The sequence below is a fragment of the Burkholderia sp. BCC0322 genome (genome assembly GCF_902833045.1).
Taxonomy (GTDB): domain Bacteria; phylum Pseudomonadota; class Gammaproteobacteria; order Burkholderiales; family Burkholderiaceae; genus Burkholderia.
In genome coordinates, this window is sequence record NZ_CADFDU010000005.1 from 583 (window position 1) to 231,268 (window position 230,686).

174 protein-coding genes, 1 tRNA gene, 1 rRNA gene and 10 pseudogenes (1 of these 186 cut by a window edge) are annotated in these 230,686 nt (G+C 67.1%); 97 read left to right on the forward strand and 89 right to left on the reverse strand.

Annotated features, from left to right (window positions below):
• Positions 1–10: 10 nt before the first annotated feature.
• Positions 11–87, reverse strand: a tRNA-Ile gene (locus HWX39_RS16030).
• 63 nt (positions 88–150) lie between these two features.
• Positions 151–1,683, reverse strand: a 16S ribosomal RNA gene (locus tag HWX39_RS16035).
• Positions 1,684–2,323: 640 nt separating this feature from the next.
• On the opposite strand from HWX39_RS16035, the gene HWX39_RS16040 reads away from it, so the two are divergent.
• Positions 2,324–2,761 carry an ATPase gene (locus tag HWX39_RS16040; RefSeq protein ID WP_244135019.1) on the forward strand — a complete coding sequence of 146 codons (438 nt, stop codon included), beginning with the start codon at positions 2,324–2,326 and terminating at the stop codon, positions 2,759–2,761.
• 153 nt (positions 2,762–2,914) lie between these two features.
• Here HWX39_RS16040 and HWX39_RS16045 read toward each other — a convergent pair whose 3' ends face one another.
• The 11 genes from HWX39_RS16045 to HWX39_RS16095 all read right to left on the reverse strand — a co-directional run bounded on the left by HWX39_RS16045 (position 2,915) and on the right by HWX39_RS16095 (position 15,757).
• Positions 2,915–3,601 carry a DUF429 domain-containing protein gene (locus tag HWX39_RS16045; RefSeq protein WP_175969000.1) on the reverse strand — a complete coding sequence of 229 codons (687 nt, stop codon included), beginning with the start codon at positions 3,599–3,601 and terminating at the stop codon, positions 2,915–2,917.
• A gap of 9 nt (positions 3,602–3,610) precedes the next feature.
• On the reverse strand, positions 3,611–4,135 hold the full coding sequence (locus HWX39_RS16050; protein ID WP_175969001.1) for an HD domain-containing protein: 525 nt from the start codon (positions 4,133–4,135) through the stop codon (positions 3,611–3,613).
• Between the two features lie 120 nt (positions 4,136–4,255).
• Entirely contained in the window at positions 4,256–7,726 is a 3,471-nt protein-coding gene (locus HWX39_RS16055; protein WP_175969002.1) for a YhaN family protein, read from the reverse strand.
• Positions 7,727–7,729: 3 nt separating this feature from the next.
• Positions 7,730–8,980 carry a DNA repair exonuclease gene (locus tag HWX39_RS16060; protein WP_175969003.1) on the reverse strand — a complete coding sequence of 417 codons (1,251 nt, stop codon included), beginning with the start codon at positions 8,978–8,980 and terminating at the stop codon, positions 7,730–7,732.
• A gap of 64 nt (positions 8,981–9,044) precedes the next feature.
• The gene (locus tag HWX39_RS16065) at positions 9,045–9,344 is read right to left on the reverse strand and encodes a CbrC family protein (protein WP_175969004.1); all 300 of its coding nucleotides are present in this window, start codon (positions 9,342–9,344) and stop codon (positions 9,045–9,047) included.
• 78 nt (positions 9,345–9,422) lie between these two features.
• Positions 9,423–10,031, reverse strand: a complete 609-nt coding sequence (locus tag HWX39_RS16070) for a hypothetical protein (protein WP_175969005.1) — start codon at positions 10,029–10,031, stop codon at positions 9,423–9,425.
• A gap of 123 nt (positions 10,032–10,154) precedes the next feature.
• Positions 10,155–10,925, reverse strand: coding sequence for a hypothetical protein (locus tag HWX39_RS16075; protein WP_175969006.1), 771 nt, complete (start codon positions 10,923–10,925; stop codon positions 10,155–10,157).
• Positions 10,926–11,300: 375 nt separating this feature from the next.
• Positions 11,301–11,843: a hypothetical protein gene (locus HWX39_RS16080; protein ID WP_175969007.1), complete on the reverse strand. Its 543-nt coding sequence runs from the start codon at positions 11,841–11,843 to the stop codon at positions 11,301–11,303.
• A gap of 292 nt (positions 11,844–12,135) precedes the next feature.
• Positions 12,136–12,504, reverse strand: a complete 369-nt coding sequence (locus HWX39_RS16085) for a hypothetical protein (protein WP_175969008.1) — start codon at positions 12,502–12,504, stop codon at positions 12,136–12,138.
• A 79-nt stretch (positions 12,505–12,583) separates the two neighbouring features.
• Positions 12,584–14,569 (reverse strand): gamma-glutamyltransferase family protein, encoded by a 1,986-nt coding sequence (locus HWX39_RS16090; RefSeq protein ID WP_175969009.1) that lies wholly within the window; start codon positions 14,567–14,569, stop codon positions 12,584–12,586.
• A 231-nt stretch (positions 14,570–14,800) separates the two neighbouring features.
• On the reverse strand, positions 14,801–15,757 hold the full coding sequence (locus HWX39_RS16095; RefSeq protein WP_175969010.1) for a LysR family transcriptional regulator: 957 nt from the start codon (positions 15,755–15,757) through the stop codon (positions 14,801–14,803).
• Between the two features lie 102 nt (positions 15,758–15,859).
• Between HWX39_RS16095 and HWX39_RS16100 the strand changes: the two genes are divergently transcribed.
• From HWX39_RS16100 to HWX39_RS16115, 4 genes are all read left to right on the forward strand, one after another.
• Positions 15,860–16,984 (forward strand): aryl-sulfate sulfotransferase, encoded by a 1,125-nt coding sequence (locus HWX39_RS16100; RefSeq protein ID WP_175969011.1) that lies wholly within the window; start codon positions 15,860–15,862, stop codon positions 16,982–16,984.
• A 58-nt stretch (positions 16,985–17,042) separates the two neighbouring features.
• Positions 17,043–18,398: a uracil-xanthine permease family protein gene (locus tag HWX39_RS16105; protein ID WP_175969012.1), complete on the forward strand. Its 1,356-nt coding sequence runs from the start codon at positions 17,043–17,045 to the stop codon at positions 18,396–18,398.
• A 285-nt stretch (positions 18,399–18,683) separates the two neighbouring features.
• Complete coding sequence (locus tag HWX39_RS16110; RefSeq protein ID WP_175969013.1) at positions 18,684–19,196, forward strand: DUF2165 domain-containing protein; 513 nt, start codon at positions 18,684–18,686, stop codon at positions 19,194–19,196.
• 81 nt (positions 19,197–19,277) lie between these two features.
• On the forward strand, positions 19,278–20,216 hold the full coding sequence (locus tag HWX39_RS16115; protein WP_175969014.1) for a site-specific integrase: 939 nt from the start codon (positions 19,278–19,280) through the stop codon (positions 20,214–20,216).
• Positions 20,217–20,250: 34 nt separating this feature from the next.
• Here HWX39_RS16115 and HWX39_RS16120 read toward each other — a convergent pair whose 3' ends face one another.
• From HWX39_RS16120 to HWX39_RS16130, 3 genes are all read right to left on the reverse strand, one after another.
• Positions 20,251–20,730 (reverse strand): RES family NAD+ phosphorylase, encoded by a 480-nt coding sequence (locus HWX39_RS16120; protein ID WP_175969015.1) that lies wholly within the window; start codon positions 20,728–20,730, stop codon positions 20,251–20,253.
• A complete protein-coding gene (locus HWX39_RS16125) occupies positions 20,727–21,182 on the reverse strand; it encodes an antitoxin Xre/MbcA/ParS toxin-binding domain-containing protein (RefSeq protein ID WP_041492387.1) in 456 nt (151 codons plus the stop codon). Before HWX39_RS16125 ends, HWX39_RS16120 begins: the two co-directional genes overlap by 4 nt.
• 971 nt (positions 21,183–22,153) lie before the next feature.
• Positions 22,154–22,795 carry an HD domain-containing protein gene (locus HWX39_RS16130; RefSeq protein ID WP_175969016.1) on the reverse strand — a complete coding sequence of 214 codons (642 nt, stop codon included), beginning with the start codon at positions 22,793–22,795 and terminating at the stop codon, positions 22,154–22,156.
• A gap of 214 nt (positions 22,796–23,009) precedes the next feature.
• Here HWX39_RS16130 and HWX39_RS16135 point away from each other — a divergent pair, with 214 nt between their 5' ends.
• Positions 23,010–23,975, forward strand: a complete 966-nt coding sequence (locus tag HWX39_RS16135; protein ID WP_175969017.1) for a GlxA family transcriptional regulator — start codon at positions 23,010–23,012, stop codon at positions 23,973–23,975.
• Positions 23,976–24,291: 316 nt separating this feature from the next.
• Entirely contained in the window at positions 24,292–24,603 is a 312-nt protein-coding gene (locus HWX39_RS16140) for a DUF4148 domain-containing protein (protein WP_244135020.1), read from the forward strand.
• Between the two features lie 60 nt (positions 24,604–24,663).
• On the opposite strand, the gene HWX39_RS16145 is transcribed toward HWX39_RS16140, so the two are convergent.
• On the reverse strand, positions 24,664–24,927 hold the full coding sequence (locus HWX39_RS16145) for a hypothetical protein (RefSeq protein WP_175969019.1): 264 nt from the start codon (positions 24,925–24,927) through the stop codon (positions 24,664–24,666).
• Here HWX39_RS16145 and HWX39_RS16150 point away from each other — a divergent pair.
• On the forward strand, positions 24,926–25,639 hold the full coding sequence (locus HWX39_RS16150) for a dienelactone hydrolase family protein (protein WP_175957333.1): 714 nt from the start codon (positions 24,926–24,928) through the stop codon (positions 25,637–25,639). The two genes, HWX39_RS16145 and HWX39_RS16150, sit on opposite strands and share 2 nt — an antisense overlap.
• A 389-nt stretch (positions 25,640–26,028) precedes the next feature.
• Here HWX39_RS16150 and HWX39_RS16155 read toward each other — a convergent pair whose 3' ends face one another.
• The 3 genes from HWX39_RS16155 to HWX39_RS16165 form a co-directional block, all read right to left on the reverse strand.
• Positions 26,029–26,940, reverse strand: coding sequence for an aliphatic sulfonate ABC transporter substrate-binding protein (locus HWX39_RS16155; RefSeq protein ID WP_175969020.1), 912 nt, complete (start codon positions 26,938–26,940; stop codon positions 26,029–26,031).
• Positions 26,941–27,205: 265 nt separating this feature from the next.
• Entirely contained in the window at positions 27,206–28,147 is a 942-nt protein-coding gene (locus HWX39_RS16160; protein ID WP_175969021.1) for a LysR family transcriptional regulator, read from the reverse strand.
• Between the two features lie 200 nt (positions 28,148–28,347).
• Positions 28,348–29,646 carry an adenylosuccinate synthase gene (locus tag HWX39_RS16165; protein ID WP_175969022.1) on the reverse strand — a complete coding sequence of 433 codons (1,299 nt, stop codon included), beginning with the start codon at positions 29,644–29,646 and terminating at the stop codon, positions 28,348–28,350.
• Positions 29,647–29,785: 139 nt separating this feature from the next.
• On the opposite strand from HWX39_RS16165, the gene gcvA reads away from it, so the two are divergent.
• The gene (gene gcvA, locus HWX39_RS16170; RefSeq protein WP_175969023.1) at positions 29,786–30,691 is read left to right on the forward strand and encodes a transcriptional regulator GcvA; all 906 of its coding nucleotides are present in this window, start codon (positions 29,786–29,788) and stop codon (positions 30,689–30,691) included.
• A 179-nt stretch (positions 30,692–30,870) separates the two neighbouring features.
• Here gcvA and HWX39_RS16175 read toward each other — a convergent pair whose 3' ends face one another.
• On the reverse strand, positions 30,871–31,179 hold the full coding sequence (locus HWX39_RS16175; protein WP_175969024.1) for a DUF4148 domain-containing protein: 309 nt from the start codon (positions 31,177–31,179) through the stop codon (positions 30,871–30,873).
• 909 nt (positions 31,180–32,088) lie between these two features.
• Positions 32,089–32,253 carry a hypothetical protein gene (locus HWX39_RS35930; protein ID WP_208458844.1) on the reverse strand — a complete coding sequence of 55 codons (165 nt, stop codon included), beginning with the start codon at positions 32,251–32,253 and terminating at the stop codon, positions 32,089–32,091.
• Positions 32,254–33,778: 1,525 nt separating this feature from the next.
• Between HWX39_RS35930 and HWX39_RS16180 the strand changes: the two genes are divergently transcribed.
• A complete protein-coding gene (locus HWX39_RS16180; RefSeq protein ID WP_175957347.1) occupies positions 33,779–35,095 on the forward strand; it encodes a replication initiation protein in 1,317 nt (438 codons plus the stop codon).
• Between the two features lie 94 nt (positions 35,096–35,189).
• Here HWX39_RS16180 and HWX39_RS16185 read toward each other — a convergent pair whose 3' ends face one another.
• Positions 35,190–36,221 carry a ParB/RepB/Spo0J family partition protein gene (locus HWX39_RS16185; RefSeq protein ID WP_175969025.1) on the reverse strand — a complete coding sequence of 344 codons (1,032 nt, stop codon included), beginning with the start codon at positions 36,219–36,221 and terminating at the stop codon, positions 35,190–35,192.
• Positions 36,214–36,909, reverse strand: coding sequence for a ParA family protein (locus tag HWX39_RS16190; protein ID WP_011350423.1), 696 nt, complete (start codon positions 36,907–36,909; stop codon positions 36,214–36,216). Before HWX39_RS16190 ends, HWX39_RS16185 begins: the two co-directional genes overlap by 8 nt.
• A 119-nt stretch (positions 36,910–37,028) precedes the next feature.
• Here HWX39_RS16190 and HWX39_RS16195 point away from each other — a divergent pair, with 119 nt between their 5' ends.
• Complete coding sequence (locus HWX39_RS16195) at positions 37,029–37,238, forward strand: hypothetical protein (protein WP_175969026.1); 210 nt, start codon at positions 37,029–37,031, stop codon at positions 37,236–37,238.
• A gap of 1,532 nt (positions 37,239–38,770) precedes the next feature.
• On the opposite strand, the gene HWX39_RS36270 is transcribed toward HWX39_RS16195, so the two are convergent.
• Entirely contained in the window at positions 38,771–38,995 is a 225-nt protein-coding gene (locus tag HWX39_RS36270; protein ID WP_244135021.1) for an AraC family transcriptional regulator, read from the reverse strand.
• Positions 38,996–39,007: 12 nt separating this feature from the next.
• Complete coding sequence (locus tag HWX39_RS16205; protein ID WP_175969027.1) at positions 39,008–40,132, reverse strand: MBL fold metallo-hydrolase; 1,125 nt, start codon at positions 40,130–40,132, stop codon at positions 39,008–39,010.
• An 83-nt stretch (positions 40,133–40,215) separates the two neighbouring features.
• Here HWX39_RS16205 and HWX39_RS16210 point away from each other — a divergent pair, with 83 nt between their 5' ends.
• Positions 40,216–40,869: a TetR/AcrR family transcriptional regulator gene (locus HWX39_RS16210; protein ID WP_175969028.1), complete on the forward strand. Its 654-nt coding sequence runs from the start codon at positions 40,216–40,218 to the stop codon at positions 40,867–40,869.
• A gap of 192 nt (positions 40,870–41,061) precedes the next feature.
• Complete coding sequence (locus HWX39_RS16215) at positions 41,062–41,553, forward strand: NAD(P)H-dependent oxidoreductase (RefSeq protein WP_175969029.1); 492 nt, start codon at positions 41,062–41,064, stop codon at positions 41,551–41,553.
• Between the two features lie 108 nt (positions 41,554–41,661).
• Here the strand turns inward: HWX39_RS16215 and HWX39_RS16220 are convergent, their stop codons facing one another.
• Complete coding sequence (locus tag HWX39_RS16220) at positions 41,662–42,246, reverse strand: DUF2889 domain-containing protein (protein WP_175969030.1); 585 nt, start codon at positions 42,244–42,246, stop codon at positions 41,662–41,664.
• Between the two features lie 730 nt (positions 42,247–42,976).
• Between HWX39_RS16220 and HWX39_RS16225 the strand changes: the two genes are divergently transcribed.
• Together HWX39_RS16225 and HWX39_RS16230 are read left to right on the forward strand one after the other, a co-directional pair.
• The gene (locus HWX39_RS16225) at positions 42,977–43,639 is read left to right on the forward strand and encodes a ProQ/FinO family protein (protein ID WP_175969031.1); all 663 of its coding nucleotides are present in this window, start codon (positions 42,977–42,979) and stop codon (positions 43,637–43,639) included.
• A 500-nt stretch (positions 43,640–44,139) separates the two neighbouring features.
• On the forward strand, positions 44,140–45,201 hold the full coding sequence (locus HWX39_RS16230) for a DMT family transporter (RefSeq protein ID WP_175969032.1): 1,062 nt from the start codon (positions 44,140–44,142) through the stop codon (positions 45,199–45,201).
• A 132-nt stretch (positions 45,202–45,333) separates the two neighbouring features.
• On the opposite strand, the pseudogene HWX39_RS16235 reads toward HWX39_RS16230, so the two are convergent.
• From HWX39_RS16235 to HWX39_RS16270, 8 genes and pseudogenes are all read right to left on the reverse strand, one after another.
• Positions 45,334–45,686, reverse strand: a pseudogene (locus HWX39_RS16235) (bleomycin resistance protein); the annotation flags it as partial.
• A gap of 61 nt (positions 45,687–45,747) precedes the next feature.
• Positions 45,748–46,338, reverse strand: a complete 591-nt coding sequence (locus tag HWX39_RS16240; RefSeq protein WP_175969033.1) for a nitrogen fixation protein NifQ — start codon at positions 46,336–46,338, stop codon at positions 45,748–45,750.
• An 84-nt stretch (positions 46,339–46,422) separates the two neighbouring features.
• A complete protein-coding gene (locus HWX39_RS16245; RefSeq protein ID WP_175969034.1) occupies positions 46,423–46,848 on the reverse strand; it encodes a TOBE domain-containing protein in 426 nt (141 codons plus the stop codon).
• Between the two features lie 189 nt (positions 46,849–47,037).
• Positions 47,038–48,537, reverse strand: a complete 1,500-nt coding sequence (locus tag HWX39_RS16250) for an efflux transporter outer membrane subunit (RefSeq protein WP_175969035.1) — start codon at positions 48,535–48,537, stop codon at positions 47,038–47,040.
• Positions 48,534–49,529 (reverse strand): HlyD family secretion protein, encoded by a 996-nt coding sequence (locus HWX39_RS16255; protein ID WP_175969036.1) that lies wholly within the window; start codon positions 49,527–49,529, stop codon positions 48,534–48,536. The genes HWX39_RS16250 and HWX39_RS16255 overlap by 4 nt, the downstream gene beginning before the upstream one ends.
• A gap of 1 nt (position 49,530) precedes the next feature.
• On the reverse strand, positions 49,531–49,743 hold the full coding sequence (locus HWX39_RS16260) for a DUF1656 domain-containing protein (protein ID WP_011350409.1): 213 nt from the start codon (positions 49,741–49,743) through the stop codon (positions 49,531–49,533).
• Between the two features lie 34 nt (positions 49,744–49,777).
• Positions 49,778–51,910: pseudogene (locus tag HWX39_RS16265) on the reverse strand (FUSC family protein).
• Positions 51,907–52,386, reverse strand: coding sequence for a MarR family transcriptional regulator (locus tag HWX39_RS16270; protein WP_175969037.1), 480 nt, complete (start codon positions 52,384–52,386; stop codon positions 51,907–51,909). The pseudogene HWX39_RS16265 and the gene HWX39_RS16270 overlap by 4 nt, the downstream one beginning before the upstream one ends.
• A 315-nt stretch (positions 52,387–52,701) precedes the next feature.
• Here HWX39_RS16270 and HWX39_RS16275 point away from each other — a divergent pair, with 315 nt between their 5' ends.
• Both HWX39_RS16275 and HWX39_RS16280 read left to right on the forward strand, forming a co-directional pair.
• Entirely contained in the window at positions 52,702–53,562 is an 861-nt protein-coding gene (locus HWX39_RS16275; protein ID WP_175969038.1) for a MaoC family dehydratase N-terminal domain-containing protein, read from the forward strand.
• Between the two features lie 213 nt (positions 53,563–53,775).
• A complete protein-coding gene (locus tag HWX39_RS16280; RefSeq protein WP_175969039.1) occupies positions 53,776–54,063 on the forward strand; it encodes a DUF1330 domain-containing protein in 288 nt (95 codons plus the stop codon).
• A gap of 223 nt (positions 54,064–54,286) precedes the next feature.
• Here the strand turns inward: HWX39_RS16280 and HWX39_RS16285 are convergent, their stop codons facing one another.
• The 3 genes from HWX39_RS16285 to HWX39_RS16295 form a co-directional block, all read right to left on the reverse strand.
• On the reverse strand, positions 54,287–55,987 hold the full coding sequence (locus tag HWX39_RS16285) for a dihydroxyacetone kinase family protein (protein ID WP_175969040.1): 1,701 nt from the start codon (positions 55,985–55,987) through the stop codon (positions 54,287–54,289).
• 247 nt (positions 55,988–56,234) lie between these two features.
• Positions 56,235–57,335 (reverse strand): sigma 54-interacting transcriptional regulator, encoded by a 1,101-nt coding sequence (locus tag HWX39_RS16290; RefSeq protein ID WP_175969041.1) that lies wholly within the window; start codon positions 57,333–57,335, stop codon positions 56,235–56,237.
• Positions 57,332–58,564, reverse strand: a complete 1,233-nt coding sequence (locus tag HWX39_RS16295; RefSeq protein ID WP_244135022.1) for an acyl-CoA dehydrogenase family protein — start codon at positions 58,562–58,564, stop codon at positions 57,332–57,334. The genes HWX39_RS16290 and HWX39_RS16295 overlap by 4 nt, the downstream gene beginning before the upstream one ends.
• Positions 58,565–59,126: 562 nt before the next feature.
• Here HWX39_RS16295 and msuE point away from each other — a divergent pair.
• The 4 genes from msuE (at position 59,127) to HWX39_RS16315 (ending at position 63,703) form a co-directional block, all read left to right on the forward strand.
• Positions 59,127–59,687: an FMN reductase gene (msuE, locus tag HWX39_RS16300; RefSeq protein ID WP_175969042.1), complete on the forward strand. Its 561-nt coding sequence runs from the start codon at positions 59,127–59,129 to the stop codon at positions 59,685–59,687.
• A gap of 36 nt (positions 59,688–59,723) precedes the next feature.
• Positions 59,724–60,827 carry a dimethylsulfone monooxygenase SfnG gene (sfnG, locus tag HWX39_RS16305; protein WP_175969043.1) on the forward strand — a complete coding sequence of 368 codons (1,104 nt, stop codon included), beginning with the start codon at positions 59,724–59,726 and terminating at the stop codon, positions 60,825–60,827.
• Positions 60,828–61,001: 174 nt separating this feature from the next.
• On the forward strand, positions 61,002–62,231 hold the full coding sequence (locus tag HWX39_RS16310; RefSeq protein ID WP_175969044.1) for an SfnB family sulfur acquisition oxidoreductase: 1,230 nt from the start codon (positions 61,002–61,004) through the stop codon (positions 62,229–62,231).
• A gap of 23 nt (positions 62,232–62,254) precedes the next feature.
• The gene (locus HWX39_RS16315) at positions 62,255–63,703 is read left to right on the forward strand and encodes an APC family permease (protein WP_175969045.1); all 1,449 of its coding nucleotides are present in this window, start codon (positions 62,255–62,257) and stop codon (positions 63,701–63,703) included.
• Positions 63,704–63,775: 72 nt separating this feature from the next.
• On the opposite strand, the gene HWX39_RS16320 is transcribed toward HWX39_RS16315, so the two are convergent.
• Positions 63,776–64,423 carry a LysE family translocator gene (locus HWX39_RS16320; protein ID WP_175969046.1) on the reverse strand — a complete coding sequence of 216 codons (648 nt, stop codon included), beginning with the start codon at positions 64,421–64,423 and terminating at the stop codon, positions 63,776–63,778.
• 110 nt (positions 64,424–64,533) lie between these two features.
• Here HWX39_RS16320 and HWX39_RS16325 point away from each other — a divergent pair, with 110 nt between their 5' ends.
• Positions 64,534–65,385, forward strand: coding sequence for a LysR substrate-binding domain-containing protein (locus tag HWX39_RS16325; RefSeq protein WP_175969047.1), 852 nt, complete (start codon positions 64,534–64,536; stop codon positions 65,383–65,385).
• A 22-nt stretch (positions 65,386–65,407) separates the two neighbouring features.
• Here HWX39_RS16325 and HWX39_RS16330 read toward each other — a convergent pair whose 3' ends face one another.
• A complete protein-coding gene (locus HWX39_RS16330; protein ID WP_175969048.1) occupies positions 65,408–66,304 on the reverse strand; it encodes a LysR substrate-binding domain-containing protein in 897 nt (298 codons plus the stop codon).
• Between the two features lie 153 nt (positions 66,305–66,457).
• Between HWX39_RS16330 and HWX39_RS16335 the strand changes: the two genes are divergently transcribed.
• Positions 66,458–69,517 (forward strand): FAD-binding and (Fe-S)-binding domain-containing protein, encoded by a 3,060-nt coding sequence (locus tag HWX39_RS16335; RefSeq protein WP_175969049.1) that lies wholly within the window; start codon positions 66,458–66,460, stop codon positions 69,515–69,517.
• Between the two features lie 93 nt (positions 69,518–69,610).
• On the opposite strand, the gene HWX39_RS16340 is transcribed toward HWX39_RS16335, so the two are convergent.
• The 3 genes from HWX39_RS16340 to HWX39_RS16350 form a co-directional block, all read right to left on the reverse strand.
• Positions 69,611–69,913 (reverse strand): XRE family transcriptional regulator, encoded by a 303-nt coding sequence (locus tag HWX39_RS16340; RefSeq protein WP_175969050.1) that lies wholly within the window; start codon positions 69,911–69,913, stop codon positions 69,611–69,613.
• A gap of 87 nt (positions 69,914–70,000) precedes the next feature.
• Positions 70,001–71,155 carry a branched-chain amino acid ABC transporter substrate-binding protein gene (locus HWX39_RS16345; protein ID WP_175969051.1) on the reverse strand — a complete coding sequence of 385 codons (1,155 nt, stop codon included), beginning with the start codon at positions 71,153–71,155 and terminating at the stop codon, positions 70,001–70,003.
• A 640-nt stretch (positions 71,156–71,795) separates the two neighbouring features.
• On the reverse strand, positions 71,796–72,695 hold the full coding sequence (locus tag HWX39_RS16350; protein WP_175969052.1) for an EamA family transporter: 900 nt from the start codon (positions 72,693–72,695) through the stop codon (positions 71,796–71,798).
• 57 nt (positions 72,696–72,752) lie between these two features.
• Here HWX39_RS16350 and HWX39_RS16355 point away from each other — a divergent pair, with 57 nt between their 5' ends.
• The 3 genes from HWX39_RS16355 to HWX39_RS16365 all read left to right on the forward strand — a co-directional run bounded on the left by HWX39_RS16355 (position 72,753) and on the right by HWX39_RS16365 (position 75,186).
• Complete coding sequence (locus tag HWX39_RS16355) at positions 72,753–73,739, forward strand: LysR substrate-binding domain-containing protein (RefSeq protein ID WP_175969053.1); 987 nt, start codon at positions 72,753–72,755, stop codon at positions 73,737–73,739.
• Positions 73,740–73,922: 183 nt separating this feature from the next.
• On the forward strand, positions 73,923–74,591 hold the full coding sequence (locus HWX39_RS16360) for a nitroreductase (RefSeq protein WP_175969054.1): 669 nt from the start codon (positions 73,923–73,925) through the stop codon (positions 74,589–74,591).
• A 112-nt stretch (positions 74,592–74,703) separates the two neighbouring features.
• On the forward strand, positions 74,704–75,186 hold the full coding sequence (locus HWX39_RS16365; RefSeq protein WP_175969055.1) for a sodium:proline symporter: 483 nt from the start codon (positions 74,704–74,706) through the stop codon (positions 75,184–75,186).
• A 247-nt stretch (positions 75,187–75,433) separates the two neighbouring features.
• On the opposite strand, the gene HWX39_RS16370 is transcribed toward HWX39_RS16365, so the two are convergent.
• From HWX39_RS16370 to HWX39_RS16380, 3 genes are all read right to left on the reverse strand, one after another.
• A complete protein-coding gene (locus tag HWX39_RS16370) occupies positions 75,434–76,078 on the reverse strand; it encodes a glutathione S-transferase (protein WP_175969056.1) in 645 nt (214 codons plus the stop codon).
• A 111-nt stretch (positions 76,079–76,189) separates the two neighbouring features.
• On the reverse strand, positions 76,190–77,362 hold the full coding sequence (locus HWX39_RS16375) for a porin (protein ID WP_175969057.1): 1,173 nt from the start codon (positions 77,360–77,362) through the stop codon (positions 76,190–76,192).
• 152 nt (positions 77,363–77,514) lie between these two features.
• Entirely contained in the window at positions 77,515–78,348 is an 834-nt protein-coding gene (locus HWX39_RS16380; protein ID WP_175969058.1) for a helix-turn-helix transcriptional regulator, read from the reverse strand.
• Between the two features lie 241 nt (positions 78,349–78,589).
• Between HWX39_RS16380 and HWX39_RS16385 the strand changes: the two genes are divergently transcribed.
• The 7 genes and pseudogenes from HWX39_RS16385 to HWX39_RS16415 all read left to right on the forward strand — a co-directional run bounded on the left by HWX39_RS16385 (position 78,590) and on the right by HWX39_RS16415 (position 86,866).
• Positions 78,590–79,711 carry a polyamine ABC transporter substrate-binding protein gene (locus HWX39_RS16385; protein ID WP_175969059.1) on the forward strand — a complete coding sequence of 374 codons (1,122 nt, stop codon included), beginning with the start codon at positions 78,590–78,592 and terminating at the stop codon, positions 79,709–79,711.
• A 60-nt stretch (positions 79,712–79,771) separates the two neighbouring features.
• Positions 79,772–80,533 (forward strand): annotated as a pseudogene (locus HWX39_RS16390) (ABC transporter permease subunit); the annotation flags it as partial.
• 21 nt (positions 80,534–80,554) lie between these two features.
• Complete coding sequence (locus HWX39_RS16395) at positions 80,555–82,117, forward strand: DUF3138 family protein (protein WP_175969060.1); 1,563 nt, start codon at positions 80,555–80,557, stop codon at positions 82,115–82,117.
• Between the two features lie 26 nt (positions 82,118–82,143).
• Positions 82,144–83,436 (forward strand): FAD-binding oxidoreductase, encoded by a 1,293-nt coding sequence (locus HWX39_RS16400; RefSeq protein WP_175969061.1) that lies wholly within the window; start codon positions 82,144–82,146, stop codon positions 83,434–83,436.
• A 70-nt stretch (positions 83,437–83,506) separates the two neighbouring features.
• Positions 83,507–83,887 (forward strand): cupin domain-containing protein, encoded by a 381-nt coding sequence (locus tag HWX39_RS16405; RefSeq protein ID WP_175969062.1) that lies wholly within the window; start codon positions 83,507–83,509, stop codon positions 83,885–83,887.
• A 47-nt stretch (positions 83,888–83,934) separates the two neighbouring features.
• Positions 83,935–85,350: an amidase family protein gene (locus tag HWX39_RS16410; RefSeq protein WP_175969063.1), complete on the forward strand. Its 1,416-nt coding sequence runs from the start codon at positions 83,935–83,937 to the stop codon at positions 85,348–85,350.
• Between the two features lie 25 nt (positions 85,351–85,375).
• Positions 85,376–86,866 carry an aldehyde dehydrogenase gene (locus tag HWX39_RS16415; protein WP_175969064.1) on the forward strand — a complete coding sequence of 497 codons (1,491 nt, stop codon included), beginning with the start codon at positions 85,376–85,378 and terminating at the stop codon, positions 86,864–86,866.
• 51 nt (positions 86,867–86,917) lie between these two features.
• Here the strand turns inward: HWX39_RS16415 and HWX39_RS16420 are convergent, their stop codons facing one another.
• Together HWX39_RS16420 and HWX39_RS16425 are read right to left on the reverse strand one after the other, a co-directional pair.
• Positions 86,918–87,430: a DUF4262 domain-containing protein gene (locus HWX39_RS16420; RefSeq protein ID WP_175969065.1), complete on the reverse strand. Its 513-nt coding sequence runs from the start codon at positions 87,428–87,430 to the stop codon at positions 86,918–86,920.
• A 128-nt stretch (positions 87,431–87,558) separates the two neighbouring features.
• The gene (locus HWX39_RS16425; protein WP_175969066.1) at positions 87,559–89,412 is read right to left on the reverse strand and encodes an ABC transporter ATP-binding protein; all 1,854 of its coding nucleotides are present in this window, start codon (positions 89,410–89,412) and stop codon (positions 87,559–87,561) included.
• 175 nt (positions 89,413–89,587) lie between these two features.
• On the opposite strand from HWX39_RS16425, the gene HWX39_RS36275 reads away from it, so the two are divergent.
• From HWX39_RS36275 to HWX39_RS16460, 7 genes are all read left to right on the forward strand, one after another.
• Complete coding sequence (locus HWX39_RS36275; RefSeq protein ID WP_244135023.1) at positions 89,588–89,974, forward strand: hypothetical protein; 387 nt, start codon at positions 89,588–89,590, stop codon at positions 89,972–89,974.
• 159 nt (positions 89,975–90,133) lie between these two features.
• Positions 90,134–90,700, forward strand: coding sequence for a TetR/AcrR family transcriptional regulator (locus tag HWX39_RS16435; protein WP_175969067.1), 567 nt, complete (start codon positions 90,134–90,136; stop codon positions 90,698–90,700).
• A 193-nt stretch (positions 90,701–90,893) separates the two neighbouring features.
• Entirely contained in the window at positions 90,894–91,319 is a 426-nt protein-coding gene (locus tag HWX39_RS16440) for an organic hydroperoxide resistance protein (protein WP_175969068.1), read from the forward strand.
• 65 nt (positions 91,320–91,384) lie between these two features.
• Entirely contained in the window at positions 91,385–92,425 is a 1,041-nt protein-coding gene (locus tag HWX39_RS16445) for an alpha/beta hydrolase (RefSeq protein ID WP_175969069.1), read from the forward strand.
• Between the two features lie 334 nt (positions 92,426–92,759).
• Positions 92,760–93,131, forward strand: coding sequence for a CidA/LrgA family protein (locus tag HWX39_RS16450; RefSeq protein ID WP_089429982.1), 372 nt, complete (start codon positions 92,760–92,762; stop codon positions 93,129–93,131).
• Positions 93,128–93,862 carry an LrgB family protein gene (locus HWX39_RS16455; protein ID WP_174939088.1) on the forward strand — a complete coding sequence of 245 codons (735 nt, stop codon included), beginning with the start codon at positions 93,128–93,130 and terminating at the stop codon, positions 93,860–93,862. The genes HWX39_RS16450 and HWX39_RS16455 overlap by 4 nt, the downstream gene beginning before the upstream one ends.
• Positions 93,863–94,099: 237 nt before the next feature.
• Positions 94,100–94,405 (forward strand): hypothetical protein, encoded by a 306-nt coding sequence (locus HWX39_RS16460; RefSeq protein WP_175969070.1) that lies wholly within the window; start codon positions 94,100–94,102, stop codon positions 94,403–94,405.
• Positions 94,406–94,487: 82 nt separating this feature from the next.
• Here the strand turns inward: HWX39_RS16460 and wrbA are convergent, their stop codons facing one another.
• On the reverse strand, positions 94,488–95,090 hold the full coding sequence (gene wrbA, locus HWX39_RS16465; protein ID WP_175969071.1) for an NAD(P)H:quinone oxidoreductase: 603 nt from the start codon (positions 95,088–95,090) through the stop codon (positions 94,488–94,490).
• Positions 95,091–95,151: 61 nt separating this feature from the next.
• Positions 95,152–95,877, reverse strand: a complete 726-nt coding sequence (locus tag HWX39_RS16470) for a pirin family protein (RefSeq protein ID WP_175969072.1) — start codon at positions 95,875–95,877, stop codon at positions 95,152–95,154.
• A gap of 128 nt (positions 95,878–96,005) precedes the next feature.
• Between HWX39_RS16470 and HWX39_RS16475 the strand changes: the two genes are divergently transcribed.
• The 4 genes and pseudogenes from HWX39_RS16475 to HWX39_RS16490 all read left to right on the forward strand — a co-directional run bounded on the left by HWX39_RS16475 (position 96,006) and on the right by HWX39_RS16490 (position 99,718).
• Positions 96,006–96,923, forward strand: a complete 918-nt coding sequence (locus tag HWX39_RS16475; protein ID WP_175969073.1) for a LysR family transcriptional regulator — start codon at positions 96,006–96,008, stop codon at positions 96,921–96,923.
• A 94-nt stretch (positions 96,924–97,017) separates the two neighbouring features.
• A complete protein-coding gene (locus tag HWX39_RS16480; RefSeq protein WP_208458846.1) occupies positions 97,018–98,139 on the forward strand; it encodes a Fic family protein in 1,122 nt (373 codons plus the stop codon).
• Positions 98,140–98,153: 14 nt separating this feature from the next.
• Positions 98,154–98,516 (forward strand): annotated as a pseudogene (locus HWX39_RS16485) (GTP-binding protein); the annotation flags it as partial.
• A gap of 197 nt (positions 98,517–98,713) precedes the next feature.
• On the forward strand, positions 98,714–99,718 hold the full coding sequence (locus HWX39_RS16490) for a lysozyme inhibitor LprI family protein (protein ID WP_244135024.1): 1,005 nt from the start codon (positions 98,714–98,716) through the stop codon (positions 99,716–99,718).
• Positions 99,719–99,755: 37 nt separating this feature from the next.
• On the opposite strand, the gene HWX39_RS16495 is transcribed toward HWX39_RS16490, so the two are convergent.
• Positions 99,756–100,841, reverse strand: a complete 1,086-nt coding sequence (locus HWX39_RS16495; protein ID WP_175969075.1) for a LacI family DNA-binding transcriptional regulator — start codon at positions 100,839–100,841, stop codon at positions 99,756–99,758.
• A gap of 241 nt (positions 100,842–101,082) precedes the next feature.
• Here HWX39_RS16495 and rbsK point away from each other — a divergent pair, with 241 nt between their 5' ends.
• The 5 genes from rbsK (at position 101,083) to HWX39_RS16520 (ending at position 106,599) form a co-directional block, all read left to right on the forward strand.
• A complete protein-coding gene (rbsK, locus tag HWX39_RS16500; protein WP_175969379.1) occupies positions 101,083–102,009 on the forward strand; it encodes a ribokinase in 927 nt (308 codons plus the stop codon).
• Between the two features lie 60 nt (positions 102,010–102,069).
• Complete coding sequence (locus HWX39_RS16505; RefSeq protein WP_175969076.1) at positions 102,070–103,389, forward strand: MFS transporter; 1,320 nt, start codon at positions 102,070–102,072, stop codon at positions 103,387–103,389.
• Positions 103,390–103,433: 44 nt separating this feature from the next.
• On the forward strand, positions 103,434–104,378 hold the full coding sequence (locus HWX39_RS16510) for a dihydrodipicolinate synthase family protein (RefSeq protein ID WP_175969077.1): 945 nt from the start codon (positions 103,434–103,436) through the stop codon (positions 104,376–104,378).
• Between the two features lie 539 nt (positions 104,379–104,917).
• Positions 104,918–105,331 carry a DoxX family protein gene (locus tag HWX39_RS16515; protein WP_011350305.1) on the forward strand — a complete coding sequence of 138 codons (414 nt, stop codon included), beginning with the start codon at positions 104,918–104,920 and terminating at the stop codon, positions 105,329–105,331.
• Between the two features lie 302 nt (positions 105,332–105,633).
• Positions 105,634–106,599: an SDR family oxidoreductase gene (locus HWX39_RS16520; RefSeq protein ID WP_175969078.1), complete on the forward strand. Its 966-nt coding sequence runs from the start codon at positions 105,634–105,636 to the stop codon at positions 106,597–106,599.
• On the opposite strand, the gene HWX39_RS16525 is transcribed toward HWX39_RS16520, so the two are convergent.
• Positions 106,536–106,721 (reverse strand): hypothetical protein, encoded by a 186-nt coding sequence (locus HWX39_RS16525; protein WP_175969079.1) that lies wholly within the window; start codon positions 106,719–106,721, stop codon positions 106,536–106,538. The two genes, HWX39_RS16520 and HWX39_RS16525, sit on opposite strands and share 64 nt — an antisense overlap.
• A 908-nt stretch (positions 106,722–107,629) precedes the next feature.
• On the opposite strand from HWX39_RS16525, the gene HWX39_RS16530 reads away from it, so the two are divergent.
• A complete protein-coding gene (locus HWX39_RS16530) occupies positions 107,630–107,785 on the forward strand; it encodes a hypothetical protein (RefSeq protein ID WP_175969080.1) in 156 nt (51 codons plus the stop codon).
• Between the two features lie 129 nt (positions 107,786–107,914).
• On the opposite strand, the gene HWX39_RS16535 is transcribed toward HWX39_RS16530, so the two are convergent.
• Positions 107,915–108,187 (reverse strand): hypothetical protein, encoded by a 273-nt coding sequence (locus HWX39_RS16535; protein ID WP_175957448.1) that lies wholly within the window; start codon positions 108,185–108,187, stop codon positions 107,915–107,917.
• A gap of 853 nt (positions 108,188–109,040) precedes the next feature.
• Here HWX39_RS16535 and HWX39_RS16540 point away from each other — a divergent pair.
• The 5 genes from HWX39_RS16540 to HWX39_RS16560 all read left to right on the forward strand — a co-directional run bounded on the left by HWX39_RS16540 (position 109,041) and on the right by HWX39_RS16560 (position 114,263).
• On the forward strand, positions 109,041–110,390 hold the full coding sequence (locus HWX39_RS16540) for a reverse transcriptase family protein (RefSeq protein WP_175969081.1): 1,350 nt from the start codon (positions 109,041–109,043) through the stop codon (positions 110,388–110,390).
• Positions 110,391–110,717: 327 nt separating this feature from the next.
• Complete coding sequence (locus HWX39_RS16545; RefSeq protein ID WP_059522924.1) at positions 110,718–111,047, forward strand: H-NS histone family protein; 330 nt, start codon at positions 110,718–110,720, stop codon at positions 111,045–111,047.
• A gap of 295 nt (positions 111,048–111,342) precedes the next feature.
• Entirely contained in the window at positions 111,343–112,590 is a 1,248-nt protein-coding gene (locus tag HWX39_RS16550; protein WP_175969082.1) for an MFS transporter, read from the forward strand.
• Between the two features lie 44 nt (positions 112,591–112,634).
• Positions 112,635–113,186, forward strand: coding sequence for a DNA-binding protein (locus HWX39_RS16555; RefSeq protein ID WP_175969083.1), 552 nt, complete (start codon positions 112,635–112,637; stop codon positions 113,184–113,186).
• Between the two features lie 351 nt (positions 113,187–113,537).
• Complete coding sequence (locus HWX39_RS16560; RefSeq protein WP_175969084.1) at positions 113,538–114,263, forward strand: glycosyltransferase family 25 protein; 726 nt, start codon at positions 113,538–113,540, stop codon at positions 114,261–114,263.
• Positions 114,264–114,694: 431 nt separating this feature from the next.
• Here HWX39_RS16560 and HWX39_RS16565 read toward each other — a convergent pair whose 3' ends face one another.
• Positions 114,695–115,015, reverse strand: coding sequence for an XRE family transcriptional regulator (locus tag HWX39_RS16565; RefSeq protein ID WP_175969085.1), 321 nt, complete (start codon positions 115,013–115,015; stop codon positions 114,695–114,697).
• Positions 115,012–115,362, reverse strand: coding sequence for a SymE family type I addiction module toxin (locus HWX39_RS16570; protein ID WP_175969086.1), 351 nt, complete (start codon positions 115,360–115,362; stop codon positions 115,012–115,014). Before HWX39_RS16570 ends, HWX39_RS16565 begins: the two co-directional genes overlap by 4 nt.
• Here HWX39_RS16570 and HWX39_RS16575 point away from each other — a divergent pair.
• Together HWX39_RS16575 and HWX39_RS16580 are read left to right on the forward strand one after the other, a co-directional pair.
• Positions 115,361–115,780 (forward strand): hypothetical protein, encoded by a 420-nt coding sequence (locus HWX39_RS16575; RefSeq protein WP_175969087.1) that lies wholly within the window; start codon positions 115,361–115,363, stop codon positions 115,778–115,780. The genes HWX39_RS16570 and HWX39_RS16575 overlap by 2 nt on opposite strands.
• A 114-nt stretch (positions 115,781–115,894) precedes the next feature.
• A complete protein-coding gene (locus HWX39_RS16580) occupies positions 115,895–116,485 on the forward strand; it encodes a hypothetical protein (protein ID WP_175969088.1) in 591 nt (196 codons plus the stop codon).
• 78 nt (positions 116,486–116,563) lie between these two features.
• On the opposite strand, the pseudogene HWX39_RS35935 reads toward HWX39_RS16580, so the two are convergent.
• A pseudogene (locus tag HWX39_RS35935) lies at positions 116,564–116,686 on the reverse strand (phosphate acetyltransferase); the annotation flags it as partial.
• A 261-nt stretch (positions 116,687–116,947) separates the two neighbouring features.
• Between HWX39_RS35935 and atpD the strand changes: the two are divergent.
• From atpD to HWX39_RS16635, 10 genes and pseudogenes are all read left to right on the forward strand, one after another.
• A complete protein-coding gene (gene atpD / locus HWX39_RS16590; RefSeq protein ID WP_244135051.1) occupies positions 116,948–118,414 on the forward strand; it encodes a F0F1 ATP synthase subunit beta in 1,467 nt (488 codons plus the stop codon).
• Positions 118,407–118,859 (forward strand): F0F1 ATP synthase subunit epsilon, encoded by a 453-nt coding sequence (locus HWX39_RS16595; protein ID WP_175969089.1) that lies wholly within the window; start codon positions 118,407–118,409, stop codon positions 118,857–118,859. The genes atpD and HWX39_RS16595 overlap by 8 nt, the downstream gene beginning before the upstream one ends.
• Before the next feature lie 35 nt (positions 118,860–118,894).
• A pseudogene (locus HWX39_RS16600) lies at positions 118,895–119,176 on the forward strand (AtpZ/AtpI family protein); the annotation flags it as partial.
• A complete protein-coding gene (locus HWX39_RS16605; RefSeq protein ID WP_175969091.1) occupies positions 119,166–119,483 on the forward strand; it encodes an ATP synthase subunit I in 318 nt (105 codons plus the stop codon). The pseudogene HWX39_RS16600 and the gene HWX39_RS16605, both read left to right, overlap by 11 nt.
• On the forward strand, positions 119,480–120,178 hold the full coding sequence (locus tag HWX39_RS16610; RefSeq protein ID WP_175969092.1) for a F0F1 ATP synthase subunit A: 699 nt from the start codon (positions 119,480–119,482) through the stop codon (positions 120,176–120,178). Before HWX39_RS16605 ends, HWX39_RS16610 begins: the two co-directional genes overlap by 4 nt.
• The gene (locus HWX39_RS16615) at positions 120,175–120,423 is read left to right on the forward strand and encodes a F0F1 ATP synthase subunit C (protein ID WP_105821004.1); all 249 of its coding nucleotides are present in this window, start codon (positions 120,175–120,177) and stop codon (positions 120,421–120,423) included. The genes HWX39_RS16610 and HWX39_RS16615 overlap by 4 nt, the downstream gene beginning before the upstream one ends.
• A gap of 12 nt (positions 120,424–120,435) precedes the next feature.
• Complete coding sequence (locus HWX39_RS16620; RefSeq protein WP_175969093.1) at positions 120,436–121,191, forward strand: F0F1 ATP synthase subunit delta; 756 nt, start codon at positions 120,436–120,438, stop codon at positions 121,189–121,191.
• Positions 121,163–122,578 (forward strand): annotated as a pseudogene (locus tag HWX39_RS16625) (F0F1 ATP synthase subunit alpha); the annotation flags it as partial. The gene HWX39_RS16620 and the pseudogene HWX39_RS16625, both read left to right, overlap by 29 nt.
• Before the next feature lie 128 nt (positions 122,579–122,706).
• A complete protein-coding gene (locus HWX39_RS16630; RefSeq protein WP_175969095.1) occupies positions 122,707–123,546 on the forward strand; it encodes a FoF1 ATP synthase subunit gamma in 840 nt (279 codons plus the stop codon).
• 291 nt (positions 123,547–123,837) lie between these two features.
• Positions 123,838–124,149 carry a hypothetical protein gene (locus tag HWX39_RS16635; RefSeq protein WP_175969382.1) on the forward strand — a complete coding sequence of 104 codons (312 nt, stop codon included), beginning with the start codon at positions 123,838–123,840 and terminating at the stop codon, positions 124,147–124,149.
• 128 nt (positions 124,150–124,277) lie between these two features.
• On the opposite strand, the gene HWX39_RS16640 is transcribed toward HWX39_RS16635, so the two are convergent.
• From HWX39_RS16640 to HWX39_RS16655, 4 genes and pseudogenes are all read right to left on the reverse strand, one after another.
• The gene (locus HWX39_RS16640) at positions 124,278–124,652 is read right to left on the reverse strand and encodes a DUF3564 family protein (protein ID WP_175969096.1); all 375 of its coding nucleotides are present in this window, start codon (positions 124,650–124,652) and stop codon (positions 124,278–124,280) included.
• A 304-nt stretch (positions 124,653–124,956) separates the two neighbouring features.
• Positions 124,957–125,109: pseudogene (locus tag HWX39_RS16645) on the reverse strand (cyclic nucleotide-binding domain-containing protein); the annotation flags it as partial.
• The gene (locus HWX39_RS16650) at positions 125,109–127,514 is read right to left on the reverse strand and encodes a phosphoketolase family protein (protein WP_175969097.1); all 2,406 of its coding nucleotides are present in this window, start codon (positions 127,512–127,514) and stop codon (positions 125,109–125,111) included. The gene HWX39_RS16650 and the pseudogene HWX39_RS16645, both read right to left, overlap by 1 nt.
• A gap of 352 nt (positions 127,515–127,866) precedes the next feature.
• On the reverse strand, positions 127,867–129,627 hold the full coding sequence (locus HWX39_RS16655) for an oleate hydratase (RefSeq protein ID WP_279613088.1): 1,761 nt from the start codon (positions 129,625–129,627) through the stop codon (positions 127,867–127,869).
• Here HWX39_RS16655 and HWX39_RS16660 point away from each other — a divergent pair.
• Together HWX39_RS16660 and HWX39_RS16665 are read left to right on the forward strand one after the other, a co-directional pair.
• Entirely contained in the window at positions 129,619–129,765 is a 147-nt protein-coding gene (locus HWX39_RS16660) for a hypothetical protein (RefSeq protein ID WP_175969098.1), read from the forward strand. The genes HWX39_RS16655 and HWX39_RS16660 overlap by 9 nt on opposite strands.
• Before the next feature lie 100 nt (positions 129,766–129,865).
• The gene (locus tag HWX39_RS16665) at positions 129,866–130,585 is read left to right on the forward strand and encodes a Bax inhibitor-1/YccA family protein (protein ID WP_175969099.1); all 720 of its coding nucleotides are present in this window, start codon (positions 129,866–129,868) and stop codon (positions 130,583–130,585) included.
• 191 nt (positions 130,586–130,776) lie between these two features.
• On the opposite strand, the gene HWX39_RS16670 is transcribed toward HWX39_RS16665, so the two are convergent.
• Positions 130,777–131,187, reverse strand: coding sequence for a VOC family protein (locus HWX39_RS16670; protein ID WP_175969100.1), 411 nt, complete (start codon positions 131,185–131,187; stop codon positions 130,777–130,779).
• Positions 131,188–131,339: 152 nt separating this feature from the next.
• On the reverse strand, positions 131,340–131,507 hold the full coding sequence (locus HWX39_RS16675; RefSeq protein ID WP_175969101.1) for a hypothetical protein: 168 nt from the start codon (positions 131,505–131,507) through the stop codon (positions 131,340–131,342).
• A 155-nt stretch (positions 131,508–131,662) separates the two neighbouring features.
• Between HWX39_RS16675 and HWX39_RS16680 the strand changes: the two genes are divergently transcribed.
• The gene (locus HWX39_RS16680; protein WP_244135025.1) at positions 131,663–132,592 is read left to right on the forward strand and encodes a LysR family transcriptional regulator; all 930 of its coding nucleotides are present in this window, start codon (positions 131,663–131,665) and stop codon (positions 132,590–132,592) included.
• A gap of 270 nt (positions 132,593–132,862) precedes the next feature.
• On the opposite strand, the gene HWX39_RS16685 is transcribed toward HWX39_RS16680, so the two are convergent.
• Positions 132,863–133,843 carry a helix-turn-helix domain-containing GNAT family N-acetyltransferase gene (locus HWX39_RS16685; protein WP_175969385.1) on the reverse strand — a complete coding sequence of 327 codons (981 nt, stop codon included), beginning with the start codon at positions 133,841–133,843 and terminating at the stop codon, positions 132,863–132,865.
• Between the two features lie 268 nt (positions 133,844–134,111).
• Here HWX39_RS16685 and HWX39_RS16690 point away from each other — a divergent pair, with 268 nt between their 5' ends.
• Positions 134,112–134,486 carry a sugar ABC transporter ATPase gene (locus HWX39_RS16690; protein ID WP_175969102.1) on the forward strand — a complete coding sequence of 125 codons (375 nt, stop codon included), beginning with the start codon at positions 134,112–134,114 and terminating at the stop codon, positions 134,484–134,486.
• A gap of 34 nt (positions 134,487–134,520) precedes the next feature.
• Here the strand turns inward: HWX39_RS16690 and HWX39_RS16695 are convergent, their stop codons facing one another.
• Entirely contained in the window at positions 134,521–136,956 is a 2,436-nt protein-coding gene (locus HWX39_RS16695; protein ID WP_175969103.1) for a PEP-utilizing enzyme, read from the reverse strand.
• Between the two features lie 357 nt (positions 136,957–137,313).
• On the opposite strand from HWX39_RS16695, the gene HWX39_RS16700 reads away from it, so the two are divergent.
• Positions 137,314–137,709, forward strand: coding sequence for a surface-adhesin E family protein (locus HWX39_RS16700; protein WP_175969104.1), 396 nt, complete (start codon positions 137,314–137,316; stop codon positions 137,707–137,709).
• A gap of 78 nt (positions 137,710–137,787) precedes the next feature.
• Here HWX39_RS16700 and HWX39_RS16705 read toward each other — a convergent pair whose 3' ends face one another.
• A complete protein-coding gene (locus tag HWX39_RS16705) occupies positions 137,788–138,882 on the reverse strand; it encodes an AraC family transcriptional regulator (RefSeq protein ID WP_175969105.1) in 1,095 nt (364 codons plus the stop codon).
• Positions 138,883–139,133: 251 nt separating this feature from the next.
• Here HWX39_RS16705 and HWX39_RS16710 point away from each other — a divergent pair, with 251 nt between their 5' ends.
• From HWX39_RS16710 to HWX39_RS16735, 6 genes are all read left to right on the forward strand, one after another.
• The gene (locus HWX39_RS16710) at positions 139,134–140,525 is read left to right on the forward strand and encodes an APC family permease (protein ID WP_175969106.1); all 1,392 of its coding nucleotides are present in this window, start codon (positions 139,134–139,136) and stop codon (positions 140,523–140,525) included.
• Between the two features lie 57 nt (positions 140,526–140,582).
• Positions 140,583–141,980, forward strand: a complete 1,398-nt coding sequence (locus HWX39_RS16715) for an aspartate aminotransferase family protein (RefSeq protein ID WP_175969107.1) — start codon at positions 140,583–140,585, stop codon at positions 141,978–141,980.
• A 30-nt stretch (positions 141,981–142,010) separates the two neighbouring features.
• Positions 142,011–143,435 carry an aldehyde dehydrogenase family protein gene (locus HWX39_RS16720; protein ID WP_175969108.1) on the forward strand — a complete coding sequence of 475 codons (1,425 nt, stop codon included), beginning with the start codon at positions 142,011–142,013 and terminating at the stop codon, positions 143,433–143,435.
• A gap of 168 nt (positions 143,436–143,603) precedes the next feature.
• Positions 143,604–145,118 carry a M81 family metallopeptidase gene (locus tag HWX39_RS16725; protein WP_175969109.1) on the forward strand — a complete coding sequence of 505 codons (1,515 nt, stop codon included), beginning with the start codon at positions 143,604–143,606 and terminating at the stop codon, positions 145,116–145,118.
• Between the two features lie 127 nt (positions 145,119–145,245).
• Positions 145,246–146,433 carry a beta-propeller fold lactonase family protein gene (locus tag HWX39_RS16730; RefSeq protein WP_175969110.1) on the forward strand — a complete coding sequence of 396 codons (1,188 nt, stop codon included), beginning with the start codon at positions 145,246–145,248 and terminating at the stop codon, positions 146,431–146,433.
• Positions 146,434–146,579: 146 nt separating this feature from the next.
• Positions 146,580–146,789, forward strand: coding sequence for a hypothetical protein (locus HWX39_RS16735; RefSeq protein ID WP_175969111.1), 210 nt, complete (start codon positions 146,580–146,582; stop codon positions 146,787–146,789).
• A gap of 108 nt (positions 146,790–146,897) precedes the next feature.
• Here the strand turns inward: HWX39_RS16735 and HWX39_RS16740 are convergent, their stop codons facing one another.
• Both HWX39_RS16740 and HWX39_RS36660 read right to left on the reverse strand, forming a co-directional pair.
• Positions 146,898–147,566: a class I SAM-dependent methyltransferase gene (locus tag HWX39_RS16740; protein WP_244135026.1), complete on the reverse strand. Its 669-nt coding sequence runs from the start codon at positions 147,564–147,566 to the stop codon at positions 146,898–146,900.
• A gap of 218 nt (positions 147,567–147,784) precedes the next feature.
• Complete coding sequence (locus HWX39_RS36660; protein ID WP_006767081.1) at positions 147,785–147,919, reverse strand: hypothetical protein; 135 nt, start codon at positions 147,917–147,919, stop codon at positions 147,785–147,787.
• A gap of 411 nt (positions 147,920–148,330) precedes the next feature.
• On the opposite strand from HWX39_RS36660, the gene HWX39_RS16745 reads away from it, so the two are divergent.
• Both HWX39_RS16745 and HWX39_RS36285 read left to right on the forward strand, forming a co-directional pair.
• On the forward strand, positions 148,331–148,813 hold the full coding sequence (locus HWX39_RS16745) for a hypothetical protein (RefSeq protein ID WP_175969386.1): 483 nt from the start codon (positions 148,331–148,333) through the stop codon (positions 148,811–148,813).
• Between the two features lie 28 nt (positions 148,814–148,841).
• Positions 148,842–149,104: pseudogene (locus HWX39_RS36285) on the forward strand (alpha/beta hydrolase); the annotation flags it as partial.
• On the opposite strand, the gene HWX39_RS16750 reads toward HWX39_RS36285, so the two are convergent.
• Positions 149,071–149,427, reverse strand: coding sequence for a hypothetical protein (locus HWX39_RS16750; RefSeq protein WP_244135027.1), 357 nt, complete (start codon positions 149,425–149,427; stop codon positions 149,071–149,073). The pseudogene HWX39_RS36285 and the gene HWX39_RS16750 sit on opposite strands and share 34 nt — an antisense overlap.
• 368 nt (positions 149,428–149,795) lie before the next feature.
• Here HWX39_RS16750 and ampC point away from each other — a divergent pair, with 368 nt between their 5' ends.
• The 5 genes from ampC to HWX39_RS16775 all read left to right on the forward strand — a co-directional run bounded on the left by ampC (position 149,796) and on the right by HWX39_RS16775 (position 156,526).
• Positions 149,796–150,965, forward strand: a complete 1,170-nt coding sequence (ampC, locus tag HWX39_RS16755) for a class C beta-lactamase (RefSeq protein ID WP_175969113.1) — start codon at positions 149,796–149,798, stop codon at positions 150,963–150,965.
• A 163-nt stretch (positions 150,966–151,128) separates the two neighbouring features.
• A complete protein-coding gene (locus HWX39_RS16760) occupies positions 151,129–153,246 on the forward strand; it encodes a hypothetical protein (protein ID WP_175969114.1) in 2,118 nt (705 codons plus the stop codon).
• 12 nt (positions 153,247–153,258) lie between these two features.
• Positions 153,259–153,519, forward strand: coding sequence for a hypothetical protein (locus HWX39_RS16765; RefSeq protein ID WP_175969115.1), 261 nt, complete (start codon positions 153,259–153,261; stop codon positions 153,517–153,519).
• Positions 153,520–153,556: 37 nt separating this feature from the next.
• A complete protein-coding gene (locus HWX39_RS16770) occupies positions 153,557–155,698 on the forward strand; it encodes a phospholipase C, phosphocholine-specific (RefSeq protein WP_175969116.1) in 2,142 nt (713 codons plus the stop codon).
• Between the two features lie 141 nt (positions 155,699–155,839).
• Positions 155,840–156,526 carry an HAD family hydrolase gene (locus tag HWX39_RS16775; protein ID WP_175969117.1) on the forward strand — a complete coding sequence of 229 codons (687 nt, stop codon included), beginning with the start codon at positions 155,840–155,842 and terminating at the stop codon, positions 156,524–156,526.
• Between the two features lie 12 nt (positions 156,527–156,538).
• Here HWX39_RS16775 and HWX39_RS16780 read toward each other — a convergent pair whose 3' ends face one another.
• The 3 genes from HWX39_RS16780 to HWX39_RS16790 all read right to left on the reverse strand — a co-directional run bounded on the left by HWX39_RS16780 (position 156,539) and on the right by HWX39_RS16790 (position 159,122).
• A complete protein-coding gene (locus HWX39_RS16780; protein ID WP_175969118.1) occupies positions 156,539–157,426 on the reverse strand; it encodes a LysR substrate-binding domain-containing protein in 888 nt (295 codons plus the stop codon).
• Between the two features lie 128 nt (positions 157,427–157,554).
• The gene (locus HWX39_RS16785) at positions 157,555–157,926 is read right to left on the reverse strand and encodes a cupin domain-containing protein (protein WP_175969119.1); all 372 of its coding nucleotides are present in this window, start codon (positions 157,924–157,926) and stop codon (positions 157,555–157,557) included.
• A gap of 77 nt (positions 157,927–158,003) precedes the next feature.
• Entirely contained in the window at positions 158,004–159,122 is a 1,119-nt protein-coding gene (locus HWX39_RS16790; RefSeq protein WP_175969120.1) for a polyamine ABC transporter substrate-binding protein, read from the reverse strand.
• 271 nt (positions 159,123–159,393) lie between these two features.
• On the opposite strand from HWX39_RS16790, the gene HWX39_RS16795 reads away from it, so the two are divergent.
• Positions 159,394–160,251 (forward strand): helix-turn-helix transcriptional regulator, encoded by an 858-nt coding sequence (locus tag HWX39_RS16795; protein WP_175969121.1) that lies wholly within the window; start codon positions 159,394–159,396, stop codon positions 160,249–160,251.
• A 42-nt stretch (positions 160,252–160,293) separates the two neighbouring features.
• Positions 160,294–160,956 carry an ankyrin repeat domain-containing protein gene (locus tag HWX39_RS16800; RefSeq protein WP_175969122.1) on the forward strand — a complete coding sequence of 221 codons (663 nt, stop codon included), beginning with the start codon at positions 160,294–160,296 and terminating at the stop codon, positions 160,954–160,956.
• A 25-nt stretch (positions 160,957–160,981) separates the two neighbouring features.
• Here the strand turns inward: HWX39_RS16800 and shc are convergent, their stop codons facing one another.
• Positions 160,982–163,036: a squalene--hopene cyclase gene (gene shc / locus HWX39_RS16805; RefSeq protein ID WP_175969123.1), complete on the reverse strand. Its 2,055-nt coding sequence runs from the start codon at positions 163,034–163,036 to the stop codon at positions 160,982–160,984.
• A 52-nt stretch (positions 163,037–163,088) separates the two neighbouring features.
• Here shc and HWX39_RS16810 point away from each other — a divergent pair, with 52 nt between their 5' ends.
• A complete protein-coding gene (locus HWX39_RS16810) occupies positions 163,089–163,790 on the forward strand; it encodes a TetR/AcrR family transcriptional regulator (RefSeq protein ID WP_175969124.1) in 702 nt (233 codons plus the stop codon).
• Between the two features lie 80 nt (positions 163,791–163,870).
• Here HWX39_RS16810 and HWX39_RS16815 read toward each other — a convergent pair whose 3' ends face one another.
• On the reverse strand, positions 163,871–165,619 hold the full coding sequence (locus HWX39_RS16815) for a cholesterol oxidase substrate-binding domain-containing protein (protein WP_175969125.1): 1,749 nt from the start codon (positions 165,617–165,619) through the stop codon (positions 163,871–163,873).
• Positions 165,620–165,622: 3 nt separating this feature from the next.
• Here HWX39_RS16815 and HWX39_RS16820 point away from each other — a divergent pair, with 3 nt between their 5' ends.
• The 3 genes from HWX39_RS16820 to HWX39_RS16830 all read left to right on the forward strand — a co-directional run bounded on the left by HWX39_RS16820 (position 165,623) and on the right by HWX39_RS16830 (position 168,049).
• Positions 165,623–165,928 (forward strand): hypothetical protein, encoded by a 306-nt coding sequence (locus HWX39_RS16820; protein ID WP_175969126.1) that lies wholly within the window; start codon positions 165,623–165,625, stop codon positions 165,926–165,928.
• Between the two features lie 611 nt (positions 165,929–166,539).
• Positions 166,540–167,043, forward strand: coding sequence for a hypothetical protein (locus tag HWX39_RS16825; RefSeq protein WP_175969127.1), 504 nt, complete (start codon positions 166,540–166,542; stop codon positions 167,041–167,043).
• Between the two features lie 184 nt (positions 167,044–167,227).
• Complete coding sequence (locus tag HWX39_RS16830) at positions 167,228–168,049, forward strand: helix-turn-helix transcriptional regulator (protein WP_175969128.1); 822 nt, start codon at positions 167,228–167,230, stop codon at positions 168,047–168,049.
• A 276-nt stretch (positions 168,050–168,325) separates the two neighbouring features.
• Here the strand turns inward: HWX39_RS16830 and HWX39_RS16835 are convergent, their stop codons facing one another.
• The 16 genes from HWX39_RS16835 to HWX39_RS16910 all read right to left on the reverse strand — a co-directional run bounded on the left by HWX39_RS16835 (position 168,326) and on the right by HWX39_RS16910 (position 224,240).
• Positions 168,326–169,225, reverse strand: a complete 900-nt coding sequence (locus HWX39_RS16835; RefSeq protein ID WP_175969129.1) for a LuxR C-terminal-related transcriptional regulator — start codon at positions 169,223–169,225, stop codon at positions 168,326–168,328.
• Positions 169,226–169,428: 203 nt separating this feature from the next.
• The gene (locus HWX39_RS16840; RefSeq protein WP_175969130.1) at positions 169,429–171,132 is read right to left on the reverse strand and encodes a cyclic peptide export ABC transporter; all 1,704 of its coding nucleotides are present in this window, start codon (positions 171,130–171,132) and stop codon (positions 169,429–169,431) included.
• Positions 171,133–171,148: 16 nt separating this feature from the next.
• A complete protein-coding gene (locus tag HWX39_RS16845) occupies positions 171,149–171,685 on the reverse strand; it encodes a hypothetical protein (protein ID WP_175969131.1) in 537 nt (178 codons plus the stop codon).
• Complete coding sequence (locus HWX39_RS16850; protein WP_175969132.1) at positions 171,685–172,341, reverse strand: glycosyltransferase family 25 protein; 657 nt, start codon at positions 172,339–172,341, stop codon at positions 171,685–171,687. Before HWX39_RS16850 ends, HWX39_RS16845 begins: the two co-directional genes overlap by 1 nt.
• On the reverse strand, positions 172,338–181,853 hold the full coding sequence (locus HWX39_RS16855; protein WP_175969133.1) for a non-ribosomal peptide synthetase: 9,516 nt from the start codon (positions 181,851–181,853) through the stop codon (positions 172,338–172,340). Before HWX39_RS16855 ends, HWX39_RS16850 begins: the two co-directional genes overlap by 4 nt.
• Positions 181,854–181,919: 66 nt before the next feature.
• Positions 181,920–191,015 (reverse strand): non-ribosomal peptide synthetase, encoded by a 9,096-nt coding sequence (locus tag HWX39_RS16860; RefSeq protein WP_175969134.1) that lies wholly within the window; start codon positions 191,013–191,015, stop codon positions 181,920–181,922.
• On the reverse strand, positions 191,012–194,950 hold the full coding sequence (locus tag HWX39_RS16865; protein ID WP_175969135.1) for a non-ribosomal peptide synthetase: 3,939 nt from the start codon (positions 194,948–194,950) through the stop codon (positions 191,012–191,014). Before HWX39_RS16865 ends, HWX39_RS16860 begins: the two co-directional genes overlap by 4 nt.
• Positions 194,938–196,554, reverse strand: coding sequence for an MBL fold metallo-hydrolase (locus HWX39_RS16870; protein WP_175969136.1), 1,617 nt, complete (start codon positions 196,552–196,554; stop codon positions 194,938–194,940). Before HWX39_RS16870 ends, HWX39_RS16865 begins: the two co-directional genes overlap by 13 nt.
• 10 nt (positions 196,555–196,564) lie before the next feature.
• Entirely contained in the window at positions 196,565–210,022 is a 13,458-nt protein-coding gene (locus tag HWX39_RS16875; protein WP_175969137.1) for a non-ribosomal peptide synthetase/type I polyketide synthase, read from the reverse strand.
• Positions 210,019–213,342, reverse strand: coding sequence for a bifunctional LLM class flavin-dependent oxidoreductase/SDR family oxidoreductase (locus tag HWX39_RS16880; protein WP_175969138.1), 3,324 nt, complete (start codon positions 213,340–213,342; stop codon positions 210,019–210,021). Before HWX39_RS16880 ends, HWX39_RS16875 begins: the two co-directional genes overlap by 4 nt.
• Positions 213,339–217,754: a beta-ketoacyl synthase N-terminal-like domain-containing protein gene (locus HWX39_RS16885; protein WP_175969387.1), complete on the reverse strand. Its 4,416-nt coding sequence runs from the start codon at positions 217,752–217,754 to the stop codon at positions 213,339–213,341. The genes HWX39_RS16880 and HWX39_RS16885 overlap by 4 nt, the downstream gene beginning before the upstream one ends.
• A 196-nt stretch (positions 217,755–217,950) precedes the next feature.
• Positions 217,951–218,928 carry a TauD/TfdA family dioxygenase gene (locus HWX39_RS16890; RefSeq protein WP_244135029.1) on the reverse strand — a complete coding sequence of 326 codons (978 nt, stop codon included), beginning with the start codon at positions 218,926–218,928 and terminating at the stop codon, positions 217,951–217,953.
• Between the two features lie 85 nt (positions 218,929–219,013).
• Positions 219,014–220,324, reverse strand: coding sequence for a diaminobutyrate--2-oxoglutarate transaminase family protein (locus HWX39_RS16895; RefSeq protein WP_175969140.1), 1,311 nt, complete (start codon positions 220,322–220,324; stop codon positions 219,014–219,016).
• A 206-nt stretch (positions 220,325–220,530) separates the two neighbouring features.
• A complete protein-coding gene (locus HWX39_RS16900; RefSeq protein ID WP_175969141.1) occupies positions 220,531–221,481 on the reverse strand; it encodes a UDP-glucuronic acid decarboxylase family protein in 951 nt (316 codons plus the stop codon).
• 153 nt (positions 221,482–221,634) lie between these two features.
• Entirely contained in the window at positions 221,635–222,354 is a 720-nt protein-coding gene (locus tag HWX39_RS16905) for an alpha/beta fold hydrolase (protein ID WP_175969142.1), read from the reverse strand.
• Positions 222,355–223,610: 1,256 nt separating this feature from the next.
• Positions 223,611–224,240, reverse strand: coding sequence for a TetR family transcriptional regulator (locus tag HWX39_RS16910; RefSeq protein WP_175969143.1), 630 nt, complete (start codon positions 224,238–224,240; stop codon positions 223,611–223,613).
• Positions 224,241–224,372: 132 nt separating this feature from the next.
• On the opposite strand from HWX39_RS16910, the gene HWX39_RS16915 reads away from it, so the two are divergent.
• The 6 genes and pseudogenes from HWX39_RS16915 to HWX39_RS16935 all read left to right on the forward strand — a co-directional run.
• Complete coding sequence (locus HWX39_RS16915; RefSeq protein ID WP_175969144.1) at positions 224,373–225,455, forward strand: alkene reductase; 1,083 nt, start codon at positions 224,373–224,375, stop codon at positions 225,453–225,455.
• A 56-nt stretch (positions 225,456–225,511) separates the two neighbouring features.
• On the forward strand, positions 225,512–226,300 hold the full coding sequence (locus tag HWX39_RS16920; protein WP_175969145.1) for an SDR family oxidoreductase: 789 nt from the start codon (positions 225,512–225,514) through the stop codon (positions 226,298–226,300).
• 457 nt (positions 226,301–226,757) lie between these two features.
• Positions 226,758–227,621, forward strand: coding sequence for an alpha/beta hydrolase (locus tag HWX39_RS16925; protein ID WP_175969146.1), 864 nt, complete (start codon positions 226,758–226,760; stop codon positions 227,619–227,621).
• Positions 227,622–227,687: 66 nt separating this feature from the next.
• The gene (locus HWX39_RS16930; protein ID WP_175969147.1) at positions 227,688–228,689 is read left to right on the forward strand and encodes an NADP-dependent oxidoreductase; all 1,002 of its coding nucleotides are present in this window, start codon (positions 227,688–227,690) and stop codon (positions 228,687–228,689) included.
• Between the two features lie 104 nt (positions 228,690–228,793).
• Positions 228,794–229,161: pseudogene (locus HWX39_RS36290) on the forward strand (transposase); the annotation flags it as partial.
• 183 nt (positions 229,162–229,344) lie between these two features.
• Positions 229,345–230,686 carry the 5' portion of a methyl-accepting chemotaxis protein gene (locus HWX39_RS16935; protein ID WP_175969148.1) on the forward strand. The gene runs 224 nt beyond the window's last position, so the window shows 1,342 of its 1,566 coding nt (coding positions 1–1,342); it begins with the start codon at positions 229,345–229,347; its stop codon lies off the right edge, out of view.

Here is a 230,686-nt window from a genome sequence, read left to right on the forward strand (position 1 = left end):
CGCCAGACAATGGTGGGTCTGGTTGGATTCGAACCAACGACCCCCGCCTTATCAAGACGGTGCTCTAACCGACTGAGCTACAGACCCCTGAGTCTGTCTTTAAATTTACAGCCGATAAGCGTGAGCGCTCAACTTTGCGAGAAGCTCTGGAAAGGAGGTGATCCAGCCGCACCTTCCGATACGGCTACCTTGTTACGACTTCACCCCAGTCATGAATCCTACCGTGGTGACCGTCCTCCTTGCGGTTAGACTAGCCACTTCTGGTAAAACCCACTCCCATGGTGTGACGGGCGGTGTGTACAAGACCCGGGAACGTATTCACCGCGGCATGCTGATCCGCGATTACTAGCGATTCCAGCTTCATGCACTCGAGTTGCAGAGTGCAATCCGGACTACGATCGGTTTTCTGGGATTAGCTCCCCCTCGCGGGTTGGCAACCCTCTGTTCCGACCATTGTATGACGTGTGAAGCCCTACCCATAAGGGCCATGAGGACTTGACGTCATCCCCACCTTCCTCCGGTTTGTCACCGGCAGTCTCCTTAGAGTGCTCTTGCGTAGCAACTAAGGACAAGGGTTGCGCTCGTTGCGGGACTTAACCCAACATCTCACGACACGAGCTGACGACAGCCATGCAGCACCTGTGCGCCGGTTCTCTTTCGAGCACTCCCGCCTCTCAGCAGGATTCCGACCATGTCAAGGGTAGGTAAGGTTTTTCGCGTTGCATCGAATTAATCCACATCATCCACCGCTTGTGCGGGTCCCCGTCAATTCCTTTGAGTTTTAATCTTGCGACCGTACTCCCCAGGCGGTCAACTTCACGCGTTAGCTACGTTACTAAGGAAATGAATCCCCAACAACTAGTTGACATCGTTTAGGGCGTGGACTACCAGGGTATCTAATCCTGTTTGCTCCCCACGCTTTCGTGCATGAGCGTCAGTATTGGCCCAGGGGGCTGCCTTCGCCATCGGTATTCCTCCACATCTCTACGCATTTCACTGCTACACGTGGAATTCTACCCCCCTCTGCCATACTCTAGCCTGCCAGTCACCAATGCAGTTCCCAGGTTGAGCCCGGGGATTTCACATCGGTCTTAGCAAACCGCCTGCGCACGCTTTACGCCCAGTAATTCCGATTAACGCTTGCACCCTACGTATTACCGCGGCTGCTGGCACGTAGTTAGCCGGTGCTTATTCTTCCGGTACCGTCATCCCCCGACTGTATTAGAGCCAAGGATTTCTTTCCGGACAAAAGTGCTTTACAACCCGAAGGCCTTCTTCACACACGCGGCATTGCTGGATCAGGCTTTCGCCCATTGTCCAAAATTCCCCACTGCTGCCTCCCGTAGGAGTCTGGGCCGTGTCTCAGTCCCAGTGTGGCTGGTCGTCCTCTCAGACCAGCTACTGATCGTCGCCTTGGTAGGCCTTTACCCCACCAACTAGCTAATCAGCCATCGGCCAACCCTATAGCGCGAGGCCCGAAGGTCCCCCGCTTTCATCCGTGGATCGTATGCGGTATTAATCCGGCTTTCGCCGGGCTATCCCCCACTACAGGACATGTTCCGATGTATTACTCACCCGTTCGCCACTCGCCACCAGGTGCAAGCACCCGTGCTGCCGTTCGACTTGCATGTGTAAGGCATGCCGCCAGCGTTCAATCTGAGCCAGGATCAAACTCTTCAGTTTAAACCTGTTACTGTTTTCGGTTCTTTCGAACCGGTCGCTCACTCAAAGCTGACAGGAATATGAATTGCTTCATAAACCTGACTTACTTTAGTGTGAGACTCTTGATACTTTTGCTATCTGATCCGAGGATCAGCTCGCTTCCATCAAGCGCCCACACTTATCGGCTGTTAATTTTTAAAGAGCATTCTGCGAGGAACTTCGTGTTTCCCGGCAGCGCTGCGTTTTCAGCAGCAGAGAAGCGAGATTATGAACCGTGTTTCGCAGCTCGTCAACAACTTTTTAACACCATCGTTGCGACTGCGGGGCTCAACTTCCAGGCCAGTTGCGCGCGCCAGACTGCCGCACACCACCAACCCTGCTTCCCTCTCCCGCGCCGCGTTTCCGTTAGCGCGAAAGAGGCGTGATTCTAAGCACCTGCCCCCAACCACACAAGCCCCTTTGTGAAAATATTTTGAAAAAGCCCCCGTGCGCTGTCGCGCACGGGGGCTGGGAGCTCGACGGGGCGCCCATCGCAACACGGCCCACCCTCGATTGATGTGAAGTATGTCTCTCGCCGCCTATATAGGAACTCGCGGAACGGGCAGGAAATCGGGTGCCGTCGAGTATCATGCCGCGACCGCACCACGCACTCCTATCCACGATGAACAGCACCACTCAGCCCGGCGACGCCGACCTTCGCGACGAATATGCAGCGCTGCGCGAGCGCGCCATCATCCTGGAAGAACAGGCTCCGCCGCTTCTGCAACGCATCTCGGATGTATTGCCGCGGATCAGCGGCGAATCCGAACTGGCGGACGAGCACCGCGAGCGACTCGTCGGCGCGCGCAACGCAGCGATGGTCTCGATCGAAAACTATCAGCAGGCGATTCCATTCCTGCAGACGGCCGACTCGATCATCGAGCAACTCGACAAGACGCCCGAGCGCGACGAAGACATAGAGTGGCGTGAATCGCTGCTGCAACGACTCGACGAGCTGATCGACGTCGCCGTCGTGATGATCGACGATGCTGAAGGCTACTTCGAACAGGCGCAAGCCTGCGACCTGTCCAGCGTGCCTAAAGCCATCCTCGAGGATTAAGGAGCGCCGCTCGGGATCGCGTCGCGCACCCGCGTCATGTCGTGTGCGCCAACCATCCCGATGCTTGCCACGCCCTGGTCGTCACACAGGCCACACCCCTCCCGCAAAAGCTCGCCCTTTCTCTGCGCCTCTCGCCCAGGACGCGCGACGCTGTTACGGTGCATCGAGAACGATCGTCTCGCTCACGGTCGGCACGCGGATATATCCGCCCGCCGTATCGCCATACGCGTGCGCATTCCCGTCGATGACGAATTGCGCCGTCACCGCGCAAAGGGTCGCGTCTCGCGCATCGACGGATTTCAGCGCCGACACGTCGATCCCCAGTCGCTCCAGCAATTGCCGGCGCTGGTTGCGTTTCTGCTTCGCCGACGCAACATGCTTGCCCAGCATCGCGCAGGTGATCGCATGAGGATAGGTTTCGAAGCTGGCGCGTCCGCCCGCATAGTGCGCGCCGGTCAGCAGCGGATAGGTATCCGCGAGCGCGCGGTAGACCCGCTCTCCCATGAACATCCAGTCGAAGAAGCCTGACGTGCTCGCGACCGCCTGCTGCCGCGACGGCGTCGGAAAGCACGAGATCCGTTCGCGTGCGAGCGCCTGTTCAGCCGCCCGGCGCCCGCTGCCCGTCCACCACAGGCTCGGTGCGTCGACACCGACGACCACGACATCATGGGCGAGACACAGCGCCGGCACCGCCTCGGGTGCGATCCGTTCCTCGCGGCAGACGACAGTGGGGCCGCGCAGGATCACGAGATCGCATTGCTTCTTTTCGCCGCCCACGTCGACACCCGCCACGGTCGGCGATCGACGCTCGGCGGATTCGATGGGTCGAGCCGATCGCATGCGGGCGCCTCAGTCCGCCGGCCGTGCGTCGTAGGCCGCGTCGAAGATCGCCTCGAGGCCGGGATGCACGCCGCGCATCGGGTCAACGACCGACTTCGCCCAGTCGAAGTACGCCTGCTTGCGCTCGAGCGGCCAGTCCGCGGGCGGATGCCGCGAGATGTCGCGCAGGTTGCAGATCTTGTCGGCCAGCTTCACGAGCTTCGCGCGCCGGCTGATGGTCGCCGCATGCTCGACCTGCAGGCGCTTGCGCTCCTCCTTCGGCAGCGACTTGTCGTCGGTGACTTCCATCACGATGTCCGCCACGTCCTTGCCGAACAGCCGCAGCAATTCCTGCTCGGTCGTCTCGGTATCCTCGACCGTGTCGTGCAGCACGGCCGCGACGATCACGCGCTCGTCCTCGACGCCGGCCTCGTTGGCCAGCACGTCGGCAAGCGCGATCGGATGATTGATGTACGGCGACGCTGCTTCGTCCTTGCGCCGCTGATTGCGATGCTTGTCCGCCGCGAACGCGATGGCGGCTACCAGCTTTTTCATATTCCCCCCCGTGTGGCCAGACCCGCGGCCGGCAGAACCGGCCGCGTGCATTTCGGAACCGCCCATACTACCTGTACGCGATGACCCTGCCCGTGCGCCGGCATCCCCGCACGCCCCGCATCACGCGCCCGCCGGCGTGCGCTGCAACTCGACCACGTTGACCCGTGCGCCGAATACGTCCCTCACGAGCGGCAGCAGGTGGTCGTGGTGCGTCAGGAACAGCACCTGGGTTCGCGTCGACAGATCGCGCAGCGCATCGAGGCCGGCCTTCGCGCGCGCATCGTCGAAGTTGATGAACAGGTCGTCGGCCACGAACGGCAGCGCGGTCCGGCTGCCGAGCTGCAGCTCCAGCGCCGCGATCCGCAGCGCGAGGAACAACTGGTCACGCGTTCCTTCGCTCAACCCGGCGACCTCGACCGATGCGCCCTTCGTCCGCCGTGCATACAGTGCAGGCGGCGTCCGTTCGGTATCGACGGTCAACCGCGCGAATTCGCCCAGCGTGAGCCCGGCGAAGATCTCGCCCGCGCGCCTGAGCATCGGCCCCTGCTTCTGGTCGCGATAGCGATCCGTCGCCCACTTCAGCAACCGGCTCGCCGTGGCCGCCTCCAGATACTGTTCGGCTGCATCGCCCATCGCCGCCAGCGCTTCCTGCCGTTTCGACTCGGCGACGGCCGCGTTCGCGTGGCCGTCGATCGCGCCGAACGCCTGGTCGGCCACGACCTGCTGCCGTGAAAGCTCGTTCAGCCGCTTGCCGATATCGCCGAGCGACTGCTTCACGGCTTCGAGCTGCGCCGGTACGTCGGCGATGTCCTGCTCCGCGACTTCCGCTTCGACGGCCGACCGGGACAGGCCGTCACCATCGCGCACCAGTGCCTCGTGCGCGGCATCGACCGCCTGCCGAAGCTGGCGCTGGCGATCCGAGCGTTCCGCCAGCGGCAATGCCGCGTCGATCGACGCTACGCCGGCCAGTTGCAGCAGCGGCTGGATGCGCGCATCGGCGCCAGCCACCGCGGCAGCCGCATCCGCGACCTTGCCGTCGGCCTGCCGCACGGCCTCGTCGGCACGACCGATCGCACGCGCGATTTCCCTGGCGGCGGCGAGGCGCATCGTCAGCCGGCGCGCGACATCCGGCCAGTCGCCGCTCGTCAGCCATTCCGGCGCAAGCGCTTCGGCAAGCCGCCTTGCGCCAGCCTCGAGCGCGGCCAGCTCCGCGCGGATCGCGGCAATCCGGTTGCGCGGCGCGTCGGCATCCGCCAGTTCGGCCATCACCGCGTTGGCGAGCCCGAGCGCGCCTTCCGCCGCAGCCAGCGTCGCCGCGCTCGCGGACAGCTTTGCGTCGGCCAGCGCGTCTTGCCATTGCGCATGCCACGCATCGTAGGCCGTCTGCGCGTGGCCGACGCGCGACTGCGCCGTCGCGCATCCGCGTTCGGCTTCCCGCGCGCGATCTTCAAGGCTGTCCCGTTGCGCGAGCGCTTTCTCGGCCGACTGTACGAAGGTCTCGGCAATCGCGACGAGCGCCGCCAGGCCGTCCGACTCGCCGCCTCGCGACACGGTGCGCAGCGCCGCGCGCAACGCGGTTTCGGCACCGGCCCGTGCGGCGCGAATCGTGTCGAATTCGCGGCGCTGACGGTCGAGGTCGGCCTGCGCGGCGAACACCATGTCGCGCTTTGCAAGCCAGTCGCCCATCGTCGCCAGCGGCATGCCGGGCACCGCGGCCGCCGTCGCGAGCGCGGCCCATGCGTCGCGATGCGCGGTGAGCTCACGCTCGCGCTCGTCCAATGCAGCCTGCCTGCGCGTCACGCCGGCGCGTGCGGATTCGACCTGCTGACGCAACGACTGCAACGTCGCCGCCGCCTGCGTCGTGCCGAGCTGTGCATCGACGAGTTCGTCAGCAAGGCGAATCGCGTCGTCGACCGCAGGTGCGCCCGATGCGAGATCGACCGCGCCGCTGCGGATATCGCCCCACGCGCCGTCGCGCCGCGCACGCGCCGCCAGCACGTCGGCGGTCGTGACGACCTTGTGGTTCTCCGCGAAGTGTTTCTCCTGCAGTTCGAGCCGCTCGAGCTCTTCGAGCGCGCCGTCCCGCCCGTCGCGTGCAGCAGCGACCGCGCTCGCACGTTCGCTGTCTTCCTTCAGCAGCGTGCCGAGCCGCGCCGCCGACGGCACGTCGAGCGCACGCAGCGCGTCGACCGGCATGCGCCACTGGCCGAGCGCATCGAGCGCGCCGGACAGTGTGCGGTCAGCAGCGGCGATTTCATGTTCGAGTGCCTGCTCGCGCTGGCCACTATTGCGAAAGCCTTGCGCATCGGCCAGCGCCGCACGCAGCGCCTCCGGCACATCGACGGTCGGCAGGCGCGCCTGTTGTTCCTTTACCTGGGCAAGCTCGCGCGTGCGTTCGTCGAGCGATTCGCGCGCGCCGGCAAGCGCCTGGTGCAGCGCACCGTGTTCGCGCAACAGGTTTGCAACGGTCTTCAGCGACAACGCGGTCGGCAGCGATGCACGCAGCGACGCTTCGTCGGTCGGCCAGCCGAGCTGGGCGGCCGCAGCGAACGCGGCGGACAGGTGCCGCTCGACATCCGCGCCGAGCAGCAGCAGATCCTGCGCGTGATTCATGCACGCACCGCGCAACCGATCGAGCGCTTCGATGTCGGTTTCGAGCGCCAGCGTGTCGGCGTCGGCGTCGATCGCATCGCGCGCCTGTCGTTTTGCGAGCAGATCGGCACGCCGTTCCTCGAGCACCTTCTGTTCGGCCGCGAGATCGCCCTGCGCCTTCAGCAGATCCGCATACGCGGTGGGTGGCAACTCGACGACCGCGCCCAGTTCCGCCAGCGCGGCGTCCTTGACCGTCAGTTCCTTCAGGTAGGGCGCGAGCCGTCGCACGCGTTCGAGCTTCGAACGCAGGGCTTCAAGCCGACGCTGTTCCGCGCGTGCCTGCTCGATCTGCTGTTCGACCGCTTCACGCGCGTCCTTGCGTTCGACCCAGTCGCGGGTGCGCACCTGAACCGTCTTCAGTTCGGTCACGGCTTCGTTGAACGACGCTTCCGCGAGTGCAAACGCGCTGCCGCTGCGGCGCGGCGCCCAGAGCTCGACCGCACGCGCATCGAGCTCCTCGCGCACCGGCCCGAGACTGCCGACACCGGCAGCCGATTCGAACAGCACCTGGCCGAGCTTGTCGGATGCGTCGAGAATGCTCCGGCCGCCGTCGACCAGACGTCCGTGATCGAGCCCGAACATCTGTTCGAAAAATTCGCGCGTGGCGCCGTCGAGCACGGCGGCCAGATAGTCGTCGGGCAACTTGTCGTCAGCGGGCGTGCGCAGCGGACTGCGCCCGCGCGCACGGTGGAACGCGAGTTCGCCCGTGCCGCTCTCCAGCACGCCGCCGATCCGCAGTTCGGGCGTACTGTGCAGGAAATCCAGCGGCGTCTGCAGCTTCATCCCGAACAGCAGCTCCGACACGGCCATGCGGATCGTCGACTTGCCGGCCTCGTTCGGCCCCACGATCACATGGAAATCCTCGCCGGCCGACGGGAAACGCAGCGTCTCGTCGGTGAACTTGCCGTACTTGATCAGATCGAGCTGATTGATCCGCATCGCTTACTCCCCCCTCGCCAGCCGCGCAAGCAGCGCAGGCCCGACCTGCTCGACGAGTGCGGTAAGCTCGCCCGCACGTGCCATCGTCAACAACGGCACCTCTTCCTTCACGTCGCTGCGCACCTTGCCGACGAACGGCTTCAGGTCGCGTTCAAGCAGTTCGAGGAAATCCGGATCGCGCGCGGCGTCGGCCAGGATCTGCTTCAGGTCCTCCAGCGCTTCAAGCTGCTCGCTTTCGCCCGGCTGGTGATCGGCCGCGGACGTCTCGAGACGGACCTTCTCGAGCCACAACCGCTCGTTGCCGATGATGCCGATCTGGTTCAGCACCTCCGCGCGCAACTGCGGCGCGCGGCCGAAAAAGAGGCCATGCGCGCGTGTGCGTCCCGTGACGGTCACGCGCACCGCGCGTGGCACATGGCCATCGACGGTCAGCAGCGCTTCCAGCGACTGGCCGATCTTTCTCGACAGGTCGGCAACGGTATCGCAATCGGACGCGTCGACCGACACGGCTTCCCAGCGCAGCACGTCGAGATACAGGCGCTCGACCTGCGTGCGGCCTTGCTCGACCGTCACGAGCACCGCACCGCGGCGGCCCGTCTCGCGAATATGACGCCCCTGCAGGTTGCCGGGAAACACCACCGTGGACGGCCCCGACCATTGCTGGAATTCGTGCACGTGGCCAAGCGCCCAGTAGTCGTAGCCTTTCGCGTGCAGTTCGGCCAGCGTGCACGGCGCATAGTTCGCGTGCGCCGCATAGCCTTCGAGCGCCGTGTGCAGCACGCCGATGTTGTAGTAGCCGGGCACCGGGTCCGGATAGCCGATCGCGAGATTGTCGACGACAGCCTTGTCCTTGAAGCTCTGCCCGTGCAGCGCAACGTCGAATTCCGGCAGCGTGTGGGTTTCCGCCTTGCGGTGGCTGAACACGGTGACGTTGTCGGGCAGCGTCAGCTTCTTCGTCATCTCGCTTTCGGCATCGTGGTTGCCGCCGAGGACGAACGCGCGGATACCGGCCTTGCGCAGGCGCCCCATCTGCTGGCCAAAGAAGATGCCCGTGTTGTGATCCTTCCAGTCGCCGTCGTAGAGGTCGCCCGCGATCACGAGGAACGCAACTTCCTCTTCGATCGCGCGATCCACGAGCTGGCGCAGCGCCTCGCGCGACGCGTTGCGCAACTGCGCGGCCGGCGCGTCGGGGTACGCGCTCAGGCCGTGCAACGGGCTGTCAAGGTGTATGTCTGCCGCGTGGATGAACTTCACGAAGATTCCTCTGTGTCATGACGATGGGGCCTGCGATCGCCGTGCGATGCCGCCAGCCGGGCCGTCAGTCGCAATCCTGGTAGCCGCCGAATTCGCCGCAATGGATACGGCGAAACATATACGTTGTCGGTGAGCCATCCTTGTCGAGTGCGGCGAACAAACGCGCCCACTCGGCGCCCTCGTCGAGTCCGGTCGATTCACGAATCGACGCAACCGCCTGCGGGCCGAGCGCGGTCAGTTCGCCTGCACCCGCACGACCGATGAACGTTGCACCGTCGCCGCAACACGCGCAGCGCGCGTCAGAGCAGATCACGCTGCCCGTTGCCAGCGGGTCGGGATGGTACCTGAAAGCGGGTAACGACATGAGGCGCTCCGTCGATCCGGATGGTGGGGACGCACGCGATGCGAATTCGAACGGCCATTGTGCCGCAACCCGGCCGCGTTACTGCGGAACCTCAGCCTCGACGAATGTGCCGTTCACGAAACGATAGACGCGATGCGTTGCACCGCCGCGCGCGAGATATTCCCACCGGATGTCGATGCCGACCGGGCCGTCGCGCCACGTGATCGCCAGGTAGGGCGATTGCGCTCCATCATCGGTTTCGAGCGAAACGGAGTCGACGCAGCTTTGCACCGGCAGCGAGAAACGCGGCACCGCACGGGCGCCGTGCAGTTCCAGCACGTACAGCGCCCCTTCTTCGCCCGCGCCGCAATATCCGGTCGGGCGGCTGTTCGACGAGCGATTGACGACGACCAGCAGATAGTCTTTACCGTCGATCCGCTTCGTATGGTCCGACGGGAACGCGACACTCGATGCATCGCGCAATGCGTGGCGGAGCGCGGCCGGCACGATGAGTGCCGATTTCTCGTGGCGGCCTGCATCGACCTCGACCAGCCGCGGGCGCACCCATTCGATTTCGTGACCGCTGGCGAGCCGCACCGATTCGGGTGCCGGCGTTTCGGCGATGGCGACGGTGGCATTCGAGACCAGCAACGCCAGTGCCGCGAGCTTCAACGCAATCGATTTCGTCGAGATGATCCGTGTCCACATGAATCGCGCAGGATAGTCGTGAAATTCACCGCATGCGCCGGCATGCCGTGCTAGCAGTTCCATTTCAGGGTCGCCCGGCGTACCTCGTTCGTCACGACACACGCGGGCGACCGCGACGTGCCGTCACTCTGCGCGCGGCACCGGCGGCGGTGCATAGCCGTTGTCATTGCCCGGGAACGGATTCGCGTTGCGGCGCAGTGCTTCCTCGTCGTTCTCCTTCTGCGCGAACACCGCGACGCCGATCACGCCGACGTTCGCCGCATCGCCATATTTCGAATTCGCGACATAGCTGTCAGGCACCGCCGCGAAGCGGAACGCGGCGACTTTGTCGCGGCTCTTGCGGAAGCCCTCGATCGTCAGCGTGCGCCCCGGATACAGCACGTACCCGCCGTTCGTATAGCTGCCCGGCCGCCCGGACAGCACGTCGAGCCCGTCGACGCTCGACACGACCTCGAACGTACGACGCCCCTGGTTATGCAGCATGATCATGTAGCGCGAGCCTTCGACGCCCGCCATGTGCCAGCGGCCGTCGCGGCGCGCCAGACGCAGCGGCGTACCCTTTTCGTCCGTGAACGACAGCGCGATGTCGCCGTTGGCAAGCGCGACGCGAGTCGGCAACCGGCGAACCTGGGACGCCGGCGGGTGTCCGGGCAACGCATCGTTGTAGTAGACCGACGCGAGGTCCGTCGGCTTCGCCGGATCCGCGCGTTCGAATTCGACCTGGCGCGTTTCGGACCGCACCGACTCGCCCCATGCGGTGCCCAGCCCGCGGCGTTCACTGGCATCCGGTGCGGCGGCGGACGCGCCGGAGCTCGCGGACGGCGGGGGCGGCGCCGCGCAGGCGGCCAGCCAAAGCGCGCAGGCGAGCGCGAGAAGACGGAACAGGACGGTCATGACGTGAGGCCTCGGAATGTTATCGGGCCGCGCCGGGCTGGCCGGAACGGCGTATTGGTGTCGTCTGTCGTCACGATATCGATCGGACATGCTGGCCCGTATCGGCCGGCGCCGCGATTGCGGCGGCCCGGCAACCGGGAGCCCCGCTATTTAAGCATGGCGGGCGGGCAATGGGCAGGGGGCGCGTACGCCGCCCGTTGCCGGTCCGTGCCGGCGGGCATCCGGCAAGGCGCCGATGCGTGTCGCGTCGCCGGACAGGTGGCGAACGCCGACGCATTCCCGTATCGAGGACGGGATGAACGGCGCGTCGCGCGCGCCAATAAAGAAGCCCGGCCCGCATCGAAGCGGGCCGGGCCGTGTCGGAAAGCGTGACGCTTACAGCGCGCCGCCTTGTGCCGATGCCGCTCCCTTCACGCCGACCGATGCGCCACCCTGCACCGAGTTCGTTGCGCCTTCGAGCGCCTCACCGGCCTTCGCCTTCGCGCCGCCTGCGACGTCGCCTGCCGTCGACACCGCGCCTTGCGCGTGGCTCTTTGCCGTGCCTGCGACGCGCTTCACGTGCGATTTCGTCGAGTGGGCGGCCGATGCGGCTGCATCCTTCGCGGTGCCCGCTGCCGAACCGACCGCATGCGTCGCGCCGCCAACCGCGTTGCCGGCTGCCGAGCCCACGCCGCCGACCGTCTTGCCGACGCCGCTCAGCGCGCCGCCAACGACGTTGCCCGCGCCCGAACCCGAGCCTGCCGCATTCGCGCCGGCGCCAGCCTGCACGCCCACGCCGCCACCGAGCAGCGGCGTCTGAACCTGTGCACCGACACCTGCGGAACCCTGGGCACCGGTCTGGGCCGTCTGTGCGAACGCAGCCGAAGTCGCCATCGCCGTCAGTGCAGCCCCCACCAGAATCGTACGAATCTTGTTCATGGTCATTCTCCCCAAAGACGTTGTTGCTGCGGGCCGCCTTCGTGCGGCCTGTCGCATGCCTTGCCGCGACGTGCGGCAGGTGGAGCTAATGTAGCGGTGCGGGCGAGCAAAGCGATTGAATTGCGGGGACTGTTACTTCCGTTGCAAATGCTGACGATTGACTCACACTGTTTGACAATCGACGGCTTGCGGCGGGATTGGACGGGGAACTCTTGAGGCGTGCCGCGCGGAGCATGCCGCGACGGCGACACGGCAGATCGCTGCGGATCGGGAAACCAGGCAGGCGAAACGGCTAGCAGGGAAACCGGCCGCTTCTATAAGCATTCCAAAGAACGTGTGTCGGCCAGCCGTCGGCGCGGCCCGACAACCGGCTCCGCGCGATCAGCTCGATATCGTCGGAGACGCATGCCGCCACACCGGCGTTCCCCGATGCGCCGAATGCGAGCTTGAACGCCTTTTCCCTCAGCGCGCTCACGGCGGGCCGGTCGATCGCTGCACCCGGATCACCGTCGATTTCGTCGAACGACGTCATCCACTGCGCATCGAACGGCCCGGCATCGCGACCGTCCAGCGCGCGGTCGCCATCCAGGTCGCCGAGGAAATCGAAAAAGCCCGGCGCCGACAGGATGGCGTCCATTTCAAGCAGATGCGCGTTCGTCATTGCGACTCCTTCACGATGCGCGGCCCCGGCCGCCCGTTGGTGACTATGGGCAGGTCGAGGCCGCGCGCGTACCGCCCGATTACGGCCGGAACGTATCGCCGAGCACGACACCTTCACGCCGCGGGTCGGTGCCGCCCTGCAACGCGGGCGATTGGCCGACCGTTACGCGCATCACCGTATTGACGCCGCTCGCCTGCGCGGACGTCGACACCTTGTGCCCGAGCGCGAGCAGCCCCGTGATCAGCGGATCGTTCGCCCCGTTGTTCGCCGTGTTGACGTTCGGGTGCTCGCCGCCAATCGTGGTCGTCGGGCTGTTGCTCGCGCCGAAATCGACGAGCCCCGCGGACTGCTGCGCATCGAGGCCCCAGTCGAGCGCGCCGACGAGCGTCTTGACCACATATTGCGGAATCGTGCCGCCTCCCGGCGAACCGGTCGCCATCACGAAATCGCCGCGCGATCCGTCCGCGGCCTGCCCGAACACAATCGTCGGCGCCATCGAGCTGCGCGGCCGCTTGCCCGGCTGCAGGCGGTTGGCCACCGGATTGCCCGCGCTATCCACCGGGTTCGCGGAAAAATCGGTCAACTGGTTGTTCAGCAGGAAGCCGTTGGTCATGTGGAACGAGCCCATGCTCGACTCGACCGTCGTCGTCGCGCTCAGCACGTTGCCGTCGCCATCGACGATCGTGAACTGGTTCGTGCCGTGCTCGATCAATGTCGTGTCGACACCAAGCGGCACCGCGCCGAGATTGCCGGGCTGTGCGGTGCCCATGCTCTTGGTCGGGTCGATCAGCGCGGCACGCGATTTCAGGTACGGTTTGTTCAGCAGCGTATTCCACGTACCGCCCGGCAGCGGCACGAAATCCGTATCGGCCACGTACTTGTCGCGATCGGCATATGCAAGCCGTTCAGCCTCGGTGACGAGATGCACGCCCGCGACGGTCGGCTTGCCGCCTTCGAGATCGATCGCCGTCGGCTTCAGCGACTTCAGGTCGTAATTCTCGAGAATGCCGAGCGCCGACGCGACCGCGATGCCGCCGGACGACGGCGGCGGCATCCCGCATACCCAATAGCTGCGATAGGTCGTGCACACCGGCTCGCGGCGCTTCGCCTGGTACGCGGCCAAGTCGGCTACGGTCGTCTTGCCCGGCGTGAGCGTCGAGCCGTCCGCGCCCTTCGTCGTGGCGATCTTCACAACGATGTCCTGCGCGATCTGCCCCGTGTACAGCGCGTTCGCACCCGACTGCGCCATCAGCGTCAGCGTGCGCGCATACGCCGGATTCTTCAACACGGTGCCGAGCGTCTTCGGCGAACCGTCGGCGTTCAGGAAATACGCGGCGGCCTCGGGGTCGCGCTTCAGGTTCGCGGCGTTCGCCACGATCGCGTCGGCGAGCCGGCCACCGATCGGGAAACCGTTGGTCGCGAGCGTGATCGCATCGCCGAACAGAGTCTGCCACGGCAGCCGGCCGTGATCCTGCTGCAGCGCCTCGATCAGCCTCGGCACGCCGATCGTGCCGATCGAGCGGCCGCTCGCCCGCGCGTTCGGCAGCGGCGCGGACTGGTCGGTTGCGTCGTCGACGTAGCGCAAGTAGTTCTCCGTCGCGGCCGCCGGCGCGGTTTCCCGGCCGTCGTACGCCTGCAGCGTCTTGCCGCGCGCATCGTAGTAGAGCAGCACGCCGCCAGAGCCGAGGCCCGTCGCTTCGGGCACGGTCAGGCCGAGCACGGCCTGCACCGCGACCGCCGCGTCGGCGGCCGTGCCGCCTTTTTTCAGCACCGCGCAACCGGCTGCGCTCGCGTACGCATTCGACGTGGCCACCAGATAGGTCTTCGCATAGACCGGCTTCATCCCGGTGCGATAGCCCGACGACGCTTCCGGCAGTGACGGGTCGCCCGGCTGGTTCGAGCCCACCACGACCGTCGCGCCGCTGTTGTCGACCGCGAGGCAGCTCGCATCGGTGGAAGGTGTCGGCGTGCGGCCTGCCTGGTTCTCGACGTCGCCGCCGCAAGCCGTCAACAGGCCGGCCGCGAGCAACGCGGACGCATACGGAAAAATCGTTGTTCTGTTCATTGTCTGCCGATGTTCTTTAAGGCCGTTGCGATAGACATCACGCTGCCTGCGACCCCCTCGGTGCGCCGACAACACGTTCGATAGTCCCATGAACAAAATTTTTTCCGCAACAAGGGAATGACGTCATTCGACCGGACGTTGCGTACGCAACGTCGCCGATCTCGCCGGCGGGTTCGCGTGTTGCACTGCATCGCAGTGCGATGCGCTTGCGCGGCCGATGTCGTCACGTCGTTACCTTACTGCCCGACGACGCTTGCCGGCTGCCCGGCCGTCGTGCGCAAAACCGCTCTCCATCGCTTCGATTGCCTCGGAGAAGAACTCGAGGAACATCGTCATCGCGACGGTCGCGCTCATGTCCGCCCGCTGGTAGATGCAGCTGAACGAGCGTGCCCCCGCATCGGCGAGCGGCGTCCACGCGAGCTGGCCGGCGGCCACGTCATCCGCGACGTTCTCGGCAATCAGGAAGCCGACGCCCGCGCCTTCGGCCGCGAGACGCCGCACCATCGGCACCGAACCCGTCTCGACCAGCGGCCGCACGTTGCGCGGCTGTCGCGCATCGATCTGGTCGAACATCGCGCGCAGTTCCGTGTCGGGTGTCATCAGGATCAGCGGATGCGCGAAGCAGTCCCGCATCCGCACCTTGCCGGCGGACGCCGCGAGCGGATGGCCCGGCGCCGTGACGACGCCCAGCGGCTGAGCGAACGCGCGCACCTCGACGACGCCCGCCGACGTGCGCCGGCGCAGCGCATAGCCGATGTCGGCCTCGCCCGTCTCGACCCAGCGCACGATGCTCTCGCCGTTTCCCGAGCGCACGCTGTACGTGACGCCCGGGTAGCGCTGCATCGCGGCGAGGATGGCGTCGGGCACGAGCTTTTCCGCGGTGGATGCGGGCACCGCCAGGTTCACATGCCCGCGTCGCAGCGCGCGCAAGTCCTCGACCTGCGTGAGCGCATTGTCGAAATCGCGCTGGCCGCGTCGCACGGCCGCGATCACGATCTCGCCGGCCAGCGTCAGCTGCATGCCGCGCGGCAGCCGGTCGAACAGCGGTACGCCGACCTGCTCCTCGAGATTGCGGATCTGCTGGTGCACCGCCGCCGCGGTCAGGTGCAGCGCGTCGGCCGCCTTGCGGATCGAGCCGCGTCTCGCGACTTCGTCGAAACAGCGGAATGTCTGCGATACCGAACGCATGGAAGATCCGTTAGATTTTTCCGAACAGGGTGTCAAGAATAATCCGATTTTACTGACCGTCCGGATCGTCTAGATTCCGCTGCATCCCCGCGCCCGATTCGAATGGAGACCGCAGTGACAACCGTCGACCAGATTACCCAGCGCCGCCGTGGCGTCGGCCTCATTGCCCACGATCCGGCCCTGTCGGCGGGCGGCTATACGCTCATCGCGCCACAGACGGCCGACGGCAACGTCTATCTCGTCGGCATCGACGGCGAAGTCGCCCATCAGTGGAAGATGCCCGTACGCCCCGGCCGCCATGCGGTCATCCTCGCGAACGGCAACCTCGGCTACAACGGCAACCATCCGCAATCCGAATCACGCTATGCGCCGTGGTCGATGTGGCACGGCGGCGACTTCTACGAAGTCACGCCGCAAGGCGAAACCGTGTGGCGCTACGAGGATCCCGCGCACCACCACGATGCACAGTGGCTGCCGAACGGCAACCTGCTCTACGCCGCGTGCGAGCCCGTCGACGCCGCGTTCGCGCGGCGCGTGCCGGGCGGCACGCCGCACGGCGACGACGAGGTGATGTATGCGGACGTGATCCGTGAAGTCAACCGCGCCGGGCAGATCGTCTGGGAATGGCATGCGCGCGAACATCTGCAGCCCGAGGATTTCCCGATCGCAGCCGGCTTCGGGCGCTATCACTGGCCGCTCGTCAACGGCCTTGCGGTCGATGCGAACGGCCGCGTGCTGATGAGCCTGCGCACGACGTCGGGCATCATCGGCGTGAATCGCGAAACCGGCCGTGTCGACCTGCGGATCGGGCCCGACGTCGTGTCGCATCAGCATGCGCCGGTACCGCTCGCGAACGGCAACATCCTCGCGTTCGACAACGGCAATTTCCGCCACGGCGCGCACGTCGTGTTCTCGCGCGTCGTCGAGATCGATCCCGCGACGCAGCGCGTCGTATGGTCATATGCGGACGACGTCGTGAACCTGTTCTACACGCCGTTCATGGGCAACGCGCAGCGCTTGCCGAACGGCAACACGCACGTCACCGAATCGTCGACGGGCCGGCTGTTCGAAGTGACGCCCGCCGGCGAGGTCGTCTGGGAATACGTGATTCCGTGGTTCGCCGAATACCCGGACGAAGCGGCGCGCAAGACCGGCCCCGGGCAGCTCAACAGCGTATTCCAGACGTTCCGCTACAGCGCCGCGCAACTTCCCTGGCTGCGGGGCTGACCTTCCGTTCACCGCCGGGTTCCGGCGCTCATCGCCGTTTGCCTCGAAGGGGCCTGCCGTGTCGCACGATCCGATCTCAACGCCCGTCGACCCGCGGCTGCCCCCATGGCAGCTCGTGCTGTTCGGGCTGCAGCACGTGTTGTCGATGGCCGCGTCCCCGATCACGGCCGTGTTCCTGATCGCAAAAGTGCTCGCGCTGCCGGCAGAGTTGACGGTCCAACTGATCGGCGCGACGTTCTTCGCGTGCGGGATCGGCACGCTGCTCCAGTCGCTCGGCGCCGGCCCGATCGGCGCACGCATGCCGTTCGTGATGGTGCCCGGCGGCGCACCGACGATGCTGTTCGCCGGCATCGCCGCGCAATCGGGCCTGCCGACGGCGGCCGGCGCGGCACTGCTCGCCAGCGCGTTCTACTGGGTGCTGCTGCCCGTCTTCACGCGCTGCCTGCGACTCTTTCCGCGCATCGTCGTCGGCGCGATGCTGCTGCTCGTGTCGGTCAACCTGATCCGGATCTACGCGACGATCGTCGTCGGCCAGCCGGGTTCGGCCGATTTCGCTCAGCCGCGCGCGCTCGGTCTCGCGCTGGCGACGATCGTCACCACCGTCGTCGTGGCCGGTGCGTTCCGCGGCACGCTCGGGCGGCTCGCGGTGCTGATCGGCCTGATCGCCGGTGCGACGCTCGGATGGGCGATCGATGCGATGCCGGCGCTCGCCGACGTATGGCACGGCCCGCTGTTCACCCATCCGGTATGGCTACCGTTCGGAATGCCGCGCTTCGACGTGCTGGCCGCGCTGCCGCTGCTGATCTTCACCGCGATCTCGATGGCCGAGGCCACCGCACAGACGGTCGCCGTCGGCGAAACGTGCGGCAAGACGATCTCGCTGTCGCGCGACGTGCCGAAGACGATACGCGGCGATGCGCTGGCGTCGCTGGCCGGCGCGCTGTTCGGCACGCCGCTGATCGTGACCAGCGCCGAGAATATCGGCGTCGTGCAGACGACCGGCGTACGCTCGCGCTACGTGACGGCTGCCGCCGGCGCGATCCTGATCGTCATCGCGCTGTTCGCGCCGCTCGCGCGGCTCGCGTATGCGATTCCGGCCGCCGTGGTCGGCGGCACCGCGCTGGTCGTGTTCGCGATGATCGGCGTCATGGGCATCCGGCTGCTCGCCGGCGTCGACCTGCACGCGCGCGCCAACCAGTACACGCTCGCAGCCGCGCTCGTCGTCGGCCTTGCACCGATCCTGGTGCCGAACCTGTATCGCCATTTCAGTGCGCCGGTGCAGATCGTGCTCGGCAACGGCATGGCTGCCGGCACGCTCGCGGCCATCGCGACGCAACTGGCATTCGCTGCATTTGCGCGGGTAAGCGGACCGGTGAGCACGGTAGCGGCACCTGCGCCTTCGCGCGACGCATAGCGGCGACGGTCGGCAGCGCGACACGTGCGCGGGCCCCGCTTGACGACGCCCGCGGTTCGACCGACAATCGCCGCTCCCTCCTGGCGCGGGCACTCGATCCAGCCGGCGCGTGCGTCTCCTCGACGCCGCCCCGGCTTCAGGTTTTCCAGTCCCGATCTCCGCGCCGCCGTGCCACGCACGCAAATTGCCGGCCCCGCCGGACACGCTCACGCAGGTATCACCCCGAACGCCGGCTGGCCGCCGTGCGGTCGCGCTTTCGCCTGCTCATTCATTTCGGAGTCCATTATGATGGTTCGTCTCTCTAAGGCAGCCATGGTGCTTGCCATGGCCTTTTTTGCATCGCTCGTCGCGTTCGGCAACATCACCGACTACGCGACGAATTTCGCGTTCGTGCATCACGTGTTCCTGATGGACACGACGTTCCCCGGCAACGGGATCATGTATCGCGCGATCGGCACGACGTGGGTTCATCACGCCGGCTATGTCGGCATCATTTCGATGGAAATGCTGACGGCCGTGCTGTGCTGGATCGGCGGAATCCGCCTGCTGCGCGCACGACGCACCGGCGATACCGCATTCCGCGCCGCCAAGGCGTATGCGATCGCCGGCCTGACGCTCGGCTTCCTCACGTGGCAGGTCGCCTTCATGTCGATAGGCGGCGAATGGTTCGGCATGTGGATGTCGAAACAATGGAACGGCGTGCCGGACGCGTTTCGCTTCTTCATCACGCTGCTGCTCGTGCTCGTCTACCTGACGATGAACAACGACGGCATCGACGACACGCGTACCGCGCACTGACGCGTCGCTTGCAGCGGGCCGGGCGGCCGGAAGACCATCGGGACGATTGCCGGCGTCACCGCGTCCGGCTATAAATCGAGCATGGACACGAATCGCTGGATTCACGACCCCGTTGGCGCCTTTCGCACGTGGCAGGAAACCGCCGCGACCGGCGCCGATCGCCGACCGTTCGCGCCGCGATCGGTCGTGCAGCACGTCGCAATGTTCGAACGGTTCCTGCGTTATCTGAACGCACGGCGCGTGTCGCTGGCCACGTTCGGGCCCGACCACGTCGCAGCCTTCCTGGCGGAACTCGAATGCACGTGCGCGCCCGGCACGTCGACCCGCGTGCGCTACGCGAAGCTGATCGACCGGCTGGGCCGGCATCTGGTCGAAGCCGGCTTGCGCACGATCCATCCGGCCGGCCGGACGACGCGCGATCTCGCATGGCCGGACGGCGAGCCCGAGCCGTGCTATCTGCCACCCGACGCCGACGCGGCGCTGCAACGCCATGTGCAGCCTCGAGCGGGCGACACGCCGGCAGACTGCAGGAATCACGCGATCGTCGCGCTGCTGCTTGCGAGCGGCATCACGTCGGCCGAGATCCGCGCGACGACCCATGACGCGCCCGATCTCGATGCACGGCCGCCCGCGCTATCCTTGCCGCGCGATCGGGCACGGCCGGCGCGCCGAATCACGCTCGCCGAATTTGCGCTGGCGCCGCTCGCCGCATGGCGCGTGCGCTCGGCAGACGCACCGGCGTCGGCGTTGCTGTTTCCCGCGCCGCGCAGCGGTGGCGCGATGAACGACATGTTCCTGCTGCTCGTGGTGCGCGACGCGTTGACCGCGATCGGCTTCCACGCGGCGGACATGAGCCCGCGCGTGCTGCGCAATACGTATGCGCGCCGCCAGTTGCTTGCAGGCCACGCGCATGCCGACGTCAGTGCGATGCTCGGTCTCGTCAGCACGCGAACGGTCACGCGCATCCGGCAGACGCTGCCGCCCGATGCGGCCGCGGACCGCGCCGCACGCGAGCGCTGATAGCGCTCGCGCTCGGCGCGTGCCGTCCGGCTCCCTATTCGCCCGGCGGCGGCTGGATCAGCCGCAGAATCCGGGTGTCGTACGGCGATTGCATGACTTCCGCGATACGGGCCTCGGAAGCGGCCGGATGCAGCGGATTCAGCAGGAAGTTGTGCGCGTGCGGCACGACGACGCTTGGCACGCGCAGCAGCGCACTCGGCTGCGTGTGCAGCCATTCGGTGCCGGCGCTGCGGGTCCAGTCGACGTTGGTTCGCCAGTCGTCCGGCGCATCGCCCTCCGCGATTTCGGCGATATCGACCGAATCGGCCACCTCGATGCGAAGCAACTGGTATCCGCTCGGCAATTGCGCGACCGTGGCGATTTCGAAATGAACGAGCGTCTCGAGCAGCGCGAGCGCCGGATGCTCGGCGAGATACACGACGGGCTGCCCGGCAAAATGCCAGCGCCCGCCGGCACGCAACCCGCCGATGCCTTTCAGGTCGGCGAAATTGCTGATCCGCCACAGCGTCGTCAAGCGAAGTACCCCTCGTCGATCTGCGTGAGGACTTCCTCGACGAGCCGCGCGCCATGCTCGGTGCTCGCCATGTCGAGCGACGTGCGGCCGCCGAAGCGCTGCAGCCCGTTGCGCAGCCACGCCATCGCCTTGTCCTGGTCGCCGAACGTGGCCGTCGCCTGCGCGACGATGCGCGCGAGACGGATCGCCTTGTCGGATTCCTCCTGCGACAGCCGTTCGTGAGCCTGGCGACGATGGCTCAGCGTGCGACGTGGAATGATGAAGGCCAGTTCGTCCGATTTCAGCCCGCGCTCGGACAGACGGTCGATCACCGAGACGTCGACGCGTGCGCTCGCCAGTTCGGCAAGATCGGCCCCCGATCGGACACGGATCGCCAGCAACTGTTCGAGAATCGTGAATTCGGCCTGACGCGGATGCGCGACGCCCGAAGGATGGAAAGCGATGGTGCTCATGACTCTCTCCCGGCAATTTGCCCAATCATTATAGGCGTTTTGCCAGAAACATGCGAAAGGCCGATGATGAGCGCACCTGTGGTGGTCGTCAGGGTGACGGAGAAGGCGCGAGCGACATGACTCATCTGCCTGGAGACTCGCTTCTGTGACTGCGAATCGAAGATTCGCCTGGGGGATGGGGTGCAATCGTTCAGTATATAAAGTCCCGACAAGCATCATCCGGTTGTCACGTAACAACTTTTTAACTGGCTTCATTTGCTCCCATTTCGCCGGTTCATCCTTCCGGACAAGGTGGAGCACACCCCGGCACGGGGAGTATCGGGTACGTCATGACGAGTGGAAGCCATTGAACTCTCGTATCGGTAGAAAATCCGGCAGGTAGGGAATCACGCTCCCATACGCGGGTACCTTTTTGCCTGCGACGCGGCGGGTGCCACAACACCAACCCAACCCGCCCCGCTCGCCTCGACGCCGCCGCCAGCCGCCCCCGTGTCGTCGCGTTGCCCGCGCCACACGTCGGCCCGGGCCTCGCGCAGTGGTCGACTTAACATGAAGGGTGTCGTTCGACACGCCGACGATCTGACGCGCGCTGTTGTCCAACGACGTCTATCGAGCCACATCCGTCGCTGACCGTCGGGAAGTGCGCAAACATCAGCGTCTGCTTGCCGATTTCCGAGATGGGTTCCGCCCTCGTGTATCGGCCGATCTCGTCCGCCACGGCAGGCAAACGTGCCGTACACGCCACCACCTTTCGCATGCATGCGCTGGTCCGGGATCACTGCGCGAGGTCACCCGGCCCGGCCGCCTGACTGTTGGCGTTGTCGCCCACAGTCGCGCCATTCGCGTGGGTAAGCGTTCGATTGTGCGATTTGCCATACATGATCGCACTCCTGACTATGCTATGAACCACGATTCACGCCACACGCACGATCTCCGCTCAGCACCCGGAATCGTGCACCGTCCCCGAGCAATCAGCCGGCCCACGCAGACGACCGGATCACGCTGCAGAAATTTCCCGGGTGGAAATGCGGATCCTTGTCTGCGAGCACATCGGCCTTCACGTTGCCGAACGTCGTGTCGGGCTTGTGCTTGATCCCGTCGTAGAACGCCTGAATGATGTCTTCCTTGAAGTGCGGCGTACGCGGATGCGCACGGACGACAGCCTCAAGTTCAACGTCGCTGTATTCCGGATACGTCAGGCCCAACACGTCCATCTCGACACCGGCGGTAACGAGCGCGATCACCGGATGCATGTGCTGCGGGATGCCCGGCGTGGTATGCAGCGCGATCGAGGTCCACACGACGTCGATATCCTGTTCCGAGATGCCCTTGCCCTTCAGGAAATCGCGGGCGGCGTTGGCGCCGTCCACCTCGAAACGCTCGCACGCGCTGCTGTGTTCGTGCGTAAGCCCCATGTCGTGGAACATGCAGCCGCAGTAGAGCAGCTCGGGGTCGTATTTCAGCCCGCGCCGCTGGCCCACGAGCGCCGCGAAATAGAACACTCGACTGGAATGATGGAACAGCAACGGAGACGCGGTATCGCGAACGAGTTCGGTGATCTCGCGCGTCAGTTGGCTATCGGGAATGGTGATGCCTGCAACGTTCTCGGTCATGATCAACCTCCAATGAAAACACCCTCGATTCTCCAGAGTCCGACAGTCGTCTCCAATAGACGTATTACGTCAAATCCTGCCATTTTGCGTGACTGACGGACACAGTACCCGCGCGGCAACAAGAACACCGTAAACGGACTCATCCGCCCGCGTCATGCGCCGCCGGCACCTCTATACTGCTACCCGTCACATTCGACACGACACGCGATCGATCATGCCGAAGGTCGTAGGAATTTTCGCCGTTCCGGGCGTTCAACTGCTCGATGTCTCCGCACCGCTCGACGTCTTCGCGCAAGCGAACGCCGAATGCGGGAAGCCGTTCTATACGTTGCGGATCATTGCAAGCGAGTCCGGCCCGATCCGCAGTTCGTCCGGCGCACAGTTGCTGCCTGACTGGATCGTTCCCGACATTCCGGAGCGCATCGACACACTGCTGGTCGCCGGCGCGCCGGGCGCCGGCCGAATCGCACTGCGCACCGACGTCCTCGCGTGGCTGCGAGCGGCGGCCGTGCGGAGCAAGCGCTACGGCTCGATCTGCACCGGCGCGTTCATCCTCGCGGCCACCGGTCTGCTGAAAGGACGTCACCTGACCACGCACTGGGCTGCCGCCAACGCGCTTGCCGAAGCCTATCCGTCGCTCGTCGTCGACGCGGACGCGCTGTACGTGCGCGACGGCAAGCTGCGCACCGGCGCCGGCGTCACGGCCGGGCTCGATCTCGCGCTCGCGCTGGTCGAGGAAGATCTCGGCCGCGAGATCGCGCGGCGTGTCGCGGCGCAACTGGTCATGTTCTTCAAGCGCCCGGGCGGACAACGCCAGTTCAGTCGCGAGGGCGAGGCGCGCCCCGCCGGGCGCTCGGTACTGCAGGAGGTCCAGCGCTGGATCGCAGCCAATCCGGAACTCGAGCATTCGGTGGCTGAAATGGCGAAGCATGCGGGCATGAGCCCACGCCACTTCGCACGGCTGTTCCACGCGGAAGTCGGCATGACGCCCGCCGCATGGGTCGAGGCGACCCGTATTTCGGCCGCCCGCCACTTGCTCGAGAACGGCCACGACACGCCGAAACAGGTCGCCGCGAAATGCGGCTTCGCGAATGTCGATACGCTCAGGCGGTCGTTCACCCGACACGTCGGAATCACACCTGCCGAATACCGGAAACGGCAGGCGGTCCTGGTCGAGTGACGCGGCTGCGTGCCTTCGATACGGCATGAACGATATCAACGGCCTCGCTCAAATACTTCGGAATGCGATTTAACTGATCGTTGTGTGGCCCCGGCCAATCGACGAAATCGCCCCACTCGCGTCCCTCCGCAGTCCTGTCAGGCGCCGGACAGCCTCGCAATCATCAGACAAAAATCCAGTCACCCCGGATCGTTTACCCAGTTGCAATAATGATTCGCTGGAACGCGTATTTCCGACCGGTAACCTGATCGCTACGATGCAATCAACCGCTGAACGCAACAAGCGAAGCGCGAAATCAATGAAACCGGAGGTCATCATGAAGTCGTTCATCTACGCTGTCGTCGCCGCAACGGCCCTGTCCGCCTCGTACGGCGCATTGGCACAATCGACCCCGTCGGGCCAGTTGACGCGTGCCCAGGTGCGTGCGGAACTCGTCCAGCTCGAACAGGCCGGCTACAAGCCGGAGGTCTCCGATCAGTATTACCCGCGCGCGCTGCAGACCGCACAGGCCCGTGTGACGAACGCCGACGAAACCGGCTACGGCGCACAAGCCTCCGCTGGCGTACGCGCCGGCCGCGCAATCGCAGTCAAGCAGGACGGCCGCGACTCCGTGTATTTCGGCCAGTAAGCCGGACACGCGCCCGCGTATTCCGATACGCGCGCAGCAAACGAAACACCCCGCTCCCGTTCATCGGGGCGGGGTGTTTGCTTTCCGGTCGTCCGCTTCCGGAACGGATTGCGCGCCCCGATCGATGCAATCTTGCGGATCGCGCGCGGCGCGGCCCCGGTCACGCCGGCAGCCGGTGTTTGCGCATAGAATGGCCGCGTGGTCGGTGCCGGCCGAAACGAACGCGAGCGGAACCACGACGCCCGGCCTGTCCGATCGTCGCCGCGCCCGCAGGCCGGCCCCGATGCCGCACTCATCGCATTTTTCGAAAAGGAGCGGTTTCATGTCTCAAACATCCGGTTCCATGATCACGTTTCGACGCCCGGACGGCCAGGAACTGCAGGGCTATCTCGCCACGCCGGCAAAGACCGAAGGCGCGCCCGCGGTCGTCGTCATCCAGGAATGGTGGGGGCTGAACGACCAGATTCGTGGCGTCGCGGATCGCCTTGCGCGCTGCGGCTACTTCGCGCTCGTGCCCGACCTGTATCGCGGCAAATCGACGGTCGAGGAAGAGGAAGCGCACCATCTGATGACCGGACTCGATTTCGGCGACGCGGCTTCGCAGGACATTCCGGGCGCCGTGACGCATCTGAAGACGCTTGCCTCGCGTGTCGCGGTGACGGGTTACTGCATGGGCGGCGCACTCACGCTGCTGTCGCTGCAATTCGCCGATGCGGACGCGGGCGTCACGTGGTACGGCTTCCCGCCGCTCGACTACCTCGATCCAGCGAAGCTCAAGGTGCCGCTGATGGGCCACTGGAGCACGCAGGACGCGTTCTTCGCGATCGACCAGGTCGACGCGCTCGAGAAGAAGCTGACCGATGCGAAGGTCAATATCGAATTCCATCGCTATCTCGCGCATCACGCGTTCGCGAATGAAACAGCCGTCGGCCCCGGCCGCATCGCCGGCACGCAGTTCGATCCGGTGTGGTCGCAAATGGCGTGGGATCGCACGCTGACGTTCTTCGGCCGCACGCTTTGGGAAAAGCAGGGGTAACGTAACGCCGCTTCCAACGCGAGCGGCTACGCAGGTTGCGTAAAAAGAAACGCCACGGATTTTCATCCGTGGCGTTTTCGTTTTCGCGTACGGCAGCCTCCGCGAACAGGGGTCGTGGCTTGCCCCTGCCCGTGCCCTCGGCCTTGCCTACCCGTCAGCCTTCGGGCGAGATCCCGAACGGCAATGGCCGCGACCGCGATCGACCTGCTCGCAGCGCGGGATACGCTCGCGCAGGCGAAGGCGGAACTGCTCGAGCGGCGCGGCGGCCGTATGCGTGGCCGATTCCGGACGATGTCGCGCTGCCGTTCCGCCGTTGACCGGTGGCACCGTCAAGCGAGCGCGGGTGGTGCAGCCAGGCTGACGTCGACGCGCTTCGGCAGGACGCCGGCCTAGTAGAACACGTCGGCGATACGCTGCTGATACGCGAGCGTGTCACGCGTGACGGGCTCGACACCGAAGCGCGCGCGGCGAAACGCGAGCGCAACCGCCGGCTCCGGAATCCCCCACAGCTTCGAGAACTCGGCCGCGCCCTGCGCGCGGTTCGCATCGAGCCATCGCTGGACCGCCGTCAATTCCGACACGGCCGCGTCCAGCACGTCGGCATTGCGCTGCGCATACGTGCGCGATGCAAAGTAGTAGCCGCGATTCTCGACGAGACCCGTGCCGTCCGCGACGATGCGCGCGCCGAACGCCTGCTGTACCACCGCGAGAAACGGATCCCAGATGATCCACGCATCGACCGAACGATTCTCGAACGCGGCGCGCGCATCGGATGGCGACAGCCAGACCGGCGAGATGTCCGCATAGTTGAGCTTCGCGGCCTGCAGCAGCCGAACCAGCAGGAAGTGCGTGTTCGATCCCTTCACCAGCGCGATGCGCTTGCCGCGCAGATCCGCAAAGGTCCTGACCGGCGAATCCTTCGCGACCACCAACGCCTCGGCCGAAGGGCCGGCCGGCGTCTGCGCGTAATAGACGAGCGGCGCGCCGGCCGCGAGCGCGAAGATCGGCGGCGCCTCACCGACATCGCCGAAGTCGATCGATCCCGCGTTCAGTGCCTCGAGTTGCGGCGGCCCTGACGGAAACTCGGTCCACGTGACGGTCACGCCGAGCGTCGCGAGCTTGCTCTGCAGCGTACCGCGCGCCTTCAACAGGCTGAACGGCCCTTTCTGATAGCCGATGCGCAACGTACGCGCGCCGGCCGTGCTCGCCAGCGCGAAGCCGGGATGCGCGGCGGCGCCCGCCGCGATCGCCAGGCCGGCATGCAGGAACCTGCGGCGGGTTGTGGAGTATTGATCTGCCATGTCGTATCGGGTTCGATGAACAGGATGCAGCTTTGCGCACGCATGCGACGAAGCCGGTCGAACCGATTCTAGGGGGTTGGCACCACGCACCGAACCAACGATGTTCGATATCGAAAGCAAGCGCTTTCATAAGGGCACGGCCGTTATCCGGGCATCATTGACCGGATCGGTCGTGAGGGTGACCGATATCTCCGCCAAATAGAGGACTGCGTATTACTCGTTGGATTGACGCACTGCCTCGTGCTCACACGCCGACGGTACAACCTCAGGACTTGCAGGAAGCGTGCAGCGCAGCCTCGTCGGTGGCCAGCATTTCGGGCACGCATTCGCGCAGGAAATCGACGAATGTGCGGATCTTCGCATCGAGATACTGGCGCGATGCGTACAGTGTGTAGACCGTCAGCTTCTGCAACCGGTAGTCGGGCAGCACACGCACCAGTGCACCGCTCGCCAGCGCGGGCAGCGCCGACGACATCGGCAGCGAACCGATGCCGAGGCCGGCGCGCAATGCGGCGCCGAGCGCGTCGGCGATGTTCACCTGGAAATCCGGCGGCGGCAGGTCGAACGTCTCGGGGCCGTCAGGGCCGTCGAGATGCCAGCGATCGCGCGGAAATACCGGCGTGACGATCTGCAGGCATGCATGGCCGTCGAGCTCGCGCACCGTGCGCGGCGTACCGCGCTCCTTCAGATACGCGGGCGACGCGCACAGCACGCTGTGCACCTCGCCGAGCCGCTGCGACACGAGCCCTGAATCGGGCAACTCCGTCGCGCTCAACTGCAGCGACACGTCGTAGCCTTCGTCGATGATGTCGGGCACGTGCTGCGACAGCGTCAGCTCGACCGCGACCGATGGATAGCGCTGCCGGTATCGCACGACCGCGGGCACCACGTAGGCCTGGCCGAAGCTCGTCGTCGCATGGACATGCAGCCGTCCGGACGGCTTTGCCTGTGCATCGGCCGCCTCGGATTCCGCTTCTTCGATATAACCGAGGATACGCTGGCAGCGGTCGAGATAGCGCTGCCCGGCGTCGGTCAGCGCGATGCGGCGTGTGCTGCGGTTGAGCAGGCGCGTGCGCAGATGCGTTTCGAGCTGCGCGACCGACCGCGATGCGTAGGCCGTCGTGATGTCCAGGCGCTGGGCCGCGCTCGTGAAGCTGCCCTCCTCCGCAACCCGGACGAAAATGCGCATCATCTGTAACGTGTCCATCGACCTGTCCCCGGGATTGAGATCACGTCGCGCCACCGTGCGGCGATGGTGCCGGCGGCTCCGGCGCAGGCCGGTCTGGCGCGAATTGTGCGGAACAGTACAGCAGCGGTGCAGACGTGTCCAGTTCGCCGTACGCGGCGTGATCCGGACGCCGAATCGTGTCGCCGTGCCGCCCCGCGATTCGCGGCCTGTATTACGCCTCAGGCCATGGCGGCGGCATCGAACGGATTACGCAACACGATCGTGTCGTCGCGCTCCGCACCGGTCGTGATCATCGATACCGGTGCGCCCGCGACCGCTTCGATGCGTGCAATGAAATCCTGTGCGGCGCGCGGCAGCGCCGCACGTTCACGTACCCCTTTCACGGTGCCGCGCCAGCCGTCGAACCGCTCGTACACGGGCTTCGCGCGCGACTGGGCCTCGAGGCTCGCGGGCAGATGATCGACCCGCACGCCATCGAGTTCGTAGCCGACGCACAGCGCGATCGACGCGAAACCGTCGAGCACGTCGAGCTTCGTGAGCGCCAGCGAATCGATACCCGAGATCCTGACGGCCTGACGCAACTGCGCGGCATCGAGCCATCCGCAGCGGCGCGGCCGGCCGGTATTCACGCCGAACTCTTGCCCGCGCGCACGCAGCGTTTCGCCGGTCGCGTCGGACAGCTCGGTGAGGAACGGGCCACCGCCGACCCGCGTCGCATACGCCTTGGTGACGCCCAGCACGTGGCCGAGCTTCGACGCACCGAGCCCCGTACCGGCCGCCGCCGCCGATGCAACGGTGCCGGACGACGTGACGAACGGGTACGTGCCCCAGTCGATGTCCAGCATCACGGCTTGGGACCCCTCGAACAGGATGCGCTCGCCGCGGTCGGTCGCGTCGTTGAGATCGGCCCAGACGGGGCGCACGAACGGCAGGATCCGCGGCGCGAGGTCGACCAGCGTCGCCAGCATCGTGTCGCGGGAATACTCGTCGAGCCTCAGACCACGGAACCACGCGTTGTGATGATCGACGAGCACATCCAGTTTGGCGGCGAGCTGGCCCGGTTCAGCGAGATCGCCGACGCGCAGCCCGCGACGTCCGACCTTGTCCTCGTAGGCCGGCCCGATCCCGCGCAGCGTGGTGCCGATCGGCTCGCGGCGCAGACGCTCCTGAGCCTGGTCGATCGCGCGGTGTATCGGCAGCACCAGCGTCGCGTTCTCGGCGATCGACAGGTTGTCCGGCGTCACCGACAGCCCGAGTTCGGCCACCCGCCCGATTTCCGCGAGCAGCGCTTCCGGATCGAGCGCCACGCCGTTGCCGATCACGCCGCGCTTGCCGCGCACGACGCCGCTCGGCAGCAGCGCGAGCTTGTACGTCTTGCCGCCGACGACCAGCGTATGACCCGCGTTGTGGCCGCCGTTGTAGCGTGCAACGAGATCGGCCTGTGCCGCCAGCCAGTCCACGACGCGCCCCTTGCCTTCGTCGCCCCATTGGGCGCCCACGACCACCACGTTCGGCATGCTTCGTACTCCGTGTGAGAAATTCAGACAATAGATCGGCCGAGTGGGCCGTTTGTGTGCCATATTGGCGGAGCTTAAGCACCCGATCAAACGATAAAACCTGAACCATCGCGTGAGTAAATATCACACGAACCAGACAATGGCCCGACGACTCCCTCCGCTGAATTCGCTGCGAGCGTTCGAAGCCGCCGCGCGCCTCGGCAGCTTCACGCTGGCCGCCGACGAACTGTGCGTGACGCACGGCGCGATCAGCCGGCACGTGCAGCAACTGGAGACGTGGCTCGGGCGGCCGCTGTTCGAACGCCACAACCGGCGGGTCGAGCTGACCGATTCGGGCCGTGCGTATCTCGCCGAGGTCGGGGCGTCGTTCGACCGGATCGCGCTCGCCACCGCGCAGCATTTCGGCCATGCGCAGCCACGCGTGCTGCGCGTGAGCGCCCCCGCGACGTTTTCGTTGCGCTGGCTGGTGCCGAAGCTGTCGTCGTTCCAGGTCGCCCATCCGGCTATCGAGGTGCGGCTGTCGACGTCGAACGAGCCGATCGACAAGCTGCGCGACAGGGTCGACCTGATCGTTCGCGGCGGCCCGCAGGCCGTCGACGGATACGTTGCGGAGGAATTCCTGTCCGAAGTCCGGCTGCCGGTGTGTGCGCCGAAGCTGCTGGAAGGGCGGCCGTTGCATGCACCGGCCGATCTCGCCGGCTTCACGTTGCTGCACGCGGCCACCTATCCCGGCATGTGGCCCGAATGGCTTGCGGCAGCCGGACAGCCGAATCTCGTGCCGCGCCACTCGCTCACACTCGAGCATTTCTACCTGACGCTGCAAGGGGCGCTCGACGGGCTCGGCGTCGCGATGGGGCCGATCGCGCTCGTCGCGGACGACATTGCCGAAGGTCGGCTCGTGCAGCCGTTCAGCGAACCGGCGCTGCCGCCGTGGCGCTACTTCACATACGTGGCCTCGGCACGAGCGAACGACGAAGCGGTACGGGCGTTCAAGGACTGGCTGAAGACGACGGGAAATGCGGCTGCGCCCGGCGGGCGGAACTGACTGGGTCAGCTTGCTGGGGGCGTGCGCCAAGACATACAGGAATACGAATCAAATGACGCAAGCGTATGGATTGCGTTTTCCCTCGTCGATACCGGGAATGTGGTTTTCGATGTGCGCCGTGAGATCACGACGCACGCGGCAAGCCGCGGATCGAACCGTGGCTTGCCGCCGGCCAACGCTTACTGACCAGCGCCGGCAGCTTTCTTCTCCGCGTTCTGCAGGTTCTGCGGATAGTTAGGATCGTTGGCCGCCGGCTTGTAACCGGCATCTTCGAGTTTCTTCAGCTCGGCGGTGTTCTTCGCACGTGCAGCCTTGTGCTCCGCCTTGCGTTGGGCCCTGGCCGCCTTGCGTGCCTGGCTCTTCGCTGCCTTCGCGTCCTGTGCCGCGGGCGCGCTGGCGTCGGTCTGCGCAAACGCCGGAACTGCCGAGCCGAACAGGAACGCGGCTGCAGTAGCAGCCAGCGTGAGTTTTCTGATCTGGATTCGCATCGCTGAACTCTCTTTTCTGGTTTATCACGGATTGAAAGACCATCGAGATACCGCCCCTGACCCGATCGGTTGTCATGCCGTGTTCGGGACCTGTGCATCATAACCGCGCCGCGAAAAATGTGGCGCCAACGTGCAAGCGCAGTTGGGGATACACGTATGGGAGAAAACGTGGGGGCGCTCGACCGTCACAGGCAGGGCGAACTGTGTCGCGCGGGTCGGCACGCGTGCTGAGCACGCGGCGGCGGAGACGAGAAACGGTCGGGGTACCCGCGCTTCAGTGCCGAGGATGGGTCATGTCCGCGCGGTGCAGTGTGATACGCGTGACCCATGACTGTTTCATAAGCGGTGCTGCCGGCATGCTCACTCTTGATGTGACCGTTATCAGATCAATCACGATCACCGCGTCAGCAGTCGAACTGTGTGCCGCGTTGCCAGTCGACGCGGTTCAAGCGACGGTTCCTCCCATAAACGACCACGATTCGGCTTTACGGTAATCAGGGCATGCGCGATCGAATCGCCGCAGCGCCCAGCGCTCGCTCCGGCAACCAATCGCCGCGCTGTGATGCCATGCGTTACCCGAGCCGGTATAACTCGTCGCCGCGCAGTCCTGTGGTCCGTATGACGAAAGGTGTGGACACGTTGCGTGCGGTGAAGAAATCGGCGGGAATCACTTCACGGCTACGCCGACCGTACAGCACCGAGGTCGCCACGCTCGTCTGGCGATCGTGGCACGTTGGGTCGTGATGTCGCGGCAATGCTTGTGAACCGTCCGATCCCGCTCAGGAACGCATCTCGCAACGTGCGGGGATCACAGGCTTTTCATTCCGCGGTTTGGGTCCCCGGAATCCAGGGGGTGTCGCTGCCCGCACAGCATGCCGATTCCCTCGGCCTCGTCTGGCCGGTGAGCTTTTACGGGATCCGGAACTGTCGGAAGGTGAGGATGTTCGGGATCATCGTTCGAATTCGATTGCGGTGAGCTTCGCGGTCGCCCGCATCTTCACGTTGGTTCACGGCGTGCACCGGATCGACCCAAGCGCCGGCGATACGTGCCGACAGCGCGACCACCCGGTTCAACTGCGGGAGGCCGTTCCCGGGCCTCTCCTTGTGGCAAGGTCGCACAGCATTGAACTTGGGTTGGTCGCTCCAAAGGTAGAAAGTTGGAAGGCCGCGGAGGAGCAAATCGAACGGCGTCGATTTCCTCTGTCCACAGCCCACAGGCTAAATTTGACGAGATGCGCGGGCGGCCAATCGGAAAAACTTGGCCATGGACAGGGAGGCATGAGTGCAAAAATCCCTTCGTCTGCCGTCCCGGATGATTTCAAACTGCTGTGAACGAAACCAAGGAGATTCGTGTTTCCGGATCGTTGATCTGCCTTGCCGGCTGGTAACAGACGCTGGCGAGGTCACGGCGCCGGGTTTGGGGTCCCATAAATGGGAACCTGTGCCCGGAAACGGCACTTTCTTCCCGTTTTTCTCCCATAGGTTTCTACGTTTCCGTCGATGTGAGTGGGTACTCACCCCTTCTGGAGGCCTTGTCGGGCTTGAAGCCAGTGTTGATCGAAGGTCCAAGTCATTGTTTTCAGGCTTGAATCGACGGTTTGAGCCGTCTGAGACACCACAGACGGCTACCCATTGGTAGCGGTTTATGGGGTTCGTCTTTCTGCGGAAGCGCACGTGTGTTTACATCTTTTGTAAACCACGTTTACTTCTTTAACTACTTTTAGACGGCTCACAGCCTTATCTGACAAGGGGTTGACGGGTGTTCGGTACCCATTTATGGGAGCACAGGTGTAAGGGGCTGGGGGTTAAGGTCTGTGGATTTGGGGTTTGGGGTACCGCGTTGTGGGGAATCAGGGTTGTGGATATGGGGCAAGCGTACCCGGTTATGGGAAATCGGCCCGGAAACGCGTTGGGTAGTCGTCTATGGGAATGCCTGTAGGTAGCCTTTTATGGGGCATTTTTTTTGATCCGCGGACGCCGGGTCGCACAGTGCTTTTTCTCTGGTAGCCGGTTATGGGGCGCCTTAAAGGTAGCCGGTTATGGGTGGCATTTGGGCCGGCTTGGTTGCAAGCCACCACGATTCCCTATGGCCGGTTCCCATGGACAAGATCGATGGCACCAAAAGGTAACCTTTTATGGGGAAACCAACAGGTTGCCGTTTATGGGAGCGATGTCTGCCTTCAAGGCCAAAATCACCGCATTCAGCGCTGCCGAAGTGGGTCGATAGGTACCCTCCTGTGGGAATCGGCAAAGGTAGCAAGTTATGGGAACAAAACAGGTCTGTGCTGCAGAGCATCACGAATTCGCGAACCGATCTCGATTCCGCACGTTTGCTTCCCATGGATGGTTACCTTGGCCGGGGCAAATCTCATGCCGGGTTTCCGTGTCCGGGCATGAAAGGTAGCGGCTTGTGGGAAGCATTTTTGACGAAAGGTAGCTGGATATGGGGCTCCGTACAGGTCGTCTGATCATAAATTTTCTTTTAATATCATAAAGTTATACGAGATAGTGCAAGTAAAGCCGGAGCAAGGGCGTTGCTCATAGACGTGAAAAGGTATAAAGTCCTCTCTCACCAAGGTCACCTTATCCGGACATTACGATGCCGCGCAAGCCCGCAAGCAAAGGCTCAGACAAACAGGTTTCGCTGTTTCAGACACCCGAGCCTCCCGACTTGCTGCGCAAGGCGGTCCAGGCGATTCATATCGCGCCCAAGTCTGGAAAGATCGGTCTGCAGCAGCGCAAGATGTTCAGCTCGCTGATCAAGAACGCGCTTCGACAGGAGGCGTTCGAGCCAGGCCGGACGAGTTTCTCGATCTCGATTGCATCGCTTTCGCACGAGAGCGGGTTGAACAGTAACAACACGAAGTACGTGAAGGACACGGTCAACTCGCTGATCAGTACCGTCGTCAACTGGGACTACCTGGCCGCGGATCGGTCGACAGTCTGGAAAGCATCGGGCCTGCTCGCCGGTGCGGAACTCGAGCAATCGGTGCTGAAGTACAGCTTCTCCGACCAGATTCGCAGCGAGTTGCTCAACCCCGAGATCTACGCACTGATCGATATGCGGATCGCCCGCGAGTTCCGGCGGTCGCACTCGCTCGCGTTGTGGGAAAACACGGTGCGCTACGAGGGGATCGGTATCACCGCGAAGATCCCGCTGCCGAAATTTCGTGACCTCATTCTCGGCCAGGACAAGGCGTCGCAGTCGTACAAGGAATACAAGCTGTTCAAGAGCAAGGTCCTGGTGCCGTGCATTCAGGAGGTGAACGAAGTTTCGGATCACACGCTCGAGTTGATCGAACACAAGTCCGGCCGGAGCGTGGAGGCGGTCCAGTTCAAGGTGACGCGCAAGCAGAGCACCGATACGGTCGAGGACGGCGACGTCAAGAATGAAGCGCTGGTCGAGGAGGTCGCCAAGTTCGGCATTCCGCGTTCGGAAGCGCGCCGGCTGATTACGCAATACGGTGTGCAGCGCATCAAGGCGGCGATTGCCTATACGCTCAATCGGACTACGAAGAAGAATGCGGCCCCGGTCGACAACGTGGCTGCCTATTTCCGCAAGGCGCTGACGCACGGCTACACGCTGTCCGACGGGCAGGGAACGGAGGCGGCCGCTCCGGCGAAGGAATCCGCGCAGAGCAAGCAGGAACAGATTCGCGACAAATATCTGGCGGCAAAGGTCGAGGAAGCCGGCGCGTATTTCCGCGAACTGGAGATCGACGACCAGACCAAGCTGATCGAGCGTTACAACGAGACGGTGGCAGGCTCGAAGGACCTCACGCTGTCGCCGAAGAAGAAGGCGAGCAAGCTCGCGCAGACCAGCTTCTTCCGATGGCTCGCGCTGGATACGTGGGGCGAACCGACCTCGGACGACTTGCTCGAATTCCTGCTGAAAAGCAGTCTCGCGGGCAACTGAACAAGGCCTCGCGGCCGGTGGGCGTCGCGGGCCGGACATCGTCGTCCGGCTTCGCGGTGCACACGCGGATGCGAGGCCTTCTGCTTTTCGCGCGTTACGGCTGCGTGGCCGTTGCCAACTCGGCAACGTACGCGTCGATGACGGTCTTGAGCTTGTCGGCGAGCGCCTCCTGGTGCGATGCGTCGACGCCCTTGAGCTGCAGATCCAGGCGTCCGTCCGGATAGGTCTTCAACTGGCCGATCGCGCGCGATTCGAGCGCGAAGTCGTGGCGAACGCTGTAGCGCGTGCGCCCCGCTTTCTTGCTGCCGTCGCTCTGCGCACGCAGGAAATTTTCCAGGTCTCGAACCGATTTTTTCCGGTCGATCACGGCCGTCAACAGCCGGTCGGCCGTCGGCTCGCCCAGGCGTTCGAAGATCAGCTTCAGGAAGTACGCCGCCTGCAGGCCGACCACGTCGTTCGCGCTCGCCATCCGTTCCAGGAGGGTGTTCGGGAGCGCGTTGAGCGACAGCGTCTTGCTGATCGAAGCCTTGTCCTTGCCGATCTTTTCCGCCAGCGTGTTCTGGTCGGAAAAGACCTTCTCGTCGAGGAGACGCTTCCACGCGACCGCATCGTCGAAGATCGTCTGGCGTTCGTGGTCGTGGTTCGCACGATACGCGATCGTGTAGAGCTGCTCGGGGGTGTGATCCGTGCGAAACGTGGCGTTGATGGTTTCATCGCCGTTGATGCTCGTCGCGCGGAGCCGGCGTTGCCCGTCGATCACCACGAGCTTGCTGGGGAACTCCGGGAGCCGCGTCACCTTGATCGGCTCGATCTGCCCTTCCCGTTTCAGCGTCAGCGCGAGCTCGTGCAGGCTCGACTCGGAGTAGAACACCCGCGGGTTGAACGGATTCGGAATGCAATCCTTGACCAATACCTTCTGAGGCGCGCCAAGATCCGGCGTGCTGGAGGGCGTCGCTGCGGCCGGGACGCTGACGGGCGCCGTCTCGCCGACGACGTTCGGTGCGATCGCCGGTTCGGGCAGCCGCGTTTCGAGGGCCGCATTTTCCTGCGCGAGCCCGCGCAACAGGCCGGCTGCGAGATGGAGGTTGCCGGTCGGCTTCTTGTCTTTCGAAGTGTCCTTAGCCATGGGCGGCTCCGGTAGCGCGCGTCGACGCGATGTATTGGGCCATTTCCGTGACCAGCTTTTCGATTTCCGCCCGGGCTTCTTTCAGGCCTTTCAGGTATCGATTGTGGTGGTGGATCGTGGTGCCGAGCGCAAATGTCTGACGGTAGACCTCGCGTTGCGCGATCTGGCTGTCGAGCAGATGCTCCCCTATTTCTTCAGCCCTTAAAATTTTTAAAATTTCTTCACGCATTTTAGTTTTTCCATTAACACTATTCAGCATTAATGCGGAAGAAAGATTCGGGTTACGGACGGATCGCATCGACTCAATCATGCGGATCATCGCGACGGTGCTGTAGAGATCGGCCGGCGACGGCGACAGCGGCACGAGGCAGAAGTCGGCGACCTCGAGCACGGAGGCAATTCGCGGATCCTCGAGGTTGCCAGGGCAATCGACAACAATGACGTCGAAGTTCGCGTCCTGTTTCTTGATCTCGCCGCCGATGCCGCGACCGGCAGGGGCCAGAGAAAGAACCGTCATCGGCAACGTGTTCTCGCCGCTCGTCACCCACCGGACGGACGTGCCTTGAGGGTCGGCATCGATCAGGGCGACTTTGTTGCCGCCGGCTTCGAACGCAGCGGCGATATTGACGGAGATGGTTGTCTTTCCAGTCCCACCTTTTTGATTACTGACGGCGATCTTGAAAGCCATTAAATTCCTCCACGGAGTTTTGCGTAATATATGCAGTTATTGCCAAAATGTCCAGAAAAGCCTTCGTCGAGATGTATGCTTCGGTGATCGATTTGGTTGTCACGTGACAAGTGGGCCAAATGGCCAACGAGTCCGTGGCGACTGGTGGTCGAGTAAAAATAAAATTGGCGATCACGATTGAAGAATGCGTGCGAGGATCGAGAGCAAATTCGGCGGATTTCAATGTTGACGGCGGCGTTAGCGAGTGGCGAGAGGCTGCTGATCTCGTAGTGTTCCTGGCAGAACTCGTCGCAGCCGCAATCAATCAATTAATTTCATGGGGGCCATGAAACTCGGTTGTCACGTGACAAGTAGCAGAGGCTTGCTCTTTCTCAAGCAATCCGGCGCCAGGAAATTCTTGATTCAATCGCGCTTCCGGTTATAGCGAGATCATTCCGATGCCCGAAATACTGTCTTTGGCTCGGTGCGGCCACTTCTCGTGCGAGGAGTTGTCACGTGACACCAATTCAGGACGGAAGGCAACGTCTGTGCGGAATCGACTCTCAGAGGGCGTTGTGATCGGACTCCATTGAACGTGAGGAAGTAGATCGCGAACGATGAGATTCGCTGCCGTTGGCTCGTCACGAGATACACCTTTTTGGCCGAATTGGCTGGCGAGTTGTCACGTGACAACCGGTGTGTTGTCTCGGAGACCTTCAGTGTCGAAGTGCCGGGTTGCGCCGCCTGTAGGGACGGAAGCACCGGTCTTGAAAAGTCTGAGTCACCAGTTGGTCTGCAACCGCTGGTCTCAATTGCAGACTGTTCGCAGCCATGCGACAGCGGAAAGGTTGTTGAGCTAACACCGGGGGATGTGCATCACTGGAGTCATTGATGTGTCCCCATTTATAGAGGGTGTTCAGATCGCCGTCGTCGTGCGAGTTGACCGGCAGGGGAGGGTATAGGCTTTATCGTGCGTACCCCGGAGTTGCGACCAGTGCGGGCGGGGGCTGCTACGCTCAACTACACATCAGAGGCTCCGATTTGCGACAAATTTCGGGGTTGAAGGCCCTCCGGCAACTCCAACGGGCCGGATCGTGAAACATTTACGAGAAATTCGGTGCTCGGTGAAATCCTTATGTGGCAATGAGTTGCGCTCTATTCTTCATGTTGTTTCACGCGAAATCAACAAGATCATCCTTGTAAATAGGGGCGCATGCCCATTTCATAGGCTTCATTTCAACGCAGGTGCAAATACACTGCGAAATGTATTTGTAATACGTGATTTGTAGTATTTGATACGTACCAAGCCAGTCTAGTACCGTAGATACATTGAACAGAGGTGAATCAGTTCGATGTGCTGCGCCGATCTATCAGCGCGAGTTGTCACGTGACAACGCCCACTCTAGTCACGCAAATCGTTGGATTGAAGCGTGGCGCGTGACTCCCAGCACTCGAGAGTTAGCTGCCGAGCGTCAGAAAGACATTAAGAAGACTCAATTGCGGAGGGGGCAAAGTCCTCATCAGTTAGCGAGGTCGGTATGAGGCGGCTTGTCCCTAGCCGACGGATGTTTGCGGGTTCGGATAAAGATCCGACGTCGCGAAGTGCCCACGCACTGCTCGGTACTCAAATTGCAATTCGCAGACGACCGCGAAGCAACCGATCCGGATCTGGCAATAACCACGTATCCCGCTGCGCTCGTCTGGCTTAATCAGATCGACTGGATCAACGCTTCACGCGAGAAGGGTTGATCTGCCCATTCTGCGGATACCACCAAAAGTCGCGACCACAGACAGAACAACATCCGCTCCGCAGGCTATCGATATCTCTCCGCGGAGAATTACCGAACAACCGGCTGTATTCCTGATTGAACCGAGTCGGCTCTCAAGCGGCGTCGAGCCGCTCGGGAAGCATCAGCCGACGTGCTTCGTTGAGCCGTATCCATTTCTGGTACCGCAGCGGACTTTTGCCAGTGAGCTGGCGGAAGTGGTGGTCGAAGGTCGAACTGCCCATTTGTATCTGCACCGCCAGATCGTCGACGTGCGGGTACGTCGGCAACGCGCCTGCCGGAGTCGCGGCATTGCCGCGCTCCGGGGAAAAAATGTGCAACGACCGGTGTGTCTACTTCGTCGCCTGCGATGTGCAAAGCGGCCTGCGGCGCGATGTCGTGGCATCGGACGTCACGCGCTCGTCGACCGTGCGCCACCACCGCTCGCCGCGGTGCGGCTCGTTGAGTGCGAGGCGCTCGCCCATCCTGGGCGTCGACAGTTCGACGCCGCGCACGGTCGCCAACGCCGTGACGCGCTCGAACGGTTCCTGCCAGCGATGCAGCGCGAGATCAAACGTGCCGTTGTGGATCGGGACCAGCCAGCGCCCTCGCAAATCGATGTGCGCCTGCACCGTTTCCTCCGGCTGCATGTGCACGTATGGCCATTGCGCGTCGTATGCGCCTGTTTCGATCAGCGTGACGTCGAACGGCCCGAGGCGCTCGCCGATCGTCCGGAAACCGTCGAAGTAGCCCGTGTCGCCGCTGAAGAACACGCGCAAATCGTCGTCGACGATGACCCAGGAGGCCCACAGCGTGCTGTTGCCGTCGAACAGGCTGCGCCCGGAAAAGTGCTGGGCAGGTGTCGCGGTCAGCGTCAGGCCGGCCACGTCCACGCTCTGCCACCAATCGAGCTGTCGGACTTTCTTCGCGTCGATACCCCATTCGATCAGGCGGTCGCCGACCCCCAGCGTCGTCACGAACACGCCGGTGGTTGCCGCGAGCGCGAGCACCGTGTCGCGGTCGAGATGATCGTAGTGATCGTGCGACAGGATCACGCCGCGTAGCGTCGGAAGATCTTCAAGCGCGATCGGCGGCGCATGGAAACGCTTCGGGCCGACACGCCGAAACGGCGACGCACGCTCGGCAAACACCGGATCGGTCAGCCAGAATTCTCCGCGCAGCTTGAGCAGCAGCGTCGAATGACCCAGCCGGTACAGGCTGCGATCGGGGGCTGCGTCGAGTGCCGCACGCGTCAGCGAATCGACGGGTAGCAGCCCGGCCGGCACGGTATTGCGCGGCTTGTTGAACAGCATGTTCCAGGCGATCCCGAGCGTCTTGCCCAACCCCTCGACCGGGCGGGGCGCGACATTGCTGAAGCGCTCGCCATTGTGCTGCGGCGAGCCGCCAGAAAGCGCGCGGCCGCGTCGGGCGGCCGCAAAACCCAGAATGCGATGAATCAGAACGAGAGGCGATGCCATGTCGGTTGGTCCGGAGTGGAAAGTACACTGAGCAGTGTAGTTTGTTTCTGGGAGAAGTAAACTCCCCGGTGTAAAATTTCTGAATGGATACCCGTACTCCCCCTCTGCGCCTGACCGATCGAAAGCGCGCGGCCATCGTCGACGCGGCCATCGAGGAATTTCTCGCGTCGGGTTACGACGCGACCAGCATGGACCGCATCGCCGCGCGTGCGGACGTGTCGAAGCGCACGGTCTATAACCACTTTCCGAGCAAGGAAACGTTGTTCGCCGCGATCCTGCAAAAATTGTGGGATGCGACCCGTACCGGCAGCTCGCCAACCTATCGCGCCGATGTGCCGCTGCGCGAGCAATTGCTCGCGTTGCTGAATCGCAAAATGCGCCTGCTCAGCGACGAGGCATTTCTCTCGCTCGCACGCGTCGCGATCGGTGCGGCCATCCATTCGCCGGAGCGTGCGCGTGACATGGTCGAGCGCCTAGGCGAGCGCGAGGAAGACATGACGGTCTGGGTGCGGACGGCCGCGGCGGCCGGACGTCTGTCCGTGACCGATCCGGTGTTTGCCGCGCATCAGTTGCACGGTGTCGTGAAGGCATTCGCGTTCTGGCCGCAGATCACGATGGGCCAGCCGCCGCTCACGGAGCCGGAGCAACAAACAGTCGCGCAATCCGCTGCCGACATGTTTCTCGCGTACTACGCGCGACCGGAACACACCGATGCATCGCGTGCCGTAACGGACTGATCGTGCACCCGGTCGAGCTTGCGCGAATCGAACCCGGCGCAACGCGCATGATCGATGCGTGCGCTGCCAGGACGAGCCGGCAAACCGGCAGATTCGTACAAGCGACCGCGGAACAGTCTCATCTGGTCTGGCCATTCAGCGGAAATCGGCGATGCCGTCAGCGCACCTGAAACCGAACGCGAGTAACGACGAATGAAGACGCTGTTGATCGTCTATCACACGATGACCGGAGGCACGCAACAGATGGCTGAAGCGGCTGCCGGCGCTGCGCGCGAGCAGCCCGGCGTCGACGTCAGGCTGCAGCGCGCGGATGCGACGAGCGCGAACGACGTTCTGGCCGCCGACGCCTACCTGTTCGCCACGCCGGAGAATCTCGCGGCCATGTCCGGGCTGATGAAGGATTTCTTCGACCGCTGCTACTACGCGGCGCTCGATCGCGTGAACGGCCGCCCGTATGCGGCGATGATCTGTGCGGGAAGCGATGGGCAGAACGCGTTGCGCCAGATCGACCGGATCGCGACCGGATGGCGGTTGAAGAACGTGGCACCGGGCCTGATCGTCTGTACGCACGCGCAGATACCGGAACGCATCCTCGCGGCGAAGACGATCGACACCGACGATCTTGCACGCTGCGCCGAATTGGGCGCCGGTCTTGCGGCGGGACTTGCACTGGGCGTTTTTTGATCGCCAGGGCCGCGACTGTGACGACCGGTCGACGCACGTTTGTGCACGCGACGCGCGGTCTCGAGCAGCACCGATCTTGTGGCACGGGGCTGGCGGAACGCCCGGCCCTTAGCTGTCCTTTGCGGTTTCCGAAGGCCGGTGATATTCGGGCCAAAGACGTTTCACGAGATCGCGCGATGCGCCATAGGCATGGCAGCTGTCGATCTTGCGCGGTTTTCCCTCGCTGTCGCGCTCCTCGAGCGATGACTTACGCATGCCGACCATCGTCTGATAGGCCGTGGTGGCGATCGGGCCGAGCAATTCCTTCAAATGCGTGCACGTATCGCAGGACGGCAGGCGCTTGCGAATCTCGCTGTTCCAGCCCGCACCGATGCTCAATCCGACGAGCGCCTGCAGCGAGTCTGCGCCGCCCGGGCACTGCGCATACGGATGCGACCGGAGGAACGTGGACACGGCTCGGACGACCATGTCGGCGTCGAAGACCAGCGTCACGCCGAGCTCGTGGATCGGCGACAGCGCAGCGACCGTCCGCGTGCCGCCAGGCGGCGTGAAATCAAAGGTTTTGCGGTCCGCGAGGCAGGCTGTGACTTCGAACTGGCCGTCGCTGCGCCGGTAGCCGTGCATGTCGATCTGCCGATGGTGAATCTCCTCGCGTGTAATTCCGTCGTGCGGGATATCGTGTGGGGGAACCATGTATCTGCTCCGTTTCGTACAACCGGTTCGTTCTTTGGGCAGGCAAGGGGGATGCCGACAGCTCGCCGGGGGGCGCGGCGAAACGGGCCGAGGTACGCTGCCGACGACATCGATCCGGTCATACTATGCACTTTTGGGCCGCTTCGTGCGCCACGGGATCGATGCGGACGCAACGAGTCATGCGCGGGCACCGATGTGATCGAACGGGCACGGCACTTGCGCCGATCCATCGCCGTGATCGTTGATTCGCACGCAGGCGACGCCGCTGTCCGGGATGCAGAATCGCAGCCGGGGTCCGCGGTGTAGCGATGCGGCGGGATCCGCGTTCGATGTTCCGAGGCGGAATACCACGTGTCGGGCGTCGATCGGTGTCGCCGGGGGTAATCGCGGCGCGCAAGATGGCCCCGATTTCCGCTGTAGAGGGTGAACGGCGTGACTTCCGGAACCGTATCCCTATAATGCGCAACACGACCGCCTGGACGCATTTCCGGTACCCCGAATCGGGCCAATGCAGACCAGTGAGTCAACCAGCCGTCGCGCGTACCGGTATACTTCCACTCCTGCCTTGTCCGGCATCGTGGCCGGGTGCCTGAAAACAGAGTGGCGTGCGCGATGCGGCCCCGTTGTGTTCCGCAACGACGCAGACGGGGCGCCCGCATGGCGGCGAAGCTTTTGCGCCGCGCGGCATGACCGCACGAACCACACCTTATATTCCTGGTGGATTGAATTTATGGGTTTTGAACAACTTGCCGAATTGCGGGCGCAGCTCGCAGCGAAGGCCAAGCAGGAGCGCAACGCGAAGCGGCCGGCTGCGCCGGCGGACACCGGCGCGAAGCCGAAGTCCGGCGACCAGCCGCAGCGTGGTGCCAAGCCGGCTGCGGCCGGCGGCAAAGCACCGCATCGCGCGAAGCCTGCATCGGCGAAGCCGTCGGCGCCGGTCGATCCGGTCATCGTTGCGATCGGCAAACTGCAGCGTAAGTTTCCGCGCGCGTTCCCGAAGAATCCGGCCCCCAAAGTGCCGCTCAAGGTCGGTATCTGGGACGATCTCGCACGTGAAGCACAGGCCGTCGGGCTCAACGAAGCCGAACTGCGCGAAGCGATGTCGACGTGGTGCCGTGGCAACCGTTACTGGTCGTGCCTCGTCGAAGACGCTGTGCGGGTCGACCTGCAGGGCAACGAAGCAGGGCGCGTCACGCATGACGACGCAGCACGGGCGCGCCGGCTGAAGGCGCGCCGCCCCGGCAAGGGTGCGGCGCAAGCGGCCAAGGGCCCGCAGCAGCAGCCGAAGGCCGGGCAGCAGGCCGAGGCCGCCGACGAGCCGCAACCGGCAAACGTGGAAGCGCAAGCCGACGCAGCGCCGCAGGTCGAGCAGCAAACGGCCGGAAACGAGTAACCGGCACCGCGCCGCTGCATGCCGCACGGCGCGATCCGCATGCACCTCGCCTGCGGTGAATGACACGACAGACCGACCTGCCTCGACAGAGGCAGGTCGGGACTGCTCTCACCGGCACTCGCGTGCCGGGTCCGTACCAATCCCGCCTCGAACAGATCACCCGACCGGACGAAGAAAGTGCGTCGCTCGGCACTGCATGCGCGATGTTTCGACAGTGTCGTTTGCGCGCGGACGGTTCACATGTTCCGAATGCGGAAACGCTTCTGCCAATTATTTCGGTTTCCTGAAATAAAATGAAATCAGGGCCATCGATTGGCCTGCGAGCGTTCGCGCCCGTTCATCGTGACATGACGACGCGCGATAATCCCGGCGGAGCCGTCGGTTCGCACGTACAAGTTGGCCGATGCGATGCAGCTTGCATTTCGAAAGGTACGAAAAGCCCGCAGCGACACGGTCCGCTGCCACGGCCGACGCCTATCAACGTCCATTCAAACCGGATCATGTACTCGAGACATTCCGCGATTCTCGTCGCGCTCACCGCTGCCGCGCTGTTCGGCGCCGCGACACCGCTCGCCAAGGCACTGGTTGGCGCGATGTCACCGTTCATGGTCGCCGGCCTGTTCTATCTCGGCAGCGGCGTCGGGCTCGGTATCGGGATCCTGCTTCGCCGCCTGCACAACCGTCATGCGCCGATCGCGGACGCCGCGACACTGCAGCGTGCAGACCTGCCGTGGCTGGCCGGTGCGATTGCGGCGGGCGGGGTGGCCGGCCCGGCGTTGCTGATGCTCGGGCTATCGAGTACGCCAGCAGCGACGAGCGCGTTGCTGCTCAATCTCGAGGGCGTGCTGACGGCTGTCATCGCGTGGGTCGTGTTTCGCGAGAACGTGGATTCGCAGGTGTTCCTCGGGATGGTCGCGATCGTCGCCGGCGGCATGCTGCTGTCATGGACGCCGGGGCGTGCCGGCGTGCCGGTCGGCGCGTTGCTGATCGTCGGTGCATGCCTGTGCTGGGCGGTCGACAACAACCTGACCCGCAAGGTGGCCGCAAACGACGCGATGGTCATCGCGTGCGCGAAAGGACTGATCGCCGGACCCGTGAACATCTGCATCGCACTGGCGACCGGCGCAACGCTGCCGGCGGTCCCGGTCACGGTTGCCGCGATGCTGACGGGGCTCGGCGGCTACGGGATCAGCCTCGTGCTGTTCGTCGTCGCCCTGCGTCATCTCGGCAGCGCGCGCACGGGCGCGTATTTCTCGATCGCGCCGCTGTTCGGCGTCGTGCTGTCGCTGCTGATCTGGCCCGCGCTGCCGCCCGCGACGTTCTGGATCGCCGCCGCGCTGATGGCGCTCGGTATCTGGCTGCACGTCCGCGAACGGCATGAACATATGCACACGCACGAGCAGCTCGAGCACACGCATCGGCATCGCCACGATGAACATCACCAGCATGCGCACAATTTTGCGTACGACGGTAACGAACCGCATTCTCATCCGCACGTGCATCTGCCGATCACGCACAGCCATGCGCATTTTCCGGACATTCACCATCGGCACCGGCATTGACCGCGTCGTGAAAGGGGGACGAGACGGATCACAAGGTGACCGTTTATGGGGCGTTCACCGCATCGTGCGCGCATCGGATTGCCGCGCCGCCCGATCGCGGCCGCAACAGCGGGTGCGGGCCTGGTCTTCGGTCCGCATCAACCGGATCAGCGAACCGTCCGGATCGATCAGTGCGGCGATCGTGCCGCTCAAGGCTTCGCGCGTCGGCCGGTGCGCACGTGACCGGCCGGTCGCCTGCTCCGGAATGGCGGCTGCGAGCCCGTCGTCGAGGAACGTGCCGACGCCCGCGAGCCGGAAACAGCAATTGAACCAGTTCGTCGCCGGATCGAGTTCGGGATGCGTGAAGCATTCCCCAACAGGTTGCCGCGCTTGAGGACGATCCAGCCGTCGTCGTGCCAGGTTTCAGCGAACCCCGGTTTTTCGTAGAAGCGGGACGTGACTTCGAAATCGCACGACGGCCGGTTGGGGCTCGCAATGTCGGTCAAGGCGGTTTCTCCGGATGACGAAGCGACGAATCGAATGGGCGGCCCGAGCCGCCGTGCGTGTTTATCGCGCGTGAGGAAAGCAGACGCTGAAATCCTCGCAGCCCGGGCACCCGGGGGCCGGGCCCGGCGGTACACCGAGCGATTCGGCCACTTCCCGTGCGAGGAATTGCTTCCAGCGCAGGTGAGCGACGTTGCGCGCGGCGAGCGCAGGGAAATAGCGATCGAGCATCGCGGATACCGCGTCACGTCCGTCGAGCCCGAGATCGCGCCATAGATGATCCGGGCGCAGGCAGGCGTGCGCGATGATCGACGCGAGACAGCCGTCGTCGTCGCGGTCGGCGGCGGAATTCGCGTCGTCCATCAGCCGTGTGTGCAGCGTCGCGACGAACGTCGCGTGGGTGGATGGCAGCAGTACCATCGCGGCCGTCGACACGAGTGCCGCGACATCGGCCGCGGGCAGGCGCGGAAACTGCCGTGCCAGCAGGCCGGCCAGTTGCGGATGAGACAGGCCGAGCAGCCTGAGTTCGTTGCGGCGCGCGCGCATCGCAAGGAGGGCGCCGAACAGGCGTGCATCGGGCGTGGCGGCGTTGGCCGCTGCGGACTGCAGCGACTGCAGCGCCCGTTGCCGAGCGTGATCGAACGCGGCTGTCATCGCGTGTATCCGACCGACCGGCGCACGGCGCGCTTCGCGTGAATGCGCCGTGACAAACGGATCGCAAGCGCGATCGTCACGCGTTCACTCGACGCCGACGATCACGCTCGATGCCTTGAAGATCGCGGACGCGGCCGTGCCGCTCGCGAGGCCGAGGCGATCGACGCTGTCGTTGGTGATGATCGCGACGATCTCGGCGCCGCCCGCGGCCTTGATCACGACTTCCGAATTGACCGCGCCTTTCGCGACCGACGATACGGTGCCCGCGACGCAGTTGCGGGCCGACACCTTGCTGCTGTCGACGTCGACCATCACGATGACCGACGACGCCTTCACGAATGCGAACGCCTTCGAGCCGGCCGCGAGGCCCAGTGAAGCCGCGCTGCCGTGAGTGATCACGGCGACGATGTCGAGACCGTCCTGCGTGCGGAGCATGACTTCGTCGTTGACGGCGCCGGTCTTGACGGCGCTGACCTGGCCGGCGAAGTGGTTGCGGGCGCTGGTTCGCATGATCGATCTCCGAGTGGATGCCGCCGCGGGTTCCGCGGCGAAAGATGAATGGAAATGCATCGGCCAGTTTACCGTCAACGCGGGTGTCCGTCGTCCGTCCGGCGCTAGGGTGCGGATCAGCAAAACCAGCCACCACCGCGCGTTTCGCCAGACATGCGCTACGTATTGAAGGTGTTGACGCTACCGCGATTACTTTCCGGTCGTAGGTGTCGCGGCGGCCCGTGCGGCGTCGGGACGGGCATCCGTTGCGGACGCCGCACCCTCGGATTCCCACCCGCCGCCAAGCGCGAGGAAAAGCCGCACCTGGTCGGTGGCGACCTGGCCTTCGGCTGCCGCCACTTGCGCCTGCACGCTCGTCAGCGTGCGCGTCGCGTCGAGATCGGAGATGAACGACTCGCGGCCGGCCAGATAGAGACGATGCGTTTCGTCGGCGGAATTGCGTGCCGATTCGTAGGCCGTGCGCAGCGCTTCCGTGCGCTGCACGTCGGCCGCATAGGTCGCGAGGCTCGACTGCGTTTCGCGCAGCGCGTTCAGCACGATGCCGTCGAAGTGCGCGAGCGCGCCGCCCGTCGCGGCTTCGGCCTCGCGCACGCGCGCACGCTGGCCGTTGACGGGGAACGACCAGCTGATCAGCGGTCCGAACGACCAGCGATTCGTCGTGGACGAGAACAGGTCGGCGGCGACACCGACCGAGCCGGCCGACGCGCCGATGCTGATCGACGGGTACAGCGAGGCGGTTGCCACACCGATCCGCGCGGTCGCCGCGGCGAGTTGCCGTTCGGCGGCGCGCACGTCGGGGCGGCGGCGCAGCAGCGCGGCGCCGTCGCCGATCGGAATCGGCTGGCGCAGCTTCGGCAGGCGCTCGCATTCGGCGACGGCCTTCGGCAGGTCGGCCGGCGAGCGCGCGAGCAATGCGGCGAGCTGGTATTGCGCGACCTTGCGGCGGCCTTCGAAGCGCGGGATATCGGCGGCGAGGGTGCGTACTTGCGTCACGCCGCGCGTCACGTCGGTCTGGTTGCCGCGGCCGGCATCGCGCAGCCGCTGTGACAGCGCGACGCGCTGCTTTTGCAGCGCGAGCGACTGCTTCGCGACGGCCAGCTCGTCACCGGCCGAACACGATTCGACGTACGCGCGCACGACGTCGGCGACGACCGTGATGCGCGCCAGGTCGCCGGCGGCCCGAACAGCTTCGCTGTCCGCGCGCGCGGCTTCGACGCCGCGCCGCAGCTTGCCGAACAGATCGAGCTCGTACGACACGTTGATGCCGACCAGGCCTTCGTTGACGACCGGCAGCTTGTTCTCGAGCAGGTATTGCTCGGCCGATTCCTGTGCGCGTTGCACGGCGGCTTCCGCGCCGCCCGAAAAGCCGCCCTGCTGGCTCGCGACTTCCAGCGCCGCGCGCGAGCGCGCGAGGTTGGCCGCGGCGACGCGCAGGTCGGTGTTCGACTTCAGCGCATCGCGCACGAGCCCGTCGAGCACGGGGTCGTCGTAGAGCTGCCACCAGTTGCCGGGCACGGCGTCGCGCGACACGAGCGTGCCGTTCGCGTCGTCGAGCGCATGGTTCGCGAGCGGCGCATTCACGTACGCCTGCTGCGGCAGCGTGTAATCGGGGCCAACGGACTTGCACGCGCCGAGTGCGAGCGCAAGCGGCGCGAGCGTCGTGGCGAGACGCAGACCGTGCCGCTTCATTGCGATGCTCCTGCTGCGCGGGCGGCCGTGCCGGAAGCCGTCGATACAGGCGTGACGGCCGACGAAGCGCCGGCGGCTGCCGCCGATGCACCGGCTGCAGGTTTCGCGTTGTCGTTGCGGCGCGTGTCGGCTTCGCGCATCGAGACGGTCGCGGTGCGGCCCGCGATCATCCGGAAATCGTCGGGCACTTCGTCGAGCACCACGCGCACCGGTACGCGCTGCGCGAGCCGTACCCAGCTGAATGCCGGGTTCACGTTCGGCAGCAGGTTCGCGCCCTGCGTGCGGTCGCGATCCTCGATCGCGGCGACGATGCTCTGCACATGGCCGCGCAGCGCACGCGGCTCGCCCATCACGATGATGTCGACCGGCTGGCCGATGTGGATGCCGCGCAGCTTGGTTTCCTCGAAGTAGCCGTCGACGCGGAACGAATTGCGATCGACGACCGACAGCACCGCGCGGCCGGCCGGCACGTATTCGCCGACGCGCGGCGCGCGGTCGTTCAGGTAGCCGTCCACGGGACTGACGATCGTCGTGCGCTGCAGGTTCAGCTTCGCCGTGTCGAGCGACACCTGCGCGTCCGCGACGGCGGCTTCGCCCTGTTCGACGCGCGTGCGGCTTTCCTCGACCTGTTCGCTCGCGACCAGGTTGCCGAGCTGCAGGTTGCGCGCGTATTCGCGCTTCGACTGGGCGAGCGTCGCGCGGCGCTGCGCGAGCGTGGCTTCGGCGAGCCGTTCCGCGAGCGTGTAACGGGCCTGGTCGATCACGAACAGCACCTGGCCGCGCTTGACCTCCTGGTTGTCGGCGACTTGCACCGACGTGATGAGGCCCGCCACGTCCGGCGCAACCTGGATCACGTCGGCGCGCACGTGACCGTCGCGGGTCCACGGCGAGAACATGTAGTAGTTGACGATGCGCCACAGCACGATGGCAGCCACGACGACGACGATCAGGGTGAGCAGGATTTGCCCTGCCGAGAGCCAGGTTTTTTTCACGTTAGGTAGCCACGAGATGGTGGGAAACGATCACGACGGCGGCAAACACGAATACGTAGATGCCGAGGTCGAAGATCGAACGGTGCCAGACGAGGCGGTAGAAGCCGACGCGCTCGAGCACGGCACGCACGACGATGTTGATCAGGTAGGCGATCAGCATCAGCACGAGCGGGGCCGGCACGAATACGCCGAAGATGTCGATTTCGCCGATCATGGTCGCGGTCGGAAAGACGAATGGGAAAGCGGGATCATGCGCGTGCTCCGTCCGCCGCCTGCGGCGGCTGCCCGGCCGCGGCCGGATACAGCGACAGGCGCAGACCGACCAGCGCGTGCAGCGTGTCGCGCAGCCGGCGATGCATGGCGGGCGTCGCCGGCGCAGCGGGCGCCGTGCCGCTGTCCGCCGGCGCGGCGCCCGGCAGGTTGCGGCCCGCGACGCGGCGCAGTGCGTCGTCGATCGTCGCGAGCAGCGCCGGCGGCGCCGGCTGGCGCGCGTTCGCGGCGGCGCAGCGCGTGTAGTGATCCGTGACGCCGGCCAGCACGCGGTCGATCGCATCGGGCACGTCGCCCGACAGCCGGCGGCGTGAGCGGCGCAAGTCGAGCGCATTCAGCGCGATACGCAGGTCGCGGAAGCTTTCGATCGACGGGTGGCGATGGTCGTCGGACGCGCCGAGGCGCGGCAGCAAGTGCGTGACACGGTCGAGCATCCGCGACGCGTGGTTGCGCTGGTCGTCGAGGGGCTGGGTCGACGCGGAGCGTGCGACGTCTTCCCAGCCCGAGCGCAGCAGGCGCCGCACCGCGAGTTCCGCGCCGAACGGCCGCGTCGCGCGCGTCCATACATACGCGAACAGCAGCCCGGCAACGCCCGCGAGGTTGCTGTTCAGGAACACGAAGAAATCGGCGTCGTACGCACCCTGGATGCTGATAAAGGTGGCCGTGTTCACGGCGACGAGCATCGTCACCATGTTGAACTGCGGGCGCGGCAGCAGCGTGCCGATCAGGATGAACGGGCCTGCAAACATCACGACGAGCATCGCGAAGTCGTGCACGTGCGGCAGCACGACGAACAGGTACAGGCCCGCGAACACGACGCTCGCGGTCGTCGCGAGGAAGAACTTGAACACCAGCGGCGCCGGCTCGTCGAGCGCGGCGAAGAAGCTGCAGGACACGGCCACGAGCGTGACGGCCGCGGCGCCGTCGTGCCAGCCGGACGCGATCCACAGCCAGCTCGCGAACACGATCGCGGCGGCGACGGTCAGCGTCGAGAACAGCATCATCCCGCGATCGAAGAAGCGTTCGGTGCCACCGAGCCGCCAGTGCCGGTAGCGCGGCTGCCAGACGCCCGCTTCGTTGCCGATCAACGCGCGCAGCGAGCGGCAGTCCTGCCAGATGTCGATGACCTGGCGCAGCCGCCACAGCGCGTTCGACAGCAGCGCGCCGTCCCAGCTCGCGAGCGCATCGTCGGCCGGCTGCAGCGCCGCGATGCGTTCGCGCAGGCGTTGCGCGACCGGGTCGTCGGCCATGTCGCCGTCGGTGCCGGCCTTGACGGCCGGCAGCGGCGCGTCGAACCATTTCGCGGCATCGGCAAGCAACTCGTCGAGCCCGGCCGGCCGGATGTGCAGGTCGCGCATCAGCGCGATCAACGGATCGGCGAGCGACGACATCAGCGGCAGGAACAGCTGCATCCGGCCCGCGAGCGCCTGCGCGCGCGCGAGGATGCGCGGGTGGGCATGGTCGTAGCTCAGCTGGCTCAGCAGGAACTCGAGGCCCGTGATGGTCGCCGCGAGACGTTGCCGGCACGCAGACAGCGCCTTGCCGGCGATGTGCCCGGACAGCGTCTCGCGGCCGTAGAACGCGGCATCCTTGAACCACGCGTCGGTGCGTTCGATCAGCGTCGGCGCGAGCCGGTTCGGGAAGATTGCGCTGCCGACCACGCTCGCGCACACGATGCCGAGCACGATTTCCTCGGTACGTGCGATCGCGACGTCGAACACGGTCGACGGATCGGTCACGGTCGGCAGCGCGATCAACGGCATCGTATAGCCGGCGAGCATGAATACGTAGCTGCGCGCGGTGCGGTCGGAGATCGCGAGGTAGAGCAGCGTGCCGCACCAGGCGGCGACGATGATCGCGAACAGCAGCGGCGTCTCGACGAACGGCGGCACGAAGAAGATCGCGGCGGCCGCGCCGAGCGCGGTGCCGAGCGCGCGATACAGCGCCTTCGAGCGCGTCGCGCCGACGAACGGATTCGACACGATGTAGACGCTCGCCATCGCCCAGTACGGGCGCGGCAGCTAGAAATACAGGCCGAGGTACAGCGCCAGCATCGACGCGGCGAACGTCTTGCCCGAGAACAGCCAGTCGCGAAGGCTCGGAAAGGTCATGACGTGGCATTGCCGGTGTGGGAGGCGCGCGCGGCGGGCGGGTGCGACTCGGATGCATTGAAGGCGTCGAGCACGCGCAGCGTCGCTTCGAGATCGGCGCGCGTGACACCCTTGAGCACCTGGGCACGCAGCACGCGCAGGTCTTCCTCCATCTTCGCGGTGACCGCGCGGCCGGCGGCCGTCAGCGAAATCGTTTTCGCGCGGCGATCGTGCGGATCCTCGTCGCGGCGCGCGAGGCCGGCCGCGCACAGCTGGTCGAGCAGGCGCACGAGCGACGGCCCTTCGATGCCGACGTATTCGGCGAGCGTGCCTTGACGCACGCCTTCGCCGAGGCGCCCGGCGATCAGCAGCGGCGTCGCGCAGGCCTCGGACACGTTGTACGCGGTCAGCACGCCGTCGCTGGTACGGCGCCACTTGCGCGCGGACAGCACCAGCAGGCTGCTGACGGCGAGGCGGAGGTCGTGCAGATTGGTCATGGGCGAGATGATAGGGGCAAAATAATTCGATAGCAAACTATCGTTTTGTCACCCGAATGACACGTCGCTCGCCGCGCGGCCGGCCCGTCTGATGCAATTTAGGCGGCGTGCCCGGGATGGTCAAGCGGTAAGGTTGTCGGCACGGCGCGCCGCCTGCGCGCGGCGGTCGCGATCGAATGGTCAGACGAAAATCGTCCGGCAGGGTCGCTCGGCAGGTCAGGCCGGTTCGAAGCCGGGGTTCCGGAAATCAGGCTTCGCGAAACGGCGCGCGGCGTGCATATTGAGACCGTTGCAAGCCTCCCGGAGAATCCGAGCGTGTCCACCTCATCCTCGCAGCCCCCCGCCCAGGCGTCGCTCGACGCGTGGCTTGGCAAGACCGAAGCGCTCGGCGACGACATCACCGCGTTCCCGCTGAACGCGCTGGCCGCCACGCTCGACCGCCCGTCGCCCGGCGACGTCGTGCCGCCGCTGTGGCACTGGCTCTATTTCCTGCCCGTCGCGCCGCTGGCCGAAGTCGGCCCCGATGGCCACCCGAAGCGCGGCGGTTTTCTGCCGCCCGTGCCGTTGCCGCACCGGATGTGGGCCGGCGGCCGTCTGGCGTTCCATGCGCCGCTGCGCACGGGGCGGCGCGCGACGCGCGAATCCACGATCGAGAACATCGAGGACAAGACGGGCCGCAGCGGCCGGCTCGTATTCGTGACGGTGCAGCACCGGATCGAGTGTGACGGCGCGTTGTGCGTCGAGGAAGAGCACGACATCGTCTATCGCGATGCGCCGCAACCGGGCTCGCCGGCGCCGAAGCCGGTCGCGGCGCCGGCAGGCGAGACGTGGTCGCGCACGGTCACGGCTGACGCGGTGATGCTGTTCCGCTATTCGGCGCTGACCTTCAACGGCCACCGCATCCACTACGACCGCAGCTACGCGACGCAGGAGGAAGGCTATCCGGGGCTCGTCGTGCACGGCCCGCTGATCGCGACGCTGCTCGTCGATTTCGTGCACCGCGAACGGCCCGACGCGACGCTCGCGAGCTTCGCGTTTCGCGCGGTGCGCCCGACTTTCGACGGGGAGCCGTTCACGCTATGCGGCAAGCCGTCGGATGACGGCAAGACGATCGAGCTGTGGGCGAAGGATCGCGACGGCTGGCTGACGATGCAGGCCACCGCAACCCTGGTGTAACGGGCGCCGTGCCATCCACCTGCGATGCGGCGAGATCCGCGCGCGGGTGACCGCTACCGCACGCCGCGACTGCCCCGGCCACCACTCGGGCGGGCCCCGACGTTCGCCGGCAAATCGCTGTAAGCTGCAGGCAGGTCGCATGACGTCCTGTCGAACGGTGCGGCGCGCGGCCGGCCCTTCCCCCTTCCACGCATCGCATCAGGAGCACGTATCTTGGCCACCTATATTGTGTTTACACGTGAAAGCATGCAGGATCCGCACGAATTCGATCTTTACCAGAGCAAGGTCGGCGCGACGCTCGCCGGGCATCCGGTAAAGGTGCTCGCCGCCTACGGGCCGCAGGAAACGCTCGAGGGCGAAGGCCCGGAAGGCGTTGTGATCGTCGAGTTCCCGTCGAAGGAAGCCGCGCACGCGTGGTATCACGGCCCCGAATACCAGGCCGTCGCCCAGCACCGGTTCAAGGGCGCGCGCTATCGTGCCGTGCTGGTCGAAGGCGTCTGAACGACCCGCATCGGACGCCCGGCCCGCCGATGAATACACCGTCTCCGCCCCTGCGCCCGTTCGGACGAAGACGCGCTGATGGATGGCCGACACTCGATGCGGATGTCGACGGCGCAGAAGCCGCGTGGCATCGCAACGATCCACTGCATCGGCACCTGATGCGAAAGGGCGCCTTACGTGCCGATGCATTGAAGGCGCGATGCCGATGGCGCGCCTTCAACCCTCACCCAATGTGTGCCTGCAACGCACGCAGCCAATACGACACCGCCACCGCGCCGCCGTCCGGCGTGCCGATCGCACGTTCGCCGAGATAGCTCGCGCGCCCGGCGCGCGGCGTCATGCGTGCGGTTTCCTGCGCGCCGCGCTCGGCGGCTTCGACCGCGGCCGCCCATGCGCCGGCGGGATCGCGATCGTCGTCGAGCGCACGCTCGAATGCTGTGACCGCCGGTATCAGCGCATCGAGCATCGTGCGGTCGCCGGCGTGCGCGCCGCCCAGTTCGCTGATCGCATCCACCGCGCCGCGGAACGCCGCCGCCCAGTCGCGTGCCGACGGCTCGGCGATATCGGCCAGCCGGCGCGACGCGCGCAGCAGCGCCGTTGCATAGAACGGCCCCGAGCTGCCGGCGATCGCGCGGCGCAACGCGGCGCCGAGTGCCGCAAGTGCACCGGCCGGCGTGCCGTACGCGGTTTCCGGCAGTGCGAGGATCGCCTGCGCGGCGCGCAGCATGCTCGCGCCGAGATCGCCGTCGCCGGCCGCCGCATCGAGGTCCGTCAGCGTCTGCTCGTGATCGGTCAGCGTCTGCGCGACCGCGTGCAGCGCCGGTCGCAGGCGCGCCGTCCACGCGCGGCCGTTCGCGTCGAGCGGCGGCAACGGCGCTTCCGGCGCACTGGCTGCGGCCACGCGGATCTGCGTGTTCACCGCGCCGCCGCCCGGCCATGCGCGCGCTTGCGTCGGCGCGTCGAGCAGCACCGCGCGCTCGTCGTTCAGCCGCAGCACCGAGATCGAGCAGCCGGGCATGTTCAGCGCCGACAGGAACGTGCCGGCCCACGCGCGCGCGACGACGATACCGCGCCGGTGCAGGTTGTCGTGCGCGGCGCGCAGCACGATCGCGAGTTCCATGTCGGGCGTCGCGCCGAGGCCGTTGACGAACAGCGCAACGCGTTCGCCGCGGTCGAGCACGAGATCGGCGACGATACTCGACAGCAGCGTGTCGACCAGCGCATCGGCCGACAGCGGCGCGCGGCGTTCGACGCCTTTCTCGCCATGGATGCCGAGACCGAGTTCGATCTCGTGATCGCCGAGGCTGAAGCCCGACTTGTCGGCGCCTGGGATCGTGCAGCCGTCGAGTGCGACGCCCATCGTGCCGAGGTCGGCCGCCGCGTCGCGCGCGATGGCCGCGACACGGGCGAGCGGCAGCCCGCGCGCGGCGGCCGCGCCGGCGAGCTTGTGGATCAGCACGGTGCCGGCGATGCCGCGCCGCTGGCCGCGCTCGACGCGGCCGCGCAGCGACACGTCGTCGGCGACGATGACGGTCTCGACCGGAATGCCTTCGGCGCGCGCGAGTTCGGCGGCGAGCCCGAAATTGAGCCGGTCGCCCGTGTAGTTCTTCACGATCAGCAGCGCGCCGTTGGGGCCGGCGCTCGCGCGGATCGCGGCGAGCACGGCGTCGGTGGACGGCGACGTGAACACTTCGCCGCAGACGGCCGCGCTCAACATCCCTTCGCCGACATAGCCGCCATGTGCGGGCTCGTGGCCGCTGCCGCCGCCGGAGAGTATGGCGACGGGGCGTAGCGCCGGCTCGGGCAGCGGCTGGCGGACGAGCACGTGCTCGTCGCCGAGGATCGCGACATGCGGCGACTGCCGCGCGATGCCTTCGAGCATTTCTCTCACGACATCGGACGGGCGGTTGACTAGCTTTTTCATGGCGACGGATTCCGGACGGGTGAGAACGGCACGGCCGGGCCCGCAGGGGCGCCGGACGGCCTTTCGTGTTGCGGAGGATCGTGCGGGCGCGCGGTCGCCGGGTGCAGGCGGTCACGTAACGGACGACCGGATGCGGGAGGCAGACGAGGCGCACGCTTCGCGCCACGATACATCAGGTTCGGACGTTGCTGTCAGGATCGCGGTGCGATCGCGCCGGAGCAACGCAGCGGCGCGCTCCCATACGCGGCTACTTCACCGCCGCAATTTCCTTCGCGCGAATCAGCCGCGCGCGCAGCACGTTGCGGCTGATGCCGAGCAACCGTGCGGCCTGGATCTGGTTGCGGTGGCTGAACTCGAACGCGACGCGCATCACGGTGTCCTCGATGCGTTCGAACAGGTTGCCGTGATCCTCGTCGAACAGGTCGCGCAGCGCGCGTTCGAGCGCGGCCTGTGCACCGGCGGCAGGGCCGGGTTCCTGCTCCGGCGTGCGCACGGCGGCAGTCGGTACGCCCGGCGGCGCGATGTGCAGGTCGGCTTCTTGCAGCGCGTCGTGGCGACTCACGAGCAGCGCGTGATGGATCACGTTCTCGAGCTCGCGGATGTTGCCGGGCCAGCCATGTGCCTCGAGCCGGCGCTCGGCGCGCGGATCGATGCTGCGCGGCCCGTAGCCGAGGCGGCTCCGGTAGTCGTCGAAGAAGTGGCGCGCGAGCGGCAGGATGTCACCCGGGCGCTCGCGCAACGTCGGCACCGCCAACTGCACGACGTTGAGCCGGTAGAACAGGTCGCCGCGAAACTGTCCGTTCGCGACGGCCTGCTGCAGATCCACGTTGGTCGCGGCGACCACGCGCACGTCGATCGGTACGCCCGTGCGCGAACCGAGCCGCACGACCTCGCGCTCCTGCAGCACGCGCAGGAGCTTGACCTGCATCGACAGCGGCAGGTCGCCGATCTCGTCGAGAAACAGCGTGCCGCCGTTCGCGGCTTCGAACCAGCCGGGCTTCGCGCTGAAAGCGCCGGTAAACGCGCCTTTCTCGTGGCCGAACAGTTCGCTCTCGACGAGCGTTTCGGAGAAGGCGCCGCAGTTCACCGCGATGAACGGCCCGCCATTGCGGCGGCTGAGGCCGTGTACGTGGCGCGCGATCAGTTCCTTGCCGGTGCCGGTCTCGCCGACGATCAGCACGTTCGCATCGCTCGGCGCGACCAGGCGAATCCGTTCGAGCAGCGCGACCGAGCGCGGATCGACGAACACCTGCGCGCGGGCACGAATGGACGTCGCAAGCGCGGGCCGATCGGGCAGCGTGAGGACGGGCGCGGCGTCGGGCCACGCATCGGAGGGGGAGTGGTTCACGAGTAGAAGCCCGGCGTCGGAGGGGTTCGCTTGAGCGCCCATTCGCCGATCTCGCGAATCTTGTACGCGAGCGGGTCGTGGAGCGTGTGGGTGCGCAGGTTGCGCCAGTGCCGGTCGAGCCGCAGCGCGCCGTGCGTTGCGCGCGCGCCGGCGACGTCGAACATCCGCGTGCAGAGGTCGAGCCCGGTGCGCGCGGCCGACACTTTGGCCGCGGCCGTGGCGAGCGCAACCTGGCCGCGCTCCGCATGCGTGAGCGCCGCACCGCGCGACCATGCGGCGTCGAGCCGGTCCGCCGCGCGATCGGCGAGCACGCGTGCGGCTTCGAGCCCGACCCAGAATTCGCCGTACTGGCCGAGGATGTACGGATCGTCGCCGGTGCTCGCGACCTGCGCGCCGGGCCACGGCCGCGCCTCGTGCAGCGTGTAGTGCCGCGCGTCGTTGAACGCGGCTTCGGCGATGCCGAGATACACGTTCGTCAGCACGAGCTGCGCGACGAGCGGGCGCAGGCATGCGAATGGCGTCGACAGCGGGCCGGGGTCCGTCAGCAGTTCGTGATCCTCGACGCGTACTTGCTCGAACGTGACCGTACCGCTGTCGGTCTGGCGCTGGCCGATGTTGTTCCAGTCGTCCGCGATCGAGATGCCGCTGCGCTGCGTCGGCACGGCGGCGATCAGGAATGCACGCGTATCGGCATCGTGCGCGGACGCGATCAGCATCTGCGAATCGAGCGCCCCCGAGCAGAAACTCTTCTGGCCGCTGAATTCATGCCATGCGCCGCGCGAGCGGCTGAGCGTGCGCTCGTCGAGCGGATTCAGCGCGTTGCCCCAGAACCATCGCTGGCGCGCGGTGCGTTCGAACCACGATTCCCACTGCGCTGGCGCGCCGAACAGCCGCACGGTCGCGAGCATCAGGTGGTGGAAACCGAACACGTGCGCGAGCGAACTGTCGGCCGCCGCGAGTACGCGGACGACGTCGAGCGTCGTGCGCCAGCTCGCGCCGAGGCCGCCATAGACGGCCGGAATGCTCAGCGCGAGCAGGCCGCTGTCGCGCAACTGGTCGCGTTCGGCCTTCGGCGTGCCGCCCTGCTGGTCGCGTTCGGCCGCCGTGCTTGCAAAGCCGGCCGCCAGGCGCTCGGCGGTTTGCAGGGCGTCGGCGGGCGCCGGTTCGCCGCGGGGCGGCGCGACGACGCGCAGGCTTTCCGCGCGGGGCGATACGGAAATGGATGTCATGGCGATGAATGCGTCGGGTTGCTGCACGAAAACGGTCAGGGCGCGGCGAGCGTTGCTGACCGGGTGCTGCGTGATCAGCAGAGTGTTCAATGTTTTGCGCAACGCGGGAAACATCGATTTCTGATAACCAATGCGGGATTGCTGCGCTGGACGCGGTCGCGCACGGCAAGGTCGCGCGGCGCAGCGATCGGTGGCGCGCAAGGTGACGCCTGCAGCAGGCGTGTCGACGCTCCGGCACGGACGGGACGCGCCGTGCCTGACGGAATCCGTGTCAAAGCAGAGAAATACGCGTGCTGGACACAGCGCTGCTGATCACGCAGCAGCGTATCAGCAGCGTTGTTTCCCCGAGTTCATCGCGCTGCGGAATATGGTTGTGATGCTGCGGCTGCCACGCTTATCAACGTGCGGCGTTTGTCGGGGACGCCATGACAGGCCGTCGATCGCGATGCATTTCGTCATGCAGACGATTGTTCGTCGTCGCGATCGTTGAAATGGCACGCTCCTTGCTGATCATGACGTGACGGGTGCGTCGGCACCCGACTCGACAATGGGAATGCAACCGATGAGCCATGCAATCAACGTGGTCGCGATATCGGGCGGCCTGCAACGGCCGTCCCGCACACTGGCGCTGACCGACGCGATCGTCGCGGCGCTCGGCACCGCGCTGCCGATCGAAACACGGCTGGTCGAACTCGGCGAGATCGGCGCCCGGCTGGCCGGCGCGCTGACGCGCGCGCAGGTACCGGCCGATCTCGATGCGCAGATCCGCGCGATCGAGACGGCCGATGCGCTCGTCGTCGCGAGCCCCGTGTATCGCGCGTCGTACACGGGGCTCTTCAAGCACCTGTTCGACCTCGTGCATCACGAAGCGCTGATCGACGTGCCCGTGCTGCTTGCGGCCACCGGCGGCAGCGAGCGTCATGCGCTCGTGATCGACCATCAACTCCGTCCGCTGTTCAGCTTCTTTCAGGCCCGCACGCTGCCGATCGGCGTGTATGCGTCCGAAAGCGATTTCGACCAGTACCAGATCGCGAACCCGGCGCTGCGCGCGCGTATCGCGCTCGCCGTCGATCGCGCGGTGCCGCAACTGCGCCCGCATGCGCTTTCCGTCGCGGCCGCGTAGGCGGCCTGCGTTTTCTCCCCCGACCAGGACACACTCATGAGCCATACCGATCCTTCCGCCGACGGCGTCAAGTTCGCCTACTGGGTGCCGAACGTCAGCGGCGGCCTCGTCGTCAGCACGATCGAGCAGCGCACCGACTGGAGCCTCGAATACAACCAGCAACTCGCGCGCACGGCCGAAGCGGCCGGCTTCGAATACGCGCTGAGCCAGATCCGCTTCACCGCCGGCTACGGCGCCGAATACCAGCACGAGTCGGTGTCGTTCAGCCAGGCGCTGCTGCATGCGACGACGAAGCTCAAGGTGCTCGCCGCGATCCTGCCGGGGCCGTGGCATCCGGCCGTGGTCGCGAAGCAGCTCGCGACGATCGACCACATCTCGAACGGCCGCATCGCGATCAACGTCGTGAGCGGCTGGTTCAAGGGCGAATTCACCGCGATCGGCGAGCCGTGGCTCGAGCATGACGAACGCTATCGGCGCTCGAAGGAATTCATCCAGGCGCTGAAGGGCATCTGGACGCAGGACAACTTCACGTTCAAGGGCGACTTCTATCGCTTCAACGACTACACGCTGAGCCCGAAGCCGGTGCAGAAGCCGCATCCGGAGATTTTCCAGGGCGGCAGCTCGCGGGCGGCGCGCGACAACGCGGCGAGCGTGTCGGACTGGTACTTCACGAACGGCAATACGCCGGAGAACCTGAAGGCGCAGATCGACGACATCCGTGCGAAGGCGGCGGCGAACAACCATCGCGTGCGCATCGGCGTCAATGCGTTCGTGATCGCGCGCGATACCGAGGAAGAGGCGAAGGCCGTGCTCGACGACATCATCCGGCACGCGCACGTCGAGGCCGTGCATGCGTTCGGCGATGCGGTCAAGCAGGCCGGCAGCGCGTCGCCGGAGGGCGAAGGCAACTGGGCGAAGTCGACGTTCGAGGATCTCGTGCAATACAACGACGGCTTCCGCACGAACCTGATCGGCACGCCGCAGCAGATCGCCGAACGCATCGTCGCCCTGAAGGCGATCGGTGTCGATCTCGTGCTCGCGGGGTTCCTGCATTTCATCGAGGAAGTCGAGTACTTCGGCAAGCGCGTGCTGCCGCTCGTGCGCGAACTCGAGGCGCAGCGGCAGGCGGTTGCTGCGTAATGCGCAGGCCGGTGCGCGGCGGGCATTCACGCGTGCCGCGCGCGGGTTGACCGAACGGGTGACGCCGACCGCGCTGGCGGGTCATCCGGGTTTGACGTTTCGGATATCGAAACAGGAGGTCGGCGGATGCTTCACGGCACCGCGGGCCGGTTCATGAGCTTTGCCGGAAATGACATGTCCACGGAAATCATCGAAGAAAACGTGCAACCGCAGGCGGGCGCCACGCCCGTTCCCGTCATCGGCTCGGATGCCGAGGCACTCGATGTCGCACATCAGGTCGCGGCACGACTGGCCGAGCACGCCGCGTTGCGCGACCGCGAGCGGAAACTGCCGTTCGACGAGGTCGAGCTGTTCTCGTCGAGCGGCCTGTGGGGCATCACCGTGCCGCGCGAATATGGCGGCGCGGAGGTGTCGAACGTGACGCTCGCGGAAGTGATCGCGATCGTTTCGCAGGCGGACCCGTCGCTCGGCCAGATTCCGCAGAACCATTACTGCCTGATCGAGGATATCCGCCTCGAAGGCAGCGATGCGCAGAAGCGCTTCTTCTTCGATCTGGTGCTGAAGGGCGCACGCTATGGGAATGCGTTTTCCGAAGCAGGCGGCAAGAACGTGCTCGACATCCGGACGCGTGTGCGCCGCGACGGCGACGCGTTCGTGCTGAACGGCCGCAAGTTCTATTCGACCGGCACGCTGTTCGCGCACTGGATTCCGGTGCTCGCGCTCGACGAGTCGGATCAGGCCGTGCTCGCATTCGTGCGGCAGGGTGCGCCGGGACTGACCGTCGTGGATGACTGGAGCGGCTTCGGGCAGCGCACGACCGCGAGCGGCACGGTGATCGTCGACAACGTGCGCGTCAGCCCGTTCGAAATCTTCCACACGCAGCGTTCGTACGACCGCCCGACCTTTGCGGGCCCGTTCGCGCAGATCACGACCGCCGCGATCGACCTGGGGATTGCACGCGCGGCGCTGCAGGACACGATCGCGTTCGTGCAGCAGCATGCGCGCCCGTGGATCGACAGCGGCGTCGAACGCGCGAGCGAGGATCCGCTGACGGTCGCGCAGATCGGCGACATCGCGTACCGCGTGCACGCGGCCGAAGCGCTGCTCGCGCGCTCGGGGCGCTTCGTCGACGCGGCGAAGCGCGAGCCGAGCGAGGAGACGGTCGCGCAGGCCGCGATCGCGGTCGGCGAAGCGAAGATCGCGACGACCGAGGTGTCGCTGCTCGCGGCGAGCAAGCTGTTCGAGCTCGGTGGCAGCAAGTCGACCCTCGCGAAATACAACTTCGACCGCCACTGGCGCAACGCGCGCGTGCATACGCTGCACGACCCGGTGCGCTGGAAGTATCACGCGATCGGCAACTACTACCTCAACGGCGTGAAGCCCGCGCGCCATTCCTGGAACTGACCGGCTCCTGACGAGGCTAACCCATGAGTCATCCAGCAAGCTCCGCGCAGGCACTGCCCGTGCGGAATGCCGTACCCCAGGCAGGCGGCCTGCGGCGCAACTACCTGAGCCTGCCCGAACTGATCGCGCAGTCGATCGGCCTCGTCGGCGTGTCGGGCGGGATCGGCGTGCTGATTCCCGCCGTATTCGCGACGGCCGGCAACGGCACGTGGCTGGCCTACCTGTTCGCGATCGTCGCGCTGCTGTTTGCGTCGTGGAGCATCTCGGTGTTCGCGCGCGATTCGGCGTCGCCGGGCGCGTTGTATGCGTACGTGTCGGCCGGCATCGGGCCGGTCTGGGGCGCGATCTGCGGCTGGTCGTTGCTGATTGCCTATGCGGTGGCCGCCGCGGGCATCCTGCAGGGGACGATCAACACGTTTCTGGTGCTGGGCCGCGAGACCGGGCTGCTCGGCAGTGCGACGCCGCTCGGCGCGGTGCTCGGGCTGACGGTCGTCACCGCGTTCGCCGCGTGGTACATCGCGTTTCGCGACATCCGGCTGTCCACGCGCTTCACGCTGTTCGTCGAACTCGCGACGCTGCTGCTGATTGCCGTCGTCGTGATCGGGACGATCGCGTTCGGCGGGCATCCGGTCGATCGCGCGCAACTGACGCTCGAAGGCGTGAAGCCGACGCAGCTTCAGCTCGGGATGGTGCTCGCGTTCTTCAGCTTCACGGGGTTCGAGAGTGCGACCGTGCTCGGTGCGGAAGCGCGCGACCCGTTCCGCGCGATTCCGCGCGCGGTGCTGATCAGTGTCGTCGGGCCGGCGATCCTGTTCGTGATCGGCGCCTACGGGATGGTGAGCGCGTTTCACGGGCAGACGCCGCCGCTCGATCAGGTCGACGGCCCGCTCGCGGTGCTCGCGCATCGGCTCGGGGCCGGCTGGGTCGGTGTGCTGATCGACGCGGGCGTGGCGCTGAGTTTCTTCGCGGCGTTCTTCTCGTCGATCAATGCGGCGGCGCGGATCGTCTATACGTTCGGGCGGCAGGGCGTGCTGCATGCGTCGACCGGGCAAGCGCACGAGCGGAACGCGACGCCGCACGTCGCAGTGGCGCTGATTGCGGTGCTGGCGCTGGCCACTGCGCTGGTGTTCACCGCGCGCGGCACCGCACTGCTCGATTCATATGGCTATCTCAGCTCGATCGCGACGTATGGCTGGCTGCTTGCGTACGTGCTGGTGGCGATCGGCGCGCCGCTTTATCTGCGCCGGCAGCACCGGCTGCGCGCGCGGCACGTGGCGATCAGTGTCGTCGCGGTCGTGCTGCTCGCGATTCCGCTGGCCGGCAGCGTGTATCCGGTGCCGGCGGGCGTCTATGCGTGGCTGCCATATGTGTTCGTCGTGCTGCTGGCGATCGGGCTCGGGTGGTTTCTGGTGCTGCGCGTCCGGTTTCCGGAGCGCTTGCGCGAGCTCGAGGCTGAGTTGCTGACGAAGTGACCGAGCCGCGCCGACGCAGGCGTTCTTGCGTGACGGCGGGCCGATTCCGCTTCAGCGGCTCGCTCGCGGCCGTTACGCCACCCCGGCCATCCTCGACGCATCGACCAGCATCTGCACGCCGAGCCCGCCGAGAATGAGCCCCATCGCCCAGCGCTGCGCGAGCAGCAGCGTCGGGCGTCCGAGCAGGAATTTCGCGATGCGGCTCGAACCGATCGCCACCAGCCCGTTCGCGCAAGCGAATGCGGTGATCAGCAGCGAACCGAGAAACAGCGATTGCCCGAGCACGCTGCCGTTCCGGTAGTCGATGAACTGCGGCAGCAACGAGATGAACAGCATCGCGAGCTTCGGGTTCAGCACGCTGGTCGTCGCACCCATCGCGAGCAACCGGAGCGGCCGCTCGCTGGGCAACGCCTGCACCTCGAACGGCGAGCGGCCACCGGGCCTGACGGCCTGCCACGCGAGATACAGCAGGTATGCGGCACCGATCACGGCCAGCCCGCTGCCCGCATAGGGCACGCTCATGAACAGCGTCGTGATGCCGAACGCCGCGCCGAACATGTAGAACAGGTAGCCGATCATCACGCCGCCGAGTGAAATGAGCCCCGCCGTGCGACCTTGCGCGATCGAGCGCGACATCACGTAGACCATGTTCGGCCCGGGCGTGACCGCGAGCATGCCGCCGATGACGAGAAATCCGTAGAGCGATCCGGACGTATGCATGTCTGATGATTCCTGCAACGAGTGAGGGCTGACGAGATGCATTGTCCGGCCGTGGAGGAGAACAGTAAAACGGGATAAACTGAATCGATTAATCAGTTTTTCTGAATTCGATGAAAAAGCTCGACCTCGATGTGCTCGCGATGGTGGTGGCCGTCGCCGAATCCGGATCGTTCGCGCAGGGCGCGCAGGCCGTGCACCGGTCGCCGTCGGCGGTGAGCATGCAGATCAAGGCGCTGGAAGACGCGCTCGGCAAGCCGCTCTTCATCCGCGACACGCGCAACGTGACGCCGACCGACGACGGCACGATGCTCGCCGAATACGGTCGCCGGATGCTGGCGATGCGCGACGAGGCATGGGCGTCGGTCGTGCGCCCGGAAATCCGCGGCCGCGTGACGATCGGCGTGCCCGACGACTACATTTCGTCGCTGCTGCCGCAGGTGCTCGGCAAGTTCGCCGCGATGCATCCGCGCGTGGAAGTGCGCGTGATCGGCCAGCCGAGCAGCGCGCTCGTGCCGATGCTGAAGGACAACACGGTCGATCTCGCATGCCTCACGCGGATCAAGGGCGTGACCGGCGAGCTGATCCGGCTCGAACCGCTCGTCTGGGTCGGGTCGCCGAAGCGCAACGTGTGGGAAGAGCGGCCGCTGCCGGTGGCCTTCTTCACGCACGGCGGCAGCATGGCGCGCGATCACGCGGTCAAGGCGCTGAACCGGCGGAAGATCCCGTACCGGATGTCGTACGAAAGCCCGAGCCACCTTGGCCTGCTCAGCATGGTGGAGGCCGGGCTGGCGGTCGCGCCGCTCGCGCGCTGCTGCATTCCCGATCATCTCGTGCAGCTGTCGGAAAGCCACGGGCTGCCGTCGCTCGGCGAACTCGAGGTCGTGCTCGCGCGCAGCGCGCAGTCCGCGCGCCCGCCGTGCGACTACCTGGCCGAGCAGATTCTCGGCGAATGGCGCACCTGAGCGGGCCGCCGGCGGTCGCGGTTCAGCACGACTTCAGCAGCCATTCGCGGAACGCGACGAGCGACGGCAGCGTCTCGTTCCCCGGCGGGTAGATCAGGTAGTAGCTGCGCTGGCTGGTGATCGCGTCGCCGATCGACACGAGCTCGTTGCGGCTCAGCTCGTCTTCCACCAGCACCTTCGGCACCAGCCCGATCCCCATCCCGGCCCGCACGGCCTGGATCAGGTGCGACGTGAGCTCGAAGCTCGGGCCGATGCGCATCTGCCGATGGTCGAGCCGATAGTGCGAAAACCATTCCGACCACGCCTGCTGGTTGCTCGTCACACCGAGCAGCGTCTGCTTCGCGGCCCATGCCGGCGTGCGTGCGCCGGCCTTGCGGCGGCTTGCGCTGCCCGCGTCCGGCGGCGCGATCGCGATCAGGAACTCGTTGTACAGCCGGTGCGCGCGCAGGCCCGGCCAGTCGCCCGCGCCGACGGTAATGGCCGCATCGAGGTCGTCGTTGAGAAAATCGACGCCGCCGATCCGCGAATGAAGGTGCACGGTCACGCCCGGATGCGCGGCGTAGAAATCGTGCAGGTGCGGCAGCAGCCATTTCGAGCCGAATGTGGGCAGCGTCGCGAGCCGCAGCGTGCCGGCGCCCGCCTGGTGCGACATCGCCTGCAGCGTCGCGCCGCGGATGCGCCCGAGTGCACCGCTCAGCTCGGTGAAGTAGCGGCGCCCCACCTCGGTCAGCTTGACCGAGCGCCCCTCACGCCGGAACAGCGGCACGCCGAGCTGATCCTCGAGGGTCTGAACCTGCCGGCTGATCGCGCTCTGGCTCAGCGACAGCTCCTCGGCCGCGCGCGTATAGCTTTCGTGCCGCGCGGCGGCCTCGAACACGAGCAGCAGTGACATCGACGGGGTGAGGCGACGGTAATTCATGAGTTTTATGCAATATTCGCCGGAGCAGAATTCGTTTGTTTCTCGCGAAATATCCAAAGATACTGGAATTCCCGGTCGCGTGGAAACTTGCTAAAAAATCATGTTTCGGCTGCGCGAGCCGGCCGGTTCCACCCACACTGCCGCCTTTAGCCCATGTCGATCGTCTCGTTGCCCCGTCTCGCCAGCGCGCCCGCGCGTGCATACCGTGACTTTCTCGCCGCGCTGCAGGCTGCCGGATTCGCCGGGGAAATCCACGCGGACCATGCGAACCGGACGGTGCAGGCCACCGACAACTCGATCTACCAGCGCCTGCCGCAAGCGGTGGTCTGCCCCGCGCATACGGACGACGTCCGGCTGCTGGCGCGGCTGCTCGCGCAGCCCGCGCATCGCGACGTCGCGGTGGCCGCGCGCGGCGGCGGCACGGGCACCAACGGGCAATCGCTGACCGACGGCGTGGTCGTCGACCTGTCGCGCAACATGAACCGGATCCTCGAAATCGACGTCGAGCGGCGCTGGGTGCGCGTGCAGGCCGGCGTCGTCAAGGATCAGCTCAATGCGGCACTGAAGCCGCACGGGCTGTTTTTCGCGCCGGAGCTGTCGACGTCGAACCGCGCGACCGTCGGCGGGATGATCAACACCGATGCGAGCGGGCAGGGCAGCTGCACGTACGGCAAGACGCGCGATCACGTGCTCGAGCTCGATTTCGTGCTGATGGGCGGCGAACAGTTGCACAGCGACGCGCTCGCGGACGACGAGCTGGAGCGCCGCTGCGCGCGGCAGGACCGCATCGGCAAGGTCTACCGCACCGCGCGGCGCATCAGCGACGACAAGGCGGCGCTGATCGACGCGAAGTTTCCGAAGCTCAATCGCTGCCTGACCGGCTATGACCTCGCGCACCTGCGCGAACCCGATGGCCGCTTCAACCTGAACAGCGTGCTGTGTGGCGCCGAAGGCTCGCTCGGCTTCGTCGTCGAGGCGAAGCTCAACGTGCTGCCGATCCCGAAGGTGTCGGTGCTGGTCAACGTACGCTACGCGGGCTTCATGGATGCGCTGCGCGACGCGCGCGCGCTGCTCGCGCACCAGCCGCTGTCGGTCGAGACGGTCGACTCGAAGGTGCTGCTGCTGGCGATGAAGGACTTCGTGTGGAGCAGCGTGGCCGAGTATTTCCCGCAGGACGACGCTCGGCCGACGCTCGGCATCAACCTGATCGAATTCAGCGGCGACGACGCGGATGACGTCGATGCGCGCGTGCGCGCGTTCGTCGACCATCTGCGCACCGATACGAGCGTCGAGCGCCTGGGCCACACGCTCGCGGCCGGCGACGACGCGGTGAAGCGCGTGTATGCGATGCGCAAGCGCGCGGTCGGCCTGCTCGGCAACGTGCAGGGCGAGGCGCGCCCGCAGCCGTTCGTCGAGGACACCGCGGTGCCGCCCGAAAACCTTCCCGCGTACATCGCCGAATTCCGCGCACTGCTCGACGGCCACGGGCTGCAATACGGGATGTTCGGGCACGTCGACGCGGGCGTGCTGCACGTGCGGCCGGCGCTCGACATGAAGGACCCGAAGCAGGCGGCGCTGGTGCGGCCCGTGTCGGATGCGGTGGCGGCGCTCACGCAACGCCACGGCGGCCTGTTGTGGGGCGAGCACGGCAAGGGCGTGCGCTCCGAATATGCGCCGGCGTTTTTCGGCGAGCTGTATCCGTCGCTGCAGCAACTGAAGGCCGCGTTCGATCCGCACAACCAGTTCAACCCGGGCAAGATCGCGACGCCGCCGGACCCCACGATGCGGCTGCTGAAGATCGACGAAGTGCCGACGCGCGGCGACCACGACCGGCAGATCGACGAGCGTGTGTGGCAGCGCTACGGCACCGCGATGCACTGCAACGGCAACGGTGCGTGCTACAACTTCGACCCGGACGATGCGATGTGCCCGTCGTGGAAGGCGACGCGCGAACGCGTGCAATCGCCGAAGGGGCGTGCGTCGCTGATGCGCGAATGGTTGCGCCTGCAAGGGCAGGCCGGCGTCGACGTCGTCGCGGCGGCGCGTGCGCGGCAGCCGTTCCTGAGCAGCCTTGCCGCGCGCTGGCGCAACAGCCGCGCGGCGCGCAACGGCGAAGCCGATTTCTCGCACGAGGTGTACGACGCGATGGCCGGGTGCCTCGCGTGCAAGTCGTGCGCGGGGCAGTGCCCGGTGAAGGTGAACGTGCCGGAGTTTCGCTCGCGCTTTCTCGAGCTGTATCACCAGCGCTACCTGCGGCCGCTGCGCGACTACCTGATCGGTTCGCTCGAATTCACGATGCCGTGGATGGCGCGGGTGCCCGCGCTGTACAACGGGCTGATGCGGGCGGGATGGGTGCGCGCGGTGCTGGAGCGGCACGTCGGCATGGTCGACAGCCCGCTGCTGAGCCGCTTCGATCTCGCTGCCGTGATCCGTCGATGGCGCGTGAAACCGGCCGACCCGCAGGCGCTCGCCGCGCTGAGCGACGCGCAGCGCGCATGCAGCGTCGTTATCGTGCAGGACACGTTCACGCGCTATTTCGATACCGAGCAACTGGCAACGCTGATCGAGCTGGCGGCGCGCATCGGCTTTCAAGTGTGGCTCGCGCCGCTCGCGCCGAACGGCAAGGCGCTGCACGTGCAGGGCTTTCTGCGCGCCTTTGAGCGCGCGGCGATCCGCAATGCGACGCAGCTGGCCGCGCTGGCGCGCTCGGGCGTCGCGCTGGTCGGCCTCGATCCGGCGATGACGCTCACGTATCGGCAGGAATACCTGAAGGTGACCGGGCTCACCGATGTGCCGAAGGTCGCGCTGCCGCAGGAATGGCTGCTGCAGGCACTGCCGGAAGTCGATACGGGAGCGGGCGCTGGCGGCGTGCCCACGGCGTACCGGTTGCTGCCGCACTGCACCGAGAAGACCAATGCGCCCGACAGCGGCAAGCAATGGGCGCAGGTGTTCGCGCGACGCGGGCTGCGTTTGCAGGTCCAGGCGGCCGGGTGCTGCGGGATGTCGGGCACCTACGGGCACGAGGCGCGCAATCTCGCGACGTCGAAGACGATCTATTCGCAGTCCTGGGCGGCGCACGTGGACGGGCCGGAGGACGAAGGCGAGGCGCTGGCGACCGGCTATTCGTGCCGCAGCCAGGTGAAGCGGATGTCGTCGAAGCAGGTGCGCCACCCGTTGCAGGCGCTGCTCGATCACTTGCGGGCGGCGGGGTGACGATCGGGCGTGGCGTTTCGCGTGGCCCGCGAGATGGCTTTCGTTTCAGCGTCGAGCGGTAGGCACTGTGCCGCTGTCGACGCACGCCTGTGCTCAGGCGTCGGCTTTGGCCGTCTTGCTGGAATGCGGCTTGTCTGCCGCGGGAAACGTGCCGCCGCCGCGCGGCCGTTTCGGATCGATCCGCATCTGCCGGATCACGCGCCGGAAATCGATCTCGTGCGCGGCCATCGTGCCGATCAGTGTCGCGATGACCGCGAGGTGGGACGGGACCGTGCCCTTGCTCGAATAGTTCGTGATCGAGCTTTCGTTCATCCGGATCAGGCGGGCGAACTCGCGCGCCGTCAGCTGTGCCTTCTTCAACTCCTGTTGGAATTCCGCATACGCCATTGCACACATGATGCTTTGTCTCCGTGAATCAGAAATCGGCCCGCGCGGCGCCGGCGCCGACGGGTGGCGTTCCCGTCGTGCCGGCGCGGCGGCGGGTTACATCTTCACCTGGTCGAGGAAGGTCTTCTTGCCGCTCTTGTAGCCGTAGATCGAGATGATCCCGTGCGTCAGATCGCCCTTCGAATCGAACGTCGTCGTGCCGATCACGCCTTCGTACTTCGTCGCCGGCATCGCCGCGAGGATCTTCGCGGGATCGGTCGAGTTCGCGCGCTTCATCGCGTCGACCGCGATGTAGACCGCGTCATACGCGAACGGCGCATCGAACTTGATGCCCTGGTTGAAGCGCTTCTGGTACTTCGCGAGGAAGTTCGCGCCGCCCGGCATCTTCTCGAGCGCAGCGCCGGCCTGCGAGCACAGCACGTTGTCGGCCGCCGGGCCGGCCAGTTCGGCCAGCGAGTCGGTGCACACGCCGTCGCCGGACAGGATCTTCGCGCGCAGGCCGAGCTGCTTCGCCTGCTTCGCGAGCGGGCCGCCGGTGGCGTCCATGCCGCCGTACATGATCGCGTCCGGGTTCTCGCCCTTGACCTTCGTCAGAATCGCGCGGAAGTCGACCGCCTTGTCGTTGGTCGCGTCGTGCGACAGGACCTTCAGGCCGAGCGCTTTCGCCTTCTTCTCGAACTCGTTCGCGAGGCCCTGGCCGTACGCGGTCGAATCGTCGATCACCGCCACGCTCTTCACGCCCTTCGACTGCGCGTAGCTCGCGAGCGCCGGGCCTTGCTGCGCGTCGGTCGCGACGACGCGGTAGGTCGTCTTGAAGCCTTGCTGCGTGTAGGTCGGGTTCGTGGCCGACGGCGAGATCTGCACGATGCCCGCGTCGCTGTAGATCTTCGACGCCGGGATCGACGTGCCCGAGTTCAGGTGGCCGATGACGGCGACGACCTTGTCGTCGACCAGCTTCTGCGCGACCTGCGTGGCCTGGCGCGGGTCGGCCGCGTCATCCTGCGCATCGAGTTGCAGCGTGATCTTCTTGCCGCCGATCGTGAGACCCTTCGCATTGATTTCCTCGACCGCGAGGCGCGCGCCGTTCTCGTTGTCCTTGCCGAGGTGCGAGATGCCGCCCGTCGTCGGTTCGACGCTGCCGATCTTGACGACCTGGTCGGCCATCGCGGTCGACGCGGCCGCGAACGCGGCGGCAGCCAGTGCGACGGTGATCAGGGGTTTGCAGCGCATGCCGACAGTGCTTCGTTCCATCTGCCTTCTCCGATTTGAATGTCTTTCTATTGACGTCTCGACCAGCCGACGGCGAGGTCGGGGCGATCGGACGAGTCTCCATAGCCATCATGGGCTTCACTTGCATCGCGTCCGGCCGCTCGACGGGCCGCCCGGGTGAGCGGGCAAATCGGGGCCGGATACGGTGCAATTCGTATGAATATATATGAAGCCGATTTTGCGCGCTGCAGCGAATCGCGTAGCGGCGCGGGTGCAGCACGTCCGGCGCCCGGCATTCGAAGGCGCCGGATGCCGGAAATCGTGCGCCGCGGCAGGCCGAAGGCTGCGATTCGCTGTCGACGGCCTTACGGGCCGTATCCATTATTCGGCCGGTGGCCGGGACGAAGCCATGGACACTGATGTGCGGTCAATCCGGAACTGTTCGGTCGATTTGTCTGCACAGTTTGGGCGATGTCGATTGCGCATCCGGTTGCGGGGCCATGCTTCATCGGCATCGACGTGCGCTTTGATGCAACTAACGGTCAAATTCGGCAGCATCGGCGAACTGGCGCCGATCGACAGCCCATGCGACGCATTCGGCTTCGCAGATGTAGGGGGTCATCCTGGCCGGCCCGCTTGCGGATCGCCGGGGCGATCGGGCCGGCCCGGTGCGGCGTCGAGCCTACGAACGTCCGCGCAACGCCACGAAGATCACGCCGGCAATCGCCAGCAGGCCGCCGCACACCGTCTCGATGCCGGGCCGCTCGCCCGTCAGTGCCATCGACAGGACCGTCGCGACCGCAGGCGTCAGATAGAGGAAGTTGGCGGCGCGCGCCGCGCCGAAGTAGCCGAGTGCGAACGTCCACGTCGCGTAACCCAGCGCGGCGGGGAAGATGCCGAGCGTCAGCACGGCCAGCGTCGTGTCGCGCGACCCGCTGCCCAGCGCCGCGAGTGCGCCCGGCAGCCACGGCGTGAGCAGCAGCGCGCCGGCCAGCAGCGTGTACGCGGTGCAGGCCAGCGCGCCGTATACCGGAATCAGCCGCCGCTGCAGCACGAAATAGCTGGCCGAGCACAGGGCCGCGCCGAGAATCAGCGTGCTGCCCGCGCCGAGGACGAGGCCGCCCGGTTGCCCGCGCGCGATCACCGCGATGCCGGCGAGGCTGACCAGCGAGCCGAGCCAGCCCCAGCGATTGAAGCGCTCGCCGAGAAACACGGCGGCCAGCAGTGCCGTGAAGATCGGCAGCGTGTTCACGATGAAGCTCGCCGCGCCGGCCGAGACCGTTTGCTCGCCGGTATTGAGCAGCGCGTTGTAGAGCGCGATGCCGAGAAAGCCGCACAGCAGGAAGCGCAGTGCGTCGCCCCGTGTCGGCACGCGTGGCCGCCGCGCAATCAGCCACGCGACGATCAGCACGGCCGCGGTGGTGAAGCGCGCCGCCGCGAGCTGCAGCGGAGTCAGGCCATGCAGGCCGATCCGGATGAACGGGAAGGCGGACGCCCACGAAACGATCGTGAAGGCAACCGCGCCGGCCGCGATCAGCGGCTGTCGCGCAGGGCGCGACGATGGTGTGGAGAGTGTGTTCATGCGGCAATGATGCGATGTGGCAAGATGCTAAGCTAGCGCACAGATCAGCACGCAGATATGACCATGATTCACAGCTCGAGCCGGCGGACGGCCAGCGCTTCAACCCGCGCGAAGCGCGCGCCGGCAGTGTCGCCCGCCGCGGCGCCGGCGCCGGGTTCGCGGCCGCCGCTCGCGAGCCTGGAGACGGTGTGCACGGTCGCGCGCGAGGGCTCGTTCCTGGCTGCCGCCGATGTCTCCGGCGTGACGCACGGCGCGATCAGCCGGCGGGTGGCCGCTGTCGAAAACTGGCTCGGGCTGAAGTTGTTCGAACGTCATGCGCGCGGCGTGCGCCTGACGCCGGACGGTCAGCGCTTCGTCGGCCGGATCGAACAGGCATTCGCGATCATCGACAGTGCGGCCGATCAGTGGCGCTCGCCGCGTACGCCGCGACTGGTCAGGATGAGCGTGGTGCCGGCCTTCGCGCAGCTCTGGCTGTTCGAGCGCCAGCATGCGCTCGAGAGCGAGGCGCCCGCATTGCGGATCGAACTCGGCATTGATCTTCGCAACGTGGATATCGCCGGCGGCGAGGCGGACCTGTCGGTCCGGTACGGGCGCGGCAACTGGCGTCAGCTCGAGACCCGCGCGTTCATGCCGGAGCGGCTCTATCCGGTCGCGCATCCGCGGCTCGCCGCACAACTGGCCAAGGCGCGCCGCCGGCGCGGCGATGCCGCGTTGCTCGACCTGCCGTTGCTGCACGATTCCGATGTGACCGGCTGGCGCACGTGGTTCGATGCATTGGGCGTGCCGTTCAAGCCGCGCGCGCAGGATCGCCGCTTCGAGGATTACAACCTCGTGCTGGCCGCGGCCGAGGCCGGACTCGGCGTGGCGCTGGCGCGGGTACCGCTCGCCGACGCCTATCTCAAGCGCAGCGAACTCGTGCGCGTGAGCCGGCACGAGGTCGATTCGGTGCTCAGGTATTACTTCGTGCACGCGAAGGGGGAAAATCGGCCTGAGGTGCTGGCGTTGATGGAGCGGATGCGAGCGGCGGTGGGGGCAGGCGGCTAGCCGGCGTGCCGCCGTGAGACCGGCCACGGTACGCCGGTGGGCGCGAAGAAAGCGTTGTGCGATACGGGGCACTAGGCTCGGGCCGCCGGATAGACGACAATGCGACCGCGAATAACGATGAGGTGGAGCGATGAACGAGATTCGAAAATACATGCATCCGTGCGGATGCAAGCGAGGTCAACAATGAACAAGCCAGACAAGTCGTCGAAAGCGCGTGCCGCGCTCGACCAGCTGTTTTCGGGCATGGCGCCCGCGGATTCGACGCGCGCGTCGCGTCCGGGCAATCCGTTCGAAGCGAGCGCAGACGACGCATCCGCCGGCACGGGCGGCCGCGGTGGGATCGAAGTCACGCTGTCGACCCGGATCCAGTTGCGCGGCTATCCGAATGCGAACGCATTCATGAAGCGCATGGCCGAAGCCTGGGGGCTGGAGTGGGGGATGTACGACAGCGTCAAGGCCATCGCGACGCTGCCCGCCGGATGGCGAGCGCGCCGGCTTCCGGAAGTCACGCAGATCGTCGACGGGCACGACGTGCTGCGCGCGGAGAGCAGCCTGCAGGGCGGCGAGATGTCGTATCTGAAAGTGCATCCGCGCTATTACATCGACGCACGCAAGGGGCTTGGCTGGGGCAAGTCGTCGAAGGCGTCCGACGATCCGGATCTCGACGGCCCCGACTGGAACTGCTTCGTGATCGATCGCGAAAAAGCCATCGAAGTGCACGAATTGACCACCTCGTCGCTGAAAGCCGACATGGACAACGCGCGGGCGACGTTGGTGAAATGGCTGGACGAGAACTATCCGAATCATCGCGATCCTTTCGCGTACTGGACGGATTGCGAAGGGGCGTCGTAATTTTGCGTGGTGGCCCGGTTCGGTGTCGCGGGCACACGCCGCGCGACCGGCGCCGTAGCGGGCGGCGCGCAGGCCGCTTCGAGGCATCGGCCGGTTGCGACGGGAGCGCCAATTGAAACGAGCCGGTTTCGTCCCGGTGCTCTGGGCAGCGTTCGGTGCGGCGTTCGGTTCGACGGTCGTCGAGCTGCTGCTCTGGCCGATCGTCGGCGACGACGCCATCGCGAACCTGTTGCGCGACACACGCCTCACGGCGGCGATCGTGATGGGGCGCGGCGTGCTCGGCGCATCGGCCGGCTTCGATCCGCGGGTCATGGCGGCCGCGACCCTCGTGCACCTGGTGTTGTCGCTGGCCTACGCGGCCGTGCTGGCGAAGGTGATTCGCAACCTGTCGCTTGCGGCCGCGCTACTCGCGGGCGGCGCGTTCGGCCTCATCCTGTACGGCGTCAACCTGTATGCCTTGACCGCGATCTTCCCGTGGTTCATCCCGGTTCGTGGCGCGATCACGCTCGTGGCCCATCTGGTATTCGGGATCACTGGAGCGGTCGTTTACCGCCTCGCCACGCGCCAGGCCCGATGCCAACCGCGGCAACGATAGTCGCCGGTTGCCCGTGTCGATCGTTAGCACCATTTCCACCACTTCGATCGCGTCGTCCACTTCAACGGGATGGACCATCGCCGCTTCGGCGTGCCGATCGGCGGCGGCTTTCACCATGGTGCGCTCCCTGCCGGCACCGCCGGCCACGGATTCGGCGGCATGCATCCGTTCGGCGGGGTGAGCGGATTCGGTGGAACGCGCCGACATTAGGCGGTGTTCTCGCACAGATCCGCGGCCAGTGCATCTGCTAATCGAGCCGCCCGCGCAAGTCGTCGAACGGAATCATCACGTGCGTGCGATAGGCGGGCCGCGCTTTCAGCCGTTCGTACCATGCCTGTACGTGCGGGAGGTCCGGTCGTGCGATGTCGAGTTCGAAGTAGCGATACAGGTGCGTGCCGGCCGCAATGTCGGCGAGCGTAAGCGCGTCGCCCGCGAGAAACGGTTGCCCGGCCAGCGCTGCATCGAGCGCCTGGAAGTGCTGCGCGCACGCCGCGATGCTTTGCTCGACGCGCGCGGTGTCGCGCTGCTCGGGCGGCGTCCGGAAGTAGCCCCGGAATACGCCGTTCAGGAACGTCGGCTGCAGCGTGGATTGCGACCAGTCCATCCAGCGGTCGGCGCGTGACTGTTCGGCCGGGTCGTCGCGCCAGAAGCCGGGGCGTCCGTAACGCGCGGCGAGGTAGCGCAGGATGCTGTGCGATTCCCAGACGACCGTGCCACCGTCGTCGATCAAGGGCACGCGCCCGTGCGGGTTCATCGCGAGAAAGGCGGGTGTGTCGAGCACGCCGAACTGCCCGCCGGCCGGCACGTGCCGATGCGCGAGCGCGAGCTCGTCGACGAGCCACATCACCTTCTGGACGTTGAATGCATTGCGGCGCCCCCATACGGTCAGCATGCCGGCCTCCATGTATCGTGCGGAACGGGATCGCGACAGTGTAAACGCCGCAGGCGCGCACCGCGGTGCGCGCCTGCCGGCCGTCGTCGTTGTCGCCGCGCGGCGACGCGATCAGAACTTGTGGCGAATCCCGACGATCGCGAGCTCCTGCGTATCGGTGCCGGAGTTCACGCCGTACGAGCCGACCGATGCGGCGGCCTTCACGACCGCGCCGTTCGCGTTGAGCGTGTTGCCGCTCGCCTTCTGGTAGCCGAACAGCGCATACAGGTCGGTGCGTTTCGACAGCGCGTAGTCCGCGCCGAGGTTGACCTGGTTGTAGTGCGCGGAACTCGGCCCCGTCAGCGACGTGTAGTTGTAGCCGACGCCCGCGCGCAGCGCCGGCGAGAACTGCCAGTTGAAGAACGCCGAGCCGTTGTTGAACTTCGCGTTCTGGCTGAATGCCGACAGCGTGTCGGCGCCGTACTGCGTATTCGAATACGCAAGGCCGAAGGTGGCAGGCCCGGCGACGTACTGGCCGGCCACGCGCACGATCTGGATCGACTTCGCGCTCGAGAAGCCCTGGTTGATCACGGTGTTGAACAGCGTGTCCGAGCTGCTCGACCACGTACGCACGCCGTTCGCGACGCTGGAACCGCCGTTCGCGTAGAAGAAGCCGGCGCCGAGCGACAGCGGGCCGTTCGCGTAGCTTGCGCCGAAGCTGTACGTGCGGCCGCTGCCGGTGGCGCCCGCGACGCCGCCGAAACCGTACAGGCCTTCGAACTGGAAGCCGGAGATCAGCGGGCTCGTGTACTTCACCGAGTTGCTGACGCGCAGGCTGTTGTCGTAGTTGTCGAGGTCGCCCGGCGTCGCGAACACGCCGCCGAAGTAGTTGTCTTGCGTGAGGCCCTGCACGAGATCGACGACCGGATCGTACTGGCGGCCGAGCGTCACGGTGCCGTACGTGCTGCTCGCGAGGCCGACGACGGCCTTGCGGCCGAATTCGCGACTGCCCTGGCCGAGCGCGCCCGTGCCGATGTTGAAGCCGTTCTCGAGCTGGAACAGCGCGGCCAGGCCGCCGCCGAGATCCTCGGTGCCGCGCAGCCCCCAGCGGCTACCCGACAGGTTGCCGCTGCTGAACTTGACGAGACTCGACGCGTTGCTGCCGTTCGCGTTCTGCGCGTTGTGCACGTAGGCGATGCCCGCATCGGCGATACCGTACAGCGTGACGCTGCTTTGCGCGTGCGCGCCGGCGGCATGGAGCGCGGCCGGCAGTGCGAGCAGTGCGAATGAACGGATCTGTTTCATTGTTGGATTCCCCCGTTGGTCGATTGGTCTGACGAGTCGGTGAACGATACGGACAGCGCATCGTCGAGGGAACCAATAAATAGTCGGATCGTTATGAGGCAGTGCGGGGATGGATGCGCGCGCAACCGGTTGACGGCCGGTGCACAGGGGCGCTATGCGTCGTGCCGCCGCGACGCGTTTCTCAGCACGAGCGTCATCAGCTGCCGGCGCGAGTCGACGCCGAGCTTCGCGAACGCGCGCTTCGCGTATGTGTCGACCGTGGACGTCTTGAGCCCCATCGCTTGCGCGATGGCGGCCGACGTCATGCCCTGGATGAACGACGCGCATACGTGCATTTCGCGCGCGGTCAAGCGTTCCTGCCATTCCGGCAGCCATTGCGCAACGAGGTCGAGGTCGAACTCGTCGCGTGGCGCGTCGTCCGCCGGGATCGCGCCGAGCAGGCGCTTGTGCGCGGACGCCAGCGGCAGCACGACCTGGGAAAGTTGCTTCAACAGGCTCAGCTCCTTCAGCGAAAACGGCGGCAACCGCCGCGAGCGCGCGATCGAGATCGAGTAACGCGTGCCGCCCGTCACGCCTGCGATCACGCATTCGTCGTGAATGTCGCCGGCATCGAAGAACAGATGACGCAGCTCGCTCGTCACGCGCTGCGCGGACACCTGCAGCAACTGCACATCGTTTTCGGTTTCGATCGCCGCGTAGGTTGCATCGTCGCTCGCGTAGCTGCGGTAGTAGTGGCGCATGACCTGCGCAACCAGCTCGGGCTCGCGGCCGAAGCTGCCGATCCAGCCGATGCTGCGGCGGCTCGACGATGCACTGCGCTCGTAGTCGAGATGCACGGCGTCGAAGTCGACGTAGCGCACGAGGGTGTCGTAGACGGCGCGCATGAACTGCGGCGTCCCGACGACTTGCGCGATGTCGCCGAGCGTTTCGGTCACGAACGCGACGTGGCTCAGCGGGAGATCGGGGGCGGGAAGCGCAGCGCTCATGGCGTGGAGTTTCGAGGATGTCAGGTGGCGCTACAGGTATCACGAATATTTTCGACTGCCTACGCGGGAATCTACCCAAACGGCCCCGAACGACGTTGCCGTTTGTCCCGGTTTTCGGGACTGACGGTGCGGGCCGCGATCTCTACATTGCCCCTTGTGCCGAACACCGCTTGACGGCGTTGACGCGAGTCCGGACCCGGACCGGGCGCAACGGCCGATCCCCATCACAAGGAGACTCCCCATGCGTATCCGTATCCGTCGCCACCCGGCCTTGCGTGCCGCGTGCGTCGCTTCAGCCGGGCTGGCCCTCGCGGCCAGCCTGTCCGCCCATGCCGGCGAGGCCAACCTGAACGTGTACAACTGGTCGGAGTACATCGCGAAGGACACCGTGCCCACCTTCGAGAAGCAGTCGGGCATCAAGGTGCGCTACGACAGCTACGACAGCGACGATACGCTGCAGACGAAGCTGCTCGCGGGGAGCTCGGGCTACGACATCGTCGTGCCGACGTCGAACTACCTCGCGCAGCAGATCCAGGCCGGCGTGTACCAGAAGCTCGACAAGTCGAAGCTGCCGAATCTCGCGAACCTCGACCCGGTGCTGATGAAGATGGTTGCGAAGGCCGACCCAGGCAACCAGTACGGCGTACCGTGGGCGTGGGGCACGACGGGGATCGGCTACAACGTCGAGGCGGTCAGGAAGCGGCTCGGCGACACCGCGCCGACCGACAGCTGGGCGCTGCTGTTCGACCCGGCGAACGCGGCGAAGCTGAAAGGCTGCGGCATCTCGCTGCTCGATGCGCCGGACGCCGCGTTCGCGGCGGCGCTGCAATACCTGGGCAAGGATCCCGAGAGCAAGAACCCGGCCGACTATCAGGCGGCCTACGAGGTGCTGAAGAAGATCCGCCCGTACGTCACGCAGTTCAGCTCGGCCGGCTATGCGGACGACCTGGCGAACAACGATGTCTGCGTCGTGCTGGGCTGGTCGGGCGACGTCGGCATCGCGCGGCGGCGCACGCTGGACGCGAAGCGCGCGTACGAGGTCCGCTACGTGAATCCGAAGGAAGGCGGCCTGCTGTGGTTCGACGTGATGGCGATCCCGAAGGATGCGCCGCATCCGGAAGCCGCGCTGAAGTGGATCAACTACATCGAGGACCCGAAGACCAACGCGGCGATCACGAACGAGATCTTCTACCCGAGCGCCAACAAGGCCGCGCGCCCGTTCGTGACGCCGGCGATCGTGCAGGACCCGAGCATCTACCTGTCCGATGCGACGATCGCGAAAGCGTCGCTCGCGATGCCGCGCAGCGCCGACATCGCGCGGATGCAGAACCGTCTGTGGTTGCAGCTGAAGTCGGGCGGTTGAGGGAACCGACGATGATCCCTACGCTCCCTGCCGCCTCGGTTGCGGCCGGCACCCGCCGCGGCCGCATGGTTGTCGCTGAAGATCGCGCTGCTGACGGCGACCGCGTCGGTCGCGATCGGCACCTGGGCCGGCTTCGTGCTCGCCCGCATGGGGCGCTTCCGCGGCTTCACGCTGTATGCGGCGATGATCAACGCGCCGCTGGTGATTCCGGAAGTGATCCAGGGCATCTCGCTGCTGCTGCTGTTCGTCGCGATGCAGCAGGCCTTCGGCTGGCCGGCCGGGCGCGGCTGGCTGACGATCTGGATCGGCCACGTGATGCTGTGCCTGTCGTTCGTCGCGGTGATCGTGCAGTCGCGCGTGAAAGCGCTCGACCGCTCGATCGAGGAAGCCGCGCTCGACCTCGGCGCGCGGCCGTGGAAGGTGTTCTTCGTGATCACGCTGCCGCTGATCGCGCAGGCGCTGGTGTCCGGCTGGCTGCTCGCGTTCACCGTGTCGATCGACGACGTGATCCTGTCGGCGTTCCTGTCGGGTCCCGGCTCGACGACGCTGCCGCTCGTCGTGTTTTCCCGCGTGCGGATGGGGCTCAACCCGGAGATGAATGCGCTCGCCACGGTGTTCATCACGGCGGTGACGATCGGCGTCGTCGTCGTGAACCGCGCCATGCTGGCCCGCGAGCGTCGGCAGGCGCGCGACACGCGGATGTGGCACGCGGCACCCGCGCCCGGGGTATCCGGCACCCCAGCGGCGCCGTCCGCCATGCCGCCTGCGCGCCGGCCGGCCGCGCCGCCGCTGCACGACCGCATCCCGCATCCCACGAAGTGACGAACGACCAGGAGACATGCCATGAAAAAGAAGATGCTCTGTGCGCTGATCGCCGGAGCGCTGCCGGGGCTGGCCGCGGCGAATTCGAGCGCCGACCAGATCCGGGCGCTGCAGCAGCAGGTCGCGGCGCTGCAACGGCAGATGAGCGCGCTGCAATCGCAGCTCGGCACGAAGCCTTCGGCCGCGCCGGTGGCGTCGGCCGCGGCGACCGGCGCGGCGGCTGATCCGTCGGCGCCCGGCTATGGGCAGGCGCCCGCCGTGCTGACCAATGACGACGTGTCGGAAATCCGGCAGCAGGTCGCGAACCAGCAACTGAAGGTCGATTCGCTGACGGATGCCGCGCGCACGGGCCCGATCGCGGGGCTGTCGGTGACCGGCTATCTCGACCCGACTTACATCTACAACCGCGGTGCCGGCACGTCGTCGTTCCAGTTCGCGAACCACGAGAACGCGTACACCTACTACAACAGCACGTTCGGCGATGTGTTCCTCGACATCAAGAAGACGTTCGGCGTCGGTCCGACCGCACCGTCCGCGGAAATCACGCTGATGCCGAATCGTGGCGCGGGCCTGTCGATGATGACGGGCAGCGGCGCGAGCGGGCTCGACATCATCAACACGGCGGTCGTCACGGTGCCGCTGTCGGGGACGACGGCATTCGTCGGCGGGCTCGTGACGGGCTTCGGCGGCTACGAATACCAGCAGTCGAGCCAGATGCTCACGCTCACGCACAACCTGCTGTACGACTTCTCCGATCCGGGCTCGTCGATCGGTGCGGGCGTCAACTACCAGAGCGCGGACGGACACTGGGCGTGGAAGTTCTTCGTCGGCAACGAGCAGTTCCGCAGCGCGGGCGCGGTCACGCAGACCGGCGTCAATGCGCTCGGCGACCCGATCACGACGAGCAACAAGGTGCCGACCTTCACCGCGCGCGTCGATTACCTGCGCGGCAGCGCGCTCGACGTCGGCGGCTCGATCAGCATCGGCCGGCAGACACTGCCGAGCGCGGTCGATCCGGCAACCGGCAATGTGCGCTACGGCGTGGGCGGCAACGCGCCGGGCGCGTACGGCGCGTTCTTCTTCGGCGAAGCCGATGCGACCTATACGCTCGCGGATGCGCAGTACAACGCCGAGTTCGATTACGGCCAGCAGCAGCACGGCGCGTTCAACGGCGGGCTTGCGCAGTGGTTCGGGCTGTCGCTGCTCGCGCACCGCAAGTTCAACGCGCCAGTGGTCGGCCGCATGGGCGCGACGCTGCGCTACGACCTGCTCGTGAACCGGAAGAACGGCGGCGGCGGTTCGTCGATCGGCCTGAACGCCAAAGGGATGGATCCGTACAACGGCTTCGGCATCGATGCGGACTGCCTCGCCATGTCGAAGGCGAATGGCGGCGTCGGCTTCGAGTGCAAGGGCGCGACGCGGCAGGCCGCCGCGTTCGACCTGCTGTTCTACCCGACCCAGCAAGTGACGGTGAAGGTCGAATACCGGCACGACTGGGCGAGCAACAAGGTCTTCCTGCGTCACGACGGGTCGTACACGAAGTCGAACGACCTGCTCGCCACCCAACTCATCTACGCGTTCTGACGCGGCGCCGTTCGCGAGTCTTGCACATGCTCAAGTTCCAAAACCAGCAACATGTTCAGTCCTACTATGCAGCAACGGCCAACAACCGTGCGCGGCATCCGTCGCTCGACGGGGCCGCGACGGCCGACGTCTGCGTGATCGGCGGCGGGCTGACGGGCCTGTCCGCGGCGCTCGAGCTTGCCGAGCGCGGCCATTCGGTCGTGCTCGTCGAAGCGTCGAAGATCGGCTGGGGCGCGAGCGGCCGCAACGGCGGCCAGCTGATCGCCGGGTACGCGTGCGATATCGATACGTTCTCGGCCTACCTGCCGGAAGACGACGTGCGGCGCGTATGGGCGATGGGGCTGGAGTCGGTCGAGATCGTCCGGCAGCGGGTCGAGCGGTACGGCATCGATTGCGACCTGACCTCCGGTTACCTGACCGCCGCGAACAAGCCGCGCCATCTCGATGCACTGCGCGCGTGGAGAGAGACCGCGGCGCGCCGCTTCGGCTATCGCGGCTACGCATTCGTCGAGCGCGCCGACATGCATCGCTTCGTCGCGTCGGACCGATACGTCGGCGGCCTCCGTGACGAAGGCAGCGGTCACCTGCATCCGCTGAACTACACGCTCGGCCTTGCGCGGGCTGCGCGCGAAGCCGGCGTGACGATCCACGAGGACACGCCCGCGCTCGCGCTCGATCGCGCCGCGCCGCATCACCGCGTCACGTGCGCACGCGGACACGTCGATGCCCGTCATGTCGTGCTGGCCTGCAACGCGTACCTGGGGCAGCTTGCGCCGGCGCTCGCGCGCAAGATCATTCCGGTCGCGACCTACCTGATCGCGACGGAGCCGCTCGGCGATGCGCGTGCGGCCGAGACGATGCCGGCCGATGCGGCGATCTGCGACACCCGTTCGGCGCTCGACTATTTCCGTCTGACGCGCGACCGCCGGCTGCTGTGGGGCGGCAAGGCGAGCAGCTCGACGAACACGCCGCGCGACCTCGCGGCCGCGATGCGACGCGACATGCTGAAGACGTTCCCGCAGCTCGCCGACGTGCGGATCGACTACGCGTGGGGCGGGCTGATCGACGCGACGATGAATCGCGCGCCGCATTTCGGCCGGCTCGAGCCGACCGTGTATTTCGCGCAGGGCTTTTCCGGGCACGGCGTCAACGTGACGGGCCTGGCGGGGCGGCTGATCGCGGAAGCAATCGATGCGCAGGCCGCGCGCTTCGACCTGTTCGGCCGGATTCGCCATCGCGACTTTCCGGGCGGGCGCGCGCTGCGCACGCCGATGCTGGCGCTTGCGATGACCTGGCACCGGATGATGGACCTGCTCTGACCCGCGCGGGCGGCTCGCCCGTCCGCGCGGCACCGCAACGTTTCGAATCACTCACGCCCTGGAGGCACTCATGACCAACATCACGAATCTCGTCGACCTGATGCGGGCGCCGGCGAAGCTCACGCAGAGCCGCGTGCCGAGCGGGCTGCTGCTCGACGGCAATCCGCTGCAGACGCTGTCGCATCATTACATCAGCCCGTGCGGGCAGTTCAGTTGCGGGATCTGGGCCTGCACGCCCGGCCGCTGGACGATCGAGTACGACGAGTCGGAGTATTGCGAGATGCTGAGCGGCGTCGCGATCGTGCGCGATGCGGACGGCCGTGAGCGCGTGCTGCGTGCGGGCGACCGGTTCGTGATTCCGCCTGGCTTTCGCGGCACGTGGGAAGTCGTCGAAGCGTGCCGCAAGATCTATGCGTCGCACGCGCCGCAGGCCGGACAGCCGGGCGCGTGACGCGCGGCCGGTTCAGGACAACCATCGAGATCAACGAGGAGCAACCCATGACCCGGGAATTGTGGCGTCTCAGCGCGGCCGAGATGGCCGAGTGTGTCGCGCGTCGCGACGTGTCGGCCACCGAACTCACGCGCAGCTGCCTGCGGCGGCTCGAAGCAGTGAACCCGATGATCAACGCGATCGTCGACGTGATGGCCGACAGCGCGTTGCAGGCCGCGTCCGATGCCGATGCCGCGATCGCGCGCGGCGCACCGCTCGGCCCGTTGCACGGCGTGCCGGTGACCGTGAAGATCAACGTCGACACGGCCGGCTGCGCGACGACCAACGGCGTGCGCGCGTTTACGGACCTGATCGCGCACGAGGACAGCCCGGTGACCGCGAACCTGCGCAAGGCCGGCGCGATCGTGATCGGACGTAGCAATGCGCCGGCGTTTTCTTACCGCTGGTTCACCGACAACGACCTGCACGGCCGCACGTCGAATCCGTGGAATCCGTCGCTGACGCCGGGCGGTTCCAGCGGCGGCGCGGCCGCGGCCGTGGCCGCCGGCATCGGCGCGATCGCGCACGGCAACGACCTGGGCGGCTCGATCCGCTATCCGGCCTACGCGTGCGGCGTCGCCGGGCTGCGGCCCAGCACCGGGCGCGTGCCGGCGTACAACCCGACACAGTCGAAGGACCGCACGCTCGCGGTGCAGCTCGCGTCCGTGCAGGGGCCGCTCGCGCGCACGGTCGGCGATCTGCGGCTCGCGCTCGACGCGATGACGGCAGGCGACGCACGCGACGCATGGTGGATGCCGGTCGCGCCGATTGCGCGCGCCGCCGCGTTTCCCGCGCGCGTGGCCGTGTGCCCGGCGCTGCCGGGCGTGCCGTCCGATCCGGTGGTGGTCGATGCGATTCGGCAGGCTGCGCGCTGGCTCGAGGAAGCAGGCTGCATCGTCGAGGAAGCGGAGCCGCCGCGGATCGCCGAAGCGTGCGAACTGTGGCTGGACCTGGTGACCAACGAGGCGCGCAGCGGCCTCGGCGACGTCATCATGCAGCACGGCGATGCGGCGATCCGTACCGCGTTCGCGAGCCAGCGCCGTCTCGCGACGCCGCTGGACCTCGAGGGCTACATGAGCGGCCTCGCGCGCCGCACCGCGCTGCTGCGCGACTGGCAGCAGTTCCTCGTGCGCTATCCGCTGCTGCTGATGCCGGTGTCGTGCGCACCGCCGTTCGCGATCGACGCCGATCAGCACGGCGATGACGCGATGCGCGCGATCGTGGACCGGCAGGGGCCGCTGCTCGCGACCGCGCTGCTCGGGTTGCCGGGGCTGTCGGTGCCGACCGGCATCCGCGATGGCGTGCCGACCGGCGTGCAGCTCGTCGCCGGACGCTTCCAGGAAGCGCTGTGTCTCGCCGCGGGCGAAGCGATCGAGGCACGCGCGGGTATCTTCACGCCGATCGATCCGGTCACGGGGGCGTGATGCACGACTTTTCACGAGGAAACGCATGAATCAACCGACATTCGAAGACTGGCAAGCTCGCGCGGCGGAGCTGCGGGTCGAAGGCCGCGCGTTCATCGACGGCGACGTGTGCCACGCGCAAAGCGGTGAGACCTTCGCGTGCGTGAGCCCGATCGATGGCCACGTGCTCGCGCACGTGGCCGATTGCGGCGCCGACGACGTCGACCTCGCGGTGGCGGCCGCGCGCCGCGCGTTCGACGCGCGGAGCTGGGCCGGCATGAATCCGCGCGCCCGCAAGGCGGTGCTGCAGCGCTGGGCCGCGCTGATGCGAGCGCATCTCGACGAACTCGCGCTGCTCGAGACGCTCGACACCGGCAAGCCGATCGCCGATACCACGGCGATCGACGTGCCGGCCGCCGCGCATTGCGTCGACTGGTATGCGGAGGCGATCGACAAGGTCGGCGGCGAAGTCGCGCCGGTCGACCATCATCTGGTCGGGCTGGTCACGCGCGAGCCGATCGGCGTCGTCGCGGCCGTGGTGCCGTGGAATTTCCCGCTGCTGATGGCCGCGTGGAAATTCGCGCCGGCGCTCGCGGCCGGCAACAGCGTCGTGCTCAAGCCGTCGGAGAAATCGCCGCTTACGGCGATCCGTGTTGCGCAACTCGCGTGCGAAGCCGGCCTGCCGCCCGGCGTGTTCAGCGTCGTGCCGGGCGGCGCGGAGCCGGGCAGGGCGCTCGCGCTGCATCGCGATGTCGACTGCATTGCGTTCACGGGGTCGGCGCACACGGGGCAGCAGATCATGGCGTGCGCCGCGCGATCGAACCTGAAGCGCGTGTGGCTCGAGCTCGGCGGCAAGTCGCCGAACATCGTGCTGCGCGATTGCCAGGATCTCGACCGCGCCGCGCAGGCGGCTGCCGACGCGATCTTCTTCAACATGGGCGAAGTGTGCACGGCCGGCTCTCGCCTGCTCGTGCATCGCGACATCAAGGATGCATTCGTCGCGAAGCTGGTTGACGCGTCGCGACGTTACGCGCCCGGGCATCCGCTCGATCCGTCGGTGACGATGGGGGCGATCGTCGATCGCATGCAGCTCGATCGCGTGATGGGGTATATCGGCGCCGGGCGCGACGAGGGCAAGCTCGTCACGGGCGGCGCGCGCGTGCGCGAGGAGACGGGCGGGTTCTATGTCGAACCGACGGTGTTCGAGGTGAAACCCGGTGCGAGGATCGCACGCGAGGAGATTTTCGGGCCGGTGCTGTCGGTGATCGTGTTCGACGATGTCGACGAGGCCGTGCGGATCGCCAACGATACCGAGTACGGGTTGGCCGCGGCCGTATGGTCGGCCGATCTCTCGACCGCGCATGCCGTTGCGCGGCGGCTGCGCGCGGGCACCGTGTGGGTCAACTGCTATGGCGACGGCAGCGACGACATGAACTTCCCGTTCGGCGGTTACAAGCGCTCGGGTAATGGTCGAGACAAGTCGCTGCATGCGCTCGACAAGTACACCGAGCTGAAGTCGACGGTCGTGCGCTTGTAGCCTGGGACCGCGCGGCACGCTGGCGGCGTGTCGCGCGATCCGGCGCGGGGATCATTGTCGACCGTCGCCCGATACGTACAGCCGCGGCTGCGCCGCATTCAACGCGTCGTCTGCTTCCGGCTGCCACGGAAAGATCCCGTTGCGGTCCGGCCACAGCAGCTGGACGCACGGGAAGTCGTCGTTGCCGTAGAACCAGCGATTCCAGCCGAGATGGGCTTCATAGTGGGTTTTCTCGACCGGCATGAGGCGCGCGTTCGCGTTGCCGTAGACGGATGCGGTGACTTCGCCGACCGGCGGCGGCGTGCCGGCCGCGACCATCCGGTAGACGTCCCACAGCACGTCGTGGACGATGCGCGCCGGCAGCGAGAACACGATGATTTCCGGAAAACCGTGGTTGACCCACAGTCCGGTCGTGAACGAGAACCCTGGATCGTCCCCTTCGGCGAACACTTCCGTGCGGAACCAACCGTGCTGGCGAATCTGGTTCACGAATCGCTGCTCGGCTTCCTCGAGCACCGAATCGGGCGCGTCGAGCGCAGTGGCGATATCCGGTCGCGTGGTCATGACGGCTCCTTGGATCTGCGTCGTGCGACTGGACGCCGGGCGATGGCGTCCGGCCGGCCGGCGGGAAAGCGGTCGCGGCCGGGTTCGCCGCCGATCGCTGCGCCGCCATGTTGCCACAGCGGTTTCGCCTACTGCTCCGCGCCTTCCGCGTCCGCCGTTTCACCGAGGAACCCGCCGCTCTGGTGCGCCCACAGCGCCGCATAGATGCCGCCCGCCTGCAGCAACTGCTGATGGGTGCCTTCCTCGACGATGCGCCCTTCGTCGAGCACGATCAGCCGGTCCATCGCCGCGATCGTCGACAGCCGGTGCGCGATCGCGATCACCGTCTTGCCGCTCATCAGGTCGTCGAGGCTGCGCTGGATCGCCACTTCGACCTCGGAATCGAGCGCGCTGGTTGCCTCGTCGAGCACGAGGATCGGCGCGTCCTTGAGCATCACGCGCGCGATCGCGACGCGTTGCCGCTGGCCGCCCGACAGCTTCACGCCGCGCTCGCCGACCTCGACGTCGTAGCCGCTGCGGCCGTGGCGGTCGCGCAGCCGGTCGATGAACTCGGACGCTTCCGCGCGCACGGCCGCGTCGCGCATCTCGCGCTCGGTCGCGTCGGGGCGCCCGTAAAGCAGGTTTTCGCGCATCGTCCGGTGCAGCAGCGACGTATCCTGCGTGACCATCCCGATCGCGCCGCGCAGGCTGTCCTGCGTCACGTGCGCGATATCCTGCCCGTCGATCCGGATCGTGCCGCCGCCCACGTCGTAGAAGCGCAGCAGCAGGTTCACGAGCGTCGACTTGCCGGCGCCCGAGCGGCCGATCAGGCCGATCCGCTCGCCGGGCCGGATCGTCAGGTTCAACCCGTCGAATACGGCGCGGTCGTTGTCCTCGTGCGCGAACTGCACGTTGTCGAACACGATTTCGCCGCGCCGCACCGCGAGCGGCTTCGCATCGGGCGCGTCGACCACGCTGTGCACTTTCGTCAGCGTGTTGATGCCGTCCTGGATCGTGCCGACGTTCTCGAACAGCTCGGTCATCTCCCACATGATCCAGTGCGAATAGCTCGACAGGCGCAGCGCCATCGCGATCACCGCCGCGACGACGCCCGCGCTTGCCTCGCCGTGCATCCATAGAGACAGCGCGAGGCCGGTCGAGCCCACCAGCAGCAGCGTCGACAGCAGGTGATTGACGACCTCGAACGCGCTGACGAGCCGCATCTGCGCGTCGCCGGTCGCCTTGAACGCTTCCATCGCGCGGCGCGCGTGGTCGGCTTCGCGCCGCGTGTGCGAGAACAGCTTCACGGTCGTGATGTTCGAATACGCGTCGGTGATGCGGCCCGTCATCAGCGCGCGCGCATCGGCCTGGCGGCTGCCGACGGCGCCGAGGCGCGGCACGAAATACGCGCACGCCAGGCCGTAGCCGAGCGCCCACAGCACGAGCGGGATCATCAGCCGCCAGTCGAAGCTCGCCGCGAGCGCGAGGATGCCGATCAGGTACGCGGTGACGCCGATCACGACGTCGACCGACATGAACAGCGCATCGCGCACCGCGAGCGCGGTCTGCATGATCTTGGTCGTCACGCGGCCCGCGAACTCGTTCGCGTAGAACGACAGGCTCTGGTTGAGCATCAGCCGGTGAAACAGCCAGCGCAGCCGCATCGGGAAGTTGATCGCGAGCACCTGGTGCTTGACCATCGTATGCAGCGCGATCAGCAGCGCACTGCCGGCGAGGATCGCGGCGAACCCGGCGAGCGTGCCGAAGTGCCGTCCGCCGAAATCGGCCGGCGTCGCGGCCGCGAGCCAGTCGACCACGCGGCCCATCATCGCGAACAGCGCCGCTTCGTACGCGGCCAGCGCGGCCGACGTCAGCGCGATCAGCAGGATCCAGCCGCGCGCGCCTTTCGTGCACGCCCAGACGAACGAGAAGAAACCCCGCGGCGGCGTGACGGGATCTTCGAGCGGGAAAGTCGGCAGGCGCCGTTCAAACCACGAAAACATTGAAACCTCTCCTTGATGCGTCCACGCCGACCGGCGCGGCTCGATGTCGGGGCGGTGGCGCGGCTCGGCCGGAACGTCCGTCCGGCCGAGGATCGCGTCGTTGTCGCGCCGCTCGGCGGCCAGTGTCGCATCGATTCGATCCGGTTGCAGGCCGGTTGCCTGGAACCGCTGTCGCGTGCGGCAAGTGCGTTGCCGGCGCCGGCTGAAAGCGGCGCCGACGATCATCGAGAGCGCGGGCCGTACCGCATCCGCGACGCGCGGAATCACCCAGCCGCCATGCGAGAAGCCGGGCAGGCCGATCTTGCGCGCGCGCGTGATCGTGGCGAACGAGGCGCAGGTGAAGGAGCGGACGGTCGCGCTGATCAAGCACAGCGTCGCGCAAGGGAAGATCGATCGCAGCCTGAAGCCCGATCTCGTCGCGACCTGGCTGCTCGCGCTCGCGGAAGGCGCGGTCGGGCGCGTCGTATTCGAGCCGGCGTTCAAGCCGCGCGCGCCGGGCGATGCTGCGGACGATCATTCAGCGGAGGTTGAAGCCGCAGCAGGCATCGCGATGCCGGTTTGACGCACGCCGGGCTCAGGCGCTATTCGAACCGGGCGCGCGCATTGGGCGGCCACTGGCCGGCAGGGGCGGGGAAATGCGGGCGGGTCGCCGGGCGTGGCACGGATCGCGCCCTTGAAAAATCCCTTGACTATCTATCTATGAGTAGATAAAGTTCGATCCATGGAAACGAAACCGACCGTCCGCGAACAGATTCTCGACCACGCGATCACGCTGATGATGCTGCGCGGCTACAACGGCTTCAGCTATCGGGACCTGTCCGACCTGGTGGGCGTGAAGACGTCGAGCATCCATTACTACTTCCCGTCGAAGGATGACCTCGTGCTGGAAGCGGTAGCGGCTTATAGCGACGACGTCCTCTCGGCGATGCGGGCGATCGATGCGGGGTTGCCGGCCGACGTGAAGCTGAGCCTCTATACGAAGATGTTCGGCCGCACGCTCGGCGACGGCAACATGATCTGCCTGTGCGGGATGCTGGCGGCCGATATCGAATCGTTGCCGGAAAACGTGCGGCAGGCCGTGCAGGCGTTTTTCAAGGCCAACGAGAGCTGGCTCGCGGCGTTGCTCGCGCAGGGCGCGAAGGAGGGCACACTGCAGTTCAGCGGCAAGCCCGAAACAGCGGCGCGCACGTTGTATGCGGCGTTCCAGGGCAGCGTGCTGGCCAGTCGGCTGTTTCACACGCGGGCGCGTCTCGAGGATGTCGAGGCGGTCTGGAAAACGCGGTCCTGATGGACGGCGCAAGCAGTCGGGCGGTTCGCCGCCTTTTGTTGGGATTGGGTATCTATCTGGTGATAGATAGATGGATAGTATGGGCAGGCGAATCAAGCGCCTGCATTTTTTGGGGATGTTTATCTATCTATGAGTAGATAAACATCCCGGATTGGAAGGTTGTTTCACTCACTGATTGAAAAAGGAGTCTGTCATGTCGATCGAAAAAGTGCTGTACCGCGCCCATGCAAAAGCCACCGGCGGCCGTGACGGCCGTGCGACGGTGCCCGAAAGCGGCCTCGACCTGAAGCTGACCACGCCGCGCGAGCTCGGCGGCGCGGGCGGCGCAGGCGCGAACCCCGAGCAATTGTTCGCCGCCGGCTACAGCGCGTGCTTCATCGGTGCGATGAAGTTCGTCGCAGCGCGCGACAAGATCGCGATGCCCGCGGATGCCGCGATCGAAGGCAGCGTCGGCATCGGCGCCCTCCCGAACGGCTTCGGTATCGAAGTCGAATTGAAGATCTCGCTGCCGGGCCTCGATCGCGAGGTCGCGCGGACGCTGATCGATCGCGCACACGTCGTGTGCCCGTACTCGAACGCGACGCGCGGCAACATCGACGTCACGCTCACGCTCGTCTGATCCTACGCATTACGAAACATCAACCGTCACATCGTCATTCACCGATTGAGCCAAGGAGTTACATCATGAAGATCGTCAAGCCGCTGCTGATCGCTGCCGCCGTCGCTGCCGCGCTGTCCGCCACGACCACCGCGTTCGCTGCGGGCGCCGGCGCGGAAGCCGTCCGGCCTGATGCGACGACGAGCGCGTTTCTCGCCGCGCTGAACGGCCAGAAGGGCCCGGGCCTCGAAACGCTGAGCCCGGCGAAGGCGCGCCAGGTGCTGGTCGATGCGCAGAACGGCGCGAAGGTCGACCTGTCGGGCATCGACGTGTCGAACCGCACGATCGAACAGGACGGCTTGTCCGTGCCGGTCACGATCGTCCGCCCGCAGGGCGCGACGGGTACGCTGCCGGTGTTCATGTTCATTCACGGCGGCGGCTGGGTGCTCGGCGATTTCCCGACGCACGAACGCCTCGTGCGCGACCTCGTCGTGCAATCGGGCGCCGTTGCGGTGTTCGTGAACTACACGCCGTCGCCGGAAGCGCATTACCCGGTGGCGATCAACCAGGCGTATGCGGCGACGAAGTGGGTGGCCGCGCACGGTGCGGAGATCGGCGTGGACGGCAGCCGCCTCGCGGTGGTCGGCAACAGCGTCGGCGGGAACATGGCGGCCGTGGTGGCGCTGATGGCCAAGGACAAGGGCGGCCCCGCGATCCGCTTCCAGGGGCTGATGTGGCCGGTGACGGACCACAACTTCAACACGGGGTCGTACAACGCGTATCAGCAAGGGCACTTCCTGACGCGGCCGATGATGAAGTGGTTCTGGGACGCCTATACGAAGAACGAAGCGCAACGCAACGAGATCTACGCGTCGCCGCTGCGCGCGAGCACCGCGCAGTTGAAGGGCCTGCCGCCCGCGCTGATCCAGGTCGCCCAGTTCGACGTGCTGCGTGACGAAGGCGAAGCGTACGGCCGCAAGCTCGACGCGGCCGGCGTCGACGCGACGACCACGCGCTACGACGGCACCATCCACGATTTCGGCCTGCTGAACGCGCTGGCCACGGATGCGCCGACGAAGGCCGCGACGAAGGCGATGGCCAACGAGATCGCGACGCGGTTGAAGTAAGCGATGGCCCGCACGCGCGCCGCGCTTGAGGCGGTGCGCGTGCGAAGACTCGGCGGCGGGCACGTGCCCGCCGTTTTCGCATGCGGCCGGCGAGCCGATGGGTTGGCGCGACGCTGCGCGCCGTCGACTATCCCGCTTTGGCCCGGCGCGGTTGTCCGGGTGCCCGCGCGTGCAGCGGGCGTACCGTCGTGCGACGACGCAGCCGCACGCGGCGATGTTCGATCGCGCGTGAAGTTGGTACGATCGCCCGTATCGTTCACGCCGGCGCCGCAAGCCGCCGGCCATCGGTCGCGCGGCCGCCCGGCAGCGCGGCTCCGTTCGGGAGAAGCGGCTCATGCTGCAGGCGTTCGCGGTCTTGCTGACCTTCCAGTGTCTCGGGGAAGGCGTGTCCTACCTGTTCGGCCTGCCGGTGCCCGGCCCCGTGATCGGCATGCTGCTGCTGTTCGGCTTCGTGATGCTGCGCCCTCAGGTGGCCGACGCGATCGAACCGACCGCGCTCGAGCTGCTGCGCCACCTGTCGCTGCTGTTCGTGCCGGCCGGCGTCGGCATCATGGTGTCGGCCGATCGCGTGCGCGGCGATGCGGTCGCGGTCGTCGTCGCGCTGGCCGTCAGCACCACGCTCGCGATCGCCGTGACCGCGCTCGTCACGCGCGCGCTGCTGCGCCGCCAGCGGCGCGCGGGCGGTGCGGCGGAGGGCACGCGTTGACGGCCTTCCCGAAACTCGGCGCGATCTGGGTCTATCTCGCCGCGACCCCGTTGCTGGGCCTGACCATCACGCTGATCGCCTATCTGCTCGCGCAGGCCGTCTATGCGCGGGCGCGCTTCAACCCGCTCGCGAACCCGGTGCTGATCGCGGTCGCGCTGATCGTCGTGCTGCTGACGATCACCCATACGCCGTATCCGACGTATTTCGAAGGCGCGCAGTTCGTCCACTTCCTGCTCGGCCCCGCGACCGTCGCGCTCGCGCTGCCGCTGTACCGCCAGTGGTCGAAGCTGCGCCGCGCCGCGGTGCCGCTGCTGGTCGGCCTGCTCGCGGGCTCGCTGACCGCGATCGTGTCGGCGGTCGGCATCGCGGCGCTGTTCGGCGCGTCGCACCAGACGATCGCGTCGCTCGCGCCGAAGTCGGCGACGACGCCGATCGCGATGGCCGTCGCCGCCGAAATCGGCGGGATTCCGTCGCTCACCGCGGTGCTCGTGATCTCGACCGGGATCTTCGGGGCCGTGTGCGCGCGCGGGATCCTCAACGTACTGCGCGTCGACGAACCGGCCGTGCGCGGGTTCGCGCTCGGCGTCGCGTCGCACGGGATCGGCACCGCGCGCGCGTTCCAGGTCAGCGAGGAGGCCGGCGCGTTCGCCGGGCTCGGGATGGGGTTGAACGGCGTGCTGACGGCCTTCGTCGTGCCGATCCTACTGCCGGTGCTGTCGCGCTGGGTCTGAGCGCCGGCCGGGCCGCGCCGGGTTATCGGTTTCCCTGATGGCGCGCGCGGGACGCCGGAACGGCGGCGCATGCGGTGCGCATGTATCGTGGCCGTTATCGGGAGAATTCAGGAACGCACAGGGACAAGTGCATACTGTTCGGCTAACGTTGCATCGGCGCCGTTGTCGCAAGCGGTCGAGTGCGCGCCGGTGTCCGACCCACAACCAACAATCGACAATCGACAAGGAGATCCGGCCATGAAGAAGGCTCGCGTGGTTTCGGTGGCAGTGGTAGTAACGGCGTCGTTCGGTCTGCTGTTGACCGCCGCGCCGGCGGCATACGCGCAGGATCCGGCGTCCGCGCCGACGCAGAAGCAGATCGACAAGGCGCAGAAGAAGGCGGCCCGCAAGGCCGCCCGGGCGAAGCATGCGTCGGACCTGAAGGCGATCGGCACGGGCAGCGGCTACCGGCTGACCAACGACCAGAGCAACTATCCGCAGAACGCCGTCTCGAAGGCGCCCGCGACGAAGGCGGCGCCGGCCGCCCCGGCGTCGGGCCAGTAACGGCCGGAGCCGGTATCCGGCACGAACGGCGCCGGATCGACCGGCGCCGTTCGTGCGGGTGCGGGGCCGCGAGGCCGCCGGGTTACGACGCGAGCTTGCTCGCGAGTTCCGCGACGTGCTTGCCCTGGTAGCGCGCGATGTCGAGCTCGTTCGCGCTCGGCTGGCGGCTGCCGTCAGCGCCGGCGAGCGTGGTGGCGCCGTACGGCGTGCCGCCGGTGATTTCGTTCATGTTGACGAGGCCGCTGCATGCGTACGGCACGCCCACGATCACCATCCCGTGGTGCAGCAGCGTCGTGTGGAACGACGTGATCGTCGTTTCCTGGCCGCCGTGCTGCGTGCCGGTCGACGCGAACACGCTGCCGATCTTGCCGACGAGCGCGCCCTTCATCCACAGGCCGCCGGTCTGGTCGAGGAACGTGCGCATCTGGCCGGCCATGTTGCCGAAGCGGGTCGGCGTGCCGAAGATGATCGCATCGTAGTCGGCGAGTTCGTCCACCGTCGCGACCGGTGCCGCCTGGTCGACCTTCACGCCGATCGCGCGGGCCTGGTCGACGGGAATCGTTTCCGGCACGCGCTTGAGCGTGACCTCGACGCCCGCCACCGATCGTGCACCTTCCGCGATGTGCTGCGCCATCGTTTCGACGTGCCCGTAGGACGAGTAGTAAAGAACGAGTACCTTGGCCATGTTGCGAATCTCCGATTAAAAGGGCCCCGCGTTCAGCGGGGCCCGGTTTCCCGAACGGGCTTCATGCCCACTCGGCCGTGACTTCGACCGGACGCAGGTCGAACGCCAGTACTTCGGCATCCTTCCCGTCGGCGAACGTCAGCGCCTGTTCGTCGCGGATGCGCACGCCGTCGCCTTCGCCGAGCGTCACACCGTTGACCGTCACGCTGCCGCGTGCCACGTGCACGTAAGCAAAGCGGTTCGGCGCCAGTTCCAGCGTCGCGCGTTCATCACCGTCGAACAGGCCCGCGTAGATCCGCGTGTCCTGCCGGATCTTCAGCGAACCGGCCTCGCCGGTCGGCGATACGACCAGCGCGAGCTTGCCGCGCTTGTCGTCGGCCGTGACGTTCGTCTGCTGATAGCGCGGCTCGGCGCCCTTTTCGGACGGACCGACCCAGATCTGCAGGAAGTGGACCGGCAGTTCCGGCGAGTGGTTGAACTCGCTGTGGCGCACGCCGGTGCCGGCGCTCATCAACTGCACGTCGCCCGGCACGATCACCGAGCCGGTGCCCATCGAATCCTTGTGCTCCAGCGCGCCGTCGAGCACGTACGACAGGATCTCCATGTCGCGGTGCGGGTGCGTGCCGAAGCCGCGGCCCGGGGCGACGCGGTCGTCGTTGATCACCAGCAGGTCGGAGAAGCCGACTTGCTTCGGATCGTAGTAATTCGCGAACGAAAACGAATGACGGGAGCTGAGCCAGCCATGCTCCGCACGGCCACGTTGGTTTGCTGCACGGATTTCGATCATGATTTTTGTTCCTCAAGACGCCGGACCTCGGAAGTGGGCCCGGCCGTTCGTTGAGATGCATCTTAGGTCAATCGATTTGACAAATAAATCACCGTAGAGATAATGACTGTCGCTATGGAGTGGACAATATGGAACTCAACGATCTGAGGATCTTCGTCGCGACGGTCGATGCGGGCAGCTTCACGGCGGCGGCCGACCAGCTGATGCTGTCCAAGCAGTTCGTCAGCCGGCGCACGATGGCGCTGGAGGCGTCGCTCGGCGTGCGGCTGTTGCACCGGAACACGCGCAACCTCGCGGTGACCGAATCGGGGCAGGAGTTTTATGTGCGCGCGCAGCGGATCCTCGCGGAGATCGCCGACGCCGAGCAGGCGATGTCGGTGCGCAGCACCGAACTGCACGGGTCGCTGAAAATCAGCGCGCCGCTGTCGTTCGGGATCACGCACGTGTCGCCGCTGATCGCCGAATTCCTGTCCGCGCATCCGGCCGTGCGGCTGAATCTCGACCTGACCGACCGGCGCGTCGACCTGATCGGCGAGGGCTTCGACCTCGTGCTGCGGATCGGCTCGCTCGAGGATTCGACGTTGATCGCGCGCCCGCTCGGCGCGTGGCGGATGGTCGCGTGCGCGAGCCCTGCCTACCTGAAGCGGCACGGCACGCCGCGGACGCCGGCCGATCTCGCCGGCCATACCTGCGTGCTGTACGGGCGCGAGCGGCGCATCGGCTGGGAATTCCGTGTCGACGGCGTGGCGCGGACGTTCGACGTGCAGGGGCCGCTCGTCGCGAACAACGGCGAAGTGGTGCGCGACGCGGCGATCGCGGGGCTCGGCATCGCGCTGCTGCCGGATTTCATCGTCGGCGGGGCGCTCGACAGCGGCGCGCTCGTGCCGGTGCTCGATGCGTATGCGCCGTCGCCGATCACGCTCAATGCGGTGTTTCCGCAGCATCGGGAAGGGTTCGTCACGCTGCGCACGTTCATCGGGTTTCTCGCGGAACGGCTCGGCGAGGCTGCGCCGGCGGCGAAGGGCGGGGCCGGGCGGGCGCGTTAACGGACGGGGTTGCGGGGAATGCGGGCGCTATTCTCCGCATAATTTGCGGAGAATATTGAGTCATGCGGGGAATCGGTGGGATAATCTCCGCATCATGAGCGGAGATTACACCTACATCTGGGAGTCGGCCGACTGGCCTGCATGGCGCTTCGACCTCCCCGCACTGGCGACGCCGCTTGCCGACGTCAGCCGTGCGCAAGGCATGCTGGCCGGGCGGCTGGCGGATGTCGGCCTGGCGTTGCGCGACGAGGCCAGCCTGGCCGCGCTGACGGAGGACGTCGTCAAGACCAGCGCGATCGAGGGCGAAAGCCTGAACGTGGCATCGGTCCGGTCGTCGATCGCTCGCCGGCTCGGGGTCGATATCGGCGCACTGGCGCCGGTCGATCGTCACGTCGAGGGCGTGGTCGACATGGTGCTGGACGCGACGGCCCATGCGGCGGCGCCGGTCACGGACGCCCGTCTGTTCGGATGGCATGCAGCACTGTTCCCGACCGGCTACTCGGGGATGTCGCGAATCACGGTCGGCGGCTGGCGCACGGATGCCACCGGGCCGATGCAGGTCGTGTCCGGTCCGATCGGCCGGCAGCGCGTGCATTTCGAGGCGCCGCCCGCCGCGCGCGTCGCCGGCGAAGTCGCGCGTTTTCTCGCATGGCTCAATGCCGCGCCGGCCGAGCCCTTGCTGATCCGCGCCGGCCTGGCGCACCTGTGGTTCGTCACGCTCCATCCGTTCGACGACGGCAACGGCCGGATTGCGCGTGCGCTCGGGGATCTGGTCCTCGCGCGCGCCGACCGCAGTCCGCAGCGCTTCTATAGCCTGTCGGCGCAAATCCAGCGCGAGCGCAACGCGTACTACGACGTGCTGGAGCGGACGCAGCGCGGTTCGCTCGACGTCACGGAATGGCTCGCCTGGTTCCTGACCGCGCTCGGCAGGGCCATCGATCACGCGCACGTGACACTCGACGCGGTGCTGGTCAAGGCGCGCTTCTGGCAGCGCTGTGCGGGCTTCGCGATGAACGAACGCCAGGTGAAGGTCATGAATCGGCTGCTCGACGGCTTCGAGGGGAAGCTGACGACCACCAAGTGGGCAGCGCTTGCGAAGTGCTCGCAAGACACCGCGCTGCGGGACATCACCGAACTCGTCGAGCACGGCGTGCTGCGCCGCTCTTCGTCCGGCGGCCGGAGCACGAGTTACGAGCTGATGGCGGTCGACGGCTGATGCCGGCCGGGTTTGCGCGTTCGCACCGGGCGATCGGACACGACGCGATGCCGGCGTTCGCGCGTGTCACCGTCGCCGCGCCGGGCGTGCTCGACAAGGCGTGGCTGAAGGCGTTGCCGCGCACGATTCTGCGTGCGAAGGGCATCGTGCGCGTGGCCGATGTGCACGGTACGGTCGCTGCGCGCGTCTGTCAGGCCGCCGCGCGGCGCATCCGGTTCTCGTCGATGGAAGACGAAGGGCTGGCCGCGCACGAAGGAGACGGCGTGAGGGTGTTCATCGGGTTCATCGATGCCGCCGTGCAAGCCGCATCGCGTGACGGCATCGTGCGACGCAGCGTGGCAGCCTCGATGGTTGCGCCTGCATCGAACGTCGATTGATCGACGTCGCGCATTCGGGTTAGGCTTCGGCGAGCAACGGCATGCGCCACGTGCCGGGCCGGGCGTTTTTACCTCGAATGCCGCGTGCAGGTAGCTTCTACAGGCGCGCGATCCAGCGACGATCCAAGCCGATGACCATCCCGAATCGATCGAATGCGCACGGGCAAGCCGCGATTCCCGCACGTAATGCATCACACATGCATCTGCGATCCATCGCGTCCGCCGCGTGGCTGACACTGCTGCCGCTCGCCGCGCATGCGGCCGGCTTTGACTGCGCGAAAGCCGCTTCGCCAACCGAGAAGGCCATTTGCGCGGATGCCGCGCTGTCGAAGCTCGACGGCGACCTCACGGCGGCGTGGAAGCAGGCGCTCGCAAAAGGCGGCGATACGGCCGCGCTGAAGGCCGCGCAGTTGAAGTGGCTCAAGCAGCGCGACCGGTGCGACGCCGACGCATCGTGCCTGGGCGATCGCTACCGCGAACGGCTCGCGAGCCTGAACGGCAAGCCGCTGGCTGCCGACCGCTGGCAGCAGACGTGGTACATGACGAGCGACAACCCGTCGTTCGGCGGCGTGCTGACGTTCACCGGCACGCCGCCGCGCCTGCATTTCGAACTGGGCGGCAACAACGGTGCGAATACGGGCGGGCTCGACGGCGACATCGTGCTGCACGGCGACAGCGGCACCTACCGCAAGGACAGGTGCCGGCTCGATTTCGAACGGAAGGGCGCGCGCATCGGCGTCACGCAACACGGCGCGGATGTCGATTGCGGTGCCGGCTCGGGCGTGTTCTACGGCGGCGAGTATGTGACCGCGGCGCAGTTCCAGGCCAAGCCGGCGGCCGACCTGCTGAGCCTCAAGGTCGTTGACGACGCGACGCAGAACGCGGCCGCGCACACACTGCTCGGCGCCGATTACCAGACGCTCGTCGACATCGTCAATTACAGCGTCGACGAGAAGGATCTCGACGGGCTGAACGCGCACGTGGCGTCGTACTGGGTGCGCGGCATCGCGACGACGAACGCGGCGATCGTGATGCGCCGCGGTAACGATCTGTGGATCGGGGTGCTCGTGTTCGACGCGCAGAGCAACGTCCGGATGCGCTATTACACGAACGTGCCGGCGTGGAAGAAGCGCGTGCCGAAGACCATCCTGGCGTGGCATGACCATCTCGACAAGACGTTGCCGGTCGACGTGATGCAGTGACGGGCGGGCCGGGCGGCCGAAGCCGCCCGGCGCCTCTTCATTTCCTTCGCGCTGCGCGCGCGTGCGCGGGCGCCGCAGCCGATTCCCGCGCGCGCAACTCCGGCTGCACCGCATGACCGGGCCCCGTTGCGCCGTTCTCGAGCGCGTCGAGCAAGGCCTGAGCGGCCTGGCGCCCGATCGCGTCGGTGTCGACCCACATCGTCGTCAGCGGCGGCTGGATCTCGCGCGCGAGCGCGATGTCGTCGAACCCGGTGATCGACAATTGCGCGGGCACGTCGATGCCGAGCGCCTGCGCCTCGAGCAACGCGCCCAGCGCGAGCGCATCGTTGCCGCAGATCACGGCCGTCGGCCGCGTCGCCGCGTCGCTGCCGGCGATCGCGCGCAGGCTCGCCCGCCCGAACGCGATCGTGGCCGCGCCTTCGTGCTGATGGACCGGGCGTACCGCGAGCCCGCGCGCGGCCAGCGTGTCGTGAATGCCGCGCAGGCGGGCCTGCACGCGATCGTTGTCCGCCGACGGCTGCATGATGATCGCGAAATCCCGGTGGCCGAGGTCGAGCAGGTGGGTGGTGAGCCGCGCGAACGCCGCGCGGTTGTCGAAGCCGATACAGCAGTGCGGGCTGTCGTCGCGATACGCATAAGTGACGACGTACGGCACGCGGTGCATCGCAAGCAGTTCGAACAGTTCCGGCGGATACGCTTCGCCGACCAGCGACACGGCTTCCACGCCGCGCGACAGCATCGCGCGCACCTGGGCCAGCGCCTGCGCGGGATCGTAGTTCGAGCAGCCGAGGAACAGCGTGATGCCGTGCTCGGCCATGACCGTCTGCATGCCCGCGACCTGCGATGCGAACACCTGGTCGTCGAGCGTCGGAATGATCGCGCCGGTGATGTGGGTGCGGGTGGACGCGAGCGCACGCCCCGCCGCGTTCGGAATCCAGTTCAGCGTGCGCGCCGCGTCGCGCACGCGCTGCTGCACGTCGGCCGACACCTTGCCGGGATCGTTGTACACGCGCGAGACGGTCGCGGTCGACACGCCGGCCAGTTTCGCGACATCGCCGAGCACCGAGCGGCCGCTGCCGCGGCGCGCGCGGGGCGCGCCGCCGCGGGACGGTGGCGCGCTCATCGGCCGGCTCCCGGCGTGGCCGCGGTGGCGGCGCTACGCGTTGTCAAATGCGTCATTGTTTACCCTCGATTCATGGCAGCGCCGCTTGCATTCTCGCTCGACCCTGTGAGAATGTAAGCGCTATCTTGACGTGCTTCCCTATTATCTCAGACCTAGATTCTATCCAGATCGTGAAATTTTCATCGACGACGGCCGTTCCGGCCATTTTGTCCGTCAAAAATGTAAGCGGTTACATTCGGAAATGAGCTACACCTATCCACCTCGCATCGCCGTCTGCGGCAGCGTGAACATCGACCTCGTCACGCGCGCGCCGCGCCTGCCGGTGCCGGGCGAGACGCTGCTCGGCACGGATTTCCAGACCGTTTACGGCGGCAAGGGGGCGAACCAGGCGGTCGCGGCCGCGCGCCTGGGCGCGTCGGTCGCGATGATCGGCTGCGTCGGCGACGACGCGTTCGGTGCGCGCCTCTACGACGCGCTGGCGGCAGAGGGCATCGACGTGACGCATCTCGGCCGGATCGGCGGTACGGCGACCGGGGTGGCCACGATCACGGTCGATGAGGGCGGCGCGAACAGCATCGTTGTCGTGCCCGGGGCGAATGCGCGTCTCGATGCCGACCGGATCGACGCGGCGCGCGAAGCGATCGCCGGGGCCGCGATGCTGGTGTGCCAGCTCGAAGTGCCGGCGACGACGGTCGCGCGTGCCATTGCCTGTGCTTCCGCGCATCACACGCCGGTGCTGCTCAATCCCGCGCCTGCCCAGCCGCTGTTCGACGCGCTGCTGGCACGGGTCGACTACCTCGTCGTCAACGAAACCGAAGCCGAGTCGCTGACCGGCGTTGCCGTCGGCGACGACGCGTCCGCCGTGCGTGCCGCCGATGCGCTGTGCGCGAAGGGCGTGGGCAACGTGCTGGTCACGCTTGGCGCGCGCGGCGTGTGCTGGCGCGGCGGGGCGGGCAACGGTCGCCTGCGGGCGATGTCGGTGGTCGCCGTCGATACGACCGCGGCCGGCGACACCTTCGTCGGCGGGTTCGCGGCCGCCCGCGCGGGCGGCGCATCGATGATCGACGCGATCGGCTTCGGCCAGCGCGCCGCCGCGATCAGCGTGACGCGCTACGGCGCACAGACCTCGATCCCGACGCGTGACGAAGTGGCGCGCCTGGAGACCTGAATTCCGCATGAGACGGACAGGCCGGAACCGGCCGATACCAGTGACATGGAGACAACCGCAATGAACGAAACCCCGACCGTTCCGCCCGCACCGCCACGTATCCGGCGCGGACAACGCATCGCGCTCGCGCTGTTGATGGCGAGCGGCATCGTCAACTACCTCGATCGCGGCACGCTGGCCGTCGCAAGCTCGGCGATCCGCGGCGATCTTGGCCTGTCGCTCTCACAGATGGGGCTGCTGCTGTCGGCCTTCTCGTGGAGCTATGCGCTGTGCCAGTTCCCGGTCGGCGGGCTGGTCGACCGCATCGGGCCGCGCCGGCTGCTCGGGATCGGCTTGATCGTGTGGTCGTTCGCGCAGGCGGCGGGCGGCATCGTGTCGACGTTCGGCTGGTTCATCGTCGCGCGCATCGTGCTCGGCATCGGCGAGGCGCCGCAGTTCCCGTCGGCCGCGCGGGTGGTGAGCAACTGGTTTCCGCTGCGCGCGCGCGGCACGCCGACCGGGATCTTCAACGCCGCGTCGCCGCTCGGTACCGCGCTCGCGCCGTTGCTGCTGTCGATCCTCGTCGCGTCGTTCGACTGGCGCTGGGCGTTCATCGCGACGGGCGCAGCCGGTCTCGTCGTCGCCGTCGCCTGGTTCGCGCTGTACCGCGATCCGGTGCGCGCGCAACTGACTGCGACCGAGCGCAATTATCTCGACGCCGATGCGCAAAGCGCGGTCGCGGCGCCGAAGCTGACGTTCGCCGAATGGCGCGGCCTGTTCTCGCACGGCACGACCTGGGGGATGCTGATCGGCTATTTCGGTTCCGTGTACCTGAACTGGGTGTACCTGACCTGGCTGCCGGGCTACCTGACGATGGAGCGGCACATGAGCCTGATCCGCACCGGCTTTGCCGCGTCGGTGCCGTTCCTGTGCGGATTCGTCGGCTCGCTGCTGGCCGGCTGGTTGTCGGATCTGGTCACGCGCCGCAGCCGTTCGCCCGTCGTGAGCCGGCGCAATGCGGTGGTGGTCGCGATGCTCGGGATGGTCGCGTTCACGATTCCCGCCGCGCTCGTGCAGAGCAACACGGTTGCGCTCGCGTGCATTTCGGTCGTGATCTTTCTCGCCAACGCGGCGTCGGCCTGCTCGTGGGCGCTCGCGACGGCGGCCGCGCCGCCGAGCCGTATCGCGTCGCTCGGCGCGATCCAGAATTTCGGCGGCTTCGTCGGCGGCGCGCTCGCGCCGATCCTGACGGGCATCATTGCGCAGAAGTGGTCGTTCGTGCCGGCGCTGCTGGCGGCCGCGGCGATCGCGTTCGCGGGCGCGATGGCGTACCTGCTGCTGGTGCGCAAGCCGATTCCCGAGCAGGCCGCGAACGCGGCGCCCGGGCCGTTGCCGGCCTGAGCACGCGGTATGCGCCCCGCATTCACTGAAGCAAGGAGAAACAGATGCAACACCCGCAGCAATCGAACGTGACCATCGAGGGCATCGTCCCGGTGATGCTGACGCCGTTCGACGATGCCGGCGCGATCGACTACGCCGGGCTCGAGCGGCTCATCGAATGGTATCTGGCACACGGCGCCGATGCGTTGTTCGCGGTCGCGCAGTCGAGCGAGATGCAGTTCCTGAGTCTGGCCGAACGCGCGGAACTCGCGCGCTTCGTGGTCGATCGGGTGGCCGGGCGCGTGCCCGTCGTCGCGTCCGGGCACATCAGCGACGATCTCGACGCGCAGGCCGAGGAGCTGTGCGCGGCGGCCGAATCGGGCGCGCAGGGCGTCGTGCTCGTGACCAACCGGCTGGATCCGCAGCGCAAGGGCAGCGCCGCGTTGCTCGACCATCTTCACCGGCTGCTCGCGCGATTGCCGTCGGATCTGCCGCTCGGGCTGTACGAGTGTCCTGCGCCTTACCGGCGGCTGCTGTCGGATGACGAACTGCGCGCGTGCATCGACACGGGCCGCTTCGTGATGCTCAAGGACGTGAGCTGCGACCTGGAGACGGTGAAGCGGCGGGTCGCGCTCGCCGAGGGCTCGCCGCTGAAGATCCTCAACGCGAACGCCGCGATTGCCTGGGACGCGATGAAGGCGGGTTCCGCCGGCTTCAACGGCGTATTCACCAACTTCCATCCGGATCTGTACCGGTGGTTGCGCACGCAAGGGGATACGAATCCGGCGCTGGCCGACGAGCTCTCGACGTTCCTCGTCGTTTCTGCGGTGTCGGAGGCGCTGGGGTATCCGGCGCTCGCGAAGCTCTATCACCAGCGGATCGGCACCTTCGCGTCGATCCGTTGCCGCGCGATCGACTACGACGTGCGTGAACGGTTCTGGGCGCTCGATGCGGTGCTCGACAAGATCGTGGCCGGGACCGAGCATTTCCGTCGACGGATCGCTGCGTAATCGGGCACGCGGCGCGCCGTTCGAGGTTTGCCGTGCGCGGTGGGGCGGCGTGCTGGACGGGCCGCCGCCTTCGCGCCGGTTCGTCGGGGCGCGCGTGGTGGCGGCGCACGACGCTACCTTCACTCGTCCCATCGCACGATCGAGCCGCGGGCAAGCCCCAAGCTCCAAGCTCCAAGCTCCAAGCTCCAAGCTCCAAGCTCCAAGCTCCAAGCTCCAAGCTCCAAGCCCCAAGCCCCAAGCCCCAAGCCCCAAGCCCCAAGCCCCAAGCCCCAAGCTTCGCTTGATTGTCCACCTGTATGAGACAGCGAATCTTGTTTTGACGGATTGATGATTCGTGGGGAGACAGTAGACTGCATCCGTGCTTCGCCAGAACTGATCCGGAGCGCGCCGGGAGCGGCGCGGCCAGACGGATTCTTCGGCGGCGGGCCAGCCGGCTTGCTGTCCGATCGTGCGAGGAGTGGTTCGTTGCCGACCTGGCGCGCCAACTTGGCGCGTATCGGCACCGGACGCATCAAACCGTCAATTCAAGGGTGATTGTTATGCGTTACGTTTCGCTGGAATCGAAGAAGGACGAACTGCTGCTGGCGGCTCGCGTGCTGTTGATGATCCTGTTCGTGCTGTTCGGCTGGCAGAAGCTGAACGGCTTCTCGGGCACGGTCGCATACATGGCGTCGACGGGGAACCCGGCGCCCGAACTGGCAGCCGCGATCGCGGTCGGGGTCGAACTGGCCGGCGGCCTGCTGATCGCGATCGGCTTCTATACGCGTCCGCTCGCACTCGTGTTCGCCGCCTATACGCTCGCGACCGCGCTGATCGGCCATCGCTACTGGGCGCTGCAGGGGATGGAGCAATACATGGCGATGATCAACTTCTACAAGAACGTGAGCATCATCGGCGGGTTGCTGTTGCTCGCGCTGACCGGGCCGGGGCGGTATTCGCTCGACCGGAAGTAAGGCCGGGCGGCGTTGCCTGCCGATGTGACCGCCCGGTGCGCGCAAGCGCACCGGGCTTTGCTTGTTGGCGAGGGGCGCGGTGTGGCCGCGCCGCGGATCGTACTCACGCAGGGGCGGCCGCGCGGCGAGCCGACGTCGCCGGCAGTACCGGCGTCATCCCGGCGCACATGACACCCGTCCGTCGAGGCGTTTCCGATCTGCCGCCACGATGTGCCGGCTGCGATACTCGGCTATCCTGCGCACCACGATGGCTCGAATGTCGATCGCGACTTCGCGCCCCCACGTCACCCGGATTGCCGCCCATGCCAAACCCGACCCCGTCGACCGTCCTCCCGACCGTCCTGCTCATCGGCGCCGCCGGCCTGCTCGGCCGCGCGGTTGCCGCGTCCCTGGCCCGCGAATCGTCGTTGAACCTCGTCGCGACCCTCCGGAACCCGCAAAGCGCGGGCGCAAAACGCCTCGCACTGCCACCGGAAAACCTCGCCGAACTCGACGTCCTCGACGAGCCGGCCCTCGAACACCTCTTCGCCACCCGCCAACCGGCCGCCGTGATCATCTGCGCGGCCGAACGCCGTCCGGACGTCTGCGAACGCGATCCTGCCGGCGCCCGCGCGATCAACGTCACCGCCCCGGCCCGCATCGGTGCGCTTGCCGCGCGCCACGGCGCATGGACGCTCGGCATCTCCACCGACTACGTCTTCGACGGCAAGGCTGCCCCGTACCGTGAGGACGCCGCCCCGAATCCGCTGAACATCTACGGCCGCACGAAGCTGGAAGGCGAGGCGGCGCTACTCGCCGCGTCGCCGCTGTCGTGCGTGCTGCGTCTGCCGCTGCTCTTCGGCCCGATCGTCGACTGGAGCGAATCGGCCGTCACGAGCCTCGTGCCGGCGATCGTCGCATCCGCTCGGCCGGGCGCCGGCGCGGTCGGCATGGACGCTTGGGCGATCCGTTACCCGACCTATACGCCGGATGTCGCGGACGTCATCCGCGACCTGACGCTGCGCCATCTCGCGGGGGCGTCGATCACGGGCCTCCGTCACTGGTCGGGCGAGGAGCCGATGACGAAGTACGACATCGCGCAGCGGATCGCGGCCGCGCTCGGCGTCGAAGCCGCGCTCGAGCGAATCGACCAGCCGACCGACGCGACGCCGCGCCCGTACGATTGCCATCTGGACGCGTCGCGCGTGCGCGCGGCCGGGATCGATCACGCGACGCCGTTCGATACCGCGCTGCGCGCCGTGCTGCGCGATGCGCCGCAGGTGCTGTAGGAGCCGGGCGCCGCGCGCGGCCCGCGCTGCACGAGCCGCACGAGCCGCACGAGCCGCACGAGCCGCACGAGCCACACGAGCCACACGAGCCACACGAGCCACACGAGCCATACGAGCCGCATCTGCCCATGTCGGCGGCCGCGCGATGAATGCCGTTCGCGAGCGAGCACCGACCCGCACCTCGTCGCCCACCCAGGAGCCCAGCCATGCAACTGACTGGGGCGATTGCTGGATCGATGACGCCGTCTGCGGCGGGCGGCCGGTCCGCCGCTATCCGCTCTGCGCGATCTCGCTGAGCCGATGTGTCGCGCGCTACGCCGCTACGATTCGCGCACCGGCGCGGGGCTCGGCGACGTGGCGCGCTGCGCGCGCGGCAATCGGCACGCGCTGGGCGGGCGGTTGCCTTTCGCGGGGGCATATGCAGCGCCCGCCGCCGGTCGCCTGGACGAGCGGCGGAGCGGTCTCGATCGGTCAGATGTGGCGGGGAGGTTCGCCGTCGTGCTGTCGCGTGGCTTGAAGCAGCGTCCGGTAGTGGCGCAGCGCGCCGAACAGCGGACACGATGCGACGATCGCATCACGCCGATCCCGAGCGTGAAGAGTATGAGGACTGCGAAGCGGTATCGCTGATCGAACAGGAACTGACGCAGGCTTCGGGATTGCGACGAACGCCGTGCACGCTGCTGCACGATCGACGCGTGCCGACCGACGCGGCCTTGTGGCGCTGGCTCCGATTGCACAGCCCATTGCCGCTCCCGAGCTCGACCACAGACCCATGCTTTCAGTTGCTGCGCCAACCGCAGCGCGGGCAGCTATGCCAATTGCGAGCCACGTTCCCGTTTCCTTTCGCTCATACATGGTTACGGTGCCACGTACATTGACATGAGATCAACAGGGCTGCGAAGCGTGGAGCGCTACAGTGAATCCGGCACCCGTCACGCGACCGCGCGTCCAGCTCCGTCGTGGGCGGCAAACCCCGACCGTCGATGAAACAAGCACGCCTGATGCCGCGACGTTACATGACGCTTTCACCATGATCGCCAAGGCGGGCAACGAGATCGCGCACGACAGCGACGATGCGCTCGTCACCCGCATGCCGCCGGGGCGACAACGGCCCGATAATGCCTGTCCCGTTACGGTAAGCACGGCCTGTTTCATGCGGCCCGGGGTGGAACTGGCAGGGGGGTGATCAGGTAGCGGGCATGAAGGTGTCATGATGCGCAGCGCCGACACCGCAGCCCGCGACGGCGCTGGATTCAGAATGTCAATCCAGCTCCAGGCTCTACGTACCGGTAATCGTCGAGCATTTTAAGGTTGATTAGCGAATGGCAAAGCGGGTCGCCGGCGAGCCATTTGCGCAATTATTGCCGTAGATAAAAAGATTCCGGTTTTCAGAATACGCCTGGTAAATAATTGAATAAACTTCCTTGGCGCTGAACGAGTAGACGCCGTCGTTAATGGTCACCAGCAGGTTGCCGGTTGGGTCGGTTTCGATCTTGTCGATCTTGCCGGCCTTGCAAAGCGCCTGTGCGGACGCGCACGTGGAGGCGAGCATCAGTGCCGAAAACAGCACGGTTGCAATCTTCTTCATGATTTTCCTTTTGTATTGAATGAATTGATGCGATATGACGACGTCGGTCAAGTCCGGAAAGACGTGTCGGTCTTTCCGGATTGCTGATTCACAAGTGTCTGGGAATCAACAGTGGCCTGACAAGGGGGAAACTTTGCGACCAAGCACGAATGAAATAAGTCGTGCTGCGTCTCCGCTTCTCGTTGATTTTTGATTCGCGGTGTTGCGACGCACAACGAAGGTTATTTATTTGAATTTGATGGCGCCAATCGTATTAATTTATCGTTAATCGGATTCGATAATTTTGTTTGAATTTGATTTCATTGAATTCTGCGAACTGTTGTTTTTGTTTTTTGATTATTCCGATATTTAAATAATCGGCGCCGAATATTGATTCGATGGTTGATGGTGCGGCGGGTGAAGCGCATGGGTGTTCATGGGGGGCTCAAGCGTTCGCGCGCGGGACTCGTCCGGTGCGCGCGCTGCGCGGCGCGCATCCTTCGAAGTCGGCCCCGGCCGGGTCGACCCGGCCCGGAAAGACGCTACACTGCGCGAGTTCCCGAACCTGCGGGGAGCGTCAGGACACCGGGCCCGCGGATGGCAAGCACGTGACGATGCAATTGCCCGCCCCCCCTGACGCATTCGAACAAGTAGCCCGGTTTGACACGCCGCGTTCGCGGCCATTAAAGTCGCATCGCGGGCCGGTGGGTCAAGCACACGCCCGGAACAGGCAACGAATGTTCCAGGACTACGGGGCTACCCCGTGGATCAGATCGACACCCCGATGCGTCGCAAGGAGCGCCGTTGCGCGTTGCGCAACACGACTCCTCGCGGCACCAGTCACGTTGGCTCATCGTCCCGCCCATCGATTCCCATGTCCGGCTCCCTGTTCGACACCACCCGCACGATTGCCGAAGCAATGCTGGCCGGTGCGCCTGAACGCGCCGGCGTCCTGTCCCGGATGGCGGCCGTGCTCGGCAGCGCGCCACCGTGGACGCACGAAGTCGCGGATGCCGCGCTCGCCCGCTTCGGTGCGCGCTGGGACGACGTCGACATCGGTACGCTGGCGGCGGTCCTCGCCGATGCGCCGGCTTTCGTGCTCGCCTGGTACGGCAGCGATCGGCCGGCCGCGATCCGTGTCGTGCGGCGCGCGCCGGTGCAGCGGCCGTTGCCGGCGCCGCTCGCCGGCTGCGACGTGCCGCAATGGGCGACGCCCGGCGATCTTGCCGGCTGGCTCGGCGTGAGCGCGCCAGCGCTCGACTGGCTGTCCGACCACTGGCGCGTCGACGCGCGCGGCAGCGCCACGCCGCTGCATCACTACACGTACGTGGCGCACGACAAGCGCAGCGGCGGCAGCCGTCTCGTCGAAATCCCGAAAGGCCGGCTGCGCGAAGCGCAGCGCCGCATCCTGCACGGGCTGCTCGATCGCATCGCGCCGCACGGTGCGGTGCACGGTTTTCGCAAGGGGCACGGCATCGTGTCGTTCGCGGCGCCGCATGCGGATCGCGATGTCGTCGTCCGTTTCGATCTGGCGGATTTCTTCGTATCGATACGCGCCGCGCGCGTGCACGCGCTGTTCGTCACGCTCGGGTATCCGGCCGCAGTCGCGCGGACGCTCACCGGGCTGTGCACCAATCGCGTGCCGTCCGCGCGGCTGCTCGCGCCCGACCTGCGCGACCGGTTCGACTGGATCGGCCGCCAGCGCTATCGCGAACGGCATCTGCCGCAAGGGGCGCCGACGTCCCCGGCCCTCGCGAACCTGAGCGCATTCCGGTTCGACATGCGGCTCGCCGCGCTCGCGCGATCGCTCGGTGCAACCTACACGCGCTATGCCGACGATCTCGCCTTTTCCGGCGGTGGCGCGCTGGCGCGCGACGTCGAGCGGCTGCAGGTCCGGGTCGCCGCGATCGCGCTCGAGGAGGGCTTTGCGCTGCAACTGCGCAAGACGCGCGTGATGCGGCGCGGCATGCGGCAACAACTGGCCGGGGTGGTCGTCAATCGTCATCCGAATCTGGCGCGCGACGAGTTCGATCTCCTGAAGGCCATCCTGACCAACTGCATCCGGAGCGGGCCGGCGTCGCAGAATCGCGATGCGCATCCGGATTTCCGCGCGCATCTCGCCGGGCGCGTCGCGCATGCGGCCGCGCTGAACGCGGCGCGCGGCGCGAAGCTGCGCGCGCTGTTCGACCGGATCGCGTGGGAAGCCCGCGACATCTGCAGGTAAACGGCCCGGCCCGCATCGACGCCGGCCGTCGGATTCTGCAACACGGCGCCGAGCACTGCTATCATTCGCGCCATGCCGCGCCCGTGCCAAGTGCGGCGCTGACTTGCCGCAGCCGCTCGCCGTGCCTTCGTACATGGCGGGCTGCGCATTGCCGGCCCGGTCCTGTCCTGTCATTGATTGACGCGTGACGTCGTTTAATGCGTATTGCGCAAGCCGTGCCGGCTCAGGCAAACGATTCGTACATTTGACAGCCCCGATCGGCGGAACTTCGTGGTAGGTTCCGCCATCGGAGCTTTTCGAGAAAACATGCCCAAAGAGGATGAATACATGACCCAGGCCCTGCAGGAACTCGAAGCACAACTTCGGGACCTGAACATCAAATTGTCGGATGCCAAGCAGAAGGAGAAGCAGGCCGCGCTCGCGGCATTCAAGGAACAGGTCGAGCTTTTGGGAATTTCGCAGCAGGAAGTACTGAGCGCGCTTGGCTATATCGTCCAGCGAAAGCGCAAGGCACCTGCGAAGTACTACGATCCGACGACCGGCCGCTCATGGTCGGGCCGCGGCCCGCGGCCGAAATGGCTCGAAGGCAAGGATCTCGATACGCTCGCCGTCGACCGCGGGGCCAAGACCTGGTGGCCCGGAGACGACCAGGGCTGAAGCCGGCCGGGCCGCGAGGCCGCCCGGCGCCGTCCGGTTCGCGCAAGCGGGCCGGCCGGCAACACTGCGCCAGCATGCTGTTTTTCATCCGGTGTCCGGCCTGACCGCGACACTGCCGGCCTCGCCGCCGCCGGATCGCCGTTTTTCCCTCCCGTTCATCGCCCGCAGATTCCCGCCCGCCGTCCCGCAAGCGGGTGCCGACGCGCGCGCGGGCCATCGCCGGCGGCTGTTCTGCCGGCCCGTCGGGCATGGGCACAGGCCTTAGAATGTCGCCGGACAATCGTGGCGGGACACCATGGCAGCAAACATGAAACCTTCGTCGCTCGGCGGCCCGTCGGCCCCGCGCGTGGAGCAGGTCGGCGCGTATGCGTGGAAAGCGCTGGCCGGATCGGCGATCGGCTATGCGATGGACGGCTTCGACCTGCTGATCCTCGGCTTCATGCTGCCGGCGATCACGGCGGCGCTGCACCTGACGCCCGGGCAGGGCGGCGCGCTGGTCACGTGGACGCTGATCGGCGCCGTCGCCGGCGGCATCCTGTTCGGTGCGTTGAGCGACCGTTACGGGCGCGTGCGCGTGCTGACCTGGACAATCCTGCTGTTCGCGATCTTCACCGGGCTGTGCGCGTTCGCGCAGGGTTTCCGGGATCTGCTGGTGTACCGCACCATCGCGGGCATCGGGCTGGGCGGCGAGTTCGGGATCGGCATGGCGCTCGCGGCGGAAGCGTGGCCGGCCAGCAAGCGCGCACGCGTGTCGTGCTACGTCGCGCTCGGCTGGCAGGCCGGCGTACTGCTGGCCGCGCTGCTGACGCCGTTCCTGCTGATGCACGTCGGCTGGCGCGGGATGTTCCTGGTCGGCGTGCTGCCCGCGCTGCTCGCCTGGGCGATGCGCAACAAGCTGCACGAGCCTGAAGCGTTCGTGCGGCGCGCAGCCCAGCCGAAGCCCAACGCATTTCGCCTGCTGGTCGCGGACGGCCGGACCGCGCGCACGAGCCTCGGCATCGTGATCCTGTGTTCGGTCCAGAACTTCGGCTACTACGGGATCATGATCTGGCTGCCGACCTTCCTGTCGAAACAGATGGGCTTCTCGCTGACGAAGTCGGGGCTGTGGACGGCGGCGACGGTCGTCGGGATGATGATCGGCGTCTGGGTGTTCGGGCAGCTGGCCGACCGCATCGGGCGCAAGCCGACGTTCCTGCTGTATCAGCTCGGCTCGGTCGTGACGGTCATCGCGTATGCGCGGCTGTCGGACCCGGCCGCGATGCTGTGGGCCGGTGCGCTGATGGGCATGTTCGTCAACGGGATGGTCGGCGGCTACGGAACGCTGATGTCGGAAGGCTATCCGACGGCCGCCCGCGCGACCGCGCAGAACGTGCTGTGGAACATCGGCCGCGCGGTCGGCGGCTTCGGCCCGGTTGCGGTCGGCGCGCTGGCCGCGCACTACTCGTTCCAGACGGCCATCGCGCTGCTCGCCGGCCTCTACGTGCTCGACATGGTCGCGACGCTGTGCCTGATTCCCGAGCTCAAGGGCGTCGAACTCGAGTGAGCGCGGCGATCGCGCGCCTCCCCACGATTTCACCGGAAACCACGATGCAGCAGCAGAACAAGACGATCGGCGTGATGGGCTCGGGCAAGGAACCGTGGCTCGCGTTTTCGGAGCCGCTCGGCGCCTGGCTCGCGCAGGCGGGCTTCAACCTGCTGACGGGCGGCGGGCAGGGCGTGATGCTGGCGGTTGCGCGCGCGTTCGCCGACGTGCCCGGGCGGGCCGGCCGATCGATCGGCATCCTGCCGACGCAGGCCGATCCGCACGCGGGCTTCGTGCCGCTCGACGGCTATCCGCATCCGTTCGTCGACATCCCGATCCTCACGCCGCTGCCGCGCCGCGAGCCGGACGCCGCCCCGGATACGATCAACCGCAACTACGTGAACGTGCTGAGCAGCGACCTGATCGTTGCGCTGCCGGGCGGGCACGGCACGGCCGAGGAAATTGCGCTCGCGCGGCGCTGGCGCAAGCCGCTCGTCTGCTTCGGGCCGGACGGTGCGTTTCGCGAGCTCGCGGCGGGGGCCACGTGCACGTCGTCGCTCGACGACGTGATCCGCTTCGTGGAACACGCGTTTTCGACGGAGCAGGCGCTGCGATAGCGCGTCGAGCAGCGTCGACGCGTGTGCGCCGCGACGCCCGCGCGGCATGACCGGGCCTGCCGTTGCCGGCTGTCCGGGCGACGAAGCGCGACGAAACACGACGTGCCCGCGTGGAACGGCAGTATCGGACTGGTCCGATTCAATGAGGCGAGTGCGCACGATACCCTTTGAGTGTCCAGGAACGGCCGGTCGTTGCGCTCGCCGGTTCGTCCGTCACCTCTGACCCTCCGGCCCGGTTGCGTGCCGGCTCATTCAGGAATCCGCCATGCCCCATACCGTCGAACTTGCCGGCGCGATCATCTTCGGTCTCGCGCTGCTCCACACTTTCTTCGCGTTGTCGGAGAGCCGGCCGTGCGCCCGACCGTCGAGGTCATTTCGCTGCGCCGCGGCGACGCGCGCCGGCATGCGTTCCGCGCCAACGATCCCCATCTGGATTTCGCGTTCGTCGATGCGATCGACGGGCATGTGCTGTCGGATGACGATCTTGCGGCATCCGGCCTGTTCGCGCCCGGGCTGCCGTACACGCGCGGCGCGTTCGGCATCGCGATGACCACGCACCGCCTGTGGACCGACATCGCCTCCGGCAGCGAACTCGTGACGATCGCTGAAGACGATGCGATCTTCCGGCCGGACTTCCACGACGCCACGCAGCAATTCCTGCGCGACAACCCCGGGCGTCACGATTTCGTCGCGTGGGGCTACAACTTCGATTCGATCCTGCGCGGGTCGATCTTCAACAGCCGCACGCCGGTGACGATGCGCTTCGACGAAGCGGCGCTCACCGATGCGATCGGCGATTTCCAGAGCGACCGCGGCCCGGTGCTCGTGATGAATCTGCTCGAGTTCTACAGGATCTGCGCGTACACGATCTCGCCGGCCGGCGCGCGTTTCCTGCTCGATCGCTGTTTTCCGCTGCAGCCGGAGGCGCTGTATTCGCACGGACTGGGCCGCATGATGCCGAACTGCGGTATCGACGTCGTGATGAACAAGTTCTACGGCGCGATGTGCAGCGCGGCCACGTTTCCGCCGCTCGCCGTGACGATGAATGCGCGCGAGACGTCGACGATCCAGGTTTGACCGCGCGAAACGACGAACCGGCCGCGCAAGCGGTGATTCGGCGATCGGTGTGTGGATCAGGCGCATGGCGGATCGGGCGATCCGGCGGGTGAGCCGCTGCCGTTGATCACGGCAGCGGCTTTTTGCAGATTCAACGCGAATGACGGAACGCGTTGGCAGACTTCCGACGTTTGGAAAGCAGCGATCGTCTCTTGATCATGCGGAACACGGTAGAGATTCGCTTGACTGATTACAGAATCAGCCCGTTCCGATTGGCTGTGACAATCGTCGACGTTAAATGGAAGGGGGCGACGAAGCCGCTTCGTTGGCGACCGTTCGGCCCGGCCGCCTTTATGCTATTTCCTTGATAGCACCGACGCCCGACGCTGCCTTAAGCGCGCGCCGGCGCGCTTAAGGCCGCCACCCCCTTCCTTATCGGGCTACACCCGCTGTCAGACCGACACCGTGATACCCGCCGGGCCCGATTTCCCCACGGGCCGCACCACGATTTCCACATGCTGGCCAAATGCCGCCAGCATCACCATCAGATGATCCAGCGTAACGTTCCGGAGCCGCTCGCGCTGCTCGGGCGTGACCGCTGCCCGGGCCATTTCCGCGAGCGCCGCAGCCTCGTCCTCACTCAGGCCGCGCGAGGCGATCAATGCGTTGAGTTTCAGCACGAGTGCGGACTTGGCCGCCAGTTCCCCGACGTCGTAGTAGTCGAAATCGGCCGGCACGTTGTCGGTGTCGTGATGCTGATTGTCGTGACTCATTGTGCTTCCCCCGTGATCACCGAGAACTGCCGCTGCCGCCGCTCCGTCGCGGGTTCGACAGCGGGGAATCCATTCTTCCCGACCTTCCCGACAGGATCGCTGCCCGCGGCGTCGATCGGCGTGATTACCAGCCGCTGGTGCGACACCTCGATCTGCAGGCGCTGCTCGGGCTCGAAGCCCGCTGCCTCGATCCACCGGCCGGACAGCTTCATCCACAGATGCAGGACAGGCGGCGCCATATCGGTGAGCCTCAGGTGCGGGACGATGCGGCAAGATTGAGACGATGTCTGAGTGTTGACGAAACAGTCTTGGAAAATAAATGGTGCGCTATGATTCGCGTCAGCCATGGTCAACTCCGTGGTTGAGTTGGTTGTGGTCAGCGGCCTGCGGGTGCTCCTACATCTGCAGGCCGCGCTCGTTTACGCGGTGGATTCCGGTCGTCACTTCGTCACATGCGTGGCGTGGCGACATGACCTGAACCTCCTTGCGAAAACGTGCAACCACTGTAGCCAAGTTCGACCGGTTCCGGGTGATGGTTATGTGCGTTTCAGCAGTACTGGCCATCAGGCCGATGTCGCGGATGCTTGCTGCTCAACGATTTCGCGGCGCTTGCGCTGGCCGGCCGCATCGTCGTTTCATCGCCAATGTGTTGAAAAGCGTGTCGAACGATTGCTTCGATGCACTCCGTGGCACGCCGCACGAGGATCGTTTTCGCGGCTCGCCATGACGATGAATGCACGCGTGACTTCGACGATCCAGGCGTGACCGCGCGAGCCGTTCGAGGCGCCGCGCATCGCGGCAGTCCGGGCGACGGATTTCGGCACCGAAAATCGCGCGTGGGCGGCGTCGCACGGCCGGCGCCGGTTGCGGCCGACGCTGATGACGCTGCTCGTCGGCCTCGTGTTCGGCTCGGTGTGTGTCGCGGCGACGCACATCATCGACATCCGCAAGCGTGCGCCGTCACCGGACACGTTCTACGAGGCGGCGATCTCGATGATGCCGGAGGCGGGCGTCGCGGCGCCGGTCGCCGCCGTCGTCGCGCCGGAACGCACGCAGCCGGTGGCGAGTCGGCAGGAATCGTTCGCGATGCAGACGGATAGCCCGGCAGCGCAGAACCCGCAGGAGATCGTCACGACCGTCGTGCCCGCCGCCGCACCGACGCCCACGACCGCACCGAGCCGCAAGCGCGCCCGCATCGCCCCGGCCCGCCAGCCGGCGACGTCAACCGCATCGGTTGCGCCGGCCGCCACGAATGCCGCCGCGCCGAAGGTGCGTGCGGCCCGCCACGACGACGCGGCGCTTGCCGCGGCATCGTCGTCCGGCTCGGCCGCGGCGGTCGGCATGACCGCCGCCGAGTTCACGCGCTGGCTGGCCGCGACGCGCGAACCCGCGCGCCAGGCCGCGCAGCTCGCGAGCCCGGCCGACACGGGCGTGGCCTTCACCGACCAACCGCGCCTGATCGAACCCTGAGGTCCGGGCGTCGCGCGAACGGCGCGCTGCTGAGCGCCGGGCTCGACATGGCCCGCCGCGACGAAATCGACGAACGTTCTGGTCGAGCGACGGCGCGATGTTGATCGCGGCGTCGGTGACGATGAGCGGTTTCGGATAGGCGGGAAGGTCCATCGCATGGACATGGCTGATGCGCCAGTCGGTGCGCAGTCCCGAGGTCGGGGCCGAACCGGTCGCGCGCGGCGAACGCCGCATCGACGTGCGCCGGATTCACGTCACCGGACCACGCGGCGAACAGATCGCTGTCGTCCCGGGAAATGCGAAGCGCGTGCCGGTCAGGTTGTCCGGCAACCGGCCGGCGAGCGCCGTACTCGCGGGTTGCGTGATTCGTCTGGCCATTTCTTGACGAGGATCAGCCCGGGAACGCGAGCAGCCGTTACCGTGGAACAGGACCCAACGATAGCGGGCAGGCACACGGTGACGATCGATCAAGGGCTGACCTCCGAACAGGCAGAACACGCCGCGCAAACGCATCGCGACGGTCGCGTGCTGGCCGTGCGCGGCGCCGTGCTGGACGTCGGGTTCGATGCGCACGCGCTGCCCGCGCTGAACGACGCGCTCGAAATCGTCGTCGACGGTGCGGCGCCGGTGACGGCCGAGGTGCACGCGCACCTGAGCGAAACCGCCGTGCGCGCACTCGCGCTCGCGCCGACCGGCGGTTTGCGGCGCGGCATGACGGTCCGGGCGCACGGCGGGCCGCTGCGGGTGCCCGTGGGCGAGCACGTGCTGGGCCGGCTGCTGACGATGACGGGCGCGCCCGGCGACGATGGCCCGGCGCTGCCCGCCGACGTGCCGCGGCGGCCGATTCACCGCAATGCCCCGCCGCTGGCCGAGCAGAAGGGCGCGAGCACGCTGTTCGCGACGGGCATCAAGGTGATCGACCTGCTTGCGCCGCTCGCGCAAGGCGGCAAGGCCGCGATGTTCGGCGGCGCCGGGGTCGGCAAGACGGTGCTCGTGATGGAGCTGATCCATGCGATGGTCGAGCGCTATCAGGGCATTTCGGTGTTCGCGGGCGTGGGCGAGCGGTCGCGCGAAGGGCACGAGATGCTGCTCGACATGCGCGGCTCCGGCGTGCTGGGCCGCACGGTGCTGGTGTATGGCCAGATGAACGAGCCGCCGGGCGCCCGCTGGCGCGTGCCGTTGACGGCGCTGACCATCGCCGAATATTTCCGCGACGAACGCGCGCAAAACGTGCTGCTGCTGATGGACAACGTGTTCCGTTTCGTCCAGGCGGGCGCGGAGGTGTCGGGTCTGCTGGGCCGCCTGCCGTCCCGCGTCGGCTACCAGCCGACGCTGGCGAGCGAGGTCGCCGCGCTGCAGGAGCGGATCGCGTCGGTGGAAGGCGCCGCCGTCACGGCAATCGAGGCCGTCTATGTACCGGCGGACGATTTCACGGATCCGGCGGTGACCGCCATTGCCGCGCACATCGACAGCATGGTGGTGTTGTCGCGTTCGATGGCGGCGGAAGGCATGTATCCGGCGATCGATCCGGTCGCGTCGTCGTCGATCCTGCTCGATCCGCTCGTGGTCGGGGACGAGCACGTCGCGGTCGCGACCGAGGTGCGCCGCGCGATCGAGCATTACCGCGAACTGCAGGACGTGATCGCGCTGCTCGGCATCGAGGAACTGGGCGCGGACGACCGCCGCACCGTCGAACGCGCGCGCCGCCTGCAGCGCTTCCTCACGCAGCCGTTCGCGGTGACCGAGGCGTTTACCGGCCAGCCGGGCCGCTCGGTGACGACCGCCGAAACGATCGCCGGCTGCGCCGCGATTTTGCGCGGCGAGTGCGATGCATGGCGGGAAAGCTCGCTGTACATGGTCGGCACGCTGGACGACGCGCGCCGCAAGGAAGCCGCCGCCGCGGGCGGCAATGGAGGCGCGCATGGCTAGGCTCGACCTGACGATCGCGACGCCCGCGCACCTGCTGGTCGATACGCTGGAGATCGCCTCGCTGCGCGCCGAGGATGCGACCGGCAGCTTCGGCGTGCGGCCCGGCCACGTCGATTTCGTGACGCTGCTGCGCGCGTCGGTGGTGCGTTGGCGAACCCCCGACGACCAATGGCATTACTGCGCACTGGACGAAGGCGTGTTGAGCGTGTCCGGCGGCGTCCGCGTCGCGATCGCGTGCCGCGACGCGGTGCCCGGCGATTCGCTCGAACAACTCGACGCGCTCGTGCGTGCGAACCGCGCAGCCCGGCTGGACGCCGAACGGCGCGCCCGCGTCGACGAGACACGGCTGCATGCCGAAACGGTCAGGCGTTTGCTGACCTATCTGCGACCCGGGGGAAGCGCGGGCGACGCTCGCGATCCGTTCGTCGCGGAGCCCCGGCGATGAGCGGGCGGCCGCCGCCGGATCAGCGCGACCGGCCCGATCGCGTCGAGCAGGCCGCGCGGCATGCCGCCGAACGCGCGTCGCGCGGCGCACGCGATCCCGAACCGTCGCTGGGCACGCGGCTGGCGCAGATCGGCGTGCTCGGCTGGGCGATTCTCGCGCCGACGCTCGCCGGGCTGGCGCTGGGGCGCTGGCTGGACCGGTTGTATGCGACGCGCGTGTTCTTCTCCGCGCCGCTGGTCATGATCGGCGCGGCCGCCGGGTTCTGGTTCGCGTGGAAATGGATGCATAACCAACAAGGACACGACCATGACGATTGATGCGTGGCTGGCGCCGCCTGCCGTCGCCAGCCTGGCCGCCGCGATGCTCGGCGTTGCCGTCGGGCTTGTGCTCGGTGCGTGGCACTTCGGTTCGCTCGCATGGAACGGCCGCCTGTTCGCCGCCGGCCGCGTGGCTTGCGCGCTCGGACTGCAAGGCGCGCGCATCGCCATCGCGGTCGCCGTGCTGGTGGCGCTGGCCCGGCTCGGCGCCGCCGCCGTCGTGGCGGGCGCGCTCGGGCTGCTGGTCGCGCGCGCCGTCGCGCTCCGATACGCCGGCGCATTGACGGCACCCCGGAGGCCGCGATGAGCGCCTCGCCGCTGGCGACCGTCCCGCTCTGGACGCTGGGCCCGCTGTCGATTTCGTCGCCCGTGCTGGTCACCTGGGGAATCATGCTGGCGCTGGCCGCGTTCTCGGCGTTCGCGCGCCGCCGCCTGTCGCTCGAGCCGTCGCGCCTGCAAAGCGTGCTGGAACTGCTGGTCGCCACCGTCGACGCACAGATCGTCGACACGATGCGAGCCGGGGCCGCCCGCTATCGCGCATTGATCGGCACGATCTTCCTGTTCGTGTTCACCGCGAACGCTTCATCGCTGATCCCGGGTGTCGAGCCGCCCACCGCGCACCTGGAAACCGACGCGGCGCTCGCGCTGGTCGTCCTCGGCGCGACGGGCTACTACGGCGTGCGCACGCGCGGCTGGAAGAACTATCTCGCCACCTTCGCCGAACCGACCTGGGTGATGATCCCGCTCAATCTCGTCGAGCAGCTGACGCGCACGTTCTCGCTGATCGTGCGGCTGTTCGGCAACGTGATGAGCGGCGTGTTCGTGATCGGCATCGTGCTGTCGCTCGCGGGGTTGATCGTGCCGATCCCGCTGATGGCCCTCGACCTGCTGACCGGCACGGTCCAGGCCTACATCTTCATGGTGTTGTCGATGGTGTTCATTGGTGCGGCGGCGGCCGATGACGAACCCTCCGTTCACCGCCGCAAGCAGGAGCAGTCATGAGCAATCTCGTCGAAATCGTCAGCATCGCGGCAGCGGCGCTCGCCGTGTCGTTCGGGGCGATCGGGCCCGCGCTGGCCGAAGGCCGCGCGGTCGGCGCGGCCATGGACGCGATTGCCCGCCAGCCCGATGCGGCGGGCACGGTGTCGCGCACGCTGTTCGTCGGGCTGGCGATGATCGAGACGATGGCGATCTACTGCCTGGTGATCGCGTTGCTGCTGTTGTTCGCCAACCCGTTCATCAAGTAGCGCGAGGCGACGATGCGAATCGACTGGTCCACGCTGATCCTGCAGACCATCAACGTGCTGGTGCTGGTGTGGCTGCTGTCGCGCTTTCTGTTCAAGCCGGTCAGCGCGATCATCGCGGCGCGCCAGGAAGCGGCGCGCAAGCTGATCGACACCGCGCGCGACGATGCGCGCGCGGCGAGCGATGCGCGCCAGGCGGCGGAGGCCGAACTCGCCAGGGTAGTGGCCGCGCGCGCCGATGCGTTGAAGGAGGTGGCGGGGCAGGCCGCCGCGGAGAAGGCATCGCTGCTCGCGCAGGCGCAGGCGGAAGTGGGACAGTTGCGCGACGCGGCGGCTGCCCGGCTGGAGTCGGAACGGCTCGAGCGCACGCGCGACGACGCCCGCCGCGCGACCCGCCTCGCGCTCGACATCGCGGCGCGGCTGTTCACGCGCCTGCCGGAACCGGCGCGCGTGAGCGGCTTCATCGATGGCCTCGCCGGACAAGTCGCGATGCTGCCCGAATCGGTCCGCTCGGAACTGGGCGCGGGCAATACGCCGTTGCAACTTCGCACGCCGCGCGCGCTCGATGCGCAGGAAATCGCGTCATGCCGGGCCGCGCTTTCCGCCTGCCTGGGCCGGCCGGTCGAACTGGCGGTGCGGATCGACGCGTCGCTGATCGCGGGACTCGAGCTGGACGCGGCGCACGCGCGGGTGCGCAACAGCCTGAAGCAGGATCTGGAACATATCGAGGCGGTACTGCTGAATGACGATGAAGCCAGCCGATCTTCCTGAACACGCCGACTGGCTCGCACGCCAGCGCGCCGCGCTCGAGGGCGCCGCACTCGCGCCGTCGGCGGAGGCCATCGGGCGGGTCGAACGGCTTGCCGACGGGATCGCATTCGTGTCCGGCCTGCCCGACGCGATGCTCAACGAGCGTCTGCTCTTCGACAACGGCTCGACCGGCTTCGTGCACACGCTCGATGCCGACCAGATCAGCGTGGTGCTGCTCGACGCCGATGCGGGGTTGGAGGCGGGCGCGGCGGTGCGCTGCTCGGGCGCCGTGCTGGAGGTGCCGGTCGGCCCGGCCCTGCTCGGCCGGGTGGTCGATCCGCTCGGCCGGCCGCTCGATCATCCGGGCCCCGTCGGCACGACGATGCGCTCGCCGATCGAACGGCCGGCCCCCGCGATCATCGATCGGGACCTGGTGGTCGAACCGCTCGAGACGGGCTTGCTGATCGTCGACGCGCTGTTCACGATCGGCCGCGGGCAGCGCGAACTCATCATCGGCGACCGGGCGGTCGGCAAGACCGCGCTGGCGATCGATGCGATCGTCAACCAGCGGCATTCGGACGTGATCTGCGTCTACGTGGCGATCGGCCAGCGGGCGAGCGCCGTGCAGCGGGTGATCGACGCGGTGGCCCGGTACGGCGCGCCGGAGCGTTGCATTTTCGTCGTGGCGCCGGCCGCCGCGGCATCCGGGCTGCAGTGGATCGCACCGTTCGCCGCTTTCTCGATGGCCGAATATTTTCGCGACCGCGGCCAGCACGCGCTCATCGTGATCGACGACCTGACCAAGCACGCGGCCACGCACCGCGAGCTGGCGCTGCTGACGCGCGAGCCGCCGGGCCGCGAAGCGTATCCGGGCGACATCTTCTATCTGCATGCCAGGCTGCTCGAACGGGCCGCGAAGCTGTCCGCGAAGCTCGGCGGCGGTTCGCTCAGCGCGCTGCCGATCGCGGAAACCGATGCCGGCAACCTGGCCGCCTATATCCCCACCAACCTGATCTCGATCACGGACGGCCAGATCGTGCTGGACGCCGCGCTGTTCGCGTCCAACCAGCGGCCCGCCGTGGACGTCGGCCTCAGTGTCAGCCGGGTGGGCGGCAAGGCGCAGCACCCGGCGCTGCGCGAGGCGTCCGGGCGCTTGCGGCTCGACTATGCGCAGTTCCTCGAACTCGAGGCGTTCACGCGCTTCGGCGGGTTGACCGATGCGCGCCTGAAAGGGCAGATCACGCGCGGCGAGCGGATTCGCGCGCTGATCACGCAGCCGCGCTTTCATCCATTGCGAACGATCGATGAAGTCGTGCTGCTGAAAGCGCTCGCCGACGGCGTGTTCGACGCCGCGCCGCCACGCCTGCTGACGGCGATTCGCGAACAACTGCCGGCCTGGCTCGATGCGCATCAGGCGCCACCGGGCGCCCTGCTCGACGATCCGGCCGCGCTCGCCGGGCGGGTCCGGATGGTCCGGGAGCAGGTCGAGCGGCTGGCCGCCCAGGCCGGCGCGACGGAATCGGGAGCCGTGGCGTCATGAGCGACAAGCTGAGCGCCGCGGAGGCGCGCGCCGAGACCGCCCGCCAGCTGCAATCCGTGATTGGCGCGATGCGCGGCGTCGCGGCCGCGCGTGCGCACGACGCGCAGGCGCGATTGCCGGGTGTGCGCGCGTGTGCCGCGATCATCGGCGCGGCGATCGGCGCCGTCCTGTCGGCGGATCCGACGCGCCCGGCGGGCGGCACGGCCGGCGCGCCCGCGAAACCGCAGGTGGTTATCGTGCTGTGCAGCGAGCAGGGCTTCGTCGGGGCATACAACGCGCAGATTCTCGATCGCGCCCGCCGCTGCGGCGAGGTTGCCCACTATCTGCTGATCGGGTCGCGCGGCGCGGCGCTCGCCGACGCGTGCGGACTGCCGGTTGCGTGGACCACGCCGATGACTTCGCGCGCGGATGACGTCGTCGCCCTCGCGGGCCGCCTGACCGATGCGCTGTTCGCCCATCTCGCCGCCAGCGGCGCCGAAACCGTGTCGATCGTGCACGCGATGCCCGGCTCCGCGAGGCTCGACGTCGTCGAGCATCGGCTGCTGCCGTTCGACTACAGCCGCTTCGACGCCGCGCCGCGCTCGCAGCCGCCATTGCTGAACCTGCCGCCCGATCGGGTGCTGGCGGAGCTGGCGCAGGCGTATGTATTCGTCGAACTGTGCGAAGCGGCGATGCTGGCGTTCGCGGCGGAAAACGAAGCGCGCACGCGGGCCATGATCGCCGCGCGCGCCAATATCGAACACAAGCTCGCCGAATTGCTGCAGATCTGCCGGCTCGCGCGCCAAGACGAAATCACGGCCGACATCCTCGAACTGGCGGCGGGTATCGATCCGTGACCGGGATGGCCGGTTCCTCCCCGCGTCGGCACGACCTCGTCCGCGCGTCGTCGTCGGCGACGGCGCCGCTGCGCTCCCGGCCGGTCGTGTGGCCGGCACCGGTTTCGCGAGGCCCGCGCCGGTTGGCGGACAGCGTGCGGCGATGTCCGTCGCTTGACGCACATCAACGAGGCCGGGCCGCCGCCACGGAAGATGGATGCACGGAATCGGGTATGGCGAGCGCCCCACGCTGATGAACCGGCTCTCGCCGTCGATCGGCGCGATCAACAGGAGCGGAACATGGGAATCGGGATGCAGATCGCTTATTTCGGCTTCGCCGGGTCGGCTCAGCTGGAGGCGGAAGCGAGCATCCAGCTGATGCGTCTCGAGCCGTTCAGTCCGCGACTGGCCGGCTGCCATCTCGCGATCGAGGCCATGGGCGCGTCGACCCGCCAGCCGACGTATGACGTGCGACTCGATCTGATCACGCGCAAGGGGGAATTTCGTCCCGTTCCGCATATGACAGGCATGGATCTCATGGACGCGCTGAAGCGGGCATTCGACGTCGCCGAGCGGCAACTTGCCGGGATCGCCGCTGCTGAAACCCACGAGAACCCGAGCTGACACGTTCCGCGCATCGGACGCCATTCGCCGTGGCCCGACGCATCGGCCCATCGGCCCACCGCGGTTCGCCAGGCGTGGGTCGATTCGCCGCGGTGATGGAGGCGGCGCAGTCGGCGCCGGTGGTCCGGCTAATCTTCTTCGTCGCCCGTGAATATCTCGTGCTCCGGCGTCTCGGCCGTATCGTCGACACACTGCACCCGCCATGCGCCAGGCACTGGCGCCTGCCGGGCATCGCGCAGCCAACGCGCGATGCCGGCCTGGCCTTCGAACGGCCCGGACGGTGCGTCGAGATCGAAATCGTCGAGCCAGCACAGCGCGCCGGCGTCGTCGGGACCGGTCATCAGCGTGGCGCTGCCTTCGCGGACGAGCGTCCCCCACGCGGGCAGGTCCATCCCCGCATGACCTTCGCGCGACCAGCGACGCATGGCCGTGTCGATCCAGAGAATGGCATAGGCCGAAGGGTTGTCGCAGGCGAAAGTATCGAGATGCAGGGTGATTCGCACGATGGGCTCCGAATCGACGAAGGAGGGCGGCCGCCGGCACCGGCGGCCGACGCATTTACTGGCTCATGACCCAGCGAATCGCGTATGCGCGTCCTCGGAAGACAGCGGGCCGCCCACGCTCGGCAGGCAGCGGCGTCGCGGTGTCGCCGCAGTGCGCGCGGCCGCCGAGTCTCGGCTTGGCCGCGAGGATGTCTTAGGCATGCGTGTCATGGGAGCGGTCGTCATCGCGCGGTGCGTTCGGCAAGTCGTCCGACCCAGTCTATGCGCGGACTCGCGCAGGCGATTGATGCAAGTCAAACGCCGGAACGCGCTCCCCGGCGATCTGGAATCCGGTCACTTGCGCGTGGCCGTCGCGATGCATGACGATCGTCTTGAACGAGCCGGTGCGGACCGAGTAGAGACGCTGGAACGGATCGTGCGCGCGGAACAGCGGCTCGCCCCGCTTGACCGAGCGGCTCACCGCATCGGGTTCCGGCTGCCCGGCGTCGCCTGCCAGCGCCAGTCGCGGATTTCCGGCAGGTCGTCGCCGTACCGGTCCACATGGCGTCGATGCTCGACCAGCCTGTCGCGCAGGTACTGCCTGAAATGCGCACCCGCCTGCACCTGTTCGCCCACGTGATCGAGCACGGCCTCGCACAGATGGAAGCGGTCGACCCGGTTGAGGACCGTCATGTCGAACGGCGTCGTGGTCGTCCCTTCCTCGATGAAACCGTGCACGTGGAAATTCGCGTGATTCGCGCGGCGATAGGTCAGCCGGTGAATCAGGGCGGGGTAGCTGTGATGCGCGAAGATCACCGGCCGGTTCGTCGTGAACATCGCGTCGAAATCCGCGTCGCTCAACCCGTGCGGATGGACGTCGGCAGGCTCCAGCGTCATCAGGTCGACGACGTTGACGACCCGGACGCGCAACGCCGGCAGATGGATGCGCAGCAGGTCGACGGCGGCGAGCGTCTCGAGCGTCGGCACGTCGCCCGCGCAAGCCATCACGACATCCGGTTCACCGTCGCCGTCGTTCCCCGCCCACTCCCAGATGCCCGCGCCGGCGCTGCAATGCCGGATCGCGGCATCCAGGTCGAGCCATTGCGGCGCCGGTTGCTTGCCGGCGACGATCACGTTGATCCGGTTCCAGGTGCGCAGCGCGTGATCGGTGACGACCAGCAGCGTGTTCGCGTCCGGCGGCAGGTAGACGCGCACCGTGTCGGCCTTCTTGTTGACCGCGAAATCGATGAAACCCGGATCCTGGTGGCTGAAGCCGTTGTGGTCCTGCCGCCAGACGTGCGAGGTCAGCAGGTAGTTGAGCGACGGCAGCGGCCGCCGCCAGCGGATTTCCCGGCACGCCTTCAACCATTTCGCATGCTGGTTGAACATCGAATCCACGATATGGATGAACGCTTCGTAGCACGACATCAGCCCGTGCCGCCCGGTCAGCAGATAGCCTTCGAGCCAGCCCTGGCAGGTATGCTCGCTGAGCATCTCCATGACCCGGCCGTCGGGCGCGAGCTGGACGTCGTCGGGATCGGTCGCGGCCATCCAGGTGCGCGCGGTGACGTCGAACAGCGCCGACAAGCGGTTGGATTCCGTTTCGTCCGGGCCGAACACGCGAAACGTGCGGTCGGCCAGATTCGCGGACATCACGTCGCGCAGGAAGCCGCCCATCACGCGCGTGGCCTGTGCGTCGACCTGCCCGGGCGCGGGCACCGCCACCGCGTGGCGGGTGAAATCCGGCATCCGCAACTCGCGCGCCTCGCCGCCGCCGTTCGCCACCGGATTCGCGCTCATCCGGCGCGATCCGGCCGGCGCCAGCGACCGGATCGCCTCGCACGGTCGCCCGTGCGCGTCGAACAGTTCGTCGGGGCGATAGCTGCTCAGCCAGTCTTCCAGCAAGTGCAGGTGCGCCGGTTGCTTCAGGTCCGCAATCGGCACCTGGTGCGAACGGAAGTGGCCTTCCGTTTTCAGGCCGTCGACGCGCGTCGGGCCGGTCCAGCCCTTGGGTGTGCGCAGCACGATCATCGGCCAGCGAGGGCGGGCGAGGTTGCCTGCGCTGCGCGCCCGCGCCTGGATGCCGCGAATGTCGTCCAGCGCGTCGTCGAGCGCGGCCGCCATGCGCTGGTGCGTGGCCATCGGCTCGTCGCCCGAGACGAACAGCGGCCGATAGCCATAGCCGGTCAGCAGGCTCTCCAGTTCGTCCTGCCCGATGCGGCTGAGGATCGACGGACTGGCAATCTTGTAGCCGTTCAGATGCAGGATGGGCAGCACCGCGCCGTCCGAGGCCGGATCGAGGAACTTGTTCGAATGCCAGGCGGTGGCGAGCGGCCCGGTTTCCGCCTCGCCGTCGCCCACGACGCAGGCGACGATCAGCCCGGGGTGATCGAAGGCCGCACCGAATGCATGCGACAGCGAGTAGCCGAGTTCGCCGCCTTCGTGAATGGAGCCCGGCGTCTGCGGCGCGATGTGGCTCGGCACGCCGCCGGGGAAGCTGAACTGGCGGAACAGCGCGGCCATGCCCTCGGCGTTTTGCGGCACGTTCGGATAGGTGTCGCTGTACGCCCCTTCGAGCCAGGCGTTGGCGAGCACGCCGGGGCCGCCGTGGCCCGGGCCGGCGATGAACAGCACGTCGAGATCGCGCGCGTTGATCGCGCGGTTCAGATGGACGTAGATGAAGTTCAGCCCAGGCGTCGTGCCCCAGTGGCCGAGCAGGCGAGGCTTGACGTGCGCGATCTGCAGCGGCTCGCGAAGGAGCGGATTGTCGAGCAGGTAGATCTGCCCGACCGACAGATAGTTGGCGGCCCGCCACCACGCGTTCATGCGATGCAGCAGCGCGTCGGAAAGCGGGGCGGGGGAGGTTGGGTCGGCTTGGGTCATGCCATGCTCCTGCAAGTGACGCGCCGCGTGACGGACACTCGACACGTGGCGAATCGCCCGGTTTTCACCGTGCGATGCGATAACGACGAGGCCGGCCCTTCGTCACGCGCCGGCGTCGATGGGCGGCGTCCGATCATGCAGCCGCCGCGCGACAGTCGGATCGCGTCGGACGGACTCCGCGTGCGGCAGGGCCCGTCATTCGGATGTCTGCATGAAGCGCCACGGCGCACATCGTTCCGGGTGGCAACATCGTCGGTCGCGGCAGCGTCCGGGCCGTTGACATGGGTCAAGCATGCTCGGGGCGGGATCGGGAGGCCGGCAGCGCAACCCGCCAACCACGATCCGCCCGCGCTCAGGCATCGTGCAGCGTCGTGAATGCTCGATACAGCACCCGTGGGTCGTGCTGTCCCTTGTAGACCGGGGGCGGCCGCCGGTCGAGATCGAGCAGTGCCGCGACGGCCGTCTGAGCGCTGCGGATCGAGTATTCGACGGTAAACACGACGTCGTCCGGCAACTCGCAGAACTGCCCGACGAAAGCAAGATTGGCCGTGCCTTCCGGCGTCACCTGCGGCCGGTCGCCGTCCTGGCGCGCCAGGAACTGGCTCGTGATGAACGGCATCATGCACGGGATGCAGGTGGGCCTGGCGAGGAGGTCGTCAGCCTGCTCGGCGAGTCGCAGATGTCCGAGCAATTCGGTCATGATCTCGCGCCCCGTGCAGGCCGCCATCGGCTTCTCGACGAAGTTGCCGGGCGCGTCGACGAACAGCCCGTATCCCCACAACACGCTGACGTCCTCGGGCTGGCCGAGGAAATGCGGCTGATGCGGCACGACGATCGACATCAGCCAGTTCGACTCCGCGAAGGTGATCAGGCCGCCCTCGCCGGGAACATTGCCGGTCAGGTCGCGAATCCGCTGGAGCAGGACGGGTTCGCGCAGCGTGGCCGTGAACGACAGCCATTTGGATTCGTCGATGTGATCGGCGAACGCGGCCGGGCGTCCGAATGCAGGCCGTCCTGCGGCGATCTTCTCCCACAGCGCCCACGCGCCGGCGTCGGCCCGGCCGTTGAGCGTCGCGGGGCGGTCCATGTCGCCGAGGCTCGATCCTTCCGTCATGGAGCCCAGCGTGACGATCGCGCAATCGCCTTCGCGCACCGCGATTCGGCGGGTGACGCCGTCGCGCTCGCAGACGATTTCCTCGACGCGGGTGTCGCCCTCGGTGCGGCTCAACACGAGATCGGTCACGCGGGTATTCGACTCGAACCGCACGCCGCGCTCGTCGAGCCATTTCTCGAGCGGCCTCACCAGCGAGTCGTACTGGTTGTAGACCGTGCGCATGATTCCCTGGAGCTGGTTGAATCCGGACACCATGTGCGCGAACCGGAGCAGGTAGCGCCTGAATTCGACCGCGCTGTGCCAGGGCTGGAACGCGAAGGTCGTGCACCACATCAGCCAGAAATTCGTCGTGAAGAAGCCGGCGTTGAAGTGATCCGAGATCCGGCTGTCTCCGAGCATGCTTTCCGGCTCGATCGACAGGCGTTCCAGCGCGACGATGTGCGCTTCGTCGAGCCCGAAGGGCGGCTTGTTCACCCGTCGGCCGTCGCGCACCAGGCGCGACTTCGACGCGGTCCGCATGGTCTCGTTCCAGTCGAAGATTTCTCGGGTGACGGAACCTCGCTTGTCGAGCGTCGGGATCGATGAAAACAGATCGTAGGTGCAGAGGTATTTGCTTTCGAGCATGCGGCCGCCCCGGATCACGTAGCCTTCCTCGGCCGAACCCGCGCCGTCCAGGCTGCCGCCCAGGCGATCGAGCGCTTCGATGATCGTGATATTGCAGCCGCGTATGTCGCCGTCCCGGATCAGAAAGGCTGCCGCCGCCAGCGATGCGATGCCGCCGCCCACCAGACAGAACCGGCTGTTGTCCCGATCGATGCCGGCCGCGCGTCGGCGGGCGGCTCGATCCGAATCCCGTGTGCTGCGTTGCATGGAAATGCCCCTGTTCAGATTGGGTGAAACCGCTGCCGACGTCCGGGGACGCCGGATCGCGCTGCCGTCATTGGCGAGCGCTCGGGCCACGATATCCGCGTCCCGGGCACGGCGATTGAGATGCGTCAACCGATCCGGATGCGGCAGGCCAAGCCCGTGCGCATCGCGCGCGGCTTGACGCAACTCAAGCAGATCCGCGGCTTCGTGCGCTGCAATTCGGATGCGCGCGAGGCCCTGCAGAGCGGGGGCGGCGCCGGATGGGCTTGATGTGCGTCAAGGTGCCCGGTGACCCGATGGGCGAGATTGATCACGGGAACGGCTACGACGAAGCGCGGCCGCCACGAATGCGATCCAAGGAGAATCGATCATGGGAGGCGACTTTCGACAGGGGGCGCGACCAGAAGGGACGCAGCGCGTATTGGGTGGCGACGACGTCGGCCTTCGGCAGTATGTGCGGCGCATCTACAACTATATGGCCGGGGGCCTGGCGCTGACGGGCGCCGTTGCGTACCTCGGCGCGTCAACCGGGTTTTACCGGTCGATCGCCGGAACGCCCCTCTTCTGGGTGGTGCTGCTCGCACCGCTGGCGCTGGTCATGTTTCTGAGCTTGCGCATCGAGCACATCGGCTTCGGCGCGGCGCAGATCAGTTTCTGGGCCTACGCCGCGCTGGTCGGGCTCTCGCTTTCCGGCATCTTCCTCGTGTATACGGGCGAGAGCATTGCGCGCGTGTTCTTCATCAGCGCGGCCACGTTCGGCGCAACGAGCCTCTATGGCTACTCGACACGGGCCGATCTCTCGCGCTTCGGCTCCTTTCTGTTCATGGGGCTGATCGGCATCATCATCGCGGGGCTCGTGAATCTCTTCCTGGCTTCGTCGGCACTGCAGTTCGTCGTTTCCGTGATCGGCGTGCTCGTGTTCACGGGGCTCACCGCGTACGACACGCAACGCATCAAGCGTATCTACATCGCGGGTGAAGAGGGCGAGATCGCCGGCAAGAAGGCGATCATGGGGGCGCTTGCGCTCTATCTCGACTTTCTCAACCTGTTCCTGATGCTGATGCGGCTCTTCGGCAGCCGCCGCAGCTAGGCGAGCGATGGCGATGACGCTTGCACCGGCATCGACACAGCGCTGTGCCAGTGCGAGCCCCATCCCTAAGCTGCCACCGAAGATCATTGTTCCGGCGTGTGCGATTTTCATCGATTCCCATTTTTCACGGCGGTTTGGCCAGTGAATTCTCAGGTAAACGATGCGGAACAAAAACTATGGATTCCTGTATTTCACTGCTGGGGCATCTGGGACATATCGACGAAAATCACTTCCCAGATATGGCCATCGGGGTCTTCGAAGCTGCGTCCGTACATGAAGCCGAGATCTTGCTTGGCATTGACGTCCGCCGTGCCGCCGTGCGCGCCGGCGGCTTCGGTCATCCTGTCCACGCTTTCGCGATCGTCGGCGCTGAGCGCCAGCATCACCTCGCTTTCGCGCCGCGAGTCGGCGATGGGTTTCTTCGTGAAATGCGCCCATTTTTCACGCGTCATGAGCATCACGAAGATGGTGTCCGACAACACCATGCAGGAACTTGTGTCGTCGCTGAATTGCGGATTCTTGCCGGCGCCGATGGCGGTATAGAAGGCCGTCGCTTTTGTCAGGTCCTGAACGGGCAGGTTGATGAAGATTTGCCTGGACATCGATTTTTCTCCTTTCAAACAGGTTGAGATAAAAAGGCGTAGCGGCGCAAGGATCGACTTCTTCGCGTGCGCCTTGTCGTCACCGGCGCTCGAAATGCCAATGCCGTTCGATCATGGGTCGCAGCGCCCGATGTCGAGCACGCATCTCGTGCTCAGATGAGACGCAAGCCGCCATCGCATTCCACGACGATGCTGGTGGCACAGCCATTCCCGACGAGAAAGGCGATGACCTGCGCGCCATCGCCAGGCTGACCGACGCGCCCCACCGGCAATTCGCTTGAATGCGGTGCTAAGAAGGCCTGCCGGGCTTTGCTGGTCACGGTGTTCCACTACGGCGTATCCACCACACCGGGGGAGACTGCGTCGACCCGGGCCGCGGCCCGTTCGCGAGCATTCCTCGATGTTCGCGCTGCCCCGGTTGCAGCGGGTGGAGATAGCATGCATGCTAGGCCGACTATCACTCCAATCGTTTGTCATGATGACTTCCATCATTGAGAATGATCTTCGTCGATTCGATCTCAATTTGCTGCTGGTCTTCCATGCGCTCATGCAGGAGCGCCACGTCACGCGTGCGGCGGAGCGGCTGTTTCTTGGTCAGCCCGCGGTGAGCGGTGCGCTGAAACGACTGCGCGCCGCCTTTGGCGACGAGTTGTTCGTGCGCGGCCGCTCGGGAATGGAACCCACGCCTCGCGCGCTGGAACTTTCCCGGCAGATCGACGCGCTGCTGATCGGCCTTCACGAGACCATGCGGGTTGGCCAGCCGTTCGATGCCCGGGACGCCAATCGGACGTTCCGGGTCGGTGTTTCCGAGGCGATTGCGGTGACGCTGTTTCCTTCGTTGTTGAAATTGCTGGCCGCCGAGGCGCCGGGCGTGAAGCTCATCTCGCTGGATACGGACTGCCACCGTGTCTCCAGCATGTTTGAACGCAATGAGATCGAGGTCGCATTGGGGGTGTTCAACGAATGCGCTCAATGGCAACAGCAGCGCACGCTGCTGGATTGGCGCTTCGTCTGCCTCTACAACCCGGAGTTGATACGGACGCGAGGGGACACGTTGAGCTTGAGCGAGTTTCTGGCGCATCCGCATGCGCTCACCTCGTTCAAGGGAGAACTTCGAGGATTGATCGACGAACGGCTGGAGGCGCTGGGCAAGCAACGGCGCGTGATATTTTCCAATCCTCACTTTGCCACCCAGCCTTTCATCGCACGCGACAACCCCGTGCTGGTGACGGTGCCCGACTACATCGCCCGCACCTGGAGCCGTAGTCTTGGCCTGCACATCAGCCCGTTGCCGTTCGATACGCCGATCCATCAGGTCAGCGCGTTGTGGAAGACCGCGCATCAGGGCGACAGCGGCCTGCGCTGGCTCATCGGATTGATCGGGCAGGCGGCCCGAATGAGTTGAACCCGCGCACGGGAGAACCTTGGTTCGAAACGCGCACCGCGTGGCGGGACGGTCGCGACGCGCTCGGGTGTCGGATCGGTCGCCGGCGGCAGGCGCCCGGTCAGGTCGAAGCCATGCGTCGCGACATCTGATTCGAAGCGCTGCAGCGTCGGCGCGCGTTCTCGCGTGACGCGCATCGCGTCGTTCGCATGCATCGTCGAGTACATCGTGCCGCGCGTCGTCGCCTAGACCGCGCCGATCAGCTTCAGGGCGGAGATAGCCCGCCGACCGTCAACTGCCCGATGGCCCCGGCCGGCTGAAGCGCTGCTCGACCACCTCGGTTCCCCACTGCGTGCCCGCGGATTCGTGGGTCAGCGTGAAGCCGAACGACTCGTACAGATGGCGCGCCGAGTCCAGTCCCTTGAACGTCCACAGGCAGGTTTCGCGAAACCGCCGTGCGTCGACGAAGCGCATGGCTTCCGTCATGAGCCGGCGGCCGATGCCCGACCCGCGCAGCGCATCGTTCACGATGAACCAGCGCAGGTGCGCGACGCCCGTTGCCGGGTTGCCATCGATCGCGAGCGACGCGAGCGTGCGCCCGTCTTCCTGGCACAGCCAAAGCGCCTTGCCTTCAGCCGGCAGCGCACCGGCGAACTCGGCCAGCTCGGTCGCCACCCGCTTTTCGAAAAAGGCGCCGAAGCCCCAGTGTTCCGAATAAAAGCGCGCATGAAGGCCCGCGATATCGCCGATACAACCCGGTTGGTAGCCTTCGCGGATCGTTGGCGCGTCGAGCGCCGCGGCAGGCGCTTTGGCGGCGTTGTCCTGGGCGAGCGCATCGGCATACAGCGCGAGCGAGCGCAGCAGTGCCTGCTGGTCGGCGGGCACCATGCGGCGCAGCGCATTCGACACCTGATCCGTCGCGAACGCGTCGATTCGTTTCTGGAGCTTTTTTCCGTCGGCGGTCAGGTACAGCTCGCTCGCTCGCGCATCGTCGCTCGACACGCGCCGCTCCACGACGCCGGCAGCCTCCAGCCGCGCGAGTTGCCGGCTCGTGTTCGATTTGTCCAGCCGCAGGAGGTTGCCCAGGTCGCGGGCGTTGATGCCGGGCGCCATCCCGATCTCGAGGATCGCGTGGACGGCCGAGGGCGCCCAGTCGCTGTCGGCCAGCGTCGCGCGCATGAAGCCGAGCTCGCGAACCAGTTTGCGGGAGAACTCGCGCAGCTCGAGGATGGTCGCTTCGCGAGGCTTGGCGGGAGCGTCGATGAGGTCCATGGTTGGCCCGGGAAGGTTGCGGATCGCAATCAATAATAGTTGCGGGTCGCAACTTGATCAAGGTGGATCTTCATTGGGGGCGGGTCATCCCCGGGGCCGCGTTTCCGGAGGCCGAAGTCGGCGTGAGCCGAGACGGCGGTGAGTGGTACTGGTGCCGATGGCGGCGTGCCACGAACCGGACGCATACTGGGTGCATCCGGACGGCCTGCGATGCGAACGCGGGCGTCGGCCGATCATCGATCCGCGGCTGCGGACAACGGAGCTCACCATGAACCATCTGAAGCCGATGACGATTGCGTTGCTTGCCGGATGCGGCATCAGCGCCGGCGCGGTCCACGCCGCCGGCAGCATGGATGCGCCGCCTTGCAGCGCGGCGCAAGCGGCGGATCAGGGCGGGGTCGCCGCGATGCCGGGCACGTCGGTCCGCAGCTTCTCGACCGCCGGCTGTTCGGGCGCGGTGTTGCAGGGCGAGCGGGCCACCGCGATGGTCAACGGCGACCGGGTCGAGCTGCGGAACGGCACCGTCTACGTGAACGGTCGTTCGTACGGCGCGGTGACGCCCGCGCAGACGGTCGAATACGAAGCCGCGCACGACCGGCGCACGCTGAGGGTCGACGGGAAAGTCCGTACGCCGGTGCGCTGATTACACGCTCAGGGGCGCGGCAATCGCGCCGCGCTTACTCGACCAGCGTCAGCTGGCCGTCGCTGAGCCGCACCTCGCGCCCGATCCACGCGGCATCGACGCGCGGCAGCACGGCCGACGGCTTGCGCAGTTCGCGCAGCAGCGTCGCGCCGTGCGACAGCCGGCCGCCCATGCGCGCGATCACGGCGCGCGCCGCCTGGTACTGCGCGTGCCGGCCCGGGTCGAGCGTGTCTTCTAGCAGGATGTCGAGGCCGAGCACACCTTGAGTGTGGCCCGGATAGATCATGAAGCCGGCCGCCTCGTCGACGCCTTCGCTGCCGTCCTGCCAGAAGCTGCCGTTGCGTTCGCGGCGATCGGGATGGGGCGCGAACCACACGTCGCGGTCGGCGGCCGGCATCGCATGATGCAGGCGGAAGAACACGCGCATCAGGTTGTCGCGATACCACTCGCGTACCTGTAGATACCAGCCGCGCATGCCGGGCGCGCCGAGTGCGTGGAGCACGCGGATGGGCAGCGGCCAGTCGGGAAATGGCTGTAGCGGCAGGTCGGTGGGCGCAGGCCGCGCGGTGCCCGGATCGGTTTCCCACGGCAGTCGATGCGGGCTGTCGTCGAGCTGGCCGTATGCGGTCGGCGGACGCCCCCACAGTGCGCCGCCGCTGCTGGCCAGCGATGACGCGATGCACAGGTTGCCCTGCACGACGAACACGTAGAAGCGCGTGAACCAGTCGGCCAGTTGCCGGCCGTCGGCGCGCCGCTCGACGAGCGTCGCGAGCTCCTGGTCGAAGCGCTGCAAGCCGCGCTCGAGCGTCGGCAGATGCCCGCGTGCGACGCGCAGCATGCGCCAAAACACCGGCAGCGAACGCAGCAGCCGCAGCGGACGCCAGCGCAGCGGCGGCGTCGCGCCGCCGATCTCGCCGCTGTAGTTGCCGGCCGAGACGCCCCAGTCGGCGAGACGGGCGAGGAACAGGTCGTTGTTGATGTACGACGCGCCGCCATAGAGCGCGGTGAATGGTTCGTTATCCTGCAGTACGCGTGCATCCCAGCGCGCCATGATGGCCGGGATGCTGCCGGCCGCGCGTCGTTGCGCGTACTCGACCAGCCGGCTCGGCTGCGGCGGCAGGATCTCGGCGATGTTCGCGGCGGTCAGGTGGCGATGCCAGCCGTAGCGGCTGATCGGACGGTACTGCAGCAGCCACAGCTGCTGGCCGTCCCACGCCCATTCGACATCGCCCGGCACGTAGTGGAACGCGCGCAGCACGCGCTGCAGGAAGGTCCACAGCTGCGTCGCGCTCAGGCCGTGCGCGGCCGGGAACGTGCCGCGCTGCCAGGGCTCGCCGAGCCGCGACAGGATCGCGCGTTGCGGGCTGGCCTGTCCGTCGGCGAGCGTTTCGAGGTGGCCTTCCACCCATTCGACTTCGACGGCCAGATGCCGCACGAACGCGATGCCCGACAGCACGGGCGTGATGAAGCGCTGCACGACCGTTTCCTCGAGGCCGCTCTCGAGCAACTCGGCCACGCGTGCGGCCGCCTGCGCGGCAGGGACGCGCAGGAACGTCGTATGCAGGCCGGCGTTGGCCGCGTCGGCCTGATCTTCACCGTGGCTCGACGAGCGGATCGCCCACTCGGCGTCCGGCTGGCTCGCGAGAAAGCCGGGCAGGCGGGGATCGTCGGCGCGGGTCAGCGACAGCGCGGGCGGCACGGGCAGGCCGGCCATCGCGGCGAGCGCGAGGCGCCCGCCTTTGGTGTGCGCGACGAAGCCGGCATCGCCCGCTTCGAGCCATTGCACGAATGCCGCCGGCGCGTCGATCCACGGATAGTGTCCCCAGCCGGCCTGCAGCGTGACGGTGAGGTCGGCACGCGCGAGGATGGCCGACCACGCGGCGGCCTGGCGCACCCCGAGCACGTTGTCCTGGTCGCCCCACACGAGTTCGACGCGATCGGTGACCCACTCGAGCAGCGGCAGCGCGGTATCGGCGCGCACGAGATCCCAGTGCGGCAGGAACGCGCGGCAGCGCGCATAGCCGGCACCCATGCGGCGGTACTGCGCGTGTGTCCAGGTCAGGTTCGAGAATTTGCGGGCGAACAGCGCCGGGTAGTGCGCGAGCAGCCAGTGGATCGTCTTGCGCAGCGGTTTCGGCGCCATCAGTTTCGGCAGGCGCCGTTCCCACAGAAATGCGCCGACGGGCGCGAGCAGCACGCTGCGGCTGAAGTGGCCGGGGCGTCGCTGCAATGCGTGCAGCACCAGCAGCGCATTCACGCCGACCGCCATGATCGCGTGGCCCGGCTCGGTCGCGTCCAGCAGCGCTTGCGCATACGCGGCGAGATCCTCGCAGGGCGGCGCGGGGTTGTCGCCGAAGCCCGGGAGTTCCAGCGGCACGGGCCGGGAATGCCGGAAGTGGGGCAGCGCATCGTCCCACCAGTCGGCCGCGCTGCCGTTGCCGGCAAGGAGGTACAGGATCGGTTTGCTCATGAATGCTTCGTCGGCGGGCGATGTCGCGGTGGCGCCCGCCCGGTCGGGGCGGTGCCGTCGGCGGATGCCACGGGTCTTGTTCGTGTTGTCTTGTTCGCGTTGCGCCGGTGCGAGTGGAATGGAAGGGCGGCCCGCTCGGCTTGATGCTTGATTGTCGCGGGCATTCTACGCGAGTCGATTCGAGGCGATCTTCATTCCGGGTTGGGGAATTTTCGATAAATGATCGATACGCATGACCGGATGTCGATCAACCGAAATACGTCGAGGCCGGCGAATGATCCGGATCGAAATGCGCACTTCGCGTCGACAGGGAAAGTAGAATCGGGACGCCGGAATTCATCGCACCGGATTCGAGGAATGAAAATGAAAAAACGCTGGATCGCGGGCGCATTGCTTGCGCTCGTCGCAAGCGGTACATGGGCGGAGAACTGGGTCACGCTTGGCCCGGGTCCGGCTATCGCGCTCTATGTCGACCCCGCTTCCGTCGAGCGACACCCGCTCAATTCGTGGGTGACGGTCAGGATCGTCTACGCCGAGCCGCGCCGTTATTCGGTGCCGTTTCCGGTGAAGAGTCTCGTTTCCATTTGGTCATTCGACTGCGCGAACAAGACCTGGGCGATGGGCAAGACCCGCATGACTGGAACTCAACCGGGCCAGGTTCATGTTTCTCGTGAAGACGCGGATGACTACGACTACGTGCAGCGAGACTCCATTCAGACGCTGGTCATGAATTACGTGTGCGGAGCATCCTGATACCGGCAACGCAGCCGGATTGCCATCGTTCGTCGGGAGCGCTTACCGTGGGTTGTCCAGACGGGCGCCCGTTGCGCTTCACGCGTCGGAGTCCGTGCCGGCGCGCGGCGTGCGCCCGGTCCAGCGCCGATACGCATGGCGGAAACTGCGCGGCTCGCTGTAGCCGAGACGTTCCGCGATGGCCGCGACCGTCAGTTCAGGGTCGTCGAGCATCCGCTGCGCCTCGTCGCGGCGCACGTCGTCGAGCAGCGCCTGAAACGTGAGGCCGTCCTTGTCGAGCCGCCGGCGCAGCGTGCGCTCCGTCAGGTGCAGCGCGTTCGCGAGCGACGTCATCGACTTGAAGCGCGCGAGGTCGCGCGCCATCAGCTCCTTCGCGCGATCGGCGAAGCGCGTGCCGACCGACGCGGCCCACTGCCGTTCGAGCGCCTCGCACTGGCCATGCAACGCATTGAAGCTGACTTCGTTCGCGAGAAGCGGCATCTCCGTGCCGTTCACCGACGTGAACACGAGGCGGTTGTCGCTCGCGTTGAACGCGACCTTGCAGCCGAAGTGGCGCGTGTAGTCGGCCGCATTGCGCGGTGTGCGGCGCGCGAGCTGCACCTGCGCGGGCCAGACGGGCTTGCCGACGAGATCGGACACGATCAGGCGCAGGCTGGACAGGCACATGTCGACCTGGAACACCTCGAGATCGGGCTCGCCGTTGTAACGGCTGATCGTCACGCTCATGCCGTCCGGATGCGCATCGATACGCACGTCGAAATACAGCCCCATGAACAGCGGAAACTGGCTCATGCACCGGAATGCCTGCATCACGGAGCCGCTGATCAGCATCGCGTAGCCGGCGAGGCCGAGCGTCGACACGTGCAGGCGCGCGCCGATCGACAGCCCGATCGACGGCACGCCGCTGCGTTGCAGCAGGTTGCGGAAGCAGCGCTGCTCCTGGCCGCGATTCACGTGCAGGTTCGGCGACGCGACTTCGTCGGCGCCGAGCCCCGTGCCTTCGAGCAGCGCGGCGCCGTCGATATGCCGCACGCGGCACTCGTCCAGCGCGACCGCGATCGCGTGGACGGTGGCGGGAATGTCCTCCTGGCGCCCGGCCGGGCGCGCGAGCCCGAGCGACGAGCGCAGGCTGCGCTCGGCCCGGCTCGGGTTGGGATGGGAGCGGCTGTTCATGGTGCTGACGGGGCGACGGGGTCGCGTAGAACATAGCCGGAATGTCCGCAAAACGCCAGTGCGGCACCGCGTCATGCATGACTCGCCGGCGCGACGCGCGGCGCTGTGTCCGCCAATATCCCCTGATTACGTCCGCTTTTCTCATTCGTGGCCGATTTTTTGGCGCACCACACTTTCTTCCAGCCGTGCGCTGCCGGCCGCGCCGGGCGAACGAGTGTTGAAGCCGTGAACGCCACCCACGTGAGGACAGCATGGACAACGACAGCCCAGGTCGATACGCATCAGCCGCCGCGACGCATGACTTCGGCGCGCACGCCATGCGAGGCGACGCGGACGAACGCCGCCAGCCCCGTCCGATCGGGCTCGCGACGCTGGTGATCTTCGGCCTTGCGTACATGTTGCCGATGACGGTGTTCACGACCTACGGGCTCGTCACGAGCGAGACGAACGGGCACCTGACGGCCGCGTACGCGCTCACGCTGGTCGCCATGCTGTTCACCGCGCGCAGCTACGGCCACATGGCGCGGCTGATGCCGAGCGCCGGGTCCGCCTATACGTTCGCCAGCCGAAACTTCGGTACGTCGGCCGGCTTCATGGTCGGCTGGGCGTTGCTGATGGACTACCTGTTCATCCCGATGATCAGCTACCTCGCGATCGGAATCTACATGAAGCAGATTTTCCCTGGCGTGCCGGCCGGCGTGTGGATCGTCGGCAGCATCGTGCTGATCACCGGGCTGAACATCGTCGGCATCCGGCTCGTCAATCGCGTGAATCTGATCCTGATCGCGAGCCAGCTCGTGTTCATCGCGATCTTCTTCGTCGCTTCCGCGCGGGTCGCGGCGGGCGAAGGGCTGTCGATGGCCGTCGCGCTGCCGTCGTCGGGCGACGCGCATGCGATTTTCGCCGGGTCCGCGATCCTGTGCCTGTCGTTCCTCGGATTCGATGCGGTCACCACGCTGTCGGAGGAAACACGCGAGCCGACGCGCACGGTGCCGCGCGCGATCCTGCTCTGCACGCTGGCGAGCGGCGTGCTGTTCATGCTGGTCGCCTACGTCGGGCAAGTGGTGTTTCCCGACTGGCGCGCATTCAAGGATCTCGATTCGGCCAGCCTCGAACTGATGCGGCGCATCGGCGGCGGCTCGCTTTCGGCGTTCTTCGTCGCGGTGTACGTGGCCGGCTGTTTCGCGAGCGCGATGGCCGGGCAGGCGAGCGTGACGCGCGTGCTGTTCGCGATGGGGCGCGACCGGGTGCTGTCCGAACGCGTATTCGGCCATCTGCATGCGCGGCTGCGCACGCCGGTGCGCGCGACGCTCGCGGTCGGCATCGTGTCGCTGTCCGCGCTGTTCATCACGCTCGACCTCGCGTCGACGATGATCAGCTTCGGTGCGCTCGTCGCGTTCGCGGTCGTGAACCTGTGCGTGATGCGCAGCTATCTGTGCCGCGCGGAGCATCGCCGCTTCGCGGGCTGGATCACGTTCGGCGTGATGCCGGCGATCGGCTTCGCGATGAACGTGTGGCTCTGGTCGGGCCTGTCGCGCCAGACGTTCTACGTCGGCATCGGCTGGCTCGTGCTCGGCCTCTGCCAGCTCGTGTGGCTGACGCGCGGCTTCACGCGCCCGGCGCCGACGCTGTCGATGAATTGAATGACCGGTGGCCGACTGCCGGCCGCCGGCTCTGAAACCCTGAAGGAGGAATCATCCATGAACGCTGTCGACGTCAATTCCGATGCGGACCTGCAGGCCATCGGCAAACGCCACCTGCTGATGCATTTCACGCACGCCGATGCGTATCGCGACCACGCGCTGACCGTGTTCGACCGCGGCGAAGGCTGCTGGCTCGTCGACCGCAACGGCAAGCGCTACTTCGACGGGCTGGCCGGGCTGTATTGCGTGCAGGTCGGCTACAGCCACGGCGCGGAAATCGGCGACGCGATCCGCGAGCAGATGGTGCGGCTGCCGTTCGCGACCAACTGGGGCTATGGCCACGAACCGGCGATCCGTCTCGCGCACAAGCTCGCGGCGCTCGCGCCGGAAGGCCTGAATCGCGTGTTCTTCACGTCGAGCGGGTCGGAGTCGAACGAAGCGGCGATCAAGCTGGTGCGCCAGTACCACCAGGCGCGCGGCGAGCCGCAGCGGCGCAAGTTCATCGCGCGGCGCGTCGCGTATCACGGCACGTCGTTCGGCGCGCTCGCGCTGAACGGGATGACGAATTTCCGCAAGCATTTCGAGCCGCTGATGTCGGGCGTGCGGCATGTGGGCAACACGAAGCGCTACGGGCGCCCGACGGGCGAGACGGAAGCGCAGTTCACGCGCCACCTGCTCGACGAGATCGAATCGCTGATCGTGCAGGAGGGGCCGGATACCGTCGCCGCGATCGTCGTCGAGCCGTTGCAGAATGCGGGCGGCAGCCTGACGCCGCCGGTCGGCTATACCGCCGGGCTGCGCGACATCTGCGACCGGCACGGGGTGCTGCTCGTCGCAGACGAAGTCATCTGCGGGTTCGGGCGGCTCGGCGAATATTTCGGCTCCGCGCGCTACGGGTTGAAGCCGGACATCATCACGTTCGCAAAAGGCATCGCGTCGGGCTACGTGCCGCTCGGCGGCGTGATCGCGAGCGATGCGGTGGTCGACACGGTGCTCGACGGCCCGCAGCAGATGTTCCTGCACGGCGCGACGTACGGCGGCCACCCGGTCGCGTGCACGGCCGCGCTCGCGAACCTCGCGATCATGGCGCGCGAAGGCGTGCTCGAGAACGTCCGCGACAACGAAGCGGTGTTCCGCCAGACGCTCGACGGCCTGCTCGAACTGCCGTGCGTCGGCGACGTGCGCGGCGACGGCTATCACTACTCGCTCGAACTCGTGACCGACAAGGCCGCGCGCCGCTGGGCGGCCGGCATCGGTGCGCAGGCGTTCGTGTCGACGCTGCTCGCGCCCGCGATCTTCGACGCAGGACTGCTGTGTCGCGCGGGCGTCGATCACGAAGGCACGCCGATCGTGCAATTCTCGCCGCCGCTCGTGATGTCGCGTGACGAGATCGTGTGGTTCGTCGCGAAGATCCGCGACATCCTCGTCGACACCTATGCACGGGCGACGCGCTGAGCGCGGCGTCCTTCATTTCGGGAGCATGCGATGCGAACTTCACAACAGTCCTATATCGACGGCCGGTGGCTCGATCCGGCCGATGCGCAGTCGATCGACGTGATCGACCCGAGCACCGCGCGGCCGTATGCGCAGCTCAGGATCGGCGGCGCGGCCGACGTCGATCGCGCGGTCGGCGCGGCGAAGCAGGTGTTCGACACGTATTCGCGCTGGCCGGTGGACGAACGCGTCGCGCTGCTGCGGCGCGTGCTCGAGATCTATCAGCGCCGCTACGAGGAGGTCGCGCAGACGATCAGCCAGGAGATGGGCGCGCCGATCGCGTTCGCGCGCTCAGCGCAGGCCGCGGTCGGCACCGCGCACCTCGAGCAGACGATCCGCGCGCTGCAGTCGTTCCGTTTCAGCACGCAGACCGATGCGCTGCTGGTGTCGCACGAGCCGATCGGCGTGTGCGCGCTGATCACACCGTGGAACTGGCCGATCAACCAGATCGTGTGCAAGGTCGCGCCGGCGCTCGCGGCCGGCTGCACGATGGTGCTCAAGCCGAGCGAGATCGCGCCGTTCAGCGCGATCCTGTTCGCGGAGATCCTGCACAAAGCCGGCGTGCCGCCCGGCGTGTTCAACCTCGTGCACGGCTACGGGCATGAGGTGGGCGACGCGCTGTCGCGGCATCCGGACGTCGACATGGTGTCGTTCACGGGGTCGACGCGCGCGGGTGTCGAGGTCGCGAAGGCGGCCGCCGATACCGTGAAGCGCGTGCACCAGGAACTCGGCAGCAAGAGCCCGAACCTGATCCTGCCCGACGCCGATATCGAGGAGGCGGTCACGCGCGGCGTGCGCAGCTGCTTCAGCAACAGCGGACAGTCGTGCAATGCGCCGACGCGCATGCTGGTGCATGTCGACCATCTCGCGCAGGCCGAGCAGGCGGCGCGGCGGGAAGCGGAACGCACGGTCGTCGGCGATCCGCGTTCGACGGAAACCGGCATCGGGCCGGTGGTCAGCCGCACGCAGTTCGACCGCATCCAGCACTTCATCCGGCTCGGAATCGAAGAAGGCGCGACGCTCGTCGCCGGCGGCCCCGGGCGGCCGGACGGGCTCGGCGACGGCTTCTACGTGCGGCCGACGGTGTTCTCGAACGTCACGCCGGACATGACGATCGCGCGCGAGGAAATCTTCGGGCCGGTGCTCGCGATCATGACCTACCGCACCGAGGACGAGGCCGTCGCGCTCGCGAACGATTCGGTCTACGGGCTCGCGGGCTACGTGCAGTCGAAGGATCTCGAACGCGCACGCCGGATCGCGGCGCGGCTGCGGGTCGGCAATGTCCACATCAACTACCCGCCATGGAACCCGGCCGCGCCGTTCGGCGGCTACAAGCGCTCGGGCAACGGCCGCGAGTACGCGGAGTTCGGCCTCGTCGAGTATCTGGAGACGAAGGGCACGACGGGGTACGCTTGAGCGACGCGCGGATGCGCTGACCGGGCGGCGGCGTCCTGCGGGAAAGGGCGCCGCACCGCTGTTCATCGATGGATCGATTGGGAGGAATTCGACGATGCAGATGACGGAGATGACGGAGACGACCGAACGCATGCGCGGCGCGGTGGCGCGCGCGGTGGGCCGCGTGCGATGAAGATCCTGATCGCCCGGATGAACCACGAGACCAACACGTTCTCGCCGGTGCCGACGCCGCTCGCCGCGTTCGGCCGCACCGGCCCCGACTGGGGCGACGACGCGTACCGCGCGAATCGCGGGATGCGCACCGCGATGGCTGCGTTCATCGATGCGGCCGAGCGTGAGGGCGCTGAAATCGTGACGCCGGTGTCGGCGGCCGCGAACCCGAGCGGGCCCGTCGCGGCCGACGCGTATGCGGCGATCTGCGACGCGATCGTCGCGGCCGCGCCCGGCTGCGATGCGGTGATGCTCGACCTGCACGGCGCGATGGTCGCCGAGCAGAGCGTGGACGGCGAGGGCGACCTGCTCGCGCGCGTGCGCGCGGCGCTGCCCGGCGCACCGATCGCGGTCGCGCTCGACCTGCACGCGAACGTCACGCAGAAGATGATCGATCACGCGGACGTGATCGTCAGTTTCAAGACCTACCCGCACGTCGACATGGTCGAGACCGGCGAGCATGCGGCACGCGTGCTGCTCGACCGGCTGCACGGCCGCGCGCGGGCCGTGCTCGCGTGGCGGCAGCCGCCGCTGCTGACGTCGACGCTGCGCAGCGCAAGCGCGGAAGGCGCGATGCGGCGCGCGGTGGAGGCCGCGCGCGCGGCCGAGGCCGACGGGATGCTCGCCGTCTCGGTGCTGCCCGGCTTTTCGCTCGCGGACATTCCCGCGCCGTGCATCAGCGTCGTCGTGGTGGCCGATGGCGACCGGGCCGCCGCCGACGCGGTGGCTGAGCGCATCGCACGGCAGATCTGGGATGAGCGCGACGATTTCGTCTATCGCAGTGCGCCGCTCGCCGAATCGGTTGCGCAGGCTGCGGCGCTCGCGCGCGGCGCGGATCGCCCCGTGCTGATGCTCGATCACGGCGACAACTGCATGTCGGGCGGCCCGTGCGACACGATGGACCTGCTCGAGGCCGCGCTCGCGCACGGCCTCGACGGCATCGTCAGCGGGCCGCTGTGCGACCCGCAGGCCGTCGCGGCGCTGATCGACGCGGGGGTCGGCGCGAGCGTCACGGTACCGGTCGGCAACCGCCTGCCGTCGCACGGCGGCGTGCGGCGCGAGCCGTTCCGCGCGACCGGCATCGTGCGCGCGCTCACCGACGGCGAATACGTGATCACGGGGCCGACTTACACGGGCCAGCGCGCGTACATGGGCCGCACGGCCGTGCTCGATATCGGCGCGGCCACGCTGGTCATCAGCGAGCGTACGCAGGAGCCCTGGGATCTCGGCGTGTTCGAGAGCGTCGGTGTCGATCCGCGCCGCGCGCGCTTCCTGCTGCTGAAGTCGCGGATGTATTGCCGGCCGGTGTTCGTGCCGATCGCGGCCGCGCTGGTCGAGTGCGACAGCCGCGGCGTGACGGGTTCCGACTACGGGCTGTTCCGCTACGAGCGGCTCGCGCGGCCCGTGTATCCGCTCGACGATGTCGACGCGTGGCCGTCGTCCGGCGCACAGCGGACGCAGCGGACGGATTGACGGAAACGAACCGGGCGCGGGACGCCGGATTGGCCGGCTTTCGGGCATCATGCGGTGGCGTCGACCCGTCGAGCAGCTGGGTCGGCCCATTCATTGCGTCCGCAACCGATCCGGAGAACCGACCGCCATGCATTCGAATCCTTTCCGCCCGCGCAGCGCGCGCCTGCTCGCCGCGCTGACCCTCGCCACGACGGCCGTTGCCGCCCATGCCGCCGATTGGATCGTGTCCGGCAACGACGGCAAGTACCAGCGCGTCGAGGGCCGCGACACCTATCTGGCCGCGCCGCCCGCGGACACGCTGACGCTGCTCGACGCCAGCACGTTCCCGCCGAAGGTCGCGCTGCAGGTCGATGTCGAGAACGGCATCCAGGGGCCGCCCCAGGCGGTCGCGATCACGCCCGACGCGAAGCTCGCGCTCGTCGGCGCGCCGACGCGCTACGACACGGTCGCGAAGCAGCTCGTGTTCGACACGTTCCTGCAAGTCGTGAATCTCGACGCCGCGCCGCCGTCGATCGCGCGCATCGAGCTCGGCACGCATCCGCAAGGGATCGCGATCGACCGCTCGGGCAAGCTCGCGCTGGTCGCGAACGTCGACGGCAGCGTGTCGATCCTGCGCATCGACGGCACGAACGTGACGCTCGACGGCAACCTGAAGATCGGCAAGAAGCGGCTGGCCGGGATCAGCTTCACCCATGACGGCAAGCATGCGCTCGTGTCGCTGCGCGACGAGCAGGGCATCGCGGTGCTGAACGTCGACGACGGCAAGGTGACCGACAGCGGGTCGCGCCTGAGCACCGGCGTCGCGCCTTACACGATCGACGTGTCGAGCGACAACCGCTGGGCCGTCGTCAGCAACGTCGGGCTCGCGGGGCTGCCGGGCTATACGGGCACGCTGGCGGGCGACGCCGATTCGGTCGCGCTGATCGACGTGTCGCGCGTGCCGTTCCGCACGGTCCAGTACCTGACGGTGCCGTCGCTGCCGGAGGGCGTCGCGATCTCGCCGAACGGGAAGTGGATCGCCGTGCAGGCGATGGACGGCTCGAACCTGACGCCCGACAATCCGGGCCGCCACAAGATCGGCAAGGTGCTGCTGTTCGAGATCCGCAACGGGCAGGCCGTGAAGGTGAGCGAGCTGCCCGGCGGCGAAGCCGCGCAGGGCATCGTGTTCACCGCCGACAGCCGGCACGTGATCGTGCAGTTCAACGTCGAGCGGCAACTCGCGCTCTATTCGGTCGAAGGCGGCAAGCTGCACGATACGGGCAAGCGGATCGCGCTGACGGGCGGGCCGTCTTCGTTGCGCACGTTGCCGCGCTGACGCGCACGGCATCGACTCGTTCGGTTTCGTTAGTTCATGCGGCGCCCGGATTCGCCGGGCGCCCGTCCGTGCCCCTTCCATGAGCCGCCGTTGCAACGTAACAAATGGCGGGAGTTTGCACCCCAAGCCGCTTGACGCCGGATTGGTTGGTTAAACGAATCAACGCGGATGCCGGTTGCGCCGGCAACGTGAGCCTGGGCGCAATGGCGCCGTTCGGGAGGTTGAATGTCGGGCCGAACACGCCGCGCTACGACTTCAACGGCTCGGGCGGCTACCTGTCGTCGGGCGGGACGGGCGGCGCGATCGACTGCTTCAGCGTGACGCTGAACAACGGGCCGCCGTTCGCAGGCTGCTGACGGTGGCGTGTGCCGCGTGATGCCGCGCCAGCAGGCGCGGGAGCCAGCCGGTGAAACGCCGCGTGAATGCGCGCGGCGCTCGTTGCTTGCCGGCGGGCCGGCAAGCCGTTACGGCTTGAGATACCTGTCGAGCCAGCGCGGTGTCGCCGCACGATCGAAGACGACGTGCAACTCGGAGCTGAACGCGCCGTATTCGAGCCCGTGGCGTTGGGCGAGCAGCGTCAGTGATTGCGTGGTGTGAAACGAGATGTGCCCGTTGCGCGGCGCGCAGTACCACCACTGATCGATGCCGCGTTCGATGATGTCGCGGTCGATCAGCGACGTCTGGAACAGCAATGCGCCGTCGGGCTTCCGGTAGCGCTCGATCTGGTCGAAGAGATCCAGCGGCGCCGGATGATGCTCGAACACTTCGAACGACAGGATCGTATCGAACCGGCCTTCGGGCGGAACCGGGTGCGAGAACGGGTCGTACGAGGTGACGTCCGCGAAGCCGCGCGACGACAGCTTCCGTTCCAGCAAGCCCAGCCCCGAGCCGAAGTCGAGAATCCGGCCTTCGCGCATTTCCGGAAAACTGCCGCAGATCAGGTCGGCGTGCTGTTGCGGACGGGTCTCGAGATAATCGGGGTCGTGGCGCGCATAGTCGGCGTTGTACACATGCTGCGCGAAATCGTCGTGCGTCCAGTCGTCGAACGCGGGCGCCCACGTGAAGCCGCATTGCTCGCAGGCGTAGTAGTAGATCGGGATGCCGGCATACGGGTCGACTTTCTTGCCGGCCATGACATCGGCGCCGCAGCGCGAAAAATCGACCAGGCCGCAGATGCGCGCCTGGGCCGAACACACTTTGCAGGCGAGGGCCGTTGGATGGCGGTTCAGGTCGTGATTCAAGTTCCTGTCTCCCGTTCGCCGGCGAGGCGTGCGCGTGATGGATGGTGCGGGAGAGGCTATCACAGTCGAGTCGGCCGTCGCGGCTGCGCAGGGCGAGCCGCCACGCGCGCTTACGGACGCAGCAGGTCGAATCCGCCGAAGACGACGACACCGCTCAACACGATCATCGCGACGGAGTGCTGGCCGAAGTAGAGAATCGCGGCGGCAAGCCACGTCGTGATGCAGAAGGCGCCGATGCGGGCCATCGTGTGTTCCTCGAATGCGTGATGAAGTGAGTGCGCGCCGAACGGCGTTCGCCGCTCGAATCGGCGCGCGGGGCATGCCGGCGGACGGAAAAGCCGACCGCGAAGCCGCGACCGCGGCGCCAACGCGCGTGGCGCGCCGAACCCGGAAGGACGGGAGCCGAGGCCGGCGGCGTCGCGCGCGAGCCCGGCGGCGGTCGGCGCGCGAATCCGGGGCGGCAAACCGGCGATTTTACCAGCGCCGCCGTGTCGCCAATCTGGCCCTTTCGCGGCGAAAACGCGGCGATCTTCGGCCAATCCCGTCCGGCCCCGAGACTCAAGTTTCGTGTGACGAATGCCGTAAACGAGTTGGAAGGCAGCTTCTGCCTCCGTCACGATTCGTTTACCGACCCAACCGACTTACGGACCGACACGATGCAAATCGATTTCTCCACGACCACGCGCGCCCCGCTGGCGGACGGCGGCCTGACCGCGAATACGTCGTCGGGCGCCGCGGCGACCCACTCGGCCGCGGCCGCCGCAACGTCGTCCACCGACGGCGCGACGAATACCACCGGTGCGACCAGCACGACAGGCGCCACCGGCACGCAGGGTTCGACCGGCGCCACCGGCGGAACGCTCGGCGCATCGGGCGGATCGTCGGACAGCCCGGCGGTCGCCCAACTGAAAGCGTTGATCGACCGGCTGCAGAAACAGCTGGCCACGATCGAGCGCCAGATGGCGAGCGCGGCGCAGCGCGCGAAGGACGATCCGGCCGCGGCGGTCGAACAGCAGTCGCTGAGCGCGGAAGCCGGCGCGATCTCGGGCGCGCTCGCGACCGCGGTCTCGCAACTGGCGGCGGCGATCGAGAAAGCGGGCGGCTCGACGGCAGGCGGGCTGGTGTCGACGCAGGCCTGACCGGCTGCGGCCGCGGCCCGCGCCACGACCGGCCCTGTTCCGCTGCTTCGCGCGGCACCGCAAGGACGACGCGGAACCGTGCGCGACGCCGGACCGGGTCGACGCATTCGCAGCGGCGGTCGGCGAAACGATGCGCACGCAACCGATTACAGCGCGCAGGATCTCGCGGCGATCGCCGTGCCGGTCACGATCGTGCCGGGCGAGCACGATGAATTCATCCGGCCCGACCGTGGGCCCGCGCGTTCGCCGCCCGGGGTTCATACCATCGCGTTGTCGCTGCCCGGAATCTCGTGCGCCTTGATCTGCTTTCGGTGCAGCTTGTACAACAGCTTGCCGAGCATGCCGTCCTCGTGGCACGCGCGCGTCATGTTGAGCACGTATGCGTCGTCGGGTGCGACGGCCTGTGCCCCCATGACCCAGCGCACGCTTTCGCGGTAGTTGTCGTGCGACTTGTCGCGGCCGTCGCAGAGGAAACCCGATAACGCGGCCATCGCCGCCGGATGACCGACCTCGGCGTGCCGTCGCAGTTCGTCGATGTAGCGATGGCGGGAATGCGCGCCGTCGCGGGCGAAGCCGAATGCGCCCGCGCGGTGTCCGTAGCCGCGCAGGACCATGGCCGCCGTGCACGCGCGCGTCGGGATGCCCGTTCGATCGCGCCGCGTACCGGCGTATGCGGATCTGACAAGACTTATCTCTTTTTCAGCGATTTTCGACGCGGTGCGATTCGGCCGTCGGATTGAATGCTGTTAACACCGACAGGTTGTTCCGGGAAACCGGCGAGCGTTCCCGGAATGGCGTCCGGTAACGCAAGGCTTCGGGTATCTCATTAGTTTTTCTTTAGGCTCGCGCAACATATCGTCGATTGTCCGCCGCGTGCCGACAGGGGATAGTCCTGCTTCGGCAGGCCGGCCACTGCGATTGCCGCGTGGCGCGGCCGGATCCGTTGTCCACACAACCATCAGAAATCAAGGGAACCGCAACCATGCGATTCAACGCGACACGCTTCGCCGCGACCCTGCTCGTCGCCGCATGCGCCGCCGCCACGGCCGGCCGCGCGGCCGCCGCCACGCAGGACGATCTCCACGACACCGTCACCCGCCACATCGCGCCGCTGATGAAGCAGTATGCGATTCCCGGCATGGCGGTCGGCATCGTCGCCGACGGCAAGCCCTACGTGTTCGACTACGGCGTGATGTCGACGCAAACCGGCAAGCCCGTCACGGGCGATACGCTGTTCGAAATCGGCTCCGTCAGCAAGACACTGACCGCGACACTCGCGGCCGACGCGCAGGAGGGCGGCGAACTGTCGCTCACCGACCCGGCTGCCAAGTACCTGCCCGCGCTGCAGGGCAAGCCGTTCGGTGTCCTGACGCTGCTGCAGCTCGGCACGCACACGTCCGGCGGCATGCCGGTGCAGGTGCCGGACAGCATCCGCGACGACGCAGGCCTGATCCGCTATCTCGACGCGTGGCGGCCCGCGCATGCGCCGGGTACGTACCGGACCTATTCGAACGTGTCGGTCGGCATGCTCGGGTGGCTTACCGCGAAGGCGATGCACAAGGATTTCGCGGCGCTGATGGAGCAGCGGCTCTTTCCCGCGCTCTGCATGACGCACACGTACATCAACGTGCCGGAAGCACGCCAGGCCGACTATGCGCAGGGCTATACGCAGGACGGCAAGCCCATCCGGATGACGGGCGGCATGCTGTGGCAGCCGGCGTACGGCGTGCGGACCACGGCGGCCGATTTGCTGCGCTTCGTGCAGGCGAACATGGGGCTGACCGGAACCGCGCCGCGCCTGCAGCGCGCGCTCGAACGCACGCATACCGGCTATTTCCGCGCGGGGCCGCTGACGCAGGACCTGATCTGGGAACAGTATCCGTATCCGGTCGCGCTGCCGACGCTGCTCGAAGGCAACTCGATGAAGATGCTGCGCGACGGGTTGCCGGCCGCCGCGATCAAGCCGCCGCTCGCGCCGAGCGCGGATACGTGGATCAACAAGACGGGCTCGACCAACGGCTTCAGTACCTATGTCGCGTTCGTCCCGTCGAAGCGGATCGCGATCGTGATGCTCGCGAACCGCAGCTATCCGAACGAGGACCGCGTGAAGGCCGCGTACGGGATCCTCGCGGCGCTCGACGGCAGGCGGTAACGTTTCCACCGACGAGCCGGCCGTTCCACCTGGCCGGCTCTCCCCAAAAAAACCGATACCTGTATCGGCACGCTTCTGCAAAACGAAATACGTGCATCGCATCCCCTGAGCAGAATCCGGGCAGATCTCCGGGCGTGTCCGGATAGTCCAGTCAGGGGGGAACATGCGGAAGACCACTCTCGCGCGGCTGCTGTGCGGGCTGACCTTGGTCGGCGCGCTCGGCGCGTGCGGCGGCAACATGGATGGAACGGGCGCGGCAGGCGCGTCGGCGAACGCGGCCGGCGGGTCCGGCGGCACCGATAACGGCACGGGCAACGGCGGCAACCCGCCGGGCCAGCAGGTCGCGAACCGCGCGCTCGTGATCGAGATCGACGGCGTCACCTATGCGGCGCTGCAGGCCGGCATCGCGGGCGGCACGCTGCCGAATCTCGCGAAGCTGCACGCCGCGCCCGCGTACAGCGGCGGCGTCAACGGCCTGCTGTCGCAGCAGCCGAACCTCGACACGCCGAGCTGGGCCACGCTGCTCACCGGCGCGTGGGGCAACCGTCACCAGGTGCTGTCCGACGCACCGAACCAGGCGCTGCAGGCGCCGACCGCCTTCGACACGCTGAAGACCGCGAACGCGGGCCTGCTCGGCGCGGCCGTCGGGTCGCCGGCGCTCGCGTCGCTGCTGACCGCCGGGCGCAACGCGGGCAGCCTCGACACGCTCGCGAACTGCGCGGCGGTCGACAGCTGCGTCACGCAGCAAGGCGCCGCGATGATCCAGCAGGGCTACTCGCTCGTCGTCGCGCAGTACCACTCGGCGCAGGATGCCGCGCTGAACTACGGCCTCGGCGCGTCGGCGTACGCGAACACGCTGCATCAGCTCGACGCGGCCGTCGGCGCGCTCGTCGCCGAAACCGCGAAACGCAACAACGAGAACTGGCTGGTCGTCGTGACCGGCGGCCACGGCCTGAACGCGGCCGGCGGCAGCGACGGCCTGCCGCTGCTGTCCGAATCGACGACCTTCATCGCGATGAACCAGGCCGACAACGGGCGGCTGGGCAGCGCCGCGCAGCCGGCGTCGCTGGCCGACCTGCACACGCGCGCCAGCATCGCCGATATCGCGCCGACCGTGCTCGCGCAGCTCGGCGCGCTGCCCGCACCGTCCGCGTATGAAATGGACGGCGGCGAACTGATCGGCACGCAGCCGGTGTCGCAGCTCGCCGGCGCGACGAGTGCCGATGGCCATGGCGTCGTGCTGACGTGGGCCGCGCCCGCGAGCGGTGCGATCGCGGTGTACCGCGCGGGCCAGCCGATCGCGACGCTGCCGGCCGGCACGATGACCTATACCGACAGCAATCTCGGCCTGACCGCGGCCGGCACCTACAGCGTCGACTACGTGGTGACGGCGGGCGGCGCACCGGTCGGCAGCATCGCGCAGATCGCGTACGTGCCGCCGCCCCCGCCGCCGCCGCCGCTCGCGGCGACGCTGAAGAACGGTCTTGCGTCGTACTATCCGTTCGGTGCGCTGCCGGCCGTCGATGCACTGAGCGCGACGACGATGGGCCCGTTTTCGGCCGCCGCGAACGGCGGCTCGCTCACCGCCGATCCGTTCGGCGGGCAGGCGCTGCAGGTGACGACGCAGACCGTCGACACGAACGGCTACGACGGCTACAAGCTCGTGCAGAACGCCGATATCGCGACGCAGGCGCAGTTCACGATCGGCATGTGGCTGAAGACGCCGTGTACCGACGTGGTCGGCTTCGGCACGCCGGTGTTCGCGAACAAGAACTGGCAGAGCGGCAAGAACGCGGGCCTCGCGATCGGGCTGTTCCCGCAGGCATCGGGCGCGCCGTCGGGCACCTGCAACATCCAGTACAACGCGGGCGACGGCAGCACCCGCAACGACCTGAAGACGATGAGCGTGACGGCGAACCAGTGGGTGTATGCGGCGTTCGTGATCGACACGGTCGGCAAGACGATGACCGCCTACACGTTCGACCCGGTGCTCGGCGAGCAGAAGCAGAGCACGCCGCTCACGGTGTCGGTGGCCGCGCTGCCGGGCCTCGGCACGAAGACGTTCGGCGTGAACGAGGACGGCACGGGCCAGTACCACATGCTCGCGTGCGGGTACCCTGCGAGCCACTACAGCGGCGGCTACACGGTCAACGCGTGCACGACGGTCAAGCCGAACGTCGAGAGCTTCTCCGACGTCGCGATGTGGAACCGCGTCGTGACCGAAGCCGAACTGCAGTCGATCGCGGGCTCGGGCAAGCCGCTGTCGACGATCCTTCACTGACGGAGTGCCGACATGAACCTGACGAACCTGCGCCGCGTGCGCGTCGCGCTCGCCGCCTGTGTGCTGAGCGCGCTGGTCGCCGGCTGTGGCGGCGACGATTCGGGCGGCACGGCCGCCAGTGTCGCGAAGGCGAATGCCGCGCCGGCAGGCGCGGGCGGCGCGAGCGCCCCCGTGCCGATCGTCGTGGCGCCGGGCGCCGGCCCGTGCCCCGCGTCGGGCACGGCCGCGCTGCAATCGCCGTCGCTGAACTCGCAGCTGCGCTGCGCGCCGTGACGCGCGCGGCTTTCCGGGACGACCTACCTTCTCGACCATGACTTCCATCGACCGCCGTTCGTTTCTCCGTGCCGCCGCCGCCGGCACGGCCTTCTCGATGTTCCCGCCGGCGATCCGGCGCGCACTGGCGATTCCGGCCAACAACCAGACCGGCACGATCAACGACGTGCAGCACATCGTGATCTTCATGCAGGAAAACCGCTCGTTCGACCACTACTTCGGCACGATGCCCGGCGTGCGCGGCTTCGGCGATCGCGTGACGATCCCGCAGCCGGGCGGGTCGCCCGTGTGGCAGCAGAGCGACGGCAAGCGCCCGGTGCTGCCGTTCTACCTCGACAGCACGAAGGGCAATGCGCTGCTCGTCGGCGGCACGCACTCGTGGACCGATTCGCACTCGGCGTGGGACAACGGCCGGATGACCGCGTGGCCCGCGTCGAAGGGCGACGCGTCGATGGGCTACCTGCGGCAGTCCGACCTGCCGTTCCATTTCGCGCTGGCGAACGCGTTCACGCTGTGCGATGCGTATCACTGCTCGCTGCACGGCGGCACCAACTCGAACCGGATTTTCCTGTGGACCGGCACGAACGGCCCGACGGCATCGTCGAACGTGGCCGTCGTGAACAACGACGGCTGGGACGGCCTCGGTTCGTCGAAGACGGGCCTGACCTGGACGACCTACCCGGAGCGCCTCCAGGCGGCCGGCGTGAGCTGGAAGGTCTACCAGAACATGCCGGACAACTACACGGACAACCCGCTCGCGGGTTTCGCGGCGTTCCGCAAGGTCAACGAGACGGTGCCGGGTTCGCCGAATGCGCCCTATACGCCGGCGATGGAAGCGCTGTCGCCGCTGTACAAGGGGATCGGCAACACGATGCCCGACGGCGGCTTCCTGCAGTCGCTCGCCGACGACATCGCGGCGAACCGGATGCCGCAGGTGAGCTGGATCGTGTCGCCCACGGCGTACTGCGAGCATCCGGGTGCATCGACGCCGGGGCAGGGCGCGTACTACCTGCAGCGCCTGCTCGACACGCTGACCGCGAACCCCGACGTGTGGAGCAAGACCGTGCTCATCGTGAACTACGACGAGAACGACTGCTTCTTCGATCACATGCCGCCGCCGAACGCGCCGTCGCGCAACGCGGACGGCACGTATGCGGGCAAGTCGACCGTGACCACGCAGTACGAGTACTTCACCGTGCCGAACCCGCCCGGCGATGCGTCGCCGCTCGCGCCGGACGGCCGCCCGTACGGGCCAGGCCCGCGCGTGCCGATGTTCGTGGTGTCGCCGTGGAGCACGGGCGGCTGGGTCAACTCCGAGGTGTTCGACCATACGTCGGTGCTGCGCTTCATCGAGAAGCGCTTCGGCGTGCAGGAGCCGAACATCAGCCCGTGGCGTCGCGCGGTGTGCGGCGACCTGACGTCGGCCTTCAACTTCAAGAACCCGAACGGCAACCCGACGACGTCGCTCCCGGCGCCGACCAAGGCCGCGGCCGATGCGCAGCACGTGCAGCAAAGCCTGCTAGGCGCGGTGCCGGTGCCGTCGGTCGGCACGCAGCAGATGCCGACGCAGCCGGCCGGTACGCGCGCGTCGCGTGCGCTGCCGTACGAACTGCACACGAGCGCGAGCGCCGATGTGTCGGGCGGGCTGGTGTGGCTCACGTTCAGCAATACCGGCACGGCCGGTGCGGTGTTCCATGTGTACGACAAGCTGCATCTCGATCGCGTGCCGCGCCGCTATACGGTCGAAGCGGGCAAGCAGTTGTCGGATTCGTGGCGCGCGGTGGCCGACGATGCGGGCAACTACGACCTGTGGGTGCTCGGGCCGAACGGCTTCCTGCGCGAATTCCAGGGCAACGTCGCGAAGGCCGCGAGCGGGCCCGTGCCGGAAATCCGCGTGTGCTACGACCCGGCGAACGACGCCGTGTACCTGACGATCATGAACGTCGGCAACGCGGCGAGCCAGGTCACGGTCACGTCGAACGCGTACCGCACCGACGGCCCGTGGTACTACGCGGTGCCGGCCGGGATGCAGGTCGAGCCGTACTGGACGCTCGCCGCGTCGAGCGGCTGGTACGACTTCACGTTGACGGCCGAGAACGGTCTCATGCGCCGCTTCGCGGGCCGCGTCGAGACCGGCAAGGACAGCATCAGCGATCCGGCGATGGGCGTGTCCAGCTGACCGGCGCCGGCCGCGCGGCCGGCGTCGCATCACCGGTTGCCGCCGGCGCGCCGACCCGCGCCGGCGGCTTTTTGTGCGCGGCCTCGATTCGACGGGGCCGCGCGTTTTTCATTCATTCCTGTTCACACGACGCTTCATTCGATGACGCAACTCGCGCTTTTCGATCTCGACTTCACCCTCATTCCGTTCGACAGCGACCAGGCCTGGGGCCACTTCATGGTCGAGCACGGCCTGGTCGACGCGGCTGAATTCGCGCGCATCGACGCCGCGTTCTCGGCCGGCTACGCGGCCGGCACGCTCGACATCCACGCGCATCTGCGCAATATGCTCGCGCCGCTCGCGCGCCATTCGCGGGCACGGCTCGCGCACTGGCATGCGTGTTTCATGGCCGACGTCGTGCGGCCCGCGATCTCGCCGGCCGCGCTCGACCTCGTGCGTCATCATCGCTCTCGCGGCGACCTGTGCTGCGTCGTCACCGCGACGAACGCGTTCATCACGCGGCCGATCGCGCGTGCGTTCGGCATCGATGCGCTGATCGCGTGCGAGCTCGAAACCGTCGACGGGCGGCCCGATTCGCGCTATACGGGGCGTCCGTCCGGCGTGCCGAGCTACCGGGAAGGGAAGGTCGTGCGTACCGACACATGGCTCGCGTCGCTCGGGCTCGCGTGGTCCGACTTCGAGCGCAGCTGGTTCTACAGCGATTCGCACAACGACATCCCGCTGCTCGAGCGCGTCACCGACGCGGTCGCGACGAATCCGGACGAGCGGCTGCGCGCGCTGGCGACGGCACGCGGCTGGCGGATCGTGGAGCTGTTCGAAACGGCGTGAACGCGCGTACCGTCACGCGCCGGCCTGCGTGCGCCCGTCGTGGCGTTCGACGTTGGCCATGAACGCGGTAATCAGCCGCGTGCCGGCGCGCGCGTCGAGGTAGTACAGGTATTCGTGCATCGGCGGCAGATTGTCGTCGAACGCGACCGCGCGCAGTTCCGGATGCGCGCCGACCTCGCCGCGCGGCATCAGCGTGCAGCCCATGTCGTGCCGCACGGCTTCGCGGATCGCTTCGCGACTGCCGAGCTCGATCGCGTTCGCGGGCAGCCCGATGCCCGCGTGCTTCAGCACGTGCTCCATCAGCGCGCGCGTGCGCGAGCCGCTCTCGCGCAGCAGCAGCGTCTCGCCGGCCAGCGCGGCGAGCGCGACCGACTCGCGCGCGGCGAGCCGGTGCGAACGATGCACGACCAGCACGAGCGGATCGTTCGCGATCGTATGCCGCACGAAACGCGGATCGTCGTCGCGTTGCGACGACACGGCGACGTCGCAGCGGAAATCGACGAGCGCGTCGAGCACCTGCTGCGAGTTGCCGATCTCGATGCTGATCTTCACGGCCGGATACTGGCGGCGAAACGCGGCGATCGCGGGCAGGATGTAGAACGGGCCGGTCGTGCCGACGCGCAGGTTGCCGGTCTGCAGTTCGCGCTCGTTGCGCAGCGCGAAATCGATATCGTTCTCCATCTGCAGCATCTGGCCGATCATCGGCATCAGCGACGCGCCCGCGTCACTGAGATCGAGCCGGTTGCCGCGGCGATGGAACAGCTCGACGCCGTAATGGCGTTCGAGCTGCTGGATGCGCGACGTGATCGTCGGCTGGCTCACGTCGAGGCGCTTCGCGGCTGCGGTCACGCTTCCCTGGCGGGCGGTTTCGTAGAAGGCGGCGAGAAGCAGGGCAAGCATGGCGGCACACGGGACGAGACGAGCGGAACTTACCGGCCGCGTGTGTCAGCGCCGTGTCATTGACGTGGAAATGCGTGGCGAATTGGGGCGTGATGTTGCGCGCGCGGTGCGCCGCACGCCGGCGCCGCTTATTCGGGCGGCTGCTCGTCGTACGCGACGAAGATCTTCCGCGTGTGTTCGACGACTTCCCAGGTGCCGCGAAAACCCGGCGGAATCACGAAGCGATGGCCTGCGCGAACGGTCTTCCGGTTTCCCTCCGTGTCGGTGATCACGGACGTGCCTGCCAGGATCTCGCAGTATTCCGCTTCCGTGTAGGCGACGTGCCAGCAACCGGGCGTGCTTTCCCAGATGCCGGTCGAGAAACGGCCGCACGGGCTCGCGAAACCCGGCGTGAGCGTTTGCAGCGGATCGCCCGCAATCAGCTTGTCGGGCGACACGCGGTACTGCGTCGGCTCGCCGCTCGGGATGAGCGCGTCGGTAATGGATGAAACGTCGATCATGATGGGCCTGCTTCGTCGAGTTGAAATGAACGCGCCGACGGCGCGTTCGCATGATTTCATACTTGCGGCCGGGCGGGTCAGTTGCCGGTTTTCAGTTGTTGCCACAGCCGGTTCTCGAGCCGCGCGATGTCCGCCGGGCGCGGCTTCGAGAGCGTCATCCTGTCGAGCACGTCGGCGGGCAAATAGACATTCGGATCGTGCGCGACGGCCGGCGTCACGTACTGATGGGCCGCCTTGTTCGCGCTCGGATAGTAGATCTCGTTGGTGATGTCCGCGTTGACCTTCGGATCCTCGATGTAGTTGATCCATTGCAACGCGGCTTCCGGATGCGGCGCGTCCTTCGGAATGGCCATCACGTCGAACCACAGGATGCCGCCCTCCTTCGGGTTCGCATAACGAATCTCGTAGCCGCGTTTCGCCGCGATCGCTTCGCGGCGCGCGACGCTGACGTCGCCCGACCAGCCCAGCACGACGCAGACGTCGTTGTTCGCGAGGTCGTTGTTGTAACCCGACGAGTTGAACTGCGTGATGTACGGGCGCACCTTCCTGAGCATCTCGAACGCCGTCTGATAATCGGCGGGGCTTTTGCTGTTCGGGTCTTTCCCGAGGTACTGGAGCGCGGCGGCGAACACGTCGTCCGGCGCATCGAGGAACGACACGCCGCAGCTCTTCAGCTTCGACACGTTGGCCGGATCGAACACCAGTGCCCAGCTGTCGAGCGGCGCGCCGTCGCCGAGCGCTTTCCTGACCGCCTGCACGTTGTAGCCGACCCCGTCGGTGCCGTAGGCCCACGGCACGCCGTACTGGTTGCCGGGATCGGATTCCGCGATCTTCTTCATCAGCGCGGGATCGAGGTTCGCGAGGTTCGGCAGCTTCGATTTGTCGAGCTTCTGGTACACGCCGGCCTGGATCTGTTTCGCCATGTAGTTCGAGGTCGGCACCACGATGTCGTAGCCGGAGCTGCCGGCCAGCAGCTTCGACTGCAGCGTGTCGTCGCTGTCGTAGACGTCGTAGCGGACGTGAACGCCCGTTTGCTTCTGGAAGTCGGGAATCGTGGTTTTCGCGATGTACTCGGACCAGTTGTAGACGTTCAGTTCGGCATCCGCAGCATGGGCGGGCATCGCCGCCGGCGGCGCGAAACAGGCAGCGGCTGCGATCGCAACCGGGAAGGCGAGACGGAAAACGCGGACGATCATGATCACTCCCTTTTCGAAACGAGGGCGGGCGCTGCATCGCGCATGCGCGCCGCGGGTCGGTCGATGAGGCTCGCGGCGGCTTGCTGCGCTGCGTGTGCGCACCGGCGGGCCTCGCCGAATCTCGGGGATGACTGTATGCGGCGGCGGTTGGCGTGTCTGTCCATGAAATCCGTACAGCGGTACCGCGGCATGCGCCGGAAATCCGTGCGAGGGAATTGGCAGCGCACTTTTGGCGTGGTAACGGTAAGCGTCCCATTCTTCCGTGCATCGTATGACCGACCGTGACGCCGACGCGACGATCGATATCCAGCTGGGCCAGCTCGTGTTCATGTCCGACGCGCTGTCGGCCGTGGCCGCCGCGATCGGCTCGCCGGATTTCGTCGCGGTCGTGTTCGAGAACCTGACGCGCATCGTCGATTGCGATTCCATTCACCTCGATTACGAGGACGAATCGCTGCACGATCGCCGGGTCGGCTGGATCGGCAGCTACGGCACCTATCCGGACCAGATCGAGCGCACGATGACGCGCTATTACCGCGATTTCGCGCGGATCGACACGACGTTCGACTGCATCCGCGGCGAACGCGACACGCAGTTGCTGCAGCTTTCGACGCTGCGGCTGAACCCCGAGATCCGGCGCGCGTTTTACGACACCGAGGACATCCACGACGAGTGCGTGGTCACCTATCACGTGGACGAGCTGACCTATGCGCTGTCGGTGTGCCGCGCGCGACGGCTGCCGGCGTTTTCGCTGAAGGAGCTGAGCATCGTCCGGCATGTCGCGCTGATCGTGTTACCGCTGGCGGTCGCGCATCGGCGCATCGTCGGCGACCGCCGGGCCGATGCGGGCGCGGATGCGCCGCGCGCGCAGGAAAGCGGTGCCGCGCAGCGCTTGAGCGACGTGTTCGGGAAGCTGACGTCCCGCGAATCGGAGGTGTGCGCGCGGCTCATTCGCGGCAGGAAGACGCAGGACATCGCGCATGAACTCGGCATCCGGCCGTCGTCGATCGACACCTACGCGCGGCGCGCGTTTGCGAAGCTCGGCATCGAATCACGCCGCCAGCTTCTGAACCTGCTGCTGGATCATGACGTGCTCGATGCGTCGTCTACCCGGAGCGGCATTGCGTGATCGCGCTACGATAGCGCCGGCGCGAAACACGAGGAGAGCCGATTGAGCATCACATGGGATGGGATCACGGGCGCCGACGTGCTCGACGAAGCCGAGGTCGCACGCCGGCACGCGTTGGCCGATGCGGCGCGCAACGGCGACTGGGCGACGATGCTGGATCTCGTGGCGAAACAGTCGAGGCTCGTCAACGCGACGCGGCTGGGCGGCACGTCGCGCGATACGCCGCTGCATCAGGCGGCCTGCGGCGGCGCACCGAAACAGGTTGTCGTCGAGCTGTTGCAGCTCGGTGCATCACGCATGCTGCGCAATGCACAGGGTGCGCGCCCGGTCGATCTTGCCGAGCGGCGCGGGCATCGACATCTCGTCGATCTGCTGACGCCGCAGCCGCGGCGCTTCGTACCCGACGCAACGCTGCGCGACATCCAGCGCCACTTCCACGAGATGATTCTCGGCCGCATCGCACACTTGCGCGTCGACGCGCTGCGCCTGCCCGAACTCGAGCCGCTGCTTGAACTCGATGGGCAGGCCGAACGCGCATGGTTCGCGGTGCCGGGCATGTATGGCGGGTTCGGCTATGCGCTGCGCAACGACGGCGCCGCGGCCGTGCTCGTGTCCGACAGCTGGAGCCGCGTGGCCGGGGGCTCGGGCCAGCGGCACGAGATCACGGCGCAGGGTTGTACGCTCGTCGACGAGGGCTTCGTGTGACGGCCTTGCGCCGCCACGTGAGCGCTCAGGCGACCGCCGTGTCCGGTGCGGCGACCGCCGCGGCACCGCGCGCGGCCGAAGCCCGCGCCGCCGCTGCGCCCGCCAGCCGCCGATAGCGCGCCAGCGCCCACAGCGGGAAGTACGCGGTATAGCCGTGATACTTCAGGTAGAAGATGCGCGGAAAGCCCGGCGCGTTGTGCGAGCGGTGCCACCAGAAGCCGTCTTCCTGCTGGACCGACTGCAGATATGCGATGCCGCGCTTCACCGAATCGGATTCGCAGTCGCCGAACGCCATCTGCGCGAGCAGCGCCCACGCGGTGAAGTTCGACGTGCTCTCGCCGCCATTGGTGCCGCCCAGCTTCGGGTCGATGTAGCTGTCGTTCGTCTCGCCCCAGCCGCCGTCCGCATGCTGCCGTGAGCGCAGCCATTCGATCGCGCGTTGGATATACGGCTGCGACTTGTCCTCGCCGGCAAGCGCGAGGCCGGCCAGCACGCTCCACGTACCGTAGATGTAGTTCGTGCCCCAGCGGCCCCACCAGCTGCCGTCGGGCTGCTGCGTGCGCTTCACGTAGTCGATGCAGCGCGCGAGCGATGCGCGTTCGTCCGCGCGTTTCGTCACGCCGAAGCACAGCAGCACGCGGCCCGACACGTCCTCGGTCGGCGGATCGAGCAGCGCGCCGTGATCGGCGAACGGGATCGCGTTCAGGTACATGCGGTCGCAGTTGGCGTCGAACGCCGCGAAGCCGCCGTTGCGCGATTGCAGCCCGCGCATCCAGTCGAGCGCGCGCGCGACGCGCGGCGCATACGGGTTCGTGCCGTCCGCGTTGCAATGCGTACGGCCGCGGCGATCGAGCATCGCGGTGACGACCGCCGTGTCGTCGATGTCGGGGTAGTACGGGTTCGCGTACTGGAACGCCCATCCGCCCGGCTGGACGTCGGCCGGCGCGTTCTCGATCCAGTCGCCGCGCAGGTCGTTCACCTGGCGTTGGGCCAGCCAGTCGTAGGCGCGCGCGATGCGCTCGTCGAGTACGCGCCGTGCGTCGCCGGGCTCGCCGTCTTCCGCCACCGCCACGCCGCGCGCCTGCTCGAGCGCCATCGTGCTCCACGCGGTATCCCACACCGGCGACAGGCACGGCTGGCAAACCATGCTCCCGTCGGGCCGCGTGACCAGCAGCTTTTCCAGCGCATCGTCGCAGTCGCGACGATGCGGGTGATCGTCCGGGTAGCCGAGCACCTGCATCATTTGATTGGCATACACGATCGGCGGGAAGATGCCGCCGAGCCCGTCCTCGCCGTTCATGCGCTCCGCGCACCACGCCTCGGCGTGGCGGATCGCGCGCTGCCGCAGGCGCTTCGGCATCAGCGGCTCGACGTGACGCACCGTGCGATCGAGCGCGAGGAACAGCTTGCGCATGCCGCGCGCGGGCGGGAAGTAGTGGCGCTCCTCGTCCGGCGGCGTGACGAACAGCTCGCGGATCGAGACGTTGCGCGGATTGCGGGCGCGCGCCTTCAGCGAACACAGCACGAGCAGCGGCACCATCGTCGTGCGCGCCCAGTACGCGACCTTGTACATCGAGATCGGCACCCACTTCGGGAACAGCACGAATTCGATCGGCATGAACGGCGTCGCGCGCCACGGCACCTGGCCGAACGTCGCGAGCAGGATGCGCGTGAACACGTTCGAGCGTGCCGCGCCGCCGAGTTTCAGGATCGCGTCGCGCGCGCGGATCATGTGCGGCGCATGCTCGCTGTCGCCGGCCGCCTTCAGCGCGAAGTACGCCTTCACGCTGCACGACACGTCCGGATCGCCGTCGACGTACAGCGCCCAGCCGCCGTGTGTGTCGAGCCGCTGGTTCGCGCGCAGGTAGCGCGCCATCTTCTCCTGGCGGATGTCGTCGATCTTGTCCATGAAATGCATCATCAGGATGTATTCCGCGGTGATCGTCGCGTCGGATTCGAGTTCGAAACACCAGCTGCCGTCGGGCTGCTGGAGACGCACGAGGGCGTCGCGTCCGCGGGCGATGGCGGTATCGAGCGCGGACCAGGGGGAGGCGGTGGATGTCGTCATGCGGCGGATCATACCATCCAGCCGGAATGTTTATATCGAGACGCCGGGTGCTACCATCCGCACCATGAAAAAACACCTCGAACCTGCGCCGCACGCTGCGTCCGCGCCCGTCGAACCGGCTGGAACGGCCGGTGCGCGGGCGCCCGAGGCATCGTCGGCGCCGGCTGCCGCCACCGCCGGCGTGCGTCGAAAAAAAGCGCCTGACCAGGTGCGCGCGCAGTTGCTGGCGGCCGCATCGGAAATCGCGACACATCACGGCGTGGCCGCGTTGACGCTCGACGCGGTGGCCGAGCGCGCCGGCGTGACGAAGGGCGCGCTGCAATATCACTTCGCGAACAAGCAGGGGTTGCTGGATGCGCTGTTCGGTCAGGCGACCGAGCGGTTCGCCGCGCAGATGGCCGCGCGGGTGGCGGCGGATGCCGGCGGCGCCGGTGCGGCGGCGCGGGCGTACGTGCACGCGGTGCTCGACGAGTCGCATCCGGCTGCGAGCACGGATGTGCTGCGCGTGCTGGTTGCGTCGATGATTACCGACCAGGACACGCGCGAGCGATGGTCGGTGCCGATGCGCGAATGGACGCGGCCCGACCCGGTGCCGCTCGAGCAGGCCGCGACCTTGATGATTTGCCGGCTCGCCGCCGACGGGCTGTGGATCTCGAAACTGCTCGACAGCATCGAGGTGTCGGCCGAGTTGCGCGCGGAGATCGTTCGGCAACTCGACGCGATGAGCCGCGGCGTGTTTCCGAAGGGGCGCGACGGCGCCGCGTGATGCATGTGTCGCGGCGCCTGGCCGCCCCGGCGAGCGCGCGACTGTCGGCCAGTGCGCGCCGCCGGCTTCCGCCGGGATCGCTACGGCATCAGCCGGTCGAGCAGCGGCGACCGGAAGATCCGGTGCGGGTCGTAGCGTTCGAGGGTCGCGCGCGCCGTATCCCAGTTGCTCGACGCCGGCTGGCCTTCACGATGCAGGTTCGGAATCGTGGTGGTGAGCATCGTGTCGTCTTGCCAGGCGGCCGCGTCGGTATAGGCCCAGCCCTTCGACCATTCCGGGCGCACCGTCGCATACGAGCCGGTGTAGTTCGCGAGCATCCATTGCTCGATCTCGCGATAGAAGCGACCGGCGGCCGGCGTGCCCGGCAACGTCAGGATATCGAACCACACGGCGGTATCCCATTCCGGCCGGTCGGGGCGCGGCTTGAGTCCGGACAAGGCGGGCACGACCGCGCCCGCGCCGGCATCGGCCGGCTTGTCGAGACCGGTGACACGGATCTCGACGGGACCGTTCATCGGATACTCGCCGCGCGCCTTGTACGTGTCGACGCGGTTCTGATAGAACTGCACGAATTCGCTGATCACGCGCTGCACGTCGGCGCGCCGCGCCAGTACCGCGTAGCCGTTCGCGGTGACGCGCAGCGTCGTCGGTCGAATGTACTGCAGCACGGTGCGCGACCAGCCCCAGATGTCCCCGCTGAGCGTGAGTGCGAGACCGGCCGTCGTGATGGCCAGCTGCGTCTGGCCGAACAGCGGCGTCAATCCGCCTTCGCCGCCGATCACGATCCGCTTGACGAGATCCGAGATGGACTGCGAGATCGAATCGGAGAACGGATAGTTGTACGGCTGCGTGACGGCGCGCGACAGGAACGGCTTGCTGGGCGTCGGCGTCCAGACCTTGAGCCACGGCTTGGTCGTAAACGGGAACCAGATGGCTTCCACCCGGCCCGAGGCGTCGAGAAACGACGTGATCGTGCGGCCCGTCGCGCCGGCCGGGGCAAACAGTTCGGATGCCGGAATGTCGACGTAGCTCTGGCAGCGTAGCCGCTGGTTCGGGCCTGCCGTCAGCGTGACTTCGACGATGAACGCGCGCCCGATGTGCGCGAGGAACGCGCCGATCTCGGGATCGCTGCGCTCGAACCGGCGCAGCACGTATTGCTGCCGGGCCGGATCGAACACGACCGCGGTGAGCGCGACCACGAGATTGCTCAGCGAGCCGTAGGTCTGGCCCGGTTGCAAGGTTTCGCCGGCCGCCGGCACGGCGGTGCCGTGGGCGTCGATCGCGAGCGCGCCGCCGAGCGTGATGTCGCCCGGTGCGGGCGCGGCAATCACGCCGAGGCCATATTGCTCGAGCGTCGCGAGCAGCGACTCCAGCGAGACGCCCGTCTGGGCGGTGACGCGCGCCGGACGCGCCGTCGTGTCGACGGAGACGGCCGTCAGCGACTTCGTCGTATCGAGCAGCACGAGGTTCGCGGCGCCCGCGCCCGGGTCCAGCGTCAACGGCGACCAGTTGTGCATGTAGCCGCGCGGGCGTATCCGGTAGCCGTTTGCGCGCGCCCAGTTGACCGCCGCGACGACGTCGTCGGCGGAGCGCGGCGCGGCGGTCCATACGTCCTGCACGGCGATCTCGCCGCTCCAGTTCTGGAACGCCTGCTTGTAAAGCGGGATGTCGGCCGGGAAGCCGGGCGGCGTGTCGCCGGCCGTCCGCGCGTGCGCCGCAATCTGATAGAGCGGTGTCCAGCCGGTGACGATGCCGGCCGCCGCGAGCTTCGCCATGTCGGCCAGGAAGGCGCGACGCGGCGCAGGTTCGTCTCGGAAGTCGTGACTCATGGTGTGCTCCAATTTTTCGGAATTGTTTTGCAGATCGGAAAGACGACAAATGACGCGTTGAGACTCGTATGGCAATTCGAGCAGGCGCGGCGCGTGAAAAGCGTTGCGCGTTGGCAGGCCGGGATTGAAAAAGACGGTGCGTTCGGCAATGCGCGGCCGCGCATCGCCACGGACGTCCAAAAGGAAATCGAAAAACCGCCGGGCGATTTCTTCAATTGGCCGTCGGCCCGTTCTGGCGGCAAGCAGATACGGAGATTCGACGAAATCGCGTGCGGCGAAGCGCTAGCCGCGACGGTCGATAAAAAATGATTTCACGTGAATATTAATTCCCATGTTTCGGTTTTTTAAATAAACCCGGCCGAAGTTTAAAATTGATTGACGATAGGCTGTGTATTTCGGTCGAAAGCCTAGCAATTTATCTGTCGCGAGGCAAGCGGCGGGTTGGCGAATTTCCGATTACTTAATATGGAAATTTCGTGACGAGAGGTGGCTTCTCACCTTGTGGATATTTTGCAACGCCGGTGTCGGTGGCAAGCTGTCGTGGGCTGGAAGCGGAAATTATGCTTTGCCGCCGCGCGAATTGAATCGATCGTTGAGCGAATCGAAATAACGTCCGGTAGACAATATTTGAAGCCAACTCGGTGAGCGGGTGGATATGGTGAAATTCGGAAATTCTTTGATCGAATAAGGCACCCGGATGAAAATTCGTGGTATGCGTCGCTTGGGTGATTGTTGCAAAAGTTCGTGGTAAACAGATTTTGGTTTATCCGCGCATTCATAATCATGCCAATCGGTGGCGTGCGGATTGAACGATTTCCGGTTCGCGAGCGGAATGATTTAAAAAATAGATGTCAGGTTAACCGCAAATGTCTTAAATCGTCGCTATCATACGCGGCTGGGATATACATGGATAAAATTCAATGGAAAGAATCGTTTCGATTTTTGATCGCGATTATTCGTTGAATTCGCCGGGCACGCGCCCACTCCGGGGCGGCGCCGGGTTTTCCAATTCAGGTATTCAGCACGTCCGGCGGCGGCGCGTTTTCATCCAGCAACGCGTATCGATTGAAATGGACGTTTCAGCCTGTTGCGGCTTCGCCAGTCATGATCGTCCATCAATGCGACGCCTGCCGCATCGCGTCGTCCAATACGGGGGAAACATCGTGCCTGTTTCACGCTTGTCATCGGATCGCTCGATCGTCGGTGTCGAGGCGGCATTCGCCGCGCCTGAAGATCGTTCGCACGCGCACTGCGTCTTACGGATCGCGGGCTATAGACGCATGCCCGACGGCCCGCGCCACGTTGCCGGGCCATTCGACGCGCGCTGGCGCGTTCGCGAACGGGTCGCCGACGCATTGGGCACGCAGCCGACCGTTGAGTGCGGCGCGGCCACCGTCCCCGCATGCGATCTCGCATCGGGCTGAACAGGGAACGGCGCGCCGTCGTTTCGCGTGAGCCGAACGCATCGGCACGCGAGGGTGGCGGCGCGTGGCCCGTCGAAGAAGGCGCGCGACGCAGCGCGACCAGACGCGTGCCGCGCAAACCGTGCCGGCTCGCCCGCGCTGGCGTTGCGCCACGTCCTCAAGCACGCACAACAAGGAGAATCAGATGTTCGCGAAGCTCGGGAAGGTGATTTCGAGCGCCGGCAGTGAGCGGTTCGCATCCGACATGCATGCATTGCTGGTCGAATCGATTCCGCTCGCGATCACCCGGATGACCGAATGGACGCTCGACGAGCCGGCGGGCGAAGTCGTCCGCGTCCAGTCGCTCGGCGCGTTCGGCGCGCCGGGCGGCGACGGGCGCGGCGCGCCGGCCGCGCACGGCGAGCGGGAACCGGCCGCGCATCCGCCGTTGAACCGGATCCTGGCGGCCTGCGACCGGCAGCTCATTCACATCAATCCGCTGCTGCGGGGCGGCAATGGCGGCGAAGCCGCGCCGCCGGGCGGACCGGGCGGCGGATTTCAGTGCCATCTCGTGTCGGGCAAGGCGAATCGCCGCTACGTGATCTCGCTGCATCGCACGGCATCGCATCGCGATTTCTCGTTGCAGGAGATGTCGTTCCTGAAGAATTTCGCCGATACGCTGCTGCCGCTCGTCGAGTGGCATGCGTCGACGCGCCGGCACGGCGAGCTCGAATGCACGACGGCGCCCGGTGCGACGGCAGGCATGCCCGGCGTCGAGGCGCTGCGCCACGAGTTCGAATCGCGGCTCGCGCGCGCGGGCGTCGCGCTGTCGGCGCGTGAAAACGAAGTGTGCCTCGGCCTGCTCGCGGGCAAGATGCTGCGCGAAATGGCCGGCGAACTCGGCGTGAAGGAGAGTACGGTCGAGACGTACATCAAGCGCGCCGCGGTGAAGCTGGGTATCAGCGGCCGGCACGGGCTCACGAAATGGATGATCGACGATTCCGTACCGTGCGCGTCGGCGGCGTGACGCGGTCACGCCGTCGACGCACAACGAACACCGCCGGGTGATGTGCCGGTATGGCTGCCGCGCGTGCCCGCGCCGACGACGATGTCACCGGGTGTGGCAGCCTGGGCTGCGTTGCCGGCCGGATTGCCGGCGTGCGACTCGACGTGGAGGCCGGCGGCAGCCGCCCCCCGTTGTTTCGTGCGTCGCCTGCGTCGGCGTCGTGCGCGCTGAAGTGCCTGGCGTGCCGCACCTGACGCACGCCACGCCGCCGGGCATGCGCGTTCGGGCCGCGGGGCCTCAGGTTCCGATGCGCGCCGACGTGTAGTCGCGCCGCACGCTTCTCGCGCTGTCCCGGCCGGCTTCCGTCGCGGCTCCGGCCGCCTCGTCGAGCATCCAGCGCGTCAGGCCGTGACGCCCGCCGAAGCCCAGCTTGACGGCTGCCCGCTTCAGGTAGGTCTCGACGGTGCTTTCGCACAGCGCGAAACGTGCGGCGATGGCGGGCACCGTGTCGCCGGCCAGCAGAGCCGTGCAGGCCTCGATCTCGCGCGTCGACAGCTTCACGCCGGCTTGCTGCAGCCGGTCGGCGAACCGCCGCGCCACGCGCTCCCGGCCCGATTGCGTCGCCGGCGGCGCGGCGGTGATCACACGGGCGGCCGGCGCAGCCGAATCGCGCGCCGCGACATGGCTCGCGACGATCGGAAACAGCACGTGCGAGAGTTCCTTGAGGAAGGTCCGCTCCAGCGGCGAGAAATCGTCGAACGTACTCGTGCGATACAACGAGATCACGTAACAGTGGTTCCGCTTGCGGGTCACGAGGTGGAATTGCGCGCAACGCGGCGACACGATCGCCGCCTGCATGAGGACGAAACGGTCGAGCTGCGCGTGGATCGGGTCGTGGCCGGCGAGCGTGTCGTCGACGTGCAGGCGGCTCGCACCCGGGTGCGGCGGCATCTGCGGCCCGCAACAGGCAGCGGCCGGGCCGGCGTTCGCGAGCGCCGCGCCGACCGCACCGACCGCACCGAGGCTGCGCACCCCGGGGTTGCCGTCGGGCGCGGCGTCGACCGCAAGCTCCGAAATGCGGATCTCGTCGACGGGGATCGCCGCGGAGATCAGGTTGTACATCATTCGGGGAAAACGTCGGCTGCCGCTGCTCGAGATCGCTTCGCCGACGTGTGCGAACAATCTGCTGAACTCCATGAAAGAATTCCTGATGAGACGTTGAAGCTGCGCTTGCGCGCATGGATGCCGACATGATTTAAACACCTGGCCGCAAACGCGTCTGTAACGGATTGCCGGGACAACCGCGGCATCGCCGGCCGCCGAATCCGGTCCGCCGCACGGCGGCTGTTCCGCCCGTCGGCGACAGGCAGCGTGCACGGTGTCCGCATCCGGATCGCCGCTCATCCGGCAGCTTCGGCCCGGGCATCGCACAGGGCCGTATCGGAGAAGATGCGGCCGCTATCCAGGCGAATGACCCGATCCGCCAGCTTGAAATACTGATCGTCGTGGGTAATGATGACGACGCATTTCCCGCGGGACTTCAGATCGGGTACCAGCACTTCATAGAAAAATCGCTTGAAGACCGGATCCTGATCGGCGGCCCATTCGTCCAGGATATAAATCGGACGATCCTCGATGTAGGCGCAAAGCAACGCCAGGCGCTTGCGTTGCCCGGTCGACAAGGCCCGGGTCGTCGAGTAAGTCCGGCCGGAAATCTCGATCTTGTCCGCCAATTTCAGGGTTTCAAGGTATTTCCGCGCAAGCTCGATGCGTTCATTGCCCCGGTCCGGTCCTATGACGCGATTGAACAAATGGAAATCGGTGAAGACGGCGGAAAACAGGTTTCGGTACCGTTCCCTGGCAGCGTCGTCAATGACTCTTCCGTCGAGGGAGATGGTGCCGCCGGTAGGCGCATAGAGGCCGCTGAGCACCTTGCCCAACGTGCTCTTGCCGCTGCCGTTTCCGCCGATGACATAGACGAGTTCGCCCGCATGAATCGTCATGTTGATGGGGCCGAGCACGAAGTCGACAGACGACGCGTCGTCACGGTAGTTCATCGTCACCTCGTTCAACTCGATGACCTTCCATGACTTCGCCGATGGGGATTCCACGGTGCCCGGAGAGGGCGGTTCGTTGCGTGAATCCTGCGTGTCGTCGATCAGGAAGCCGAATTCAGCCAGCCTGGCGAGCGCGGTCTTGCCTTCGGCCACCACCGGCAGGATATTGATCAGCATGGTCAAGGGCCCCATCATGTAGAGCACGGCCAGAATGCTCGCCGTGAGTACGGAAGGGTCCACGACGCCGAGCGACGGTACGCCGAACAACAGGAACCCGAGCAGGACCGCTACCGTGATCTGGCCGATGCTGTCGCCGCTCATGAACCAGAAGCGTTCGATGTAATTGAAGCCTGCCACGCGCTTCGACGACAACTCGATCGCGGCCCGGGTAAACCAGCGTCGCCTGGCCCGGTTGAGCTTGAGCTCCTTGATTCCGAACACGAGGCCATGGGTATATTCGTTGAACTGGACGAATTCATCGCGAACCCGCTCCGTGAAATTGACCGCCTTTCGATAGAAAAACAGATAAAGCAGCAGGCCGACGAGGGTCAGGATGATCGTCGAAGCGAACACGATCCACGAGAGATAGGCGAGATAGGCGATGCTGCAGATCAGGACGACCGATTGAACGATGATCGTCGGGATGGTGAGCAGGGTCTGGCTCAGCTGCGGAATGTCTTGCGTCAGCATCGTCAGGACATTGGGGGCGCCGCGGCGGTCGATTTCATCCAGCGGGGTCGCCAGGATCCTCTTGCACAGGTTGACGCGCAATCGCGTCATGACTTTCATGCAGGCATAGGAAGGCATCACGGCAGCGCCGCTCCTGCAGACCACCGCGACGACATTCACCGCAATGAAGATCAGCAACAGCGTTTGCCGATCATCCCGGTCGTGCAGCGCGGTGCTGATCAACCCGACGCCCACGATCGACGCGATGCCGCTGACGAGGCCCGTCAGGACCGTGCCCAGCGTCAGCCAGGGATGACTGCGCCACATCAGGGTGACGGCGGAATGCCATGGCGGCGATTTGCTTTGAGCGGAATCCATGAGTGGCCAGTAGGTCTCAGTTGATCAGGTGGCTGAGTTCGACGTTTCTTGCCGCTGATCTCAACCTCGACGAGGTTTCGTGCTTGCCCAGGAACGTGATGCTCTTCACGATTTCCAGCGGCGAATCGGAAAACAGGATGCAGCACTTCAGCAGGCGCTGCGCACGATCCCAGCCGACGCCGTCCGTCGAATCGGCCACGCTGCGCAACGCGGCCTCGACCGACGCGGCCGTCCAGTTTTCGTTCCCTGTCAGCCGCGCATCGACCTGCCGAAGAAATTGCAGGAGCGTGCGGGGATTGCTTTCGATGCTGTACATGAGGATGTAATCGATCCGCACTTTCTTCGTGATCAACGGAAAAATCAGGTCGATCACGCCGGCAGCCGATTCGCATTTCCCATAAGCCAGTGAAATCGCGTCGCCGAGCTTGCAGTCCCGGTGAAGCGCATTCAGCGCGGCCTGTACGAACGCCGCTTCGGGGTCAACAGGGGTGATTTGCATGAGGGTCAATGGCTTGTCGAGTGAGGGATCGCGGCGGGCACGAGCCGCAGGCATTACCAGCCGTCCGGAATGGGCATCGAATAGGTCAGCGGCTTTTCCGGCATCACTTCGTCCATGATGTCGGAGTAGCCGGACTCCTGTCCGACCAGGTTCGGCTCGAAGCAGTAGCAATTGAACGTCTGCTGCAGGACGAGGTTGTTACGGTCGTTGATCGCCGGCGGGTTTTCGTTGATCGCGATGAACGCGTCGTACAGCGAGTCCCGGACGACATACGCGTGTGCGGTGAGCGTCTCCACGGCCTTGACGATGTTCGGTGCGACGGGAATGGGCGGCGTGAAGTGATACGCGCCCAGGAACAGCATGTGCCAGTCATCCGGCACTTGCGCGATGAACTCGGGAAAGCGCGCGGCGAAATCGGCGTCGAAGAACGCGTCGTCCTCGAAGATCAGGACTTCGCTCGCGCCGGCAGCCTTGGCCTGTTTCACGGCGGCGAGATGGCTCATCGTGCAGCCGTAGTCCTGCGGACGCATATGGCTCAACGATTCCGGCACGCTCACCAGCCTGGCATCGACGGCGGACAGCCGTTCCACCGTGCGGATGTTCTGCTCTGCGAATTTTCGTTGCATCGCTTCCCAGCGGTCGGGGCGCCGGTCCAGGTTGATGCAGACCTTGCGGGCGAAAGTGTTGTCGATCGTCGGCGTTGATTTCATGAGGGCAGTTTTTCCAGAAACGAATTGACATGGGCGGCGAGGACGCCGGCATGCGGATCGAGCAGCATGGTCAGGTGGTCGCCGGGGACGTCCGTCACCGCGACGGGGAGCGCCGAGAAGCGGGACCACCCCCAGCTCGGGTCCAGGCGAAGCTGCGCGATCTCGGCAGACGGCGCGTAGTCGCCGGGATCGCGTTCGGTGCTGCGGAACAGCGCGATCGGCACGGGCAGCGGGGTGGCTTGCGGCGCGTAGTGCGACTTGAAGTTGGCCTGGTAGACGCGCAGGTAGGCGCGCAGGCGGTCGGACCCGGCGTCCGCGAACCAGTTGCCGCGGTCGCCGATCCGCTCGAGGATCAGGCCGGCCTGGGCGTCGGGATCGAGATCGACGAGGTCGGTTCGCGTCACCTGAAGGTCGGTCCCGAGGAAGGTGCCGATTTCATGGGCGATCGCGACCAGCCATTCGGTGTCGTCCCAGTCCTGCCAGTAAGCGGCGGCCGGGCTGTCGATGGGCGCGGACGCGTCGAAGATCGCCAGCAGTTTCACGTCGGCGCCCCTGGCGACAAGTTGCCGGCTCATCTCGAGCGCCACCTGCGCGCCGAACGAGTGGCCCGCCAGGTAGTACGGCCCCGCGCCCACCCGCGGCCAGATGCGTTCGATATGACGGGCCGCGATGTCTTCCACGCGGGTGAGCGGCATGCACGAGCCGTCGAGGCCGAGCGCTTCCAGCCCGTGAATCGCGTGGGCGCCGCTCAGGTGGTGCGCGAGCGGGTGGAAGTAGACCACGTTCCCGCCGGCGCCCGGCAGGAGGAAGAGCGGCGCGGCGGGGCCGCCGTCGCGAATCGGCACGAGTCCGCCGGCGGGCGCGGACGGTTCCTTCGCGGCCAGCGCCGCCGCCAGTTTCTCGATGGTCGGATTCTCGAACAGGCAGGAAATCGGCAGCCGGCGATCGAACGCCTTCTCGACATGGGCCATCAGCTGGATCGCGATGATCGAGTGGCCGCCGAGGTCGAAATAGTTGTCGCCGATCTTGATGTCGTCTCGTTTGAAGATCCGCCGCCAGATCTCCAGCAACGTGCTTTCGTCCGCCGTAGGCGCGGCGGCGCGTGCCGCCGTGGCCGCCCCGGCAGCGGCTTCGATGGCCGGCTCGGCCGCGCCGCGCGATGCGCTCGGCAGGCCACCGGCGGCCTGCGGATCGGCGAGCTCGCCGGTGCGCCGGGTCGGGTCGTCGGCGAATCGTTCCAGCAACGTGCGGAGGGTGCCGAGCATCTGCCGCACGACATCCGGCGCGACGCGGTGTGCATCGTGCGAAATGTGGAAACCGATGCGCTCGTTCGGGTGCACCGTCAGGGTCAGCGGGTAATTCGATTCCGCGAACGCGCGGGTGTCGAGAATCTCGATGTCGTCCGGCCCGAGATCGGGGGCGGCGGCCACCGGGAAGTTCTCGAAGACGAGCAGGCTGTCGAACAGACTGTCGCGGGCGGGCACGTCGCTCCACGACTGGATATCGACCAGCGAGCTGTACGAATGCGGCTCCATTGCCGTCTGGGCCGCATGGACTTCCGCCAGCCATTCGATGAACGGCCGCTCCGGTGCGATACGCAAGCGCAGCGGCAGCGTGTTGATGAACAGCCCCACGATCGACTCGACGCCGTCGAGCATCGGCGGGCGACCGGACACGGTGACGCCGAAGACGACATCGTCCGTTCCGGCGTGGCGCCGCAGCACCAACGCCCAGACCGCGCGGATCAGGACGTTGAGCGTGACGCGATGCGCGCGCGTCAGCGCTTGCAGCCGCGCGGTCAGGGTCTCGTCCAGCAGGAATTGCTGTGTCCTGCGCGTGTCCTCGCGCGCGGCGTCGCCGGCGTTCTGCCGGGCCGGACTGGCCGCGATCGGCGTGGCGGCATGGAAGCCGGCCAGTTCGGCGCGCCACCAGGTTTCGTCGGCCGAGCGAGGATGACGCGCGAGCCAGTCGATGTACGCGCGGTAGCCCGGCGCCGACGCTGCGACCGCGGGCACGCCGGTGCGGGCGAGCGACAGGTAGTCGTCGAACACCTCCTTCATCAGGGTCGCGGTGCTCCAGCCGTCCAAGATGATGTGGTGCGCGCTCCAGCAGAAGCGATGGCGCGTGTCCGTTTCCTGGATCAGCGTGCAGCGGAACAACGGCGCCCGCTGAAGATCGAAGCCGCGCTTGCGGTCGTCGGCGAGGAACGCATCGAAGTCCTGCGCGCGGCGGGACGTATCGCGGTGCCGCCAGTCGAGCATTGTCCACGGCAGCTCGACCGCGCGTAGCACGGTCTGGACGGGGTGATCGCGATTGGCCCACGCGAACGCGGTGCGCAGCACGCCATGGCGCGCGAGCGCATTGGCCCACGCCTGCCGGAGCGCCGGCACCTGGAGCGGGCCGCTGACGACAAAGCTGAACTGCTGGAAATAGGCGGCAGGATCCAGGTCGTACAGCGAATGGAACAGGATGCCCTGCTGCAGCGACGAAAGTGGGTAGCTGTCCTCGATGTCGTCCCACGCGGTGTCGGGGACCGACGCCGCGAAGTCGAGCAACCGGTCCTTGAAGTGCGCGGCCAGGTTCTCGACCGTCTGCCGCCGGTGGAGCCGTTCGCCGTAGCGCCAGTCCACCTGAAGCTTGCCGTCGACGACGGCGGCGACGATCTCGAATGCGTGCGTGCGCTGTGACCGCCCGGCGCGCAGCGAGCCGAGATCTTCGGCCGCCGGGCGCCAGCCGTCGGATTGCCGCAACACGGTATCGAGCTGCCCGTGATAGTTGAAGAGGATATCGGCCTTCGGCAACGCGGCGAGACTGTCGCGCACGGCGGCGTCGGGGCTCAGGTAGCGGAGCAGCGAATAACCGAGACCGTCGGCCGGAATCCGGCGCAGCTGCTGCCGCGCGTCACGCAGCGCGTCCTCCGGCGTGTGCATCGCGTCGGCGTCGAGCACGACGGGGTAGATGGACGTGAACCAGCCCACCGTCCGCGTGAGGTCGAGCGGCGCATCCGACACGTGGCGGCCGTGACTCTCGAGATCGATCCGGGTGCGGGTGTTGCCCGTGACCATGCTGCAGGCTTGCGCGAGCGCGACGAGCAGGACGTCGTTGATGCGGGTGTCGTAGGCCCGTGGCAGCCGGCGCAGCAACGCGGTGGTGGCGGCTTCGTCCAGCTCGAATGAAACGGATGACGCGTCGCCGACCGCGTTGTTGGCCCTGTAGTTGGCGCCGTGGTTGTCCGCACCCGCGGCCGGATAGTCGACCGGAATCGGTTCGACGTGCTGCGCAAGGAGGGCTTGCCACAGTCGGGCTTCGTCGCCGATGGCGGGCGACCGGGCCAGTTGCTGCAGATGCAATGCCCATTCGCGGAACGAAGTCGTCTTCTCGGGCAGCGGCCGGCCATGGTAGGCGGCATGCAAGTCCTCGAGGAGCACGCGCCACGACACGCCGTCCACCGCCAGGTGATGGACCGACACGAACAGGCGGGCGAGCGGCTCGTCGGCCAGGCAGAAGAGCCGGGCCGCGAGCAACGGGCCGTGCGTGATGTCGATGCCGCGCTCCGCGTCGGCGGCGGCGGTGCGCATCGCCGCCAGGCGCTCGTCGGGGTCGCCGGCGATCACCTGTTTCGCAAAGAGCGCCGGCATCTCGCCGCCCGCGACGACTTGCTGGGTCCATCCGCCCGCACCGTGCGAGAAACGCAGTCGCAACGCGTCGTGATGTTCGTAGACTTGCCGGAACGCGTCGGCGAGCCTCGACGCGTCGATATCCGCCGGCACCTGGATCAGGACCGTTTGATTGTAGTGTGACGGCGCATCGATCTCCTGTTCGAAGAACCAGTGCTGCACCGGTGTGAGCGGCGCATCGCCCAGCGGGCTCACGGTTGGCGCGTGTGCGGCCCGCGCCTCGGGTGCGGCGGCCAGCTGCGCGATCGTCTGATACTGGAACAGCTGCTTCGCCGTCACGCGCAGCCCGGCCTGGTTGGCGCGCGCGATCACCTGGATGCTCAGGATGGAGTCGCCGCCGAGTTCGAAGAAATTGTCGTGGATGCCGACGGAAGGCAGTTGCAGCACGTCTTGCCAGATCGACGCCAGCAGGATTTCCCGCGGCGTGACCGCGGGCGCGTGCGGCGGGGGCGCGTCGGCCCCATTCGCCGGAAGCGGCAGCGCCTTGCGGTTGATCTTGCCGTTGGGCAGCGTCGGCAGGGACGCGAGCGCGACGAACTGCGACGGCACCATGTAGTCGGCCAGCTTGCCGCTCAGGAAGCCGCGCAGATCGGCGAGGTCCGCCGCCGCGGTCGCGACATAGGCGATCAGGAAGGTTCGGGTTCCTTCGGTTCTCGCGATCACGACGCAGTCGTCGATCGACGGATGCGCGCGCAGCGCCGCCTCGATTTCGCCGGGTTCGATGCGCAGGCCGCGCAGCTTGATCTGGTGATCGATGCGGCCGAGGAACGCGATGTTGCCGTCGGGGCGGTAGCGCGCGAGATCGCCGGTGCGGTAGAGGCGCGCGAGCGGGTCGGAGGAGAACGGATCGGCGATGAACTTTTCGGCGCTCAGTTCGGGTTCGCCGTGGTAGCCGCGCCCGACCGGCGTGCCGCCGATCAGCAATTCTCCGGGCACGCCCACCGGCACGGGCTGCATCTGCGCGTCGACGATGTAGAGGCGGGTGTTGGCGATGGGCCGGCCGATCGGGACGATGCGGTTCGGGTCGTCGCGCCGGCATTCCCACGCGGTTACGTCGACGGCGGCCTCGGTGGGGCCGTAGAGGTTGTAGAGCTTGACGTCCAGGCGCTCGAGGCAACGCTGCTGCAGGTCGTGGGGCAGCGCCTCGCCGCTGCACACGACGCGCCGCAGCGACGCGCAGTGCGCGTCGAGGTCCGGATGGTCGAGGAACGCGCGCAGCATCGACGGCACGAAGTGGATCGTGGTGATCCGTTCGCGCTCGATGAGATCGACGAGGTAGTCGGTTTCGCGCTGGCCGCCGGGGCGGGCGAACACCAGGCGCGCGCCGGTGACGAGCGGCCAGAAGAGTTCCCAGACCGAGACGTCGAAGCTGAACGGGGTCTTCTGCAGCACGGCATCGTCGGTGCCGAGCGCGTAGGCGTGCTGCATCCAGAGGATGCGGTTGGTGATGGCGCGATGGGTGTTGAGCGCGCCCTTGGGCCGGCCGGTCGACCCGGACGTGTAGATCATGTAGGCGAGGTTGTCGCCGTTCAGCGCGGGCGCGGGGTTCGACACGGGCGCGGCATCAAGATCGAGTGCGTCGGTATCGATGGCGATCACGCGGGCGCCGGTGTCGGGCAGCGCGGCGAGCAGGTGCTGCTGGGTGAGGAGCCAGCGCAACTGCGCGTGGTCGATCATGAAGCGCACGCGTTCGGCGGGGTAGTCGGGGTCGACGGGGACATAAGCGCCGCCGGCCTTGAGGATCGCGAGCAGCGCGACGCTCATGTCGAGCGAGCGTTCCATGGCGACGCCGACGAGTGCGTCGGGGCCGACGCCGAGTGCGATGAGATGGTGGGCGAGGCGGTTGGCGCGCAGGTTGAGTTCGGCGTAGGTGAGCGAGACGTCATCGAAGACGGCGGCGATGGCGTCCGGCGTGCGCTCGACCTGCCGTTCGAACAACCGATGCAACGGCTGCGCGGCGGCCTCGCCGAAGTCCATGTCGGTGCGGTTCCACTCGACGGTCAGCAAGTGCCGCTCCGCATCGCTCGTCAACGGCAGCGCGCCGAACGGCCGGTCCGGATCGGCGATCACGGCATCGATGAGCGTACGGAAGTGTTCCGCCATGCGCTCGATCGTGGCGGCGTCGAACAGGTCCAGGTTGTATTCCAGCGAGCCCGCGAGACCGTCGTCGGCATCCTGGACATGGAGCGTGAGGTCGAATTTCGCGGTGTGGGTCTCCACCGATACCGGCGTGGCCACGAGACCGGGGAAGCTCGCCGTCTGGGCCTGCGCTTTCTCGTACGCGAACACGACCTGGAAAACCGGCGTGCGGCTCAGGTTGCGTTCGAGTTCGAGCGCGTCCACCACCTGCTCGAACGGAATCTCCTGTCGGCTGTAGCCGTCCAGCGCGACGCGCTTCACGCGCGCGAGCAGTTCGCCGAAGGTCGGATTGCCCGACAGGTCCACGCGCAGCGCGAGCATGTTCGCGAAGAAGCCGATCAGCGGCTCGGTCATGCTGGAACGCCGATTGGCGATCGGGGAGCCGATGACGAGATCCTGCTGGTTGCTGTATCGCGACAGCAGCAGCGCATACGCGGCGAGCACGACCATGAACGTGCTGGTGCCGGACGCGCGCGCAATCGCGCGCAGCCCGTCGGCGCGTGCGCCGCTCAACCGGAACGGTAGGACCGCGCCGCGGAACTGCTGGACGGCGGGCCGGGGGCGGTCGGTGGGCAGTTCGATCAGGTCCGGCGCGTCCGCCAGCGCGGCGCTCAGCAGCGCCAGTTCCCGATGCGTGTCGGCGGACGCCAGGCGCTCGTGCTGCCACACCGCGTAGTCCGCGTACTGGACGGCCAGTTCCGGCAGCGGCCGGCCGGCATAGAGCGCGGCCAGTTCGCCGATGAGGATGCCTGACGACCACGCATCGGAAACGATGTGATGCATCACGATGCCGAAGACGTGCAGGCGTTCATGGACGCGGTACAGCACGACGCGATAGAGCGGCCCGGCGGCGAGATCGAACGGGCGGTCGGCTTGCGCCGCGAGCAGCGCGAGCGTGTCGGATTCGTCGGCGACGTCGACGACGTCGAGCGCGACCGGCGCCGGCGGTGCGATGCGTTGAACCCCGCGGCCGTCGACGGCGGGAAACGTCGTGCGCAGGATCTCGTGACGCCGGCTGATCTCGGACACGGCATCCCGCAGGCGCGCGATGTCCAGTTCGCCGTCGAAGCGCAGCGCGCTCGCGATATTGTAGGTGGCCGACGGGCCTTCCAGTTGCGCGAGGAACCACAGCCGCTGCTGCGGAAACGACAGCGGCAGGTCGTTCGCGCGCGAGCGGGGCAGGATGTGGCCGGCCGTCGAACCGGCGCGGGGCGACGACGCTTCGATCAGGTCGGACACCGCGCTGATGGTCTGGAGTTCGAAGATCGCGTCGATGCCGATCTCGACGGCGAAGCTGCTCCAGATCCGCGAAACCAGCTGCATGGCCTGCAGCGAATCGCCGCCGTAGTCGAAGAAGCGGCCGGTGAGATCGACGGCCGGATTGTCGAGCACGTCGCGCCAGATGCGCACCAGCTCGAGCTGGATCGGCGTGGCGTCGAGACGGGCGGCGTCGGGCGCGGCGGCAGGCTCCAGGGCCAGGAGCGCCGGGCGATCCAGCTTGCCGTTCGCGTTGAGCGGGAATTCGGCGATCGGGACGATGTCGGACGGGACCATGTAGTCCGGCAGCTTCGCGGCCAGATAGGCCCGAAGGTCCGGCACGTTCAGGCTCGCGGCGCCCTTGACATAGGCCGCCAGCTTGCGCACCCCGTGGGCGGATTCGCGCACCATGACCGCCGCGCCGACGACATCCTCGTGCGCGGCGATCGCGGCCTCGATCTCGCCGAGTTCGATACGGTGCCCGCGGATCTTGACCTGGTGGTCGACGCGTCCGTAGCACTGGATACGTCCGTCGGGCAGCCACCGGCCGATGTCGCCGGTGCGATAGATGCGCGCTTCGCCGGGAAACGGATGCTCGACAAATTTAGAGGCGGTGACGTCGGGCCGCTGGTGGTAGCCGCGCGCTAGGCCGGCGCCGGCGAGGCAGATTTCCCCGGGCACGCCGAGCGGAACCGGCCGCAGCGCGTCGTCGAGCATGTACACCCGGGTGTTGGCGATGGGACGGCCGATCAGCACCGTGGACGGCGCGTCCTCGACGCGCTCGACGATGCAGCCGACCGTCGCCTCGGTGGGGCCGTACTCGTTGTAGATTTCGATCGCGGGATCGATCTTGCGCAGCGTGGCGATGTGCTGGGGCGTCAGCTCCTCGCCGCCGACGATGACCTTGCGCACGCCGGAGCGTGGCAGGTTCATGTATTCCAGCAGGTGAATGTGGGTGGGCGTGAGCTTGACGGTGTCGACGCCGCTGCCGGGCTGGAACATCCGGGCCAGGATGGTGTCGATGCTTTCCGACTGCGGATAGATGCGCAGCGTCTTGCCGCGCACCAGCGGGCAGAAGATGTTGGTGAGCGTGAAATCGAAGCACAGCGAGCTGTACAGGCCGAAACTGCCGGTCGTGCCGTCCGGAAAGTAATACCCGACGGCCCACGCGATGTAGTGGGCCAGGTTCCGGTGTTCGAGCAGGCAGCCCTTGGGTTTCCCGGTCGAGCCGGACGTGTAGAGCACGTAGGCCAGGTGCGCCGGTTCGGCACGGCAAGGCGGGTTGTCCGGCAGCGGCGTCCAGCCGGGGAGTGCCTGGTCCAGCAGCAGCGTCGCGCCGGAGAATTCATACCACTGCGCGAGCTGGCTCGATTGGGTCACCAGCAGCGACAGGCCGGTGTCGCCGAGGATGTGATTGATCCGTTCGGCCGGATATGCCGGGTCCAGCGGAACGAACGCCGCCCCCGCCTTCAATATGCCGAGAATCGCGACGATCATCCATTCGGAACGGTCGAGCATGATGCCGACCAGCGATTCCGGCCCGACGCCGTGGTGTTCGCGCAATTGATGCGCGAGGCTGTTGGCGCGGGCGTTCAGATCGGCGTAGGTCATCAGCGAACTGTCGGTGACCAGGGCCGGCGCCGCCGGCGTGCGGGCGACCTGCGCTTCGAACATGTCGACGACCGTCGGGTGGCTGGGGCCGACCGTCGCGGTTGCGTTGAAGGCGGCCAGCAGCGGGCGCTCTTCCGGCGGGGCCGCTTCGATGTCGCCGACCAGTGTGTCGAGGTGTTCGAAGGCCTCCAGCACCACGCCCAGGCTGCCGGCGAAACCGTCGATGACGAAAGGCTCGATGGCCCCGCTATAGCGGAGCGCGATTTCACCGCGCGCGAGCCGCAGATGCAACTGCAGGTCGTCGTCCCGGCTGGCCGGTGCGTGGTGCACCCGATCGTCCGCCAGCGCGACTTTCGTGAGCTGCGCGAGATCCATGTCCTTTTCGTTGCGCACGAGCGTTTCGAGCGGGAATTGAGGCTCGGCGTAGCTGTCTTCCACGATCGCCGCCACGCGCGACAGGTAGTCCTCGATGCGCTCGTCGGGACGGACCTCGATGATCAGCGGAACGGTGGCCGCCTGAGCCGGCGGATGCTCGGCCAGCCCCGGCGTGCCGAGCACCGTGACCGGCATCCGGAAGTATTTCCAGAGCAGGAACGCAATGCCCGCCGCCGTGACCGCGAATTCGGCAAGCTCGCCGTCGCCGATGCGCCGCAGCAGGTCGAGCGACGCGGGCGTGAGCCGCACCGAGCGGGACAGCCGGTCCGGCTGTCGACTCGGGGCGTGCGGCGCGATCCGGTAGACGCCGGCGACCTGGGAAAGGCTGTCGCGCCAGAACTGCGCGATGTGCGCATAGCGATGGTCGGTGACCAGCACGTTATTGTTTTGCACAGGAAACTCCTTGAAACGTTTTGTTCACCTGAAACAACCCGAAGCAGCACGCTCGGCGGGCCCGCATCACGTCTTCTCCTCGAGCGCGCCGTCGGCCGTGACCTCGGGCGCGCGCTTCAGGCGCAGGCCGACCCGGACCCGCGGGCCGGCGGCGGGCGCATCGCCGGAGAGCGGGATGCGATCGACCGGCGTGGCCGGATCGCGGCGGAAGACGTCGTGGATCGCGAGCAGTCGATCGCGCATCGCGGCGATGGTCGACGGGCGGAACAGGTGGGTGTTGTAGATGAACTGGATCAGGTGCCGGCCTTCGCTTTCCACGACCTGGAAGGACAGGTCGAACTTGGCCGTCGTGTCCGCCTGCGAGAGGTCCGTGATGCGGAGGCCGGGCCGCGGCGCCGGCATCGACACGGAGTTCGCTTGAATGTCGAAGATCGGAAAATGGCCCGCCGGGGTGCGAATCTTCAGGTCCTCCAGCAACACGTCGAACGGATAGGACGCATGCGCCAGCGCGTCCGCGGAGGCTTTCGCCACGCCGTCGATCACCTCCGCGACGGTCGCGGATTTCCGCACCGGGACGCGCAGCACGACGGTGTTCAGATACACGCCGATCTGCGATTCGAGCTGCTCGCTGTCGCGCCCGGCCGACACGCTGCCGATGACGATGTCCTCACGCCCCGTATAGCAGTGCATCAGCACGCAGAACGACGCGAGGAGCACCGCATGGAGCGACGTATGGTGAGCGCGCGCCAGCGTCGCGAGTCCCGCCGCCTGCGGCTCCGGTAGCTCGACTTCGAGCGTCTGCCCGGCATGACCGGGCCGCTCGGGACGCGGGAAGTCCGACGCCAGTTGCAGGCGGGGCAGCGGCGCCGCCAGTTGTCCGAGCCAGTACGCGCGATGCGCGGCGGCGCGCGGACCGGCGAGGCTCGCGTTGTGCCATGCGGCGTAGTCGCGATACTGGATCGACAGCGGCGGCAGGTCGCGTCCCGCATACAGCGCATGCAGGTCGTCGGTCAGCACGCGGATCGACCATGCATCCGATATCACGTGGTGCATGTTCAGCAGTAGCAGATGCTTCGCGGGCGAGAGCCGAACCAGCTTGACGCGAAAGAGCGGCCCCGTCGCGAGATCGAACGGCTGCGCGCTTTCCGCGCGAATCAGCGCATCGATCGCCTGCGGCCCGGCGTCGTCCGCGAGATCCTGCTGCTCGACCCGGAAACCGGAGGCTTCGCGGGTGAGGATGCGTTGCCGCAACTCGCCTTCGATCATCGCAAACACGGTGCGCAGGCTCTCGTGGCGATCGACCAGCAAGTCGAACGCACGAACGAGGCGCGCGGTGTCGACGGCGCCGTCCAGTTGCAGCGCGCCTGCCATGTTGTACGTGGATGGATCCGCGCTGCGGCTGGCGAGCCAGATCCGCTTCTGGGCGCGAGACACCGCGTAGGACGGTTGCACGGCCAGCGCCGGGATGAGCGCGTCGGCGTCGTCGGCGGCGGTGCCGTCGGCAGGCAGCGAAGCCAGCTTCCGCGCGAGCGCGCGCGGCGTCGGCGCATGGAAGATGTCGGCGACCGCGACGTCCAGTTTCAGTTCGCGCCGGATCCGGCTGACCATCTGGATCGCCTTGAGGCTTTGGCCGCCATGCTCGAAGAAATCGTCGTCGACGCCGTTCGGCCGGCGGCCCAGCACCTCGGCGAAGATACGCAGCAGCGCCGCTTCGACCGGCGTCCGCGGTTCGGCCGCCACGCCGTCGGGCACGGACGCGGCCTCCGGGAGCGGCAGCGCGGCGCGGTTGATCTTGCCGTTCGGCATGACCGGTAGCGCCGGCAGCAGCATCACGGTGTCGGGCACCATATGCGCGGGCAACTGTTCGCGCAGGGCGTCGCGCAGCCGTTGGGGCGTCCAGCCGGACCCCGACGCATAGCCGCACAGGGTCATGCCCGCATCCGGCGTCTCGCGGGCGACCACGACGGCGTGGGAGATGCCGGCGAGACCGGTCAGCGCGGCTTCGATTTCGCCGAGCTCGATGCGATATCCGCGGATCTTGACCTGGAAGTCGCGGCGGCCGAAGAAGTGGAGATTGCCGTCCGCCCCGAAGCAGCCGATATCGCCGGTGCGATACAGGCGCGCGCCCGGTTCCGGGCTGAACGGATCGTCGCGGAACACCGCCAGGGTGCGGGCTTCGTCGAACAGGTAGCCGCGCCCGACGCCGACGCCCCCGATGCAGATCTCGCCCTTGACGCCGGCCGGGCACGGATTCATGTCGGCGTCCACGACGTAGACGCGCAGGTTCTCGATCGGCCGGCCGATCGGAATCGCCGGCAGATCCGGGGCGCGCGTCATGCTGTAATGCGCGACGGAATCCGACGCTTCGGTCGGCCCATAGGCGTTGATGAGCCGGACCGCCGGATTCAGGCGGAACCAGGCTTGTACGGACGCGGGCTGCAGCGTTTCGCCGATCGTCAGCAGCGTTTCTAGGTGCGGGAAGGCCGGTGCCGCGTGCCGTTCCAGTTCGTCGAGAAAGGTCGCCAGATAGGACGGCACGAATTGCATCGCCGTGATGCGGTCGCGGTGCAGGCTGTCGATCAGGCGCGCGGGCTCGAGAATCACGGCATCGGGATAGATCACCGTTGTGCCGCCCGACGCCAGCGCCGCGAAGCACTGCCAGACCGAAATGTCGGAGCAGTGCGAAGCGGTCTGGGCGACCGCGCTCCGCGCGCCGAGCCCGACCCTGCGCGCCATCGCGAGCACGTGATTGAGCATGCCGCGATGTTCGACCATCGCGCCTTTCGGCTGGCCGGTCGAACCCGACGTGAAGATCACGTAGGCGAGGTCCGCGGGCCGGCAGCGCGGCGTCGGCGCTTCGGCATCCTGATGGGCGGGCAGGCGAACGGGATCGACCCGCGGGATCGACGCAAGCGCCGGCGGCGGCTGGCAGTCCGTGCCGACGATGACGGCCGGCCGGGCCAGCGTCAGCAGGGTCTCGACCCGCTGGGCCGGATAGGCCGGATCGACCGGCACATACGCCGCACCGCACTTCCAGATGGCCAGGATCGTTTCCAGCATCAGCGGCGAGCGCGGCATCCACACGGCGATCCGGTCGTCCGGCTGGAGCGGCGCCGTCCGCAGCAGATGCGCGGCGATCCGGCCGGCGCCTTCGACGAGCTCCCGATAGGTGCGCACCTCCGTGCCGCAGCGGACGGCGATGCGTTCCGGGTGCGCGGCGGCGACGGCCTCGATCAGTTCGGGCAGCGTCCGGTCGAGCGGAACCGGCGCGAACGTGTCGTTGCCGCCGTGCAGGATGGCGTCCCGCTCGGCGGCGGTGAGCAGCGCAAGGCTGCGGTTCGGGCGATCCGCCGCGCCGGCCAGGCCGGTGAGCAGGGTCTCGACATGGCGCAGCAGGCGGACGATCGTTTCGCGATCGAACCGGCCGTCGTCGTACAGCACCTGCAGCGACAGGCGCTTGCCCGGCGTCACGACCAGCGTCAGCGGGTAATTGTTCGGATCGGACACCTGGAATGCGCCGATCCGCAGGCCGGGCAGCGCCTCGGCCAGCGCTTCCTCGACCGGATAGTTCTGGAAGATGAGCAGGCTTTCGAAGAGCGGCACGCCGGGCGGCAGGCCGGCGAATGTCTGGATGTCGGCCAGCGGATAGTGCGCATAGTCCTCCTGCTGCGCGAGGTCCATCTGCAATTGCGCGAGCCACGCGGACGTCGGGCGCGCGTCGATGCGCACCCGCACCGGCAGCGTGTTGATGAACAGCCCGACCATTTCGTCCGACGCCGGCAGCGATGCCGGCCGGCCGGACACGATCGTGCCGAACACGACGTCCGGTTCGCCGCTATAGCGGCTCAGCAACTGCGCCCACGCGCCCTGCGCGAGCGTGTTCAGGGTGAGGCGGCTGGATTGCGCGAAGGCGACGAGCCGTTGCGTGTCGCTTTCGGAGAGCAGCAGCGGCTCTTCCACGTAGGCGCCCGGCGCGGCCGTGCCGTCGAGTTCGGGGCGGCCCAGCACGAGCGGCGTCGTCGCCGGGAAATCCGCCAGCTTCGTCTTCCAGAAACGTTCCGCCGCGGCGGCGTCCTGGCGCGCCAGCCAGCGCACGTAATCGGCGAAGGCGGGCGGCGCGTCCCGCTCCGGCGTGGCTTCGGCCGGCGGCGTCTGATAGGCGGCGGCCACTTCGCTCAGGAGCCGCGCGGAGCTCCACCCGTCGAGCAGGATGTGGTGATGGCTCCAATGGAAGCGCCATGCGTGATCGCCCACGCGGAACAGTGCGAGCCGCATCAGCGGGGCGCGGGTAAAGTCGAAGCCGCGCGCCCGGTCTTGCGCCACGTAGGCTTCCCAGCGTTGTTCGGCCTCCGCGGCGGACGCCGCGCGCAGATCCTCGTCGTGCCACGGCAAGTCGATGCGGCGATGCACGACCTGCACGGGGCTTTCGATGTCTTCCCAGTGAAACGAGGTTCGCAGGATGTCGTGCCGGTGCGCCACGGTATCCCACGCGCGGCGGAACCGTTCGGTGTCGAGCGCCCCGTCGATCGTGAAATTCAGGCTGCTGAAGTACGCATCCGACGCGGGTTCGTACAGGCTGTGGAACAGCATGCCCTGCTGGGTCGGCGTAAGCGCATAGACGTCGGCGATCTCGTCCGGCAGCACCGAGGCCGGCGCCTGCGGCAAGCCGGTCGCGGGCCGGGACGACGCGGACTCCACGGCGTGCCCGGCGACCAGGGTGTCGAGCGCCGCGATGAAGGCCTGCGCGACGCGCCGGATGGTGTCCGTGTCGTGGCAGGCCCGGCTGAACTCCCACGCAACGTGCAGGCGGTTGCCGGTCACGTAGGCGTTGACGTCGAGCAGGTGCTCGCGCCGCTGGTTCGCATGGCGGCCATCGCCGCTTGGCTCCGCGGCCTGTTTCCAGTCGCGTGCAGCGGTGAACAGCTGGTCGGTCTGGCCCAGGTAGTTGAACAGCAGTCGCGGCTGCGGAGCCGGGCCGTCGAGCCGGTCCTGCAGCAGGCCGTAGCTGATGCCCGCGCGCGGCACGGCGCGCAGTCGCTTCTTGACCGACGCAATCAGGCGCGCCGGATCCTGCGAGCCGGCATCGACGGTCAGCACGACCGGGAAAACCGACGTAAACCAGCCCACCGTGCGCGAGATGTCGAGGTCGTCGATCAGTTCCTCGCGCCCATGCGCTTCGAGATCCAGCAGGACGTCGGCGCAGCCGCTCCAGTCGCTGACGGCACGCGCAAGCGCGGCGAGCAGCAGGTCGTTGACCTGCGCGTCATGGGCGCGGGGCGCGGCGCCCAGCAAGGCCGTCGTGGCGGCTTCGCCCAGCTCGACCACGATCGTTTCGGCGGACGACACGGTATTGGCGTCGGCGGGCGCATCGCGATCGAGCGGCAGGCCGGGCAGCGCGGCACGCGCGAGGGCCTGCCAATGGGCGATGTCGGCGTCGGCGGCGCCGGAGCCGGCCCAGTTCGAGATCGCCCGGGTCCATGCGGTCCAGGTCGCGCTGCCGCCCGCGAATTCGGGCGCCTTGCCGTTGCGCAGGCGCGTATAGGCGTCGTACACGGTTTCGAGCAGCGCGCCCCACGACACGCCGTCGACCACGAGATGATGGGCGACCAGCAGCAGGCGGAGCGAACGGCCTTCGTCGAGGCGAAACAGGTCCGCGCGCACGACGGGGCCGTCCGCGAGATTCAGGCTCGCATGCGACTGCGCGACGTGCTGCGCGAGCTGATCGCGCGCAAGGTCGGACACGACGACGGGCACTTCCGGATCGTCGACGACTGCCTGGATCCAGCCGGCTGCGCCCGCGCGAAAACGCAGCCGCAGCGCGTCATGCCATTTGGCCGCGTGCCGCAGCGCCTGGCGCAGCACGACCGGATCGAAATCGGCCGGCACGTCGAGCAGGATCGCCTGGTTGTACTGGTCCGGGTCGTCCTTGCGCTGCGCGAAGAAACGCTTCTGGATGGGCGTGAGCGGCAGCGGGCCGGACGACGCGACGAACTCGGCCGCGCCGACCGTGCCGCGCGTCGCCACGGCGGCGAGTTCGGCAACCGTCGGATGCTGGAAGATGAGCCGGGTGGTGATCTTCAGGCCCGCCTTCGCGGCCAGCGACACGATGCGCATGCTGAGAATCGAGTCGCCGCCCAGCGCGAAGAGGTTGTTGTGGATGCCGGGCGCCGGAATGCCCAGCGCTTCGCCCCAGATGCGGCACAGCAGCGTCTCGGTGGGCGTGCGGGGCGGCGTCGGCGCGTGTGCCGTGGCGGCTAGTCGCGAGCGCGCCAGCGGCGGCAACGCCTTGCGATCGATCTTGCCGTTGCCGCTCAGGGGCAGCGCGTCGAGCACCACGTAGATGCCGGGCACCATGTAGTCCGGCAGCGTGGCGGACAACGCGGCGGCAATCCGGGCGTCGCTCAGCGACGCGCCGTCGCGGAACGCGACATACGCGCACAGCGCCGCGCGGCCGGCCTCGTCGCGATAGTCGAGCGCGGCCGCCTGGCGGATTTCCGGAATGGCGGCCAGCGCGTTGTCGATCTCCCCGAGCTCGATGCGGTAGCCGCGGATCTTCAGTTGGTGGTCCTTGCGGCCGTGCAGCACGATCGTTCCATCGGGCAGGTAGCAGCCGATGTCGCGGGTGCGGTACAGGCGGACGCCGCGCTCCGGATGGAACGGATCCTCGACGAAAGCCTCGCGCGTCGCGGCTTCGTCGTTCAGATAGCCCCGGCCGACGGCGACGCCGGACACGCAAAGCTCGCCGGGAATCCCGATCGGGCACAGGTTCATCTGCGGGTCGACGACGTACATGCGCACGTTGCGGATCGGCTTGCCGACCGGTACGTAAGGCGTGGCCGGCGCGCATGTCATGCGGTGCTGGGCGATGTCGTCGGACGCTTCGGCCGGGCCGTACGCGTTCACCAGCGGGATGTCCGGGAACGCGTCGAACCACTGTTTCACCAGCGCCGGGCTGACCATCTCGCCGGTGACGAGCAGGTGCCGCAGGTGCCGCATCCGCGCCGGCTGCTCCGACGCGCGGTCGAGCACGGCGGACAGATAGGACGGCACCAGTTCGAGGATGCCGATCCGGGCGGTTTCCAGATACGCGACGAAGCTCGCGGGATCGCGAATGCATTCGTCGTCGACGATCACGGTCTTGCCGCCGACGAGCGGCGCCGTGAAAAATTGCCAGACCGAAATGTCGAAGCAATGCGGCGCGGTTTGCGCGATCACCGACGATGCCGAGATCGAAAACTCGTCGATCTCGGCGAGCATGTGATTCAGCATGCCGGCGTGCTCGACCATCGCCCCTTTGGGCTTGCCGGTGGAGCCGGACGTGTAGATCACGTAGGCGAGGCTGTCGGGCGACACGGGGCGGCCGGGATTGGTGTCGTCGCCGGCGTCGGCGACGGCGTCGAGCGACACGACCGGCGCGATCCCGGCCAGCGCCGCGGGCAGGAGGCCGTCGCGGGTCACCACGAGGGCGGCGCCGGAATCCTCGAGAATGGTGCGGATGCGGGCCGCCGGATAGTTGGGGTCGATCGGAACATAGGCGGCGCCGCACTTCCAGACGGCAAGGATCGTCTCCATCAAGTGCGCCGACCGGTGCATGCAGATCGCGACCCGCGCGTCCGGCCCCAGTTCGGCGGCGGCCAGCAGGCGGTGCGCGATGCGGTTGGCGCGCGCGTTCAGTTCGCCCGCGCTCAGGACGCTATCCCGGTACTCGACCGCGGGCCGCTCCGGGTGGCTTGCTGCGGCCTGCTCCAGGCGATGCACCACGGTGAGCGCGGCGTCGAACGGCACGGCGGTGTCGTTGAAGGTTTCCAGCAACTGCCGGCGTTCGGCGTCGGGCAAGATCGGCACGCGGCCGAGCAGCCGGTTCGGATCGGCCGCGAACGCGTCGAGCGTCGCGGCCACGTGGCCCAGCATCCGCTGCATCGTGTCTTCATCGAAGCGCCGCGGGTCGAACGACAGTTCCATCTTCCAGTCGTCGCGCGCCGTCACCACGAACTCGAGCGGAATGTCGGCGCGGTTGTAGAGCGCCACCTCGTCGACCGCCAGCCCGTGCGCGCCATGCGTCAGGGACGCGTCGAGCGGGTAATTCATGAAGGTGATGTTGCTCTCGAACAGCGGCATCGTCGGCGGCACTTCGCTGCAGCGCTGAATGTCGGGCAACGGGGTGGACTCGAACGGCGCGCGGGCGGCCACGCGCGCCTGGATCATCTTCAGCCACGGCACCAGCGGTTGCCTGGGGTCGACCCGCACCCGCACCGGCACCGTGTTGATGAACAGGCCGAGCATGGTTTCGATCCCCGGCAGATCGGCGCCCCGCCCGGACACGACGGCGCCGAACACCACGTCGGTCTCCCCGCTGTAACGCGACAGCACGAGCGCCCAGGCTGCTTGCGCGAGGGTATTGAGGGTGACGTGATGGCGGGCCGCGAATTGCCGCAGGCGCGCGCTCAGGTCGGCCGACAGGTCGGCCTGCACTTGCGCGAGGCCCTGGCCGAAGCGCTCGCCCGCGTCCGCGCGCGCGGCCGTGGGCAGCGGGGTCGGCGAGCGGAACCCTTCGAGATAGCGCGTCCAGTATTGCCGCGCGGCTTGCGGTTCGTGCTGCTGCAGCCACTGGATGTAGTCGCGATAGGGGCGCACCGGCGGGAGCGCCGGCGGCACGCCGCGCGCGAGCGCGCCATACACGTGGAAGATCTCCTCGATGACGAGCGACAGGCACCAGCCGTCGGCCAGGAGGTGATGGTGGCTCCAGCTGAACAGGCAGGCGTCGGCGGCGACGCGCGCCAGGCGGCAACGCACGAGCGGCGCGCGATCGAGCGCGAAGCCCTCCGCCAGGTCGTGGTCGAGATGCGCGCGCCACCGCGTGCGCTGTTCGTGTTCCGGCAGGTCGCGCCAGTCGTCCTGCACCCACGGCAGCGTGGCGTGCGCGTGCACGACCTGCACGGGCTTGTCGAATTCCTCCCAATGGAACGACGTGCGCATCACCGGATGCCGATCGACGAGCTGCTGCCACGCGGCATGAAACAGCGCGGGATCGAGGCTGCCGGTGATCCGGCAACTGAGCTGGTTGAAGCTGCTTCTCGTGCCGGGTTCGTGCACGGCATGGAAGAGCATCCCCTCCTGCATTGGGGAGAGCGCGTAGATATCGGCAATGGCGGGGGATGTCACGATTTGATCCTTGAGACAAGGGCGTCCAACGCATCCTGGCTGATGCGCGCGGCCGGAAAGTCCGACGGGCTCAGCGCGCGCGGGCCGTCGCCGCTGGCCGCGACGATCGACAGCAGGCGGCTGCGGTAGCACTGCGTCAGCTGCTCGATGACGCCGGGCGCGCAGGCCGCGCGGTTGTAGTGCCAGGTCAGGCGCAGGCGGCCGTCGAACACCATCCCGTCGATCTCGAACAGATGGCCGCGCCGCGCGCGCGGGCTGTGCTCGGGACTCTGGAAGTCGAGCACCGGCTTCCAGCCCGTGTCGTCGGGCAGCACGCGATCGACCTGGCCGAGATAGTTGAAGCGCACCGGCGCCGGCGGCTGCCGCTCCAGCGCGGCCGCGATGCCGGCGTCGTGGCCGAGGTGGCGCGCGATGCCGTAGCCGAGCCCGCGCATCGGGACCGCGCGCAGTTGCTCCTTGACGTGGCGCAGCGCGTCGACCGCCAGGGTGGCGTCGCCGGCATTCAGGCACACCGGATAGTGGGTGGTGAACCAGCCGATCGTGCGCGACGTATCGACGCCGTCGAAGAGGTCCTCGCGGCCGTGGCCTTCGAGATCGACGACCAGCGACGCGTTGCCGGTCCAGTCGCCGAACGCGAGCAGCAGGGCCGTCAGCAGGACTTCGTTGATCTGGGTGTTGAACGCGCGCGGCACGTCCTGCAACAGCGCGAGCGTCTGTTGCGCGTCGAACTCGACGACCGTCGAGCCGGCTTCGGCGACGGTGCCGACCGGCATGTCGTCGAAGCATGCTGGCTCGACGGCGTGCTCCTGGAGCCAGTAGTCCAGCCCGTCGAGCTTGGTCGCGCCGAGTTCGGACAGACGCGTCGACCAGTCGCGCCAGGCCGTCGTCCTGGCCGGGAGCTGCACCGCTTCGCCCGCTTCGAGCTGGCGACACGCGGTGTGCAGGTCTTCGAACAGGATGCGCCACGAGACGCCGTCGATCACCAGGTGATGCGCGACCACGAGCAGGCGCTGCGACGCGTCGGGACCGAACTGGAACAGGTGCGCGCGCAGCAACGGCGGCGCCGATAGCGTGAAGCGCTCCTGCATGCCGGTGGCGGTCGCGAGCATCGCGGCCTGCCGGGCGGCGGGCGCCGCGTCCGCCAGCGACGTGACGCCGAGCGGAATGGCCAGCGGCGGCGCCGCATGCGACTGCCGCCATGTACCGGCGACGCATTCGAAACTCAGCCGCAGCGCGTCGTGATGCGTCGCGACGGCCGCCAGCGCGCGCTCGATCGTGTCGGGCCGCAGCGACGCGGGCACCTCGATCATCGTCGACTGGTTGTAGTGGTGCGGATCGGCCAGGTCTTGCGCGAAGAACCAGTGCTGGATCGGCGTCAGCGGGGCGGGGCCGACCACCGGCTCCTGTGGGATCCGGATCGACGGCGCTTCCGTCGCTACCCGGGCGAGTTCGGCGATGGTCGGATGCGCGAAGAACTGGTCGGCGCTGAACTTGAGGCCGACTTGCTGGGCCTGCGACATCACCTGGATGATCAGGATCGAGTCGCCGCCCAGTTCGAAGAAATTGTCGTGCACGCCGATCGGCTCGCGGCCCAGCACGTCCGACCAGATCTTGCCCAGGCGCGCCTCGACGTCATTGGCCGGCGCGACATACGCGGTTTCGCTCGGCGCGGGCGCCAGTTCCAGCGCGGCGAGCGCCTTTCGGTCGGGCTTGCCGTTCGGCGTCAGCGGCAGGCGTTCGAGCGTCACGATCGATGCCGGCACCATGAACTCGGGCAGCCGTTCCTTCAGGTGTGCCCGCAGGCTGGCGACGCTGGCCGTCGCCGTCGCGACGCAGGCCACCAGCTGCTTGTGCTGCGGCGCGTCCTCGCGCACGAACACGATCGCGTCGGCGACGTCGGCGTGCTGCCTGAGCGCCGCCTCGATCTCGCCCATCTCGATCCGGTAGCCGCGAATCTTCACCTGCGCGTCGCGCCGCCCGGTGACTTCCAGGTTGCCGTCCGGCAGCCAGACGCCGAGGTCGCCGGTGCGATAGAGGCGCTCGCCCGCCTCGAACGGGTGGTCGACGAATGCGTCGGCCGTCAGGTCGTCCCGGCCGACATAGCCGCGCGCCAGCGCGATGCCGGACACGCAGATCTCGCCCGTGCAGCCCTCGGGGGCCAGCGCGCCGTGCTCGTCGAGCAGGTACAGGTGCGTATTGCGGATCGGGCGGCCCACCGGCAGACGGGCCCCGTAGTGGATGGCCGGATCGACCACGTAGTCCGCGATGCACACGGTTGCCTCGGTCGGGCCGTACGAGTTGTGGCACGTGCGGGTCCGGGCCAGTTCGCACAGATCCGCCACGCGGGCGTTGTCGCCCGCGCTGATGACCCGTGTCACGGTGCCGAGCGCGTGCCAGTCGAGCGCGGCGAGATAGGCCGGCGTCGCGTTGAGGGTGGTGACGCCCTGCTGCGCGATGAACTCGACGAAACGCGGGACGTCGCGGATCACGGCGGTCTTCGCCAGCACCAGGCGCGCGCCCGCGAGCAGCGTGACGAAAATCTCCATGATCGAGCCGTCGAAGCCCGGCGAGTAGAACTGCACGAACCGGTCGGCGGCATCGAAACCGAACGCGTCCACATGGTACTGCGCCATGTTCAGGAGCCCTGCATGTTCGAGCACGACGCCCTTGGGTACGCCCGTGGAGCCGGACGTGTAGATGATGTACGCCGCATCGTCCGGCCGGACCTCGACCTGCGCCGACGCCGACGCCGACGCCGACGCCGACGCCGTCGCGGGCGCCAGCGTATCGAGCTGGAAGTCGAGGGCGAACATCGGGATCGCCCAGAAATCGGCGAGCAGCGGCAGGTGTTCCGAGTGCGTCAGCAGCGCCTTGACCTGCGCATCCTCGATCATGAAGCGCAGCCGTTCCCGCGGAAACTCCGGGTCGAGCGGCAGATACACCGCGCCCGCCTTGAGCGCGCCGAGCATGCCGACGATCCAGCGCTCGGAACGGTCGGCCACCACGCCCACCACGTCGCCGCGTTCGATCGCGTATTCCGCGAGCAGGAAGCTCGCCAGCCGGGACGCCTGGTCGTCGAGTTCGGCATAGGTCAGCGACGCTTCGGCGGTTGCCACGGCGATGCTGTCCGGCGCGGCCGCGACCCGCTGCGCGAACTGTTCGAGGAAGGTTCCCCGTGTTGCGACGGGCGCCGCCTGCGAACGCAGGCGCGCGCACTCTTCGTCGTCGAGCAGCGAGACGGTGTCGAGCGCGGCGTCCAGTGCGCCGAAGCCGGCCACGACGTTGCGCAGGTGCCGCGCGAGATGCTGGAGATAATGCAGCGTGAACACCGTCGGCCGGCCCGTCAGCACGATCTCGTAGCGCTCCCGATGCCGGATCTCGATCGACAGGTCGTAGTCCGCCGACGCCCAGGCTTCGTGAAGGCCGTCGAAGCGCACGCCGACATTGGTCGCGCGCCGTTCGCCATGCAGCTTGTGCGCGAGCGCGGCGATCGGAAAATCCTGGTACGAATAGCTGCGTTGCACCCGGTCGCGCAGCTGGTTCAGGTACGCGCGAACCGTGGGGCCGGGCTCGCCGGCGTCGAGCAGCGGGACGGGATCGGCGGGGCCGCTCGCGGGTTCGACGATCAGGCGGGGCGACGCCACGAACAGGCCGGCCGCGCCGTTGTAGCGCCCCAGCACGCGGAACAGCGCGGCCAGCAGCACGACGAACGCGCCCAGCTCGTTGCCGGCGGCGAGCTTCTCCAGCACCGGCGCCGCGTCGCCGTCGAGCGCGAACGTCAGTGTCGGCGCGGGGCCGAGCGGCAGCGCATACGCCTGCCACGCCTGCTGAAGGCGGAAGTCCTCGTCGATGCGGCCGAGCGCGTCGCTCCAGAACGCCACGTGTTCCTGGTAGTGCCCGCTGGTCGAGAGCGCGTTGAGATTCAGTTCTGACAAAGCACGATCTCCCTCTGCGCGTACAGGATTTCGGAAGCGATCCCCTTGGCCTTGCAGTGCGCGACGAACTGGGTGGACTGGATGTGGCTGGGCGAGTTTTCGTCGAAGGTGTTGTCGAGGAGGTGGTTCAGCCACGGCTCCTGGCCCATCGCATAGACATACGCCGCGTTGAACGGGAAATCGTCCACCAGCGCGGCGGCCTCGCCGAACTGGCAGCCCCGCGCCCGGCGCGACTGATCGATATCGCGCGGCAGCGCCTTGGGAAACAGCGGGCCGTAGACCCATGACGGCGGCGCGCCCTCGGTTTCCATCCCGACGAACAGCGTGTCGGGCTTGCCGGCGAGGCGGAACACATGCTCGTAGAGGCGCGGGTCCAGGTTGCACGAATCGGCGATGCACAGCACCGAACGCGAGCCGAAGCGGATCATGAAGCTCTGCTTGCTGTGGATCGCCAGGTCGTTGTGTTCGCCCAGGAACGGAATGGCGGTGATGGCGCCGTTGGGCAGCTTGATTTCCTGGGCGTCCCGAACTTCCAGCACGTCGTCGAAGCCGAGCTTGCGCAACGCCAGTTCCATCGACGGATCTTGCGGAAAGCCGTCGAGATTCCGGCCGACCACCACGGTCCTGACCTTGTGGCGAAGCTGCAGCAGCGTCTCGAGGACGATGTGATCGTGATGGCTGTGCGTGATCAGCACGTAGTCGATCTGGTCCGGCAGGTCGGCGAACGTGTAGCGCGGCAGCGCGGTGTCGTAGCCGTAGCTGATCACCGGATCGATCAGGATGCTCACGCCCCGGCTCTGGATCAGCACGCACGCATGGCCGTAGTAGCGGATGCGGATGTCGTCGCCGTCGAACGAACGATCCGGTTTCGGCGCCGGCGCCGCCTCGACGAAGAACGAGCGGAACAGCGGCTCGTCCTTCTCCTCCACGCGCATCAGGTCGACGATTTTCGCGTAGCTGCCGGGCGTGTCGCGCATGCGGAACAGCGCGTCGAGCGCGCGGTCGTCGAAGGCCATGTTGCTGAACACCGTGCGCGCGTCGCTGAGCCGCGGCGTGCTGAGGATGAACGGCCGGGGCGTGTTCTCCTCGATCGCCGACAGCGCGATGCTCTGCGCATCGCGCGCATAGAACGGGCTCGCGTACAGCAAGCTTTCGAACACCCGGAAGGACGGGTTGTGGTTCAGGTCGTAGTAGATCTCGACATAGCCCTTCAACACCTCCGGAATCTCGGGGTAGAGCGGGTCCGACGCCATCCCCCGGGCCTGTTCCAGCAGCAGCGTCGAGAACGCCTTGTAAGCCTTCGCCAGTTCCAGTTGCCGGGTCGCGCGCCGGGTGGTCTGCTCGATCAGCGCGCGGATTTCGTCGACGCGCTGGCCGCCCAGGTCGAGGAACGGCCCGCCGCGCATCGCGGGATCCTTGCAGGCCGCCGCGTGCATCATCGGCGACGCGGCATAGGACTTCAGCAGCGGCAGGAACCGCTCGGCCACGTTGAGGGCGGCGGTCAGCGGCGGAAGCGTGTGATACCACGCGTACCAGCTGTTGATCAGCGGTTCGAACTGGATGTTGGGTCGCAGGTAGACCTGCGTGCTGGACGAAATAGTCAACGAAGGCTCCTTAGAATGCGCTGAGTTCGACGGTGGGCTGGCGGGCCTCGGCGTGCAGCGCGCGTTGTCCCAGGGTCAGGTTCCGGATGCGAACGCCCGGATCGGCAAGCACTTCGCCAATGACGGACGTCAGTTCGTTCGCGAGCCCTTGCACCAGCGCCTCGCTGAACCGCCCCGCGTGATAGACGACGCGGATCGCGAGGCCCTCGGCGCGCGGTTCGGCGAGGAACCAGAAGTCCGTCGCGGCTTCCGTGTCCGCGCCCTGCGGGTCGTGGTCGGGCAGCTCGGCGATGTGCACTTGTCCCGCATAGCGATCGACGGGGCCGTGTCGCTGGTTCTGCAGCGTCAGCCCGATGTCGAAGAGCGGGTTGCGTCCCGCGACGCGTTTGACGTGCAGCTCGTCGAGCAGGCGATCCAGCGGATACAGCGGGTGCGAGAACGCTTCGAGGGTGGTGTCCCGCACGCGGGTCAGCAGCGTGTCGAACCGGTCGTCGCCCGTGACGCGGTCGCGCAGCGCCAGCACGTTCAGGTAGGGGCCGACCTGCGACTCGAGTTCGGGCAGCTCGCGGCCCGCGACCGGCGTGCCGACGACGATGTCCTCCTGGCCGGAACGGCGGTAGAACAGCGCCTTGATGGCGGACAGCAGCGCGATGAACAAGGTCGCGCCGTGGCGCTTGCCGAGCGCTTCCAGCGCCGTCGTCTCGGCGGCGGGCAGGTCGAATCGCCAGGATTTCCAGCTCGGCGCGGCCGGCTGCGCGACGTCGCCCGGCAGTTCCAGCGCGCGCAGGCCGCCGCCCAGCTTGGTCAGCCAGTAGTCCTTCATGCGCGCGCCGTCCGGCCCGGCGAGCAGGCGGTTCAGCCAGCCGGCGTAATCCTTGTACTGGATCGGGAGGGCGGGCAGCGGCGTGTCGCGACGCTGGACGAATGCGTCATAGAGCGCCGACAGGTCGTCGAGCAGGACCTCCGTGGACCAGCCGTCGCTCACGATGTGATGCATCGTGCAGATGCAGACGTGACGAACTTCGGAGAGCCTGAGCAGCTTGACGCGGAACAGCGGGCCGGTCGCGAGATCCATCGGCGCGAGCCGTTCGCTCGCCTGGATCGACGCCGCCCGGGCGTCCCGGTCCTCGGCATCCTGCAGATCCACGACCTCGACCGGGAACGCGGCTTCGCCGGGCGGCAGCACTTGCTGGACCGGCTGGTTGCCCGCCAGCACGAAACGCGTGCGCAAGATCTCGTGACGCTCGCTCAACGCGCGGAACGCCCGCACGAGCGCGTCCACGTCCAGCACGCCCTCGAACAGCAGGGACGTGGGCAGCGGCCCGCCCGCTTGCGTCGCACTGAGACGATCCTGGACCCACAGCCGCGTCTGGGCCGGAGAGAGTTCGTAGTGCGCCTGCGCCGGCAGCGGCGTCACCGGTGCGTAATCGATCGGCTGCGTATCGGCGATGCGCTTCGCGAGGCTCGAAATGGTGGGGAGTGCGAACAGGCTGCGGATTTCCAGCTTCGCATGCAGATCGCGGCGGATGCGCGCGACGACCTTCGTCGCCAAGAGCGAATTGCCGCCCAGCTCGAAGAAATTGGCGGTTGTGCTGATCCGCGCGTTGCCGAGCACTTCCTGCCAGATCGCCGCCAACTGCGCTTCGAGCGCGTTGACGGGCGCCACGTGGTCCAGGCCGTCGCCGGGTTCGGGCAGCCTGGCGCGATCGAGCTTGCCGTTGGGCAGATGCTCGAACGCGGTCACGACGACGAACGCGGAAGGCACCATGTAATCCGGCAGTCGCTGCCGCAGGTGGCCGCGCACCGCTTCGACCAGTTCGGCTTCGGGGTGCGACGAGCACAGCCAGCCGACCAGCCTCGCGCCGTCGTCCACGCCGCGCAGCGCCACGACGGCGGCATCGACCAGCGGGTGCGAAGTCAGCGCCGCCTCGATTTCGCCGGGTTCGATGCGCAGGCCGCGCAGCTTGATCTGGTGATCGATGCGGCCGAGGAACGCGATGTTGCCGTCGGGGCGGTAGCGCGCGAGATCGCCGGTGCGGTAGAGGCGCGCGAGCGGGTCGGAGGAGAACGGATCGGCGATGAACTTCTCGGCGCTCAGTTCGGGTTCGCCGTGGTAGCCGCGCCCGACCGGCGTGCCGCCGATCAGCAATTCGCCGGGCACGCCGACCGGCACGGGCTGCATCTGCGCGTCCACGATGTAGAGGCGGGTGTTGGCGATGGGCCGGCCGATCGGGACGATGCGGTGCGGGTCGTCACGCCGGCATTCCCATGCGCTCACGTCGACGGCGGCCTCGGTGGGGCCGTAGAGGTTGTAGAGCTTGACGTCCAGGCGCTCGAGGCAGCGCTGCTGCAGGTCGTGGGGCAGTGCCTCGCCGCTGCACACGACGCGCCGCAGCGACGCGCAGTGCGCGTCGAGGTCCGGATGGTCGAGGAACGCGCGCAGCATCGACGGCACGAAATGGATCGTGGTGATCCGTTCGCGCTCGATGAGGTCGACGAGGTAGTCGGTCTCGCGCTGGCCGCCGGGGCGGGCGAACACCAGGCGCGCGCCGGTGACGAGCGGCCAGAAGAGTTCCCAGACCGAGACGTCGAAGCTGAACGGGGTCTTCTGCAGCACGGCATCGTCGGCGCCGAGCGCGTAGGCGTGCTGCATCCAGAGGATGCGGTTGGTGATGGCGCGATGGGTGTTGAGCGCGCCCTTGGGCCGGCCGGTCGACCCGGACGTGTAGATCATGTAGGCGAGGTTGTCGCCGTTCAGCGCGGGCGCGGGGTTCGACACGGGCGCGGCGTCGAGGTCGAGATCGTCGGTATCGACGGCGATCACGCGGGCGCCGGTGCCGGGCAGCGCGGCGAGCAGGTGCTGCTGGGTGAGGAGCCAGCGCAACTGCGCGTGGTCGATCATGAAGCGCACGCGTTCGGCGGGGTAGTCGGGGTCGACGGGGACATAAGCGCCGCCGGCCTTGAGGATCGCGAGCAGCGCGACGCTCATGTCGAGCGAGCGTTCCATCGCGACGCCGACGAGTGCGTCGGGGCCGACGCCGAGTTCGATGAGATGGTGGGCGAGGCGGTTGGCGCGCAGGTTGAGTTCGGCGTAGGTGAGCGCCACGTCATCGAAGACGGCGGCGATGGCATCCGGCGTGCGCTCGACCTGCTGTTCGAACAAGCGATGCAACGGCTGCGCGGCGGCCTCGCCGAAATCCATGTCGGTCCGGTTCCACTCGACCGTCACCAAGTTCCGCTCCGTGTCGCTCGTCAACGGCAGCCGGGCAACGGCGGCCGACGCATCGTCCGCGAGACCCGTCAGCAGGGTCCGGTAGATGCCGAGGAAACGTTGAACCGTGCTCGCGTCGAACAGATCGGTGTTGTAGTCGCAATCGATCAGGAGTGCTTGCCCCGCGTCGAGCACGTTGACGTTCAGGTCGAACGCGGTATGGCGGATCAGCGGGGCAACGAGGCCGACCGTCAGTCCGGGCAGTTCGGGCAGCGCCGACACGGGTTCGAGGTTGAACACCGCCGATACCAGCGGCGCGGCGTTGAGATCGCGCTGCGCGCCGATTTCGCGGACCAGCTCGGCGAACGGATAATCCTGGTGCTCGAGCGCGTCGAGCAGGTTCTGCCGGGTGCCGGCCAGGAAGCTGGCCACGGTGGCCTGCTCCGGCAGCGTGGAGTGCAGCGGCAGCAGGTGCGTGCAGTAGCCGGCGAGGCGGTCGCTGCCGGCCACGGAGCGGCCGGTCACCGGAATGCCGGTGACGATCTCCTGCTGGCCGGCGACGCGGTGCAGGAACAGATTGAAGCCCGCGAGCAGCACCATGTAGAGTGTGCAGCCGTTCTGACGGGCCGCGGTGCGCAGCGTCGCGGCCGCCGCCGCGTCCAGATGCAGGGACACGCGCGCCCCGTGAAACGTCTTCACCGCGGGCCGCGGGTAGTCCACCGGAAGATTCAGCGGAGCGATCTGATGCGCGCATTGTGCGAGCCAGTACGCGCGATTCGCCTTCGTTTCCGCGCTGTGGCGCTGGCCGTCGAGCTGCTTCAGGTACGCGCGAAACTGCAGCGGCGCCTCGGCCGGCGCCGCACCCGCATACGCGCGGGCCAGATCCTCGAGCAGGACGCCGAACGTCGAGCCGTCGCAGATGATGTGATGGGCCGTCATCACCAGCAGGTGACGCTCGCGGCCCAGGCGCACGAGCGCGGCCCGAAAGAGCGGACCGTTCACCAGGTCGAACGGCTGGCGGCTTTCGCGGTCCCGCCACGCGTCCTGGTCCGCGTCGATCAGCGGAATCTCGAGTTTCAGCGACGGTTGCACGATCTGGCCCGACCCGTCCGGCATCACCGTGGTGCGCAGCGCCTCGTGCCGATCGACCAGGCTCTGGACGGCCGCGCGCATCGCGGCTTCGTCGAGCCGGCCGTTCAGTTCGAGGGTGGTGTTGACGTTGTAGGCGAGCGACCCTTCGGGATCGATTTCCGCCAACACCCACAGCTGGCGTTGCGCTTCGCTCAGCGCGGCCACCGTGCCGTGTTTCGAGTGCGGCCGGATGAAGCCGCCCCGGCGCAGGTCGGCGACGCTGTCCTTCACCGCCCGGATGAAGCGGTCGATATCCGCATCCGTATGCGCGGTGGACAGGAAGCAGGTGCGCCATTCCCAGATGTAGATGCCCTTTTCGAGCATGTGATAGAAGAACAGGTCGAGGTTCTCGGTGAATTCGAAGCGGAACATCGAGCCGAACCACGTCACCTTGATCGGCGCCTCGGCCTCCGCGAAGAACGCATTCAACGTGCCGGCGATCTGCGCGGTGCGTTCGTTGAGCGCGGCCTGCAGCGCCGGGCCTTCCTGTTCGATCTTCTCCAGCACGGCCAGCGCGGCCGCCATCGCGAGCGGGTACTGGCAGAAGGTGCCGCCGAACGCGGTGCGGTCCGCGGCGGGGAACGAGTGGTCGCCGTAGGTCCACATGCCGCCGTCGATGGCATCCATGAAGCGGCTGGTGCCGGCGATGACCCCCAGCGGCAGGCCGCCGCCGATGATCTTGCCGTACGTCGCGAGATCGGCCCTGACGCCGAACAGCGCTTGCGAGCCGCCCGGATGGACGCGGAAACCGGTGATCATTTCGTCGAAGATCAGTGCGACGCCGGCCTCCTCGGTGATGCGACGCAGCGCCTTGAGGAACGCGACGGGCTGCAGGGAAGGGTTGCGGCTCTGCACCGGCTCCACCATCACGGCGGCGAGGGTCGACGCCATGCCGCGAATGGCCTCGAGCGCGGCGTCGCTGCCGTAGTCGAGCAGGATCATGTTCTCGACCGAACCGAACGGCACGCCGGGGGCGATGGTTTCCGTCACGCCGTCCGCGTTCGCCGCGGCGAGCGTGCCGTCGGCATGGCCGTGATACGAATGCGTGAACATCACGATCTTGTCGCGCCCGGTCACGGCGCGCGCGAGCCGCATGGCCGTCATGACGGCCTCGGTGCCGGTGTTCGAGAACGCCACGCGATCGAGGCCGGTCACGCGGGCAAAGCGCGCGGCCACCTCGCCGACGAGGCTGGAACGCGCGCCCAGTTCGAGCGGGCGCTGCCATTCGCGGGTGACCTGGCGCTGGATGAAATCCGGCGTGTGGCCGAACAGGTGCACGCCGAAGCCCATCGTGAAATCGATGTACTCGTTGCCGTCGATGTCCCACAGCCGCGAACCGGCCGCGCGATCGCCGACGATCGGATACAGCATCTCCTTGGTCGAAAAGCGGAAGCCGACCGTGGCGCGGCTGTCGGCCAGCACGGGGCGCGACGCCTGCACCGAGTCCTTCGATTTCCGGGTGCGCGTCGTGTAGCGCACGATCAGCGCTTCGAGATGCTCCTGCTGCACGGCGGACAAGCCGCGCGCCCGCTGCTCGACCGGGCTGCCCCACGGCATCATCGGCTTGGGGCGCGGATTGTCGGCCGCGGGCGCCGCGGCAGCGGCAGGCCGGGGCTGCGCGGCGGCCGGGGCCGCCGGGGCCGCGATCGCGGCCTGAGGGGCGACGCTCGCCGTGCTTGCGACGGCTTGCGCGGCGGCCGTCGTCGGCCGGGCGCCGGCCTGGCCGGTCAACGACGTGCGCAGCAGTTCCATCTGCTGGCTCATCACGTGGGACAGCAACTGATTCTGCTCCCGCAACACGCGCTCGACCGTGGAGCCGCCTTCGGCCGCCACCCATTCCGCCGGGGCGGCGGCGAGCGGCGCAAGCCGCTCCGCGGACGGCGCGACCGCGACCGCGACCGCCGCCGTGGACGGCGCTGCCACGGAGCCGGCTTCGACCTCGGCCTCGGCCTCGGCCGGCGCGGCGGCCGCCGGCAGGTGGTCGGCAACATATTCGGCGAGCGCCTGCACCGTCGCCAGGTCTTCGAAGAAGCGGCGCATGGCCAGCTTCACGCCGTACTCCGTCTCGATGTGCCGGATGGCTTCGATCAGCACGATCGAGTCGGCGCCCATCTCCAGGAAGGGCAGTTCGATGTTGATGGTGGCGGGATCGGCCTGGATCAATTCGCCGATCTTGCCGCGAAGCCATTCGAGAACCTCGCCGCTGCGATTGGGCGTCGGTGCTGCGGCGAGGGGTGATGCGCTTGTCTGAGTCATGGACGTGTCCGCTTTCTGGAACCAGGTACGGCTGCGTTGGAAGGGATAGGACGGCAATGCGACGCGCGCGGGCGCGGGTGTTTCGATCGAGGCCCAGTCGACATCGACGCCGCGGGCATACAGGCTCGACAGCGTTTCGACCAGCGCTTGCTGCTCGACTTGCGGCCGCTGCAGGGCAAGGAACTGGATGCCGGCGTCCGGCGCACAGCACGCGCGGGCCAGGTTGACGAGCACCGGCTTGGGGCCGATCTCGACCAGCACGTTGAAACCGGCTTCGGCGAGGCGCTCGACGCTGCGCGCGAACTGCACCGGCTCGCGGCAGTGGCGGCGCCAGTACGTATCGGTGGGTGCCTCGTCCATCACGGCGCCCGTGAGATTCGAATAGAACGGGATCGCCGGGCGTGCGACGGGCACGGCTGTCGCCGCGGCCTGGAAGCTGTCCAGCATCGGCTCGACCAGCGGCGAGTGAAACGCGTGCGACGTATTGAGCAGCACGGACCGGATCTCCCGCGCGGCGAACGCGTCGACCAGCATCGCGATGCGCTCGCGCTTGCCGGAGATCACGATGCTCGCCGGACCGTTGACGGCCGCCACCGCGACCTCGTGCGGCCACGCTTCGATCGCGCGCTCGACCGTGGCGAGGTCGGTGAAAATGGCCGCCATCTCGCCGTCGCGGGGCAACGCCTGCATCAGCCGGCCGCGTTCGGCGATCAGCCGCAGGCCGTCTTCCGGCGAGAAGACGCCGGCCGCGCAGGCCGCCGCGTACTCGCCGACGCTGTGGCCCATCACGGCGTCGGGCACCACGCCGAACGACGCCAGCAACGTGGTGAGCGCGTACTGCAGCGAGAACAGGGCCGGCTGGCTGTAGCCGGTCTGGTGGATGTCCTCGCCCTGGGCGGACAGCACGTCGAGCAACGGCGTGTCGAGCAGCGGATCGGCCACCGCGCGGCAGCGGTCGATGGCGGCGCGGAACACCGGATACGCGTCGTACAGGCGGCGGCCCATGCCGGCGTATTGCGAGCCCTGGCCGGTGAACAGGAAGGCCATCTTCACGCGCGGGGCGGGCTGCGCCGCGCCGGCGGGTTCCTTCGCGTGGAACGCGCGCAGCTTGTCGATGGCGTCGTCGAGCGACGTCACCGGCAGCACCAGCCGATGCGCGAAATGCGAGCGGCCGGTCGCCGCCGAAAAGGCCACGGCCGCGATGTCGAGACCGGGTTCGGCTTCGAGCCGCCGCTGATAGCGCCCGGCAAGCGCGCGCAACGCCGCGGGCGTCTTGGCCGACAGCACCAGCGGATGCACCTTGTGCCTGGACGGCGTCGCCGGCCGCGCCGGCGCGGGCGCTTCTTCCAGCACCAGGTGGGCATTGGTGCCGCTCGCGCCGAACGCGCTGACCCCGGCGCGCCGCGGCCGCTCGCCGCGCGGCCACGCGCTCGCCTCGGCGCAGATCTCGATGGGCAGCGCGTCCCACTGCACCAGCGGGCTCGGCTGGCGGAAATGCAGGTGGGCGGGAAGGCGGTCGTGGTTCAGCGACAGCACGACCTTGATGACCCCCGCGATGCCGGCGGCGGATTCCGTGTGGCCGATGTTGGTTTTCACCGAGCCGACGCGCAGCCGCCGGCTCTCGTCGCGGCCTGCGCCGAACACCGTCGCCAGCGCCTGCAACTCGACGGGGTCGCCCAGCGGGGTGCCGGTGCCGTGCGCTTCCACGTAATCGATGGACGCGGCGGGAAGCCTGCCCAGCGCCTGGCGGATCACGGCTTCCTGCGCCCGTCCGTTCGGCGCGGTAAAGCCGCTCGACGCGCCGTCGTGGTTGACGGCCGAACCCCGCAGCACGGCGAGCACGCGATCGCCCGCGGCGAGCGCATCGGACAGGCGCTTGAGCACCAGCGCGCCGCAGCCTTCGCTGCGCACGAAGCCGTTCGCGGACGCGTCGAAGGTCTTGCAGCGGCCGTCCGGTGCCAGCGCCCGCGTGCGCGAGACGGCGATGGAGTTGTCCGGCGACAGGATCAGGTTGACGCCGCCCGCGATGGCGAGATCGCACTCGCCGCTTCGGAGATTCTGGCTGGCGGTATGGATCGCGGTGAGCGACGACGAGCAGGCGGTATCGATCGCCATGCTCGGCCCCTGCACGCCCAGCCCGTAGGAGATGCGGCCGGCCGCCGTGTTGAGCGGGTTGCCGGTGAAGAAATAGCCGTCGATGCCGCTGCCGCCGCCGTTGCGAAGCTGCAGGTTCGCGTAATCGTTGGTGGTGATGCCGACGAAGACGCCGGTCCGGCTGCCCTTGAGACTGTCGACCGGAATGCCGGCATGCTCCAGCGCTTCGTGACTGACTTCGAGCAGCAGGCGCTGCTGCGGGTCCATCGCGGCCGCTTCGCGCGGCGTGATGCGGAAAAACGCCGGATCGAACTGGTCGACGTCGTCGAGAAAACCGCCGAAGCGGCACACCATGCGCCCCGGCGCTTCCGGATCGGGATCGTAGTACGCGTCGATGTCCCAGCGCTCGCGCGGCACTTCGGTGATCGCATCGACCCCGTCGTTCAGCAGACGCCAGTAGGCGTCGAGATCGTGCGCGGCGCCCGGAAACCGGCAACTCATGCCGACGATCGCGATCGGCTCCGGCGTGCCGGCCTCGCGTGCGTCGATGGCCGGTGCGACCGGCCGCGGTTGCGGCGGCAGCGGCACGGCTTGCGGCGGCAAGGCTTGCGCCGCCGCCGCGTGCGCGTCCGGCGCCGTGCCGGACGACTGTTCCGCCAGGAATTCCGCGAGCGCGTTGACCGTCGGATGATCGAACAGCAGCGCGACGGACAACGGGATGCCCAGCGCTTTTTCGAGGTGCGTGCGCACGTCGAGCGCCATCAGCGAATCCATGCCCATCTCGAAGAAGCCGAGATCGCGATCCAGCGTTCCCGCGCCGTAGCCGAGCACCTGGGCAACCGCGCGATCGATGCTGTCCGCCAGCAGGCGCTTTCGCTCGCGCGGCGATGCGTCGCTCAATGCCGGCATCGCCGGTGCGCCCGGCGCGCCGTTGGCTACCCGCACGCGGTCGAGGAAGGGCTTGGGCCCGCGCGCTTCGTAGGAGCCCTGGAACAGCGCCAGGTCGATATCGACGACCGCGACCTGGGGCACGGCCGGGAGACGATCCAGCGCGTCGAGCGCGCGATCGGCCGCCAGCGACCGGATGCCGACGCGCCGCAGCAGCGCTTCCGCCTCGGGGAACGTCATGCCGCCTTCCGCCCAGGGGCCCCAGTTCACGCTCAGGGCCGGCAGGCCCAGGCCGCGGCGATGATGCGCGAGCGCGTCGAGGAAGCGGTTCGCGGCGCTGTAGTGCGCCTGTTCACGCGAACCCCACGCGGACGCGATCGACGAAAACAGGATGAAGAAATCGAGCGGGAAGTGCCCGCTTTGCTGATGGAGCAGCCACGCACCGGCGACCTTCGGTTGCAGGACCGCGTCCAGTTCCTCGCGCTCGACCTGCAGGATCGGCTTGTAGCCGACGATGCCGGCCGCGTGCACGATGCCCCGCAGCGGCACGCCGTCGCGCCGGAGCGCGGCGAAGAAAGCGGCGACCGCCGCGGGGTCGGCGATATCGAGGCGCTCGCAGCGCAGCGCGACGCTCCGCTCGCGCAGCTCGGCGATCGCCTGCCGGCTTGCGTCGCTCGCGGCCCCTTGACGGCCGACCAGGATCAGCGTGCGCGCACCGCGCGCCGCCAGCCACCGGGCGGTGTGCAGCCCGAGCGCGCCGAACCCGCCGGTGATCAGGTAGGCCGCGTCCGGGTCGACCGGCAGCGCGGCGGTGTCGCCTTGCGCAAGCGGGCACAGGCGCGCGACGTGGCGCGCGCCGTGCCGCAACGCCACCTGTTCTTCGCGGCTCTCGCCGAGCATCTCCTGAAGCAGCGCCTGCGTCTCGTCTTCCGGCGCGGCCGGGTCGAGATCGATCGCGGTGCCGAACCATTCCGGATGCTCGATCATCGCCCCGCGTGCCAGGCCCGACAGCGCAGCCTGTGCGAGCCCCGTGACGCGGGGCGCTTCGCCGGCTTCCACCGCGTCGCGCGTGACCACCGAGATCCTGGGGCGGGTCGAAGGCGTCCACTCGCGCGCGCTGCCGACCAGCGCGTGCACGAGATGCAGCAGCGCCGTGGACATGCGCGTCGCGCCGACGGCTTCGTCCAGCCCCCACAGAAAGACGATGCGCTGGCCGGGGGCGGCGGTCTCGTCCAGCAGGCGGGCGAAATCGTCCGGCCGCTCGGGCGCGACCTGCCGGCCCGCTTCCCCGTCGACGACCGCGTCGAGGCCGGGGCGCACCAGCGAGCAGGAGGCGCCGCGCGCCCGCAGCAGCGCCGCGAGCCGCTCGCCGACACCGCTCGCATCCGCGAAGATCAGCCACGCAGACGCGTCGGCGGCGACCGGTGCCGACGGCAACGCGGCTTGCTGCTCCCACACCACGTGATAGAGCGGGCTTGGGTTCGACGCGGCGGTGTCGGCGGTTTCGGCGGCGGCGAATGCGGTCCTGAGCAGGTCCGGAAACGCGTTCAGCATGTCCTCCGGGTACTTGCCGGACGACTTGAGGTGCCGCACCGCCGCGTCGATGCTGCCGGCATCCAGGCCGACGCCGGGCGACCGGATCTTCTCCAGGCTGAAGCGCTGCCGCTCGAACGGATAGTTCGGCAGGGTCGTGGCGGGCTGGGCGGGCCCCGGAAACAGCGCGCGCCAGTCGAACTGCGCGCCCTGCACGTACAGCGCCGCGAGCGCGCGCTCCAGTGCATCGCCGGCGCAGGGCGGCGGCAGCCAGCCGTCGGCGAGCCCCTGCGGCGGGTGCGGCGCGTCGGCTTGATCCGACGCCCCGGCAAGCTTCAGCCAGTACTGCGGGTGTGTCACCTCGTCGGTCACTTCGGCGCCGAGACAGCCGGAAATCAGGCGGACCGACGGCCGTGCGAACGCCATGTCCCGAAGCGCGGCGCGCAAGCCTTCGGCATCCGGGCGGGCGGCCACGAGGCGCAGCGCGTCGGCAACGCTCACGACGCCTGCCACGCAGGCCGCGACATATTCGCCGATGCCATGGCCCGACACGACTGACGGGTGGATGCCCCATCCCTTCCACAGTTCCGCCCACGCGAACTGGATCGCGAAACGGCCCGCGTCGGTCTCGAGTGCCGCCAGCGGCACCGCGCAACGCGCGAACGCGTCGCGGAACAGCGGTTCCGACGCGTGGAGCGCGCGCGCGACGCCGGTGTCGGGCGCGTCGAACCTGAAGCCCAGGCGCAATGCCTTGCCCGTGCGCGCGGCTGCCGCCGATGCTGCCCTCACGCCGGATACATAGGCCGCGCGAAACGGATAGTGACTCCGTCCGATGGCCGCGGCGCGGCAGATGGCGGCCAGCTCCTGCGGCGTCGCGCCGGCGGTCGCGCGCTCGTAGCGTTGCGCGAGCGCCGCCAGCGCCGCTTCGGATCGGGCCGACAGCAGCAGCAACGTGCGCTGCGCGGCGTGCGCCGGCGCGACGGGCGGTTCCTCGACGATCGCGTGGGCGTTGGTGCCGCTGAATCCGAACGCGCTCACCCCGGCGATGCGCCGGCGTTCCCCGCGCCGCCACGCGACCGGATCGGCCGCGACGCGGATCGGGATGTCCTGCCACGGCGTATGCGGATTGGGTTGCGTGAAATGCAGGTGCGCCGGAATCCGGTCGTGCTCGAACGACAGCAGGACCTTGATCAGGCCGGCGATGCCGGAGGCCGACTCCAGATGCCCGATATTGGTCTTGACCGAACCGATCACGAGCGGCTCGCTCGCCGCGCGCCCGGCGCCGTAGACGCCGGCCAGCGCTTCGACCTCGATCGGGTCGCCGAGGGACGTCCCGGTGCCGTGGGCCTCGACATAGGAGACGTCGCCGGGCGCGACGCCGGCCTGGTTCAGTGCGCGGCGGATCACGCGTTCCTGCGAATCGCGGCTCGGCACGGTCAGGCCGCCGCCCGCGCCGCTCTGGTCGACCGCCGTGCCGCGCACGATGCCGAGCACCAGGTCACCGTCGGCGAGCGCATCGGCGAGGCGCTTGAGCACCACCATGCCGCACCCTTCGCCGCGCACATAGCCGTCCGCCGCCGCGTCGAAGGTCTTGCAGCGGCCGTCCGGCGACAGCATGCGCGCCTGCGAGAAACTGACCATGACCTCGGGCGACAGCATCAGGTTGACGCCGCCCGCGAGCGCCATGCCGGTTTCGCGCGAGCGCAGGCTTTCGCAGGCCAGGTGCAGGCACACCAGCGACGACGAGCAGGCGGTATCGATCGCCATGCTCGGGCCGGTGAGGCCCAGCACGAACGATAGCCGGCCCGCGGCCATGTTCAGCGCGCTGCCGGTGCCGGCGTAGCTGCTCGACGGCATCGACGCATTGGACACCTGGATCGCATGGTCGAAGCAGGTGATGCCGACGTACACGCCCGTGGCGGACTGCCGGAAGCGCTCGGGCGCGAGATGGGCGTTCTCGAGCGCCTCCCAGGCGACTTCGAGCAGGAGCCGTTGTTGCGGATCCAGGTAGGTGGCTTCGCGCGGCGCGATCCCGAAGAACGCCGCGTCGAACTGATCCACGCGTTCGAGAAAGGCGCCGTGGCGGGTCGCCATCTTGCCGGGCGCGGCCGGATCGGGGTCGTAATAGCGATCGATGTCCCAGCGTTCGCCCGGCACTTCGGTGACGGCATTGCGCGCGCCATCGAGCAATTGCCAGAACGCGTCCGGCGTATCGCTGCGGCCGGGGAAGCGGCAAGCCATGCCGATGACGGCGATCGGCTCGTTGCGGTCCGAACGCAGCGCCGCGATTTCCGCGCGCCGCAGGCGCAGTTCGTCGAGCGCGGTTTTCAGTGCATGCGTGGCCTTGGCGTTCATCGGGCGCCGATCTCCTGGGCGATCAGTTCGGAAAGGTCGTCCTCGTCGAGGTCGTCGGATGCTTCGTCGACGACCGGCGCGGGGAGCGACGGCGATAGTTCGTTGAGCACGTACTGGGCGAGCGTCTGCAGGTTCGGATAGGAAAAGAACAACGTCGCGCGAAACGGTCTGCCGAACACCTTGGTGAGGCGATCGGTCAGCTCGAGCGCGACCAGCGAATCCAGGCCGAGATCGAGCAGCGATTGCTCGGGCGCGATGGCGTCGGGGCCGGCAAGACGCAAGGTCTCGGCCAGCATCGTCGCGAGCGTGTCGGTAATGCGCCCGACCCGCTCGCCCGGCGCGCACGCATGCAGTTGTCGCAGCAATGCCGTCTCCTGCTGCGCAGGCTGCGCGGCCGGTTGCGCCAGCTCGGAAAACAGCGCGGACCCGGCGGCCGGCGCATCGACCCGGAACAGGGTCGGCCAGTCGATCCGCGCGACCCCGGACTGGGCGACGCCGGCCGCCATCAGCCGTTCCAGCGTCGCGATGGCCAGTTCGGGCGGCAGCGTGCCGACGCCGAGCGCGCCCAGTTGTTCGTGCGCGCGCCGCCCGTAGTCGGTGGCGGCGTGGCCGATCTCCGCCCACGGCCCCCAATTGACGCTGAGCCCCGGCTTGCCCTGCGCGCGCCGATGCTGGGCGAGGGCGTCGAGGAAGCTGTTCGCCGCCGCGTAGTTGCCCTGGCCCGGCATGGTGATCAGCGCGGCCATCGACGAGAACAGGACGAAATGGTCGAGCGGCAAGTCGGCCGTCAGCTCGTGCAGGTACCAGGCGCCGTCGGCCTTGCCGCTGCCGGCGCGATGGAAGCAGTCGATGTCCTGGCGCGTCAGCAGCGCATCGTCGAGCGCGCCGGCGAGGTGAAAGACCCCTTTGAGCGGCGGCATTGAATGCGCGATTTCATCGAGCGCCTGCGCGACGTCCTCGCGACGCGACAGGTCGGCGCGAATGAACCGCGCGCCGAGCGTGCGCAGGATGGTCTCAGCCGCGGCGGAAGGCTCGCCGCGCCCCAGCAGCACGATGTTCCCGGCGCCGTTGCCGGCGAGCCAGGACGCGAGCCGCAGGCCGAGGCCGCCGAGCCCGCCGGTCACCAGGTAGGTCGCGTCAGGCTGGAACCGGATCGGCCGGTGGCTGATGTATTCGCGATTGTCGCGGGCGATGCGCGCGACGTAGCGCTGTTCGCGGCGAAACGCGATCATGTCTTCACGGCCGCCGGCCTGTAGGGCTTGCACGATGTGCGCCGCCGACGGCTGCGCGGGATCGAGGTCGACGAGCCCGCCCCACAGCGCCGCATGCTCGACCGCGATCGCCCGGCCCAATCCCCACAGCGGGGCCTGCGCCACCGTGATCGATTCGCCGTCCAGAACGTTCATCGCGCCCGACGTCACCAGCCACAGACGCGCCTGCCGGGCCGACGGCGCGCGTGCCGCAAGCGCGCTGACCAGGTGCAGCACGCTCGCGCTGGCACGCCGTCTCGCCGCGATGTCGGCGGGCGCGAGATCGAGACTCCACAGGTGGATGACGCCCTTCAGCGGGCGCTCGGGCGCGGGCAGTTCCGGCGTCGCGTCGGCGAAGCGCAGCGTGCACGTATCGCCCGCGCTTTCCAGCAGGGCGGACAGCTGTGCGCCCACGCCGCCACGGTCCGCGAGAATCAGCCACTCGCCCTGCGCGGAACCGCCGGTTGCCGCGTCGACGTTCGACGGTCTCCAGACGCGTTGATAAAGCAGCGCGGCGAAGTCGTGCCGCTCGACGGCGCGCCCCGCGCGTACCTGCTGCAACCGCAACGCATCGATCTCGATCAGCAGTCGCCCCGCCAGGTCGTGGACGCGGATATCGCCTTCCAGCGCGCCCTGTCCGCTCGGCTTGCGCAGCGTGGCGTGACTCCATGCATCGGTCGACGACGGCGGCTGATGGACCCGTACCGCGCCGATCGAACTGGGCAGGTACAGGTCGCCCGACGCCAGCGCGTCCGGATCGATGGCGGCGGCGAGCACGCGGCTGCACGCGTCGAGAAAGGCGGGGTGCACCTGGTACGGCGACTGCGCCAGCGCGTCGGCCGGCAGGCTGATTTTCCCCAGCGCCTCGCCGGTCGTGCGCCAGATCTGCTGGATCGCGTTGAACACGCCGTCGATCTGCACGCCGTGCTGCCGGATTTCGCCGTTGAAGTCCGTGCCCGACGTCGTCCCGATGCAGCGGGCCTGCACCTCGGCGGCATCGAACCTCGTCGGCGCGGCGGCTCGCGTGGGGGCACACATCTCCCGTAGTCGACGCAACTGCGGAAGATTGCCGAGGATCAGCTCGACCGGCGGGCCGAAATCGAGCAGGCAGGCCACTTCATCCACGCCGATCGACGCGAGATCCCGCACCAGTTCGACGCAGGTGTCCGGCGTGCCGATGAGGCCGCGCGATTGCGCGAAGCGTTCATAGAGAAACTCGACGAACTCGTCCAGTTCGCGCGCGCCCATCGCGCGCACGTCGACCGACTGGCCGCGACTCTGCGCCAGCCCGTTCAACAGCCCGATATTGCTGCGGATGTAGTTGCAGAACGGCACACGCGCCTGTTCGCGCGCTTGCGCCGCGTCGTCGCCGACGAACGTATGCAGCATCACGGATACGGTGCCGGCCGCCGGATCGAAGCCATGCCGTGCGCGCGCCTCGCGGTAGAGGGCGATCTTGTGCGCGAGCTGGTCCCGATCCTGGTCGAGCACGTGGGTCAGCAGGTTGGCGCCCACTTCGCCGGCGCGCACGAACGTCTGCGGATTGCTCGCGGCCGTCACCCAGACGGGCAGTTCCGGCTGCACCGGCGTCGGATAGATGCGCAACCGCACCGGCTTGCCGACGCCGTTCGTCGCATCCAGCATGCCGCCGCGCCACAGATGCTGGACGGCGCGCATCGTCGCCAGCATGTCATCCTGCCGGCTCGCATATTTGTCCGGGGCGAACACGAAGTCGTCCGGATTCCATCCGGACGCGAACGACACGCCCACGCGGCCGTTCGACAGGTTGTCCACCATCGACCATTCTTCCGCGATCCGGATCGGGTTGTGCAGCGCGGCGACCACGCTGCCTGCGACCAGCTTCACGCGTTGGGTGGCGGCGGCGAGCGCGGCGTGCAGGACGGCGGGATTCGGGTACAGCGAGCCGAATTCGGTGAAATGGCGCTCCGGCACCCAGACGCTGGAGAACCCGTTCGCATCGGCGAAACGCGCGCTTTCCATCACGAGCTGGTACTTGTGGCCGGACAGCGCCTCTTCACTGCTGGCGAAGAACATCAGGCCGAATTTCATGCGTGGCTCCGATCCGATTCGTGAATTTCGGCACTCGCGCACATCTGCCACGTCGCGGCGGCGCTCGCGTCCTCGATCCGGTGATAGACGGCAAACGAAAACGGCCCCCAGGACCGGCGGCTCAGCACGGTCTGCACGGTGCGCGATGCATGCGGATGCAGCGGCAACGGCGCATGCAGTGCGAGGTCCTTCAACGTCGTATGGCCGGCGGCGCCGATTTCCGACGTGGCCGCCAGCGCCATTTCCACATAGGCGGAATAGGGCAGGACGGGCGCCCCCTTGACGCGATGACCGTCGAGAAAGGTGGTGGCCGGCGCATCGAGACGCGATTGCCAGATCCACGTGGCCGGCGCATGCGCGTGCTGCTCCATGAGGTGCCCGAGCAACGGATGCCGAGGCGCACGCGGGCTGATCCAGAAGGTGCGACGCTCGAACGGGTAGGTCGGCAGGGCGAGCCGGCGGCGCGGTGCGTCCTGTTCCACGGCATCCCAGTCGATGGACGCGCCGCGCACGTAGAGCGCGGCGAGCGTGTGCAGGATCGTGTCCCACGCGGCCGCGTGCGCGCCGATCTCGATCACGATGCCGTGGTGTCCCGCGGCACCGCCGTCCGGCGCCTGCGGCACGCCCGCCCACGAGGCGGCGGCGCGATGCCCGTCGCCGGTGCTGCTGACGGCGCCCGGCGTGATGCCGAAGGCCATCCACAGTTGCGCAAGCGCGCGCTGGAATGCCGTGAACCCGGCTTCGGCGGGCGGGAGCCCCGGCGCGTCGGATTGCTGCTGCATCAGCGCGTCGAAAGCGGGGCAGGCGGCGCGCAATTGCCGCACCGCGTCGGCGCTGCCGCCGTCGTCGGCGCAAAAGTGGAAGGTCGGCGCAGGCGGTGTCTCCGCGGGCTCGCCGGACGAAACGGCGTCCAGTTGCGAACGCAACGAATCGAGACTCGATGCGACGATGGCCGCGCGCCGCGCGAAGTGGGTGCGCCCGGTATTGGCCGTGAACGCGACATTCCGCAGGCGCACCTCGGGATGCGCGTCGAGATAGGCCGCATAGGAAGCCGCCAGCGCCTGCAATGCTTCGGGCGTGCGCGCGGAGAGCGTCACGACGCGCGCCGCGGGCGCTGCCGGGTCGGCTTCGATCTCTGCGGGCTGCGGCGCTTCGGACAGGATCATGTGCGCGTTGGTGCCGCCGAAGCCGAACGAACTCACGCCGGCCATGCGCGGCCCGTGTTCCGAATGCCAGGGCGTGACCTGCTGCGGAATGCGGAAGGGCGTGCCGTCGAGCGCGATTTGCGGATTGATCGACCGGAAATGGAGGTTCGGCGGAATGACGCGATGGTGCAGCGCCAGGGCGGTCTTGATCAGGCTGGCGATGCCCGCCGCCGATTCCAGATGGCCGATGTTGGTCTTGACCGAACCGATCCAGCAGGGATCGTCCGGCCGACGAGCGTCGCTCAGGACGGCCGCCAGCGAGTTCAACTCGATCGGGTCGCCGAGCGGCGTTCCCGTACCGTGCGCCTCGACGAAGCCGATGTCGTGCGCGCGTACACCGGCATCGCGCAACGCACCGTGAATCACGGCCTGCTGGGCCGGGCCGTTGGGCGCGGTCAGGCCATTGCTGCGTCCATCCTGGTTCACCGCCGAGCCGCGGATCACGGCGTACACGGTGTCGCCGTTCTCGAGCGCATCGTCGAGCCGCTTGAGCAGCACCATGCCCACGCCTTCGCCGCGTACATAACCGTTCGCCGCCGCATCGAACGCCTTGCATCGGCCATCCGGCGAGAGCATGCCCGCTTGCGTGAAGGAGGCGCTCAACTGCGGCGCCAGAATCAGGTTGACCCCGCCGGCCAGCGCCGCATCGGACTCGCCGCGCTGCAGCGCGCGGCACGCCTGATGAACCGCGACGAGCGAGGACGAACACGCGGTATCGACCGCCCAGCTCGGGCCGCGCAAATCGAGCGTGTAGGAGATGCGGTTGGCGGCGACGCTGAGCGCATTGCCCGTCGCGACATAAGGGCCGACGTCCGCGACTGCTTCCTGCGCCAGACGGATGTAGTCCGAATTGCTGATGCCCACGATGACCGCGGTGCGTCCGCCGGCGAGACGCCGGGGCGCGATCCCCGCATGCTCGAGCGTCTCCCAGGCAAGCTCCAGCAGCAGGCGCTGTTGCGGATCCATCGATTCGGCTTCGCGGGCGCTGATGCCGAAGAATGCCGCATCGAACTGATCGACCTGGTCCAGCAGCCCGGCGGGCGGAAGGCCGGCGGCGCGCTTGGTCGACGCGCCGACCGCGTCGCGGCCCTCCAGGAGAAGCTGCCAGAATGCGTCGGGATTGGCGGCGCCGGGGAAGCGGCATCCGATGCCGACGATCGCGATATCCGCGCGTGCTGCGGCTGCGCCGGGCGCGGAGTCCGGCATCGCATTCCCGGTGCCGCACAAATGGCGCGCCAGCAGGGCAATACTCGGAAAATCGTAGACGACGGTCGGGGAAACCGGCCGCCCGAGCCAGTCCTGCAACTCGCCCGAGAGCATGATGGCGTCTTTCGAATCGAGCCCATGGACGCTGAACGGCGCGTCGGGGTCGATCTTGCCGGAATCGATTCCCGACAGACGCGCGACACGCTCGATGCACCATTGCACCAGCGCTTGCGTGTCGCGCGCCGCGGCCGTGGCGGGCGCGTCCTCCACGGAGAACGACCGCCGCCACTCGCCCGCGATCGCGAGCCCCTGTTCGTCGAGGAATGCTTGCCTGATCCGGCTGCGCTGGATTTTTCCGCTGGACGTGCGCAGGATCGTGGCGGGCTTCAACAGGATCGCCGCATACAGATCGACGTCATGCGCTTCGGCGAGCGTGCGCCGGATTTCCGTGGCGACGGCTTCCGCGTTCAGCGTGTTGAGCGCTTCGCGGCGCACTTCACAGGCGATGACGACCCGCTCCACGTTGTCGACGTTGATCGAGAAAGCCGCCGACGCGTTGGGCGCCAGCGCGGCATGGCTTCCCTCCGCGGATTGTTCGAGATCCTGCGGATAGTGATTGCGGCCGGCGACGATGATGAGGTCTTTCAGACGGCCGGTGACGAAGAGGTCCTCGCCATCGACGAAGCCGAGATCGCCCGTGCGCAGGTAGCGCGCGTCATCGCCATCCAGCTTCGCGAGAAAGGTGTGCTCCGTTTCCTCGACGCGGTTCCAGTAGCCGACGCCGACGCTCGGGCCGGTCAGCCAGATCTCGCCGATCCGGCCGGGCGCGCAGCGCTCGCCGGTATCCGGATTCACGATCTGCAGGCGGTGCTCCGCCCAGGTCCGGCCGCATGAGACCAGCGCGTGGCGCTTGCCGTGGTCGCTTCTCGTCGCCACGCCTTGCGCCAGGCCGTCGGCGTCGTAGTCCGCCACGCGCGGCAGCGCGCGCGCCGGCTGACCGGAGATGAACAAGGTCGCCTCGGCCATGCCGTAGACCGGGCGCATGGTGTGCGCGTGGAAGCCGCATGTGGCGAATGCGTGCGAAAAACGCGCCACCGACTCCGCGCGCACCGGTTCCGCGCCGTTGAATGCCACCCGCCAGCTGCTCAGGTCCAGCTGCGCGCGAGACGCGTCGGAGATCTTGCGCGCGCACAGGTCGTACGCGAAATCCGGCGCGGCGCAATGCGTGCCGCGATACTTCGTGATGGCCTGCAGCCAGCGGATGGGTTTCTGCACGAACGCCGCGGGCGCCATCAGCACCGACAGCACGCCGAGGTAGATCGGCAGCAGCACCTTCCCGAAGAAGCCCATGTCGTGAAACACCGGGAGCCAGCTGACGAACACCGCCGACGCATCGGCATCGCTCGCCTCGGCGATGACCGCCATATTGCTCAGGATGTTCGCGTGGCTGATCATCACGCCTTTGGGCGTGCCGGTGGAGCCTGACGTGTATTGCAGAAGCGCCAGCGTCTGCGGCGTGATTGCCGGTGCGCGCCATTGTTCGGCCGGTGCGTCGAAGCGCTGGTCCGTCGCCAGGATCTTCAGTTCCAGCGTGTCGGAATAGCCGTCCGCGTGATGCGCGATACCGTCGAGCGTGGCGGCGTCGGTCAGCGCGACGACCGGCGTGGCGTCGGCGACGATGGCCTTGAGACGATCGGCGGGACGATGCCTGCGCGGGGGATAGGCCGGTACGCCGATCAGGCCCGCGTACAGGCAACCCACCCATGCGCAGATGAATTCCAGCCCGGGCGGATAGACCAGCAGGACGCGATCGCCTGGTTGCGCGATGTCCTGCAGCCTGGCGGCGATGCCGCGAGCCCGCTGGTCCAGGTCGCCGAACGTGAGTCGAGTCAGTTCCGCTTCGCCGTTCTCGAGAAAAACGAATGCCGTCTTCTCCGCTTCGACCTTGCCGCGAAACAACAAAATTTCTGTAACAGTCCTGAATTTTGTATCGGGAAGCATGCTCAACCTTCGTTGTCTTCTAAACGTTGAATGTCTCAGGGCCGGTTGTGGCGATCCTGCCAAGCTTGCTTCTTGAACTGGATGGTCTTGAAATTAGAGCATTGCTCTAACCCGGCGTCTGCCCCGTAATCCAAGGACACGGCGTTTCGCGCACTGGATCAATACGGCTTTTGATTGATTCGCACGCCCGCGCTCGCTAACGATCGGCCATTCCGTCGATGTCGGGCGCGTACGGGTCCAGCAGCGACACGACGACCTTGCGCTCGCCTTCGAACGGGTTGCGGCCATGCGCGAAGCGCATGTTGTCGACCAGCAGGACGTCGCCGCGTTGCCAGGCAAACGTGATCGCGCATTCGCGGAACGCGGTGCGGATCTGCTCGATGTCGGCGAGATCGAATGGGCTCCCGTCGCCATAGCACGCATTGCGCGGAATTCGATCCTCGCCGAACAGGCTGACGATCGAACTGGCGAGCGATGCTTCCAGGTTCGAGATATGGAACAGATGGGCCTGGTTGAAGAATATCCGGTCGCGGGTGACCGGATGGTAGGCCACGCCCTGGTTGATCTGCGCGGTGCGTAACGTGTCGTCGTCGAGCCATTCGAGCGCGATGCCGTTGGCTGCGCAGAAGGCTGCCACCTGGCCGCGGTCACTGGTCTGGAAGACGGTTTCCCATGGAATGTCGACGTGCCGCCGGTAGTGCCTGACGTAGCGAACCTGTTTCGCCTCGAACTGATCCAGGATGCGCGGTCCGATCCTGCGGGTCACCTCCCGCATGTCGGCAAGCGGCGTTTCGCCGCCGGTCGTGGCCGGCGTCAGGCAACAGAACGCCACGCTCAGCGGCCAGCTGCGTTGATACGCGTTTTCGCAATGAAGTGCGATTGTCTCGCTCGGCGGATACTCGGTTGCGGTGAAGATGTCGTTGCCGATCGAGGTGCGCGGAGTGGAACGATAGACGTAGTCGGAACGACGGGACGAAATCGCGTGGGCAAACGCCTCGAAGCCGCTCACGGATGAAACGTCGAAGCCGCGAAACAGGAGTGCGCCATGTTCCAGCAGTCGGGATTCGAGTGCCTCCCGGTTGTCGTTCACCGCCTGCGCGATATCGCGCCGGTTCGACACGGGCTCCAGCAGCCACGGAGAACTTCCGTCGGCAAGCAGCCTGCGTTCCGTCATGCCCAGCATCGTCAGTCATCCTTTCCTGAACGTGGATCGCGGCGACACCGAACGGGTGGATCTGCGTGGTCGCGCCGCGGTGTGGCTATGCCCGGCAGGCCGTTTCCACGGCATGCTCGAAGCGATTGAGAATCTCGTGGATATCCGCTTCCGACACGATCAGCGGCGGCAGGAACCTAAGTACCGCGCCGTTGCGGCCGCCGGTTTCGATGATGAGCCCGTTTCGCAGGCAGTTCCGCTTGATGGCCTTTGCCCGTTCCGGATCGGTCGGGCCGGTTCGGCCATGTGCGCCGGGCATGACGACTTCGGCGCCGATCATCAGGCCGCGGCCGCGTATCTGGCCCAGACACGGAAAGCGTTCGGCCAGCGCTTCGAGGCCGGCAACCAGGCGTTTGCCGACTCTGTCCGCGTGCGCCGACAGATCCTCTCGTTCGACGATGCGCATGGTCGACAAGCCGGCCACCATCGCAATCTGGTTGCCTCGGAAGGTGCCGGCATGCGCGCCGGGCGGCCAGGTGTCCAGGCGCTCGTCATAGACCACCACCGATAACGGATAGCCGCCGCCGAATGCCTTCGACAGCACCAGTACGTCCGGCCGGATGCCGGAATGTTCGATGGCGAACCGGGCGCCGGTTCGGCCGAGCCCGGTCTGTACTTCATCGACGATCAACGGGATTTCATGCCGCAGCGTCAGCTCGCGCAACTCGATCAGCCAGGCGTCGGGAGCGGGGATGCAGCCGCCTTCGCCTTGCACGACTTCGACGATGATTGCCGCCGGTTTCGTGATCCCGCTCTCGGGATCGGACAGGACGGTCCGAATATAGTTGATGCTGAGTTGATCGGTCGCCGAGCCATCGGTGCCGAACGGGCAGCGAAAAGCATAGGGATAAGGCAGGAAATGCACGTCGCGTCCGTGGCCGCCGGCCGATTTGGGCGTGAGATTTCCCGACGCGGCGAGTGCGCCGGCCGTCATGCCGTGGTAGGCGCCATGGAACGCCATGATCGTCGAGCGGCCCGTATAGTGCCGGGTCAGCTTGATCGCCGCTTCGACGCCATCCGCTCCGCTGGGGCTGCAAAACTGGATCTTGCCGGATTCGGCCATCTTCCCGGGCAGGAGCGAGAACAGCTGTTCGACGAACGCGTGCTTTGCCGGCGTCGCCAGGTCGAGTGCCTGTTGCATTTGATCGGACGACAGAAACCGCATGACGGCTTCATTGACTTCCGGGTGATTGTGTCCGAGCGCGAGCGTACCCGCATTTGACAGGCAGTCGAAGTATTCCTGCCCCTCGGAGTCGCGGATGCGTACGCCTTTGGCATGGGTAAACAGTCGCGGGAAGGAGGCAGCGTAGGTTCGCGCCTTCGATTCGACCTGCTTCAGATACTCGAGTTTTTCCATGCGCGCAGATCCGGCTTGCGAGGCGGATTGATGGACACTGGCGCACGAGAATCGCTTCATCCTGGCCAATGGTGTAACGGTACGACCTGATTGGAGCATGGTCTCCCCGCCGCGTCTGTCACGTAAAGAAGGGACACCGGCAATGCGACGTCACCCCGTCATGCCATTGCCTTTCTGACATCGAGGCGTGGTTTCCGTGCGCGGCGTCAAACAGCGAGGGTCGCGCGGAAATAATCGATGGTCCGCTGGAGCCCCGCTTCGAGCCCGATCGTCGGCTCCCAGTCGAGGTGGGTGCGTGCGAGGCTGATATCGGGGCAACGTTGTGTCGGGTCATCCTTCGGCAGCGGACGGAATACGAGCCGCGACTTCGAGCCGGTCAGGCGCAGGATGATCTGCGCGAGTTCGCTGACCGCGATCTCGTACGGATTGCCGAGATTGATCGGGCCGGTGAGGTCCGCGGGCGTCGCCATCATCCGGATCAAGCCGTCGACCATGTCATCGACATAGCAGAACGCCCGGGTCTGGCTGCCGTCGCCATACAGCGTGATGTCCTCGCCGCGCAGCGCCTGCACGATGAAGTTGGACACCACGCGGCCGTCGTTGGGATGCATGCGCGGCCCGTACGTGTTGAAGATGCGTACCACCTTGATGCGCACGTTCTGCTGGCGGTGATAGTCGAAGAACAGGGTCTCCGCGCAACGTTTGCCTTCGTCGTAGCAGGCGCGCGGCCCGAGCGGGTTGACGTTGCCCCGGTAACTCTCCGGTTGCGGATGCACATCGGGGTCGCCGTACACCTCGCTCGTCGAGGTTTGCAGAACGCGCGCATGCGTGCGCTTGGCGAGCCCCAGCATGTTGATCGCGCCCATCACACTGGTCTTGGTGGTCTGCACGGGATCGAATTGATAGTGGATGGGCGAAGCCGGGCAGGCGAGGTTGTAGATCTCGTCCACCTCCACGTGCAACGGAAAGGTGACGTCGTGGCGCAGCGCCTCGAAGCTCGGGTTGCCGAGCAGCGCCGCCACGTTCTGCTTCGTGCCGGTGAAATAGTTGTCGACGCACAATACGTCGTGACCGAGTTCGACCAGACGCTCGCACAGATGCGAACCGAGGAAACCCGCGCCGCCTGTTACGAGGATTCGCTTTCGATTACGTTGCACAATGGCACTCCAAGTATCGCGAGCAGGGAAGCGACGCGGCCTCCCGGCGTGCTTGACCGGCCCGCGGCGCCGGCATGGAAGCGGATAGGGCGCGGGCCTCTTCGTTCGACGATCACGGCACCGGCCGGCACGCCGATCGCGAGGATCGGCCCGTCATGCTTGCAGGGCGCTCAACGCGACGTGTTCCGTGCGCCGCAGGCGGGCCGCGATGATGCCGGCCATCGTCCGCATCTGGTGCCTCAAAAAGAAATGATCGCCTTCGATCACGTGAAAATCGAAGCGCCCGGTGGTCGCGGCGCCCCAGCCTGCAACGGCATCAACAGGGACCTGTTCATCCGCGCGGCCCGCGAACGCGGTGATGTCCACCGCCAGCCTGCGCCCCGGCACGGGCCGGTGGTTTTCGATCATCGTGAAATCCGCACGCAGCGCCGGCATCAGCAGCGCCATCAGTTCGCTGTTGTCCAGCACCGCCTTCGGTGTGCCGCCCATGTCGCGCAGTGCATCGACGAAGGCGCGGTCGTCCAGCGCCTGCATGCGTCGATCGGGGCGCTCCTTGCCCGGTGCGGGGCGCGCGCTCACGAACAGATGCCGCAGGTTCGGTTGCGCGTGGGCGGGCAGCCGCAGCGCCAGCTCGACGGCAATCGCCGCGCCCATGCTGTGTCCGAGCAGCGCGAAGGGACGATCGAAGCAGTTGGCCAGGTCGCGCAGCAACGTGTCGACCAGCGTCGACATGTCTTGTACGGCCGGCTCGGACAGGCGGCTGCCTCGGCCTGCCAGTTCATGACGGCGCACTTCGATGCCGGGCAACAACGCTTGCAGCGCACGATAGACGGCGGCCGAGCCGCCCGCGTAGGGAAAACAGATCAGGCGCATGCGAGCGGCTCACTTGCGCCTGGCGCACAGGCGATCGCGCTGTGGAAATTCACGTGTTCGGCGTTTTTCACCATTCAAGTTCCAGTCATTGTTGCCATGGCGACGCATCGGCAATCTTCACTTGGAGAGCAACGGGGGCGGCAGCAACGCGCGCGTTGGTTCGCACGCCGATAGCCGGTTCGTCATCGCTGTGCACAGGCAGTGCGTCAAGCACATCGGACGTCATGGAGGCATGGACTGGCTTCATGAAGACTCAAGATGCGCGCCGCTCGGATTCGGAATACGCCCGATCCGGGTGGGCATGAGTTAAACACGAGGCTGCGTGGATGTATGTCGTAGGAAGACGGGACGCGCGTAGTCGACCCTGTCGGATCCGCGCGAATCTGAACGCGTACGGAGGCGGCGCGCAGACGCCACGGAACGCCATGTTCATGTCCGGCGGGTGTATCGGTTTCAAGCGCACAGGTTGACGTGCGCCGCATCCAATCCGCTTGCTCGCGATCGGGCCGTTCATCATTCTGATGCGCCTGATCCATTCGCAAACCCGTTCGATTATTTGCGCCGTCACGTTGCCGGCGGGATAGCGATCGACTGGATGGATATCGTTACGACCCGCCCGGAACGCGGGTTCTTGCTTTCCGGGCAATCGCTCGTGAGCGAGCCTTTGAGTGTTTGGACGAGGCTGAGTCGTAGCGACTCGCGACATGGCTGTGTGCGCTGGCCCGGTTCGGTCCCGGTCCCTTGAGGGCTGCGTCGCCGCACGCCCCGCGCCCGATCAGGCAGGGGTGTACGACCCATCAATGTGCGGAGGTGGCTCGCAGGCCATCATCGACCAAGGGCAAGCATCTGCGTGGCGGATGATCCACCTGGACAACCTGCGGCTAGCGGCGATCACCGATTGCGGCCCCGCGGTGGCGGACAAGGCGCGGCGGGCGGTCGAGCGCTCGACGCAGGTGCTGCGGGATCTCGGCTGCGCGCTGCCGACCGTTGACCAGGCCCAGGCTTACAGGGTCGCGCAGGAGGGGGCATGCGCACCCGCGCAGGCAGCGCGCCCGACGAGCTCCAGATCGGGTCCGCGCCCCGTCGCCGGAGCAGAGCAGAGACGCGCGAGGAACTGCAACTGGCCATTCCGAGGGTCAAGAACAAGCGGCTGAAGCGCAGCATCTCGGCAGTCGCCACCGAGGCCGTGCGTGGGTGGGTCTATTCCTTGTGTCCGGGTGTGGTTCGTGACATGGGCTTCGAGTCGGCAAATCGTGTCACTTTGACTTGGCGGAGATGTCGATACCATGATTGCGACCCGATTCGCGCGCTGTCGCCGATGGGTCCAGTGTCGCGAGAATCTTGTCGCGACATACCGTCAGGATTTCGTCTGCGAGTGGAGAATCATCCGGGCAAGCGCGCGACAACACAATCGCACCAACCAGATGCGCCATGATGTCGAGGCAGTTGGCTCGGACCTCCGCCGAGTCCGCACCGTCTGACGGATCTCGTTCTTGAACTAACGCCGCCAGCAGTCTTTCTATGCCGTCCGCGAATGTGGCCCGGACCGCTTCGGGTTGGCGCGCGGCATCCCCGCCCAGTGCAGCCATCGTGCAGCCGGTTGCGCGCGAGTCGCGGTGCTCGCGCGCGAGATACTGCCGCACGAACTCCGATGCGTCGACCCCGGCCGACAGCGCAACGGTCTGCGCCATGCCGCAGGCCGCCGATTCCGCCATCAGATCGGCCTTTGAGCGGAAGTGCTTGTAGAAGCCGCCGTGGGTGAACCCGGCTGCGCCCATCAGATCCGCTACTCCGACCCCATCAAAACCGCGTTCCCTGAACAGCGTCGACGCTGTTTCAACGACGTGGGCCCGATTGGCCTCGGCCTGTGCCTTGGTGACTTTCACTTTTCCTCTCCGTGGGCGCGTTCCTGTCTGATGGCCTGACTATACATTGATGTTGGTCATCATCAAAGTGTTGACACGTTAGATTATGATCGTCATCATTGAGCCATTCCCATCATCCGACGCTGGAACGACATGTCAGAGAAAACGCTTTTCGAGCCGTACGCCCTCGGTGGCCTGATGCTCGCCAATCGCATCGTCATGGCACCGCTGACTCGCAACCGTGCAGGCGCCGGGCTGGTGCCCGGCGAGCACGCCGCGACCTACTACGCCCAGCGCGCCTCGGCCGGACTGATCATCACCGAGGCCACTCAGGTTTCGGCCCAGGCCCAGGGCTATCAGGACACTCCCGGCCTGTACACGCCCGAGCAGATTGCCGGCTGGCGCAAGGTCACGGATGCCGTCCATGCCAAGGGTGGACGCATCTTCGTGCAGCTCTGGCATGTGGGCCGCGTCTCGCACACGGACTTGCAACCTCACGGTACGGCGCCGGTCGCACCTTCGGCTATCCGCGCCGAGACGAAGACTTTCGTCAACAACGGATTTGCCGACGTGTCCGAGCCGCGCGCGCTGGAACTCGCCGAGCTGCCGGGCATCGTGAACGACTTTCGACAGACCGCGGCCAACGCTATTGCCGCCGGTTTCGACGGCGTGGAAATTCACGGCGCCAACGGATACCTGCTGGAGCAGTTCATCAAGGACGGAGCCAACCAGCGCACCGACGACTACGGCGGCTCGATCGAGAACCGTGCGCGCCTGTTGCTGGAAGTCGTCGCCGCCGTGGTCGAGGAAATCGGCGCGGAGCGCACCGGCGTGCGCATCTCGCCGGTTTCGCCGGCCAACGGCATTTCCTGCAGCGATCCGCAAGCGCAGTACGACTACATCGTCGAACAGCTCAGCGCCCAGGGCGTCGTCTATCTGCACGTCGTCGAAGGTGCGACGGGCGGCCCACGCGATGTCGCCGCGTTTGACTATGACGCGCTGCGCCGCCGTTTCAAGCAGACCTATCTGGCCAACAACGGCTACGACCTGGAATTCGCCACTACTCGACTCAATGAGGGCAGAGCCGACCTGTTCGCGTTCGGCCGCCCGTTTATCAGCAACCCGGACCTGGTCGAACGCCTGAAGCACGGCGCGCCCTTGACGCAGTTCAACCCGGCGACGCTCTATGGCGGTGGCGCGGTGGGCTACATCGATTACCCGACGATTTCGGGCTAAGGCTCGTGCCCTTGACCGAGTCTCCACCAGCAGAACCCTTGCAAAGGAAAGTACCCATGACCACGCTTCCGACAGTCCTCATCACCGGCGCCTCCAGCGGCATCGGTGCCACCTACGCCGAACGCTTCGCCCAGCGTGGCCATGACCTCGTCCTCGTCGCCCGCGACAAGGCGCGACTCGATGCGTTGGCAGCGCGCCTTCGGGAGGAAACCGGTGTGGCGGTAGACGTGCTGCCGGCCGACCTGACCCAGTCCACCGATCTGTCCGCGCTCGAGGCTCGTCTGCGCGATGACGATCGAATAGGAATTCTGATCAACAATGCCGGCGTGGCTCAGTCGGGCGGCTTCCTGCAGCAAACCCCTGAAAGTATCGAACGCCTGATCACGCTCAACACGACGGCGCTGACGAGGCTCGCAGCCGCGGTCGCGCCACGCTTCGTGCAGTCCGGTAACGGCTCGATCGTCAACATTGGCTCGGTGGTAGGTTTCGCGCCGGAGTTCGGCATGTCGATCTACGGCGCGACCAAGGCATTCGTGCTGTTCCTGTCGCAGGGCCTGCATCTCGAGTTGTCGCCCAAGGGTGTTTACGTGCAAGCCGTCCTGCCGGCGGCGACGCGCACGGAGATCTGGGAGCGCGCCGGGGTTGACGTGAACACGCTGCCCGAGGTGATGGAAGTGGGCGAGTTGGTTGATGCCGCACTGATCGGGTTCGACCGTCGCGAACGGGTCACGATCCCGCCGCTGCATGTAGCCGGGCGGTGGGACGCGCTGGACGGCGCTCGCCAGGGACTGCTATCGGACATTCGACAGGCACACGCGGCCGAGCGTTATCAGCGCCGCGCCTGACCATTCAATTGCGGCAAACGGCGGAACGACGGATACCACGATGACCGACAACCCCATCACCACGCCCACGCGCTTCGTGGATGCCAACGGTACTCGATTCGCCTGGAGAACCGCGCCCCGACGAGGGCGGGCTTGCAGCGTTCTTGAAGTCTGCGTTCAGCAGCGGCTGGGGAACGTTTCGCACGCGGCGTCTACGGGCACGCATTTGAGCGCCGAACGCTTGCGATCAGAAACTCATCGCTGGTGAACGTCAGATGAAACGATCCACCACCCGATCGACGCAAGCCGCGCACGAGCGCATCGCCGATGCTGGCGCGCGCCGTCGAAGAAGAGCCGTTGTCCGAATCGATGCCTGAGGCCACACTTGAGCATCGGTTCGCGGCGCGGATTGAAGTCCCACCTTTTTTCCCGTCAGCAGGATGCTCGACCTATGAAAGCAGCGCCCAGGGAGTGAATGATGAAGAGCATCAACCCGGACACCCAATCGACAACGTCGTATGCGCGGGCACCGAACAAGTTCGTCAACGCGGCTGGAACCCGCTTCGCCTACCGTGAACTGGGGCCGCACGGCGGCATTCCTTTAGTTTTGCTGAACCATTGGGGCGCCGTGCTGGACAACTTCGATCCGCGCATCGTCGATGGCCTGGCCCAGAAACATCGCGTCATCGCCATCGACTATCGAGGCATTGGCTTATCCGGTGGCATCGCGCCCGTAACCGTGGGCGAGATGGCGCGCGACACCATCGCGCTGATTCGCGCAATGGGTTTCGATCAAGTCGATCTGCTCGGCTTCTCGCTTGGCGGCTTCGTGGCGCAGGACGTGGCGCTCGAGGCGCCAAGCCTGGTGCGTAAACTTATCCTCACTGGCACGGGCCCTGCCGGCGGTCACGGTATCGATCGTGTGGGTGCCGTATCCTGGCCGCTCATGCTCAAAGGCCTGCTGACGCTGCGCGATCCGAAGGCGTATTTGTTCTTCACGTCCACAACCAACGGCCAGCAGGCGGCAAGCGCCTTCTTGAAACGGTTGAAGGAACGTAAGGCCGGCCGCGACCAGGGGCCGACACCTCGCGCCTTCCTTCATCAACTCAAGGCGATCAACGCGTGGGGCCGGCAAGCGCCGCAGGACCTCGCGAGTCTGCCCATGCCCGTCCTGATCGCCAATGGGGATAACGACATCATGGTGCCCACCGCACTCAGCCGCGATATGGCCCGCCGCATCCCCCAGGCGCAGCTCGTCATTTATCAGGACGCCGGCCACGGTGGAATTTTCCAGCATCACACCCACTTCGTACCCACGGCACTGGAATTTCTATCGCAATGAATACGTTGCGGACCAGAGGGTATGAAGTTTTTCGCGAATACGACGCAGCATCGGAGCAAGCGCAACATGAAAGCACTCACATTCAAACGCTATGGAAAATCACCCGAGATCGGGTTCGCCGAAGTGCCGCGCCCCACGCTCAAGCCCGACGAACTGCTGGTTGAGGTGCACGCCGCGGGGGTGAACCCGATCGACAACATGATTCCAACGGGAATGTTCAAACCCGTGTTGAAGTTCCAATTGCCCGCGACCATGGGTAGCGATCTGGCCGGCATCGTGATCGACGTCGGCAGCCGCGTCACTCGCTTCAGGAAAGGCGACGCCATCTTTGCAAGTCTGTTCGACCTTGGAAGAGGATCTATTGCCGAATATGCCGTGGTACCGGAAAGCGCAGCAGCCCGGAAACCGGTCGATCTGGACTTCGTGCAGGCCGCCTCGGTTCCAATGGTCGGGCTCACTTCATGGCAAGCACTGAAGGAGCGGGCCAATCTCCAGCCGGGTCAGAAGGTGTTCATTCCCGCGGGGTCCGGCGGTATTGGAACATTGGCGATCCAACTGGCCAAATATTTCGGCGCCAAGGTGGGAACCAATACCAGCACGGGTAACATCCCGTTGGTGAAAAGCCTGGGCGCGGACGAAGTAATCGACTACAAGAAGCAAGCGTTCGAGAACGTGCTGCGCGACTACGATGTGGTGCTTGGCACGATCAGGGGTGACGCGGTCGAAAAATCGGTAGGAATCTTGAAGCGAGGAGGAAAGATCGTCTCTCTTGTCGGGCCGCTGGACGCGGCGTTCGCCCGCGCTCGGGGGCTGAACTTCGTCCTGAAGTGTGTATTCGGCCTGATGAGCCGCAAGATCATGCGTCTTGCGAGGAAGCGGGATGTTACCTACTCATTTCTCTTCGTACGCCCCGACGGCGCTCAACTTGACGAGATCGGCAAACTGCTCGAATCCGAACGTATCCATCCCGTGATTGACAAGGTATTTCCGTTTGAACAAGCAAAGGACGCACTTGAATACCTGGCCCAAGGACGTGCGAAGGGTAAAGTCGTGGTCAAGATCAAGTAACGTACCTAAGGGTTGAGTGTTGAGGGATGCTAAGCTCGGGAATGGTGCGTGACTCTCGATACGCCTGCCCCTGGGTGAGTTTGCATCAGTCTTCGCAACGAATCCTGGCGTTTCTCAAGCATATTGACCAATCGGTACCGGCCGATCTCGATGTGCATCTGATCGTCGACAACTACGCGACACACAAGCATCCGAAGGTCAAGGCGTGGTTGGCCACGCTACGCGCTACCACATGCACTTCACGCCAACCTACCCGAGTCGACTAAATCAGGTCGAACGCCGGTTTGGCCTGATTACGCAGCAGGCAACCCGTCGAGGCTCGTTCAGGAACGTGCGCCAACTCAATGCTGACATCGAACGCCAAATCGGGCAGTACAACCGGCACAAGCGGCCGTTCGTATGAACGGCGACCGCCGATTCCATTCTCCGGAAAGCGGCTCGGCTATGTAAAGTTATTTCTGGGACAGAGCACCAGGCAACCGACACCTGTCGCAATCGTCAAGATTCGCGTCGCGTGCAGATAAAACCTCCCCGTTCCCCCCGCCGTTAACCCGTTCGCAGCCCATGCGCCCCGTGTTGCGTCGCGGCGCGCGTCTTTCGTGATCCGGAATCCACATCCGCCGCTGGCCGCGTCCGGCCGGCGCAAGGGAACGTCATGCGAAAACAACTCACTATCCGTGGTGGTCTCATCGCGACCGTCACCGGCTACACCGTGCTGCTCGTACTGGTGGTCGGCGCGTGCATCGCGGCCCTCTATATGGGTAACGGTTCGCTCGAGGCGATGTACCGCGACGACACGGCGTCGCTACTGCACCTGAAGACCAGCTCCGAGCGGATGCTCGTGCTGCGCGAACGCATGAGCGACGTCGCGCAGATCATCAGCGCCGGCCGCTCGGGCAAGGAAGAGATCGCGAAACTTCGCACGCTCCTCAAGCAGAGCAACGACGAACTGGATGCCTATGCGGGCCTGCACGCGCGCAACGCCGACGAGCAGGCGCTGTTCGACACGCTGCAGAATCGCCGTCGGGCGTTGCTCGACCGCGTGTTCCTGAAGGCGCTGTCGCAACTCGACGGCGACGACGGTTTCGGCTTTCTCGACACGCAACATACCGCACCGCCCGAGCTGTTCGCCGCCTACCAGGAGGCGATCGATGCGCTCGAGTCGTTCCAGGTTGCGCGCGAAAAGGCGCGCTATGAGGCGGCCGGGGTGCATTTCCACCGGATCGTGTTGGGGATGGCGGCCGTTGCGGCTTTCGCACTCGTCGTCGGCTTCTTTGCCCAGCGCGTGCTCGCGAAGGCGATCATCGAGCCGATCAATCTCGCGGTCGACCAGTTCGAGAAGATCTCGAAGGGCGACCTGACCGGAACGGTGGTCGTGCCCGGCGAGAACGAGATGGCCTATCTGCTGCATGCGCTGAAGCGGATGCAGGACGGCCTCGTCGACACCGTGAACCAGGTGCGCGCGAGCACGGAGACGATCGTCGGCGACGTCCGCACGATCGCGAGCGGCAACGTCGACCTGTCGGCGCGTACCGAGGCGCAGGCCGTATCGCTGCAACAGGCGGCGGCGAGCGTCGAGCAGCTGACGGCGGCCGTGCGCCAGAACGCGGACAACGCGCGCGATGCCCGCACCTATGTCGAAGGCGCGGCCAGTATCGCGTCGCGCGGCGGCGAGGCGATGCAGCGCGTCGTCGAGACGATGTCGGCGATTTCGCACGGTTCCACGCGGATCTCGGGGATCGTCGGCGTGATCGAGAGCATCGCGTTCCAGACCAACATCCTGGCGTTGAACGCCGCCGTCGAAGCCGCGCGCGCAGGCGAGCAGGGGCGCGGCTTCGCGGTCGTCGCGACCGAGGTGCGCGGGCTCGCGCAACGCTGCGCATCGGCGGCGAAGGAGATCCGCGAACTGATCGGCCATTCCGCGCAGCGTGTCGAAGACGGCAGCGACCTCGTCGCACAGGCCGGCTCGGCGATGGCCGAACTCGTCGCGGCGGTCG

Coding starts and splice junctions, on each gene's coding strand:
- HWX39_RS16765 (WP_175969115.1), top strand. CDS start 153,259: ATGAACCTGACGAACCTGCGCCGCGTGCGCGTCGCGCTCGCCGCCTGT.
- HWX39_RS16210 (WP_175969028.1), top strand. CDS start 40,216: ATGGATACCCGTACTCCCCCTCTGCGCCTGACCGATCGAAAGCGCGCG.
- shc (WP_175969123.1), bottom strand. CDS start 163,036: ATGATCCGCCGCATGACGACATCCACCGCCTCCCCCTGGTCCGCGCTC.
- HWX39_RS16460 (WP_175969070.1), top strand. CDS start 94,100: ATGAAGAAGGCTCGCGTGGTTTCGGTGGCAGTGGTAGTAACGGCGTCG.
- HWX39_RS16490 (WP_244135024.1), top strand. CDS start 98,714: ATGCATCTGCGATCCATCGCGTCCGCCGCGTGGCTGACACTGCTGCCG.
- HWX39_RS16555 (WP_175969083.1), top strand. CDS start 112,635: ATGCAGCAGCAGAACAAGACGATCGGCGTGATGGGCTCGGGCAAGGAA.
- HWX39_RS16630 (WP_175969095.1), top strand. CDS start 122,707: ATGAGCGACAAGCTGAGCGCCGCGGAGGCGCGCGCCGAGACCGCCCGC.
- HWX39_RS16670 (WP_175969100.1), bottom strand. CDS start 131,187: ATGTCCAGGCAAATCTTCATCAACCTGCCCGTTCAGGACCTGACAAAA.
- HWX39_RS16360 (WP_175969054.1), top strand. CDS start 73,923: ATGAACAAGCCAGACAAGTCGTCGAAAGCGCGTGCCGCGCTCGACCAG.
- HWX39_RS16535 (WP_175957448.1), bottom strand. CDS start 108,187: ATGAAGAAGATTGCAACCGTGCTGTTTTCGGCACTGATGCTCGCCTCC.
- HWX39_RS16045 (WP_175969000.1), bottom strand. CDS start 3,601: ATGCGATCGGCTCGACCCATCGAATCCGCCGAGCGTCGATCGCCGACC.
- HWX39_RS16840 (WP_175969130.1), bottom strand. CDS start 171,132: ATGGATTCCGCTCAAAGCAAATCGCCGCCATGGCATTCCGCCGTCACC.
- HWX39_RS16705 (WP_175969105.1), bottom strand. CDS start 138,882: ATGAACAGCCGCTCCCATCCCAACCCGAGCCGGGCCGAGCGCAGCCTG.
- HWX39_RS16135 (WP_175969017.1), top strand. CDS start 23,010: ATGCCGAAGGTCGTAGGAATTTTCGCCGTTCCGGGCGTTCAACTGCTC.
- HWX39_RS16315 (WP_175969045.1), top strand. CDS start 62,255: ATGAGTCATCCAGCAAGCTCCGCGCAGGCACTGCCCGTGCGGAATGCC.
- HWX39_RS16435 (WP_175969067.1), top strand. CDS start 90,134: ATGGAAACGAAACCGACCGTCCGCGAACAGATTCTCGACCACGCGATC.
- HWX39_RS16150 (WP_175957333.1), top strand. CDS start 24,926: ATGTCTCAAACATCCGGTTCCATGATCACGTTTCGACGCCCGGACGGC.
- HWX39_RS16405 (WP_175969062.1), top strand. CDS start 83,507: ATGACCAACATCACGAATCTCGTCGACCTGATGCGGGCGCCGGCGAAG.
- HWX39_RS16335 (WP_175969049.1), top strand. CDS start 66,458: ATGTCGATCGTCTCGTTGCCCCGTCTCGCCAGCGCGCCCGCGCGTGCA.
- HWX39_RS16875 (WP_175969137.1), bottom strand. CDS start 210,022: ATGAACGCCAAGGCCACGCATGCACTGAAAACCGCGCTCGACGAACTG.
- HWX39_RS16285 (WP_175969040.1), bottom strand. CDS start 55,987: ATGAAAAAGCTAGTCAACCGCCCGTCCGATGTCGTGAGAGAAATGCTC.
- HWX39_RS16420 (WP_175969065.1), bottom strand. CDS start 87,430: ATGACCACGCGACCGGATATCGCCACTGCGCTCGACGCGCCCGATTCG.
- HWX39_RS16715 (WP_175969107.1), top strand. CDS start 140,583: ATGAACGCTGTCGACGTCAATTCCGATGCGGACCTGCAGGCCATCGGC.
- HWX39_RS16245 (WP_175969034.1), bottom strand. CDS start 46,848: ATGCGAACCAGCGCCCGCAACCACTTCGCCGGCCAGGTCAGCGCCGTC.
- HWX39_RS16380 (WP_175969058.1), bottom strand. CDS start 78,348: ATGAGCGCTGCGCTTCCCGCCCCCGATCTCCCGCTGAGCCACGTCGCG.
- HWX39_RS16340 (WP_175969050.1), bottom strand. CDS start 69,913: ATGTGTGCAATGGCGTATGCGGAATTCCAACAGGAGTTGAAGAAGGCA.
- HWX39_RS16185 (WP_175969025.1), bottom strand. CDS start 36,221: ATGGCTAAGGACACTTCGAAAGACAAGAAGCCGACCGGCAACCTCCAT.
- HWX39_RS16370 (WP_175969056.1), bottom strand. CDS start 76,078: ATGCTGACCGTATGGGGGCGCCGCAATGCATTCAACGTCCAGAAGGTG.
- HWX39_RS16175 (WP_175969024.1), bottom strand. CDS start 31,179: ATGCGAATCCAGATCAGAAAACTCACGCTGGCTGCTACTGCAGCCGCG.
- HWX39_RS16690 (WP_175969102.1), top strand. CDS start 134,112: ATGAACCATCTGAAGCCGATGACGATTGCGTTGCTTGCCGGATGCGGC.
- HWX39_RS16445 (WP_175969069.1), top strand. CDS start 91,385: ATGAAGATCGTCAAGCCGCTGCTGATCGCTGCCGCCGTCGCTGCCGCG.
- HWX39_RS16425 (WP_175969066.1), bottom strand. CDS start 89,412: ATGTTTTCGTGGTTTGAACGGCGCCTGCCGACTTTCCCGCTCGAAGAT.
- HWX39_RS16470 (WP_175969072.1), bottom strand. CDS start 95,877: ATGATCGAAATCCGTGCAGCAAACCAACGTGGCCGTGCGGAGCATGGC.
- HWX39_RS16080 (WP_175969007.1), bottom strand. CDS start 11,843: ATGAACAAGATTCGTACGATTCTGGTGGGGGCTGCACTGACGGCGATG.
- HWX39_RS16295 (WP_244135022.1), bottom strand. CDS start 58,564: ATGACATCCATTTCCGTATCGCCCCGCGCGGAAAGCCTGCGCGTCGTC.
- HWX39_RS16395 (WP_175969060.1), top strand. CDS start 80,555: ATGAAAAAGAAGATGCTCTGTGCGCTGATCGCCGGAGCGCTGCCGGGG.
- HWX39_RS16925 (WP_175969146.1), top strand. CDS start 226,758: ATGAAGAGCATCAACCCGGACACCCAATCGACAACGTCGTATGCGCGG.
- HWX39_RS16220 (WP_175969030.1), bottom strand. CDS start 42,246: ATGGTTCCCCCACACGATATCCCGCACGACGGAATTACACGCGAGGAG.
- HWX39_RS16595 (WP_175969089.1), top strand. CDS start 118,407: ATGGCTAGGCTCGACCTGACGATCGCGACGCCCGCGCACCTGCTGGTC.
- HWX39_RS16320 (WP_175969046.1), bottom strand. CDS start 64,423: ATGCATACGTCCGGATCGCTCTACGGATTTCTCGTCATCGGCGGCATG.
- HWX39_RS16540 (WP_175969081.1), top strand. CDS start 109,041: ATGTCCGGCTCCCTGTTCGACACCACCCGCACGATTGCCGAAGCAATG.
- HWX39_RS16095 (WP_175969010.1), bottom strand. CDS start 15,757: ATGCGTTCGGTATCGCAGACATTCCGCTGTTTCGACGAAGTCGCGAGA.
- HWX39_RS16725 (WP_175969109.1), top strand. CDS start 143,604: ATGAAGATCCTGATCGCCCGGATGAACCACGAGACCAACACGTTCTCG.
- HWX39_RS16635 (WP_175969382.1), top strand. CDS start 123,838: ATGCAGATCGCTTATTTCGGCTTCGCCGGGTCGGCTCAGCTGGAGGCG.
- HWX39_RS16770 (WP_175969116.1), top strand. CDS start 153,557: ATGACTTCCATCGACCGCCGTTCGTTTCTCCGTGCCGCCGCCGCCGGC.
- HWX39_RS16610 (WP_175969092.1), top strand. CDS start 119,480: ATGAGCGCCTCGCCGCTGGCGACCGTCCCGCTCTGGACGCTGGGCCCG.
- HWX39_RS16795 (WP_175969121.1), top strand. CDS start 159,394: ATGACCGACCGTGACGCCGACGCGACGATCGATATCCAGCTGGGCCAG.
- HWX39_RS16505 (WP_175969076.1), top strand. CDS start 102,070: ATGAACGAAACCCCGACCGTTCCGCCCGCACCGCCACGTATCCGGCGC.
- HWX39_RS16520 (WP_175969078.1), top strand. CDS start 105,634: ATGCCAAACCCGACCCCGTCGACCGTCCTCCCGACCGTCCTGCTCATC.
- HWX39_RS16880 (WP_175969138.1), bottom strand. CDS start 213,342: ATGAAATTCGGCCTGATGTTCTTCGCCAGCAGTGAAGAGGCGCTGTCC.
- HWX39_RS16375 (WP_175969057.1), bottom strand. CDS start 77,362: ATGAAACAGATCCGTTCATTCGCACTGCTCGCACTGCCGGCCGCGCTC.
- HWX39_RS16140 (WP_244135020.1), top strand. CDS start 24,292: ATGAAGTCGTTCATCTACGCTGTCGTCGCCGCAACGGCCCTGTCCGCC.
- wrbA (WP_175969071.1), bottom strand. CDS start 95,090: ATGGCCAAGGTACTCGTTCTTTACTACTCGTCCTACGGGCACGTCGAA.
- HWX39_RS16070 (WP_175969005.1), bottom strand. CDS start 10,031: ATGTGGACACGGATCATCTCGACGAAATCGATTGCGTTGAAGCTCGCG.
- HWX39_RS16090 (WP_175969009.1), bottom strand. CDS start 14,569: ATGAACAGAACAACGATTTTTCCGTATGCGTCCGCGTTGCTCGCGGCC.
- HWX39_RS16915 (WP_175969144.1), top strand. CDS start 224,373: ATGTCAGAGAAAACGCTTTTCGAGCCGTACGCCCTCGGTGGCCTGATG.
- HWX39_RS16885 (WP_175969387.1), bottom strand. CDS start 217,754: ATGCTTCCCGATACAAAATTCAGGACTGTTACAGAAATTTTGTTGTTT.
- HWX39_RS16890 (WP_244135029.1), bottom strand. CDS start 218,928: ATGACGGAACGCAGGCTGCTTGCCGACGGAAGTTCTCCGTGGCTGCTG.
- HWX39_RS16745 (WP_175969386.1), top strand. CDS start 148,331: ATGCAAATCGATTTCTCCACGACCACGCGCGCCCCGCTGGCGGACGGC.
- HWX39_RS16550 (WP_175969082.1), top strand. CDS start 111,343: ATGGCAGCAAACATGAAACCTTCGTCGCTCGGCGGCCCGTCGGCCCCG.
- HWX39_RS16695 (WP_175969103.1), bottom strand. CDS start 136,956: ATGAGCAAACCGATCCTGTACCTCCTTGCCGGCAACGGCAGCGCGGCC.
- HWX39_RS16740 (WP_244135026.1), bottom strand. CDS start 147,566: ATGGCCGGCAAGAAAGTCGACCCGTATGCCGGCATCCCGATCTACTAC.
- HWX39_RS16530 (WP_175969080.1), top strand. CDS start 107,630: ATGATCGCCAAGGCGGGCAACGAGATCGCGCACGACAGCGACGATGCG.
- HWX39_RS16615 (WP_105821004.1), top strand. CDS start 120,175: ATGAGCAATCTCGTCGAAATCGTCAGCATCGCGGCAGCGGCGCTCGCC.
- HWX39_RS16145 (WP_175969019.1), bottom strand. CDS start 24,927: ATGAAACCGCTCCTTTTCGAAAAATGCGATGAGTGCGGCATCGGGGCC.
- HWX39_RS16650 (WP_175969097.1), bottom strand. CDS start 127,514: ATGACCCAAGCCGACCCAACCTCCCCCGCCCCGCTTTCCGACGCGCTG.
- gcvA (WP_175969023.1), top strand. CDS start 29,786: ATGGCCCGACGACTCCCTCCGCTGAATTCGCTGCGAGCGTTCGAAGCC.
- HWX39_RS16310 (WP_175969044.1), top strand. CDS start 61,002: ATGTCCACGGAAATCATCGAAGAAAACGTGCAACCGCAGGCGGGCGCC.
- HWX39_RS36660 (WP_006767081.1), bottom strand. CDS start 147,919: ATGGCCCGCATCGGCGCCTTCTGCATCACGACGTGGCTTGCCGCCGCG.
- ampC (WP_175969113.1), top strand. CDS start 149,796: ATGCGATTCAACGCGACACGCTTCGCCGCGACCCTGCTCGTCGCCGCA.
- HWX39_RS16570 (WP_175969086.1), bottom strand. CDS start 115,362: ATGGCTGACGCGAATCATAGCGCACCATTTATTTTCCAAGACTGTTTC.
- HWX39_RS16760 (WP_175969114.1), top strand. CDS start 151,129: ATGCGGAAGACCACTCTCGCGCGGCTGCTGTGCGGGCTGACCTTGGTC.
- HWX39_RS16055 (WP_175969002.1), bottom strand. CDS start 7,726: ATGCGGATCAATCAGCTCGATCTGATCAAGTACGGCAAGTTCACCGAC.
- HWX39_RS16270 (WP_175969037.1), bottom strand. CDS start 52,386: ATGACCAATCTGCACGACCTCCGCCTCGCCGTCAGCAGCCTGCTGGTG.
- HWX39_RS16785 (WP_175969119.1), bottom strand. CDS start 157,926: ATGATCGACGTTTCATCCATTACCGACGCGCTCATCCCGAGCGGCGAG.
- HWX39_RS16410 (WP_175969063.1), top strand. CDS start 83,935: ATGACCCGGGAATTGTGGCGTCTCAGCGCGGCCGAGATGGCCGAGTGT.
- HWX39_RS16850 (WP_175969132.1), bottom strand. CDS start 172,341: ATGAAATCAACGCCGACGATCGACAACACTTTCGCCCGCAAGGTCTGC.
- HWX39_RS16400 (WP_175969061.1), top strand. CDS start 82,144: ATGCTCAAGTTCCAAAACCAGCAACATGTTCAGTCCTACTATGCAGCA.
- HWX39_RS16240 (WP_175969033.1), bottom strand. CDS start 46,338: ATGACAGCCGCGTTCGATCACGCTCGGCAACGGGCGCTGCAGTCGCTG.
- HWX39_RS16475 (WP_175969073.1), top strand. CDS start 96,006: ATGGAACTCAACGATCTGAGGATCTTCGTCGCGACGGTCGATGCGGGC.
- HWX39_RS16835 (WP_175969129.1), bottom strand. CDS start 169,225: ATGGAGTTCAGCAGATTGTTCGCACACGTCGGCGAAGCGATCTCGAGC.
- HWX39_RS16075 (WP_175969006.1), bottom strand. CDS start 10,925: ATGACCGTCCTGTTCCGTCTTCTCGCGCTCGCCTGCGCGCTTTGGCTG.
- HWX39_RS16790 (WP_175969120.1), bottom strand. CDS start 159,122: ATGATCGTCCGCGTTTTCCGTCTCGCCTTCCCGGTTGCGATCGCAGCC.
- HWX39_RS16515 (WP_011350305.1), top strand. CDS start 104,918: ATGCGTTACGTTTCGCTGGAATCGAAGAAGGACGAACTGCTGCTGGCG.
- HWX39_RS16385 (WP_175969059.1), top strand. CDS start 78,590: ATGCGTATCCGTATCCGTCGCCACCCGGCCTTGCGTGCCGCGTGCGTC.
- HWX39_RS16330 (WP_175969048.1), bottom strand. CDS start 66,304: ATGAATTACCGTCGCCTCACCCCGTCGATGTCACTGCTGCTCGTGTTC.
- HWX39_RS16920 (WP_175969145.1), top strand. CDS start 225,512: ATGACCACGCTTCCGACAGTCCTCATCACCGGCGCCTCCAGCGGCATC.
- HWX39_RS16685 (WP_175969385.1), bottom strand. CDS start 133,843: ATGGACCTCATCGACGCTCCCGCCAAGCCTCGCGAAGCGACCATCCTC.
- HWX39_RS16190 (WP_011350423.1), bottom strand. CDS start 36,909: ATGGCTTTCAAGATCGCCGTCAGTAATCAAAAAGGTGGGACTGGAAAG.
- HWX39_RS16620 (WP_175969093.1), top strand. CDS start 120,436: ATGCGAATCGACTGGTCCACGCTGATCCTGCAGACCATCAACGTGCTG.
- HWX39_RS16125 (WP_041492387.1), bottom strand. CDS start 21,182: ATGAGCACCATCGCTTTCCATCCTTCGGGCGTCGCGCATCCGCGTCAG.
- rbsK (WP_175969379.1), top strand. CDS start 101,083: ATGAGCTACACCTATCCACCTCGCATCGCCGTCTGCGGCAGCGTGAAC.
- HWX39_RS16895 (WP_175969140.1), bottom strand. CDS start 220,324: ATGGAAAAACTCGAGTATCTGAAGCAGGTCGAATCGAAGGCGCGAACC.
- HWX39_RS16225 (WP_175969031.1), top strand. CDS start 42,977: ATGGGTTTTGAACAACTTGCCGAATTGCGGGCGCAGCTCGCAGCGAAG.
- HWX39_RS16710 (WP_175969106.1), top strand. CDS start 139,134: ATGGACAACGACAGCCCAGGTCGATACGCATCAGCCGCCGCGACGCAT.
- HWX39_RS16495 (WP_175969075.1), bottom strand. CDS start 100,841: ATGAGCGCGCCACCGTCCCGCGGCGGCGCGCCCCGCGCGCGCCGCGGC.
- HWX39_RS16815 (WP_175969125.1), bottom strand. CDS start 165,619: ATGAGTCACGACTTCCGAGACGAACCTGCGCCGCGTCGCGCCTTCCTG.
- HWX39_RS16230 (WP_175969032.1), top strand. CDS start 44,140: ATGTACTCGAGACATTCCGCGATTCTCGTCGCGCTCACCGCTGCCGCG.
- HWX39_RS16605 (WP_175969091.1), top strand. CDS start 119,166: ATGACGATTGATGCGTGGCTGGCGCCGCCTGCCGTCGCCAGCCTGGCC.
- HWX39_RS16665 (WP_175969099.1), top strand. CDS start 129,866: ATGGGAGGCGACTTTCGACAGGGGGCGCGACCAGAAGGGACGCAGCGC.
- HWX39_RS16905 (WP_175969142.1), bottom strand. CDS start 222,354: ATGCGCCTGATCTGTTTTCCCTACGCGGGCGGCTCGGCCGCCGTCTAT.
- HWX39_RS16130 (WP_175969016.1), bottom strand. CDS start 22,795: ATGACCGAGAACGTTGCAGGCATCACCATTCCCGATAGCCAACTGACG.
- HWX39_RS16180 (WP_175957347.1), top strand. CDS start 33,779: ATGCCGCGCAAGCCCGCAAGCAAAGGCTCAGACAAACAGGTTTCGCTG.
- HWX39_RS16110 (WP_175969013.1), top strand. CDS start 18,684: ATGATGGTTCGTCTCTCTAAGGCAGCCATGGTGCTTGCCATGGCCTTT.
- HWX39_RS16680 (WP_244135025.1), top strand. CDS start 131,663: ATGATGACTTCCATCATTGAGAATGATCTTCGTCGATTCGATCTCAAT.
- HWX39_RS16350 (WP_175969052.1), bottom strand. CDS start 72,695: ATGAACACACTCTCCACACCATCGTCGCGCCCTGCGCGACAGCCGCTG.
- HWX39_RS16250 (WP_175969035.1), bottom strand. CDS start 48,537: ATGAAGCGGCACGGTCTGCGTCTCGCCACGACGCTCGCGCCGCTTGCG.
- HWX39_RS16750 (WP_244135027.1), bottom strand. CDS start 149,427: ATGGTCCTGCGCGGCTACGGACACCGCGCGGGCGCATTCGGCTTCGCC.
- HWX39_RS16040 (WP_244135019.1), top strand. CDS start 2,324: ATGAACAGCACCACTCAGCCCGGCGACGCCGACCTTCGCGACGAATAT.
- HWX39_RS16510 (WP_175969077.1), top strand. CDS start 103,434: ATGCAACACCCGCAGCAATCGAACGTGACCATCGAGGGCATCGTCCCG.
- HWX39_RS16115 (WP_175969014.1), top strand. CDS start 19,278: ATGGACACGAATCGCTGGATTCACGACCCCGTTGGCGCCTTTCGCACG.
- HWX39_RS16830 (WP_175969128.1), top strand. CDS start 167,228: ATGTTCGCGAAGCTCGGGAAGGTGATTTCGAGCGCCGGCAGTGAGCGG.
- HWX39_RS16780 (WP_175969118.1), bottom strand. CDS start 157,426: ATGCTTGCCCTGCTTCTCGCCGCCTTCTACGAAACCGCCCGCCAGGGA.
- HWX39_RS16165 (WP_175969022.1), bottom strand. CDS start 29,646: ATGCCGAACGTGGTGGTCGTGGGCGCCCAATGGGGCGACGAAGGCAAG.
- HWX39_RS16775 (WP_175969117.1), top strand. CDS start 155,840: ATGACGCAACTCGCGCTTTTCGATCTCGACTTCACCCTCATTCCGTTC.
- HWX39_RS16580 (WP_175969088.1), top strand. CDS start 115,895: ATGACGCTGCTCGTCGGCCTCGTGTTCGGCTCGGTGTGTGTCGCGGCG.
- HWX39_RS16930 (WP_175969147.1), top strand. CDS start 227,688: ATGAAAGCACTCACATTCAAACGCTATGGAAAATCACCCGAGATCGGG.
- HWX39_RS16845 (WP_175969131.1), bottom strand. CDS start 171,685: ATGCCTGCGGCTCGTGCCCGCCGCGATCCCTCACTCGACAAGCCATTG.
- HWX39_RS16215 (WP_175969029.1), top strand. CDS start 41,062: ATGAAGACGCTGTTGATCGTCTATCACACGATGACCGGAGGCACGCAA.
- HWX39_RS16450 (WP_089429982.1), top strand. CDS start 92,760: ATGCTGCAGGCGTTCGCGGTCTTGCTGACCTTCCAGTGTCTCGGGGAA.
- HWX39_RS16480 (WP_208458846.1), top strand. CDS start 97,018: ATGAGCGGAGATTACACCTACATCTGGGAGTCGGCCGACTGGCCTGCA.
- HWX39_RS16325 (WP_175969047.1), top strand. CDS start 64,534: ATGAAAAAGCTCGACCTCGATGTGCTCGCGATGGTGGTGGCCGTCGCC.
- HWX39_RS16545 (WP_059522924.1), top strand. CDS start 110,718: ATGACCCAGGCCCTGCAGGAACTCGAAGCACAACTTCGGGACCTGAAC.
- HWX39_RS16730 (WP_175969110.1), top strand. CDS start 145,246: ATGCATTCGAATCCTTTCCGCCCGCGCAGCGCGCGCCTGCTCGCCGCG.
- HWX39_RS16160 (WP_175969021.1), bottom strand. CDS start 28,147: ATGGACACGTTACAGATGATGCGCATTTTCGTCCGGGTTGCGGAGGAG.
- HWX39_RS16260 (WP_011350409.1), bottom strand. CDS start 49,743: ATGATCGGCGAAATCGACATCTTCGGCGTATTCGTGCCGGCCCCGCTC.
- HWX39_RS16720 (WP_175969108.1), top strand. CDS start 142,011: ATGCGAACTTCACAACAGTCCTATATCGACGGCCGGTGGCTCGATCCG.
- HWX39_RS16065 (WP_175969004.1), bottom strand. CDS start 9,344: ATGTCGTTACCCGCTTTCAGGTACCATCCCGACCCGCTGGCAACGGGC.
- HWX39_RS16155 (WP_175969020.1), bottom strand. CDS start 26,940: ATGGCAGATCAATACTCCACAACCCGCCGCAGGTTCCTGCATGCCGGC.
- HWX39_RS16205 (WP_175969027.1), bottom strand. CDS start 40,132: ATGGCATCGCCTCTCGTTCTGATTCATCGCATTCTGGGTTTTGCGGCC.
- HWX39_RS16415 (WP_175969064.1), top strand. CDS start 85,376: ATGAATCAACCGACATTCGAAGACTGGCAAGCTCGCGCGGCGGAGCTG.
- HWX39_RS16100 (WP_175969011.1), top strand. CDS start 15,860: ATGGAGACCGCAGTGACAACCGTCGACCAGATTACCCAGCGCCGCCGT.
- HWX39_RS16050 (WP_175969001.1), bottom strand. CDS start 4,135: ATGAAAAAGCTGGTAGCCGCCATCGCGTTCGCGGCGGACAAGCATCGC.
- HWX39_RS16195 (WP_175969026.1), top strand. CDS start 37,029: ATGGCCAACGAGTCCGTGGCGACTGGTGGTCGAGTAAAAATAAAATTG.
- HWX39_RS16525 (WP_175969079.1), bottom strand. CDS start 106,721: ATGCGGCTCGTATGGCTCGTGTGGCTCGTGTGGCTCGTGTGGCTCGTG.
- HWX39_RS16660 (WP_175969098.1), top strand. CDS start 129,619: ATGCGTCAACCGATCCGGATGCGGCAGGCCAAGCCCGTGCGCATCGCG.
- HWX39_RS16810 (WP_175969124.1), top strand. CDS start 163,089: ATGAAAAAACACCTCGAACCTGCGCCGCACGCTGCGTCCGCGCCCGTC.
- HWX39_RS16700 (WP_175969104.1), top strand. CDS start 137,314: ATGAAAATGAAAAAACGCTGGATCGCGGGCGCATTGCTTGCGCTCGTC.
- HWX39_RS16575 (WP_175969087.1), top strand. CDS start 115,361: ATGGTCAACTCCGTGGTTGAGTTGGTTGTGGTCAGCGGCCTGCGGGTG.
- HWX39_RS16085 (WP_175969008.1), bottom strand. CDS start 12,504: ATGACGAACGCGCATCTGCTTGAAATGGACGCCATCCTGTCGGCGCCG.
- HWX39_RS16345 (WP_175969051.1), bottom strand. CDS start 71,155: ATGGAACGAAGCACTGTCGGCATGCGCTGCAAACCCCTGATCACCGTC.
- msuE (WP_175969042.1), top strand. CDS start 59,127: ATGAGCCATGCAATCAACGTGGTCGCGATATCGGGCGGCCTGCAACGG.
- sfnG (WP_175969043.1), top strand. CDS start 59,724: ATGAGCCATACCGATCCTTCCGCCGACGGCGTCAAGTTCGCCTACTGG.
- HWX39_RS16440 (WP_175969068.1), top strand. CDS start 90,894: ATGTCGATCGAAAAAGTGCTGTACCGCGCCCATGCAAAAGCCACCGGC.
- HWX39_RS16565 (WP_175969085.1), bottom strand. CDS start 115,015: ATGAGTCACGACAATCAGCATCACGACACCGACAACGTGCCGGCCGAT.
- HWX39_RS16355 (WP_175969053.1), top strand. CDS start 72,753: ATGACCATGATTCACAGCTCGAGCCGGCGGACGGCCAGCGCTTCAACC.
- HWX39_RS16825 (WP_175969127.1), top strand. CDS start 166,540: ATGGAAAGAATCGTTTCGATTTTTGATCGCGATTATTCGTTGAATTCG.